Raw genomic sequence first — 203,861 nt, forward strand, 5'->3', positions numbered from 1 at the left:
CGCCGGCGAGATCGGTCAGCTCGTCCATCGTGTCCGGGACTTCGCCGTCGTGCTCCTCGAGGATGTCCTGCGCGGCCGACCGGATGTACTTCGCCTTGTTGTTGTAGTAGGTGATCGAGGAGATGTCCTCGGCCAGCTCCTCCTGGTCGGCGGTCGCGTAGTCCTCGACGGTCTCGTACTTCTCGAAGAGGTCCGCACAGACCGTGTTGACGCGCTCGTCGGTACACTGCGCCGACAGCACCACCGCGATCAACAGCTCGAGCCGGTTCGAGTACCGCAGCGAGATCGTCGAGTCCGGATACTCCTCCTCGAGCCGGTCGATCACGGCCTCGGCCTGCGCCGCGCGCGTCTCCCGTCTGGTTCCCATACCGATCCCGATCCGCCGCGGCGGGTTGAACGGTTCGGAGTCGATCGGTGCCGACGTGAGGGCATCGATCCGTCGCTCGGAGCCGACCGCTCACCCCGGAAGGGCGTCCTGGTCGACCCGATAGATCGTCACGCGGTCGGTCTCGTACGCGACCGACACCCCCTCGAGGTGGTCGAACGCGACGTCCTCGCCGTATCGCTCGCGCTCCGTCGGTCCGACCCACACGTAGGTCACCTCGTAGGCGTCGAGCGTCCGGACGCGCTCGACCGTCGGCCCGGCGTACGCCCGGTCGACCGCCGCGACGCGGCGTTCGTACGCTTCGACGCCGCGATAGCCGACCTCGTGGTCCCAGCCGGCGACCGTCGGGACCCCGGTCAGCGAGGAGGCGGGGTTCGCTCGCCAGGTGTACATTCCCGGCTCGGCCGCCCGCGCGAGCCCCTCCGGCGACCGGGTTGTTCCGGGCGCCTCCAACAGCACGTCCTCGCGGGTCGCGTGGTCGTCGAGCCACGCGATCGCCGGCGCCTCCTCGGGATGGTCGGCGGCGACGAAGGCGGTCGCGTCGAGCGTCCCGACGTCGTGCCGGTCGAAGTGACCGTCGAGCGCGAGCGCCGCGTACGGCAGCGTCGAGACGACGAGCAGGGCGACGAGGACGCGCGCAACGGTTCGGCCGTCGGGCAGAACCATCGCCGCTGACGTCCGGGTGTTCGTCTCGCGACCGTCCGGCCCGCCGCTCCCCTTCTCTCGACCGCTCGTCGTCCGGACGTGACCGATGCCGGCGACTCCGTGCGCCCACAGTTCGGAAATGATCACGCCGGCGGCGATCCCCCACAGCGTCCAGACCTGAAAGTACGTTTTAAAAACCGTGTTGAGCCGTCCCGGCCCCGCCTGCTCGGCCAGGTGGACGATCTCGACGAGTCCAACCAGTCCGGCGCCGCCGATGACCAGCGCCGTTTCGAAGCCCGCATCCTGATCGGTTCGGAGCGCGACCCAGCCCAGGACAAGCGGCGGAGCGACGACCGCGATCGCGGGAACGCCGACGAGAAGGCCGCTTCCGACTACTGCGGCGAGGCCGACGAGGAGCGGGCCGATGCCGGCCAAACGCGGTTTGATTCCGTCGAGACGCGCGTTGGTTCCGGCCGGACGCGGTTTTATCCCGACGAGCCGGCCGGTCAGGAACGCGAGGAACGCCGCGAGGAACGCGCCGTGCACCGTGAGCAGCCCGCCGAGCCCGGAGCGCTGCCCCGGCGGAACGAGGGCCGGCTCCTGGCCGCTGCTCGCCCCGAGCAGGAACGGCGCGGCGAGCACCCCCCCGAGTCCCGCCGCCAGGGCCGTCACGACGAGCGCGCCGCCGGTTCGCTCGATCTCCTCCCGGAGGAGGGGACGGTCGGATCCGCCGTCGGCGCCGGAATCGCCGCCGGCGTCGGAATCGTCACCGAACGAGCGCACGCTGCCGGCCGAGAGCAGCGTGAGCGGGCGTGCCGGAGCGAACGTCGCGGCGAGCCAGACCACGCCGAACAGGGTCGCCAGGTCCCAGGTGTGGACGACCGCGACCGTTCCGCCGAGGACGGGTATCGCGCCGAAGACGAGCAGCCGGCGGCGGCGAAGCTCGGATTCGGGAGTTCGCCAGTAGGCGTAGGCGATCGCCGTCCCGAGCACGAGGAACGGCGCGCCCATCATATGCGCGTGGAGGTCGCCGTTGAGGAACGCGAAGAACGGGAACTCGTTTATCGTCCCCTCGATGACGCGGCTCGCGTCCCAGTAGTGAAACGGCTCCGACTCGGCGCCCGACCCCGGACCGAGACGTGCGAGGAGCGACTGCACCGTCGCGAGGTTGCTCGCCAGACCGACGGCCGCGGCCGCGGCGACGCCGGCGCCGGTGGCGAGGGACGGGGCGCCGACGTGGTCGTGCCGGGAGTCGTTCTCCGAGTCGGCCGGTTCCCCAGGCCGGTCGGCGATCCGGTCGGCGATGCGATCGGCGGCGATTCCGCGAGCGAGCTCGAAGACCGCCGCGATCAGACAGGCGTAGACGGTCGCCAGCGCGAGGTTGTACGCGTACGCGGGCGGGACCCCCGACAGGATCGTCACCAGCGCGGCCGCGAGGTGGCCGCCGTAGTAGTAGTTCACCGTCTCGCCGGCGAACCAGGGGTCGAGCGGGGGCAACGACTCCGCCCTGAGCAGGCTTCGGAGCAGGCTGTAATCGAGGAACTTCTCGCCGCCGACCGGAGTGATCGCGGGATCGGCAGCACGGATCAGCAGGACGAGCGTGAACGCGCCGAGAAAGACGAGAAGGGCGTTGCGGATGGCCCGCCGGTCGGCCGGGACCGCGTCGTCCGCGACCGAGAGCGAACCCCGTCGGGCCGCGTCGAGGTCGACGGACGCCCACAGCGCGCCGACGCCCAGCGCGACGACTCCGACGGCGAGAGCCTCGATGCCGAAGCTGAGACGTCCGATCCAGTAGCCCGTCGTCGTGAGGACGGCGACCGAGAGGATCGGAGCGAGCCCCACGCCGCGTCCGGGCGTCCACCGGAACAGGCGTGCCGCGATCGGAACCGCGAGCGCGGAGAGGACTGCGATCGCGAGGAGCCACCGTCCGACCAGGAGGACCTCCATATCCCCGGAAGACGCGGCCACGGTGTAATCCCTTCGGGTCTCGACGGGACGGGAGACGCCCGTTGGCGGACCCGGTCGATTGCGGGTCGAGTCACGCCGTTTTTTATCCGTGGCCGGGTATCGGACGGTATGTCCGCGACGCTCGGGATCGTCGTCCCCGCCTTTCGCCCCGACGTCGACCGGCTCATCGCGTACGTCCGGTCGCTCGACGACGGGCTCGCCCCGGAGACGATCCGGATCGAGCTCGACGATCCCGAGCCGGCGGTTCGTGAAGCGCTTCGGGATGCGCCCGATCTCCCCGCCCACGTCAACGCGGTCGATCGCCGCCGCGGGAAGGGCGCCGCCGTGACCGCCGGGTTCGAGGTGCTCGAGACCGACGTCCTCGCCTTCTTCGACGCCGACGGCGCGACCGACGCCGCGGCGGCCGCCGCCGTCGTCGACCCGGTTCGCGACGGAACGGCCGACCTCGCCGTCGGATCCAGACGGCATCCGGAGTCGGTCGTCCAGTCCCACCAGACCGTCCTCCGGCGGGCGCTCGGCGACGGGTTCGCGTGGCTCGCCCGCCGCGTCCTCGGCCCCTCGCTGTACGACTACCAGTGCGGCGCGAAGGCGATCACGACCGAGACGTGGCGCCGGCTTCGTGACGACGTCTACGAGCCGGGCTTCGCCTGGGACATCGAGCTCGTCGCGCTCGCGGGCGCGTACGGCGCCCGGATACGCGAGGTCCCGATCCGCTGGGAGGACCAGCCCGGATCCACGGTCGATCCGGTCCGCGACACCGCCCGAATGTTCCGGGGGCTCGCCGTCGCGCACCACCGGTCCGCGGTCGTCTCCGGCAGCCGATTCCACCGGCTGCTCCCGATCGATCCGGGGCCGTCGCTCCGCGAACGGCTGCACGGGACCGCCCACCCGGACGGGTCGCGGGGTGATCCGACGTGAGCACTCACGAACCGACGGAGGACCTCGGATGAGCACGCTCGGTGATGCCCTCGACGAGCTGGCAACGGGGGCTCGGTTCGGCAGGTTCCTCTCGGTCGGCGCGCTCGGCGCGATGGTCGATCTCCCGATCAGCTCGGCACTCACCCTCACGGCCCTGTTGGAGCCGCAGTGGGCGAAGGTCGTCGGCACCGAGTGTGCGATCATCGTGATGTTTCTGATAAACGACGCCTGGACCTTCGACGGCCAGGGTGCGCCCGGCGTCCGCGCGAAGCTCCGCCGGCTCCTCCGGTCGAACGTCGTCCGGTCCGGCGGGCTCGCCGTGCAGTTTTTCGTCGTGTGGACGTTGACCGACCTCGACGTCGAGGTCATCGTCGCCGGCACCGACGTCTGGGCGGTCGTGACGATGCCCATCGCCATCGGCGTCTCCTTCGTCGTCAACTACGTTACCGAGAGTCTGTTCACCTGGCGCGTGGCTGCCGACCGGTGAGACGGCCGTTTTCGACGCCTGCTCCATTTATAAGCAACCGGAGGATCCGCACGCGGTTAACTCGCATACGGCAGCCGAATCACAACCCTTAACCGTCGGACTCGTGTTCGTTTCAGTAGCGGGATGGGATAGCCAGGAGATTCCGCCGGGCTCATAACCCGGAGATCGGTGGTTCAAATCCACTTCCCGCTATGTTCCTCGGTCGTTTTTCACCGAACTGCCGTTCGTGCTCCACGACGCCGTCGTCCGTCTCCATCGTCCGCCCTCCATCGTCCGCCCTCCATCGTCCGCCCTCAGCCCCCCTTGAGTACGTGTCTCTTTGTGCACGTGTCACCCGATCCGACTCCTTATACGTGGCTAGGCCCTATCGGTGGTGTGAGCGATCAAAGCGGGCGTCGGGACCTCCGAATGCCCAACGACGATCAGGTATTCGCCGTTGTGACCGAGATGCTTGGCCACAGCCGCGTGCAGCTGCGATGTGCGGACGGCGTCGAGCGGATGGGGCGGATTCCGGGTCGAATGAAGTACCGAAACTGGATCAACCGGAACGACGTCGTCCTCGCGGAGCCGTGGAGCTTCCAGGACGAGAAGGCGAACGTCGAGTGGCGCTACGACGACTCGGCGGCCGACCAGCTCCGCCGCGAAGGCCACATCGAGTAGTCCGACGGTCCGACGGTCGCACGTTCCGACGGTCCCGCGTTCACGCGTTCCGGCGGTCCCGTGTTTTCGAGCCGTCTTCTCTCGCCGAGTCGATGCAGTTAGCCGTCGCTTCGAGTAGCCGCGGGTCCGATCAGCCGTCGCTCCGGTCGCCCCATCCGTATTCCTCGTGGACGGCACGCCCCGCCGCGTTCGAGATCGGCCCGACGACCTCGGTGACGCCCACAAGCACGTCCCGTGATCGAACCGGCGGCGTCGGCTTCCCCTGGAACTCGGCGATCTCGTCGCTTCCGACGGCGTAGACGACGCGGCCGAGCCCTGCGGACCGGATTCCTCCCGAGCACATCGGGCAGGGTTCCGTGCTCGTGTACATCACCGTCCGCGCGCGCTCGGCCGGCGCGTCCTCGCGTTTCGCGCGCGCAGCGAGATCGAGTTCGGGGTGGCGCCGGACGTCGTCCGCGGTGTGAACCCGGTTCGACGCCTCGGCGACGATCCGGTCCTCGCGGACGAGCACCGAGCCGAACGGTTCGTCGCCGCGGTCGGCGGCGGTCCGAGCCAACTCGATCGCCCGCTCGAGGTGTGCCTCGTGGTCGAACGCGTCGAACCTGGCCGTCGATTCGGGCCCGTCCGCGTGGCCGTTCGCGTCGGTCATCGACCGTCGTTCGCGCCCCCGGCCGAAAAGCGATCGGGGCCGGAACCGACGGTCCGCGACCGGGTCGGGGACCGTCTCGACCGCCGCGGCTCGTCGGATACGCTTATGAGGGCCGGCCCGCCAGTTTCGGACACGATGAGCGACCTCCCGGACGATTTCGACTGCACGATCACCAACTGGGAGTACATCTACGGGCTCTGCCGGACGGTCTCGAACCAGGTCAAGCGCGCGTCCTTCGAACCGGACGTCGTCGTCGCGCTCGCGCGCGGCGGCTGGTTCGCCGGCCGCTGCACCTGCGATTTCCTCGGGCTCGACGACCTCACCAGCCTGAAGATGGAACACTACGTCGGCACCGGCGAGAAGGCAGACGAGCCGCAGGTCCGCTACCCGATGCCGGAGGGCAGCGTCGCGGACAAGGACGTCCTGATCATCGACGACATCGCCGACACCGGCGGGTCGATCCGGCGCGCCGAGGAGTACGTCACCGACAGGGACGCCGGGACGGTGCGGACCGCGACCCTCCAGCTGCTGGGCACCTCCGAGTTCGACCCCGACTTCGTCGGCGAACGCCTCGCGGAGTGGACGTGGGTCGTCTATCCGTGGAACTTCATCGAGGACATGATCGACCTGATCGCCGGCGCGATGGAGCGTGCCCCGGAGACGACCTTCGCCGAGGACGACGTTCGCGCGCGGCTCGCCGACTACCACGGGATCGACCGCATCGAGATGGAGATCGCCCAGCCCGACCGCCTCGAGGAGGTCCTCACCGAGATGGAGCGCCGCGACGTGATCGAGCTGGCCGGCGACGCGGAGTGGCGGCTGGTCCAGTGATCCGATGACGGACGACGCGGAGTCCGACGGGGATGCGGCCGACGCCGATGCCGATGCTCCCCACGAGGATGCGGCCGGCGCCGATGCCGACGCTCCCGCGGATACCGCTGCTGACGTCGACGACGACCACCGGCCCACGGCGGCCCGCGGGGCGGCGATCGAGACGCTGTGTGACGCGTTCGCGCTGAAGGACGAGACGCGGACGGGCTGGGAACTCCGGGGCGTTCGGGGTCCCGAGTCGGTCGCCGCCCACTCGTGGGGCGTCGCCTATCTGGTCGTCGCGATCGGGGAGACGTTCGCCGACGAGTTCCCCGAGCTGGACCTCGATGCCGCCCTCCGGATGGCGGTGGTTCACGACCTCGGCGAGGCCGAGACGGGCGACGTCCCGACCCGCGCCGACGCTGCGGCCGCGGCGTCGTTGCCCGACGCGGACGAACAGGAGGCCGCCGAACGCGAGGCGGTCGCCGATCTGACCGCGCCCCTCGGCGCCGCCGAGCGACTGCGTGCGGACTGGGAGGCCTACGAACGCCGTGACCGTCCCGAGGCGCGAGTCGTCAAGGACCTCGACGTGATCGACATGTGTCTCCAGGCGCTCGTCTACGAGCGCGCGGACCGGTACGACCCGACCGATCCGGGGACGGCCGATCCTGCGGCGGACGATTCGGTGACGGGCGATTCGGCGGCGGACCCCGCGACGGACGACCCGGAAGCGTTCGCGGAGTACGACGCGCTCGACGAGTTCTTCGCGACCGCTGTGGAGAGCGTGACCACCGAAACCGGCCGGGCGTACGTCGACCTGATCCGGGAGCGATACGTCGCCGCCCGCGACGGGGAGCCGTCCAGATGACCGCCCTGCTCGGGATCTTCACCTCCGCGGTCCTGCCCATCGTCGCGATCGCCGCGGTCGGCGCGCTCCTCGGACGGTACAAGGACGTCGACCCGGGGCCGCTCAACACGGCGGTCGTCTACGTGCTCGCGCCGGCGCTGGTCCTCCACAGCCTCGCGTTCACGGAGCTCGCGGCCGGCACGCTGGCCCGGATCGCCCTCGGCGTCGTCGCCTTCATCGTGGTGATGCTCGTCGTCGCCGAGGGCGTCGGGCGGGCGGCCGGCCGAGAGGAGCCGCTGTTGAGCGTGCTGTTGCTCGTGGCGGCGTTCACGAACAGCGGCAACCTCGGGATCCCCGTCTCCGATTTCGCCTTCGGCGACGTCGGCCGCCAGACGGCGGTGCTGTTCCTGTCGGTTCAGTCCGTCCTGATGTACACCGTCGGCGTCTACGTCGCATCCCGGTCCGGCGGGTCGTCGGGGCTCTCGGGCGTTCGGCGCGTGTTCCACATCCCGCTCGTCTACGCGGTGATCGTCGCGTTGGCCGCTCGCGCCGCCGGAGTCGTTCCCCCGGCTGACGCCCCCTCGATGGAGGCGCTCGAGCTGGTCGGCGACGCCGCCATCCCCGTGATGCTGCTCATTCTGGGGATCCAGCTGGCCCGAACCGAGTACGGCGCGGCCCTCTCGAGCACCGCGACCCCGACCGCGCTGCGGTTCCTCCTCGCGCCGGTCGTCGGGCTCGGCCTCGCGTTCCTGCTCGGGTTCGAGGACCCGACGGTCGCCCGGGTGTTCGTCCTCGAGACCGCGATGCCGGCCGCGATCACCCCGCTCATTCTCGTCGTCGAGTTCGCCGGCGACGACGGGGCCGGCGGCCTCACCGCGCCGGCGCTCGTCTCGACCAGCGTCCTCGTGACCACGCTGCTGTCGATCCCCGTTCTCACGCTGCTGATCGCCGTGCTTCGGTCCGGGATCCTGATCTAGGCGTCGTCCGCATTCGTTGAACCCCTCAGCAGGTGATGGTATTCCATCCGCAATCGCTCAGTACAGCTTGCATACTGATCGTTCCGATCATGACTGAGGAAAAGACTGAGGAACTACGGAAGACCGAGTCTCGAATCGGACGCCGGATCAGTCAGATCTACCGGAGTCCGTCCGCGGTTTAGACTCAGCTTGCGCAACGACGACGATTAACGACGTAACGAGTGATCCGACCACCAATCCACCGAGGACGACGACCAGCGCCGCTACCGTCGTCTTGGGGGATACCTCCGCCATCGGGACGAACAGCCGCAGGTCGGCAGCGAGGACGAGAACCGCCCCGACAACGTCGAAGAACAGGTCCAAGACCGTATCCCGACGGCCATAGTGCTCGAGTACGGGCGGGAGGTTACACCTCCTTCCGAAATCCCGCGCGAGAAGTTCGATCACCTCCCAGAACACTCCGGACAGAAGCGTAACCAACACGACAGTGACCCAGATCAGACCGGTTCCGGCCGCAACTGGTGCATACTCGAGGGCGACTATTACGCCAGCATATAGCAACGCTGCCACGAGTGCCGCCGACAGCGTATGAGTGAGGTGGTCCCACCAAGAGATCTCGTCGTATGGACCGAGCATACCGTAGGAGTGAAACAGACCGGTGACGGCAATCCACAGTGGAAGTTCCGGGGAAAGCCCGACTCGGATTCCGTAAAACCAGTGGGTAAGGACGTCGACGAGAACGGGAACGAACACCAGCAGAAACGACACACCCGTGTTGACTACTGCGGGAGCGTTCCTCTGCCGGACAGCGGTATGGAAGATGACTGCGATGCCCGCTAAACAGGCGAAGACACCCAGAAACAACAGCCTCTCCATCGAAGATACTATTCCGGCATAGGGGATTAATCGCTTCGATTTCCGTCCCGATAACGAACGGTTTCGACTGATCCTCTCCCTGAGGAATGAGGCGGATGAGGTATAGCGGCAGGCGAGCAGTCGATTTCAACCGGAATCAATTCTCCGACCGTGGTCGAAATCTCTTTATCACACAGTTGATAGGTGGCGACATTTCGTCCCCTCGGTCGGATTCGAAGTCGTTCGTGAGCAAGCTCAATGGAACGGCTGTTTCACCCAAGTACTGGCCGAAGGAGAGGATTTCAACGGAGTCCCTCGTCCGACTCCCCGAACTCGCGTTTCAGTCCGCGATCGCCTCCGCCTCGACGGCGGCCGCGGTCGGGTCCCGGATCCACAGGTCGCCGAAGAGGTCGTCCTGCTGGAGCCGGACGCCGCCGCGGTGCGCGAGGAACAACAGCGCGAGGTACGTCATGAAGGGCCGTCCGCCGACCGTCTCGATCTCCGCGAACAGCACCTCCGCGCGGCCCTGGTCGTACTGGGTCCGCAGCGCGGTGCGGACGTCGTCGATGACCTCCTCGATGTCCTCGTCGTGGGTGCCGCCGGTGACGTCGCCCTCGGTCGGCTCGCCCTCCCGGCGGACGTCGTCCGCGGCGCGGTAGTCAAGCGTCTGCGTCCCGCGGTCGTGTCCGCGGGGCGACTCCGAGGTGTCGTACTCCCGCGACCGCTTCCACCACGAGCCGCGCTCGGCCTCCCGGAGCTCGCGGACCAGCTCGTCGAGGGTCTCCGGCGACCCGCGGGTGTTCTTGCGCTCCAGCCGGCGGTCCATCTCCGCCTCGAGCTGATCGACCGGGTCGAAGCCGTCGCCGGCGGGCGACTCCCCGGCAGCGCCTCCGGCACCCGGATGGCTCTCACCCTGCATCGCGGCCTCCCAGGGTTCCAGCTCCGGCTCGTCGGACTCGTCCTCGTCGTCGTCCGTGAGCATCGCGTCGCTTTTCATCCGCAACAGGACGCTGGCGTAAAACAGCGCCCGCCCGGTCGTCCGCAGGTCCCGGGCGTCAAGCTCCGCGAGGAACGCGTCGGTCACCTGTACGATGTCGATGTCCCACGGCTCGATCTCGCCCTCCTCGGCCAGCTGGACGAGCAGCTCCACCGGTTCGACCTCCTCGTCGGCGTCGTCGGCGTCGGTCGCGTCGACGTCGGGACCGTTCCGGTCGGCCGCATCCGCATCGGTCGCGTCGACGTCGGGACCGTTCCGGTCGGCCGCATCCGCATCGGCCGCGGCCCCTGCCTCGTCGGTCGTCCCGCCGGGAGCGTCCGTCCCGATCCCGACCGTCCCCGCATCGGGGCCGCCGCTGAGGTCGAGGTCGGGCACGTAGCCGTCGTCCTCAGTCATCCGCCGGCACCTCCCCGTCCCCGTCGGCTTCCTCACTGTCCCCGCCGAACTGCATCCCGGTCACCGCGGAGACGTTGTCCTCCTGCATCGTCACGCCGATCGCCCGCTCGGAGCGCTCGAGGAGGGCCGAGCGGTGCGAGACCACGACGAACTGCGCCTCGCCGGCCAGGTCGTGGACCATCTCGCCGACGCGCTCGGCGTTGACCGCGTCGAGGAAGGCGTCGACCTCGTCGAGCGCGTAGAAGGGCGCGGGGTTGTGCCGCTGGATCGCGAAGATGAACGCCAGCGCCGTCAGGGACTTCTCGCCGCCGGACATCGCGTCGAGCCGCTGGACCGGCTTATCGGCCGGCTGCGCCTTCATCGTGAGTCCCTCCTCGAAGGGGTCCTCGGGGTTCTCGAGGACGAGCTCGCCGGTCCCCGCCGAGAGGCGCTCGAAGATGTCCTCGAAGTGGTCGTTGATCGACTCGAAGGCGTCCATGAACGTCCGTTTCTTCTGCGACTCGTACTCCTCGATGCGCTCCTCGATCCCGTCGCGTTCCGACACGAGCACGTCCCGGCGCTCCTGCAGCCGGTCGAGGTCCGATTCGACCTCGTCGTACTCGTCGATCGCCCGCATGTTGACCGGCTCCAGCGCCTCCATCTCGGCCTCGAGCTCCTCGATGCGGCGCTCGACCTCCTCGTGGTCGGGGATCGCCTCGGGGTCGTACTCGCCGACTTGCGACTCGAGCTCGTCGATCTCCCACTCCAGCCGGTCCGCGCGGTCGCGCAGGTCCGAGAGCGTCGACTCCACCTCGGAGACGCGCCGCCGCTGTTCGTCGCGCTCCTCGGTCGCCGCCGACAGCGTCTCCCGGAGGTCCGACCGCTCGGCCTTGAGCTCGGCCAGCTCCTCCTCGAGGTCCTCGATCGCCTCGCGCTTCTCGGCGAGCAGCTCCCGCTTGTCGGCGATTTCGTCCTCGTGGTCGGCGATCGCCTCCTCGGCCTCCGCCTTCTTGTTCTGGGCCGCCTCGATGCGGTCGTGGAGGTCCTCGACGGCGTCCTCGGCGTACTCCGTTTCGAGCTGCACCTCGTTGAGCCGACCGTCGAGGTCGTCCATCCGCGACTCGAGGTCGTCGATCTCCTCGCGAACCTCGTCGGCCCGGCTCGTCAGCTCCGGGATCCGCGAGTCGGCGAGTTCGGCCTCCAGCTCCTCGATCCGGTCCTCGACCGCCGCCTGATCGTCGGCCAGCTCGTCGATCTCCGCGTCGAGCTCGGTCATCCGCTCGTCGACCTCCTCGCGCTCGTCGCGGAGCGTCTCGAGGGTCGACTCCAGCTCCTCGATCCGGTCGTGCTGCTCCTCGAGCTCCGTTTCCGCCCGGTCGATGTCGGACTCGACCGACCGGACCCGCTCCTCGGCGTCGGCCTTCCGCTCGCGCGCGTCGTCGATCTCCGCGTCGAGCTCGTCGACCTCGGACTCGAGGGACTGCCGCTCGTCCTCAAGCTCCTCGATCTCCTCGGCCAGCCGCTGGAGCTTGCCGCCGCCGGCGGTGCTGAAGGCGAACCGGGATCCCCCGCCCGAGCCGCCGGTCATCGCGCCCGACGTCTCGACGAGGTCGCCCTCCAGGGTCACCATCCGGTACTCGCCCATCAGATCGCGGGCGGTCCCCATGTCCTCGACGACGAGCGTCGACCCGAGGACGTACGAGAAGACCGGGTCGTAGCGGGCGTCGTACTCGACGAGGTTCCGCGCGAAGTCGACCACGCCGGGCATCGTCGGCGCGTTCGGGAGCCCGCGGTCGTCCAGCTCCGTGATCGGCAGGAACGTCGCCCGGCCCGCGTTGCGACTTTTAAGGTGCTCGATGCACGTCTCCCCGACCCCGTCGTCGTCGACGACGACGTTGGCGAGTCGGCCGCCGGCCGCGGTCTCGCACGCCTCCGCGTACGTCGGGTCCACCGACGCCAGCTCGCCCACGGGGCCGTGAACTCCCTCGATGCCGGCGTTTCGAACCGTCGTGACCGCCCGCGGCCAGGAGGCGTCGCCGCGCCGCTTCGCGTCCGCCTCCAGCGAGGCGTACTCGCTTTGCTTCTCCCGCAGGTCGTCCTCGATGGCGTCGAGCCGCTCCTGCCGCTCCGCCTTCTCGGCGAAGAGATCCGCGATCGTCTCCTCGATCGCGTCGCGGTTCGTCTCCGCCGTGTCGAGCTCGCCGTGAAGCTCGGAGATCCGGGCCTTCAGGTCCGGGATCCGCTCGTGGGCCGCCTCCAGGTCCGACTGCGCCTCGCTGATCTCGTTCGAGCGCCGCCGCGCCTCGTCGAGCAGCCGGTCCTTCTCGCGCTGGACGTCGTTCTTCTCGGCTTTGATCTCCTCGAGCCGGTCCTTGTGCTCGGCGAGGTCGGCCTTGAGCTCGTCGTACTGGGTGTCGATCCCGTCGATCTCCGCCTCGATCTCCGCGAGTTCGGTCCGCTTGTCGGCGATGTCGGCCTTGACCGACGCCTTCTCGACCTTGATCTCCTTGGCGTCCGCCTCGAGCTCCTCGATCGTCTCCTGCTTGCGGTCGATCTGGACGAACGCGTCGCGGCGCTCCGCCTCGGCCTCCTCCAGGCGGCTCTCCGCGTTCTCGATCCGCCCCTCGATCCGGGAGATGTCGCCCTTGATCTCCTCGATCTCGGCTTTGATCGCGAGCTGTTCGTCCTCGCCCGTCCGCTCGATCTCGTCGTTGAGCTCCGCAAGCTCCGCCTCGAGACGCGTGACGCGTCCCTGTCGCGTGTCCAGCTTCTCCTGACGCTCCGCCAGTTCGGCTTCCGTTTCCTCGATCTCCGCTTGCACCGACTCGTGGGCCTCGCGCTTCTCCTCCAGTTCGGCGGCCTTGCGGTAGCCGCGATACTCCTCTTTCTCCTCGCGGTAGGACTGGTACTCCAGGGCGGTCTCGCGCTCGTCGGCGAGCCGGTCGAGCCGGTCCTCCTTCTCCTCGATCCGGAGATCCGCCTCGCCGATCCGGTCCTCGACGGCCTCCAGCTCCTCGAAGGCGGCCTCCTTCTTCTCGTCGAACTCGGCGACGCCGGCGATCTCGTCGATGATCCCGCGGCGCTGGTAGGCCGTCATGTTGATGATCTCCGTCACGTCGCCCTGCATCACGACGTTGTACCCCTCCGGGGTGACCCCGGCCTGCGCGAGCAGGTCCTGGATGTCCGAGAGGTTGACGGAGCGGCCGTTGAGGTAGTAGTAGGAGTAGTAGTTGTCGTCGGTCCGCTTCACGCGCCGCTTGACGGTGATCTCCTCGACGTCGCCGACGTTCTCCGATCCGGCCGCCGAGACGACCTGTCCCCGATCGAGGGTTCCGTCGGCGTTATCGAGCACGACCGTGACGGCGGCCTCGTCGGGGCCGTCGCCCGACTCCGCCCCGTCGTGGCCGGGATTGTAGATCAGGTCCGTCAGCTTCTCGGCGCGGATCCCGCGCGTCCGGGCCAGCCCGAGCGCGAAGAGGATCCCGTCGATGATGTTCGATTTGCCCGAACCGTTCGGGCCCGTGATGACCGTGAAGTCCTCGTAGAAGGGGATCCTCGTCGTCCGCCCGAAGCTCTTGAAATCGTCCAGAACGACTTCTGTGATGTGCATTGGTGGGCTCGCGAGGGGACCGCGAGCTTACGCGACGATGATGTCGCTTTCCTCGGCGTCCCCCTCCGTCGTGTCCTCGTCCGCGTCCGTCTCGGCGTCGCCGCTCGCCTCCGCCGCCGCGTCGGCTGCCGCCTCGGCCGCCTCCGCGGCCGCCGCGGTCGAGTCGGCGGCAGCCGCCGTCTGCTCGACCACGTTCACGTGGTCGTCGCTCTTGGTCGTCCGCTCGGCCGGTTCCGGAGCCTCCGGCGTCGGCCCGGCGCCGGGCTGGTCGGTCGCCCCGCGGTCGGCGGCCGGCTCCCCGGCGTCCGTCGTCTCCCCGGTCGAACCGGGCGCGTCGTCCGCCTCCAGCTGTCGAACGCGTTCCTTCGTCTCGACGAGCTCCTCGGTGAGTCCGTTGACCGCCGCCTGAAGCTCCGAGACCTGGCGTTCGAGTTCCGTCACCCGATTACTCATACGTGTGTTCGGTCGGCCGAGACGTATAAATGTGTGTCAGACGCGCGTGTGACTCGTTCGCACGATATGCCGGACACGATATGCCGGCGAGGGAGCCCCGTTGCTGCCCCGTCGACCTCACTTAAACCGGAACGTCTCGAGGTTCTTCGGCGCGAACGTCCGCATGTTGTAGTCGTGATACAGCGCCGAGGAGAGGTCCTGCACCGAGCTCTCGTCGCCGTGGACGCACAGCACCTTCTCGGGGCGGGGATTCATCGTCTTCACGAAGTTCTCGAGGCCCTGCCTGTCGGCGTGGCCGGAGAAGCCGTCGACGGTTTCGGTCTCCATGTTCAGCGTCAGCGTGTCGCCGCGGCCGCCGCCGCCCCAGCCGTCGACCGGGATCTCGTCCCAGCCGTTCTGGATCCGCCGGCCGAGCGTCCCCTGCGCCTGGTAGCCGACGAAGGTGAGCGTCGAGTCCGGGTCGGTGCCGATGTGGCGCAGCCACGACATAATGGGGCCGCCCTCGACCATCCCGGAGGTCGAGAGGACGATACACTGCTCGCCGTCGGCGACCTCCTGGCGCTCCTCCTCGCCGCCGTCGATGTGGTTGAACTGGTCTGCGAGGAACGGGTTCTCGTCCTCGTGGAAGATCCGGTCGCGGAGGTCGTCGCGGAGGTACTCGGGATAGGTCGTGTGGATCGCGGTCGCCTCCCAGATCATCCCGTCGAGGTGGACGGGCATCTCCGGGATGTCGCCGTTCCGCATCGCCTCCTCCAAGACGAGCATCAGCTCCTGGGATCGCCCCACCGCGAAGGCGGGGATCACCACCTTGCCGCCGCGCTCGTAGGTCTCGTTGATGACCTCCTTGAGCCGGCGCTCGGAGTCCTCCTGGTCGGTCTGGTAGTCGTTGCGCCCGCCGTAGGTCGACTCCAGCACCAGCGTCTCCACGCGCGGGAAGTCGTTGACCGCCCCGTTGAACAGCCGGGTGTCGTCGTAGTGGATGTCGCCGGAGAAGGCGACGTTGTAGAGGCCGTCGCCGATGTGGAAGTGCGTGACCGCCGATCCGAGGATGTGGCCCGCGTTGTGGAAGGTGATCTTCACGTCGGGGGCGATGTCGGTGACGTCGCCGTACTCGAGCGGGATCGTGTGTTTGATCGCCTCCCGAACCTGCGCCGACTCGTACGGCGGCGTGCGGCCCTCCTTGGCCGCGACGTCGAGGTAATCGAGCTGGAGCAGCCCCATCAGGTCGCGCGTGGGCTCGGTCGTGTAGATCGGCCCGTCGTAGCCGTATTTAAACAGCAGCGGGATGAGCGCCGAGTGGTCGAGGTGGGCGTGGGTCAACACGACGGCGTCGATGTTCTGTGCGCCCGCGCCCAGCGCCTCCGGCACCTGCAGGTACGGCACCTCGCCCTCGGCGCCGGGCTTGTCGCCGCAGTCGATCAGGATCCGCGTCTCGGGCGTGTTGAGGATGAAGGCGGCGCGGCCGACCTCGCGGCAGCAGCCGAGCGTGGTGATCCGGACCCACTCCTCGTCGGAGAGCTCCTCGCGGTGGATCTGTCGTCCGACGCGTTCGAGGATGTCGCGGCGCTCCTCGCGCTCCTGTTTCAGGAAGTTGCGGACGTTCGAGACCGTCGAGGACTCGATCGGCGGGGTCCGGACGACCTCCGGGGTCCAGCCGACCTCCTGGGTGATCTCCCGGAGCGTCGAGCCGCGCCGGCCGATCACCATCCCCGGCTTCTGGGCCTCGATGACGACTTCCCCGGTGTCGGCGTGGAAGTCGAGGTCGCTGATCCCCGCCTCCTCGGGGACGACGTCGAGGACCTGCTGTCGGGCCTCGCTGGGCGGCGACAGCGTGCTCGGGTCCGGCCGCACCGTGATCCGCTTGCGCAGCTGGGAGGCGAGCCGGCGGATCAGGTCGCCGTCGCCCGCGAACCGCTTCGGGTCGCGGGTGTAGACGACGAGCTCCGGCCCCTCGTATTTCACGTCGGTGATCGTGATGTCGTTCGGGATCTCCTGTTCGATCTGGGATCTGATGTCTTCGAGTTGGGTGTCGACTTGGCTCATAGGTGAAAACCCCCCGCCGTGACCGGCGCCGCGTCCGCCCCGGTCCGACCGATCGGACGGGGACGAGCGGGTTCGAGGTCCGACGACTGCTGTGTCGTCACGCGAGACGAGGGAGGCATAATGGCGAGTACTGTCGGTAGCTTCGTCTGCGGGAAGAGACGGCGAAAACCCGCTTACCCGGTCATAGACGCCACCCGTTATAAAAGCCTTCGCAAACGGTCACCGCCGATCGCGGTCGGCGACGTCGGCCGGTCGCTCCGTCTCCCGGTCGAACGTTCCCGAACCAGGGGAACGTACTTGACCGTCAGCCGTCGTAGTGGCTCACGATGCGACTCACGCCCGACCGCGTCGCGGCCGAATACGAGTGGGTGCGCGAGCGCGAGCCGACCGTCGTGGCGCTCATCAACGAGACGCGCGACGCCCTCGGCGACCGGTTCGGAACCGACGTCGCCTCGGTCGCTCCGGCGGCGTATCGGGAGGCCGTCGACGCCGTCTTCGCGGACGGCGAGGTGGCGGTCAACGTCGCCGGCTACGTCGCGATCCTCCGGAATCTCGACGTCGCGAACGACTATCCGGGGTTCGTCGTCGACGAGGTGCTGGGCCGCGCGCTCGCGGAGACGATCGCCGGCGGACAGCCCCTCTCGCTGCTCGCCGGCGCGACCTTCCACTTCGCGGACGTCCACACTCACGGCGCGGACGGGGATGCCGCCGGGATCGACGACCTGGACGCCGCCCTCGCGGCCGGGTTCCAGACGCGGCTGCCGGGGTGGGAGTGGCGCGAGGAACCGAGTCCGTTCGGCGTCGACGTCGACGGCTGAGGGAGCGACGAGTCGTTGGCCGGACCGTGGTTCCGGTCAGCCGCCGTTCCGGTCAGCCGTCGTTCCGGTCAGCCGTCAGCCGTCGTTCCGGTCAGCCGCCGTTCCGGTCAGTCGTCGCTCGAGACGACGTTCGCGTCCGCCTCCGGGAGCACGTCCGCGGTCGCGGCCGGGGGTCGCGCGTCGCGGACGTCCTCGCCGATCCCCTCCGCGATGACGTCGGCGTAGGCGTCGGGGAACACCCGAACGAACGACTCGAGCGCGGCCTCCCAGTCGTCGAGCAGCTCGCGGGCGCGGTCGCTTTCGGTGTAGGCCGCGTGGTTCTCCACGAGCCGGCGGAGCATCGCCTCGTCGCGCTCGGAGAGGTCCCGCGAGAGCGACACCATCCCCGTGTTGGCCCGCTCCGCGAGGCGGTCGTCGGGGTCGTGGACGTAGGCGATGCCGCCGGACATCCCGGCCGCGAAATTCCGGCCGGTCTCGCCGAGGACGGCCACGACGCCGCCGGTCATGTACTCGCAGCCGTGGTCGCCGACGCCCTCCACGACCGCCGTGGCCCCGGAGTTGCGAACGCCGAAGCGCTCGCCGGCGACGCCGTTGACGTAGACCTCGCCGGCGGTCGCGCCGTACAGGCAGACGTTGCCGACGACGACGTTCCCGCTCGCGTCGTAGCCCGCGTCCGGGGGCGTGTTCACGACCAGCTTCCCGCCCGAGAGACCCTTCCCGACGTAGTCGTTGGCCGCGCCGGTCAGCGAGAAGGTGACGCCCTCCGCGAGGAACGCGCCGAAGCTCTGGCCGGCGTAGCCGTCGAAGTCGACGGCGATCGTGTCGTCGGCCAGCCCGTCGCCGCCGTGTTCGCTCACGACGCGGTTCGAGAGGGTCGCGCCGACCGCCCGGTCGACGTTCGTGACGTCCTCGTGGATCGACACCGGCGCGCCGTCCGCGATGGCGTCGGCGGCGGCGTCGATGAGGTCCCAGTCGAGCCGGTCGTCGACCTCGTGGTCCTGCTCGCGGACCTTCGTCCGGACCGAGCCGGTCGGCTCCGCGATGACGCTCGAGAGATCGAGGTGTCGCGCCTTCTCGTGGTCCGTCTCGCGCTGTGCGAGCAGTTCGGGGCGGCCGATCAGCTCCTCGAGGGTCCTGAAGCCGAGATCGGCCATGATCTCCCGGAGCTCCTCGGCGATGAAGGTCATGTAGTTGATGACGTGGTCGGGCTCGCCGGGGAACCGCTGTCGCAGGTCCTCGCGCTGGGTCGCGACGCCGACCGGACAGGTGTTCTCGTGACACTGCCGGGCCATCACGCAGCCGGAGGTGACCAGCGAGGCCGTCCCGAACACGTACTCCTCGGCGCCCAGCAGCGCGGCGACGGCGACGTCGCGGCCGGTCCGCAGCCCGCCGTCCGCGGAGACCCGGATGCGGTCGCGCAGGCCGGTCGCCCGCAGCATCTGGTTCGTCTCCGCGAGACCCAGCTCCCACGGGAGGCCGGCGTTCTTGATCGAGGTCTTCGGGGACGCCCCCGTCCCGCCGGAGTGGCCCGAGACGTGGACCACGTCCGCGTTCGCCTTCGCGACGCCGGCCGCGATCGTCCCGATGCCCGCCTCCGAGACGAGCTTGACGTTGACGTCCGCGTCCGGATTGGCCGACTTCAGGTCGTAGATGAGCTGTTTCAGGTCCTCGATCGAGTAGATGTCGTGTTGGGGCGGCGGCGAGATGAGCCCGACCCCCGGCGTCGAGCACCGGACGTGGGCGATCATCTCGTTGACCTTCTTCCCGGGGAGGTGGCCGCCCTCGCCGGGCTTTGACCCCTGCGCCATCTTGATCTGGAGCTCGTCGGCCGAGGCGAGGTACTCCGCGGTGACGCCGAACCGGCCCGAGGCCACCTGCTTGACGTTGCATTCGCGCTCGGTGCCGAACCGCTCGGGCGGCTCGCCGCCCTCGCCGGTGTTCGATTTCGCCCCGATCCGGTTCATCGCGATCGAGTTGTTCTCGTGGGCCTCCGGCGAGATGCTGCCCAGCGACATCGCCGCGGTCGAGAACCGTTTCACGATCTCCTCGACCGGCTCCACCTCCTCGACCGGCACCGGGTCGCGGTCGGCGTCGAACTCCAGGAGCCCCCGCAGCGTGTGTGGCGACCCCTCCTGGTCGTTGACTTCCGCGGCGAACTCCCGGTACTGGTCGTACTCGCCGGACCGCACCGCCTGCTGGAGCGTCCCGACCGTCTGCGGGTTCCAGCCGTGTTTGATCCCGGACGACCGGTGTTCGTACTCGCCGACGGTCTCGAGTTGCGGGTCGGCGCCGAACGCCATCGCGTGTCGCGTCCGGACGTCGCCCTCGATCTCGTCGATGCCGATGCCCTCGGTGCGGATCTCGGTGCCCGAGAAGTATTCCGCGACGAACCCGGAGTCGAGCCCGACCGCCTCGAAGATCTGCGCGCCCTGGTAGCTCTCCATCGTCGAGATGCCCATCTTCGCCATCGTCTTGAGCAGGCCGTCCTCGAGCGCGCCGCGGTAGGCGGCGATCGCCTCGGCCTCGTCGGCCCCGTCCGGGCCGGCGACGACGTCGGCGATGGAGGCGTACGCGAGGTAGGGGGTCACCGCGCCGGCGCCGTAGCCGACGAGGGTCGCGATATGGTGGACCTCGTGTGGCTCGCCGGACTCCACGACGAGCCCGGCGTGGTTCCGGAGCCCGTTGCGAACCAGGTGGTGGTGGACCGCCCCGGTCGCGAGCAGGCTCGGGATCGCGATCCGGTCGGGGCCGATCGCCCGGTCCGAGAGGACGATCACGTCCGCGCCGTCCTCGATCGCCGCCGCGGCGTCGTCACGGAGCCGCGAGACGGCGTCCTCGAGGTCCGTCTCCGGCGGGAACGTCGTATCGAGAACCGTCGATTCGAGGGGCGTTTCGTCGGCGAGGGAACCGTCCGCGGCGCCGGACGCGCCGGCTGCGGCGGCGTTCTCCTCGCTCCCGCCGAGCGCCTTGATCGACTCGGTCTCGGCGTCGGTGAGGATCGGCGTCTCGGACACGAGCTGTCGCGCGTGCTCGGCCGACTCGTCGAGGAGGTTCCGCTGGAAGCCGAGCCGCGTCTCGAGGGAGGTGACGAGCTCCTCGCGGATGTAGTCGATCGGCGGGTTCGACACCTGCGCGAACAGCTGCTTGAAGTAGGTGAACAGCGGCCGGTCGACGTCCGACAGCACCGACAGCGGGGTGTCGTCGCCCATCGACCCGACCGGGTCCTTCCCCTCCCTGGCCATCGGCTCGACCAGGTGGTTCATCGAGTCGGTCGTGTAGCCGAAGGCGGCCTGGCGGGCGCGCAGCGGCGAGGTGCCCTCGACATCGTTCGCATCGGCGTCGGCCTCATCGTCCGCACCGGCGTCGGTCTCGGCGTCGGCCTCATCGTCCGCACCGGCGCCGATGCCGGCGCTCGTGGGATCGTCCGTCTCGAGGAGGTCGGAGAGCGCGACCTGCTCCTCGGCGACCCATTCGCCGTAGCGGTCGTCAGTCAGATCCGCGAAGACCTCCTCGTCGGGGACGACGCGGCCCGACTCCAGGTCGGCGACGAAGATCTCGCCGGGCTGGAGCCGGCCGCGGCGCTCGACCTCGGCGGGGTCGGTCGGCAGCGCGCCGACCTCGCTGCCCACGATCAGGCGGTCGTCGCTCGTGACCTCGTAGCGGCACGGGCGGAGCCCGTTGCGGTCGAGGACGCCGGCGACGCGGTCGCCGTCGAAGCCCAGCACGAGCGCGGGGCCGTCCCAGGGCTCGACGAGCGAGGCGTGGTAGTCGTACCAGTCGGCCCTGGCCGCGTCCATCAGGTGGTCGTCGCGGAACGCCTCGGGGATCAGCATCCGGAGCACGTGGGGCAGCTCCCGGCCGGTCTGAACGAGCAATTCGAGCGCGTTGTCGACCGAGGCGGTGTCGGACTGGTTCGGGTCGTCGATGACCGGCTTCACCGTCTCGAGGTCGGCGCCGAAGCCGGGGTGGGAGACGTCGGTCTCCCGCGCCCGCATCCAGTTGATGTTCCCCTGGATCGTGTTGAACTCGCCGTTGTGGACGATGTTGCGGTACGGATGGGCGAGATGCCACGCGCCGAGGGTGTTCGTCGAGAAGCGGGCGTGCACCAACGCGGCGCGGGAGGCGAACCGCTCGTCCCGCAGGTCCGGGAAGTAGCCGGCGAGCTGCTCGCCCTTCAGCAGCCCCTTATAAACCACGCGACGGCGGTCGAGCGAGGCGATATAAAAGCGGCCGCTGCCGTCCACGTCCTCGGCCGCCGTCTCGATCGCCTTCCGGGCGACGTAGAGCGCGCGGTCGAACCCGAGCAGCGCCGGATCCCGGTCGGCGTCGGCGTCCGCATCCGCGTCGACGAAGCGGTCGGCCGGGTCGGCCTCGTCGGTCGGCGCCACGAAGACCTGCCAGTGGTCGGGCTCCGACTCGAGCGCCGTCGCGCCGAGGTCGCCGTTCTCGGTCGGGACCGACCGCCACGCGAGGATCTCGAGGCCGTACTCCGCGAGCGTCTCGGCGACGACGTCGAACAGCTGCCCGCGAGCCCGCTCGTCCTGGGGCAAGAACAGCGACCCGACGGCGTACTCGTCGGGAAGATCGGCGTCGACGACCGACCGGAAGAACGCGTCCGGCCGCTGGACCATGATCCCGGCGCCGTCGCCGGTGTCCGGCTCGGTGCCGGTCGTCCCGCGGTGTTCGAGGTTCTCGAGCAGCCGGACCGCGTCGGCGACGACGTCGTGGCTCGGGCCGCCCTCGAGGTCGACGACCGCGCCGACGCCGCAGTTCGATCGGTCATCGGTCGGGTCAGCGAGGCCGTCGCCGTTCTTTTCGCCGTCCGCTCGGACGGTCCCGTCCCCTCGGACGGTCCGTTCGTCATCGTCGCGAACGCCGTCCGTGCCGCGTACGTCGCGCCCGTCCGCGTTCTCCGTGCCGGCGTGTCGCCCGGAGCCCGCCGCGCCGTCGCTCGGCTCGGGGGTGGTACTGTGTGGCTTGGTCATACGCCTACGGAACCGGCTTCAACTTAAAGGGCTAACCCTGATACACTTAGGGAGCCTTACCCACCCATTAGGGAATATAAGGTCATTATTGTTAAGGGGCTGTGACTGAATAGCATAGGTTTAAATACACAATTTTCACCGAGTTTTTCTCCGGTTATGGATTCTATATTCTGCTCATTGTTTATGTGTGTGGTTTAAATACTCCTCCTGGAATATGTCTCTCAAATTCTCTTCTCCACGAAGCTGCTCACGGCGTTCCGATCGTGGGTCGATGGTCGGCCGAAACGGGCGGTTCGCATCGTCGGCCAACGGGGCAGTCGTCGTCCGGACTGACCGGTCCGACGGTCAGTACGACTTCGCGAAGTAGGCGGTCCGCTCGGCCGGCTCGCCGCAGACGCCGCAGGTCTCCTCGTGGTCCGTCCCGATCAACTCGTCGTCGTCCTCGAAGGGAACCATCACGATCTCGGCGGCGATCTGTTCTTTGATCTCCGCTTCACAGTCCACGTCGCCGCACCAGGGCGTCTCCACGTAGCCGCCGTGGCGGCCGAGCGTTCCCAGGATCTCCGCGCGGTCGTCGGCCTCCCGAACCGCGCCGTCGAGGGTCTCCTCGGCGGCGGCGTACAGCTTGGCGTAGACCTCGTCGAAGTGGCGCTCAACCGTCTCCGCGACGTCGTCCCGGTCCTCGACGACGCTCTCGCCGTCCGGCCGGTGTACGAGGGTGAGCTCCTCGTCGTCGACCTCGTTCGGGCCGATCTCGATCCGGAGCGGGACGCCGTTGAGCTCGTGTTCGTTGAACTTGAAGCCGGGGTTGCGCTCGTCTCGGTCGTCGAGCTCGACGCTGATGCCCGCGTCCTCGAGCTCGGCGGTGACGCCCTCGGCGTACTCGAGGACCTCCTCGCGCGTGTCGGACTGCCAGATCGGGACGACGACGACCTGCGTGGGCGCCACCGTCGGCGGCAGGACGAGCCCCTGTTCGTCGGAGTGGGTCATGATGAGCGCCCCCAGACAGCGCCAGGAGACGCCCCAGGAGGTGGTGTGTGCGACCCGTTCCTCCTCCTGCTCGTCGGAGAACGTGATGTCGAACGCCTCGGCGAACGACTGCCCGAGGTGGTGGGAGGTCGCGCCCTGGACCGACTTGCCGTCCGGCATCAGCGCCTCGACGGTCGTCGTCGTCTTCGCGCCCGGGAACGTGTCGTGGGGCGGCTTCTGGCCGCGCAACACCGGGATCGCGAGGACGTCCTCGTAGAGCGACTCGTACTGGTCGAGCCGCAGCATCGTCTCCTCCCAGGCCCCCTCGTCGGTCTCGTGGGCGGTGTGGCCCTCCTGCCAGAGGAACTCCTTCGTGCGGAAGAACGGCTTCGTCTCGGTGGCCTCCCACCGGACGACCGAGCACCACTGGTTCACGCGCATCGGGAGATCGCGGTGGCTCCGGACCCACTGGGCGATGTAGGGGGCGATGATCGACTCGGAGGTCGGCCGCACCGCCAGGCGCTCGTCGAGCTCTTCGTGGCCGCCCTGGGTGACCCAGGCGACCTCCGGGTCGAACCCCTCGACGACGTCCTTCTCGCGTTCCAGGTACGACTCGGGAATGAACACCGGGAAGTAGGCGTTCTGCACGCCCGTGTCCTTGAACTCCGCGTCGAGCGCGTTCTGGACCGCCTCCCAGAGCGCGTACCCGCGCGGGCGGGTCACGATGAACCCGCTCATGCCCTCGGGCCCGTAGCTCGCCAGCCCCGCCTTCCGCACGACCTCGGCGTACCAGTCGCCGGTGTTGTGTGATTTGGACTCGGTGATCCCGAGTTCCTGCTCGTCGTCGGTCATTACATCGTGGATCCGCCGTGCGGGACTTAAACCGACCGAAGCCCCCTCACGGGCCGACGGTCGTCCGGCTGACGAGTTATCAGGTTGACTGGCCGTCCGGCTGACTAGTTATCAGGTTGACCGGCCGTCCGGCTGGTCCGTGTTCAGCCGCCGTCCTCGCGGGACGACGTCTCAGCGGTCGGTGACGCCCTCGGGGTCCATCTCCGCCACCTCGGCCTCGAGCCACTCCCGGAACCACTTCACGCGCTTGAGCCGCTGGTGGGCGATGCTCTCGGCGGTCTCCGACCGGACGCGGTCGGCGTGGTCGCGGCCGCGCTCGAGCACGCGGTCGACCATCTTGGCGGCGTCCATATGGGTCCGCGCCTCGTAGCCCATCCGTAACAGCATCAGCGCGGCCCCGTTGGCGCCGACCTTGTCGAGCAGGTCCGCCTCCATCAGACACCGCGACTCCAGGGAGACGTCCGCCAGATCCCCCTGGTAGGAATGGTCCTCGATCGACTGGGTGACCTCCTCGATGAACGAGTCGGGATACTCGCCCCGGTTCCGGAGGTACTCCCGGGCGATCCGGGCGCCCGCCTCGGCGTGGACGTCCTGGTCGACCTCCAGCTTGGCCACGTCGTGAAACAGCGCCGCCACGCGGACGACGTCGAGATCGGCGCCCTCCTCCCGGGCGATCCGCGTCGCGATGTCGACGACGTTGAGGATGTGGTTGAACCGGTACTCCGCCGAGTGCCAGGGATACCACCGCATCCGGCCGCCGTCCTCCTCGCTTTCGACGCTGGCGGCGAGGTAGTCGCGAACGAACGACTTCATCTCCTCGAACTCGTCGTCCGGAACCCGGGATTCCTTTATCTCAACGCCCACGGTCGGGCCCCCGTGGTCGGCTCGGAGATCGGTCGCGAGATTCGGTATTCATTGTCCGAGACCATGGCCGTTTCGCTCTTAGGCGTTACGACAGCCCCGGATCTCGCGAGGATCGGTGGGTTTCGCTCCGACCAGCGCCGGGGTTCGCTCCGACCAGCGCCGGGGTTCGCTCCGACCAGCGTCGGGTTTTCGACCCGACGCGTCACAGATACGCGGCGTCCCAGCGCGCGGGCTTGCGGCGGTTCCCGCAGTCGAGACACTCCAGGCGGTCCATCGTGTCGACCGCGACGTCGAGTCCCTCGCAGTTCCCGCAGACGTAGCCGTATCGTTCCTCGTGGTCCGGGTCGCGATACGCCGGGAAGAACGGTCCGTTCGACCCCCGCTCGCCGCGATCGAAGTCGACGTACACCTCCTCGCCCTCGTCGTCGGTGTACGTCTTCGTCTCGCGCGCGGGACGGTCCTCGACGAGCCGCTTCGTGTAGATCCGTTCGCGGAACGTCTCGCGGTCGATCGTGATCTCATCGACGCCGGCGCGGTCGTAGCCCTCCCCCTCGTAGAACCGCGTTCCGGACTCGTTCGCCTCGAGCACGCGCCCCTCGATCCGGTCGACGTCCCGGTCCCGGAGCGTCTCCTCGACGCGGGCGAGCAGCCGGTGGCCGATCCCGGCGCCGCGGTGGTCGGGGTGGACGTGCAGCCAGTCGATCTCGCCCACACGTTCCCGGCGGTCGACGACGTAGCTCTCCGCGAACCCGACCACCTCCCCGTCGACCACGGCGACCGGGAACACGGTACGCCGGGCGGCGACGTCCGCGGCCAGCTCCTCGGCGTCGTACCACTCGTCGACGGACCGCGACAGCACCGATTCCGCGACCGCGTGACCGTAGGAGTCGGCCATCGATGCGCGCGCGACCGACCGGATCGCCTCGACGTCGTTCGGCGTGGCCGCTCGGATGTCCATACCGTGGTACTCGACGGCCAGTCACAAAAAGCCTCGCGCGCCGCCCGATCGCCGTCGCTCGGCCGACGGACGCGGACTCCCGCCGGCGCCCGCAGTCTCCGCGCCGGTGAACGCGGTCCTCGCGTCGACGGACGCGGTCCCCGTGCCGACGGACACGCTCATATCCGGTCGGCACGAACCCGGCGTATGGCGCTCGAACCGGAGGTGCTCGTCGTCGGGGGCGGCGCGACCGGCGTCGGCGTCGCCCGCGATCTGGCGCTGCGCGGCGTGGACGTGACCCTCGTCGACCGCGACGGACTCTGCGGCGGGACCACGGGCCGGTCGCACGGCCTGCTCCACAGCGGCGCGCGCTACGCCGACTCCGACCCCGAGGGCGCGGCGGAGTGTCTGGCCGAGAGCCGAATCCTTCGCCGGATCGCCGGCGGCTGCGTCCGCGAGACCGGCGGCCTCTTTCTCGAGCTCGCCGGCGACGACGACGCCTACTTCGGCGCGAAGCGGGCGGCCTGCGAGTCGGTCGGGATCCCGGTCGAGGTCGTCGACTCGGCGACCGCGCGCGACCGCGTCTCCGGTCTGTCCGCCGATCTCGAGCGGGCGATGCGCGTGCCCGACGCGGTCGTGTTCCCCTCGCGTCTGGTCGCCGCGACCGCCCTCGACGCGGATCGACACGGCGCGACGATCCACACGCACGCGCCCCTCGAGTCGCTGACCGTCCGTGACGGCGCGGTGACTGAAGCCCGCGTCGGCGGCCGTTTCGACGACGTGATCCGGCCCGACTACGTCGTGAACGCCGCGGGCGCGTGGGCCGGATCGGTCGCCGAACTGGCGGGCGTGACCGTCGCGATGCAGCCGACGCGCGGGGTGATGGTGTCCGTCGCCTACGAGGGACTCGGCCCCGTGTTGAACCGCTGTCGGAACCCCGCCGACGGCGACATCGTCGTCCCGCACCGGAAGGAGGTCGTGCTGGGGACGACGAGCGTTCCCGTCCGCGACCCGGACGACTACGCGACGCCGCACCGGGAGGTCGAAACCACGATCGCCGAGTGCGCCGCGATGCTCCCGGCGGTCGCCGAGCGTCCGATCGTTCGCCGGTGGTGGGGCGTTCGTCCGCTGTACGCCCCCGACGAGACCGACCGCGGCGGCCGGGGGATCTCGCGGGGGTTCGTCCGCATCGACCACGCCGCCGACGGCGTTACCAACCTCGCAACGATCGTCGGCGGAAAGCTGACCACGCATCGGCTGATGGCCGAATCGGTCGCCGACCTCGTCTGCGACCGACTCGGCGTCGACGCCCCCTGTCGGACCGCCGACCGCGAGCTGCCCGCCGTCGACGATCCCGACCGCCTCGACCGTGCGGTCGCGGCCTTCGACGGTGCGGGACCGGCCGACGCGGACGTCGTGGATGTGGATGACGTGGGTGCGGAGCAGTAGAGCGTTCCGACGGGACTCCCGCCGCCCGCTTAGAACATCCAGACTATCAGGACGAAGTAGAACAGGAACAGGGAGATGATCGTCAGCCGGATGAGGATGTTGACGCTGAAGACCAGCCCGTTGTAGTCGTTTTTGAGGAGCTGCAGCGGCCGCGTCGTCCGGCTCGTCAGGCCGATGGTCGCCGGCGCGACGTCGTCGGTTGCGGCCGCCACCGCGCGCCGCATCGCGTCGACGTTCGAGCGCGTCATGTTCGCCAGATCGTGGATGGAGGCGTGCGTGTCCGTCGAGAACAGCAGGACGTGGTCGAACTCCTCGCGGTACTCCGCCTCGAGGTCCCGGATGTCGGCCGTGACGCCGTTCGTGTCGATGCCCATCAGGAGGGTGCGCTCGCCGTCGACGACCTCGACCATCGCCAGCAGGTCCCGGTCGCCGAGGTGGACGTCGAATCCCGCATCGTAGTCGTGTAGGGGTGCGTCGTCGAGCGTTCCGAGGAAGTCGTCGAAGTATCGCTTCAGCCGGTCCGCCTCCGCGGTGCCGTACTGGACCTCCTTTTCGGGCCCCTCCTGGATGTCGTGTTTGTGGAGGTCCACGAGCAGGACGTCCGATTCCTCGCGGTCCCGCATGAACACCCCCGTGTCGTAGTCGTCGATGTGCTCGGCGTGGAGGAAGACGATCCGCTTGCCGTCGAACCGGCGACCGAAGAACTCGATCTCCCCGTAGTCCCGGTGTACCAGCGTCGACGCGCGGCCGGTTCGCTCGGGGTCCGCGACCGCCTCCAGGACCTTCTCCGCGTCCTCGGGATCGGCCAGGTCCTCCTTGTGCGTGCAGGGGACGTGCAGGAAGAACCCGGTGCCCTCCGCGTTCAGCGCCTCGATGACGGTGCCGCTCAGCTGGCCGCCGCCGAACCCGCCGAGCGGTCCCGGATGGATCCACGGCGCGGCCAGCGTCAGCCGGTCGCCGTTGTCGATCGCCAGCGTTTGGACGTCGGGCTCGGCCTCGAAGCCGAGGTCGAGCGACTCCCGGTCGTTCCGTAACAGCCCGGAGGTAAGCGTGAACGCTGACACGTCGGTGTTGCTCTTGATCAGGTACTCCACCGCCAGGAGGATCAGCACGAGGAAGACGGCGGCGATGCCGACCGAGGCCAGGCTGAACACGTGCCTGTACGTCTCGATCCCGAGCGCGCCGCCGACGAACAGGTAGAAGACCGCGACGAGCACCGCCGTCTGGGCGGACGAGACCGCCAGGATCCGCTTGTAGTACTCGATGCCGGTGGAGATCAGCAGCACCAGCACGTTGTTCACGTGGACGGTGATGAACGCCAGCCAGACGATGCTCCAGGCGTTCCCGGTGGTGTCGGCCCCGGAGAGAACGAGCCCGTAGACGAACAGGACGAACTGGTTGAACAGCGCGAGAAAGTAGCTCCAGGAGCGTGGATACCGCGGTAACACCTGGTGGAACAGCTCCCCCGCCAGGAGGAAGGGCACGAGGAACACGAGCGACCCCGCCACGAGCACGAGCGGGATGGACAGCCGGATCGGCGTGAAGACCGTGAAGGCGAGATGCATCCCGAAGCTGTACACCAGGCTCAAAGCGACGAGCGCGGGGATCTGTACCTTCAGCGGCGGCAGGCTGAAGACCATCCGCTGGAAGACGTCGACGTTGTCGGCTCCCATCAGTCGGTCACCTCGTAGCTCATCGGCCGGTCACCCCGGAATTCATCGATCCATCACTCCATCGTCCATCAGTCAGTCACCCCGTAGATCCGCTCGAGCTCGTCGACGGTCCGCGTGATCGAGAACCGTCGGACCGCGTCCCGCGTGTCCTCCTCGTGGTGCAGACAGTCCTCGACGGCCCGCTGCATATCCTCGAGATCCCCGTACGCGAACCGGGCGCCGTTTGCGTCCCCGATGGTCTCCTCGAACGGCGGAACGTCGGCCGCGGCGACCGGCGTGCCGCAGGCGTTCGCCTCGAGGGTCGACAGTCCGAGGGTGTCACACGTCGAGGCCGTGAGGAACACGTCGATCGAGGAGTAGAACGTCGGCAGCTTCTCCCGCGGCAGGAAGTCCCGAAACGTCACGTTCTCCGGCGCCGCCCGCTCCAGCGATTCCCGCTCGGGCCCCTCGCCCACGAGTTCGAACCGATAGTCCGGGGTCTCCGCCGCCAGCCGGAGCAGCTCGTCGACGTTCTTCTTGGCGGCCATCCGGCCGCTGTAGCCGATGACGGGCTCGTCGGTCGGGAACAGCCGGTCCGACTGCGGCCGGAAGGTGTCCATCTCGATGCCGACGGGCAGCTTCCGGGGCTCCACGTCCCGCCGGATCCGCGAGGTCGAGGCCGTCACGCAGTCGAACGACCGGAGGAACCGGTTCTCGTAGGCCACGTACAGCCTGGCCGCGACGGCGGCGATGGACGGGAGCTTGAGCCCCTGTTCGAGGTAGTCCTCGACCGGCGTGTGATGCGTGTAGACCGATTTCACGCCCGTCCGCTTCGCGTACCGTCTCCCCATAATCCCGGTCGCGGCGGGCCCGTGACAGTGCACGACGTCCAGCTCCGGCAGCGTCGACAGCCGCCGGTAGATCGGAAACCGATACTGTCCGTAGAAGGGATTCGGGAGCGATCTGACGGGGATCTCGTGGTCGTCCGGGTCGTGGCTGCTGGCCGGGTAGACCACGTACACCTCGTGGCCGCGCTCCTCGAGGCGCTCGCGCCAGGCCCGGATCGTGTACGTCACGCCGTCGATGCCGGGAAAGTAGCTGTCCGTGAAGAACCCGATCCTCATGTGTGCCTCCGCCGATCCCCGTTCGCGGTCCGGATCCATCCCGTGGTTCGACTCTGCCGTCTCGCGGTCCGACTCCGTCTCGCGGTCCGACTCTGCCGTCTCGCGGTCCGACTCTGCCGTCTCGCGGTCCGACTCTGCCCTCTCGCGGTCCGACTCCGTTGCCGATTGGTTCGGCTCCGCCGCTCGGCGGGACGGCTACTCACGAAGGACCGCATCCACGAACTCGGGGGCACCGTTCTCGTAATCGGGACTTTCCTCGGACTCACAGAAGCGTTTCGCTTTCAGGACGGCGTCGGGAACCGAGGCGGCCCTGGCGACCCCCTCGATGCCCTCGCGTTCCGCCCGCTCCGCGATCGCCTTCTGGAACGGCAGGAACGGGTAGATCACGCAGGGCGTGCCCGCCACCACCGTGTCCGCGATCGATGAGAACCCGGTGCATATCACGACGTCGGCGGCCGCGGTGTACGGGGTCATCGTGGGCTTCGTCTCCCAGTCGTCGTCGCCCACCGTCCTGACCGTGTAGCCGTCGGCCTCCAGCCGCGTCCGTATCTCCGCGAAGCCCTCGCCGTGCGTGCCCGGATTTATGAGCACGTCGTATTCGTCGACCTCCCCGTCGGAGTCGCCCTCCTGTGCGAGCGGTCCGACCCGCGTGATCCCCGCCGGGTCCGGCTTGTCCGGCCACAGCGACGTCACGAGTATCCCCTCGCCGAACAGCAGCGAGATCGCGTTGTATATCCGCAGCGGGGTTCCCCACGCCGGGCCGAACAGGTCCGGCGTCAGGTGGTCGATCCGGTAGAAGTCGATCCCCTGGGCGGCCGCCGACAGACCCGCGAAGACGTCGTCGGTTATCAGGACGTCGGGGTCCTCCGCCGCCAACCAGTCGTGGATCTCCCGCGTCCGTCGGACCGAGGACGGAACGAGATCGAGGAGCGTGTGTTTCAGGAACGACAGCGGCGTGTTCCCCGCCACGGACACCGTCGTGAGGTCCGGCTGGTCGAAGCCGTTCATGTCCACGAACCGCGCGCCCTGCCCTCCGCCGGCGATCGACACGTCCACGCCGCGTGACTCGAGTTCCTTGGCGACCGGGATGCTCCTGGCCGCATGTCCGGCCCCGTCGCACCAGTAGACGATCGCCACGCTCTCGACCATACCTCCCGTTATCGCGTCCCCTATAAATCGGTCGTGGGTCCGTCCCGACGATGGTGGTGCCTGCCGTCCCCGCTCCGAACCGATGTCCCTAACTGCCGGGCGCCCCCGGTCACGGGTATGCAGGACGCCGTCTCGGACGAGCGGAACGTCGTCTTTCTGGTTCTGGATTCGCTCCGGACGGACCGGGTGTCGGCGTACAACCCCGCCGTCGAGTTCACGGACCACATCCAGGAGCTGGCCGACTCGGCGACGGTCTTCGAGAACGCGGTCACGCAGGCCCCCTGGACCCTCCCGTCGCACGCCTCGATGTTCACCGGGGAGTACCCCTGGGAGCACGGCACCACCCACGCGAGGAGCTATTTCGACGATGGCCGGAAGACCTTCGTCTCCGCGTTCCGTGAGGCGGGATACGACACCGCCGCGATCACCCCGAACGTCTGGATAACCCCGCACAAGGGGATGACCGGGGACTTCGATCACGTCGAGAACTTCCTCGGCACTGCCGACAACCGGCTGAGCGTCCGTCTCTCGCGGGCGTTCGCGAAGTTCTACCATTCCCTCGGCGAGACGCCACGTCGAGTGCTCGGGAGACAGATCGACCGCGTCTTCAGGGCCTTCGACGTCGACGACTCCACCCGGTCCGAGGAAACCGTGGAGGCGGTGACCGACTACCTCGGCGACCGCGGGGACGACGACGGGAACTTCTTCCTCTACGCCAACCTGATGGAGCCCCACGAGCCGTACCGGCCCCCGAAGCGCTACGCCGAGCGCCACGGCGTCGCCGAGGACGCGGCGATCCCGCACCGACAGAAGGACGTCTTCACGATGGACGACATCGACTTCGACCAGCTCGAACGCGTCTATGACGCCTCCGTCGACTACACGGACGATCTCGTGGGGCGGGTCGTCGCCGCGCTCGAGGACAACGGCCTCCGCGAGGACACCGTCGTGGTGCTGCTCTCCGATCACGGCCAGGCGCTCGGCGAGCACGGCGGCGACTTCGGCCACCAGTTCACGGTGTCCGAGTCGGTCGTGAACGTCGTCCTGATGGTCGATCATCCGGATCTCGAGGCCGACACCGTCGTGGAGCCGATCGAGCTCAGGTCGCTCAGCGACCTCGTCCCGTACTACGCCGGCATCCGCCCCGCACCGGACCCCGACGACGTCTTCCCCGAAACGGTGTTGGGCGGGTGTGAGTTCCCCGAGAACTTCACGGGCTACATCCCGGCCGACCGGTGGGACGACTACTACCGGAAGCACAGATACGCGAAGCGTGACGGGGTGAAGGTGGTCAAATCCGTCACCGAGGACGGCGCGGCAACCTACGAGGCCTACGACCTCGAGGCGGACAAGTCGATCCCGGTCCCGCCGGACCTCAAGGCCGCCGTCGACGCGACGGGTGACGTCGCTTCCGGCGATATCGAGTCCGACGACTCCGAGTCCGGCGACGGTACCGATGACGCCGGGGACCGTCCCGTCGACGATGCCGTCGCGGACCGGCTTGAGCAGCTGGGCTACCGATGAACGTCCCGATCGCGGCCGGGAGACGGGAGTGGATCTGGTTCGTGGCGACCGGCGTGTTGTTCGCCGCGCTCCTGTATCTTGCCGACCTCGGGGAGTTCCTGGCCGCGCTCGTGCGGACGGATCCGTCCCACTTTGCGGTCGCGTTCGTCGTCGGATTCTCGTCGCTGCTGTTGTGGGCCTGGGTCTGGCACCGCTTCTTCCGCCATATGGGAATGGATCCGACCCCGTCGGGAACCGTGACCCTGTTTCTCACCGGCCACTTCCTGAACTCGATCACCCCGCTCGGCCAGTTCGGCGGGGAGCCGATCATGGCCTACGTCGTCTCCGACTCCCTCGAGACCGACTACGAGAAGGCGCTGGCCGCCGTGGTCTCCGCGGACATCCTCAACGCGGCTCCCTTCTTCACGTTCACGTTCGGCGGCCTGTCGTATCTGGTCGTCGTCGGATCGCTGAACGGGTTCCTCCGCAACGTCGGCGCGGTCTCGATGCTGCTCCTGCTCGTCGGGATCGTCCTCGCGTACCTGCTGTGGTCCGAGGACGCAACGCTCGTCGATGCGGCCGTCGGTGCGCTCCACGCGATCGAGGCCCGCATCGACCGGGCGGAAGGCCTCGTTCGGTCGCTGCGCGACCGCGTCGTTCGCATCGAGGGACACTTTCAAACCGCGGGCCGTGACCCCTCGTTTCTGGCCGCGACCGCGGTCGTCTCACACCTGGCGATACTGGCACAGATCGTCTCGCTGTATTTCGTCTTCCTGTCGCTGGGGATCGAGCCCGACCTCGTCTCGCTGTACTTCATCGTCAACCTCTCGGTCATCGCGACGATCTCGCCGACGCCCGGCGGATCGGGTACCTACGAGGTCGTCTTCTCCGGGCTCGTGACCCTGTTTTATCCCGTCGGGCTGGCGACCGCCGTGACGGCGGCCGTGCTCTTTCGCCTCACGACCTACTGGCCGGGGCTCCTCGCGGGCTACCTGTCGCTGTTCGTCGTGAAGGGCCGATCCGTCGACGACGGTGCCGACCTTGGGGACTGAGCCCTCGACGCCGACGGGACGGCGCGACGACGTCGCTCCCGTCGCCCGACTACTCGGCGGTTCTCGTTTTCCCGGCGACCGTCACCGGACGCTCCGCGCTCAGGATCACCGACTGCGTGACGCTGCCGAACAGCGCCTTGCCGGCGGGTGACCGCTTGCGACCGCCGAGGTAGATCGCGTCGACCTGCTCCTCGTCGGCCGCCTCGAGGATCGCGTCCGCCGGGTCGCCGCTGGCCTCCAGCACCTGGTTGTCGATCCCCGCCTCCTCGAGCAGGTTCTGAACGGTCCGGACGCTGCCGACCTGCGTCGCCGAGGCGCCCGCGGGGTTGTCCACGAAGCAGTGGAAGATCGACACGAACACCTCCGTGCTCGCGCTCGGGAGGTCGGCGACCGCCTCGGCGATCCGGGTGCTTCGACTCTCGTCCTCGTCCACGGCCAACAGTACGTGGTACATACCCGCCGCTACGTCCGGAGGGGTTTTGGAGTTTCCCCTGCCGCCGCCGGGGATGGGGACCGGACTCGAGCGACGGTGCGGCTTCGAAAACAGCGGGACGACCGCGGATCGGTTACGTGATGGAGTAGGTGGCAGCCGCCATCAGCAGGAGCGCGAACGCGAGCGCGACGGCCATCAGGTAAGTCAGCGACCGGTTCTCCCACTTGAGGTGTTGATAGTAGCCGACGATGAGCGCGCCCTTCAGCGCGGCGGCCCCCATCGTGCCGGCGAACGCCTGCTCGTAGGTGAAGAACTGGTCGAACTCGAAGAAGACGAACTTCGAGGTCGCCAGCCCCACGAGCGCGACGTACACCAGCGCGTAGAGCTTGATCGAATCCGACGCCATTGTTCACGCGAAATATGGGTGTGCGTCCTTATAGGTTTACCCATCCTCGTCGTCGGGACCCCGCCATCGCTTCCACAGGTAGTACCCGACGAACGGGCCGACGACCCAAAAGGAGACGCCGACGAGCGTCCAAAAGATCCCGCTCAGCAGTCGGGGATCGGTGAGCACGTCCGGGACCATATCGTCACTCGACCGTCGAGACGTAAATACCCGTGCAAGCGGTCTTGCCGTTCGACACGTCCACGGTATCCGACACGAAACGTCCCCGACGAGCCGGGGACGCCCGAAACGGGCGGGCGTCAGAAGAGGTAGAACAGCGGGAAGAGGATGACCCAGACGATGTCGACGAAGTGCCAGTAGAGGCCGAAGTACTCGACTGGCCGTGGGTCCTCCTGATAGGCGCCGTTCCAGGCACGAACGAGCAGGAATCCGGCGATCAGCAGCCCGATGACGACGTGGAGCCCGTGGAGGCCGGTCGTCACGTAGTAGATCGTCGCCTGGACCGGGTCGCCGTGGGAGTTCTGGGTGAGCGTGACGCCGACGTCGTAGATCTCGTGGTGCCACTCCCACATCTTGATCGACAGGAAGGTGAGCCCGAGCAGTATCGTCGCGCTCAGGTAGGCGATCAGACCCTTTCGGCTCTTTCGGCGGGCGTACACCAGCGCGAGGATGACCGTGAACGAGGAGGTCAACAGCACGAAGGTGTTGATGAGTCCCGGCAGCGAGTCCGTCAGCGGCTCCCAGGTGTACCAGCCCGCGGCCACGCGGATGAAGACCGCCGCGGAGATGAACGCCCCGAAGACGATGACGTCGGAGGCCAGGAAGAACCACATCCCGAGCTTCACCTTCTCGACGCCCTCGAAGGGCCACCGCTCGGCGATCTCCATCGGCGGCGCGTAGAAGTCCTCGAGGCCCCATTTCACGGCGGTCCAGATGATCCCGAGGAGGCCGAGGGCGGTGAAGACCGGATAGACGGGATTACTGACCGTGATCCCGGTTCCGAACAGCGTGTCGGCGGTCGTGATGTCGATCGACGAGGAGACGCCCGAGAGGCCGAAGAAGAATATCCCGGTCGCCAGCGAGAGCGCGAACGGCCAGATGCTGGCGTGGCTCGCGTGCTTGTCCCAGTAGGGGTAGCTTTCGATGTGGTCGTCGCCGTGACCCTCGCCGTGTCCGCCGTCGGTCGCCGCGGCAGGACCGTCGTGGTCGTCGCTCGGCGTGAGCGCCTCGGAGACGAACTCGAGCTTGCCGGAGGCGTAGGAGGGTCGACCGCCCCAGTTCTCGAGCGGCGGCGGGGAGGAGACCGCCCACTCGGCGGTTCGCGTGTACTCCCAGGGGTTGTCGGGCGCGTCCGGTCCCGACACGTAGGACTTCGCGAAGTTGTAGAACATGATGAAGAAGGACAGCCCGAGAACGACCGCGCCGATCGTCCCGAACTGGTGCATCGGCTGGAAGGCCGGGTCGTACTCGAAGACGCGCCGCGGCGTCTCCCAGGCGAGGAACATCGAGAAGTACACCGCGTTGAACCCGATGAAGAAGATCACGAAGTGGACCTTCCCGAGGAACTCGTCGTACATCTTCCCGCTCATCTTCGGGAACCAGTAGTAGATGCCGCCGAACAGCGCCGTCGCGCCGCCGAACATCACGTAGTGGAAGTGAGCGACGACCCAGTAGGTGCCGCGGAACTCGTAGTCGAGCACGATCGCCCCGAGGAACACCCCGGTGATGCCGCCGACGATGAACAACAACAGCGCGCCGAAGGCGAACAGGAACGGCGTCGTGAACTTGATCCGTCCCTTGATGAGGGTGTAGATGAGCGAGAAGACGACGAGGTCGAACGGCAACGAGATCCCGATCGACGTCGCCATCATCAGCGTCTTGACCTCCAGGTTGATCGTCGTCAGGAACATGTGGTGGGTCCACACGAGGAACGACTGGATCGAGATGAGACAGATCGCGATGATGACCCACTTGCGTCCGACGAGCCGGTTGCCGGAGAACGACTGGAACAGCTCCAACATTACGCCCAGCGCGGGGAAGAAGACGATGTACACCTCCGGATGGCCGAAGAACCAGAAGAGGTGCCCCCACAGCAGCGCGCCGCCCTCGGTCGCCGAGAAGTAGATGCTCCCGAGGATGCGGTCGGACAGGAGGATGAGCGCGACCGCCAGCAGCGCCGCGAACGCGAACAACATCATGTAGACGGTCGCGAGGATGGACCAGGTGAAAAGCGGCATGTCCATCAGGCCCATCCCCTCCGCGCGGGAGTGATGGATGGTCGTCAGGAAGTTGATCGTCGACGCCGTGATCCCGATGACGAACATCGCGAGCGCGAGGATCGCGCCGGTCGACCCGAGGCTCGGCGTGTACATCGGCACGTTCAGCGGGGCGTACATCGTCCAGCCCGTGCTGAGCGTGCCGCCCTGGAAGTAGCTGATGCCGAGGAGGATCCCCGAGAGCGCGTACATCCAGTAGGAGAGGGCGTTCAACCGGGGGAACGCGAGGTCGTCCGCGCCGATCTGCAGCGGAACGAAGTAGTTCGCGAACCCGAACCCGAACGGCGAGAGGAACCAGAAGACCATCACGAGGCCGTGGGTCGTCACCGCCTCGTTGTAGGCGATCTCCGAGAGGAACTGCGCGCCCGGCTCCCACAGCTGGAACCGGATGAGCAGCGCGAGCATCCCGCCCATGATCAGGAAGAACAGCGCGGTGATCGTGTACAGGATGCCGACGTCCTTGTGGTTCGTCGTGACGAACCAGCGGCGGAGTGACGTCTTCGGCGGGAGTTCGGACATTACGCTTCAACCCCCTGGGCGGTCATCGCGTTCGTCGCGTTCTCCATTCCGTTGCCGGAGTCCGTTCCGTTGGTGGCGGCTCCCGACCCGTCGGATTCGTTCTCGAGCGCTGCGGCCTGTTCGTCGTACCACGTGTTGAAGTCCTGGTCGTCCATCACGACGATCTCGCCGGTCATATAGGAGTGTCCGGATCCGCAGAGCTCGAAGCACTCGATCTGGTGGGTTCGTTCCTCACCGCTCGCGAGGTCTTCCCCGTCGGTGGTGAACCACGTCTCGGAGTAGTCGCCCGGGATCGCGTCGGACTTGATCCGGAGATCGGTCACGCCGAAGGTGTGCCACACGTCCCGTGACGTCACCCGTAACTCGATCGCCGAATCCTCCGGAACGTACAGCGTGTTCTGGGTGGTGACGCCGTTGGGGTACTGGAACTCCCAGCCGAACTGGTAGCCGACGACGTCAACCTCCATATCGGCCGACTCGACGCCGGGTGCATCGGGCCCCTGCTCGACGACCAACAGCAGGCCGTACGCGTAGACGACGAGGCTGATGACCACGATCGCGCTGAGTCCGAACGACAGGAAGAGTTTCTTCGCCTTCGGCCCGCCCTTCCCGGTCGGCAGCTCGCCGAGCACCGGCGGGTCGAAGCTCTCTTTCGGTTCGCTTCCGTCGTCCCGATACTTGTACGCGTTCCACAGCATGTATGAGACGACGATGACTCCGATGAGCGTTCCGAGCCCGAGGAAGACGGAGAAGATCTCGTTGAAGATCTCGGCCTGCGCCCGGAGACCATCGGTCCCTTGCAGTAATACTGACGCTATCATATTCTTTTCTCGGCCCTTGCCTGTGACTTGGTGATGCCGCACTTATCTCTTTTGTAGCGCGTTCGTCAGCGGTCGGTCTCGGGGGCGCGGCTTGGACGTTCGAGACCGGGGTTTGGCCGTTCGAGACCGCGGATTCGGCGCTCACGGCGATGTGACGCGAGGGCGTCCGTGGATATACGAAGGCTATTTGTATACACGACCGGACCATCCGAACAACGAGGACACACAGACAGCTATGGTCTCACTAACGCTTTTGAGTACGGTACTGATGGGGCTGCTCGTGATCGCCACCTTCGTCGCCGTCGGGCGGTTCGGCCGCACGCCGGAGCTCGTGACCGGCGACGGCGACGGCGACCGGTACGACCGGGTCGTCGCTCGCCTCCGATCGATCGCCAGTTCGCCGACGGTCTGGGCCATCACGTTCGTCGTCTTCGCGGCCGGACTCGGGCTGTTGACCGTGCTCGCCGTTGGGAACTTCGGGCTGCCCGAGGGTCTCCCCGGCACCCTGCTGAACGTCGTCTACGGCCTCGTCGGACTCCTCATCGCCGGCTTCGTCTTCTTCGGCGCGTACGCCGCGACGCGCGAACACGGACTCGGGAACGCGCAGGGGGTCGCCGCCGGCTCGATCGCGCTCGGGATGGTCCTGATGCTCGTCATCGCCATCCAGCTCGTCGTCGGGTTTGCGGGCTAAGCAGCCGCGGGTTCGCGGGCTAGGCGACCGCGATCCCGTATCGGCTGAGGAACTCGCTGACCGATTTTATTACCACCGGACTGCCGATGATCCGGCAGCGTCCGTCGGACTCGACGATCGTGACCGTAAACTCCGCCTCCAGACGGTCCCGGATCCCGTCCAGCGACTGACAGGGGAGGACGATCTGGGTGCTGTCTCTGAGGCGCGCCGGATCCGGCATTCGACGTTCGAAGCCTCTCACAGGGACCTCATAACCGTGACGAAACGCGCGAGTCGGCGATCCGAGTCGCCGGACTTGCCAGACGATCTCTCCGGACTTGCCGGACGATCTCCCCGAACTCGCACGACCAGCGACCGCCATCGGAACGGCGGAGGTCGCGAAGGAACAGGTTTAACGAACTGAGCGGCGGAGTTGCCCCTGATGGGACTGGAAGAGGAGATCGAGGACCTCCGCGAGGAGATCGCCGAGACGCCCTACAACAAGTCCACCGAGGCCCACATCGGTCGTCTCAAGGCGAAGCTCGCGGAGAAGAAGGAGAAGCTGGAGAACCAGTCCTCCGCCGGCGGCGGCCACGGCTACGCGGTCGAGAAACACGGCGACGCCACCGTCGCGCTCGTCGGGTTCCCGAGCGTCGGCAAGTCGACGCTGATCAACGCCCTCACCAACGCGGACAGCGAGACCGGCTCCTACGAGTTCACGACCCTCGACGTCAATCCCGGAATGTTGCAGTACCGGGGCGCACAGATACAGATCCTCGACGTGCCGGGGCTGATCGAGGGGGCGGCCGGCGGGCGCGGCGGCGGCAAGGAGGTCCTCTCGGTCGTTCGGACCGCCGACCTCGTCGTCTTCCTGCTCTCCGTCTTCGAGATCGAGCAGTACGATCGGCTGAGCGAGGAGCTGTACGACACCAACATCCGGATCGACGCCGAGCCGCCCAACATCAACGTCCGCAAGACCCACAAGGACGGCATCCAGGTGACCACGAGCGACGAGGTGAGCCTCGAGGAGGAGACGATCAAGCAGGTCCTCCGCGAGTACGGCTACGTCAACGCGCAGGTGACCATCCCGCACGACGTCACCATCGACGAGCTCGTCGACGGCGTGATGGACAACCGCGTCTACCTCCCCTCGATGGTGGCGGTCAACAAGGCGGACCTGATCGACAAGGACTACCTGCCCACGATCAAGCGGGAACTGCGCGAGCGCGGTCTCGACCCCGAGGAGGTCGTCTTCATTTCCGCGGAGGAGGAACGCGGCCTCGACGGGTTCACGGAACGCGTCTGGGAGGAACTCGGTCTGATCCGGATCTATATGGACAAGCCCGGTCGGGGCGTCGATTACGAGGAACCGTTGATCCTCTTCGAGGGCGACACCGTCGGCGACGCCTGCCGGAAGATCGGCGGCGAGTTCGAGGACCGATTCAAGTTCGCCCGCGTCTCCGGCCCGAGCGCGAAACACGACGAACAGCAGGTCGGACGCGACCACGAGCTCGCCGACGAGGACGAGCTCCGGATCGTCGCCCGGAAGTGACCCCGTGACCGACGCTCGTCCCGACCGAAACGGTGCGGATCCGGACGGGTCCGCGACCGCCGACCCCCGATCCGACAGCATCCGGATCGAGGACTCCGGATCCGAGGACCTTCGGATCGACGATCGGGCGGCGCTCGCCGCGGCCGTCGGACTGCTCGCCGTTCCGGTGACCGTCATCGTCGACGGGGACGCGTACACGATCGTCTCGCTGTGGGGATTGGTCACCGTCGCGCCCGGCCCCGGCGGCGAGACGGTAGTCAGCGGCTACCCGCTGTGGCGGTACCTTCTCGACCATCCGCTGTCGTTCGGCGCGCTTCCCGCCTCGATACGGGCGTGGCCGCTCGCGCTCGCGTTCCATCTGCTTGCCGTCGGGAGCGTGGGAACCGGCGTTCTTTGGGACCGAGAGGATCGTCGCGTCACGGGCGGTTTGCTCGTGCTCGCCGGTATCGCGAGCCTCTCCGTGGCGCTCGGGATCGGGTTCCGATACGGTCTCGGCGCCCCGAGCGCCGTCGGGACGGTCGTTCCGCTCGCGGCGATCTGTGCGTGGGCGTGCGCGATCGCGTTGTACGGGCCGGCACTCCGGGGAATCCTCGGTCGATAAGCCGCTCGTCGCGGTGGTCGCTCGGCACGGTCGGTCGTACAGCACTTCCTCGTCACGCCGTTTTCACTCCGTCCCCCCGGTCTCCGGCCGATAGCCGCGGCTGACCGACTTCCAGGTTCCGGAGTCGAACCGCCAGTAGTTGATCGCGGCGGGAACGACCGTCTCCGCGAGGAAGCCGAGGTAGACGCCCCACAGCCCGAGCGGGGTCGTCGCGCCCACGTACGCCAGCGGGATCGAGACGCAGAACATCCCGAGAAACTGGCTGAGGAACGGCACCGTCGTGTCGCCGCTCGCATCGAGCGGGCCGGCGGCGCCGCCGGCCACGCCCTGGAACACGATCGCCACGCAGGCGGCGTACACGAGCGTGACCGCGATCGGGATCGCGGGATCGCCGGGGTCGTCGACGAACAGGCCGACGATCGGCTCGGCGAAGACGGCGACGATGACCGCCGAGACGAGATACGTCGCGACCGCGAACCGGATGATGTCGCGGCCGTACCGCTCGGCGGCCGCCTCCGCGCCGGTGCCGAGCTCCTGGCCGACGAGGCTCGAGGCGGCAAGCCCGAAGCCCCAGCCGGGCGTGTTCATGATCCCCCAGATCCGCCTGGCGATGACGAACGCCGCGACGACGTCCCGGCCGAAGATGTCGAGGATCGCGAGCATCGGGAACTCGGCGGCCGTCCACACGAGGTTCCGCGCGCCGACCGGCGCGCCGATCGAGACGAGATCCGAGAGGGTGCCTGGGTCCGCGTACGCGCCGATGGGATCGATCCGGACCGGAAACGTCCCGACCGCGGGGAGTCCGCCGCGGACCAGCCCGATCGCGAAGGCCGCGCTGACCACGACGTTCGAGAGGACGGTCCCGATCGCCGCCCCGACGACCCCGAGTTCGAGCCCGAAGATCAGCACGGCGTTGAGAACGACGTTCGCGACCGCGCCGCCCGCGCGCAGCTGCATCGCGGTGTAGGCGTCGTCGGCGCCGACGAGCACGCGGCTTCCGACGAGGTTGAGCGCGGCGAAGGGGATGCCGAGGCCGACCACCCGGAGGTATCGCGCGCCCAGCTCGATCGCGCGGGCGTCGCTCGAGAGCAGCCCGATCAGCTCGGCCGGGACGAGCCAGAAGGTCGCCGCGACCGGAAGCGTGATCGCGACGACGAGCGTGACGCTCCCGCGGACGGCCTGCCCGAGTTCCTCTCGAGCGTCCGCGCCGTACCGCTGGGAGACCAACGCGATCGTCCCTCCGGCGACGCCGCCGCCGATCGCGAACGCGAGCCCCCAAAAGGGCCCGGCGAACCCGACGCCCGCGATCGCGGCCGAGCCGACCGCCACCCCGACCATCGCCACGTCGACGGCGTTCTTCGACATCCGGGCGATCCCCGTGACGACGCGGGGCCACGCCAACTCCGTCGTGCGGATCGCGCGCTCGCGGTCGATGAGCCCGAGGCGGGCGAGCGCGAGCCCGATCCAGCGAATGACGAGCCGGACCGGATTCGGAGGGCGGATCACGTGAGACATCCCCCGTTTCCGGTTCAGGCCTAAGGGGTTTCGCTCGCCGGCAGTCGTCTCCGGGAGCCGGGTCCGGACCTGTGCTGCGGATACCCGAGGACGGTACGTTTTTCCACGAGTTCGCCCAACCACGATCCGTATGAATCCGCTGCTCGATCACGTGATGATCCGCGTCGAGGACCTCGAGGAGAGCCTCGAGTGGTATCAAACCAACTTCGGCTACGAGGAGAAGGGCCGCTGGGAGGCCGACACGTTCACGAACGTCTACCTCGGGCCCGAGAACGGCCACGATGACGGCGCGCTCCTGGAGCTCACCTACAACCACGACGACCGGACCTACGATATGGGCGACGCCTGGGGCCACATCGCGGTTCGAGTCCCGGAGGACGGCCTCCAGGACGCCTACGACGAGCTGCTGGCCAACGGCGTCGAGGACTACCGCGACCCCGAGTCCTGTGGCAACCGGTACGCCTTCGTGAAGGACCCCGACGGCCACGAGATCGAGATCGTCAAGCGCGACCACGGTGCGAAGTGGAGCCTCGACCACACGATGATCCGTGTCGAGGACGCCGACGAGGCGATCGGCTTCTGGACGCGCAAGTTCGAGTACGAGCCCGCCGGCCGGTGGGAGGCCGACACGTTCGCGAACTACTTCATGGAGCCCGCGGACGCCCCCGAGGAGGCGATGTCGGTCGAGCTTACCTACAACTACGACGGCCGCAGCTACGAGCTGGGCGACGCCTGGGGGCACCTCTGCGTCCGTACCGCCGACCTCCAGGGCGACTGGGAGACGCTGATGGAGCGCGAAGCCACCGACTACCGCGACCCCGAGTCCTGCGACAACCGATACGCGTTCACGACCGACCAGGACGGCCACGAGATCGAGATCCTGAACCGGGAATAGAAGCCACTTCCTCCGGCTCTGTCCCCGCGTGACCATCTCGATTCCGCCGATCGATCTTTTGAGAATACATATCTGAATGACATTCGACGGTCGGCCGCAGCCTCACTTTTTGCAAGAATAGACTGTTCAAATAAATGCTTTATTAACTATCCATTGTGGTTAATTGAACTCTCTCGGTAGTGGTGATATCAGCGACGCGCGTCGGACGTGGTGGTCGACGTCGCGGTCGCGTATCGCTGCGTCCCGGTGTGGGTTCGTCCACTATGACGAGGCAGACCTTCGCAACTCGATCGGCGGTTCGAACCGTTTTGCTCATCGCGATCGTCGTTACGGCAGGCGTTGTTCCGGGTGGGTTCGCTGGTAAATCGACGGCGATCGATTCCAATAATAGTTCGATTACTGCGTATAGTGATATTATAAACAAAAATTCTCAGCACGAAATTATCACCGACTTTAATTCATCCTCTAAAACATCTAACTTAAGCGATGTAGTATTAGATTATAATGAGTCAGTATTTGATGATAATCTATCATCTTCAGATATTACTGTCTATTATGAAGGTACAATGACTGAGCACGATATCTATACTGAAGTTATATATTCAACTAGTCAAGATTTTGATACTATTGCGACAGACGGCAGCCGTCTCTTACTGAATTTTAGTCAACCACTTGAGATTCGTGATGACGGTTTATTAATCGTATATCTCAATGACGGTGGTGATCATACTAGTCAGCAGAAATCCGGCAGTAGACTAACGAACCCACGTACACCCGGACAATATGGTGTTGATGTTCTTTTACAGACGGGCGCTAACTCACTCACCAGCGATCTCTCCGGACAGGATGAATTTAATCTTGGACTAAATATACGAGATCGAACAGTTACTAATACATCCACATCAGATATCGATCTGACAAACAGTACTCAAACGACGGTAATCGCCGAAACCGGAGACTCAACTACTGAGGCAACTCTTGGTATTGATGAGTTCAATAATGGAAGTGTTGATCGTACCTATTTAAATACTTCAATTTCTAATAATGTTGCCACATTCACAATTGGAACTAGCAGTGGTGATATCATTCTGGATGAACACATTGGGAATTATACTGTAGGTGTCTCTGGCGATTCTGGAATTACTACTGATGATGATATATCAGGAGCAGAATCAACATCAGTTATTGAGGTTGTCGGCTCTACTCTAGATATTAACATCGCCAATGCAGTGAATATCACCCAAGAATCTGCCACATATAATATTAGCTTAAATAATACCGGCGGATCGACGTACACGGACACGGTCGAACTCGTCGTGAACGGAACGGTCTCGGACACGCGCTCGGTGACGGTCGCGCCGGGGGCGACGGAGGCCCTTGAACTGTCCCACGACCTCGAAAACGCGTCGGCCGGCGAGACGCTCGACGTGGCGGTACGTGGTGACCACGATCGCGTGACCGGGACGACCGAGGTCGTTGACCCGCCCCACTACGCTCTTGAGTTGAACGAGACGACGTCCAGCCACGAGCGCAACGGCACGCGGTCGCTTTCCATCGGGGGGACGATCACGAACGTCGGCGGCGCGAACGCGACGGAGTCGGTCTCCGTGACCGCCGATCTCGGGTCGGGAGCGGTGCGTCGGACCGCGACGGTCGACGGCCTCGACGCCGGCGAGTCACGCTCCGTCACGGTCACGTTCGACGACGACGCGCTCGAGCCGCTTGCGGACGGGACGCACCCGATCGTCGCGACCGAATCGGCCACAGACGGGACCGCGAACGGTACCCTCTCGCTTTCGACCGCGGACGCGGAGACGACGACCGACGACGGGACGGCCACGACTGATACGACCGAAACGACCGACGACACGGATGAGATGGACTCCGAGGACTCAACTGCCGGCGGCGGATCCGGGACAGGAACGTCCGGCGGCGGGGGCGGCGGGGGTGGCGGTGGCGGCAGTGGCGGCTTGGCGGGATCCGTGAACGACGACGCCGATGCCGGCGACGGCCGGAACGAGAGCACTACCGCTCCTGAACGCGGGGTCGTCGGCCCGGGCTCGGTCTCGCTGGCCGAGCCGATCGTCGACGCCGCCAGCGGCGACGTCGTCGAGATCACGGTGACGGCGGATGAACTCGCCGAGGGCGGGGCGCTCGTGATCGGGAACGAAACGACCACGGGATACGAGGCGGCCGTCCGGATCACCTCCTTCGGCGACGCCGATGCGGCGACCGTCCGGTTCAACACCTACACGGCGGGCACGACCGCCGGCCCGGTGGTCGAGCTCGATCCGGCGTCCGCCGCCGCGGGGGCGACCATCGAGTTCGATCCCCGAACCGATCAGCGGCGCCGCTCCGACGCGCTGGCCCCGGGCGAGTATCCCGTCACCGTTTCGACCGCGCAGCACCCCGAGACGGCCGTCGCCGATCCGGCTGACGTCGGGGTGCTCACCCTCGCGCCCGCGGACGCCGGGTCCGCCTCCAGCTGGACCGCCTCGTCGGGGACGGCCCGGTCGATACTCGCGGCCGACTCGCCGGCGGCGGCGCTCTCGACGGCCCGCGAGGAGGGAGCGGTCGCGCGGAGCGACACGGTCGCGTACGGCGACGTCGCCGTCCTCCGGATCGATTCCGCCGGCGTCTCCGGGCTGTTGGCGGTGGCGAGCGACCGCCGCCCCGACGCCGGGGCGACGGAGCGGTTTCGCGCCCTCACGAGCCCCGACTGGTCGCCGATCGACGGGGCCGATGCGGAGGCGGCGGGAACCGCGTCCGGCGGCGTCCCCGACGAGGACCCGGCGACGACCGCCGCGCCGATCGACCTCGATCTGACCGCGACGTCCGTCGGCGCCGGATCGAACCGCTCGCCGCGGACGGTCGATCCCGACGCGAGCGCGATCGAGGTGGTCCCGGACCACGACCGCGACCGCGTCACGTTGTTCGTCGACACCGCCGACCTCCGGTTCCGTGACGGATCCGCCGTCGACCCCGCGGCCGAACCGGCGGTCGATCTCGGATTCGCCGTCTCCGACCCGCGTATCCGGCGACAGACCGACGGCGGGATCGAGCCGGTCGGTGTGTCCGTGGATCGTCGCTCCTCGTCCGGATTCTCGCCGACCCGGGCCGAACTCCAGTCGATCCGAACCGGGCTCGGGACGCCGTCGTCGGCGATGTCGTTCGCGCCGTCGTCGGCCGTCGAGATCACGCCGCTCTCCGGCGGCTCGGAGGCGACGACTGGATTTACGGTGGTCGAGCGCGACGTCCGGTTCGCGGCCGACCCCTACGACGCCCGCGCCGCGCCGGGTCAATCGTTCGCCGGTACGACCACGCTCGCGCCGGGAACCGAGTTCACGATCCGGGTTCGGCCGATCGACGGGACGGGATCGGCGTTTCGGGGCCGAAACGAGTCGGTTCGGGTCGCGGCCGACGGCACGTGGGCGGCCACGGTCGACCTCTCCGCGCTGGCCGTCGGGGATCGCTATCGCGTGTCGGTTCACGGTCTCGACGGCCTCGAGTCGCGTCCGACCGTCGAGGGGCGGATCCGGGCTGCCGATCCGACCACCGAGGCGGTGACCGGAACCCCGCCGGCCGCGGTCGCCAGCTCGCCCGCCGCCGAGGAACCGACGACCGGAGCCGGTGGCGGGGATTCGGGGGCCGACGGGGTCGACCGTCCGGCCGACGGATCGGGCGGATCGAGTACCGACGCGGACGACGCCGTCGATGGATCGGATACCGGCGGTGGCTCGGGCGCCGTCGACGAGGTCCGCAGTCGCGTTGGATCGGTCGTCGGAACGCTCGTCACGGAGCCGATCGGCGACCTTCTCGCGGCGCTTGAGGCGGTTCGGGATCGGATCGACGTCGGCGCGATCGACCTCGGTGCGATCGACGTCGAAGCGATCGCGTCCGCGATCAGCCTGGCGCTGTTCGTCTTCGCGACGTATCGCCGCGTTCGGTAGTCGAGTGGGTCGGTAGTCGAGTGGGTCGGTAGTCGAGTGGGTCGGTTGTCGAGTGGGTCGGTTGTCGACTGAAACCGATGGCTCCCGTCGCGGGAGCGGTCCGGCCATCGCGACTCGGTTTTTGACGGCACCGTCGCCGTGACCCGATCCCAACGACAAGGGCTTTATTCGGCGATCCCGTGGCTCGTGGTGTATGCTCGACGTGCTCGGTCAGTCGGTGCTTGCCGCGCTGCCCGATACGTTCACGTTCGCGTGGCTCGTCGCGATCCTGTTCGCGATCGGCGCCCTCCTCGACCGCCGCGGCCTCCCCGCCGGCCGGTCGCTTGCGGCGGGTGCGTGGGGGCTGTTCGGGCTCTTCTGGCTCACGATGGTGCCGTACTTCGCCTTCGAACACCAGAGCTACGTCGAGAGCATCCTCTCGCTGGTCGCCGTCCCCGCGTGTACCTACGCCGGCTACCTCCTCCACCGCGGCCGGGAGTCCCTGTTCGTCCTGACGCGCGCGGTCGCGGCGATGCTGTTCATCTATCTCCCGTTCGAGACGATCCCCGCGGTGACCGTCGGCGGGGTCACGCTGCCGGAGCCCAAGCGGGTGCTCATCGAGATCGTCGCCGCCCAGACCGCGACCCTCATCGACCTCCTGGGATACGCGCCGACGATGATCGAGAGCTCGGCAGGCTACTGGGCCACCTTCCGGTGGATCTACGGTCCCGAGGAGCACGTCATCCTCGTGTCGGTCGTGCTCGCGTGTACCGGCATCGGGAGCATGGCGATCTTCGGCGGCCTCATCGCCGCCGTCGACGCCCCACTCTCCCGGAAGCTCCGCGGGCTCGCGGTCTCGATCCCGCTCATCTACGTCCTGAACATCGCCCGGACGACGTTCATCACGATCGTCACGGGCAACCAGTATATGCACTGGCAGCCGGAGCTCGTCCTGGCGATGTTCGGCGCGAGCGACCCCTATCGCGTGTCCTTCTTCGTCTCCGACCGGATCCTCAGCCAGCTGCTCGCCGTCGTCGCCCTCGTCGGGATCACCTACCTCGTGGCCCGACAGCTCCCGGAGCTCGTGGTCGTCCTCGAGGACGTCCTCTACGTGCTGACCGGGGAGGAACACGACCTGCTCGAGGCGCTCGACCTCCCGCGGGAGCCGACGAACGTCGACCGCTGACCGGGTTCCACACCGTCCCCTGGGGACGCTTTTGTGGTTCCGCCGTGAACCCCACGTATGAACGACACCGAGACGGCGGTCGCCGTCGTCGGCGCCGGTCCAGCGGGGCTCGTGGCGGCGGCGCGGCTCGGGGAGGCGGGCGCCGACGTGACGGTGCTGGAACGCGAGGACGCGGCCGGCGGGCGCGTTCGAAGCCGAACCGTCGACGGCTTCACGATCGACCGCGGATTTCAGGTGCTCTTCGACTCGTATCCGGCCGCCCGTGCCGAGCTCGACCTCGAGGCGCTCGACCTCCGGGCGTTCGCCCCCGGCGCCGTGATCTGTCGGCCGGGATCGCGGTCGACGCTCGCCGATCCGTTCCGCGATCCGGGCGCGGCTCTCGAAGCGGCGTTCTCGCGGGAGATCACGCTCGGGGACAAGCTCCGAACCCTCCGGCTGAAACGCGAGTTGCTGCACGGATCGGAGTCGAAGGCAGGGACGTTGGGCGACGTGCGCTCCGGCTCGGCAAATGGAGCCGACGAGTCCATTCGGTCGTTCCTTCGGGACCGGGGCTTCTCGGAGGCGTATCTGGACCGGTTCGTCGCCCCCTTTTACGGCGGCATCACCCTCGATCGGTCGCTGTCGACGTCCGCGCGCGTCTTCGTCGAGACCTTCCGCGCGATGAGCGACGGCCGGACGGTCGTGCCGGCCGCGGGAATGGGCGCGATAACCCGCCAGCTCGCCGATCGGGCGCGGGACGCCGGCTGCACGATCCGCCTCGAAACGGCGGTCGAGGGACTGACGGTCGAGGAGTCGGCGACCGGTGATACGAACGCTCGCGCCGAGGGAGTTCGCCTGCGTCTCGCTGACGGTTCCGAGACGGTCGCCGACGCGGCGGTCGTCGCGGCGTCGCCGCCGGAGGCCCGCCGGCTCACGGACGTCGAGTCGATCCCGACGGACGGCGTCGGCTGCGTCACGCAGTGGTACACCCTTCCGCCCGGGCGCTCGCTCGGGATCGGTCCCCGGATCCTGTTGAACGCCGGCGACGAGCGACCGAACACGGTCGCCCCGCTCGGCGCGGTCGCCCCGGAGTACGCCCCCGACGGCCGGACGCTGTTGGCGGCCACGTTCGTCGACGACGACGCGTTCGACCGTGACGACGCGACGCTCGCCGCCGAGACCGAGCGCGCGCTCGCGTCGTGGTTTCCGGAGCGCTCGCTCGACGGACTGCGGACCCTCGCGACCGACCGGACCCCGTTCGCGCAGTTCGCGCAGCCGCCCGGATTTCGGGAGACGCTGCCGGACCCGACCGCGCCCGCGGGTCCGGTCGTGCTCGCGGGCGAGTACACCCGGTGGTCGTCCATTCAGGGGGCGCTCGCCAGCGGCCGGCGGGCGAGCGAGATCGTGCTCGAGTCGGTGGCGTGAGGATACGACCGTCTCGACCGGGGCCGCGCCGTCTTATGGCGGGGATCTCGCGGGCATCAGCGTCGTTTCCGGCTCGCGCGCCGCTCCCGCCTCGCGCGCCGTGCTCTGGCGGTCGCGGCGGCGCCCCGTGAGCGGTCGGCCGCCGACCGTGGCTCAGGCGGCTCGGCACCCCCGTCCGCTCGTCGGCAGTACTCCGTCGCCGTGGCGTAGGCTTCCCGAACTCGGCGGAACGCCTCCTCGTCGCCGCCCTGATCCGGATGCACGTCCTTGACGCGCTCGCGGTAGGCTCGTTTCACCGCGTCCTCGTCGGTCGACCGGGGCAGCTCCAGCTCCGCGAAGGCGGCTGCGACCGGATTCGCACCCGGTTTGTCCGCGGTTCCGAACGCACCTTCGGTCCCGAACCCGCCGCCGGCTCGGCCGCGGGCCGATTCGCTCGCCGACTCGGTCTCCGGCGTGTCGAAGGGGAGTCGGTCGCCGAGCCCGCGGCCGGGCAGCTCGTGTTCACAGAGGACGGCGGCGATCCCGGCCCGCTCGAGCCGGAAGAACTGCTGGGCGTCGAACGTGATGGCGACCTCCCGGTCGGGCAGGTAGAAGTCGACGGGGTCGCCGTCGACGGAATGGTCCTCGCGGAACCGCTCGTCGATCGCCGACAGGTACGACCGGATCTCCGTCCGGCGCCTGGCGTCGCCGTCGATCGACGCGCCGGCCGCGGCTGCGTCGGCGCCGGCCGGCAGCAGCCGGTCGCCGAAATAAAAGAGGGCGACGACGCCCCCGGTCGCAAGCGTCCCGACCCCGATCCCGATCAGGAGCCACGCCGGCAGCGGGGGAAGCGTATCGACGACCACGAATTGTCACCGTCTAGTGCACGCACGCGTAAGAACCGCTCGACGGGGGCTGGCGATGCGTCCGTTGGGGGCCGCCACCCGGGCGGCGAAACCGGTTAGATCATGTCCTTCTTCTTGAGCCCGGCGATGATGTCGTCGACGAACTCCTCGACCGACTCGTACGGGAACTCCTGCTCGCCGCCGAGCTTGGTTGCCAGTTCCATCGCCGTGAAGCGCACGTCGCCGGCCTCGAAGGTCGTGCCCGGGCCGTCCGGCAGCGCGGGGACGAGATCCATCTGGTTCTCGACGGGGAACTCCGCGCCCTCGAAGGCCTCGGTGAACTGTGCGCGAAGCTCGGATTCGACGTCAGTCATAGGGGGAGGTTTCGGAGGCAACCAAAAAGCGTTGTGGAACGTCGACCGCTCGGTCTTCCCGCCGGGGTAAATCGCCGGAGCAACCTGCGATCAAACCGCCGGAGTAACCGCCGGATCAAACCGCCGGCACCGGGTCCGTGAGCGTGGAGACGATCCGGACCGACGATCCCTCGAGCGACCCGGTCCGGTCGCGCACGTTGCGGGCGGTCACCCGGATCCGGTAGTTCCCCTCGGGGTCGAGGTCGGTTCCCGGCGGGACGACGATCGCCTCGTTTTCGGCCGCATACTCCCGGTCGCCGACGATCTCGAGGCGCTTGCGGACGACCTCGACCCCCTCCTCGTCGACGATCGCGATCGAGATCGTGTCGAGCGCGACCTGCGGATCGACGACGGTCAGCGCGCCGATCTCGAACCGGTTGGTTTCGGGACTCATCCGGGGATCCTCGAGGACCGTGATCCGCGGGCCGCGACCCTCGGGAACGACGCGTCCCCACGGGACGTAGCGGTAGGCGGCGACGATGAGGCCGAGGGCGGCCAACGACAGGAGCGTCTGCCAGACTATCGTGCTGCCGATGCCCAGCGCCGAGAGCTCGGAGACGACCGACCAGCCGGTCGCGACCGCGACGCGCTCGGTGGTCTCCGTGGCGGCTCCGTACTCGTCTGCCACGCGCACGTCGACGACGTGCTCGCCGGGCTCGAGGGGATGGGTAACCGTCTCGCCGGTCCTCGTGGTCCCGTCGGCGAACGTCCAAGTCACCGTCGCGTCGCCGACCTCGTTCTCGACGTCCGCGGTGAGGGTCGCCACCTCGGCCGCCCGGTCGTACTCCGCGGAGACCTCGGCGGTCGGCACGTCGTTGGCGATGACCGTCCGGGTGGTCGAGCTCTCGCGGCCGAGGGCGTCGCGGACGGTGAGTCCGACATCGTACTGGCCCGGCTCCGCGAAGGTGTACTCGAGCGTTCGGCCGTTCCGGGTGGTCCCGTCCGGCAGCGTCCACTGGTAGGTGACGTCCGGGTCGACGAAGACCGCGAACGGGGAGAAGCTACGCGTGCGCGCCGACACGACCACGTAGTCCTCGGTCGTCTCCGTCACGGTGGTGTCGAGCAGCTCCCAGCCGGTCTCGGTCCGGTGGCCGAGGGTCGCGCCCGAGGGGTCGGCGTCGCCGAACCGGTCGCGATCGACGCGCAGCCGCACCGTGGCCGGCCGGTCCCGGCGGTTCTCGGAGGGCTCGATGTCCACCGCGCGCACGATCCGGTCCTGCTCCGTGACCCCGCTCGTGACGCTGATCGTCGACCGCTCGCCCGAGAGCCGGGCCGGTTCCCCGACGTTCGTCACGATGGTTCCATCCTCGAGGTCGATCGCGTCGCCTCCGGTGCTGCCACTGGCATCGTCACTCCCCGCCCCGCCGCTCTCGTCGTCGTCGACCCCGTCGCCGTCCTCGTCCTCCGCCGTCGAGATCACCGCTCGCGGGTCGTCGTCCCTGGCGGTGGTGTCGATCGCGTCGAGGTCCTCGCTCGAGAGCTCGCGGACCGTGACTCCGGCATCGGCGTCGGACCCCTCGCCGCCGTCGTCCGCGTCGGTCGTGCCGTCCTCGCCCTCCGGTTCTCCCTCGAACTCGACCTCCACGCCGGTCTCGGAGTCGATCACGTCCTCGCCGGGCGCGTCGTCCTCGGGCTGTTCGCCCTCCTCGTCCGGTTCACCCTGTTCGCCCTCCTCATCGGGCGTCGTCTCGGGAGTCTCCTCGTCCGGCACGCCGACTCCGCCACCGCCGCCACCGCCTCCGCCGACGCCACCGCCGCCGTCGGACGCGTTCTCGTCGGTGTCGTTGCCGTCGCCGACCTCCTCCTCGAGCTCGTAGCCGGTGTGGATCGTCACGCTCGTGAGGAGCCGGTCGCCCTCCTCGATCCCCCGGCTGTCAAGGCCGACGTTCACGACCACGCGCTCGCCCGGCGCGAGCGTGACCGCGTTCTCCTCGCCCTCGATCGGCCGGCCGCCCTCGTCGCTCGCCATCGAGACCCGCTCGCCGCCGTCGTGGGTCACCCACACGAGGACGTCCTGGGTGTCCTGGTTGTGTAGGTAGAAGACCCGGTCGACGGTCGTGTACGCCTCCGCGTTCACGCCCGGATCCGTGAGGTCGATCCGGAGCTCGCCGTCGTCGTCGCTCACGACGTAGTTCCCGTTCGTGCCGTCCGTGGCGCCGAACTCGACGTCCGGCTCGCCGTTAAAAAGGTTCTCGGTCGGTGAGCCCGCCGTCCCCAGCACCGCTCCGGTCGCCACTACCGCGCCGAGCGCGAACAGAACGACGAGCGCGGCGGTGATGGAACGGAGTTTCATTGTGGCGTGGTGGCTGAGGAGATGTTGCGTTCCGTGCTATCGAACGGAGGCGGGCGTCGAGATCGGTCGTGTGTAGACGACCAAATGATACCGGGAACTTAGGGTTAGTTACTAGCTGGTTCCCGTTTAGCTGGCATCGTTAGCAACGAACTCAATAGTATCAATGAGCTCAGCGTCTTGATCGAGGCCGGAATCACGAGTATCAATTTCCATCGATACCTGGATCGTGTCTCCGGGGTTAAGCGTTACAGTATTGGTATCACCAGTGATGTTCGTTCCTGTATCAGGCGTACCGTTGTACAGACTCACGTGTCCCGCGTTCGACCCAGTCGTATTAACATACAGGTTAATAGCATTCTGACCGTTGTTTGTAACGTTCAGCATATTGTTTATCTCAGTATATGCATTGATGTTGACTCCATCCGCACTTTCAGGAGCTCCAAGCTCGATCTGGATCTCACCGCCGTCAGTTGTCACGTACTCCCCGTTATCGGGGCCTTCAGATAAACCAAGCAGCGCGTTTGCGTCACCAGAGACGTTCACTTCGGCGGTCCGTTCTGCCTCCACCGTGGTGAACGCGCCCGTGGCCGTGACGACCGTGATCGCTCCGAAGACCAATACCAGCGCGAGCAGCTTTCCTTTGGGTCGTGCCATAGTTGTTGTCTCCTTGTGTACGCGTCGGCGCGGCGGGCGTCGGTGCCCCCGGCCGGCGTCTCTATATCATACATCTACCCCTACCCCCTTTGTAAGCCCGGCCTACTCGGCGGTTATGCGTTCCTAACGATTCGAGATCAGTTCGTTAGGGCGCCCTAACGTGCCGAATTCGGGGTTTTAAGGGATTCGGCGTGTTAGCAAGTGGCGTGATATCTAGGGGTGGTACCACGTGTCGCGATCAACGTGCACACGCCTCGTCGATCGTGGCGAGCAGGTCGTCCTTGCTGAAGGGCTTCGTGAGGTAGGCGTCGGCGCCGGCGTCCGTGGCGCGGTCGCGGATCTCCGCGGTCACCATCGCGGTGCTCATCACGACCGCGACGTCGGGGCTGGCGCGTTTGATCGCCCGGGTGGCCTCGATCCCGTCGGTGCCGGGCAGGTCGACGTCCATCACGACCACGTCGGGGGCGGTGCGGTCCGCCTCGCGGATCGCCTCCTCGCCGGTCTCCGCGATCCCCACGATCGTGTGTTCCGGGGAGAGAAACCCGCGCAGGAGCGCGCGCTGCATATCGGTGTCTTCCACGAGGAGGACGTCGACCATTCGGGGGAGCTATGGGATACTGTGGACGAATGGGTAAATACTCAACTACTTCGGGTGGCCGATCGTGACGTTCGGCTCACGTCTGCCATTTAAAAACGTCGCTCGTCCGAACGGATAGGAACACTTACAGGAATTCGTTCGGGTTATACGACCACCGTCGCTGCCATGGCCTCTCAATCGCCGTCCTCGATTCTCTCCGCGCTCCGGTCGTCGATTCGGTCCGCTCTCGGGCTGTCGCTGTCCGCGGGCGGCGAGGGCGGCGATCGGCTGACGCAGGACGACGTCTACGACATCCTCTCGAACAAGCGCCGCCGGTACGCGATCCACTACCTCAAGCAGGTCGACGAGCGGGTGGACGTTCGCGATCTGGCCGAGCAGGTGGCCGCCTGGGAGAACGACAAGCCGGTCGAGGCGCTCACCTCCCAGGAGCGCAAGCGCGTCTACATCTCGCTGTACCAGGGCCACCTCTCCTCGATGGACGACCGCGGGCTCGTCGACTACGACGAGACCCGCGGGACGGTGGCGCTGCGGGACGCGGTCCGGGACGCCGACGTCTACCTCGAGGTCGTCGACCCGCGGGACATCCCTTGGGGACAATTCTACCTCGGACTCAGCGCGGCGAACGCGCTGCTGATCGGGTTGGCGTGGCTCGACGTCGGCCTCTTCGCCGAGGTCGGCGACCTCCCCGTCGCGCTCGTCGTCCTCGCCACCTTCGCGGTCTCGGCGACGGTCCAGACGCTTCGTGACGGCCGGATCCGGCTGGGCGACGAGGGACCGCCGCCGGAGCTCCGGTCGGCATAGCGGTGGCGTCGACGCGCCGGCAGCCGGTCCGGCGACGCGGTCGCGGCGCTAGTCGTGCTCCACGTCGACGGTCCCGTTCGGGCCGATCCGCACGATCACGTCGAAGATGGGACGGAGGGTGCCGACGACCATCTCGTGGTGGGCGTCGGGGTCCATATGGAAATGCGCTCGGCTCCCGCTCGCGGAGAGGCGCCGGGTCAACACGTGGAGGAACCGGAACAGCTTCTCGTCGGAGACGTACTGCTGGAGCGCGGTCAGCGAGTGCAGACAGAAGACGACCGGCCGGTCGTCGTCCGCCCACTCGGAGAGCTGCTTGGTGATCAGGATGCCGAGCTTCGAGAGGTTCGAGGGCTTCGAGACGCGCGTGAGCGAGACCGACTGCCCGCCGCCGGTCGTCTCGGAGGCGACCGACCGCGGTCCGCCGTGGCTGCCCACCTCGATCGCGGCGATCTCGCCGGCGTCGATCCCCGCCCGGTGGCACACGTCGATCCGCTCCGCGGCGGGCTCCTCGATGGCCACGATCAACACGTTTCGGTCCGGCGAGACGTCCGCGGAGGCGCCACCGCCGCCGGCGACATCGCCGGCACTTCCGTCGGCATCACTTCCGTCGGCGCCGTCCCCGTCGGCGTCGAGCAGCCGCCCGCAGGCCGTCTCCGAGACGGGCCCCGAGAGCGAACTGAGCACCAGCGCGTTCGATCCGGGGTCGAGCATATCGAACGCGGGCAGGTCGGCGGCCGCCTCGGCGCCCGATTCCCGGTCCGTCGCCCCGGCGTCCGCGTCGTGGCCCATCCCGTCCCACGACTCCGTTCCGGCCGAGGCGGAAGTCCCCGCCGGCGTCTCGAGTCCCTCGAGCTCGAGGGCGTCGGAACCGGCGGGTTCGGACGCCGGCGGGGAGTCCGATGCCGCCGACTCGGCCGGTTCTCCCTCGGACGGTCCCTCTTCCGGCGGCTCACGGTCGGACGTGGACCGCCGCGTCGCAGCCGCCGGATCGCTCCAAAGCCGTTTCTTCCGCTCCGACGGTTCGGCGGCCCCCTCCGCCGCCTCCCGGTCGGCGTCCGGGGTCTCGTCGGCGTGGTCGCGTTCGTCGGCGTGGTCGCGTTCGTCGGCGTGGTCGCGTTCGTCGGCCTGGTGGTACCGCTCGGTCTCCGCCGTGGGACCGGCGGTCGGACTCCGGTCGGCCGCGTCTTCGTCGACCGGTTCGATGGTGATCCCGTCGTGGTCCGTCGTTGCGGACCCCGCGGCGTCGACCGCCGCCTCGGACGCGGCGGTCGACTCGTCGGCGGGCTCGTCCTCGGTTCCGGCGTCGTGGTCGGTGCCGGATTCGTAGTCTGCGTCGGCGTCGTGGTCGGTACCTGCATCGAGGTCGGCATCCGCGTCGGAGACGGACTCCGTCACGCCGACGTCGGATTCCGCGTCGATCGCGTTCCAGATCCGGTCGTCGGTCTCGGGTTCCGCCACGTCGCCTTCCGGCCTCCCCTGCGATTCGGGGGGTTCCGATCCTGCCGCGGCGTCGTCCTCGTCGGCGGCGGGCGCATCCGCCCCGCTTCCCTCCGCGGCGGTCCCCGCGTCGTGACCGACGTCGGTCGTCCTGCCCGCTTCGGGATCAGCATCGCCCCGAAACCACTCCCAGTCATCCTCATCGTCGGTCTCCCGGTCGGGATCGGCGTCCCGGTCGGAGACGTCGTCTCGGTCGGAGTCGGCCCCGCCAGCCGGTTCGTCGGCGTTCGACTCCGGGTGGGCGCTGGACGTCGATTCGGTTGTCGTCGATTCGGTTGCCGTCGATTCGGTCGTCGTCGATTCGTCCGCCGTTGATTCGGTTGCCGTCGATTCGTCCGTCTCCGTCCCACCGTTCACGATGCTCGTTCGGAGATCGCGGAACCGTCCCCCGCGCCGGGCGGCGTCGCGGTCGGTGCTGCCGTCGCTGGCTGACTCGGCCGTCCGGTCGTGGTCCGGGTCGTCCGCACCGGTCGACTCGTCGGTCATCGTGGGTTCTCCCGGATCGGCTTCGAAGCCGGATCCGACGTGTCGCGTCCCCGTTCCGTCGGCGGCGCCTCAAACGTCACCGTCGGAGGGGTCGTCGTGGGGGTCCTCGCCGGCGGTGCCGTCGGCCGCGTCGAACGGCGGCCCCGCCGGTCCGGTTTGCAGCGTCGGGGACGCGAAGGGGTTCCATCCCGCCGGCTCCACCTCTCGGAACGTCGCGGCGCAGTCGGGGCACTGCGGCGCGTCGAGCATCGCGAGATCGACCGTCTCGCCGCAGCCCGCACAGTCCGCCTTCCGGATCCCGTCGGCGAGCGCGTCGCGTCTGAGCGCCGCGAGCCGATCGTTCTCAGCGAGCCTCGATCGGATCGACTCGAGCTCCGATTCGAGCGTCGATTCGACCGCGGATTCGACGGCGTCGACCCGCTCGTCGACCTCCCCGATCCGCCCGTCGAGGTCGTCGATCCGCGCGAGCAGGTGTTCGAACAGCGCCTCGATCTCGTCGAACTCCTCGTCGATCCAGCCTTCGATCCCGTCGATCTCCCGGTCGAGGGCGTCCTCGGTGGCGTAGCGCGCGAGGGCGTCCTCGGTGACGAAGTCGTCGGTTTCCTCCTCGAGCGTGGTGAGCCGGCCGTTGATCCGGGTGAGGTCGTCGGAGATCCGGTCGGTGTATCGCTCGTGGCGCCGCCGTTGGTCCTCGACGTCCAGCGACAGGTCGTGGACCTGTCGGCGCAGGTCGTTCGAACCCCCCTCCGTGAGCGAGTCGGCGCGGAGCGTTTCCAGAAGGCCGCGAAGCACGTCCTGGAGGTCGACGTCGGCGTCGTCATCGACGTCGGCGGCCGCGTCGTCGACCGTGGCGTCGTCGGCGTCGTCGACCGTGGCATCGTCCGTGGCGTCGACGGCGGCATCGTCCGTGGCGTCGACGGCGTCGGATCCGGGACCGTCCCTCGCGTCGGCGTCGGTGAACCCGGGAACGTCGTTCCGGGGCGTCGCGTCGGGCTCGGTCGTCTCGGAAACGGCCGGGCGGCCGGCCTCCCCGAGGGCCTCGCCCTCGCCGCGGAGGCTGTCGAGCTCGTCGAGCATCCAAAAGGAGGAGATGAGCTGGTTCAGTAGCTCCTGCTCGGAGACGCCGCGGGACTCCGCCGTCTCGGAGACCCACTCGGCGAACAGCTCGGTGTCGGGCGGGGAATCGGTCATACGATCGGGATCTGATACCATCGTCTGGGCGACTCGTGTCGTTCGTCTGAATGTTATTCCACGGCTGAATAAAGGTATCGGGAAAAAACCGCCGCTATCTTCCCGCTCGTCCCGTCGGCGTGTTGCGTCCGTCAGACGGTCTCGAGTTCGCGTCGTCCGCCACGGTCCGGGTGCGGCGTCTATAAGTGGTTGCGTCGTCCGCCGCGGACCGAGTTCGGGGTTTATAAGCGGTTACGTCGTCCGCCGCGGTCCGAGTTCGGGGTTTATAAGCGCTCGCGACGCCGAGGGGGCGGTATGCTCACCTTCATCGGGCTCGGCCTCCATGACGAGCGATCGATCACCGTCGAGGGACGGGACGCGTTGCGGGCGGCCGACCGCGCGTTCGCGGAGTTCTACACCAGCCGGCTCGTCGGGGCCGACCTCGCGGACCTTGAGGACTACCACGAAACGACGATCGAGGTCCGGGACCGCGCCGGCGTCGAGCAGGATCCCGAGCCGATCCTGGCGGCCGCCGAGTCCGGCGACGCCGCCTTCCTGACCGCCGGCGACACGATGGTCTCGACGACCCACACCGACCTCCGGCTCCGCGCCGAGGACCGCGGGATCGACACGCGCGTGATCCACGGGGTGACCGCCCAGTCGGCCGCCTCCTCGCTGACCGGCCTGCAGAACTACCGGTTCGGCAAGGCGGCCACGCTGCCGTTCCCGTACGCCCACGGCGGCGACGGCGTGCCCGACAGCGTGATCGAGACGATCGAGGCCAACCGCGAGCGCGGGCTCCACACCATCGTCTACCTCGACATCAAGGTGGGAACCGGCCCCCGCGGTCCCGACCCGGACCACGAGGAGTACATGACGGCCGATCGTGCCGCCGCCCTGCTCGCCGACGACTGGGCGGACGTCCTCGGCGTCGTCGTCGCCCGCGCCGGCAGCCCCGACGCGGTCGTTGCCGCCGACCGCCTCTCCGCGCTGGCCGACCGGTCGTTCGGCGATCCCCTCCATCTGCTGGTGATCCCCGGCGACTTACACCACGTCGAGGCCGACGCGCTGGCCGGCCTCGCTGACGCGCCGGCGGACCTGTTGTCGTGAGGCCGATTCGTTCCCTTATATTCGTTCCCTTATAAATCGTCGTCGCGGACGGGAAGCGATTAGTCGCCCCGTCGGAAAGGGCACCTATGGAGACGACTGACGCCTTTCTCGGACTCGCGTGTCACGACTGCGGGGCCGCCCACGACCTCGCGGCTGCGGCCCGCTGTCCCGACTGCGGCGGTCCGCTCGACCCGACCTACGACTACGACGCCGTCGATCCGGCCGCGGTCAGGGAGGCCGTCGCGGTCAAGGGGACCGCTGCCGTTGAAGGGACCGCTGCCGTTGAAGGGACCGCCGCGGTCGAGGAGAGCGCCGCGGACGGGATGTGGCGGTTCGACGCGCTCCTTCCGTTTCCGGCCGCCTCGGCGCTGTCGGCGCGGGAGGGCGGCACGCCGCTCGTCCCGGCCGACCGGCTGACGGACGAGCTCGACGTGGCGGAGGTATATATAAAGGACGAGGCGCGCAACCCGACCGGCACCGCCCTCGACCGCGGCCTGTCGGTGACGATGACCGCCGTGTCGGCGCTGGACGGCGAATCAGGAGACGACGAATCAGGGGACGACGAATCGGGGGGCGACCCCGGCGTCGTCGAACCGCTCGTGTGCGCCTCCCCGGGCAACGCGGGCCAGTCGATGGCGGCCTACGCGGGGCGGACCGGGCTGCGGTCGTACGCGTTCGTCCCCTCGCGGTGCGCGTTCTCGAACAAGGCGATGACGAACGTCCACGGCGGGGAGATGCGCGTCGTCGGGGGACGACACCCGGACGCGGTCGCGGCGGTCGACGAGCAGCTCGCGACCGACTACACCGACCTGACGGAGTTCGCGACGCCGTTCCGCCACGAGGGCGCGAAGACGATCGCCCACGAGCTCGCGGCCGATCTCGGGTGGACCGCGCCGGACGCGGTCGTCGTTCCGACCGGCAGCGGTGAGGTCGTCGTGGGCATCGCCAAGGGCTTCCGGGAGCTCGAAACCCTCGGACTGATCGACGACCGGCCGCGGCTCGTCGCGGCTCAGGCCGAGGGGTGTGCCCCGATCGCCGCCGCGCTCGAACGCGGGATCGACGACCCGGAGCCGTGGGACACGCCCGACACGATCTGCGGCGAGCTGGAGATCGCCGACCCCGCCGGCGGCGCGTGGGCGGTCGAGGCCGTCCGCGGGAGCGGCGGACGCGGGGTCACCGCCGGCGACGACGCCATCCTCGAGAGCGCCGTGACGGTCGCCCAACACGAGATCCTCGAGATGGGTGCCGCCGGGGGCGCCGCGCCGGCGGGCGCCTGGGAACTGGCCGAGGACGGGTTCTTCGAGGGCGACGAGACCGTGGTTCTCCTCAACACCGAGGCCGGTCTCAAGACGCCGGACGTGCTGCGGAGCCACCTGATGGGGCAGGGGATCTGACCGCGGCACACGGTCCGGCACGAAAGGTTTACGCGAGCCAGTTGCCTACCTCGCGGCAATGAGTCGCGGCCCCGAACTGATAATCACGGAGAAGGACAACGCCGCCCGGCGGATCGCGGACGTCCTCAGCGGGGAGTCCGCCGAGTCCGACCGGGTGAACGGCGTGAACGTCTACAAGTGGGGCGGAAAGCGGTGCATCGGCCTGTCGGGCCACGTCGTCGGGGTCGACTTCCCGGCGGAGTACAACGACTGGCGCGACGTCGAGCCCGTCGAGCTGATCGACGCCCCGGTCAGCAAGGAGCCGACCCAGGAGCACATCGTCGCGGCCCTGCGGCGGCTCGCGCGCAACGCCTCCCGGGTGGTCATCGCGACCGACTACGACCGCGAGGGCGAGCTGATCGGCAAGGAGGCCTACGAGCTCGTCCGCGAGGTGAACGAGGACGTCCCGATCGACCGCGTCCGGTTCTCCTCGATCACCGAAAACGAGGTGAAGAACGCCTTCGCGAACCCCGACGACCTCGATTTCGACCTGGCGGCCGCCGGCGAGGCCCGCCAGGTCATCGACCTGATGTGGGGCGCCGCGCTCACCCGGTTCCTCTCGCTGTCGGCGGGCCAGCTCGGCGAGGACTTCATCTCGGTCGGCCGGGTCCAGGGCCCGACGCTCAAGCTGATCGTGGATCGGGAACGCGAGATCCAGGCGTTCGACCCCGAGTCCTACTGGGAACTGTCGGGGGACCTCACCAAGTCGGGCGGGGACCCCTTCGAGGCGAGCTACTTCCTGCTGGACGCGGACGGCAACGAGGCGGACCGGGTCTGGGACGAGGCCGTCGCCGAGACCCTCTCGCGGGCCCTCGACGCGGCCGACGGCGCGACCGTCGACGACGTCCGGCGCCGAACCCGCACCGACGACCCGCCGGCGCCGTTCAACACGACGCAGTTCATCCGCGCCGCGGGGTCGCTGGGCTACGGCGCCCAGCGCGCGATGTCGATCGCCGAGGACCTGTACACCGCGGGGTACGTCACCTACCCGCGGACCGACAACACCGTCTATCCCGACGACCTGGATCCCCGCGAGCTGCTCGAGGCCTTCCTCGACACCGGCTTCGGCGACGACGCCGGGGCGCTGCTCGACCGGGATGAGATCGAGCCGACCGAGGGCGACGAGGAGACGACCGACCACCCGCCGATCCACCCAACCGGCGAGATCCCCGCGGCGTCGGACCTCTCGGACGACGAGTGGGAGGTCTACGAGCTGGTCGTGCGCCGCTTTTTCGCCACCTGCGCGCCCGCGGCCACCTGGGAGCACCTCCGCGTGGTCGCGCTCGCGAACGGCGCGGCCACCGCGATCGCCGCCGAGGCCGACCCCCGGGCCGCGCTTCGGGACCCCGAGGCGGCCGAGTCGGGGCAGGAGCCCTCCCTGGCGGCCGACGGCGGGCTTCGCCTGAAGGCGAACGGCAAGCGGCTGCTGGAGGCCGGCTACCACGACGTCTATCCCTACCGGTCCTCGAGCGAGACGATCGTCCCCGACGTCGAGGTCGGCGAGGAGCTGGCGCTGACCGACCGGCAACTCGAGGGCAAGGAGACCCAGCCCCCGCGGCGGTACGGCCAGTCCCGGCTCATCGAGGAGATGGAATCGCGCGGAGTGGGGACGAAGGCGACCCGGCACAACACGATCGAGAAGCTCTACGACCGCGGCTACATCGAGAACGACCCGCCGCGCCCGACGAAGCTCGCGGAGGCGGTCGTCGAGGCCGCCGAGGAGTTCGCCGACCGGATCGTCTCCGAGGAGATGACCGCACAGCTCGAAGCGGACATGCAGGCGATCGCGTCCGGCGAGGCCGACTACGAGGACGTGACCGCCGAGTCCCGGGAGCTGCTGTCGGCCGTCTTCGAGGAGCTCGGCGACTCCCGCGAGGAGGTCGGCGACCACCTGCGGACGTCGCTCAAGGCGGACAAGCGGCTCGGCCCCTGCCCGGAGTGCGGATCGGACCTGCTCGTCAGGAAGTCCCGGTACGGCTCCTACTTCGTGGGCTGTGACGGCTATCCCGACTGCGAGTACACGCTCCCGCTGCCCTCCACCGGCAAGCCGCTCATCCTCGATGACGTCTGCGAGGACCACGACCTCCACCACGTGAAGATGCTGGCCGGACGGAAGACGTTCGTCCACGGCTGCCCGCAGTGTCAGGCCGACGAGGCCGACGCGACCGAGGACACGGTCATCGGCGACTGTCCGGAGTGCGGCGACACGGAGGGCGGGGACCTCGCGATCAAGCAGCTCCGCTCCGGCTCCCGGCTGGTCGGCTGTACGCGCTATCCCGACTGTGACTACTCGCTGCCGCTGCCCCGCCGCGGCGAGATCGAGATCACCGACGAGACCTGCGAGGAGCACGACCTGCCGCATCTCCGGGTGCACGCCGGCGACGAGCCCTGGGAGCTCGGCTGTCCGATCTGCAACTACCGGGAGTTCCAGGCCCGCGAGAACGGCTCGGAGCTGGAGGCGATCGACGGGATCGGCGAGAAGACCGCCGAGAAGCTGGCCGACGCCGGCGTCGAGGGCGTCTCGGCGCTGACGGAGGCGGACCCCGACGACCTGGCCGACCGCGTCGACGGCGTCGGCGCGGACCGGGTTCGCGACTGGCAGGCGAAGGCGCAGTGACGGCCGCCGGGTCGCCCCGTCTCTGCGACCACGACCGCGGGAACCGACAGGACTGAATAGCACGCTCGCGGTGTGGTCGTATGGCCGATTCGGACCGCGTTCGGTACCACACCGCACGGGAGACGGTTCCGGAGGAGCATCGCCACCACTACGACGCCATCGCGGAGAGCCGTGGCGGCGTGCGGGGACCCTTCTCGGTCCTTTTAAATAGCCCCGAGCTCGCCGGCCGCGTCGGGCACCTCGGCGCGTACGTGCGGTTCGAAAGCGAGCTCCCGGACGCCGACCGGGAGCTGACCATCCTCGCGACCGCCCGGGCGTTCGACTGCGCCTTCGAGTGGGCGGCCCACGAGCCGATCGCCCGCGAGGCCGGCGTGAGCGGGGCGACGATCGACCACGTCGCCGACTCGGGTCCGGTCGACGAGCTCCCGGACCGCGAGGCGCGTCTCGTCTCGTACGTCCGCGAGCTCATCGACGAGCACGCGGTCTCGGATGCGACCTTCGAGGCGGCACGCGACCGCTACGGCGAGGCGGGCGTCACGGAGCTCACCGGGACGATCGGCTACTACGCGATGCTCGCCTGCGTGCTGAACGCCCTCGAGGTGGTCCCGGACGCGGACCGGCCGCAGCTGCCGTGAGGCGGCGCGGCCGGGGGACCGGCGAGAGGCACCCATCCCAGCTATCGTACCCTTTTTAGCCCCCCACGGCACAGTCCCGTGTAATGACGAACCCGTGGGCGGAGTGGGATCACGTTCTGAAGGTCGATCCCGACAAGGAGCTGTACGGGGACGAGACGTTCGAGGACGTCGTCGCCACCGGGACGGACGCGATCGAGATCGGGGGGACCCTCGGGATGACCGAGGCGAAGATGCAGCGCGTGATCGACGCCTGTGCGGACCACGACGTCGCCCTGTATCAGGAGCCGTCGAACCCGGCGGTGGTCGTCGACTCGCCGGCGCTGGACGGCTACCTCATCCCCACGGTGTTCAACGCCGCCGACCCCTTCTGGATCGTCGGCGCGCACGCCGAGTGGGTGCGCATCGAGGACGGCCTCGACTGGGACCGCACCACGACCGAGGCGTACATCGTGTTGAACCCCGACGCCTCCGTCGCCGAGTACACGGACGCGGACTGCGACCTCTCGGTCGACGACGTGACCGCTTACGCACGCATCGCCGAGCGGATGTTCGGCCAGGAGATCGTCTACCTCGAGTACTCCGGCACCCTCGGGGACCCGGAGATCGTCGCGGCCGCCGCCGACGCGCTCGACGAGACCACCCTCTTTTACGGCGGCGGGGTCCACGGCTACGAGACCGCCCGCGAGATGGGCACCCACGCCGACGTCGTCGTCGTCGGCGACCTGCTCCACGAGGAGGGCTGTGACGCCGTTCGGGAGACCGTCGAGGGCGCCCGCGACGCGAACGCGGAGTAAGTGGCCGCGGCGGCGTGTGGCGGTCACGGCCACCGCGGCGGCGTGTGGCGGTCACGGCCACCGCGGCGGCGTGTGGCGGTCACGGCCACCGCGGCGAAGTGAAGTGGTCACGGTCGCGGCGGCGGAGTGAGGACGACCGCGGTCGCCGTGGCGTGAGGTCGGCCCGGGCAGTCCCGACCGGCCGGATCCGTAGCTATTTCCCGGCCGATCCGCAACACAGGATCGATGCTTAGCGACGTGATGGAGGATTACCTCAAGGCGATCTACGTCCTCCAGACCGAGGACGGCCCACCGGTGTCCACCTCGGCGATCGCCGAGGAGGTGGGCAAGACCCCGCCGACGGTCACCGACATGCTCGGCAAGCTCGCCGAGCGCGGGCTCGTGGAGCGGGAGCCGTACACCGGCGTCGAGCTCACCCCGGAGGGGGAGGCGGTCGCGCTCGAGGTGGTCCGCCATCACCGCCTGATCGAGGCCTTCCTCGCCGAGCGGCTCGATTACGACTGGAGCGAGGTCCACGAGGAGGCCGACCGGCTCGAACACCACATCTCCGAGGCGTTCGAGCGCCGGGTGGCCGCGGCCCTGGGTGACCCCGAGGTCGATCCCCACGGCGACCCCATCCCCGGCGCCGACCTCGAACCCGTCACCGACGACTCCGTCCGGCTCGCCGACTGCGAGGCCGGCGAGACGGTCCTCGTCGCGCGCGTGTCCGACCGCGACGAGGAGGAACTCGACTACCTCGCCGACGCCGGGATCACGCCCGACACCGAGCTCGAGGTGGTCGACGTCGCCCCCTTCGGGATGGTCACGGTGCGGACGCCGGACGGCGAGCAGAGCCTCCCGGAGTCCGTCGCGGAGTCGATCCGCGTGCGTCGGGTTTAAAAGTAATCCACGACCGCGTCACGCGGTATTTAGATACTATACGCCGCCGGATCCGTCGAGTGCGATCCCTCCTTCACCAGCCGTCGGTCTCCCCGGCCAGCACCGCCCGGACCGCGTCCGCGACGTCGTCGAGGTGGTCGATCCTCGCGGCCGCCGCGATCGGTTCCCCGTCGGCCGGCTCGCCGACCACGACGCGCCGGTCGGGAGCCACCGCCTCGACGATGGGTCGGTTTCCGTCGGCGACGTCCGCGTCGACGAGGACGAGCGCGGCGGCGGCGTCGGCGCGTTCCCGCGCGGTCGCGGCGGCGGCGCCGGTGATTCCCGAAAAGGACGGAACACAGACCGGATCGGCGTCGACCTCGCGGGCGCGCTCGGCGGCCGCGTCGCCGGCCGGAACCACGCCGACGCTCACGTCGAAGCCGGCGGCGGCGAGGACCGAGACCACGGTCGCGGCGCGCCGCCCGGTTCCGACCACGTGGATCGGCGGGTGTTCCATCCCCGGATCCGAACCGTCGTCGGACGTAGCGGAGTCATCGTCGCCCGCGGCGGAGCCGTGGCCGGGCGTCTCGGGCAGCGCGGTGACGAGCGGCGCGGTCGACCCCGGTTGTTCGGTGACGAACGTCCGGGCGTCGAAGGCGTCCCGCAGGGCGGCCTGGGAGAGGACGGTTTCGGGGGTGCCGACCGACCGGACGCGCCCGTCCGCGAGCAGCAGGAGCTCGTCGCAGTACCGCGCCGCGAGGTTGAGGTCGTGGATCGCGGCCACGACCGTCTTTCCCGCCTCGACGAGCCCGCGGACGAGCTCCAGGGTCTCGACCGCGTGGTTGACGTCGAGGCTCCCGGTCGGCTCGTCGAGGACGAGCACGGGAGTCTCCTGGGCGAGCGCCCGGGCCAGCAGGACGCGCTGGCGTTCGCCCCCGGAGAGGGTCCCGACGGAGCGGTCCGCGAAGCGCGCGGTGTCGGTGGTCGCCATCGCGTCGTCGACCGCCTCGCGGTCGGCGGCGTCCGGGGTCGCGAACCGCGATCGGTGCGGCGTCCGGCCCATCTCGACCACCTGCTCGACGGTGAAATCGAACGAGAGGACGGTGTCCTGGGGAACCGACGCCACGCGCCTGGCGGTCGCGCGGGCGGAGAGGGTCGTGAGGTCCTCGCCGGCGACGCGAACGTGGCCGCGGTCCGGGGTCAGGCTCCCCCGAAGCGCGCGCAGCAGCGTGGTCTTGCCGGCGCCGTTCGGCCCGACGACGCCGAGGAACGAGCCCGCCTCGACCGCGAGGTCGACGCCCTCGAGCACGGTCGCGTCGCCGATGGTGACGGTCACGTCGGTCGCCTCGAGGTGCGGTTGGTCGGCGTGATCGGGATCGGCGGTGGTGTCGGCGTCCGGTTCGGCCTCCACCTCGGTCCGAGATTCGTGGAACCGGCTCACAGCTCGTGCACCTCCCGCTTCCGGAGCAGGAACAGGAAGAAGGGCGCGCCGACGGCGGCGGTCACCACGCCGACGGGCAGTTCGGCGCTGCCGAGCCGGGCGACCGTGTCGGCGACCACGAGGAAGGAGGCCCCGGCGAGTGCGGCGGTCGGGAGGAGGATCCGGTGGTCGGGGCCGACGACGAGCCGGAGCATATGGGGGATGATCAGGCCGACGAAGCCGATCACGCCGGTGACTGCGACGCCCGCGGCCGTGATCAGCGAGGAGACGCCGAGCAGGATCCGCTTCGTGCGTTCGACCTCGATCCCGAGCCCGCGCGCCTCCTCCTCGCCCAGCAGGAGCACGTTGAGGTCGCGGGCGTACACGAGCAGGACGGCGAACAGGACCGGCACGATGACGGCCGTCACGCGCACCTCCGCCCAGCCGGCGCCCGCGAGGTGGCCCATCAGCCAGCCGACGACCTGCCGGAGGCTCTCCTCTGCCTGCAGCTGGAGGTAGGAGACGACCGCGCCGAGGAACGTCTGGACGGCCACGCCCGCAAGCAGGAGGGTCGCGACCGGCGTGCGGCCGTTCCGCGTCGCGATCGCGTAGACGCCGAAGGCGGCCGCGAGCGCGCCGAGAAAGGCCATCCCCTGGAGGCCGAGCCAGTGCAGCCAGGCGGGGAGCATCGCCGGCGCGACGATGAACGCGACCGCGCCGACCGCGGCGCCCGAGGAGACGCCGATGATCGAGGGGTCGGCCATCGGGTTCCGGAAGAAGCCCTGCATCACCGTCCCCGCGGCGGCCAGCGCGAAGCCGACGACCGCTGCGAGCAGGATCCGGGGCAGCCGGATCGCGACGACGATCTGCCGGTGGAGGTCCGCGACCGGATAGGCAAACGGCGAGACGTACCGCAGCTCGACGGCGGGCACGAACAGCGGGCCGGGCATCGAGCGCGTCCCGAACTCCGCGCCGACCGGCACGGCGAGCGCGTTCAACAGCACCTTCGTGACCTCGACTGCCGGCACGCGGACCGGCCCGAGCGCGGCGCTCACGGCGACGGCGACGGCCAGGACCCCCGAGAGGCCCAGACACCAGCCCGCGGTCCGCGCCGAGGTCCTCATTCGTTCGCAAACCGGCTTGCAGTAGGTAAATATTTATTGGGCTGCCGGCGAGGGGACGACGATGGACACACGAACCGCGCTGGCCGTGCTGCTGGCCGTGACGCTTCTCGTCGGGGGGATCGCGACGCCGGTCGCGGCCGCGGACGTCGGCGCTGACACCGCGGACGTCGGCGTCGGCACGGCAGACGGCGGCGCCGATACCGCGGACGCCGACGCCGCCGGTACCTGTGGGTTTCCCGTCGAGCTGACGGACGCCTCGGGCGAGACGCTCCGGCTCGAGGACCGGCCCGAGCGCGTGACGACGACGAACCCCTCGGCCGCCCAGACGATGTGGGACATCGGCGGGCGGGATCAGGTCGTCGGCGTCACGCGGTACGCCTCGTACCTCGAGGGCGCGGACTCGCGAACCGACGTCTCCGCCGAGTTCGGCGTCAGCATCGAGGAAGTGGCAGGCACCGATCCGGACCTCGTGCTGGTCCCGAACTCGACCGACACCGAGCAGCTCGAGGGGCTGCGCGACGCCGGACTGCCGGTCTTTCACCTCCCACGCGCGCACTCGATCGAGGACATCGCCGCGAAGACGACCACGATCGGGCGGCTGACGGGGAACTGCGAGGGTGCCGCCGAGACCAACGCCTGGATGAACGAGCGCGTCCAGGAGGCGCAGTTGTCGGTCGATGATGGCGATCGGCCGACGATCCTCTATCCGCTCGGCAGCGGGTACGTTGCTGCCGGCGACACCTTCATCGACGAGATGCTCTCGGTGGCGGGTGCGGAGAACGTCGCGGCGCGGAACCACACGGGGTACCCGCAGCTGTCTTCGGAGGTCGTTCTGCAGCTCGATCCCGAGTACGTCCTCATCACTGACCGCGATACCGACATCGTCGACGAGGAACCGTACGCGAGCACGACCGCCGGCCGGGAGGGGAACACGATCTACGTCGACGTCCAGTGGGTCAACCAGCCGGCGCCGCGGAGCGTCGTCTACACGGTCGAGAACGTCTCGGCGCAGCTCGAGGCAGCCGAGACGACGCCGGAGCCGGCGGAGACCGAGGAATCGGCGGTCCCGACCGACGCCACGACGACCACCGCCGGGGACGATGGCGATGGTGACGACGAGGGGAGCAGCTCGGGGGTCGGTGCACCCGGCTTCGGGCCGGCCGTTGCCGCGATCGCGCTGCTCGTGACGGCGCTGGTCGCGCGGCTGCAGGGCGGCCGACGCCGGTCGTAGCGCCGCGCGGTCAAATCTCGCGCGGGTCGGATCGTTCGCGGGCCGGATCGTTCGCGGGTCGGATCGCTCGTTCCCCGACCGCCACCTCGCCCCGTTCCACCTCGGCAGTCGAAACGACCTTACGGGCCGGGCCCGGCGGATCGATATGGTCGAGAACGTCATCTATCCCGCCTATCTCGACGCGGAGCTGTCCCGGTCGGAGGGCCGCCGCGTCGCCGCCGAGGAGGCGCTGTCGGACCCGACCGTCGACGAGATCGCCCAGGCCGTCCAGCAGATCGGCTACGACGCGGTGATCGAGCGCGACGTCACCTACTCTCGCGAGTACGAACCGCGCGGGCGGGTCCTCGCGCAGGGGACGGAGGACACCACGAAGAACGACCTCGTGCAGGCCGTCGCCGCCTACGTCGGCCTCCTCCGGGACGACTCGTGAAGCGCGTCGGCAGCGTCGTGCGAACGGCGCAGGGGCTGGCGGTCGCCCGCGGCGAGGACGGCGAAACCCCGCCGTCGATCGGCGAGGTCGTGGTCGACGACTCGCTGTCGACCGTCGGGCGCGTCGTGGACGTCTTCGGGCCGGTCGACCGCCCCTACGTGGCGGTGACGCCGAACGACGGGATCACGCTGGCCGAACTCGTCGGGGGGCCGCTGTACGCCCGATGATCCCCCGAGAGTACCGCGGAATGGCGGTCGCGGTCGTCCTGTTCCTGCTCGTGCAGCTCGGGGCGCTCGCGCTCGTGCCCGAGTTCGTCGAGCAGGGCTATCAGCCGGTCGAGAACCCCCAGGACCCGACGAACAGCCTCGCGTACGTGGCCGCGATCCTGGTCGCGACCGGGCTGATGCTGGCGGCGTTCCGCTTCGAACTCGACCAGCTGGTCCGGTACGTGATCGTCGGGACCGCCGGGCTCCTCTCCTGGTACGTCTTCGGCGCCCTGCTGGACCCGACGCTCGCGATCCTTCCCTCGGCGGCGGTGTCGGTCGCGTTGCTCGTCCACCCCGAGTGGTACGTGATCGACGCCGCCGGCGTGTTGATGGGCGCCGGCGCGGCGGGGCTGTTCGGCATCTCCTTCGGGATCCTCCCCGCCCTGCTGCTGTTGGGCGCGTTGGCGGTCTACGACGCGATCTCGGTCTACGGGACCGAGCATATGCTCTCGCTGGCCGAGGGCGTGATGGACCTGCGGATCCCCGTGGTGCTCGTCATCCCGCTGTCGGTCTCCTACTCGCTGCTGGCCGACGACTTCGCCGGGGCCGCGGACGTCCACGAGGACGTGGAGGATTCGGAGAGCGCCGAGACGGCGGACGCCGACGCGGAGGACGTAGGAAGCGCGGAGGGTGATGCGGAGGACGCCGAGGCCGACGACGGCGACCGCGACGCGTTCTTCATCGGCCTGGGTGATGCCGTCATCCCCGCCGTGTTGGTCGCGAGCGCGGCGACCTTCTCGCCGGCGCCGAGCATCGGCACGCCACTGCTCGGCCTCAACCTGCCGGCGCTGGCCGCGATGGGCGGGATCTTCGTCGGCCTGCTCGTGTTGCTTCGGTGGGTGCTGCGCGGGCGGGCCCACGCCGGGCTCCCGCTGCTGAACGGCGGCGCGATCGGCGGATACCTCCTCGGGTCGCTCGCGGCGGGCATCCCGCTGCTCGAGGCGCTCGGGGTTGCGGGACTTCTGTAGACGGAACCGTCGCTGGCGGGGTTCTCGCTGGTGTATCCGCTCGTCGTTGCGTCGCTAGCGGTGATGATGAATCGAACGGTCCGCAAGAACACGTCCGAGAGGGATCGAGAACCGCCACGTCGAACGCCATCATACGGACCGATCTCGAGCGTGAGGTCCTCCCGCCGACCGCTACGACCCGACGCTCGCCACGGTCGCCTCGACCGTGACCGCGCCCAGATCGAGGACGACCGTCGAACCCTGTCGGATCGACTCGCCCTTAAATCGGAGGCCGGTGCTCGTCTCGCGGACCTGCAGATCCGCGGTGATCGTCACGTCGCGCTCGACCGGGTGGTCGACGACGTTCACGCTGCCGTCGTCGCCGGTGGCGATGATGATCGCGGGCTCGGCGTCGACGGCGGTCACCTCGGCGACCGTCTCGCCGCCGGTTCGCTCGGCCATCCCGGGATCGATCCGCTCGGCAAAGTCCTCGCGGACGCCGTCCATCCGGAGGGTGACCCGACGCGTCGTGGTGTCGCCGAGGCCGACGTCCGGGCCGACGCGCTCGACCGTGCCCGCGACCTGATAGTCCTCGGCGGGAAGCGTGAGGGTCTGGCCCGTTCGGAGGGGCGTGCCCCCGAATCGCAGGTCCCCCCCGTGGCGGTGGGCGTCCAGCGAGGCCACGAGCCGGAGCCGGCGCGTTCCGGGCTCGGCGGTCGTGTAGGCGACCGCCTCCTCGATCGTCGCGACGGTGCGGCCCGCGATCCGGACCTCGTCGCCGGGCGCGACGGCCTCGGCGGTCGTGGCGGCCACCGTCTCCTGGAGGACGACCCGGGTCTCGGCGCGGTCGATGGCGTCGGAGTCGCCGACCGACCGGACCGATCCCTTCACCTGGTATCGGTCGGTGGCGATCGAGAGGCTGCGGCCGAGCCGGAGCGGGGCGTCCCCGTAGGTCACGTCCCCGTCGTCGTCGAGCGTGCCCTGGATCTCGACGCGCGCGAGGACGCCGACGCCGTTCCCGCGGGGCGTCAGATGGACGTCGGTGACCGTGAGCGACTGCGTGTCGGACGGTTCGTGGACGTCGCCCTCGTTGATCGCGTCCGCGATGGCGGGCTGTTGGGTGCCCAGATCGAGGGTGGCGTAGGTCGTTTCGGTCTCGGGTTCCGGCGGGGCCGGATCGTCGGAAAGGACGAGCGCGGCGCCGGCGACGACGACCGCGAGGACGAGCAGGACGGCGAGCGCGTCCACGACGTTCACGACGCCGAGGAGGTTCCCCTCGTCGTCTATGAGCTCCATCGTCGATCACCGTCCGGAGTCGGCGGTCGCGTGCGGACCATCGAAGTCATCGGTGTCTGTGACACGCGTGCGGGAGGTACATGATTGTTGCCGTTTCGTCCGGTGGGCAAACCCCAGGTGTGACGACGGCGTCGGCGTTCGGCACGGTCGGATCGGCGAAACGCTCCCTGGTCGGATCGGCGAAACGCTTCCCGGTCAGATCGGCGCCGCGCTCACCGGTCGGATCGGAGAAACGCTTCCCGGTCGAAACGGTCGACACCGTGGGGTGGGCGTGCCGCTCGACCCGACGCTTGCGGGGTCGTCGCTACTCCTCTTCGACCTCGGCGTCGTCGCGCCGCTCGCTGAGTTTCTCCCAGATCTCCGTACAGCCCGCTCCGTCCTCGAGGTCCGCGAGGTGGTCGTCGTCCGCGGCGACTTGGTTACTCATATCCTGAGTAACTTCTGGAACGGTTATCAATCTTCCGGTGCCGGTCACCGTGTCGGTGGTGGTTGCTTCGCGATCGGCCACCGTTCACGGTGACCCGAGAGACGGAACTTAAAGGGACCCGCGCGCCAGGAGGAGGTATGGACGCCGAGCGTGACCCGATCGACCTGCTGGAGACGCTCGATCTCACGGAGTACGAGGAGCGGGCCTTAAACCGGCTCATCGAGCTCGGCCGGACGACCGCGCCGGACCTGTCGGAGGCGACGGGCATTCCGAAGGCGCGCATCTACGGCGTGCTCGACGATCTCGCCGATGCCGGCTACGTGAAGGTCATCCCGGGACGACCGAAGCGCTACCAGCCGAAGCCGCCGGAGACGATCCTCGACCGGGCGGTCGAGAACCGCCGGCAGGCCTACGAGTCCTATCGGACCGAGATCGAGGCGGTCCGGGAGGAGTTCCTGGCGACGTTCGGGCCCCTCTACGAGCGCGCGAGCGAGGACATCTCGCCGACCGAGGAGCTGTTCCACGTCGTCGACGTCGGCGACCCCAGCGAGGCCGAGACCCGGTCGCTCTATCGGGAGGCCGACGAGCGCGTGGACGTGCTGACGAAGAGCTTCGAGTACTTCGAGGCGGTCGAACCCGCCTTCGCGGACGCGGTCGACCGCGGCCTGGACCTCCGCGTGCTCCTTCTTGACCCCTCGTTTTTAAGCGCGGAGAACGCCGCGGTGCAGGAACGGATGGTAACCCGCCTTCGGGAGCGGTATCCCGAGGCCGCGATCCGGTTCAGCGCCACGCGGTTACCCTGGCGCGGGACGTTCGCGGACCCGAGCATGGAGTACGACTCCGGCCGTGCCGTGTTGCTCGTCGAGGAGGAGGACATTCCCCTTCATAAACGGCAGGCCGCGGTCACGGAGAACCCGTCGTTCGTCGCCGGGCTCGAGCGGTACTTCGAGTTGACCTGGGAGTACGACACCCTGGAGACCGACCCCTATTTATAGGGACAGCCGACGGCGGTCGGTCGTCACTATTCACACAGCTTTCTGCCGGTCCTCGAAGTCCTCATCGAAGTCCGCCGCCGCCTCGTCCACCGCCGCTCGAAGCCCCGTTCCCGACCAGGACCCGAACCCCGTCATTCTCTCACGCTTCGATCCGGTCATTGTGCTCCTTTCGCCGGCGACAAACAAATACGTGTGGTGACTGCGTGTCTCGATCGCCCATCGGTTGCCGACATCACGCCTCGCTCTCGGCGGCGCGCTCCCGAAGCAGCCGGCGGATGGAGTCCGCGACCGTGTGCTCGGGCTCCCAGCCGAGGTCGGACCGTGCCGCCTCGATGTCGACCTCGAAGGCGTCGACGAGCGTCTCCTCGCGGGGGTTTTCAAGCAGCGTGATCTCGGGCTCGAACCCGATCTCCTCGCTGGCGATCGCCGCGACGCGTTCGGCGACGGTCGTGATGTCCGGGTCCTCCTTCGAGGCGATCTCGTACTTCTCGACGCCCGTCTCGCCGGCGTCGAGGCGGTCCAGGAGGCGTTCCGTGCTCCGGACGTACGCCCGCGCGACGTCGGAGACGTGGACGTAGTTGCGTGCCTGCGTGCCGGGCTCGTAGACGGTGAGCGGCTCGCCCGCGAGCGCGCGGCCGACGAAGAAGTTGATGACCGTCCCCTTCGAGACGCGCTGCCCGTCGATCTCGTGTTCGCCGTAGAGGTTGGACTTGAGGTAGAGGTGGGCCGGGAACGCGCCGTCGGCGAAGTCCTCGATCGCGTGCTCGGAGATCACCTTCGTGCGCCCGTACCAGTTCATCGGGTCGCGGTCGGCGTCCACCGTGATCGGGAAGGAATCGGGGTCGCCGAGCACCGCCATGCTGAACGGGAACACCAGCGCGGCGCCGGTCTTGCGGCAGAACCAGGCCACGTTGTTCGTCCCCTGCACGTTCACCTCGTAGGCGAGGTCCCGCTGCTCCTCGCAGTCGTCAACGCCGCTTATCGCCGCCAGATGGCAGACGACGTCGGCGCCCTCGAGCGCGTCCTCGAGCGCGTTCCGGTGGCGGATGTCGACGTGCTCGACGTCGACGTCGCCGATCGAGCGCACGTCGCCCAGATAGAAGTTGTCGAGAGCGGTGATCTCCCAGTCCGGGTGGGCCTCCTGAAGGAGTTTCACGACCCGGCTGCCGATGAATCCCGCGGCGCCGGTGACCGCCACGGACGTCTGGCTTGGCATACCCGAGTGGGCGGCTTCGGGCGGCAAATAGCCCCCGCTTTGCGGTGACGAGTTCGAACGATGGGTCCGTCACGGGCGAACGTTTTTTGGTGGTTTCCAACGACGGTCTCCCGATGTCAACGAGACACCCGCCGGAACGACTCGCGGAGTTCCTCGACCGCCTCGAACGTGACCTCGGCTGGATCGTCGAGCAACGCCGGTCCGTCCTACCGGGATATGACGAGACGTTTTACGGGCGGCTTGCGGACGCGTGGCCGGACGTCCGGGCGAACTTCGATCGGTTGCGGCAAGATCTCACGCCGGAAACCGTCCCGGTTCTCGAGGACCACGGACTCACGGACTCCCAGTTGGATCTCAAACTGCGCGCGATCGAGTCCCGTCGGTCCGCGGTCACCTTCGTTCGGGAGCACTGGGAGGCAATCGGCGAATTGGGCGTTCCCGTTCGGATGCGCCTGGTCGGCGAGACGTTGCGATCGTATTTCGAGACGTTGCAACGCGTGCTCGAGTCCCTCCTTCAGGCCCTCGGCGCTCCTGGTGCGGTCGCGGAGTTCAAAGACGTCGTCGAGAACAGCATTCCCGGATGACGGTGTGGTGATCCGACGGGTTCACTCCGCCCGGTCCGTGAACCGTGCCGCGAGCTCCCGGATCCCCTCCCGGAGGGACCGCTCGGGCTCGAAGCCGGTCCCCGCGAGCCGGTCGAAGTTGACGTTGTAGGACGGCCCCGGGTGTTCCTCCTCGAGGTAGGTGATCTCGAGGTCGCGGTCGAGCTCGTCGCGGACGGCCTCGGCGATCTCCGCGATGCGGTAGTTGGCGTCGGTGTCGCCGACGTTGTAGACGAGCCGGTCCCAGCGCTCGGGCTCGAGCGCGGCGGCCGCGTACGCGCGGGCGGCGTCGGTCACGTGGATGAACGGCCGCCAGTTGGAGCCGTCGCCGTAGACCGTCAGAGGGCGGTCGGTGAGCGCGCGGAAGACGAAGTGGTTGACCACGAGGTTGAACCGGACGCCGGGGGCGTAGCCGTAGTTCGTGCTCATCCGGAGCGCGGTTCCCTCGAGGCCGTACTCCGCGATGGCCTCCTCGAGCAGCGTCTCGGCCCCGAGCTTCGTCTCGGCGTAGGGGTTGATCGGGTCCGGCTCGACGGTCTCGTCGATGTCGGTCGTGGCGGCGCGCCCGTAGACGTTACACGAGGAGGCGAAGACGACGTTCGAGACGTCGAGCTTGCCGGCGGCGTGGAGGACGTTCTCGGTCGCGTCGTAGTTCACGCGCCGCGTCTCCTCGCGGCGGTCGTGCGTCGAGGCCGCGCCCGTGATCGCCGCGAGGTGGATCACGGCGTCGGCGCCCCGCATCGCCGACTCGACGTCGCCGTATTCGGTGACGTCGCCGCGCCGGAAGGCGATCGCGTCGTCGGTGGCGAGGCCGCTGCCCATCAGGTTGCGCGGCGAGGCGTTCGAGAGGTCGTCGAGGACGGTGACCCTCGCGACCCGGTCGTCGCGGCGGAGCCGCGGGACCAGGGCGCTCCCGATGTAGCCGCAGCCGCCGGTGACGAGGACGTGCCGGGCGGCGTCGGCGTCGTGCCGAGTGGAGTCGACGTCGCGTCGGGTGGAGTCGACGTCGTGCCGGGCGGAGTCGGCGCCGGTCACTCGGCCTCCACCTCGGCCTCGTCGTCGGGGGTTCCGCCGGTCTCCGCTTGCTCGTCGTCCGACGCGAGCCGGTCCTCGAGCACGCCCGGGAGGAACCGGTCCTCGTGGGCCGCGATCGTGTCGGCGTGCTCGGTGAGGGTGGCGAGCACGTCGCGGATCCCCTCCTCGAAGGTGACCGACTGGCCGTCGATGAGCTCGAGGTAGCGCTCGTTCTCCATCTCCATCTTGTGGGTCTCGTCCTCGTCGCGGGGGTTCTCGAAGTGTTCGACCTCGGTGCCCAGGTCGAACTCGGCGGCCACCTCGGCGATGGTGGTGCCCATCTCGACGATGGAGATCGGGCGGGTGACCTGGTTGTAGACGACGTGGTCGGCGGGCCGGTCCGCGGGGTCGCCGAGCGCGAGGCGGGCGAGTCCCTCGACGGCGTCCTCGAGCGCGACGAAGGGCTTGCGCTGTTCGCCCTTTCCGTAGACGGTGATCGGATAGCCCGCGACCGCCTGGGCGGCGAAGCGGTGGGCGACGACGCCGAAGTAGTAGTCGAAGTCGAACCGGGTGGCGAGCCGGTCGTCCGCCGCGGTCTCGGCGGTCTCGGTCCCGTAGGTGATCGCGGTCCGGACGTCCGAGACCGGGAGGTCGAACTGCTCGTGGGCCAGCCGGAGGTTGGCGGCGTCGTGGCTCTTCGTGAGGTGGTACCAGCTGCCCGCCATCGCCGGGAAGGGGACCTCGTCGCGCTCGCCGCCGTGCTCCATCGTCGCGCCGCCCTCGGGGATGGGGAACTCGGGGGCGCCGTAGACGCCGGTGGTGGTCGTCTCGATCAGGTGGGTGTCGGAGAGGTCGTTCTCGTGAAGTCCCCACGCGAGGTTGCGCGTGGCCTGCATATTGTTGTGCTGGGTGAAGTTGGCCCGCTCGCCGTTGATCTGCGAGTAGGGTGCGGAGGGCTGGGCCGCCGTGTGGACGACGGTGTGGGGCTCGTGGACCTGGAGGAGCTCGTCGACGAACGACCGGTCGGTCAGGTCGCCCTCGACGAACGAGAGGTTGCTCAGGCCGTGAACCTCCTCGGCCGCTTCGAGACGCTCCGCCATCGACGCGACGGGGATCGCGGAGGTCGAGCCGACCTCCCCGACCCACTCGCGTCGCCCGAAGTTGTCGACGAGGATGACGCGATCGGTCGTCCGCGAGGCGATCCGGAGGGCCGTCGGCCACCCGATGTAGCCGTCCGCCCCGGTGATCAGGATGGACATAGTTACTCAGAATATGAGTAAGTGATGGGTAAAAGCTTGTGGAGTCGCGTTCGCCGGTCGAACGGCGGTTGAATGGTCGGACGGCGGTCAGGCGGTCGAACACGTCGTCGGCGCGGTCGAATGGAGGTCTGGGTGGAGTCCGAACTGATCGGCCCGTCGAGTCTCCGATCATCGGCCTGATTTCGAGCGCGAGCTACGCCGACGCCGCGGATCCGGACGAACCCTCCAGGGACGTGGAGAGTTCGACCTCGATAGTGACCGTGTCGTACGGGACGTACGGTTTCTTCGCGCCGCCCTCCTCGTGGAAATGCACGATCCGGTACTCGGACAGGATCCCGAGGTCGTCGTGGACCTGGCGAACGTCGCGATCGAGACGATCCGCGAGGTCGCGGATGCTCTCGGCCGGTTCGGTCATCAGACTTCGCACGATCTCCAGTCGACGTGGCGTCAGCACGCGCTGGATCCGGCTCGCGTCCTGGAAGTTGACGACGTGTGGTACCTCCTCGCCCTGCTCGAAACGTTCGGCGCGCTCGAGCGTGCTTCGGGTGTGTTCCTCGAACGGCTTCGACGTGATTCGAAGCGTCGAGGGATGTTCGACGTCCGTCGGGGGCTCGTGCGCGTGGTCAGGCGAATTCTCGCTCATGGATGGTTTCGACCTCCTCGAGGAATCGTTCAATATGCGATCGAAGGCCCTCGTATTCGATACCTTCGACCTCGCCGCGGTAGTGTCTGTGGTGCCGTCCAACGCCGTGGGCATCGTTCGCGTTGTCGTATCGGAGGATCGACTCGTCGGCGGGGCCGAGATACTGAAAGCTGTATTTCAGACCCTCCGGAAACGCATCGCTTTCGGGGACGTCCCAGGCTAGTGCCTCCCAGCGATCCCCGGTCGGGAACTCGTCGTCGTCCTCGAAGACCTTCAGCGCCGACATCGTCGCACCTGTGTTGTCCACTGTGGACAACGCACGCGCTCGCCATAACTGTTGTGGTGAGAGGACATCACACCGTCGGAAAGAACGTCGGGGTGGGAGGACATCACCCCACGACCGGTTCGACGTCGTCGAGCGAGGAGAGCCGGTAAAAGCGTGCGATCCGGAGGAGTCCGATCCAGACGATCGCGGCGACCAGGGCGCCGAGCGCGTTCACGCCCATATCCGTGAGGGCGAACGTGCGCTCGGGGAGGGGCCACTGGACGACCTCGATCGCGACCCCGTAGCCCCACGTCGTGAGGAACGTGGCGAGGGTTCGGCGCCGGATCGAGGTCGATCGGTCCGAGAGCGCGTAGCCGACCCAGCCGCCGAGTCCGACGTACGCCAGGAAGTGGAGCCACGTGGAGTACGGGATGATCCCGAAGGGACCCATCTCGATCGTCCCCGAGCCGGGCGGCGCGAAGACGGAGTAATACAGGATCACGCCGGCGACGAGCGTGACGACGCCCAGGCGGAGACGCCTCGGGAGCAGCGGGAGCCGGAGTCGACGCCGGGTCACGGAGAGGCCACCATACAGGCGGTAGTTCGGCGGCGGACCAAAAACGGTTCGTGATTCGGTGGCGGGTTGGTGGTTCGATGGCGGATTCGTGGCGTGTCCAGGGAGACCCCACCGTGTCGAGTGTTCTTCGGCTATGGTGGGTGTGGGATGATGAATGTGGATGTGGGTGGACTCGGGTTGGGTGTGGATGGGGAGTGACGAGCGCAACGGCGACACTCGGAGAGGACGGAACCGGCCCGTCCGACGTCCCGACCGATTCCGGCAGGAACACTCGACACGGTGGGGTGGGAGTCCCGTGGCCGGAACGTCCTCGCGCCACGAGCGTTAACGGACTCGACCGTCGACATTCACTCGAACGACCGAATGCTCGACGCTTCGTCTGGACGGGCCAGTCGATTGCACTCACGACCAGTCGTGATCCGCAAGACCTTCGTAGTGTTTCAACCGGCTTTCGATCTCCCAGGCCTCCCATTGACATTCGTGATAGAGGACGTCCGCAAGTTCGGCAAAATTGCTCTTGTCGAGTTCGATCCCGCGATTCCCACGATGGGTAATGTACGCTTCCCTTCGAAGGTCGTCATAGACCTCGCGTGCGGTCGGATAGTCGCCATCGATCGCCGACAAGCTGAGCAGGTTCTCCTTGGTGATCGGCGTCCCCCACCTGTGCTTCGCGATCATCGTTGCCAGGAGCGCACATTTCACCGACGGCTTCTGCATACCCGGGACGTTGACTCCGCCGTATTTAATGCCTGTCAATGACAATTAACGGTAGTGGAAACGCTTATCCTCTCGCGTCTCCACGATTTTGTATGAGCAGCATCGACCAGCCGGAGGACGCCCGCAAACGAACGAAGGAGCTCCGCACGGAACATCCGAGCGGATGGCTCCACCTCACGCAACACGACGCCGTCCCGATCCTCATCGATGCGCTCCTGGATCTCCCGCCGAACCGGGAGTTCAACAAGACCGAGTTCGCACGCCATGCGGGCGTCACGCGACAGACCGTCGGGAACTACACCGACCTGCTGCTGGAGGTCGAACTCATCGAGGAGGTCCCGAACACGTCACCGCGTCGGTACCGGGTCGCCGACAGCGACGTCGTGCGGGAACTCTTCGAGCTGAACAGCGCGCTGAACGGCGTGGGCGAGTAAAGGGCTTATCGGCGTTGGATGGCTACTACTGAATGAGGACGCGGATCAGGCCCGCTGGCTTGAACCCTCGGGACTGATCCGTCGAGGGATGTGGGGTAGTGGCCCACGTCCTGATGACGCCCGATCTCACGGTGCAATAGTCTCCAAGAGATACGTCTGTACCCGTTTTGACTCCAGCATTTGGACCGCCGTTCACGCTGCGGACCACTGTTTTATTAGATCCCTCACCGATCTCTTGGTACGATGTGCTTTGCGGCTCCGACCGTGAAAGAGGTCGCCGAAGCGACCGGTCAGGATCTCGAACAGGTGGCCAGGGACTTCCACGCCACCGCCAAGGCGGCTGAAGAGTCTCCCGACGAGATGCGTGAGCGTCTCGGACTCTAGCCGGGCGAAACGTCCGGCGGCCACAGTGTTTCGGTCGAGCTCGTCGAGCGGTGGTAGAAACGGACGCCAGTGATGAATCCCGAAGGCTATTTGATATCGTTGTGTAAAGAGCCACTCGGACTGCTATTCCATCCGAATATGACGAAATATCAATCTACATATAAATTTCGTTGCTTTGGGACATATCAGGGAACACCTGTTCGGTTCCTTGTCGTTCCAGTTTTCGTCTGGAACGGTCCAAAGCGAGGGGATATGGATGAATTCGTGGTTACGCTTGCCATCAAGAATACGTCTCTTCAGCGCATCAATTCGGCACTCCCGACTACCGGTACCTGGACGGAAATCGCACACTCGGATCATAACCCGACCAGCGGCCATAACATATATGATCGAAACGATCCCAAGCAGTTTCACGTTGATGTGAACCACCCCTATCGATCCAACCAGTACGCAACGGTATATACGAAACTGGCAAACGGAGCGCCCCCAAAGCCGGTGGGAAAAGCAGCAAACCTCGCAAAAACAGTCCTCGTTGGCGGTGCGGAGCGATTCTTGGATGACTTTCTTCCCTAAGGCGGGGCGACAGCATATTTTTATATTGGTGCCGTCTATGAGTAGACATCCTGATGAACGTGGACCAAACCCTCGAAGAGATCCTTGCCGCCGAGTGTGGTGGGACGCCGAGTGAGTACGAGGTTGATGAGTCTACCGTCCGGTCGCTGGATGAGGCTGCCACGTCGGATATCGATCTGGACAGGGATGAGCTCCCCGCCGAATTCGACGACCTCGATCTGGAAAACGCCGACGAGATCGGCGAATCGATCGTATAAGCTCCGTTTTGAGTGACGGGTTGCGGAGTCAGTCCCGTACTGTAGCACCCGCCGATCGCGACGTGGAGCGATATAGTACTTCGCCGGTTCGTGGTCGAATTCTCGAGAGTTCCACGCACTGGCGAGAGCCACAGCTGGGTCGTACAACACCCGGCGACACCTGACCGCTCCCCACCCGGAACCGCCCGGCGGCGGCGCGGCGGGTCCCCGGCCCGCCGGGCCATCGCGGTCGCGTCCGCGTCGCGGTCCCGCGCTCCCACCCCGCCGATCGCCCACACGACCGACCAGATCGCCCCACGATCCACGGTCACACGGGACCGGTAGACCCCCCATATTTAAACTGTTCGGCCACACATCGTGTGACGATGAACGGGGGGTGGCGATACCGGATCTCGAGCGCGGCGGGGGTCGCGGGACTGACGGCGCTGGCGGTCGCGCTGGTCAACTCCGGGCCGGTCCAGACCCTCATCACGTCGCTGCCCGTGTTGGGACGCCTGTCGGTCGACGCGCCCACGGGGGCCGAGGCGGTCTTCGAGGTGCTGGTCACGACGGTCGTGGTGACCGCGGCGTTCCTGCCGCTTTATAAACCCCGACCCAGACGGATCCTCGACACGATCGCGATCACCCAAAAGCGCGTTATGGTCGCGACGTTCGCGCTGGCGACGATCGGCTACTTCGATTACACCTACCGGCTGCCGCGGGCGACCCTGATCGCGGTCGCGCCGGTGTTGCTGGCCGGCCTGCCGGCGTGGTTCGTCTGGATCCGACGCCGGCCCACCAGCGAGCCGGAGCGGGCGATCATCGTCGGGGACGACCCGGCCGAGCTGGAGCGGCTGGCGGCGGACGTGTCGATCCCGCTGTTGGGCTACCTCTGTCCCACGAGCGTGTTGCTGCGGTCGCCGACGGGCCCGGACCGGGGCTCGGGTGCGGACCCGCGCCCCTCCGCGGCCGCGGTCGCGGACGGGGGGATGGAGATCGCGGGCCTCCAGCGGCTGGGGGGTCTCTCGCGGATCGAGGACGTCCTCGTGGAGTACGACGTCGACACCGTGGTGTTGGCCTTCGAGCGGACCGACCGGGCGGAGTTCTTCGGCGCCCTGGACGCGTGTTTCGAACACGGCGTCGCCGCGAAGGTCCACCGTGACCACGCGGACGCGGTGTTGACCGCCGGGGACGACGTCGGGACGCTCGTCGACGTGGAGATCGAGCCCTGGGACGTGCAGGATTACGTGCTCAAGCGGGGGTTCGACGTGGCCTTTTCCCTGGTGGGGTTGGTCGGGCTGGCGCCGGTGATCGCGGCTATTGTCGTGGCTATTAAGCTGGATGACGGCGGGTCGATTCTGTATAAGCAGGAGCGAACCGCCGTGTTCGGCGAGACGTTCGAGGTGTACAAGTTCCGGTCGATGGTCGAGAACGCCGAGGAGCTGACCGGGGCCACGATCAGCGACGAGGACGCCGGCGGCGTGGACCCACGCGTGACGCGTGTCGGGCGTGTGTTGCGGAAGACGCACCTGGACGAGATCCCGCAGCTGTGGAGCGTGTTGAAGGGTGATATGAGCGTGGTCGGTCCGCGGCCGGAGCGACCGGAGATCGATTCGGACATCGAGCTCGGCGTGATCGACTGGCGGAAGCGGTGGTTCGTGAAGCCCGGGCTGACGGGATTGGCGCAGATCAACGACGTGACTGGTACGGAGCCCCAGAAGAAGATACGGTACGACCTGCAGTACGTGAAGCAGCAGTCGCTCGATTACGATATGAAGTTGGTCATTCGGCAGATATGGAAGGTTGGCGAGGATGTGGTTGAGACGATTCGTGAGGAATGAGATCAGCGTAGTGTTTTAGCGGCGATGGTTTATCGATAGTAATTCGCGGTCTTCTCTAAGCTCTCCTCAAACGTCACTCTCGGCTCCCAGCCAAGCGATTCGATCTTAGTCGTGCCGGGCACGTAGCGCCGGTCGTGACCTGGGCGATCGTTCACGAACCGATCTGATCATCCGATGTAGTAACGATGTCGAGAATTCGCCGACTGACATCAATGCCCCGTCGCTTGACCCCGCTTCCGATGTTGTACATTTCGCCGATGGAGTCCTGTCGGAGAACGATCTCCATCGCCCGGTAATCATCAGTGACGTACGTCTATTCTCGAACCTAATGTCTACTATAGTTATTCAACGGCTGGAAAGGTACTAGGCAGTGCCCTGAAAGGCGAACCTTGGTAAGGCTGGATTTCAATCATCGGACAACGATGGAAGTCAACAAAGCCGTCATCCCTGCGGCCGGGTTCGGGACGCGGTTCCTACCAGTTACCAAAGCTCAACCCAAGGAGATGATGCCGGTTCTCGACAAGCCCACGATCCAATATGTGGTAGAGGAGGCCGTCAATGCAGGCATCGATGACATCTTGCTGATCACTGGTCGCGGAAAGCAATCCATCGAACGCCATTTCGACAAGTCATACGAACTCGAGGAGGAACTGTATGCCGCTGGCAAAGAGGAGCGGCTCGAACGAGTTCGTGACATTGCGGATCTCGCCGACATTCACTACGTCAGACAGACGGAACGAGACGGACTTGGCGACGCGGTACTCTATGCCCGCAAGCACGTCGGCGACGAGCCATTCGCGCTGTTGCTTGGAGATACGATCGTTCAGAACTCGGTACCCTGCATTCAAACGCTCATAGAGTATGCAGAGGAGTATGGGGAGTCCACCATCTCGCTTGAACGAGTGCCATGGGAGGAGATCTCGAAATACGGTGTCGCCGACGTAGCAGACACCGACGACGATGGTGGATGTTTCCCCGTCACGAATTTCGTCGAGAAGCCCGATCGCGAGGATGCACCATCGAACCTCGCCATAACCGGACGATATGTCTTTACGCCGGAGATTTTCGACCGACTCGAGGCGACAGAGCCGGGCGTCGGCGGCGAATTACAACTCACCGACGCGATTCGGAAGTTATCGGCCGCTCGTGGCGTCGAACTCGAAGGCGATCGATACGACATCGGTAACATTCCGAGCTGGCTCCAAGCCAACATTCGAATGGCATTGAGACACGACGGGGGAGAGATGAATGAGGCCGTCGAACGGATCCTCCGGAGCGAGCTCGATGAGTAGAATACTCGTCACCGGTGGCGCAGGCTTCCTCGGGGCCCACTTCTGTGACCGATTACTCGAAGAGGGCCACGAGGTCCTCGCTATGGACAACCTGATCACGGGTGAACCAGACAACCTCGACGAGTTCTTCTACGCCGACGATTTTACCTTTCACGAGCACGACGTTACCGAATTCATCCACGTGCCGGGAGAACTGGACTGGGTCGTCCACCTCGCCAGCCTGGCGTCGCCGGAGTTCTACAGCGATCACCCGATCAAGACTCTCAAGGTCGGTGCACTCGGCACCCACAAGACGCTCGGTCTGGCCAAGGAGAAAGGGGCGAAATACTTCTTCGCCTCGACTAGCGAGGTCTACGGTGACCCGGAGGTCAATCCACAACCGGAGGAGTACCGGGGGAACGTGGATCCGTTCGGCCCTCGATCGTGCTATGACGAGTCGAAGCGCTACGGCGAATCCCTCGTCCGGGCCTACCGGAACGAACACGATCTCGACGTTCGTATCGCTCGCATCTTCAACACCTACGGCCCGAAAATGCGATTGGATGACGGCCGCGTCATACCGACGTTCATCCAGCAAGCCCTCACAGGGGACGACCTGACGGTCTACGGCGACGGCTCCCAGACGCGGAGCTTCTGTTACGCATCGGACCTCATCGAAGGGTTCCGCCGGTTGATGGAGAGCGATGTCCAGACGCCGGTGAACCTCGGCAACCCCGACGAACGGACGATCAACGACCTCGCGGAAACGGTGATCGAACTCGCCGGGTCGGACAGCGACATCGTCAACGAACCGTTGCCGCCACAGGATCCGAAAGTCCGTTGCCCAGACATCACGAAGGCGAGGAAGGAACTGGGTTGGGAACCAACGGTCTCGTTACGGGAGGGGCTCGAACGGACGATGGACTCGCTCCCCACGCCGGACTGAGGCATCACGGTATCGGGGTCTTTTTGCGAGCGCCGGTACTGTATTCCGCCAATGGAAAACGTCCTCGTCACAGGTGGCGCGGGATTCGTCGGGAGCCACGCCGCAGCGTTCTACGACGACCGCGGCGTCTCGGTCACGGCGCTGGATAACCTCAGCAGAGTCGATACCCTGGCCGAGGCCGACGCGGACCGTGATACGGCGGCGTACAACTGGAAGTACCTCGAACGCGAGCACCCGGACGTCGAGCGCGTCGAGGCCGACGTCCGCGACTTCGATCGTCTCGAATCGATCGTCGAGGGACACGACGGCATCGTCCACACCGCTGGCCAGGTCGCGGTAACGACCTCGCTCGACGATCCGTTCCTCGACTTCGAAGTCAATGCACGCGGAACGCTGAACGTCCTCGAGGCGGCCAGCGCGGCGGCCAGCGATCCAGCCGTCGTCGTCGCATCGACGAACAAAGTCTACGGCGACAACGTGAACGACGTTCCCGTTCGTGAGGAGGAATCGCGCTACCAGTACGATGATCCGGAATTCGAGGACGGGATTCCGGAGACGCTCTCGATCGACGACTGCGAACACACGCCCTACGGCGTCTCGAAGCTCGCGGCGGACCTCTACGTGCAGGACTACGCGGAACGCGGCGAGGTCGACGCCGCGGCCTTCAGGATGAGCTGTATCTACGGGCCACGCCAGTTCGGCAACGAGGATCAGGGATGGGTCGCCCACTTCGCGTTGAGCGCGCTACGGGACGAGCCGCTGACGATCTACGGCGACGGGAAACAGGTCAGGGACGTGTTGTACGTTGAGGACCTGATTCGTGCATACGACGCGTTTCTACAGGACCCAACGGGGAAGCCGAGCGTGTTCAACGTCGGCGGCGGCCCCGAGAACACGACCTCACTGCTTGAGTTTCTAGATTTGCTTGAGGAGGAGACTGGGTCGCGTCCTGACGTGAGCTTTGAGGACTGGCGGCAAGGTGATCAGAAGGTATACGTGTCGGACGTATCGCGGGCAGAAAACAAGTTACATTGGGTACCTGAAATCGGATTTGAGGAAGGTATTGAACGATACCTGGACTGGACGTGCCAAATCCAATGAAATCCCTTTGCCGGGAGATCGCCTCACGGTCCTAATAGTATCTTGTACGTTCGTGAGGTCCTTATGTAGTAATAAATAGTTTGTAGAGCCTGATAACATTTGCTCGTGTGAAATCCAGTTCTGCAAATTAAAAATAGAGAACGGAAGAAGGAAATTGTTCTAGATGAGAATACAATCTCATATTTTATTATGTTCTTCGTATCTCGGATGTACAGAAAAGTAGAGAATATACGCTTGAATAGAGAATAGCTTGCGCTATATGAAATCCAGTTCCATATTCTCGAGTGTACATATTGAGTGAAAGCAAAAATCGAACTCTTTTGAATTGTTGTCTCACCATCTCTATCAAAAATTCCAGTACCATCATTTTCAGTAACGATTGCGAAGAATATCAAAGCGAATAGTAATTCTTTACCCATAGCACTGAACATCTGAGCAATTCCTGATTCGAACTGCATCACGTAGATGAGCGCGATCCCGTAGAGGATTATGGGAACGATCCCACTGGAACCATTCATCTCCATCCTAAACCACCGATACAACAGACCAACACTTATTCCGAGAACAAACAATCCAATGAGGACACCGAGACCCCCAAAGTTCCAGTATAGTTCACCCGGCACAGTCATTGCCGCGCAGGTTTCTGCGTTGATGCCCCGGCCCGAAAAATACTGATTGTTCCTGGCACACATTATTATTGATGGCTTCCCGGACCAGATCACTCTCGGAACGAACGAATACACCGTCAGCAATAGTGTCTCTCCGTGCTGATATGGGACTTGTTTTGGCGTTCTAGCGATAATCATAGTCAGTGCTTCCGTACCAATCAGACGGCCTGTAAACGGCCTAACGTAACTCGCGATAGTCGAACCTGGAAGGAATATTGCCTCAGATAGCGGGTATCCTGTGTGTAACCGTTCAATAATTTCTGACACGGGGAATGAAGCCACGAGAGCCAATCCAAGTCCCAATATATGTGTGTACGAGATACCAGGACCAGCATAGTGATACACTAAGAGTAGTAATATACTGAAAATCAGCAGATGGCCCATTTTAAAACTGAAGACTGTGAAGAGGAGGATTTCAATGGCTATTATACCGATCATTGCAATTGTTTGGAAGCCGTTTCTTTCGGACTGAAAATAGAGAAAGAGAATAGCGGCAGGAACGAAGTAATGCCATCGAGCTACCAACGTGACAAACTCGTTGCTGCGGGATAATACACCGATCATTGACAGGGCATAAATACTGCTGCTAACGAGCCACACCAGCAGCAAATTTGGAACCAGTAGTCGCCTCCGATTCAATTGGGGGAGAAGATGTTTTCCCCGTTTGGACACACCCTCGTACCCAACGTAGAAGGCTACGACCCCACCTGAGATCAACAGTAGTGAATGAAGAAACGGCCCTAGCAAATGCGAGGAATTCCTGAAGGCTGGAAACACACCACCAAAATTCAGAATTGTTATTCCGAAGGCGTTCACTGGATAGTAGAGAAAAAACAACCCACCCATAATGACTACCGGTTCTAGTGGATCTTTTCCGAGGTAGTAATTCCACACTAGGGGGCCGACAGTAAGGAGCGTCACTAAAGCTATTAGTATCGGGATAATAAGTATATCAGTACGAACGGATCCCGATGGGAGACCGTTCATCACAATCCAGCCAATCGCTCCTATTCCCACTAGGAATGTTGTCTCGACGTATGCGATAAATAGCAGACGTCGGTCGTCTATCCATTCCGTCATACTAGCTATGTGCTTCATAAGGGAAATTATGCGGATCCGAATGACGCGTTCTTAATGCCGAACAGCTCGATAACTGGACACTCGAACTGCGTTTCAATGGAATCTCCCCCCACGAATCCAATCAAGTACGCGACTCGCTGTTGTTCCTAATCCTCTTCTAGAGAGGGAGAGGAAAAGACGAGACAACCGATATTCTGTCTTCGTGAGACCGACACGCCGGGCAATAGCATCCTCTCCTACCCGAACGATCCGGTAGGACCGGCCATCGTCACGGAGTGCACGTTCGTCATTTACTGTGTTTGCGATATCCCGGTACGATTGCTCGTTCAACCTTCCGTGAAGTATTCTAACTGGGCCGTTTAGATATTGAAACCCGTTGCCGACACGGTAGTTGTATTCAGGAGGTATCGTGTGGATACACGCGTCCGAAACGTAGGCCGCATCTCGGAAGGCTTCCTGATCGTTTATCCCGGCCAGCTCCTGTTCATAGGTCTCATGTCGTTGCTGCCACTCTGTTAGAAGTTCGTTTGCATCGTCTCGACGAAATGCGATGACACCAGTATTAAACCAAGGATAGGTCGGTGGTGCTGGTGAAGGACTTATTGGTCGACTTTCGTATTTTGCAGCGATCGAACGAATGATTCCATGCGCAGCGGCCACCGGAACTCGATCGAGAACTGTATTTAGGTCGGCGAGTCCGTCCGCCGAGACGACCCAAGTATCTGAATCAAGATAGAGCGTTCGTTTGTACGGTGATAGTGCCAGCCCTCTTGGCTTGTCCGTCCAACTGAACGAGGGCTCCGATAAGGTCAACAGCTCATCAAACACATCAGACACGATATCAGTACTCGCTTCGTCAGTCACAATAGAGCATGGTGTATCCGGTGAAACAGTATCGATCCGTTCTGCGGACCGGTTCGCCTCTTTGACGAACTGGCCCCCGGTAGCCACGTAACAGACACCGAATCGGTCATCTGATGGCATTCGTTTAAACACCATTTACTACCGCTTGGACACATCGAATCATACCATCAGCCGTTTGTTCGATCCCCCAGTCCTCGATACGTTCCTTCGAAACCTGGCCCATTTCCTCAACCATCCCTGGACGTTCGAGACAGTCCTTAATAGCCGTGGCAAGGGTAGCAACGTCCGCAGTATCGATAACAAATCCGTTTTCTCCGTCAACCAAATCTTCCGTTGCACCGACTTCTCCCGTGGCGATGATCGGGAGACCGAAGTTCATCGCTTCGTTGATCACAAGCCCCCAGTTTTCCTGTCTGCTTGGTAAAACAAATACATCAGACAGTTCGTAGTACTCGGGGAGTTCCGATTGATTCTGAAAACCGGCAAATATCACATCCTCGTCTCTACCTCGATGACGCGTCTCTCGTTCAAGTTGGTCCCGTAATTCACCGTCACCTACGAACATCAGGATTGCGTCGTCGTTAGCTGTGGCGGTACAGAACGCCTGTAAGAGGAGATCTGGGCGTTTTCGTTCGATGAGCTTACCGACGAAGAGAAACACGGTCTGATCCGACGAAATATCGTGTCGGTCCCGTAGATCGTCAGATTCGGGAAGTTTCGCGGCTTCAGACTGCCAGAAATCGTTATCGACAGTGTAGGGTACGTCGATGATACGCTCGTCAGCAATGTCGAAGGACGTGTAAAATTCACGGTTCCGACTGCCGATAGCCGCGAAAACATCAACGGTCTCGAACAGAGTACGAAGGATCTGTCGTTTGATACTACGAACGTACCACGGCGGGGGGTCGAGAAGCGTCGATTCTCCCCGGAAGATCACGCCGAGATCACAGAAAGGCGCCATTGCGAAAGCAAGTGTATTCGTCGCGGCCATATATCCGTGAATCCATAGAACATCGGGTTGGTCTTCACGTAACTTCATCACTAGTCCGGGGTTAAGCAAACCAAAGAAGGAGTTTGTATCTTCGAGGGGAGAGATATTGTCCAGAAATACGTGATCGTAGCCTTCGAGTAGTGGAACGTCCCAGGCGATTTCCGTCTCGAACCCGGAATCTGTTTTCGCCTCGATTCCCTGTCGATCACAGAAGTAGACGGTAAGATCGATTTCGTCGCGAGAGGAGAGTTCGCGAAACAGCGGTGCTTGGTACTGAATGGGGTGAGAGGCCAACGCGACCAGCTGGCAGGCTTCTTTGTCACGACTATTCAAACTATCCGGTTCCTGTTTTGCGGTCATACCGTCTCGATCACTCGTTCCATCCGTGTCCGTATCGTGTGGGGTTGGACTCGATCTGCACCACGTTCAGCCATCCGCTGTCGTTCATCCGGGTTACTGAGTAGTCGCCTCGTCTCGGACAATAGTTCCTCCGGATCGTTGGCGTAAGCTGCGCCGTCTCCGAATATCTCTTCCTGTCTCTCGGTATGGGTCGTCAACATTGCCGACCCGGTTGCGGGAATCTCGAACGAACGGAAATTGTATGCATTGAGGTTGTGGTCGGCGACGATATTGAGGACGACATCAGCGGAACACATTGCGACGCTGTACTCTTCACCAGTCACTGGCCCACCCTGAACGTGACGTCGAACCGTTCGATCGAAGCAATGGCGTTTCCAGCCCCCGCCATAGATCGAGAGATCAATGTCGCTCTCGGCGAGCGGGGTAAGGTATCGTTGGCGTTTCTTCGACCAGTGACCAAGAAATACTGTCGCACATTCATATTTCGGCTTAGATCGGGCAGGGTAGTGTAGTTCGGGTGTGTAGCCAAAGGGGAGTAGTTCAACGTTCCGGGCACCATTTTCACGTAGGGGGGCGAACAATTCTTCTGACCAGATAAACACGGCGTCGTATTCTGGCAAAGCATCGAGATACTCTTGCATACGGCGTTCCTTCGAACGGACTTTAAACGGATTATCCGGGTTCCAATTAATTATGGTCGCGTCTGAATCGACCCGTATTTGCTCAATGTTCCCCCTACTAAAGTCGCTTCCCTTCACAACAAAGACTAGATCCGGGGAATTTCGGCGCACCGCTTGCTCCAGATCTTTCACCACAGAGTCGACTCCGAGCGTGTAGCCGAAGACTGGCAACGTTCGTGTAGAAGTGTCGACGTACGTTACCTCGTGACCAAGGGATTCGAAGGCCCTCGCACAAGACCGGCCGAGAGACGAGTGTTGATCGAGACCCGCGACCACTATCATCATCGATATAGGGTACTCGATGAGTATACTTAAAATCGACAACTTCAGTCTTCGTTCTATCACTGCCCAAAAGCTGCGGTTTGAATAAGTAGGGAATTCGTTCAGTCTGTGTGTAAAATGAATTTACGTGTAGCCAAGTTGTTCAAGTCGGTCACTAACGTCCTCTTCTAGCGACATTCGATCAGTCGTTTCACCTGTCTCCACTGATTTTCTGTTTTTCGAATTTGCTATCAACCAGGGGACAGTAACGAGAGGATCGATATATGCGCTCCCGGGATGGCCGTAGATACCCCATTCACCGAACGCGTTCCCATGATCGGACGTGACGACCGTTTTTCCCTCGAGTTTCTCTAGCAGTTCAGCCACGTATGGCAATACAACAGTGAGATTCTCGCGATACACGTCCCAAACTCGCTCACGATCTATCTCCCCGCGCCGCATTCTCAGCCAAATATTATCTGGTTGGTCGAGGCTCGTATACCCGTACTCCTCGTGGAATCTTCGTCCTTCCTCTCCGATGAACGGATAGTGTGGCTGGAGAAAGTGCGTGATCAATCGTTTGTTCGGATATTCGGACGCCATCTCGAGAGTGGCTTCAACGACGGGCTCAGGCGGAACCGTATGGAGTTCCTCGTCCCAACCGTTCTCCCAAACTTGCTTAACTGCGTGGAACTCCGCGTTGACCTCGGCCGGATGCGGATTCGCAGAGACATAGACGACATCCTGAAAGGAACCTCCACCGAAGTTTTGCTCCATAAACTCGCCGGTGTGGGAACCCCGAGATCTGACTGATGAAAGCTCGCCGGGGAGATCGTTCACATCTTCGAACAGGTCATATCGACAGGCATCAAGGATGATCAGGTTATCCCAGTCCTCGTCAAGGACGTAGGTTCCATCATTTCCGCCAAATATTCGGTTTCGAAACGTTCCGTAGCCGTATACCAGGGCGATCTTTGGGTTTTTGATTCCGGTCCTAACCTTCGAAAATCCTTTCATCTGTTCCTCTCGTTTTTCAGCACGACCCTTACAAGATTCGACTCGTTAGTTGCTGTCGATCATAGATCGATACGCCTGATGAACTCTTTCTCCATAATCGTCGAGTGTATAGTTCTCCCGGATGAGAGTCTCAGCTTCCTTCCCCATTCGACGTCGCTCGGAAGCATCATCATATAATTTTCGTAACGCGTTGGCGAGGGACCCGCTGTCGGCTGCCGGAACCTCGATACCGTGGACGCCGTCTTCACCGACCCAACCCGAATTGTACGTCGTGATAAGCGGGAGGCCCGCCGCCATCGCCTCGTACGTCACGATAGCACTCCCCTCCTCGAGAGACGGGAAGACGAACACTGATGAACGGTTGAAACAGTCTTCGAGGTCGTCGACCCACCCAAGTAGACGGACGTCATTTCTCTCCTCGTAATCCGAGATGAGGGGTCGTAGATCTTTTTCAACTTCGCTCGCGATCGCGAGTTCTGCGTCCGGCAAGTCGACCTTGTCCCACGCCTCGAGGAGATACGGAATCCCCTTTCGTATGCTCACGTTTCCCGCGAAGAGAAAGCGAACCGTCTCGGAGTCACGTGAACACGAAGTCGTCGGCGGCGGATCGACACCGAAGGGAATACACTTTACAGATCGTTCGTCGAACCCTCTGTCGAGAAACGATTGGTAGGCGAACTCTGAGGGAGTAACGATATAATCCGCCGCCTCGTATTCCTGCTCTTCGTCGGCGACCGCGTCCTCGGAAAGCGGGGGGCTGACCGCGTTGTGACGCTGATACTCTCTCGAGAGAATTTCCCATTGGGTTCTGATATGAGACGAACTACGTTCGACCGCAGTGGTCATATTCAACTTCTCGGCCCGATCGAGGCTCTGACGGCACGATCCCGCGAAACCGAGGAATAAACCGTCCTCAACGGTTGATAGTCGACGAGAAACCGAACGGTCAAAGAGGTCTCCTTTCCACCGTTGAAAGGGCCTGTTCCACTTGCTTGGAACGAGTCGATTGAGACCTGGGATACGAATCCCAAGTTGCATCACGAGTTCCGCGTGACGGATTGGTTCGACGTACTCCGGTGGCAGATCGTGGTTTAATTTGAAACGTGGATACGTCGTATAGATCGTATCAAGCGCATCTCGATGATAGAGCTGAGTAGCGAGATTGAAAGCGTGGAATGTACCAGGAACGGAAATAGATACTTTCATTATTTAATACCTATATTGAATATTATAATTTCGGTTTATGGGTCTGTGACCGATGTCGTGTCGAGGAATTGATCTGGTATGTCACGAACACCGCTCGAATTAAATATTATGTGCATTATGATTTGTTTTTATACGCGTAAATATACCCGTCCCTTTTCTCGATATTGAATCCAGCTTCCAGCAATTCATCTTCTATCTCTGGAATATTGTTATGTGGTTCTACAATTAAAGTGTGTATTTCCTTCTCATTAAGAGTTTCTGACAACCCTCTAAGAACATCTGGACCAGCGCCTTCTACGTCTATTTTTAATACATTCGGTACTGAAAGGCTTTCATCACGTATCAATTCATCCCCTGATATTTTGTCGACTTCAATAGTTTCTTTTTCAAGATGGGTCTCTTGATGATAGGTTACCTCTGAAAGTGTATGTTCTTGACTTCCCGGTACATCTGTCTTTAAAATTTGCAACTCTGTCGTACCAGAATCACTTGATAAAGCTATAGGGTAAATATTTATATCTAGATTGTTCAAATCTGTATTTAGTTTTATTTCTCTGACATTCGGTGGATATGGCTCAAAGGCAAAAACTTCAGAACTAGATATATTTCTACCAATTATACACGAATAAATCCCGATATTAGATCCGATATCGTAGAAATCATCCCCGTTATCTATTCTATTCAATAACAGGTGTACAATTTCTTTTTCTGCAGAACTGGATGAGTTTTTGTATTCATTGACTCTCTTATACTGTTCATAATTCCGTGTAGAGATCTTAATTGGTTCATCGAATACATCGATAGTTATATGTTTCTGTCCCGTTGCTCGAAATTTATAATTTTTATATATAGTTGTAGTTCTTCTATTAATGTAATTTATAATACCCGCTATAAAATTCGCAATACCCTCCCTCCGAAGTACGGCTAACCCGCGTTTAGCTAATCGTTTCACTCGTAGTGTATATAACCTGTTCTTCCTGTATAAGACACTCGGACTAGGCTGTGTTTAGATGCGTGAATTTGGGCGAGTTAGCGACTCTATTGAGAGTACCCTGTTCCACGATTCATCAAAGAACGACGATCGAGACGGTTCATTCAACGAAGACTAACGATTCCGTCGTTCTGGCGGATCGATCCCATCAGATTATCACTCCAACTGTGACTCCCGAGACAGTACGGCCTTCGAATCGTGAAATTCGGCGTTAAAACGCTCACACTAGTGTCTAAACAAAAGGGAAAAACCCGGAGGCTTCTTACCTTCAATTATCGTTCAGCGCAGATGAAATGCTCCCCATACCTATTTCCTTCAGGATCAAGTTGTGTAATTGAAAAACCGTGATCACGTAGAATATCGTAGACCTCATAAGGGCTATCATCATAATCTTTCGGGGACCGAATTCCGTCTTTCATCGGAAAGTGGATCTCGCAGAAAATAAGCCTGCAATCAGAATTTTGGAGTGTTTTTTTAAGTCCTCGGAGAACACGAACTTCAGCACCTTCAACGTCAATTTTCAGTATGGTTGGTTCTGGAATATCCTGTTGCCAGACAAGCGAATCGCCCGTCACTCTCCGCATTGATTGATCTTCTGTAGTTTCGCCTGAAATCCTTCCATCTCCGGTATTGATAACACGAGTTCCTGTCTTCTCGTGATCACGACCCATTTCAACCTTCCCCTCCTGGTCCCACAAGACTTTCTCGACAACCCGGGCTGGTGTTTGATTGATGCTGATATTTCGTTTTAACTGTTCGACGTTGTTTGGAAATGGTTCAAAAGCGATAACTTCCCCTTCATTCAATAGATCCCCAACAAGGCAAGTATATAACCCGTAGTGTGCACCAATATCATAGAATACATCGTCACTATTCACCATATGAAGTAGGTCATATAAAATTCCTCTCTCGCCACCGAAAGAGATTACTGAATTATAGTCCAGTCTACTCGAAATTGAATAAGTGGCCGACGCAGAACCTAATGAAACCGTTTTCCTATCTGATATTAATGGAAATAATCGATCAAGGACGTTACGCTTGATGTTCATACTACCTGCTGGCACCTGAACGTATATCATAGTGCTGGTCCGAATCCCAACTGATCGTCATACAGTACAGTTGTAAAATTACTAAAAATACGGTATATGATACTCCGGTAGCCTGAAACGGGCTGGGATTGTATCAGTAGCGTACTGACAGAGGGTGGCGTTTAATAGTAGATGAATAAAGATTGTGAATGTTCGCTGAATTATAGTTGGAGAAGTGTACCTAACCATTATTCAACTACTTCACAACTTAAGGAAGCACTGTACCTGACGAATTCCCTCTAATTTTGCGCATCATTAGGACATTCGTTGATTGGTATGATGATATCCACACTCCTTAGTGAATACGAATCGGTTAGACCAATAGAACGACAATCAGCACACTCACCTAACTGATGACTTCCAGATTAGCCAAAAATGCGTTCATCTTGTCCGTCGGATCAGTTATCGGCTCTCTGTCAGCATTTGCATTCAAAACACTGATCGCACAGTCGTTTGGTCCCGAACAGTTTGGGTTATTCTCGCTTGCACTAATGACCGTGACCATCAGCGCGGGTGTCGCAGGTGTCGGCCTTCCTACGGGGGTGACTACCTTTATCAGTCGCTATAGAGCAGTAGATGATCGGGCACATATCAAGGGTACAGCGTCAAGTGGGTTACTAATAGGCGGTGTTATCTCAGTACTTGTCGCTGGCGGATTGTTTCTTTTAGCTCCTGCTATCGCTACACACATCTTCCAGAACAGTCGTTTGATCAGGCCCATCCGCATACTCGCGTTTGCCATTCCAGGAATCGTTATTGTGGATCTGGTAGTCGCCATCGCGATGGGGTTCGAACGTGCCGAGTACTCAGTCCTCATTAGGCAGTTGGGCCGACGTGGGTCGCTCATCATACTTGCCGCTCTCGTCATACTTTTCGGTGGTGTATTCGTGGATCTTCTCTACGTCTACGTGGTCTCGACTTGGATAGCCGTTGCTATGGGGGGGATGCTCATCTTCAGATTGTTGGATCTCTCGCGTAGTGGAATATCCTCGCCCTCTAAGTCGTTACTAACATTTTCCGTTCCCTTGTTATTCAACAACGTAACAGGAACAATATCAAATTGGATAGATACTTTCCTTGTCGGGATACTGATAACGGCGGAAGCAGTTGGCGAATATCAGACTGCATTTCTACTCGGTACGAATATTCTCATTATTACCGGAGCCGTGAGTGCCAGTTTTCTTCCGGAAGTTGCCTCTCTTCTTGAAGAAGGCGATCGTGCTGAATCTACACGCCGGTACAGAACAGCAGTGAAATGGACTGTAATTATTTCATTTGCACCAGCAGTTTATCTTATCACCTTTCCGGAATTATCCCTAAGAATGCTATTTGGGGAAGCCTTCGGTCGCGGCTCTACTGCACTTATTATTATTGTGATCGGAAATATGATAGCAGTAGTATCTGGACCGGCCACGGAAACCGTGAAATCACAAGGCCACACGAGATTCATCTTCGCTACTAATGCGATCGCCCTTGGGGCAAATATTGTGATCAATCTCCTGGCGATTCCAAGGTATGGAATCGCCGGAGCCGCTTTGGGCACGGCAGTCGCTACACTGATTGCGAACGGGAGTCACTGGGTTGCAATGCGCCGCTGGTGTGGCGTCACACCGTCATTGTCGGCACTCTGGTTCATTCCCCCCGTCGCTATATTGAGTGCCCTTGCGTCGTGGTCAGTAGTAAGCCACGTCGATTCAGTCCTGTTATTCCTGGGTCACATCGCTCTCTTCTCGGGGATATACGTCATATCACTCGTGGTCATTGATATTGCAACTGGCAACCGTCTTGGATTCATCTCATATCTAGATGAGTACATCGGCAGATTCTGAGCGGTGCTGTTTATTTTGCCAGATTTTCCAGTTCCGTTCGGAACACTCGACCCACCTGTTCACGGCTGTACGTCTCGACTACTACTTCTCTAGCTCTGTTCGCCATTGATTCTCTGCTCCCGTCCTCGTGGAGAACGGTCGTCAATCGATCGGCGAAAGCGTCGATATCGTCGGCTGAAACGAGATAGCCCGTTTCGCCGTCGATAACGTACTCCTCGGGGCCACCACACTGCGTGGAAACGACCGGTGTCCCGCAGGCCATCGCTTCCAGTCCGACGATCGCTAATCCTTCCTGCTGTGACGGGATGGCAAACACGTCCGCACCGCGGTAATACGCTGGTAGCTTTTCGTTGTCGACGTAATCGATGGACTCAACGTGGTCGTTCAGGTCGAGTGCGTCGATTTGTTGCTGGAGTTTCGGGTCGGGTTCGTCACCGATAAGCAGCAATCGGATGTCGGGGATATCTTCGCGAAGAGTATCAATCGCTTGGAGCAACAACGACGTGTTCTTTCGCGAGTCGTTGAACCGGCCGACGAACAGTATGGTCGGACGATCACAGTCCGGTTTCTCAATACCAGCGGGACTGAAGAGATCGGTGTCGATCGGATATGGAACGACACGAATTTCATCGCGTTCGATATCGTGACGCTGGGCGACAGCGTCGGCAGTGTGTTCGCTCAGAACGAAAACTGGATCGGCGCTCCGATACGTCCGCCCTTCGATCCATTCCATAATTGTTTTCGACAGATGATCGCGTGCTCGGCGCGGGAAGGATGCCGACTCCAGCCGGTCGATGCGGTCCTCCCAGAACTGCGTGGCAGTCCAAGAACCAAATGAATGACCTCCTTGGACGAGCGGGAAACAGCAGTGATTCGAGCCGCCAACGCCGAAGTATGCGTCACCGTCGGCAAGTGCCGTCTGCCAGAATCGACGGTTGAGTACGTACTGGGTGAATTCGATCTCCGGGAGGATTCGCGGAATACCCTTCAGTTCCATTCCATCGACGGTCGTGTGTTCGATTTTACGGTTGATATCGAGCGTCAGAAGATCGGTCGTGCGTACATCTACTTCGGGATCGAGGACGTTACAGACGAGGCAGGGATCGTATCCCGTTTCGGCGGCCATCTCGTAGACGAATCGCGCCATAGAAGCCACACCACCGAGTCCGCGAGGATCCCGCGTCGCGATGTAGAGCCGCGGTTGCGTCATGGGTTCAGGTGGGACCTCCCGTCTGCATAGCAGTTGCGATGGGAGGATGACGAGAACCACCGATCGAATGGAGCTACCATCCCAACCTGACAGCGTCGGTACGGGAGATTTATGTCCATCACCCGCACAGAAAATCTGTGTTCAGCGCTTCAGCAACGGCAGATGATACATGAAAGTCGCCATTAACACGCTATCCCACGTCACCGGCGGCGGGATCACCTACTTCGAGAACGTGCTCCCGCGGCTGGCCGACGACGGTGACGAGTACTTGGTCCTCGTGCCCGCGGGGCGCGACAAGATCACCCGCGTCGACGCGTCGAACATCCGGTTCGTGGAAACGTCGTTCCCAGTCGGGTTCCTCCTTGGCCGACTCTTCTACGAGCAGGTCGTCTTCCCGTTGTTGCTTTGGTACTGGGACGTTGACGTGCTCCTTTCGCCCGCGGATCTGACGCCCTTACTGGCGCCGTGTCCGTCGGTGCTGGCGATCCGGAACCCGAACCCGTACTTCCGCGCGCCGGATCTCGACCGGACCCGGTTTCGGCGTGTCAAGTTCCGTCTCCAGCGATATCTCACTTGGCTCGCGGCACGAAAGGCGAGCGAGGTGTTTTTCGTCTCGGAGTTCTCCCGGGACATCTCGGCGGAAACACTCGGGCTCCCCGCTGAGAAAACCCACGTCGTCTATCACGGGCTCGACCGGTCGCTGTTCGAAGAGCCAGCAGTACCCGATGACGAGTTGCGGGACCGGATCGGGGCGAACAAACCATATCTCCTCACGATATCGACCATCAACGAGCACAAGAATTACGAGACGTTGCTCCGGGGATACGCCCGACTACCGGAGCGGATTCGGTCGGAATACGACCTCCTCGTCGCTGGACGGAACTCGGCGCCGGAGTACTTCGACCGGCTGCAGGAGATCTGCCGGAACGAGGGTATCGACAAGCAGGTACAGTTTCTCGGTGAAGTGGACTACGAGTACGTCCCGTATCTCTACCAGCACGCATCGCTGTACGTGCTCCCCTCGAAACTCGAGACGTTCGGTCACACGCTGGTTGAGGCGATGGCGAGTGGGACGCCGATCGTGGCGGCGGACGCCACCTGCATCCCCGAGATCGTTGACGGTGCGGCAGTCCTGTTCGATCCCGATTCCCCGACTGCGCTCGCCGACAGCATCGAAGCGGTCCTGACCGAAGAGACACGTCGGGACGATCTCGTGGCCAGAGGGACGGACCGCGTCACGGAGTTCTCGTGGGACAGAACCGTCGACCGAACCAAAGCACTTCTAACGACCGCCGCGCAATCGACGGGAGAGACGGAACTCCACGATGACTGACCTCCCAAACGTCCTCTTCGTGACCGTCGATTCCCTGCGTGCGGACCACGCTCACGGGGGGAAAGCGGAGACGCCAACGTTCGACCGGGTCGCCGAAGCGGGAACGGAGTTCGACCGGACCTTCGCTCAGGGGCCGTATACGACGTTCTCGATGCCGTCGCTGTTCACGTCACGGTACCCATCACGGTTGACGAGCATCGATTTCGTCGATGGGGTGGAGGGCGTGTTGGTCGAAGGAGCGTCGACGATCCAGGAACGATTCCGCCAGGCCGGGTACACGACGGCGGGCATTCATACGAACCCGCTCCTCTCGGAACTGTTCGGCTTCGACGTCGGTTTCGACTACTTCGACGACGGACTCGGCGGATTCTCGGACAGACTTCCCGGGAAGTTCGCCCTTCTCGCGGACAAGATCGGGCGGCTGGTCCGCCGGCATCCCTACGTCCCGGCGGACAGGCTTACCGACCGGGCGATCGAATGGCTCCAGTCCACCGACGACGAGCCGTTCTTCCTGTGGGTGCACTATATGGACGTCCACGGCCCCTATCAGTCGAAAGACGACATCCAGTACCTCGAAAAGTATCGGTCGGAACGCCTCTGGCGGAAGGCCGTCCACTCTCCGATCGAAGTGACTGAATCGGAGCGTGAGCGACTCCGCGAGACGTATGTCGAGGAAGTGTCCTTCACCGACCGAGAGATCGGGCGCTTGCTCGATGCGTTCGAAGAGTCGACTGGCCTCGCGGAGTCGATGGTCGCCATCACGGCGGACCACGGAGAGGAATTTTTCGAACACGGATCGTACTCGCACGAAAGCAAACTGTACGAGGAACTCATCCACGTGCCACTCGCAGTCGATCCCCCGGCATCGCACCGCGCGATCGAGCGAGATCGCGGTTCACTCGTCCCACTTCTCGACGTTGGACCGACGCTGCTACAGGCCGCGGGTGCGTCGCTGGATGGTTTCGAGGGGACGTCGTTGTTCGAGTCGAAAGCGGCCGACGGACGCGACTGTGAGCGACCGGAAGGGGAGCCGGGAGACCTCGGAGCGACGATCGTGAGTGAGGCGCGTCTGGATCCGGTCTACATCGGGGCCGTCAGAACGTCGGACTGGAAGTACATCGACGACGCGGGTGACGCGGAGTTGTACCACTTGGGTGAAGACCCGAACGAATCGTCGAACGTCCTCGAATCGAATCCCGAGGTGGCCACTCGTCTCGAAGAGCTTCTCGATGCACACCGGAGCGGGTATAGCGCGGAAACACGCAGCACGGAGCACCTCGATTCGGACGAACTCGACGGGCGCCTCCGGAGCCTCGGGTATCTCGAATAACTGTCGACGGAAACGAAACGAATTTTGGACGCCTTTGCGAGGTGTTACTATGGATACGATTCTTGGTGTTTCTACCACTCACGATTCCGGAGCGACGCTCGTCCAGGACGGCGAGATCGTCGCGGCCGTCAACGAGGAGCGGTTCAACCGGACGAAACACTACGGGTACCTCCCGTTCGAATCAATTCGGTACTGTCTCGATACTGCCGGCATTACGACTGCAGATCTGGACACGGTTGCGGTCCCCTCGGAAGTGCTCCGGACCGACGCACGCCTCTTGCTCGACGCGGACGTCGACACGACGAACGTCTCACAGAGTTCGCTCTCGTTGTTGAAGAAACTCACGCGCGAGTCGGTCGAAACCCTCCGCCGTGCTTCCGAACGCAACACTCGCGTCCCGGAGTACGCTCGTACTGTTACGTTCCCGGACACGATGAGCGTCTCGCTAGTGAATCACCACGAGGCCCACGCGGCGACGGCTTACTACTGCTGTGGCCACGACGACGCACTCGTGGTGACGCTCGATGGTCTCGGTGACCGCCTCTCGGGGACCGTGTGGCACGGCCGCGACGGTCACCTCGAGAACCACAAACAGTGGGACAGAACCGGATCGCTGGGGTGGTTTTTCGGTGTCATCACCCAGGCGCTGGGATGGTGGATCGGCAACGGAGAGGGCAAGACTATGGGGCTAGCATCTTACGCTGACCCCGATCCGGACGCGAAAGACGAACTCAGAGAGATCCTTCCTCGGTACGAAGACGGAGAGCTTGCGGATGGACACGACTTCAGCCGGTCTGCTTCGTGGGAAGTTCACGATACGCATCACTGGTCGTTCGAAGAGGAGGTCGATTTCGTCACCGGGATAATCGAGGAGTACGGGCGTGAAGAAACGGCAGCAGCGGCACAGGAGTTGCTGGAGGACCAGGTCGTCGAAATAATTGGGTCGTGGTTGGATCGAACCGGAGTCGACGTACTGGCGACCGCAGGCGGGGTGTTTCTCAACGTCCAAGTTAACCAGCGGATCCTCGAAACATTCGATCTCGAGGACTACTTCATTTTCCCCAACGCCGGAGATGGCGGCCTACCGACCGGTGCAGCGCTCAGTGCACACCGACATACCTCCGACAATTATCGACCGTTCGAACTCAACCACCCGTATTTGGGGCCGGACATCACGGGTAGTGTGCCGGAAGTATTCGAGGATCGACTCCTCGAATACTCCCGTCCGGACGATATCGTCGAACGGTGTGCGGACCTACTTGCTGACGGAAACATCGTTGCCTGGTGTCAGGGTCGGATGGAGTACGGCCCTCGAGCGCTCGGAAATCGGTCAATTCTCATCGACCCGACCCGTGATGATAGCATGGATCGTGTCAACAAGCGTGTTAAATTCCGAGACTCTTGGAGACCATTTGCACCGTCGATCAAAGAGGAAGCAGTCGAGGAGTATCTCGTCGATCCGACCTACGACCCGTTTATGATCACGTCTTACGCGGTCCGAGAGGATCGTCGGGACGAAATCCCGGCCGTCACCCACGTCGATGGGACCACGCGTCCACAGGTCGTCCGACGGTCGGTCAACGAGCGATATTGGCGTCTGATCGACAGGTTCGGTGATCGAACTGGAACGCCGGTATTGTTAAATACGTCCTACAATCTCAGCGGCGACCCAATCGTCTGTACTCCCGAAGACGCGATCGAAACGTTCTACAACTGCGGTCTCGACGCGCTTGCGGTCGGTGACTATCTCCTGACCAAAGGATAACGGACGGCGTATATCAACCGTCGGTGAACAGCGACAAGGACCGGAGGGACCTGCGGCCTCTCAGGAGCTGGCGCGCTTGTGGTTGGTAATGTGGGTGTCGATCCAGAGGCTCAAGACAACTAGTGCCCACAGCCGAGACCAGTGAACGTCTCCATTCTCGAATCGCTGCCGGATATCTTCCGCGCCCGCACGTTCAATTTGTGTCTTCGAGAGACGTCGTTCCGAGAGTGCATCGTCTACGACCGGCGCCAGTTCGCCCGAAAGCCAATTCTCGAAGGGGAACGTGAACCCTGTCTTTTTGCGGTCGAGTACCACCGACGGGACCGCGTCCGCAACCGCATCTTTCAGTACTCCTTTTTCTCCCTCTTGCTTGGCCGCGGCAGGAGTCGACATAACGAAATCAGCTAGTTCCGCGTCAAGGAATGGAACGCGGACTTCCAGCGAGTGGCCCATACTCATCGCGTCAGTGTCCCTGAGTAACTGGTTGTGCATATACCACGTGAGTTCGGTATGTGATACTGCCTCGCTGAGAGTGGCGTCTGAGAGCGTATTCTCGATTTCGATGTTGATCTCGTTGCCCCAGTCGGTCACGCTCTCGTCAGCGAGTAGTTTCCTTCGCTGACTCCGTGTGAATAGGCCGCGAGCGGCCGCGTATGCGGACCCAAAGGGAGCGGACGAACGGAGAACGTCCGCCAAGTGACCGGCGTAAGTCGTGGGCGCGACGCCGTCGGCAACGTCGAATGCTTTTGCAAGAATCGTCTGTATTCCGTCCGGAAGCCGGTTTGCAACCCGTGCTGCACGCGCTAATATCGGGACCCGATCGAACGTCGGGTACCCATAGAACAACTCGTCACTTCCCAACCCGGACAGTGCGACGCTCAAATTGGCCTGTGCAGCCAACTGCGAAACGAAAAACGTGTTGACACCATCAACAGTTGGCTGGTCCATCTGCTCGATGATTTCTGGTAACTGGTCGCGAACGTCTTCAGCAGACACTGTTCGTGAGTGATGTTCAGTTCCGAACTCGGCGGCGACCTCGCGGGCGAAGGAACCCTCAGAATAGTCACTGTCATCGAAGTCGATGGAGAAGGTGTGAAGTGGCGTCTCTGATTCCCGTCGGTCAGTTATGCCGGCGACGATCGCGGACGAATCTAACCCTCCGCTGAGAAAGGCACCAACGGGGACGTCACTACGCATCCGGAGCTCGATACTGTCCAGGAACAGTTCACGGACGCGATCCGAGACACCGGTCGATCCGCGGGTTGGCCGTTCTTCGCCGTCCATCGCTGTACTTCCAAACGTCGGTTGCCAGTATCGTCGAATCTCTCTGTCGCCAGTAGACTGGTCAAATTCCAGGGTCGTTCCGGGGGGTAGCGAGCAAACGTCGCGGAGAATCGTTTTCGGGGCTGGGACGGAACCGAGCGCGAGAAAGCCATCGATTGCGACGGGATCCACGACGGGATCCGTAACGCTTCCGGCAAGGAGCGACGTGATCTCCGATGCGAACGCGATTCCGCTTCCGGTGGCATCGTAATAAAACGGTTTGATGCCAAATCGGTCACGGGCAGCAAAGAGTCGGTCGGTGGCCGTGTCCCAGATGGCGAACGCGAACATTCCACGAAACAGTTCGACGCAGTCCGCACCATACTCTCGATACGCGCAAAGAACGACTTCGGTGTCCGAATCCGAGTCGAACGCGTACCCCTTCTCGCGTAGATCGTCTCGCAGTTCGCGGTAATTATACACTTCGCCGTTGTATATCAGCCAGTAGCGACCATTAACCGTCATCGGCTGGTTTCCCGCTGCGGATAAATCGAGAATACTCAGACGGCGATTTCCGAGGGCGACGGAACAGTCCGACTCGCCGACTGCGTCCTCGTCGACTATCTTTCCGGTTGTGTCAGTGTACAGCCCCCAGTCATCTGGCCCGCGATCATCGAGATTACAGAGCCCATCCCACGCGTCCTGGACTGGAATACCAGTATCGGTGCCGACGTATCCCCAGATGCCACACATCGGTCAAGTTACCGTTCGTGTAGCAGCGTTTCCAGATTTTCCCGGATGTACCCCTCGTCACGGTTTTCTACGTACCAGTCAATCGTTTCCGCCATCCCATCGTCCAGCGAGTACTTGGGTTCCCAGCCCAGCAGTTCCTCGGCACGCGTCGTATCAGCGGCCCGATGACGAACGCCGACGGGCTTGTCGGTCATATGATTTATTTCCTCGGGCTCCCAGTCCATATACTCGAAGATGGCCTCGGCCACGTCATTAATCGAGATGTATTCTCTGATACCCGCATTGACCGGCGTGGCGTCCGTTATCTTCTCGTTGGCCAGCACCAGCGCACTCACGATGTCGTCGACGTACGTGAAGTTCCGCGTCTGCTCGCCGTCACCCCAGATCTGGTAGGGATCCTGTCCGGCGAAAGCCTTGGCAATGAGCGCGACGATAGCGTGGGTCTCGTTTTCGCGCGGGCCGTAGGCGGTGAAGATCCGCACCGAGCTTGCGTCGACGCCGTGTTGGTCGTGAAAGGCTTGCAGGGAGCGTTCACCCATCAGTTTCGCCCAGCCGTAGGCTTCGTCGGCGTAGGCGCCGCCCCTTTCCTCAAAACTCACCATATCTTCGGCGAGGCGCTGGCGTTCCTGCTGGATGTCCGTCGGATAAGTACATGCAGAGGAGGCGAAAGTGATCTTCTCGACGCCGTTCTCGACGGCCGTCTCGAAGACGATGTTGTCCAGCGCCATATTCGTCGCGCAGTTGGCGGGGTAATTGGAGATGTATCCGCGTCCGCCGTGGTCCGCGGCGAGGTGAAACAGGCGGTCGATGCCCTCGCTGGCCTCGTCTGCGAAGTCCCAGTGTTTGAGATTGCCCTCCAGAATCTCCACGTTGTCGGCGACGCCGTCGAGGTTCGATCGCTCACCGCTGGAGAAGTCGTCTGCTACGCGCACGTCTGCGCCGCGTGCAACCAGTTCCTCAACTAGGTGCGATCCAATGAAGGAAGCGCCGCCGGTCACCAGCACCGTGTCGCCGTCGTAGCTCATACCGTTCCCTCTATGGCCTGCTCACTTGCGAGTTTCTCTTCTGCCCACTCGTAGACTTCGCGCACACCGTCTTCCAGCGTGACTTCGGGGTGCCAGTCCAGTGACTCTTCCATCAGCGTCGTGTCGGCAGCGTACTTGTCCGTGCCGGTCGGCTTCGAAGTGTCGTGTTCGATTGTGAGGTCCTTACCGGAGATCTCGATGATGGTCTCGGCGAGGTCGTTGATAGAGACGACTTCCTTGCCGTTGCCGAGGTTGACGGCCTCGCCGTCGGTCTTGTTGGCCATCGCACGAATCATCCCCTCGACGCAGTCGGTGGCATAGATGAAGCCACGCTTCTGCGTGCCGTCACCGAACAGTTCAATGGAACCACCGTCGGGTTCCTCGATGACCTTCCGGCACAGCGACGGAATGACGTGGCTGCTCTCCGGATCAAGGTTCTCGCGGGTGCCGTAGGCGTTGAAGATGCGAACCATTCCGCAGTCCATCTCTGTGTCCTCGTGATAGGCGTGGCAGCCGACTTCGCCGAGAATCTTTGCCCATCCGTAGGTACTATGCGGATCGGCAGGTATTGCCTGTTCCTCCGAGAAACGGTTGAGTCCGTCGTGTTGCTGGCGGTAGATGCAGGCACTGGAGGCAAACAGGAAGCGGTCAACGTCGTTTCGATGGGCCTCATCGAGCAGGTGGTGGTTCATTAACACGCTGGGCGTGAGGCCGCCGACGTTCTCACGTTGGATGTAGTGAATGCCGCCGACGCTAGCGGCCAGATGAAAGACGTAGTCGACGTCTTCGGTCGCGCGCTGACAGCCCGTCGGCGTTGTGAGATCGACGGGCACGAGGTCGATGTCATTTTCGTGTTGTTCGATATGTTCGACGCGACCTCGAGAGAAGTCGTCCGCAACGACGACCTCGCAGTCCTTCGTTATCAGTCGATCGACGAGGTGACTTCCGAGAAAGCCGCCGCCCCCGGTTACGAGTACGCGAGATCCGCCAAAGTCCATACACCAGGAGCGACTGCGCTGGGTAATATAACTTCGGTCATTCGATCGGTACCGTCAGTCTCACTACCACTGGCCCACCATTTGTGACAATGGGTTCGCCACAGGAGGGTGAGTCGTCGAAGACGCTCACGGTTCTTACGGAATACTTCCATCCAGAGGAGGCATCGACAGCACAATTGTTGACGGAGTTGGCTACTGGTCTCCAACAACGGTACGAATTCGATGTTTCCGTCCTCACCAGCCATCCCAACTACCACGACGAGGATAGGCGGATGTCCGTTCCACGCCGCGAAACTCACGAGGGCGTCGTAATCGAACGTCTCCGCTCAACGCGGTTCGACAAGGATTCGATTCCGTTGCGTGTCGTAAACTGGATTACCTTCACAGTCCTCGCTCTGGTGCGACTCCTCTGTGGACACAGTGACGATGATGCCGTCCTCGTCCTGTCGAACCCACCGATCCTTCCACTGATCGCCTGGGTGAACCATAAAATCCGAGGCGTTCCCTACGTCTATCTCGTCTATGACGTGTATCCGGATATGGCCGTTGAATTAGGCTATCTGGAACGGAATGGCATCGTCGCCCGCGCGTGGGACCGTCTGATGCGGCCAGTCTACAGAGACGCCGACCGTATCATCGTCCTCGGCGACTCAATGGAACGGCACCTGACTGAGAAGTTGGAACACGATAGTGACTTCAAACCGGGCTGTATTGAGGTCATTCCAAACTGGGAGGACGAGGACTTTATCGAGCCATGTAAGAAGGAAACCAACGACTTCGCGAAAGAGAACGACACCGTCGACAAATTCACACTCCTCTATTCGGGGAATATCGGGCGGTTTCACGAATTAGAGACCGCTATCGACGCCATCGCACAGCTCGAATCACGCGGCCGCAAGGACATTCAGTTGTTAATTATCGGCGAAGGTGCACGAAAAGAGGAGTTGCAAAAAGAAGTCCGACGCCGTCACATCGACAACGTACGCTTCCTCCCCTTTCAGCCGTTGGAGCAGCTCCCGGAAACACTCACCTGCGGTGACGCTTCGCTAGTCGGCATCAAACCCGAGATGGAAGGAATGTGTGTCTCCTCGAAGCTATATTCGTCATTGGCGGCGGGTATGCCAATTATGGCAGTCGTTGGCGACGGTGATGAAGTTGCACGCGTCGTTCGCGAATACGACTGTGGCAGCTATGTGCCTCCGGATGATGTGGAAACAGCCGCCGATGTTCTTGCAGAGTGGGCCGACAAGCCGGAGACTGTCCAAGATCTCGGCCGGAATGCCCGGGAATGTTTCGAGCAGCGATACACTGTGGACCACGCTTTGCGACAGTATGCAGGCCTGTTCGATGAAGTTGTGGGGAGTAACTAATGGGCGTTACCAGCAATATCGGACCATCCTGAATTCCAATACTATTAGTGACGCTTTCCCAGACGGTCACCTATGTACGATCAACGCGTTCTCGTCACGGGCGGCGCGGGCTTCATCGGCTCGAACCTCGCGAACGATCTCGCGACCGACAACGACGTCATCGCGCTCGACAACGAGTTCCTCGGCACGCCCGAAAACCTCAACGATGATGTCGAGTACGTTAAGGCGGACGTGCTCGACGACGACCTCCCGACCGACGTCGACGTCGTCTACCACCTCGCCGCGCTCTCCAGCCGCCAGATGCTCGAGGAAAACCCGCGCCGGGGCGCCCGCGTCAACGTCGAGGGCTTCGTCAACGTGGTCGAACAGGCGATCGATGACGGCTGTGACACGGTCGTCTACGCCTCGACCTCCTCGGCCTACGGCAGCCGCACCGAACCGACTCCCGAGGACGTTCCGCTCGAGGCCTCCACCGGCTACGACGCCTCGATGCTCGGCCGCGAACGCTACGCCGAGTACTACAACGACTTCTACGACGACGTCACCCTCGCCGGGATGCGCTTCTTCTCCGTCTACCAGGGATACGGCGGCAGCGAGGCCCACAAGGGCCAGTACGCCAACACCGTTTCGCAGTTCACCGAGCAGATCGCGAACGGCGAGTCGCCGGTCCTCTGGGGCGACGGCACCCAAACGCGCGACTTCACGCACGTCTCGGACATCGTCCGCGGACTCGAACAGGCCGGCGACGCCGAACTCGCCGGCGTCTACAACCTCGGCACCGGCGACCCGTACTCGTTCAACGAGATGGTCGCGCTGATCAACGAGACGCTCGGCACCGACGTCGAGCCCGAGTACGAGCCGATTCCCCTCGCGAACTACGTCCACGACACCTGCGCGGATATCTCCAGGATCAACGACGCCGTCGGCTGGGAACCCGAGATCGACTTCGAGGAGGGCGTCGAGCTGGTCTGTGAACCGTACCTCGAGGCGTAACGCGGCCGTCTCGTCAGTGTGGCCAGGGTGGCGAAGGACGAGTTATAAGCGCGTATACACCCTCCTCACCTACTCACACCCCGTACCGAGTGAAGACCGGACTCGGTCAGACAGCGTCGAGGCGCGTGACGAGGATCCCCTGACGATCGACACCATCGCGATCGCTCATCCCGATTTCCGTTCGAACGTTCGCTCGGAGGCCGGTGTCTTTATGCGGCAGTCGACACTAAATGCGTGTATGTCGGGGCTTACAGCCGATCTCGATGCGATCGTGGCTGCCGGCGGCTACGACGACGCCGACGCGATGATCGAGGAGGCCGTCCGTGAGCTGCTCCGTCAGCGACCCGAACTCCGGTTGTCGCTTGCGGTCGAGCAGTACCGGTCCGGTGCGGTGAGTTGCAATCGGGCCGCCGAACTGGCGGGCGTCTCGGTGGAAGCGTTCACGGACGAACTCGCGGACCGCGGCATCGACCGGGACGCCGGGTTTCTCACTGACGACCAGCGGGACGACCAGCTGCGGACGATCACCGACTGAGCCGTAGTATAGTATTTATAAGGGCATATGAAGCAGCCGTCCGAGCGATCACGCCCGCGAAGATCCGCCACCGCCGCTTTGGCCGCGTCAGCTTCCGGCCCCGTCAGCAGACCGGCGACGTCGTCGGGATGCGGACTCCGCGTCATCCGGCGCAGCGTCTCCTCAATCGTCTCGCCGGGTTCGTTGTGTGCGGTCAACCACTCGTGATACTCCTCCGAGACACGAATGGTTTTGACCATATGATATATCGGAATATATGGATCGAGGAGTCGTACGACTCCTCGAGAACGGTCGCGTCCTCGGAGGGCGCGATCTCGAGGTCCTCGGCGCCGCGTTCGAAGCCTCTACCGATCGATCCCCGACCGTGTACTCACCAGGAGGCGCAACTCGAACGGCGTCCGTTCCGTTCTCGTTTCCCGAGGTGAACGGAGCTGGGACTCCCGGTCGGATTCGTCTCCCCGGTCCGTTCTGCCCGATTAACGAACCGGATCAACCGGCCAGGACGGGAGCGAGGGCGTCCCGTTCTCCCAGTGAATCGCCGCGACCGCTGCCGGGAGCTGCTGGAGTCGGTGATCAAGGACCGCGAGTGGGTGCGAATCGAGAACCGATGCACGATGGCGATCGATCGGCGTGTCCTCGTACGTGAGCTGGATATGACAGCTCCCGAGGTCCGGATGATCGGCATCCTGGTGGAAGCCGACCATTAGGTTCCGATCCGGTTCGACCCAATTGATGCGGTAGTATTCGTGGTCGGCGTCGGCTGGGTACCAGAAGCGAATCTCCAGTCGTGCGGTCTCCGCGTCGGAGGAGGCACTCAGGAACGTGGTCGGATCGACATCCGCGATGACGTACCGGGGGCGGCGTCGGGACGGGCGATACCGCACGTCCGCACACCCCGCCTGTCTCGTCAATCGGTCGTGAACATCGCGGAGAAGGGTCCGCTGTGTATAGCGGTCGCGACCGGCGAGAAATATCATACTGTAAGCGAGGAGGATTAGCTCGTGGCGCGGTCGGCCACGTCGGTCATCCGTTCGCGGGCGGCTTCGGCGTCGGAGTAGAGTTCCAGTGCGTGCTTGATGAGTCGGCGATCCGCCTCGTTCTCGCGCCAGAACGCGATGACGTCGCGACGGTCGCGAAGCTCGGCACTCGTGAGGTCGCCGTCGGCGAGCGACTGCTCGAGCTTCTCCCACGTCTCGACGTCGTAGGTGGCCTGCCACTCTTCGATCTCCTCGGTGATCGCGGCCAATTCGTTGCGAAGCTCCTCGCGCGTGTTCTCCTCGATGAGCGTCCGGATCTCCTCGAAGAGGAGTCGCGTATAGTCCGGCTGATAGCGCGTGGTCTCGCCGGCCTCGACGCGGCGCAGCTGCCCCTGATCGACGAGCGCCTGGAGTTCCTCGTTGGTCGTGCTCCAGGCGGCGTCGGCCTGCTCGCTGATCCAGTTCACTGACCGGGGCTCACGAAGCGTCTCGACGACCGCCCGAATGCGTTCGCGGGCACTCATCGACTTCGTCCACGACTGGGCCCCATCCCGCGGGGATTCGGACATACTTGGTACCTCTTGTGACGGTGTTCATCCCGCACTCTCATATATATTCGGATATTCTCGTATAACCAAGACGTGTTCGCGAGGATGCGAACTCGACGAGCGGTGGGACGGATGCGACGATCCGATGCTCGCCGGCCTCTCCTGCCACGACCACGCCGTGTCGCGTTCCGGTCACAGTGACTGCCGAAATAAGCACGTTCGTATCGGGGACGGCCTTCACGAGTACGTTCGCCCTCCATCCGGGTTGCGAGCGTGGATTCAGCGCTATTCGTATCCGGACATCGCCTCACAACGTTCCCTCCCTCACGATCCTGCAGCAACGGCGACCTGCGTTCCGTTTTCCACTGCCACGTTCGAGACCTGCACTGACTGGTTCCCGACCGTGTATTCTCCCGGATACGCCACCCGGATCGTGTACGTCCCGTTCTCGTTCGCCGTACCTCGCCGTGTATACGCGAACTCCTCCTCGAACGTCGTTACGGTCGTGTTCGCGCGAACCGTCGCCCCTGGCTCTCCCTGCCCGACGATCGACGCACCCGGAACCGGCCGGAACACCTTGACGCCCCCACGATCGGCCACGTGAACGAGCCGGAAGTGCCCCGACCCGTTTGCGGCCGACGTCGCGCTCCCGTGCTCCTCGAACAGCTGCGCGTAGGTCGTTCGCGGGTTCGCGTCGACCTCCAGTCGTTCGATCGCGATGTATCCGACCCGCCCCGAGAACCGGTTATAACTGCCGTCCGGGTTCGTGCTGTTTACGAACGGTTGGTAGTTGTTCCGCGCATACCCATACCCACTCCCGCCACCACTCACCTGGTAGTTGTACATCCGCGCCCGCCCCCAGTTGCTCAACACGTAGTTCGGTCCCTCACGCTCCTCCGCGTCCTCGTCGATCCACGCCGCCGCGTCCGCCTCCGCGTCGCTGATCGCCACGGTGTCCATCATTCCGGGCACCAGAAACAGGCTCAGGCTGCCGATCAGCATCACCGACAACGCGATCGTGCTCATCCGCCGGATCGTCATCGTCTCGGGCCACCAGGCGAACCGCGTCCGCCCGCTTTCCCCATCGCCATCCCCAACGTCGCGTTCCAACCGTCGCGTTCGCTCCGCCTCGTCCGACTTCCCGACGATCGTCGGCGGCTCGACCAGCTCGACCTTCCCCAGCAGCCACATCATTCCGACCGCGGCGAACACCGCGGTCACCGCGGTCGCCTCCCCGGCGAAGCGGATCTGGAAGACTGCGAACCCAAGCAGACTCGCTGCGTAACTCACGAGCACCAACCATTCGGGGCGATGCTCCTCGGCGCACCGCCACCCGACCCAGATCAGCGCCGGCAGCGCGAAGAAGAGGAACCATCCGAAGTGGTCCACCGACCCGAAGAAGTAGCCGAAATCGCCCGAGACCAGCGACCGCGTCTCGGCGATCCCCTCACGTCCTAATAGATGATCGATCACCCGTCCCCGCAACTGCTCGAAGTCCGCCGGCCGAAATCGCGCGAACCCCGCAAGCAGCGGCACCACGCTCGCCGCCGCGGCCCCGAGATGCACGCCCGGATGCAGGTCCAGCTTCTGGACCACGACCGCCGCGAGCACCACGAGCACGCCGCCTATCGCCACTAGTAGCGGCATAAAGACCACCATCGACTCCTGCCAGCCGTACCGCGTGTGCAGCAGGAACGCCAGCCCGAACCCGATCGCCAGCGCCCCGATCACGGGCACCCCTGCCACAAGCGGACTCCGCTCGGTCCGAATGTCGGAGGCTGCCCGTAGCGTCACGGAGACGGCCAGCCCCACGAGCAGGATCGGGGACCCGCCCCACGAGTGGACCATCGCCGCGATGACGACCCCCACGAGCCCCGTCACCGCGATCGTCGAGGGCGCGAGCAGGTACGACCGCCACGCCCCGACCTCGCGGCCCGAAAGCGACCGTGCGAGCCAGAGCACCCCCAGCACCGTCAGCGCCAGCCAGGCGTAGTCGATCGTGTGGTGGTCGATGAAGCCGATCCCCGAATACAGCGCGTGCCCCGGCAGCAGCGCGAACACCAGCACCGACGCCAGCGCCACGCGCTCGTCCCCGGTCGTCCAGACCGCGTACAGGTAGACGCAACCCCCCACGAGCAGCGCCGAGACCACCGGGATCCACGCCACGATCCCCGCCGCGGCCTCGACCTCGCCGCCCCCGAACAGCTTCGTCGCCGCCCATCCGATCGTGTACGTCAGGGGATATGCAGTAATTCCTCCGCCCATAACCTCCGATAGCGTCTCAATCTCCAACCACCCGACGTCCGCCGCCACCAACCGCTCCGCCCCGTGCAGGAAGTGGTAGGGGTCGTTGCCCGGCAGGAAGACGCGCTCGCCCCGAAACACCTTCCCGATCGTCACGATCCGCATCAGGAACAGGTACGCGAAGACGGCCAGCAGGCCCGTGAGGAGGTCCCGATGCAGCCCCTCGGTGAGCCCGGCGACCCACCCCCGGAGCCGGGATCCGAGCGCGAGGTCGACGCCGTCCCGATCGCTGCCGACAGCTCCGCTTCCGCCAGTTCCGTTTCCGCCAGCACCGCCAGCATCGCTTCCGCCAGCACCGCCTGCACCCCCGCCCGCACCGCCACCGCCAGCGTCGCCCTCGCCGTTCCCGGCGCCGCCGCCCGCCGTGACCGCCTCGTGCGCCGCCCGAACCGCCTCGGGGTCGGCCACGCGATACCCCTCGCCCTCGCTCTCGACGATCCCCCGCGAGACGAGCTCGCCGAACGCCCCGGAGTCGGCCGCCAGGTCGTCGAACGTCCAGGGCGTTTCGGCCGCCGCGTCCGTCTCGATCGCGTCCGCGACCGCCTCGGCCAGTTCCGGTCGGTCCTCGAGGAGGCTACGCGTGGCCGCGTGCGGATCCGCCATATGTCTCAGACCGTGTGCCGGCGACCGCTTAAAAGGCGTTGGTCCCCGGCGACGTCGTGGTTGGAGGGAGTGGTTGGGATCGATCGTCATTGGGAATTGCCCGGCGGGCAAGCGGTCCGGGACGCGGAGCGTCTCGTCATCACGGGAGACCGTGTCCTCCGTCCGACCCCGGGACGGTCGCCTTGATCGCCTGAAACATAAATTTTTTGAGTACTACCGAAAAAGTAGTATTTATCAGATGTACGAACTTCTGGATGAGACGGCGGCCCAGGTCATCCTCGCGACGGAGCCCGGCGACACCATCCAGCGCGTCGCGGACCGGCTGCACCGTCCCTACGAGACGGTCCGTGGGGCCGTCGACCGGCTCGAAGACGGCGGGTTCCTCACGTACGATGACGGGCTGTCCGTCGTGGATGATCGCGTTCGCGAAGCCACCCGGGAGCTTCTCGCGGCGAGCGCGACCAGCAGTCCGCCGTCGATCGAGGACGCGTACCGGCTTCCGACGTTTGGCGAGTGGCCGTTCGCCTTCACGCGCATCGACGCCGTCTACGTGTGGACGCGTGGCGGGTATCAGATCGGCCGGGACCCGGACGACTATCCCCTGTTCCTCGCCGTCCGGGATCGCGACCTCGCGGACTGGGAACGCTTTTTCGACGCCGTCGGAGTTCCGACCGCGTTCGATCGGCAGCCCCGGTCGGCGATCGACGGTCCTCTGCAGGTCGTCCTCGACGCTCGCGACACGCTCGAGCGGGAGTGGGTCGACGGCTACCCGGTCCAGCCTCGGTCGGAGACGATCACCTATATGCGGTCCAACTACGCGCAGTTCCAGCCGGCACTCGAGATGCTCGACCGACTGGAGCCCGACATCGATCTGAACGTAACTTATCGTGAGGGGGACCGGGCCTGATGGGCATCATTGGCCGAAGCGAGGCGCTCACGACCAGTGACCTCCCGATGAACTACGAGGTCGGTGACGACTGGGTGGCCGGCCGCGATCCGGACACCACGTCGTACTGCTCGCCGTGGGTGGTTGGGACGATCAAACACCGAGCAGTGGCGAACCCGCAAGGGCGGATCACCCGAGATTTCACGGACCGAATGGCTCGACGCTGCCGGGCATTTCTCGCTGATGACCCGTGACTGATCCCTTTCGATCCGGTCCCGTTCGCGTCCGCGTGGGAACACTCGACCCGGCGAATCGTGCCCTCGTCAGGCGGGGGCGGCGTCGTCCGCCGAGCCGGGCGTGGAGATCTCGAGGCTGACCTCGATCGTCTCGTAGGGAACGAACGGGCGTTTCGCTCGCCCGTCCGGCTCGAAGTGCACGATGTCGTACTCGGCGAGGACCTGCAGATCGTCGTGAACCGTCTTCACGTCCCGATCGAGCCGGTCGGCCAGGCCACGAATGCTCTCGGGTTGCTCCGCCATCACGCTCCGCAGGAGCTCGACGCGGCGATCCGTGAGGAGCGCCCGGAGATCGCTCGGGTTCTGAAAGTTGATCACGTGCGGGACGGTTTCACCGGCCTCCCACCGTTCGAGCCGGTCGATCGCGTCGCGACGGTGATCCCGCTCGGGCTCCGACGTGATCCGAAGCACCGGCGGATACGCCTCGGGGTCGCGATCCGCGAGGAAGCCCGCCTCGGCGTCCGTCCCGGCGATCGCGTTCGCCGCGGCCGTATCCCTGACCTCGATCCCGTCGTCGTTGGTCTTGTCGTCGTTGGTCTTGTCGTCGTCGGTCTTGTCGTCGTTGGTCATGGTGTCTCACCGCGGTCAGCGGTTCGTCGGTCGTCCACCTCGCGGTGGAACGCTCGAACGTGGTCGCTGAGACCGGTGTATTCGACGTCGAAGACGCCGTCCGGCGTATGGTAGTGGTGGCGACCCACGTCGGGGTGGTCCGGGAAGTTGTCGAACCGGAGCACCGTTCGACCCGCCGCAGTCATATACTGGAACCGGTATTTCACTCCCTCCGGATAGTCCTCGCTTTCCGGGACGTCGGTCGCGACCATCTCGTACCGGGAGCCATCGTCGAACGTGTCCGAGTCCTCGTAGATGACCGTCGTCCCCATCCAACACTGTTGGTGTACTTGACCAACGATAATAATCGTTTCGCCCGACGGTCGTCCAGAACCTCCTCGAACTCGTCCCCGTTCGCCCGCAGGCCCACGAGGACGCGCTCCTGGCGGCGGCGGCGTTCATCGACGAGCACGGCCTCACGCCGTTCGACGCGGTCCACGCCGGGATCGCGCACGTCGCGGACGAGGGCGTCTGCTCGTCGGAACGCGACTACGACCTGGCGACTACGACCTGGTTGGTATCGACCGGACGCCCCTCGAGAGCTATCCGGAGTAGCGGCCGCCGTTTTCACTCCTTTCCGGCCGCACCGACGCCCTCGCGCACCTTCACGGCCATCCCGGTCCCGAAGGCGCGCATCTCGGCGGCGGCCAGCTCGGCGCGCCCGACCCCAAGCAGCTCGTCGTCGGGCGTCACCACGAGCACCTCGTCGCCCGGCCGAACCGCGTCGTCGACTCCCTGCACGAACTTCGCGAACGCGTTCTTCCCCTCGCGCACGAAGGGTTCGCTCTCCTCCCCGACGGTCACGCGATACGCCGGGGGATCCAACGCCGCCGCGAGCCGCCGCCCGCCGGCGACCCCGAGGGTGAATCGGCCGTCGGTCCCGTAGGAGACGAGCCGCTCGCCCGCGTCGCCCCCCGAGGCGTCGACGTCGCCCGCCAGCACCTGCCGGGGTCGGCCCCCGCTCGACCGCCGGATCGAGTGGGGCTCCGCCGGCGGGAACAGCGCCGCCCCCGCGCCCGCGCCGAACTGGTAGTCCGCGACCACCCGCAGGTCGGCCAGTCCCGTCGTGTCGCTCATACGCTCCCGTCCGGCCCGCGTGAATAACAGTCGTCCGATCCGATGCGCCGATCGTCGCCCCCCGTGGCGGGGTCGGCTGCGGCCAGGTCGTCGCTCCCCTTCGGGCCGATTGCGACCCGGTCGTCGTCCCGGAAGCCGCGTTCGGGGCGAACCTTTACCGACCCGGCCGTCCAACCTCGGCGGGAGACGCCGGTCTCGAGGATCCGATGCCACCACCCACGCCAGCTCCGGACGCTGCCGTCGACGAGCTCCGCGAGGCCCTCCGCGGCGCCGTCCTCGAACCCGGCGACGCGGGATACGACGCGGCGCGGCGGGTCTGGAACGCCAGGATCGACCACGAGCCCGACGTCATCGCCCGGCCGACGGGGACCGCGGACGTGCTCGCGGCGGTGACCGGCGCCCGCGAGCACGGCCTGTCGCTCTCGGCCAAGGGCGGCGGCCACCACGTCTCCGGAACGGCGGTCCCCGACGAGGGGCTGCTGCTGGACCTCGGGGAGATGGACGCGGTCGACGTCGATCCGGACCGGCGGATCGCCCGCGTCCAGGCCGGAGCGACGTGGGGCGACGTGGACCACGAGACCCAGGCGTTCGGGCTGGCGGTTCCCGGCGGCCAGGACCCGAACATCGGCGTCGCCGGGCTGACGCTCGGCGGCGGCGTCGGCTGGCTCAGCCGCAAGTACGGGCTGACCTGCGACAACCTCCGGGCCGTCGAGCTCGTCACCGCCGACGGCGAGCGCGTCCGCGCGAGCGCGGACCGCCACCCGGAACTGTTCTGGGGGCTCCGCGGAGGCGGCGGCCGGTTCGGCGTCGTCACGTCCTTCGAGTATGATCTCCACGAGGTGGGCCCCGAGATCCTGGCCGGCTCGCTGGCGTACCCGGTCTCGGACGCGCCGGCCGTCGCCCGCCGGTATCGCGAGTTCGTGGCCGACGCGCCCCGGGAGGCCAACGCCCTGTTCGGGCTGATGGCGCTGCCGCCCGCCTCCCACTTTCCCGCGGACCGGCACGGCGACCGGGTGGCGATGCTCGTGGTCTGTTACGCCGGCCCGCCCGAGGAAGGACGACCGGTGCTCGAACCGCTCCGGTCGTTCGGGGACCCGATCGCCGACTCGATCCGATCTCGACGGTACAAGCGGTTCCAGCGGGCGGGCGCGAGCCGCGGATCGATCCGCACGGCTCTCCGAAGCCAGCACCTCGAGACCGTGACCGACGAGGCGATCGGGACGCTCGTGCGGCACGGATCCGACGTGCCCGCCGACGGCGCGACCGTCTTCGTCTCGCCGCGCGGCGGCGCGGTGACCGATCCCGACCCCGACGCGACGGCCTACCCCCGCCGCGAGGACGCCTTCCACGTCCTGGTCGAGGCACGCTGGACGGACCCGGCCGACGACGACGAGCACGTCGAGTGGGTCGAGTCGTTCCACGAGGCGCTCCGTCGCCACGCGACCGGCGACGTGGCGATGAACTTCCTTTCCGAGGACGACCCCGAGACGCGTCGCCGGGCCGCGTTCGGCGACGACTACGAGCGGCTCCGCCGGCTGCAACGCGAGTGGGATCCGGACGGACTGTTTCGGATGACCCGGGGGATCGATCCGACCGACTGATCGATCCGACCGACTGATCGATCCGTCCAACTGCTCGAGACGGGAGCGACGAGACGCGCAGCCGCCACGCCGGCGACGAGCGGCCACGTTCCGCGACCCACCCCGGCGCGTTCGGCTTCGACGTGACGAGTTCCGGGCCGATGCGGTCGCCTTCGGGGGACGATACGACGAGTTCCGGATCCGGTGGGTTCATTGCCGGCGCTGGATTGGGTACGACCGATCGAACCGATGTCCGGCGTCCCCACACCAGCTCCCGCGGCCCTCGGAGGGCCGCAGCCGTGAACGCGAACGACCGGTCGATCACGGCGTTCACGATGGCCGCCCACGGGCTCGTCCACACCTACGAGCTGTCGATCCCGATCCTGATGACGGTCTGGCTGACCGAGTTCTCGGTCACCGCCGCCGTCCTGGGCGCGGTCGTCACGGTCGGCTACGGCCTCTTCGGCGCCGGCGCGCTCCCCGGCGGGCTCCTCGTCGACCGGCTGGGCTCCAGGCGGCTGATAGTCGGCTGCCTGTTCGGGATGGGGCTCGCCTTCTTCGGGCTCGCGCTGGCCCCCTCGCTAGCCGGGATCGCGGTCACGCTCGCGCTCTGGGGGACCGCCGCCAGCGTCTATCACCCGGCCGGGCTCGCGCTCATCAGCAACGGCGTCGACCCCGACCGGCGCGGCGTGGCCTTCGGCTACCACGGAATGGCCGGCAACGCCGGGATCGCGTTCGGCCCGCTGGCCGCGGCGGTGCTGCTGCTCGTCGCCGACTGGCGGGTCGTCGCGGCGGCCCTCGGAGTGCTCTCGATCGCCGCGGGCGTCGTGGGGCTGTCGGCCGACTTCGACGAAACCGCCGGCATTGAGGCCGCGGACGGAGCGGACGGGGACGGCGAGAACGGGAACGGAGCGGACGGGGACGACGCCACCCGAGACGACGCCGACTCGGACGCCACGACGATCCGATCGCTGGGCGATTTCCTCGCGGGGAGCCGGCGGGTGTTCACCGCCGGATTCACGCTCGTCTTCCTCGTGGTGCTGTGTAACGGGCTCTTCTACCGCGGGATGTTGACCTTCCTCCCCGAGCTGCTTCGGGAGTTCCTCCTCGCCGCGGTGGGCGACGTCCGGCTCGGGATCTTCGCCCCCGACAGTCCCCTCGCCGAGGAGTTCGACGTCTCGCGGTACGTCTACGTGGGACTGTTGACGGCCGGGATCGCCGGCCAGTACACGAGCGGCCGGCTCCTCGACCGGATCGAGCCCGAGCGCGGGCTCGCGACCGTGCTGTTCCTCCTGACGGTCATCGCGGTCGCGTTCGTCCCGCTGGCCGCGGCGGGGGTCCTCCCCCTGCTGGCGGTCAGCGCCGCGCTCGGGTTCGCGCTGTTCGGCATCCAGCCGTTCAGCCAGGCGACCGTCGCGGCCTACTCGCCGCCCGAATCGCGCGGGCTCTCGTTCGGGTTCACCTACCTCGGGATCTTCGGGATCGGCGCGCTCGGCGCGACGATCGTCGGCGTCGTCCTCACCTACGCGGCCGCCGATGCGGCCGTCTTCCTCGTGCTCGCGGCGGTCGCGCTCGCCGGCTGCACGCTGGCGACCGTGCTTCTTCGTCGTGATCTCCGGCCCTGACCCCTTACTGCGGGAGCGCCGCCAACCGCGACCGGATCCAGGCGAACGCCGCGAACAGCACCAGTCCAAGCGGCACCCCGACGACGAACCCGCCCAGAAAGCGGCCGATCGCGAGCCCGAACGCCATCCCCAGAATGAACGGCATCGCGAGCGTCTCGGCGATCTCCGCCGGCGGTCGGTCCGTGTCCATAGCCGGCATTGGGCCGCCCCACTTAAAGGAGGAACGTGTCCTCGCGCGCGCCCAGGTCGATGAACGTATCGACGGCATCGACCAGCTCGTCGGCCGTCGAGGATTTGAAGCTCATCGCCTCCACGCGCACGCCCTCGTGCCGGAGGTGTGAACAGAGCCGCGAGAAGTCCCCGTCGCCGGTGCACAGCACCACGACGTCGACGTGGCTCGCGAGCGTCACCGCGTCCAGGCTCATCCCGACGTCCCAGTCGGCCTTCTTGCTCCCGTCCGGGAACGTCTTGATGTCCTTGATCTTCGTCTCGAAGCCGATGTCGCGCAGCGCCTCGAAGAAGCGCTCCTCCTCGGGCGACTCCGCGCGGATCACGTAGGCGATCGCCCGCACGAGCTGGCGGTCCTGGACCGCCTTCGCAAGCAACGCCGAGTAGTCGATCTTCCGGGAGTAGACGCTCTGGGCCGTGTGGTACAGGTTCTGTGAGTCCGTCAACACGGCCACGCGCTGGCTCGGATGGATCTCGGTCATACCCGCCGGTTCAGTCCCCTCGTTTAAGGTGGTTCCCACTCGTCCGGCCCTCGCGGACCGACGAATCGATTTGCTCCACGGGCCGACGAATCGATTTGCTCCACGGGCCGACGAATCGATCCGCTCCACGGGCCGACGAATCGATCCGCTCCACGGACGGATGAACCGATCGCTGAGCGGGGCCACCGCTCATAAAGACCATAAGGACGCCGTCCCGACGCCGGGGTATGCAGACCCACATCGTTCCGGTCGGCTTCGATTACGACCGGTTGATCGCCCCGCTCGTGCGGGACCAGCTCGACGTCGACCACGTGGTGTTGCTGGAGGGCGCCGTCGGCAGCGAGGCCAACGTCGAGTACTCCCGCCGGCTGGCCGAGAAGCTCGAGAAGGACTTCCGGAACCTGCTGGGCGCCGAGACCGAGCGGTTCGTCGTCGCGGACGTCTACGACTACGACGCCGCCTTCGAGCAGGCCTACGGGCTCATCAACGACGAGCTCGACGCCGGCAGCGAGGTGTGGGTCAACGTCTCCGCGATGCCCCGGACCGTCTCGTTCGCCTTCGCGACCGCGGCCCACTCGATCATGGTCGAACGCGAGGGCGACCGGGACCGCATCCACACCTACTACACCGTCCCGGAGAAGTACCTCGAGACCGAGCTGGCCGAGACGCTCCGGACCCAGTGTGACCTCCTCGAGGACCTGCAGGCGGGCGCGATCGACGCCGACGACGAACGCCTCGCCGATCACCTCGCGTCGGCCCGGGACCTCCTCGCGGAGTTCGACGAGCGCGGGACGACCATCGGCGCCAAGCAGTTCGGCGAGGACCACATCATCGAGCTGCCGGTCGCCTCCTTCTCGAACGTCAAGCCATTCGAGGAGCTGATCCTCTTCACGCTCGGGGAACACGGCGTCTTCGAGTCCGTCTCCGAGCTCGCGGAGACGCTCGCCCGCGAGCTGGGCGAGGAGTACACCGACTCCTTCCGCTCGAAGGTCATCTACAACGTCGACCAGCTCGGCCCCGGCGGCAAGGGCTACATCGAACGCGAGGAGCACGGCAAGTCCTACCGGACCCGCCTGTCCCGGATCGGCGAGCTGTGGGTCCGGTCGCACGCCGACGAGTCGGAGTAGCCGGCCGCCTCCTGCCCGCCGCCTCGGTCGGCAGTCCGGGACCGGCGCGCCGCCGCCTCGGTCGGCAGTCCGGGACCGGCGCGCCGCCGCCTCACCCGGTCCGGAACGAGTGATCGAGCGACGGCGCGCTGTGGGTCAGCGACCCCATCGAGACGACGTCGACGCCGGTCGCGGCGTACTCGCGCACGGTCTCGAGGGTGATCCCGCCGCTGGCTTCCGTGATCACGCTTCCGGGGGCCGCCGCGTTCCCCGGGTCCGTCCAACTCTCGGCGTCCGCCGTGTCCCTGCGATCAGCGTCAGCGAGCGTCGCGACCGCGCGCTCGACCGTCTCGGGCGCCATGTTGTCGAGGAGGACGGCGTCGGCGCCCGCGAGCGCGGCCTCGCGCGCGGTCGCGACGTCCTCGGCCTCGACCTCGATCAGCGTCGCGAAGGAGGTCCGCTCGCGGACGCGCTCGATCGCCCCCTCGAGGCCCAGTTCGGCGACGTGGTTGTCCTTCACCATCGCCATGTGCGAGAGGTCGAGCCGGTGGGTGTCCCCGCCCCCGGCCGCGATCGCCCGCTTCTCGACGCCGCGGAGCCCCGGGGTCGTCTTCCGGGTGCCGGCGATCCGGACCGACTCCGAGACCTCCCGGGCGGCCGCGACCGCCCGGCGGGTTCGCGTCGCCACCCCCGACGCGTGCGCGACGACGTTGGTCGCGGCGCGCTCGCCGCGCAGAACGTCCCGGGCGGGCCCCGAGACGGCGAGGACCACCTCGCCCGGCTCGACGGCGTCCCCGTCCGCGAGCCGGTCGGTCACGGCGACGTCCAGGTGCTCGAAGACGGCGGCGGCCGCCTCGAGGCCCGCGACGACGCCCGCCTCCCGGACCACGAGCCGGCCCGTCGTCTCGCCGGGCACGTGGTTCGTCACGTCGTGATGGCCGAGGTCCTCGCGCAGCCAGGCTTCGACCGTGGATCGCTCAATCGGCATTCGCGGGCGTCCCCTCCTGCAGGCGGTGACAGCCGCGGGACCGGTCGTTCGCCGCCGCGGCCCGCGCGACCAGCAGCGCGGACACGCAGGCGCCGCGCAGCTCGTAGAGCGACCGGCTCGTCCGGGTTCGGGTGTAGGCGTCGACCTCGCCCTTCAGCCGCCGGAGGGCTGCCCTTGCCCGTTCGATCCCCTCGGGATCGCGAACGATCCCGAGTTCCGACTCCATCACGCGGCGGAGCCGGGCCGCCTTCTCGGCGGCGAACCGGTCGGGCAGGTCGGGGTCGCGGTCGGCGAGATCGGGGGCCGCGATCGGCTCGGGACCGCGTTCCGCGCTCGTCCGTCCCGCGGCCGCGCCGGCGCGGCGTCCCCACACCAGCCCCTCGAGGAGGCTCGTCGACGCGAGCCGGTTGGCTCCGTGGACCCCGGTCCGGGCGCATTCGCCGACCGCGTAGAGGCGGTCGAGCGACGTCCGGCCCCTCGCGTCGACGTCGATCCCGCCGCAGAGGAAGTGCTCCGCGGGCGCGACCGGGATCCCCGACTCGGGGTCGACCCCGCGGTCCGCACAGGCGCTCGCGAGCTCGGGGAACTCGCCGGCGAAGTCGACCGGCGTGACGTCGAGGACCACCTCGCCGGTCCGCTCGCGTGCGTCGGCGACCGCCCGGGCGACCACGTCCCGCGGCGCGAGCTCGGCATCGGGATGGCGGTCGACCATGAACCGTTCGCCGGTCGCGTCGCGCAACACCGCGCCCGCCCCGCGAACCGCCTCGCTGAGGAGGAACGTGCCTCGGGTCTCGTCTCGCCCACCTGGCTCGTTCCGTCCCCTCTGCTCGTCCCGTTCGTCCCCGGCGAACGCGGTCGGGTGAAACTGGACGTACTCCATATCGGCCACGTCGGCGCCCGCGAGCGCGGCCATCGCGATCCCGTCGCCCGTCGCGGTCCGCGGGTTCGTCGACCGGCGGTAGCAGGCGCCGATCCCGCCGGTCGCGAGGACCGTGGCGCCCGCGAACCACGGGGTCACCGTCCCGTCCCGCTCGAGGAGCGCGCCGTGGATCCGGCCCTCGTGGGTACACAGCTCGAGGGCCGCGGCGTCCTCGAGGATCGTGACCGCCTCGCGGTCCCGCAGGTGCTCGAGGAACGGAACGAGCAGGTGCTTCCCGGTCGCGGCGTCGACGTGGCGGATCCGCGCCTCGCCGTGGGCTGCCTCGCGCCCGTACTCCGCGTCGAACTCGACGCCCAGCGTCTCGACCAGGACGTCCCGCACCGCGTCGTCCGCCGCCGAGACGAGCACGTCGACCGCATCCGGGTCGGACGCGCCGTCCCCGGCCGCCAGCACGTCGCGTTTCAACGCCGCCGGATCGCCCCGGGTGACCGCGATGCCGCCCTGTGCCCAGTAGCTCGTGGACTCCTGGGGTCGGCTCGCCTTCGTGGCGACGGTCACGTCCGCGCCCGCCCGCGCGCCGGCGAGCGCGGCCGCACAGCCCGCGATCCCGCTCCCGACGACGAGCAGGTCGGTGGTCTCGCCCATCGTGGATCAGAGCTCCAACATCCGGTCGATCGCCAGCGACGCGAGCTCGGCCTCGCGGTCGGCGACCGCGATCACGTTCCGCGGCTCGTCCTCGAGGAGCCCCTCGAGCACCCAGGTCAGGTAGTTCGGGTCGACCTGGCGCATCGCGTTGCAGTCCATACAGGCGTCCCCGCACAGCGGCACCACGTTCACCGCCGGGTGCCACCGGTCGAGGTGGTTCGCGAGGTGGATCTCGGTGCCGATCGCCCACGTCTCGCCGGGGTCGGCCGCGGCGACCGTCTCGCGGATCGTCGCTGTGGACCCGACGACGTCGGCCGCCTCGACGACCTCGCGGCGACACTCGGGGTGGACGATGACGTTCGCGTCCGGGTGGCGGTCGCGGACGGCCGCGACGTGGTCGACGGCGAACCGCTCGTGGACCTGGCAGTAGCCGTCCCACAGAACGATCGACGCGTCGGCAACCGCCTCGGCGTCCGCGCCCGCGGGATCCCACGGGTCCCACTCGACGACCTCGTCGGCCATCCCCAGCCGGTGGGCCGTGTTCTCCCCGAGGTGCTTGTCCGGGAGGAACAGGACCGTGTCGCCGCGGTCGAGGGCGTACTCGAAGGCCTCGTGCGCGTTCGAGGAGGTGCAGACGAGCCCGCCCTGCTCGGCGCAGAACGCCTTCAGGTCCGCGTAGCTGTTCATGTACGTGACCGGGACGATCTCCGACTCCGGCGCGGCGGCGGTCAGCTCCGCCCAGGCGTCGTCCACCTGCAGCGCCTCGGCCATCCCGGCCATCGGGCACGACGCCTCCATGCTGGGGAGGATCACCGTCTGGTCGTCGTCGGTGATGACGTCAGCCGACTCGGCCATGAACGTGACGCCGCAGAAGACGACGTACTCGGCGTCGGCCGCGGCGGCGCGCTCGCTCAACCCGTAGGAGTCGCCGACGAAGTCCGCGTGCTCGACGATCTCCCGGCGCTGGTAGTTGTGGCCGAGGATCACCACGTCCTCGCCCAGCGCCTCGCGCGCCGCGTCGATCCGTTCCGTTCGCTCGGCCTCGGTCAGATCCCGATATCGCGGCGGCAACCGCTCGAGGTCGTCGTACTTGAAGAGGCTGAGATCCGTTTCGAGGGACGTCGATTTGAGTTCAGGCATGGGTTTCGGTCCGTGTGGTGTCTCACCCATCGACAACGACTATTGATAAAATTTTATCTTCAATACCGAATTCAAACCCCGATCGAAATTCGATATCCGGAATGGAGAAATATCATCCACGAACGTGCATTAATAAGGATATTAAAAGTTCGATAGTGCGAACCGTGGACCGATCGTGTCACCACGCACCGCTTATATACTACCAAGACCATAGATACCGTATGACACGGTTACTCCTGGGGCTGCTCGGCGCCCTCCTCGCGGCCCTGCCGGATCGAACGCTCACCGTTTACGAGTCGGTCGCGTTCGAGTCGGCCGGCGAGGCGACCCCGAAGCCCTGGCTCGAATCGGCGATCCGGACCGAGGGGATCGCATACGTCGCGATCGCCCTCATCGGCGGCCGGCCCTACCGATGGCTGGCGACGCTCGTCGGCGTGATCGGAACCGTCGTCCTCGCCGCCCCGCACCGCTACCTCGACGCCGGCGCGTCGGTCGCCTACGACCGTTCCGGGGACCTCGAGTGGTCGGACCGGTTCGTCTCCGTGGTTCGCGCGATCGGCGCGGGTTGCGTGCTGTTTGCGATCGGCGTTCGGCGGCGGCGAGACGGGAACACGTGAGCCGTCTTGCCGTCAGGATCGAGGGTGTCCGTTCCTATCCCTACTCAGGCCTTCTATCCATTCGCCGTCACTCCTCACTAACCAGTGACGGAAGGCGTGAATCGAATCCCCTGTTCGGGTCCGCATAGTGGATGCGGTAGTACGCCGTCTCGGATTCGAACCGCCATTCGACGTCAAGGGTGGGAGTAGCCGGTCCCGTCGGTGGTGAGATTCTGGCGGGATCGATCCGCGCTCGAATCGATCGTTTGCGAATGCCGTCCGGTTCGTACGTGACGGTGGTGACCACCGGATATCGTTGCAGGACGTCCTTTAGCCCCTGATAGGTCGAGCTGTCGATCGTTCCTGACAAGCCCATCGTCGTCACACCGGCACGACGTCCCGATCGCTCGCCCAGTCGTACTCGTTGAGGGCAGCACGAACGATGGGGATCCGGTCGTCGAGATGCTCCCAGTCGGCGGCGACCTCACGCCGCTCCTCGACCTCGTCGGGGTCGTCCACGTCCGCGATGCTTGCCCGAAGCTCGCCCGGCGTCTCCACGTCGTAGGTCGCTTTCCACGCCGCGATCTCGGACTGCATCGATTCGAGGACGTCGGTCAGCTCTTCACGGTCGTGTTCACGCTGTAGCGCCGCGACCTCGCGGTAGGTCGCCATCAACCGATCGACGCAGTATAGCGATCGATCCGCCCGTTCGATCCGACGAAGAACGTCGTCCTCGACGAGCTGGTCGAGGTATTTTTGAGCGGTTTTCACGGAGACGCCGGTCTCCTCGGCGACCCACGCTGGGCTCCGTGGTGTTCGAAGCGTCCGCGCGGCAGCTCGTACCCGGTCACCCCGAGTCATCGCGTCGCGAGCGTGATCGTCGCTCGGTTCGGTGTTATCGGACATAAGATCGAATAGACCGTTATTGAATATATATCTATTGTACTGGATATTAGTAACCGACGATCGAGGACGCGGGATCTCCAAACGCATACCGCCTCCCTCGAAGCCGGAACGTATAAGAAACAGAAGCCCACACTCACGCCCGTGCCGACCGCCGCGTCCATCCGGAGCACGACCCCGCCGCCAGCGACGCGGCTCTTCTCGAAAAAACGCGTGTGAAACGCCCACCGGCGGGAGTGGCGACCCCGTCCCGGGCGGCCCCCGACCTGACCACACAGCGACGCGTCCGCGAGCGCGTCGCTGATCCTCGATCCGACGATCACCGACCGATTCCAACCGACCGATCCGCAGTACGGACGACCGACCCGAACCACGACTGATCGACCCGACCCGCGACCGACGCGAATACGACCGACCCGACCCGCGACCGACGCGAATACGACCGACCCGACCCACGACCATACCACGACCCACCACACGATCCCACGATGACAACCACGACACCCTTCGAGGGCGTGATGCCCGCGATGACGACCCCCTTCGACGAATCGAACGAGATCGACCACGACCAGCTGGCCGCCAACGCGCAGTATCTGGAGGCCGCCGGCGTCGACGGGCTGGTGCCCGTCGGCTCGACCGGCGAGTCGGCCACGCTCACCCACGACGAGCACGTCGACGTGATCGAGACGGTTTCGGCGGCCGTCGACGACGTCCCCGTGATCGCGGGGACCGGCTCCAACAACACCGCGGAGGCGCTCTCGCTGTCCCGGCGCGCGGCCGACGCCGACGCTGACGGCCTCCTGCTCATCTCGCCGTACTACAACAAGCCCGAACCCGAGGGCTTTGACGAGCACTACACCGCGATCGCCGACGCGGTCGACCTGCCGCAGATCGTCTACAACGTCCCCTCCCGAACCGGCCGGTCGATCCCGGTCGACGTCACCGCCCGCCTCGCCGAACACGAGAACATCGTCGGCTACAAGGCGGCCTCCGGCGACCTCGGCCTGATAAGCGAGGTCCTCGAGCGAACCGCCGACGAGGAGTTCGCGATCCTCTCGGGCGACGACGGGCTCACCCTGCCGATCCTCTCGATCGGCGGGACCGGCACGATAAGCGTCGTCGCGAACGTCGAGCCCGAGCGCACCTGCGCGATGGTCGGCGCCGCGCTCGCGGGCGACTACGAGCGCGCCCGCGCGATCCACCACGAGCTCTCGCCGCTGTGCCGGGAGCTCTTCGTCGAGACGAACCCCATCCCGGTCAAGGAGGCGATGTCCATCCGCGACCGCGGCCGGCCGCACGTCCGGTCGCCGCTCACCCGCCTCTCGGGGGAGCATCGCGACTCGCTGGCCGACCTGCTCGCGGAGTACGAGACGGCGGCCCCCGGCGAGATCGGTCCGCTGGCGACCGAGGAGGCGTCGCGATGAGCGAGGGCGCCGAAGCGAGCGAAGCCACGGACGCCGACCGGGCCGACCCGCTCCGCGTCGCCGTCACCGGCGCCGGCGGGCGGATGGGCCGCGAGGTGATCGAGGCGGCCGTCGATCGCGAGGGGCTGACGGTCGCGCTGGCGGTCAACCGCTCGGAGACCGAGCCCGTGGCGGGCGTCGCCGTCGACCCCGCGGACGAGTTCGCCGACCGCATCGCCGCGGTCGAGCCGGACGTCGTCGTCGACTTCACCGGCCCCGACTCGGCGGTCGCGTACGCCGAGGCCTGCGCCGCCGCCGGCGTCCCGCTGGTCACCGGAACCACCGGCTTCGACGACGACCAACTGCGGGCGCTCCGCGACGCGGCCGACGCCGTCCCGGTGCTGAAGGCCGCCAACTTCTCGCGGGGGATCGCCGCGCTGCGCCGCGCCGTCCGGGAGGCGGCCGCGGCCCTGCCCGACGCCGACGTCGAGGTGACCGAGACCCACCACAACGGGAAGCGCGACGCGCCCTCGGGCACCGCGAACACCCTTCTCGACGACATCGAGGACGTCCGCGCGGACCTCTCCCGGGACGGTCGCGTCCACGGCCGGGAGGGCGACGCGCCCCGCCAGCCGGGGGAGATCGGCGTTCACGCCCGGCGCGCGGGCGACGTCACCGGCGAACACGAGGTGCTGCTCGCGGGCACCCACGAGGTCCTTGAGCTCACCCACCGGGCCGGCGACCGCGGCGTGTTCGCCGCCGGCGCGCTCGACGCGGCCGTCTGGCTGGCCGACCGGCCGGCCGGCCGGTACGACTTCGGCGACGTCATCGACGACGCGTGAGCCATCAGCTCGGCTCCCGACCGCGACTCCGACGAACCCGCTCCCGACCGCTCTCCGAACCGACGCATAAATACCCGGGCTCGATAACCGATCGCGTATGACACTCGAAGCAGACGTCAACGACCTCTGGCGACGCTCCGAACAGGGACTCTCGGCCGACCAGACGACCGCGGACGACGAGGCGGTCCTCGACGACTTCCTCGCGGCCCTCGAGGCGGGGGAGGTCCGCGCGGCCGAGAAGACGGGATCCGACGTGACCTCCTGGGAGGCGAACGCCTGGGTGAAGCGGGGGATCCTCCTCAACTTCGGGCTCCGCGAGACCGAGGGGCGGTCCTACGGCGACGTCACCTACTACGACGTGCTCCCGCTGCGGGAGACCGCGGATCTGGGCGAGCGCGGCACCCGAAACACGCCCGACGGCACCGCCATCCGGCGCGGAGCCTACCTCGGGAGCGACTGCATCATGATGAGCCCCTCGTTCGTCAACGTCGGCGCGTACGTCGGCGACGGGACGCTCGTCGACTCCTGTGACACGGTCGGCTCCTGCGCGCAGATCGGCGCCAACGTCAAGCTCGGCGCCAACACGCTGATCGGCGGCGTGCTCGAGCCGGTCGAGGACGCGCCCGTGGTCATCGAGGACGACGTCTCCCTGGGCGCCGGCTGCCGGGTCACCTCCGGGTTCCGGATCGGCGAGCACTCGATCGTCGGCGAGAACACGCTGCTCACCCCCCGGATCCCCGTCTACGACCTCGTCGAGGAGGAGGTGATCTTCGGCCACCTCCCCGCGAACCGCCGCGCGTTCACCCGGATGGTCGAGTCCTCCGTGAGCGACCACGACCTCTTCGAGGGCGGCGCCTACAAGCCCGCCGTCGTCGCGACCGACGTCGAGGACGAGACCCTCGAGGCCACCCAGCGGGAGGAGGCGCTTCGGGAATGAGCGACCCCACCCCCGAGGACGCATCGCCGACCGCAGGGACGGACGACGCCACGACGCAGTCGGGGGCGACCCAGTCGGACGCGACCCGATCGAGCGCGGCCCGGTCGAACGCGACCGACTCCGCCGAGTCGCGAAACCCCGCGGTCCGTCGGCTCGCCGACTGGGACGCGGACCGCCTCGGGACCCTCGCCGACCGGTACGGCACGCCCCTGTACGTGATCGACCGCGACCGCGTCCGGGAGAACTGCGCCCGGCTCCGCGACGCCCTCCCCGACGCCGACGTCCGGTACGCCGTGAAGGCCCACACCGGGCAGGCGGTCCTCCGGACCGTCGAGCGCGCCGGCCTCGCGGCCGAGTGCGCCTCCGCGGGCGAGCTGGAGCGCGCGCTCGCGGCCGGCTTTCCCGGCGACCGGCTCCACTACACCGCGGTCAACCCGCCGGCACGCGACCTCGACCGCGTCGTCGACCGCTGGCGCGAGCATCCCGAGATCACGATCACCGCCGGCGCCGTCGACACGCTCGACCGGCTGGCCGAGCGCGGCTTCGACGGTCGGGTCTGTCTCCGGGTAACCCCCGGCGTCGGCGCGGGCCACCACGAGAAGGTCCGCACCGGCGCGCACGCCAAGTTCGGCGTTCCCTACGACCGCGCCGCGAGCGTCGTCCGCGAGGCGACCGACCGCTTCGAGGTCGTCGGGATCCACGCCCACGCCGGCTCCGGGATCGACGCCGCGGGACTCGACCGCCACCGCGAGCTCGTCTCCCGGATGGGCGCGTTGGCACGCCGGCTGGTCGCTCCCGAATCGGAGGGCGTCGAGGACGCCGGCGCGGATCCGGTTGCCCTCGAATACGTGGACGTCGGCGGCGGCTTCGGCGTCCCCTACCGCGACGAGGAACCGCCGCTCGACCTGTCCGCGGTCGCCGCGGCGACGCGCGAGGCGTTCGAGACGGCGCTCGGGGACGCCGGAGCGTCGACCGCCGGGGACGCCCGGAACGACCACGATCTCGACCTCGTGGTCGAACCCGGCCGCTACGTGGTCGCCGACGCCGGCGTCCTCCTGACGCGGGTCAACACGGTCAAGCCCGCACCCGAGACGACGGTCGTCGGCGTCGACGCCGGAATGACCGACCTCCTCCGCCCCGCGATGTACGACGCGTTCCACCCGATCCGGAACTGTTCGGCCGAGACCGGTGCTGCAACCGAGACCGACGGTGAGGTCGAACGGGACGACCGCGAGACGGTTCCCGTCACGGTCGCCGGCCCCATCTGTGAGACCGCGGACGTGTTCTGCGAGGACCGACCGCTCCCGGCCCCGAAGCGCGGCGACCTCCTCGCGATCGGGATCGCGGGCGCCTACGGCTATGAGATGGCCAGCCAGTACAACTCCCGCCCGCGGCCGGCCGAGGTCGCGATCGGCGCCGAGAAGGATGCGTCCGCCGGCACCGATACAGGCTCGGATGCGACCGACTCCGGCCCGACCCTCGTCCGGGACCGCGAGACGATCGCGGACGTGACCGCCGTCGAGCGCCGGGCCGGCTACGAGGGGCTCGCGGCGCTCGAGGACCCGGCGCGTTCCGCCCGCGGGACGAACGCCACGGAGGACGACCGATGACCGAACCGATGAGCGTCCCGTTCCGGAAGTACCACGGCACCGGCAACGACTTCCTCGTCGTCGACGAGACCGACGCCGAGCGCTCCGGGCTCTCGGAGTTCGCGGACCGCCGCACGTTCGCGATCGCCCACTGCGACCGCGAGACCGGCGCCGCCTCGCCGGGCGAGGGCCGTCGCGGCGCGGACGGCGTGTTGTTCCTCGGGATCGAGGACGCGGTCGACCCGACCCGCGTCACGATGTCGCTCGTCCAGCCGGACGGCTCGACGGCCGCGATGTGCGGCAACGGTGCGCGCGTCGTCGCCGCCTGGGCACGCGACCGCACCGGCGAGTCCGAGTTCGTGATCGAGACGCCCGCCGGCGACCGGCGCGCGACGGTCGACGCGAACGGCCGCGACGTCACGATCGAGATGGGGATCCCGCGGTTCGACCCCGACGGCGTCCCGGTCGACCGCTCGCGTGCGGCCGATCCCGCGGTCCGGGATGACGACCCGGACGCGCCCCTGCTCGAGACCGAGATCGAGGGGCTGACCGTCTCGGCGGTGAACACCGGCGTCCCGCACGCGGTGGCGTTCCTCGATGACGACCGTGACGGCGGCAACCTGGCCCTCGATGACGTGGACCTCGATGACGTGGACATCGACGACGTGGACCTCGAGGCGGTCGCCGAGCCGGTCCGTCACGCCGACGTCTTCCCCGAGGGCGCGAACGTGAACCTCGCCCAACGCGTCGAGTACGTCCCCGGCGACGGGTCGGCGGACGACCGCGAGTTCGACGGGCTCGTCCCCACGTACCGCCAGCGCACCTTCGAGCGCGGGGTCGAGGGCGAGACGCGCTCGTGCGGCACCGGCGCGGTCGCGATCGCGGCGGTCGCCCGCCGGACCGGACGCGTCGACGCCGAGACCGTTCGCTCGCGCCCGCCGGGCGGCGAGCTCGAGATCACGGTTCCCGAGGAGGGCCCCGCGACGCTCTCCGGCCCGGTCGTCGAGGAGGGTACCGGCGAGCTTCGATCCCGCCCCGACGTCGATCCCGACCGGGTCGCCGACGCTGCACCCGCGGTCGATCCGGGCGGAAAGCCAGGCATCGATTCGGGCGTCGACCCGAGCGTCGATTCGGACGCCGGCCCGAGCGTCGATTCCGAGGAGGAATCCGACCCACGATGACCGACCCGGACACGCCCGTTCCCGGGACCGACCCCGACCGGTTCGACCCGGTCGCGTTCCTCGAGGCGGCCGTGCGCCACCGATCTCACGAGGACGTCGACGAAATGCGTGCGTTCCTCGTCGAGACGCTGGCCGACCACGGCGTCGAGGCGACCGTCGACGCGGCCGGCAACGTCCTCGCGAGCAAGGCCGGGACCGACCCCGACGCCGGCCCGCACGTCGTCTGTAACACCCACATCGACACGGTGACGCCGCACGTTCCCTTCGAGCGCGACCGGCACGCGACGGTCGAGGGGGAGCCCGACGTCGACGTGATCCGCGGTCGCGGCTCCTGTGACGCCAAGGGGCCGCTCGCGGCGCTGCTCGTCGGGTTTCTCGCGACCGACCCGGACCGCGGGCGGCTCACGCTCGCAGTCACGCCCGACGAGGAGATCCACTCGCTCGGCGCCGCGGCGCTCACCGGCGGGCTCGACGGAGCCACCGACGAATCCGGGGAACCGCCGACCGAGCTCGACGGCGACCTGTATCTCGTGGGCGAGCCGACCGGCCTCGACGTCTGTACCGCCGCGAAAGGCCGGTTCGAGGGAACGATCGAGCTGTCCGGCGAGACGGCTCACGCCGCCGAGGACGCGGGAGCCAACGCGGTGGCGGCCGCGGAGCACGCGTTGGCGGCCGTCCGCGAGTTCGACGCGGACCGTGACCCGCACTCGCAGCTCGGCCCGGCGCGGCTCACCCCGACCGTGATCAAGGGCGGCGGCGCGACCAACCAGGTCCCCGACCGATGCGGGATCGTCGTCGACCGGCGGTCGATCCCCCCGGAGACGGCCGCGGGCTTCCGCGAGTCGCTCGAGCGTGACGTCCGGGCGGCCGTCCCCGCGGACGTCGGCGTGGCGTTCGAGCTCACCGACCGCGAGTCGCCGTTCCTCGAGGCCTTCGCGACCGACCCCGACCACGAGCTCGTCCGGCTGCTCGCGGACTCGGTCGCGGCGACGCGTCCGGACGCCGTGGCCGACCGCGGCGGTGACGTTCCCCGCGACGGAGATGACGCCCCACGCGGCGGCGCCGTCCGTCCCTTCTCGGCCGCGACCGAGGCCTCCTACTTCGCGCCCGCCCCCACCGTCGTCTTCGGCCCGGGCGACCTGGCGGACGCGGACGGCGCGGTGGCCCACGCCGACCGCGAGTACGTCCGCGTGCGCGAGGTCGAGTGGGCGGGCGAGGCGGTCGCGCGGACGCTTTCGGGGCTGCTCGAGGACGAGACGGCCGTCTCCTTATAAATGAGCGTCATCGGCCATATTCTTCGAAAGAACCGTCGGCCGTCTACTGATAAAGGCAGGCCGGTCCATCGACCGATGCTGTCGAGTTCAGCGTCGATCGATGCCGCCGCGTGCGGCGAGCGCTCCGACTCGATTTTAAATACCTTTTAAGCCGCGAACTTCCGCTCGAGGAACGCCACGAGCAGGTTCGCGGCCAGCCGCGAGGTGTTCCCGGCCGGGTCGTGGTCCGGGGCGACCTCCATCAGGTCGACCGCGCCGACGGCGTCGTGGCCCCCGAGGACCTCCATCGCGGTCAACGCCTGCGAGGCCGACAGGCCGGCGGGCTCGGGGGTGCCCGTCCCGGGCGCCACGCTCGGGTCGACGGAGTCGATGTCGAAGGTGACGTAGACCGCGTCGGTCCCGTCGGCGGCGGCCGCGACCGCGTCGCGGATCACGGCGTCCATCCCGCGCTCCTCGACCTCGGGCATCGCGAAGAGGTTGAGTCCGGTCTCCTCGGCGAACTCGAAGAACGCTGGCGACTCGTAGCCGCGGATGGCGACCTGGCTCACGTTCTCGTAGCTCGCGTACGGCGAGTCCGCCATCAGGTCCGTGCTGGAGCCGTGGAACTCCCGGCCGAAGATCGGACTCTCGGAGACGGTGTCGGTGTGGGCGTCGATCTGGACGAGTCCGACGCTGTCGTGGCCCGCGCCCTCCGCGAACCCGCGGAAGGCGGGATAGGTGCAGTAGTGGTCCCCGCCGATCAACACCGGGAACGCGCGCTCCGCGACGGTCGCGACATGGGCCGTGATGCTCTCGGCGGTCGTCCCCTGGTCCATCGGGAACACGGGGACGTCGCCGCAGTCGGCGACCGAGAGCGCGTCGAAGTCGACGTCCTCGCCCGTCCGCATGTTCGTCAGACCGCCCTTGTATCCGGAGAGGTAGGCCCACCAGCCGCTGGCCTCCCGAACCGCCCGCGGCCCGTACCGCGTCCCCGGCCGGTTGCTCACCGCCGAGTCGTACGGAACGCCGAGGACGCCGGCGTCGTAGCCAGCGACGTCCTCGACGTCGCGGTGGTCGGCCTTCAGGAAGGTCGGGATGCCCGCGTACGCGAACTCGATCGACGAGGCAGGGTGGTCCCCCCGGAACCGACCGGCCGGCGTCCGGTCGTCGCTCACGCGGATCCCTCCGCGACGGGGCGGGTCCGGCCGCGGGAGCGCACCGCGGTGCCGGTCCAGCTGCGGGAGCACACCGCGGCGCGTGTCCGGCCGCCGAGGCGATCGGTCGGCCGCGGTCGTGTGCGCCGTGCGTCGGTCGGTCCGGTCCGTGTCGTGGTCATTAGTGGAACACCGTTACCACCGTCTCGCGACGGAATCCGCATAAACCTTCCTCTCGTTCGGCATCGACGCGGCGTGTTCGAAGGCCGTCGACGTCGCGTGCTCGGAGGTCGTCGACGTGGCGTGTTCGGGAACGACGAGATCGGTTGTCCGAAGACCGTCGAAGTCTTGTAGGCCGTCCCCGTGGGACGGAACGATGGACCGCGACCTCGACGGGCGGACGTACGACCTGTTGTGGCTCGTCGACCGCCACGAGCCGGTCGGCAGCATCCGGCTCGTCGAACTGATGCGGCGTCACGGCTACTCGATCACCGGGCGGACGATCCGGCTCACGCTCGCCGACCTCGACGAGGCGGGACTCACCGAGAAGGTGCCCGGCAAGGGTCGTCGTCTCACCGCGGCCGGTCGCGCGGAGCTCGACCGCGGGAACGTCAGCAACCGGCTCGACCGCGTTCGGTCGCGCATCGCGACCCTGCGGAGCCGCGTGACCTACGACCCGATCGAGGATGCGGGGACCCTCATCGTCTCGAGCGCACTCGTCGACGCGGCCGACCTCAAGCCGGCGCTCGAGACGGTTCGGGCGCTGCACGCGAGCCCGTTCGGTCCGATCTCCGCGGCGGTCGAGCCGGCCGGTCCCGACGCGGACGATCCCGACGGTGCGGACGATGAGGGCGCCGATCGTTACCGGATCCTTGCCCCCTCGAGTCTCACCCTCGACGGGACCTTTCTGTCTCACGGGATCGAAACCGACCTGCGAACCGCGGGGGTTGCGGCCTATACGCGGGACTCCTCCCGAACTGCGGACGTATCGGAGGCGGACGTATCGGAGGCGGACGTATCGGAGGCCGAGATGTCGGAGGCGAACGACCACCGAGGCGGAACGATCGACCGGTACGTCGACGTGATCAGCGGCGAGGACGCCTCGGTCGACGTCCTCTCGCTGCTCGTGGAGGCGGGTCGCAGCGACGTGGCGCCGATCCTGGAGGGCGCCGACCGCGGCGTCCTCGTGGTCGACTATCGGGAGTTTCCGCTCACGCGTTTCGAGGAGGCCCGCGATCTCGCCCTCGCGACGCGGAACGCGCTCGGCGGCGTGATCGACGTCCGTCGTCCCCGCGAGGGCGGACCCTTCCCCCTCGGCCCGCCGGGCTGGGAGTTCGGGGCCGCGACCTACGGCGGAACCGGCGAGCTCGTCATCGCCACGCTGTCCGAGCGCGGGCTCTCGACCGAGTGGGAGACGCTGTACGGCACCGTCGACCGGAATCGGCTCGTTCCGACGGACCGGATCGATCCCGACGGGTCGTTCGACGTCGACCGATAGGGGCGGCCTTGGATAGCGGTTCCGAATAGCGGTTCCGGATAGCGGTAGCCGGAACCGCGGTGCGCAGGTGTTCGTTTCGGGTTCTCGACCGAGCGAGCGCCGCGGGCGAGCACGTCCCGGTCACCGCCGGCGAGCGCGTCTCGTGGTCCGTCGCGGAGCGAAACGCTTACATTTCATATGGTGGCAAAGACTTTCCATGTCATTGGTCGGCATCGACTTCGGCATCATCGTGCTCTACATGATCGGCCTGCTGGGCGTCGGCTACTGGGGATACCGGCGTTCGGACACCCTCGACGACTATCTGGTCGCCGGGCGGGACATCCCGATCTGGATGTACGTGCCGGTGATGTCCGCCGTCATCCTCGGCGGCGCGTCGACGATCGGCGGCGGCGGACTGGGGTATCAACACGGCGTCTCGGGCGCGTGGCTCGTCGTCTGGCTCGGGCTTGGCGTCGCGGCGATCGGGTTCCTCATCTCGACCGAGCTCGCGAACCTCAAGGCGTACACGCTGGGGGAGATCCTCGAACGGCGCTTCGACACGTACTCCGCGACCGTCGGCGCGGTCGTCGCCGGCATCTACGCGCTCACGATCGCGATCACGCAGGTGATCTCGATCGGAACGGTCCTGACGGCGCTGCTCGGCTACGAGTTGAACGCGATGATACTCGTCTCCGGGATCATCGTCATCGGCTACACCGCGCTCGGCGGGATGTTCTCGGTCACGATCACCGACTTCGTCCAGTGGATCATCATGACGGTCGGCGTCTTCCTGTTCGCGCTGCCGCTGGGCCTGCTCGAGGTCGGCGGGATCTCGGGGCTGACCGCCGAGCTCGACCCCTCCTACTTCAGCCCGACCGGCATCGGGATCGAGACGGTGATCAGCTACTTCCTGCTGTACTTCCTGGGAATCATGATCGGCCAGGACATCTGGCAGCGCGTCTTCACGGCCGACAGCCCCGAGACGGCCCGGATCGGGAACATCGCGACGGGCGCATACGCGGTCGTCTACGGGATCGCGACCGCGGTGCTCGGGATGATCGCGCTGGTGCTGTTCCCCGCGCTCGAGAACCCGGACCTCGCGCTGCCGCAGCTGGTCCTCGAGACGGTACCCACCGGCCTCTCGGGGCTCATCCTCGCCGGCTTCATCTCGGCGATGATGTCCACCGCCGACTCGGCGCTGCTCGCCTCGAGCACGCTGTTCACCAACGACGTCTACAAGCGGTTCGTCAACCCCGACGCCAGCGAGCAGCGATACACGTGGGTTTCCCGGGTCGGGATCCTCGTCCTCGGCGTCGGGATGATCGGGGTGGCGATCCTCATCGGCGACGTCGTCAACGCGCTCACCCTGGCGTACAACCTGCTGACGGGCGCGATCTTCGTGCCCCTGATGGCGGCGTTCTTCTGGCGCGGCGGTACCTGGCAGGGCGCCATCACGGCGATCCTCGGCAGTTCCGTCGTCGTCGTGTCGACGATGGCCGTCCACGGCTTCGGCTCGAACCGGCCGATCATCTACGGGCTCGTCGCCAGCCTCGTGCTCTTCGTGGGCGTCAGCCTGGTCACCGGCCCGCCGCCGCGCGAGAAGCTCGAGGCCTGGCTCGAGAGCATCTCCGACGAGCCGTCGCTCGAGTAAACGAGCCGTTCAGCGGCAGGGACGCAGATATCTCCGGTCCGCCATTGGTATCTCGCGTGTGTATACTCCTCAGCTACTTACAATTGCAATGGAAAATGTAACTACTACGCGGAATTCGACGTGCTAGTTATATTTATACCCCATATTTGTAAGTAACCGCTGCCAAGAGCAATTTTCCAACGGTGAGGTCCGCTCCGCGATCAGGTGGGGACTGTTCCGATCCGAAACTCCTTGCTCGACCCTATCCAGAGACACCATATGCCCGGCTCGCCCGACTCACCCCACGCGTATCGCGACCTCTCACAGCCGATCGAGACCGGAATGCCGACGTTTCCCGGCGATCCGCCGGTCGAACTCGCGCCGGCCGCGACGATCGAGGACGACGGCGCCGCGGTCCACGAACTGCGCTGCGGCAGCCACACGGGCACCCACATCGACGCGCCGAGCCACACCGAGCCCGGCGGGGCGACCCTCGACGACCGCCCGATCGGCGAGTACGTCTTCGACGCGCGGTTCATCGACGTCACGCTCTGTACGGATCGTGACGCCATCGGCATCGAGGCTCTCCCGGATCGCGACGTGCTCGCGGCCGCCGACGTCCTCGTGGTTCGAACCGGCTGGGACGCTCACTGGACCGACGATCGCTACCGCGACCATCCGTACGTGACCCCGGCGGCAGCACGACGACTCCGCGAGGCCGACTGCGGGGTCGCGGTCGACGCGCTCAATCCGGACCCCACGCCCTCCGAGAACGCCGGCAGTGACGCCGGCAGTGACATCGACGGCGAGCCGGACGGGTTCCCGGTTCACCACGTACTCCTCGGTGCCGATCTCCCGATCATCGAGAACCTCACGAACCTGGCCGGTCTCCCCGACCGGTTCACCCTGTACGCCTTCCCGCTGCCGCTTATAAATGGCGACGGCGCGCCTGTGCGTGCGGTGGCATATTGGTGAGGTGGAAGTGTCGGGAAACTGTTCGCTCAATGAGGACGTATTCGATATCCCCCTTGTGAACCGTCTCTCGGTCGTCACGGATCCGGGACGCGTGCCCTCCACCGATCCGCTTATGGTTCTTCCTCGTAACCTCTCGGCCGATGCGCGAAATATTCACGATGTGGCGTGACACGCGGATGATCATGCTCGTCGCCGTGGTCGCGGCGGTGTACGCGGCGGTGCTCATCCCGTTCCAGACCTTTCAGATCATTCCCGGCATCACCAGCATCCGACCGGCGAACGTCTTCCCCGTCATCTTCGGGATCATGTTCGGTCCCGCGGCGGCGTGGGGGTCGGCGATCGGGAACCTGATCGGCGACATCTTCGGCGGGACCTTCGGCCCCGGCAGCGTCGGCGGGTTCATCGGGAACTTCACGTTCGGCCTGCTCGGCTACAAGCTGTGGGGCAACCTCACCCCGCTGTCCTCGCGGGTCGAGCCCGACTTCCGCGAGAACGCCGGCGTCCAGCTGGCCGAGTACGTCGTCATCGCGGTCGCCGCCTCCGCGGCGTGTGCCGTGATCATCTCGTGGGTCGTCGACCTGCTGGGGCTCGTTCCCTTCGCCGTCCTCGGCCCGACGATCCTGATCAACAACACGATCGCGGCGGTCGTGCTCGGTCCGCCGCTTTTGTACCTGACGTACCCGCGGCTCAAGGAGATGGGCCTGCTCTACCCCGACCTGCTCCGCGCGGAGGACCTCTCGAGCGCCGGGTCGAACCTGAACCCCATCGCGGCGTGGGGGCTGGTCGTCGTGCCGCTGGTCTGGCTCGGCGTCGGGTTCCTCCTCAGCACGGGCGCCGGCGCCGGCCTCACGAGCGTCACCGCGCTCGGCGCGGTCGGTATCGTGGTTCTGGCCGCCTGCGCGGTCATCGTGGGCGAGCGACTCTCGACGATCGTCGGCCGGGCCTGATCCGGGCGTTGACGGACGTCGCCGTCGAACCCCGCTGACCGTCGACCGCGGTCGGCGCCGCCCCGACGATCGATCCGAGTCGAAACAGCTACCCGGGCGGCCTCGTTTTGGACAGATATCCAATGACGGACGAGGAAGACGGTATCGCGGCCCGGCTCCGAAACGTGGTCTTCTCCTACGACCGGGACGAGACGCTTCCCGACCCCGAGACCCTCGACACCACCGACGTCGACCCCGACGATCGCGAGGGACCCGTCCTCCGGGGCGTCGACCTCGACGTTCCGGCCGGCTCCTTCACGGTCGTGATGGGCGCCTCCGGCGGCGGAAAGTCCACGCTGCTCCGGACGCTCAACGCGATCATTCCGGACTTCATCACCGGCTCCTTCGACGGGGAGGTCGACGTGCTCGAGCGCGACGTCACCGCCACGCGCGTCAGCGAGATGGCGACCGACGTCGGGATGCTCCTCCAGGACTACGAGGCGCAGCTGTTCGGCACCAGCGTCGCGGCCGAGGTGGCCTTCGGTCCCGAGAACCTCGCGGTCCCGCCCGCGGAGATCGACGACCGGATCGACGACACGCTCCGGCTTGCCGGCCTGGAGTCACTCGACCGCCGACGGGAGCCCTCCGGGCTCTCGGGCGGACAGAAACAGCGGCTCGTCTTCGCGGGCGTGGCCGCGATGCACCCGCGGCTGCTCGTCCTCGACGAGCCGACCAGCGACCTGGACCCGTCCGGGACCCGCGAGCTGCTCTCGGCGATCGGCTCGTTGGCCGGCGCGAACCTCGACCGGAGTCCCGGCGCGTCCGAGACGGCCGTCGCCGCGGACGCGGACTGGGACGGTCCCGAGACGATCGTGATGGTGACCCACAAGATCGAGGAGGCGCTGCTGGCCGACCACGCGGTCCTCCTGCAGGGCGGCACCGTCTACCGGGAGGGGCCGGCCCGCGAGGTGTTCACCGACGTCGAGTCGCTGCGCGAATCCCGGGTCGCGATCCCGCCGCTCGTGGAGGCGTTCGACCGTCTCGACGTGCCGAACGAGGACCTGCCGCTGATCCCAGAGGAGGTTCCCGCGGCCGCCGCCGACCACGGGCTGACGTGGACGCCGCCGGCCCGGGCTGACGGGGAACCGTCGACGTCCGGGTCGGCGGGCACGACCGACGCGCCGAGTGCTGCTGGCCCCGCGGACGCTCCGGGCGCCCCGGCCGATACCGGAACGGACCTCGGCGACCCGATCTTCGAGCTGGAGGACGTCGTCTTCGAGTACGAGACCGACCGGGGGCCGGTCCGGGCCGTCGACGGGATCTCGCTGACGGTCCGGGAGGGCGAGGTGCTCGCGCTGGTGGGCCACAACGGCTCGGGGAAGACGACGCTCGCGAAACACCTCAACGGGCTCCACGAGCCCGACGCCGGCAGCGTCAGGTACGACGGCCGGGAGGTCGCGGACTACTCGATGGCCGGGATCGGCCGCGACGTCGGCTACGTCTTCCAGAACCCGGACCACCAGATCTTCGCGGACACGGTGCGCGAGGAGGTCGCGTTCGGCCCGGAGAACTTCGGGCTCGAGGGCGAGGAGCTCGACCGGCGCGTGCGCGAGGCGCTCGAGACCGTCGAGCTGGACGGCCTCGAGGAGGCGGACCCCTTCGCGTTCTCGAAGGGCCAGCGCCAGCGGGTCGCGCTCGCGGGCATCCTCGCGACCGACCCCGAGGTGATCGTCTTCGACGAGCCGACGACCGGCCTCGACGCGACCCAGCAGGAGCGGTTCATGCAGCTCGTCGCGAAACTCAACCGCGAGGAGTCGGTCACCGTGGTGATGGTCACCCACTCGATGGACACGGTCGCGCGATACGCTCCCAGAACGGCCGTGCTCAAGCACGGGCGGGTCGTCTTCGACAGCAGCACGCGAGAGCTGTTCGCCGACGCCGACCTGCTGGCCGACAACGACCTCCAGCCGCCACACGTCGTCGAGGCGTCCCACGAGCTGGCGAGCGCGGCCGGGATCGACGACGCGCTGCCAGCCCTGTCGATCGACGAGCTCGTGGCCGGATTGGAAACCGGCACGGCAGCGAATGGGAAAGAGACGGCGACTGACGCGGCGACGGAGACGGCAACTGATGCGGCGACCGATCCGGAGGTGGACCGATGAGCGCGACCTCGCTGTACGTCGACCGCGGGACGTGGATCCACCGGCTGGACGCGCGCAGCACCCTCGCGTTCGTGCTGGCGATCTTCGTTTCGGGATACATCTTCGACGACCCGCGGTTCGCGGCGGTCCCGCTCGTGGTGGCCTTCGTCTCCCTGGTCGCGGTCGGCGGGTGGCCCAACTTCAAGCGGCTCTCGCCGATCGTCGCCGCGCTGTTCGTCGTCGGGCTCGTCGTCTGGCCGCTGTTCACCGGCCCGGGCGGCCCGACCGTGATCGACCTCGGCCCGCTCGTGCTCTCCGAGCGCGAGCTGCTGTTCGCGCTGGGCCGCTCCGAGCGCATCGCCGTCTTCATCGTCGGCGGGCTGTTGTTCGTGACGACGACCTCGAACGAGGAGATCGTCAGCGGGATGCGCCAGCTCGGCGTCCCGTTCGCGTTCTGTTTCGCGGTCGGCACGGCGCTCCGGCTGTTCCCGACGTTCATCGACGCCGCCGGGACGGTCAAGCAGGCCCAGGAGGCGCGCGGACTCGACCTCTCGGACGGCAACCTGATCGAGCGGCTCCGCAGCTTCGTGCCGCTGCTCGTGCCGGTCTTCATGACCGCCTTCCGGAACGTCAACACCCAGTCGATGGCGCTTGAGGCCCGCGGGTTCGACACCCGCCGCGACCGGACCTTCTACGGCGCCAGCTCGATGGGCGGCGTCGACTGGGTCGTCACGGTCGCCTCCCTGGCCGTGATCGTCGGGGTCGTCGCGCTGCGGCTCGCCGGGTACGGTACTTTATAGACCATTTAAACCTCGTCCGCCTCTTCTCCCCCACCTCCGGCTTCTCCCCCTCCTCCTGCTTCTCACCCTTCTCCCGCTTCTTCCCCTTCTCCTGCTTCTCACCCTCCTCCAGCTTCTTCGGCTTCTCCTGCTTCTCACCCTCCTCCAGCTTCTTCGGCTTCCCCCTCAGTCGACGATTCCCTGGGAAGTTCCCGTCGCCGCGAGAGATACACGGGGATCACGATCAGGCCGCCGGTCGGGATCAGGATTCCCAGCCAGTAGATCTCCGGGTTCTCCAGTCCGAGCCGACGGGCGTCGAGGTAGACGATCGCGGCGATGGGAATCTGCACGACCAGGAGGGCGAGGAGAACGAGGACCACGAGTTCGGGCATTCCACGTCGGATGACGGCTCCCGACACAAAAACGGTGGCTTCCGGATTTATAAGGAATACCGACTATTCGAACGCCGATATTTAAAAGCTGCTCCCCTCGTGTCGCCAGTCGGTGGCGTACTCGCGCTGGGACTCGATCATCTCGTCGATCGTGACGTCGAGGGTCTCGAGCTTCCGCTCGGCGACCTTTCGGTCGAGCCGGTCCGGGATCGCGTAGGCGCCGGGGGTGAGATCGCGGGTCTCGACGATCAGATCGTAGGCGGCGACGAACATCATCGAGTGGGTCGTGTCGATCACCTCGGCGGGGTGGCCCTGGCTGTACGGGCCGGTGAGGTTCACGAGCCGCCCCTCGGCGAGCAGGTTCAGGTCGCGGCCGTCGGGCATGTGGTACCGGGTGACGCCCTCCTTCGGGGTCGACGTGTCGCTCGCGAGATCCTCGAGCGCGTCGACGTCGATCTCGACGTCGAAGTGGCCGGCGTTGGCGAGCTGGACGCCGTCGGCCATCGCCTCGAAATGCTCCTTCCGGATGACGTCGCGGTTGCCGGTCGTCGTGATGAACAGGTCGCCGACCGCGGCGGCCTCGGCCATCGACATCACGCGATGGCCGTCCATGTGCGCCTCCAGGGCCTTCCGGGGGTCGACCTCGGTGACGATCGTCTGGGCGCCCATTCCGCGTGCCTTACGCGCGATCCCGCGGCCGCAGTAGCCGTAGCCGGCCACGACGACGTCCTTGCCCGAGAGGATCGTGTTCGAGGTGATCGCGATGTTCGTGAGCGCGGACTCGCCGGTCCCGTGGACGTTGTCGAAGAAGTGCTTCATCGGCGTGTCGTTGACGGTGTAGACCGGGAACTCCAACACGCCCTCCTCCTCCATCGCCTCGACGCGGGTGATCCCGGCGGTCGTCTGCTCGCCGCCGCCGATCACGTCCGCCGCGACGTCGGGGTGGTCGGCGTGGACCTTCGCGATGAGCTCGCAGCCGTCGTCGAGGATGAAGTCGGGCTCGTTCTCGAGCAGCTCGTGCTGTTGGTCGTTGAACTCCTCGTCGGTCATTCCCTCCCAGGCGAAGGCGGTGACGCCGTCCATCGCGTCGAGCGCCTCGACGACGTCGCCGTGGGTCGACTGGGGCTCGCTCGGCGTAAAGAGCACGTCCGCGCCCGCGGCGTGCAGCGTCTCGACCAGGATCCCGCTTTTCGCCTCGAGGTGCGTCGCGACGGCCACGGTGTGACCCGCGAGGGGTTCCTCGTCGCCGTACTCGTCCTGGAACGACCGGAGGATCGGACAGTAGTCGCGCGCCCACGTCAACGGATCCGTCTGCTGACTCATATCCGGCCCATTCGCGCCGGCGGTCAAATAGCTGGCCACTTCCGGCGAGGACGACCTCGAAGCCGACCGCTTCCGGCGACGGGGCTGGTGAGTTCGATCAGCCGAACCGAGTCGCCGGACTCGTCCCCGATGGCGTCCGCAACGCCGATCGGCTGCGGATCACTCCTCGGCGGCGTCGACGACCTCGTAGCTCACGTTGCCCTCGCGGAGCTCGTCCGTGTGCGCCGACAGCCGGGTCGCGGTGGCGAGCAACAGCACGTCGAGTCCCTTGGTGGCCGCCTCCTGGACCGCCGCCGCGCTCCCGAACCGGACGTCCGGCTCCAGGTCCGCGTCGGTCGCGGCGACCAGCGCCTCGACGCCCGCGACCGCGAGCAGGTCGTGGTCGGCGGCAAGCTCCCGGAGCCGGTCCGGATCCACGGTCCGGCTCCCGCCGTCGCGCACGTGCGGGATCGACACGGCGGTGACGGTCCCGAGGTCGTACTCGACGACGCCCTGGAAGTTCGTGATCCCGACGTCGCCGCCGGCGTCCGCGTCGGTCACGGCGACCGCGGTCGCGCCGCCGGTGTCGCCGGCCATCGCCCGGAGCACGCCGTCGCGCATCGTCAGCGAGACGGTTTCGCCCTCGGCGACGTCGGTCGTGGCGATCGCGGTCTCCACCTCGACCTGTCCGATCACGTCCTCGGAGACGTGCTGGATGAACCCCCGAAGCTCCTCGGTCTGGGAGATCAGCCAGTCGACGCCCTCCTTGGTCACCTCGTAGCGCCCCCGGCCGTGTTTCTCCACGTAGTCCTGCTCGATCAGGTCCCCGAGATAGTCGCTGACCGCCTGGGCGGTGATGCCGATCGCGTCGGCGACCTCCCGCTGGTTGACCGCCGGCTGTCGCTCGGCGATCTCCACCAGGATCTGATATCTGGTGGCGTTGCGCTTGCTCCGAAGTACGCCGAACTCCTCGGACTCCGCCGCGTGGTCCGCCATCGTCGGACCTCCGGGCGGTGAACGCAAATATCTTTGGTCTATTCCGCCCACGTTTGCGCTCTCGACCCCTCTTCGCGCCAGTTAGACAAATGAATTAGTCCTAAAACAACCAAAATTGTTTTACGGTCCACCCGAGTTGTCTCCATCGATGGCACAGGTCTCGCTCCCACACGACGCGAAGGCCGGCCCGACGAAACCCGCGGTTCGGGCCGTCCTGCTGTCGAAGCTCGACCTCGACCCGACCGACCACCTCGCGGAGGTCGGGTCCTGCACCGGCGCCGTCACCGTCGAGGCGGCGCGCCGGGCGGGTCGGGTGACGGCGATCGAACGAAAGCCCGACCGGGCGGAAGTCACGCGGAAGAACCTCGCGGCGAACGGCATCGCGACGACCGTCGGCGCGGACGTCGGCGATGGCGGCGCGGACGTCGGCGATGGCGGCGCGGACGCGACTACCGAGTCCCGAGCCGACGTCGAGGTGCGGGAGACGGAGGCGCCCGCCGGGCTCCCGGCCGATGCCGACGTCCTGTTCCTCGGCGGCAGCCGCAACTACGAGGCGGTGCTCGACCACGCCGTCGAGGCCGGCGTGGACCGCGTGGTGATGAACGTCTCCCGGCTGGAGGTCGCCGGCGCGGCCGCGACCGCCTTCCGCGACCGGGGACTGCTCGAGGACGTCCTCCAGTTCCAGGTGAGCCACGGCTACGAGCTGGCCGGCGCGACGAGCTTCGAGTCGGACAATCCGGTGTATATGCTGGTCGGGGGAGCGGGCGACGGCGAGGGGATCGACCGATGACCCTCTACGGCGTCGGGCTCGGCCCCGGCGAGGCCGACCTCGTGACGGTCCGCGGGCGGGACGTCCTCGAGCGCGCCGACGTGGTCTACTCGCCCGGCCGGCTCTCGCGGTCGGTCGCGACCGAACACGTCCCCGAGTCCCGGATCGGCGACCTCGACTTTCCGATGACCCGCGACGAGGACGAACTCCGAACGGCCTGGCGTGAGGCCGCCGCCGAGATCGCCCCGCGGGCCCGCGACGGGACGGCCGCGTTCGTCACGCTAGGCGACCCCAACGTCTACTCGACGTTCGGGCACCTCCGACGGACGCTCGACGCGTTCCACCCCGAGGTCGATCTCGAGGTGGTGCCCGGCGTGAGCGCCGTCACCGCCTTCACGACCGCGCTCGGCGTCGAGGTCGCGGCGGGCTCGAGCCTGGCGCTCCGCGAGGCGGCCCGCGGCGCGGCCCCGACCGGCCCCGACCGGATGGTGCTGTTCAAGGTCACCGACGTCCCGACGACCCACCGGAAGCTGGTCGATTCGGGTTACGACGTGGTCTACGGCCGGCGGCTCTTTATGGAGCAGGGCGAGACGGTCGTGACGGACGATCCCGCGACGTTGTCGGAGCGGGATTACTACACGCTCGCGTACGCGGAGCGGCGCGACGTCGAGTTCGACCGACCGGCGACCGCGGCCTTCGAGTCCACGGACGACGCGGCTACGAACGCGGCTGCGGACGCAGCTACGAACGTGGCCACGGACGCAGCTACGAACGTGGCCACGGACGCAGCTTCGGACGCTGCGGGAACCGTCTCCGACGGCGGCGTTCGCTCCTCGGGGGACCTCGAACGCGTCGCGGAGGGTGGCGTTTCGACGGGCGACGTCCCGGATGACCACGCCTCCGTCGAGCTGGCCGAGAGCGAGGCCTGCGGCGACCGGCCGCTTGAAACGTCGGACCCGACCCCGGGTGCCGCGGATCTCGAGGGGACCGGAGGCGGTCGTCGATGACCGACCCGCAGGCGGCCATCGACGCCCAAACCGGCGAAACCGGCGGTTCCGGGACCGGACCGGATGCGGAGTCCCGGGATCCGCGGATCCACGGACGGACCGCGGGCGAGGTCGGGGACCTCGACGAGGTGATCCCCTTCATCGGGGCCGGCCCCGGCGACCCGGGGCTGCTCACGGTGACCGGCCGGGAGCTCGTCGAGGCGGCGGATCTCGTCGTCCACGCCGGGTCGCTCGTCAACAGCGAGCTGCTCGAGGCGTACTGCGCCGACGCCGAGCTGGTCTCGAGCGTCGGCAAGGACCTCGAGGAGCTGATCCCGCTGATGCGGGACGCTCACGAGGCGGGCCGGAACGTGGTCCGGCTCCACAGCGGCGACCCCGCGATCTACGGCGCGGCGCTCGAGCAGATGGACGCGCTCGAACACGAGGGCGTGCCCACCTCCATCGTGCCGGGGGTCACCTCGGCGTTCGCCGCCAGCGCGACCCTCCGGACCCAGCTCACGCTCAACGGCGTGGCCAACCACGTCGCGTTCACGCGTCCGCAGGGGAAGACGCTCGACCCCGACGACGACCACATCGGGGAGTTCGTGGAAATGGGCGACGTGACGACCTGCATCTACCTCGGGACCCACGCGATCGCCGAGACGATGGACCGGCTGCTCGCCGAGGGTCACGACCCCGACACGCCGGTAACCGTGGTCTACCACGCCTCCTGGCCCGACGAGGACGTGATCGAGGGCACGATCGCGACGATCGGCGAGGCGGTGGCGGACGCGGGCTACCGCGCCTCCGCGCTCGTGGTCATCGGCGACGCCGCCCGGAAGACCGGCTACGAGCGGTCCTACCTCTACGGCGACTGGGCGAACCGCGGCGCCGACGGGGAGGACGATTCCCCCGAGGCCGATGCGGACGAATCCCACGGGAGCGATACGGACGAGACGCTCGGGGCCGATGCGGGTGAGCCTTCCGGGGCCGACGTGAGCGAGGCGGACGACTAACGACGACTGATTCGACTGATTCACCGATGAGCACCGACGCAGACACGACGACGGACGACGCATCGACCGACGCGAACACTGACGCAGCGAGCGACGCGGACGCCGACGACTCCGGCGGCCACTGTTCGACGCCCGACTCGGACGGCGAGGTCGCGACGGAGATCGCGATCGTCAGCTTCGAGCGCAAGCTCGAGACCGCCGAGGAGATCGTCGCGGAGCTCGCGGACGACTACGATCGGATCGACGTCATCGAGTACCACGGCGACGTCTTCGCGGAGCACTGGGGCGAGTACGACTGCTTCGTGGGGCTGATGGCCTCGGGGATCGCGATGCGCAAGACCGCGCCCCTGCTCGACGACAAGTGGGACGATCCCGCGATCGTCGTCGTCGACGAGGAACTCACCTGGGCCATCCCGATCACGGGCGGTCACCACGGCGCCAATCAGGTCGCCCACGATCTCTCGCGGCTGGGCGCGGTCCCGGCGATGACCACCGCCAGCGAGGCCGCGGGCAAGCAGGGCGTCGAGAGCAAGGCGAAGGCGCTGGACAGCCACGTCGTCAACGGCGATTCGACGGTGGCGACGAACCTGGCCGTTCTGAACGACGAGCTGGGGCCGGTCGCCCGCCTCGACGGGCCCCGGGCGGTCCTCGTCGACGACGACGTGACCGTCCTCAAGCGGAACGGCGGAAGCGAGGGGAGCGCGGGCGGCGACGACGCTGCGGGTGACGGCGATGCCGCCGACGGTGACGCCCCTGGCGCGGCCGATCGCGTCGTGCTCGGCACCGGAACCGTCTCGGGCGTCCGCGCGGAGCAGGTCCTCGACGCCTGGGAGACGGCCCTCGAGGACCTGGATCTGGGGGTCGAGAACGTCGACTTCGTCGCGACCGGCACGCGCAAGGAGGGCGAGGAGGGCCTCTACGAGGCCGCGCGGGCGATCGACGCCGGCGTCGTCCTCTTCGAGCGGGAGACGCTCCTGGAGTTCGAGGGCCCCTCGCCCTCCCGGTCGAAGGAGCTGATCGGCTGGCCGGGGATCGCGGAGGCGTCCGCGATCGCCGGCGGCCGTGAGCACGAGCTCGCGCGCGAGAAGGAGCGCTTCGACGACGCCGTGACCGTGGCGGTGGGGCGATAGGATGGTCGCCAACGGATCGGGTGCGACCGACGCCGGGGCGACCGCCTCGGGAACGAGCGATGCCGAGGGAACCGACGCCGAGGCGACCGACGACGGAACCCTCTACGTCGTCGGGATCGGTCCCGGGCTCCCGCACGCGATGACCCAGCGGGCGCGGGACGTGATCGCCACCGCCGACTGCGTGATCGCCTCGAACCTCTATCAGGAGTTCCTGCGGCGCGACGGGACCCTCCCGCCGGAGAGCGCCGCGGTCGAGGAGGCGAACGCCGCGCCGGCCACGGACGGCGGCGACGGAACGGTCACGGACGGCGGCACCGGAACGGCGATCGACGACTCCGGAACCGTTCTGGAGCGTCCCGATGGGACCCGGCAGACGCTCGTCCGGTCGTCGATGGGGCGGCAGGTCGAGCTCGCGAAGGAGGCCTTCGAGCGCGTGCGCGCCGGCGAGGACGTCGCGCACGTCTCCGGCGGCGACCCCAACGTCTACGGGAAAAGCGACCTCCTGTACACGATGGCCGACGCCGAGGACGCTCGCGACGTGCCGATCGAGGTCGTGCCCGGCGTCACCGCGGCGCTCGGCTGTGCGGCCAACCTGGGCGCGCCGCTGTCGAACGACTTCTGTACCGTCTCGCTGTCGGACAAGTGGCGCGGCTGGGACGAGATCGCGGAGAAGCTGCGCGCGGCCGCGATCAGCGGCTTCGTGATCGTCTTATACAACTGTTGGCGCGATTACGAGCGCGCGATCGAGGTGATCCGCGAGGAGCGGTCCGACGACGTGCCGGTCGGCATCGTCAACGACGCCGGCCGCGGCGACGCGGGGCGCAACCTCGAGGACGAAACGCACACCATCACCACCCTCGGCGAGGCGACCGCACACGACGAGGAGGTCGGCGGGATGGGGACCTCCATCCTCGTCGGCACCCACGAGACGACCGTCTGGGAGAACGACCAGGGCGACCACCTCGTCACCCCGCGCGGCGGGCGTGACGTCGACGACTTTTAAACGACGTTCAAACATGAGCACGAACGACACCACCGACGACGCCGACGGCATCGATACCGACGAAACGACCGAGTCCGCCGACCTCGACGCCGGAACGAGTTCGAAGTGCGGCGCGTCGAGCACGGACGCGACCGACGCCCCGGCTGCCGGCTCCGATCCCGGATCGACATCGAAGTGCGGCGCGTCGACCGCCGGATCGACGACGGATTCGGCCTCGACGACGGATTCGACCTCCACCGCAGACTCAGCCTCGACGTGCGGCGGGTCGACGACGGATTCGGCCTCGACGTGCGGCGGATCGAAGAGCGCAGCGACGAAACGGGAGGCGACCGACGAGAAGGTCGGCTCGACCGCCGACGACTTCGCAGCCGACCCCGGACGCCTCGTCGCGGTGGGGCTCGGTCCGGGCCAGCCGGACGGGATGACCGCGCGAGCACGCGCGGCCCTCTCGGCGGCCGACCACATCGTCGGCTACACGACCTACATCGAACTCCTTCCGGAGGAGGTTACCGAGTCGGCCGAGGAGCTGTACGACACGCCGATGTGCGGGGAGGTCTCGCGCACCGAGGAGGCGATCGACCGGGCGCTCGCCGGCAACGACGTCGCGATCATCGGCAGCGGCGACCCGAACGTCTACGCGCTCGCGGGACTGGCGCTGGAGATCCTCGAGTCGAAGGGCGCGACCGCCGAGGCGGTCGACTTCGAGGTCGTCCCCGGCGTGCCCGCGGCCCAGTCCTGCGGCGCCCGGCTCGGCGCGCCGCTGGTCAACGACACCGTCAGCGTCTCGCTGTCGGACCACCTGACGCCGATGGACGAGATCGAGTCGCGGCTCCACGCGGTCGCGCCCGAGGGGTTCACGATCGCGATCTACAACCCCTGGAGCCGGAAGCGGCGGGAGAACTTCGAGACGTGCTGTGAGATCCTGCTCGAGCACCGCGACCCGGAGACGCCGGTCGGGATCGTTCACGGCGCCGGTCGCGAGGACGAGCGCGCCGAGATCGTCGAGCTGGGCGATCTCGAGGAGCTCGGCGAGACCGACCTGATCGACATGACGACGACGATCCTGGTCGGCAACGCGGAGACGTACGTCTGGGACGACCGGATGGTGACCCCCCGCGGCTACGAGTCCAAGTATGACTACTGAGTCGACCCGGGGAGACGGGACCTACCGCGTCACCCTCGACCGGGACGCCTGCGACGGCGTCTTCGCCTGTCTCGTCCGTGATGACCGGTTCCGGGAGGCCGCGGACGGGCTGGCGACGATCGGGGAGGCGGCCGACGAGGGGGACGCGCTCGCGACGGACCGATCTGACGGCAGTGCCGTCCCCGCCGACGCGGACACGATCGTCGCCCGGTTCGCGGACGACCGGCTGGCGGACGCCGAGGCGGCCGCCGCGGCCTGTCCGGTGAACGCGATCGCGGTCGATGCGGCGACCGACCCCGCGGCCGATGCGACGGCCGACCCCGCGGTCGGTGCGACGACTGACCCCGCGGTCGATCCGGAGGCATCCCCCGATGAGTGACGCGGACCCGGCACACGAGACGGGGATCGAACCCGCCGCGGACCTGCTCGACGCGACCCCGGAAACGGCGTACTTCTGGGGCCGCGTCGCGGGCGACGGCGAGATGACGACCGACGGCGTGACGACCCGGGCCGGCGACGAAACGGCTGCGGCGGCCCTCGCGGCGGTCGCGGGGACGAGCCGGGTCGGGACGGACCACCGGGTCGAGTCCCGCGAGTCGGCGCACGACGCCTCGATCGTCCGGTTCGAGGACGAGTACGAGCTCCAGGTGATCGGCGCGCCGGCCGAGCGCGCGAGCGCGGCCTTCGGCCTGCCCATCGACGGCCAGCCGGGGGGCTACCGGTTCGACGCGTTCCGCGAGCACCGCCCGCAGCTGCTCCGCGGGCTGCTCGAGTCCTGCGGGACGGTGTGCTTTCGGGAATCCTCGGCGTCCGTCGGCGTCTCGTTCGTGCACGAGGACCGCGCGCTGCTCGAGACGGTCCGATCGCAGCTGTCGGCGGCCACGCCCCACGTCCCGACCGACGACATCGCGGAGACGTCCTCGGGCGGCTACTGGTTCGGACTGGCCGACGCCGCCGACGTCGCCGGGTTCGCCGAGTGGGTCTACGCCGGCAGCGACGCCTCCGGGCTCCATTCGGCCGACCGGCGGGCGAAGCTCCGCCGGAGCGTCGAGCGCGCGACCGGCGCCGACGTGGGCACGCTGGACGACGTGGGCACGCTGGACGACGTGGGCACGCAGGAGGGTGAGTGATGGCCGGAGCCGAATCGCCGGTGACGGGGGATGCCGTCCCGACCGCGCTCGACGACGAGGCGGTGCTGTTGGTCGGCCATGGGTCGCGCCGGGAGCGGTCGAACGAGCAGGTCCGCGAGCTGGCGGCCGGGCTGGAGCGGCGGCTCGGGATCCCGGTCGACGCCGGCTTCATCGAGCTGGCGTCGCCGTCGATCGACGAGGCGATCGCCGGGCTCGCGGGCTCCGTCTCGCGGATCACCGTCGTGCAGCTGTCGCTGTTCGCCGCGAGCCACGTGAAGGCCGACGTGCCGCTGGCGGTCCGGGAGGCCCGGTCGACACACCCCGACATCGCGATCCACAACGGCTCGCATCTGGGCATCCACCCGGCCATCGTCGACCTGCTCGACGACCGGGCGGCGGCGGTCGAGGCCGAGCTGGGCGTCGACCGGGCGGCGGACGAGGTCGCGGTCGTCGTCTGTGCCCGGGGGTCCAGCGACCCGGACGCGAACGGCGACGTCCACAAGCTCGCCCGGCTGCTCCGGGAGGGGCGCGCGTTCGACCGCGTCGCGGCGTCGTTCATCGGCGTGACCGAGCCGCGGCTCGCGGAGACGCTCCACCGGGTCGCCACTGAACGTTCGGACGCCGTGGTCGTGCTGCCGTACATGCTCGGCGACGGCGTCCTGACCGAGCGGATCCGCGAGGGGGCCACGACCTTCGATTCGGAGTACCCCTACGTCGACGCCGCGGCGGGGGACCCGCTCGGGACCGACGACCGGCTGCTTGACGTGCTCGGCGACCGCTGGCAGGCGGCCCGGACCGACAGCGTCGAGATGTCCTGTGACACCTGCAAGTACAAGGTGGAGCTGGACGGCTACGAGGAGGACGTCGGCGGCGCCCGGGCGATGCTGCGGGCGATGACCCACCACGACTCCCACGCGGACCGGGACGACGTGGACGCGGAGCCGCATACGCACGACGCGCCCGCACACCACGTCGCGGTCTGTACGAACCGCACGTGCGCGGCGGACGGCTCCGCGGCGGTCCTCGAGCGTCTGCGACAGGTGGCCCGCGACTCGGACGCCTGCGAGGCGCGCATCACGCGGTCGTCCTGTCTCGGTCGCTGCGGCGACGGTCCGATGGTCGCCGTCTATCCGGACGGCGTCTGGTACGGCGACGTCGCGGAGGCCGACGCCGAGCGGATCGTCTCGTCACATCTCGACCGGGGGCGGATCGTCTCCGATCTCGTCGACGTCACGCTGTGACGACTGCCCAACGACCACGCAACGACGTAACGACCACGCAACGACCCACCAACCGACCCTGACCACCAACACCATCCACTCATGAGCTGCCACGAACTCGAAGCGCTCCGACTCGCGTTGTTGAACGTCCTCGGAACCGGGGACCGAGCCGCCCGCGAACACGCCGAGGCCGAACTCGAGGGGCATCTCGAGGGACCGATCGAGGCCCTCGCGAACGCCGAGACGCTCGACGCCATCGAGCGCCACCTCGACGCCGCGCTCGTCGACCTGGAGGCCGAGGTCGCCGCGACCGACTCGGACGACCCCGAGTACGACTACCTCCGCGGCCGGCTGGTCGCGGTCCGCGACGCCGAACGCGCGGTGCACCGGCTGACCGACCAGGGCGAGAGCGTGCTCGCGGGACTGGCCGACGCCCACGACGTGCTCCACGAGACGTTCCCGGCCGAGGAATAGGACGCCGGTCGGATTCCTCCGCGGAAAGGTAGGTTTTTGTGCCGATCGACCCCCGTACGAACGTGCCTGCCATCCACACGCTCTCCGCGACCCGTCTCGCGCGCGACATCCGAACCGGCGACCGGTCGCCCGTCGACGTCGTCGACGCGGTGCTCGACCGCATCGCGGCGCGAAACGACCGGACGAACGCCTTCGTGACCGTCACCGACGAGTCCGCCCGCGAGGCCGCTCGGGAGGCCGAGCGGGCCGTCGAGCGCGGCGACGATCTCGGTCCCCTCCACGGCGTTCCGGTGGCGATCAAGGACCTCGACGACGTCGCCGGCGTCCGGACGACCTTCGGGTCGAAGCTGTTCGCGGACCACGTCGCCGAGGCCGACGACGAGTTCGTGCGCCGGCTCCGGGACGCCGGCGCCATCGTGGTCGGCAAGACGAACACGCCGGAGTTCGGGCTGGGTTGTACCACGGACAACCGCGTCGTCGGGCCGACCGGCACGCCGTTCGATCCCGACCGGATCGCGGGCGGGTCCTCGGGCGGCGCCGGGGCCGCGCTCGGCGACCGGCTCGTTCCGATCGCGCAGGGGTCGGACACCGGCGGCTCGATCCGGACGCCGGCGTCCTGTTGTCACGTGTTCGGACTCAAGCCGTCGTTCGGACGCGTGCCCCGCGTGGACCGTCCCAACGCCTTCGCGGACCACACGCCCTTCTCCCATACCGGGCCGATGGCCCGGACGGTCGCGGACGCGGCGCTGATGCTGCAGGTGATGGCGGGACCGGACCCGGGCGACCCGTTCAGCCTCCCCGCCGACGGGACGGACTACCTGGCGGCGACCGAGCGTCCCGTGGACGACCTCCGCGTCGCGTACAGCCCCGACCTGGGCACGTATCCCGTCGAGCCGACGGTTCGGGGGATCGTCGACGACGCCGTCGGCGCCCTCGACGACGCGGGTGCCACGGTCGAGCGAGCGGATCCGGACTTCGGGTACGACCGCTCGGCGATCCTCGAGGCGTACTACACGATGGCGAAGGTCCTCTGGGAGTCGCTGTTCGACGGTCTCGAGCGCGACCACGGGCTCGACCCGCGCGGGGCGGACCGCGACCGACTTCGCCCGGTCACCGTCGAGACGATCCTCGAGGCGTCGGACGTCTCCACCCGGGAGTACGAACGGGCCCAGGTCGTTCGGACCGGCGTCTACGACGGCGTCGTCGACCTGCTGCGGGAGTACGACCTCCTCGTGACGCCGACGCTGGGCGTCGCCCCGTTCGAACACGGCGAGCACCCCGAGACGGTCGACGGGGAACCGGTCGACCGGCTGCGCGGCTGGCTCCTCACGCAGCCGTTCAACTTCACGGGCCACCCCGTTGGGGCGGTCCCCGCCGGCCTCACCGACGACGGGCTCCCGGTCGGGATGCAGGTCGTGGGGCGCCGCCACGCCGACGACGTCGTGCTGGCGGCCGGCGCCGCGGTCGAGCGGGAGCGACCCTGGCACGACGCGTACCCGGCGTGATCTTTTATATACTCCTCCCTGAATTTATAAGCGGACGTTTATAAGAAGCCGTTTATAAGTAGCCGTTTATAAGAGGCCTTTCTAAGTGGTTTTGGACCATCCCCGGCTCTTCCGGTCGGCGGAGCGGCCGGGAAGCGGCTCATTGTCAGTCGGTGACACCGTTCAATAGCGAACCGGCAACGTCTAGGCTATGTGATTATAAACCCCATCCAACCGAGTCCGTCTCCCGGAATCGGCCGGGGGAGACCACCTGCAACCCATGACATCATCCACGGCATCCCTCGAGTCGGCCCGCGTGGTGGTCGTCGGCGACGCCGCAGCGCTCGACGAGTACGCCGACGCGCTCGCGGCAGCGGACGCCGACGTGCAGCGATCCGACACCGCGGCTGCAGCGCTCGAGGCCGTCCGGTCGGAGCCGGTCGACTGTCTCGTCAGCGGGGTCGATCTTCCGAACGCGACGGCGGTCGAGCTTCTCGCGGACGTTCGGGCGGAGTCATCGACGCTGCCCGTGATCGTCGCCGCCGCCGACGGCGACGAGGCGGTCGCGAGCGAGCTGATCGGCGCCGGCGTCACGGACTACATCGCGCTCTCCGAACCGGTCGAACGATCCCACGAGACGGTGGTGAAGCGCACCGAACGCGCCGTCACGACGGCGCGACGGACCGAGACGCGCCGCGAGCGGTCCCGGCGGTTCGACGCCGTTTTCGAGGACACGCGCACCGCGACGTGGGTGCTGGCCGCCGACGGACGCCTCGAGCGCGCCAACCGAACGGCGCGGGACCTGGTCGCCGCCGACGTCGACCCGCTCGTCGGCGAGCCGTTCTGGACGCTCCCCTGGTGGTCGGCCGCCGAGGGGACGATGGCCGACGTCCGGCGGCTCGTCGAGACCGCCCGCGAGGGGTCGTTCGGCAACGCGGTCGTCTCGCGGTCGGCGTCGCTCGCGGATCCGGACGTCATCGACCTGTCCGTCCGCCCCGTTCGGGACGACCGCGGGACCGTCACCTCGATCGTCGTCGAGGGGGTCGACGTCACCGACCGCGTCGCGCTCGAGCGCGACCTCCGCCGGTCGGAGGAGCTCCACCGCGTCACGCTCAACAACATGACCGACACCGTCCTCATCACGAACGAGGCGGGCGAGTACACCTACGTCTGTCCGAACGTCCACTTCATCTTCGGGTACACGGCCGCGGAGATCGAGGAGCTGGGGACGATCGACGACCTCCTCGGCGCTGACCTCTTCGACCGCGAGGAGCTGGCCGAGACGGGCGTCCTCAAGAACATCGAGTGCACCGCGACCGACAAGGCGGGCCGGGAGCACACCCTGTTGGTCAACGTCCGCGAGGTCGAGATCCAGGACGGAACGCTGCTGTACAGCTGCCGGGACGTCACGAAGCGGAAACAGCGCGAGGAGGCGCTGGCGACGCTCCAGGAGACCGCGCGTGATTTCCTCTACGCGGAGACCCACGAGGAGATCGCGAGCCACGTCGTCGACGACACGCCGGGCGTGCTCGATCTGGACGCGAGCGCGGTCTCCCTGTTCGACGCCGACGCCACCGAGCTCCGGCCGGCCGCGCGCTCGGCCCGGATGCGGGCGGTACACGGACCGCTTCCGGCAGTCAACGCCGACGGGACGACGCTGGCTGGCCACAGCTTCGTCGCGGACGAGCCCCTGTTCCTGGACGACGTCCACGAGGACGACCGGCTCGCGAATCCCGCAACTGACCTCCGCAGCGTCGCGTACATCCCCCTCGGCGACCACGGCGTCTTTATGGCGGGGTCCACGGCGGTCGGCGCCTTCGACGACGTCACGCGGGAACTCGCGGACCTGCTCGCCGCGACCGCCGAGGCGGCGCTCGACCGGGTTTCCCGCGAGTCCCGGCTCCGCGAACAGGACCGAACGCTCCAGCGCCGCAACGAGGAGCTGACCGAGCTGAACCGGGTCAACGAGACGATCCGGGCGATCGACCGCGCGGTCGTCCGGGCGGAGACGGGGGAGGAGATCGACCACTCGGTCTGTGAACTCCTCGGCGCCGACGACCGGTTCCGGTTCGCGTGGATCGGCACGGTCGACCGGCGGAGCGGGACCGTCGAGCCACGCGCCTGGGCGGGTGAGGAGCACGGCTATCTCGACGCGCGACCGTTCACGGTCGGGAACGAGGGCGGCGACCCCGCCGGCCGGACGGCGGCGACCGGGGAGACGACGGTCGTCGAGAACGTCGCCGACGGGCTCCGCGAGGAGTCCTGGCGCACGGACGCCCTCTCCAGGGAGTACCTCTCGGCGGTGAGCATCCCGCTCGTGTACAACGACCTCTCGCACGGGGTGCTCACGGTCTACGCGACGACTCGCGATGCCTTCGACGAGACGACGCGGGCGGTCCTCGACGAGCTGGGGGAGACGATCGCCGCCGGGCTCAGCGCCAACGAGCGCAAGAAGGCGCTGCTCACGACCTCGATGACCCGCGTCGAGTTCGCGGTCGACGACCCGACGTTCGTCCTCTCCCGGCTCGCCCGCCGGGCCGACTGCACGATCGCCTACCACGGCGGCGTTCGACAGACGGACGAGGGGCGGTACGTGTTCGTCACCGTCGAGGACGCGTCCATCGACGCGGTGGCGGACGCAGCCGCCGATCTCGTCGCGATCGACGAGGTCCGGCGGATCAGCGCGAACGGATCGGGCGGCGACGCCGGAACCGACGGCGACGCCGCGGGCGGGGGCGACGGGAACGCCTCCGGCAGCGGCGGCAACGCCTCCGGCAGCGACGGCGACGCTCCCGGGGACGGCGGCGTGTTGCGGCTCCGGCTCACCCGACCGTTCCTCGCGCTGGAGCTGGCCGACCACGGCGCCGTTTTCCGGGAGGCGACCGCCGACCCCGGCGGGGCCACGCTCGTCGTCGAGGTTCCCGACGGGATCGACCTCCGGAAGGTCACGGAGCTGGTCCGCGAGACCTTCTCGGACGTCGAACTCCGGTCGAAGCGGACCCTGGATCGGGCGCCCGACCACGACCGGTCCGCGCGGGTCCTCGCGGACGTGACCGACCGCCAGCTGGAGGTCGTCCGGACGGCCTACTACAGTGGCTTCTTCGAGTCGCCGCGGGACCACACCGGCGAGGAGGTCGCGGACACGCTGGACATCTCCCCGCCCGCGTTCTACCGACACGTCCGGACGGTCCAGCGGAAGGTGTTCGGCGCGCTCTTCGAGGACGGGGGCGTCCCCATTGCCGTTCGGGAGTGAGCCGTCCCGACGTGAACTGGTCGGGTGGACCGTCCCGGCGTGAGCCGGCCGGGAGCGAGCCGATCCCGGCCGGCCGATCACGAGGTGGTTTAATAACGAACCCCTATCGAGAAACGACGTTCTGTGGTTAACGATCACCCATTCCCTTATACGCCTATTATCCCCTGATAGAGCGCGCCGCGGGACGGCGCTCACGAACCCATGAAGGACGCAACCCTCTCTACCGACGACCGAACGCAGTACGAATGCTTCCGGTGCGGCACCACCGTGGTGGCCGCCGAACCGCCAGGCGAGTGCACCGAGTGTGGCGGCGAGCTTCGCAACCGCGGCACACCCATCGAATAATGGCGGCGGAATCGGAACCGGAGCGCGGCGTCGACGTCGACTCCGGTGCCGACGCCGCCGTGGATGCCGACGTCGACGCCGACGCCCCTGCCGACGCCGCCGCGGACGTCGACGTCGACGCGGAGCCCGAATCCGCCCTCGAGACGGCGCGCCGCCAGCTGCACCGCGCGGCCGACCGGATCGACATCGACCCGAACATCGTCGAGCGACTCGCCCACCCCAAGGCGGTCCACGAGGTGACCGTCCCGGTCGAGCGCGACGACGGAACCGTCGAGGTCTTCACCGGCTACCGCGCCCACCACGACGGCGTTCGCGGGCCGTATAAGGGCGGGCTGCGGTACCACCCGGAGGTCACCCGCGACGAGTGCGTCGGGCTCGGGATGTGGATGACCTGGAAGTGCGCCGTGATGGACCTCCCCTTCGGGGGCGCGAAGGGCGGCGTCGCGGTGAACCCCAAGGACTTGAGCGAGGGCGAAACGGAGCGATTGACCCGCCGGTTCGCCGAGGAGATCCGTGACTCGATCGGACCGACCGTCGACATTCCGGCCCCCGATATGGGGACCGACCCGCAGACGATGGCGTGGCTGATGGACGCCTACTCGATGCAGGAGGGCGAGACCGTTCCCGGCGTCGTCACGGGCAAGCCGCCCGTGATCGGCGGGAGCGAGGGCCGCGCCGAGGCCCCCGGACGAAGCGTCGCCATCATCGCGCGGGAGGCGATCGACTATCACGGGATGGCCATCCGCGAGACCGACGTCGCGATCCAGGGCTACGGGAGCGTCGGGTCGAACGCGGCCCGGCTGCTCGACGACTGGGGCGCCAACGTGGTCGCCGTCAGCGACGTCAACGGCGGCGTCCACGACGTCAACGGGCTCGACACGCACGCCATCCCCTCACACGACGAGGAGCCCGAAGCCGTGCTGAACCAGCCGGCGCCGGAGACGGTCTCCAACGCGGAGCTGCTCGAGCTGGACGTCGACGTCCTGATCCCGGCCGCGATCGGGAACGTCATCACCGCCGAGAACGCCGACCGGATCCGGGCGGATCTGGTCGTCGAGGGCGCCAACGGCCCCACCACGAGCGCCGCCGACCGGATCATCGCGGACCGGGGGATCCCGGTTGTCCCCGACATCCTCGCGAACGCCGGCGGCGTCACCGTCTCCTACTTCGAGTGGCTTCAGGACATCAACCGCCGGTCGTGGTCGCTCGAACGCGTCCGCGAGGAGCTCGAGTCGGAGATGCTCGACGCCTGGGATGCCGTCCGGCGCGAGCGCGAGGCGCGCGCGGTCACCTGGCGGGACGCCGCCTACGTGGTCGCGCTCTCCCGGGTCGCCGAGGCCCACGACGCACGCGGGCTCTGGCCCTAACCGGGAGTATGTCGCCGAAATAATCCGACCGACACCTCCGTATCCCCGCCGCCCGAACACCCTGCCGATGACCGACCGGACAACTCGCTCAAAGTGGGAGGAGCGGTTCCGCGAGGAGTCGTACCCCGCGGATCCCGACCCCTCCCCGGTGTTGCGCCGATACCTGTCCGCGGCGCCCGACGGGCGGGCCCTCGACGTCGCCACCGGCACCGGCCGCAACGCGCTCGCCCTCGCCGAGGCGGGCTACGCCGTCGACGCGGTCGACCTGGCGCGGGCCGGCCTCGAGACCGCCCGCGGGAACGCGGTCGACCGGGGCGTGAACGACCGGATCAACTGGATACAGGGCGACCTGTCGACGTACGGGCTGCCGGACGAGCGGTACGCCCTGGTCACGGTGAGCTTCTTCCGGTGTCTCGACCGCTTCGCGGACCTGACCGAGGCGATCGCCCCCGGCGGCTACCTCTTCGTGGAGCACCACCTGCGGTCGACCGATCCGACGCCGGGCGGTTCGAGCGACCCGCGCTACCGGTTGGCCGCCAACGAGCTGCTCCGGGCGTCGCTGGGGCTGACGATCCTGCATTACGACGAGGGAACGGAGCGACCGCCGGACGGGAAGTCGCGTGCGACCGCCCGCGTGGTCGCGCGGAAGTCGACCGGCTCGCGGCAGTCGTATCCGTCACGACGGGCCGGCTTCGGGGGCGAGGACGTGGACCGATGAGACCGTCCGGCGAACACGTTCCCCCGGAACGGTATCGGCGACGGCCACGAAGGCAGGACCGATACATCCCGTGACCGGACGCTCGAGCGGCTTGCGTCGGTGGACCCGCCGGTTCGTCCTCGCGAGCGCCGGCTCGTTCGTGGCGTTCCAGGCGCTCGCGCTCTCGGACGTCGAGCCGACGACCGCCGCCCTGGTCGGGGTGCTCGGGTTCGTCTGCCCGATGGTCTTCGGAATGGGCTACCTCCTGTTTCCGTCGTTCGTCGGCGAGACCCTCATCGACCGGCGGTTCGCGGGCGTCCACTTCGGCCTCGCGTACGCCGGCCTCGGACTGATCGCGGGCGGGCGGCTGTGGGGGCGGCCGGATGGCCCCGCGGCCCTCGCCGGCGTCGGCCTCTGGTCGCTCGGCGCGGTCGTCTTCCTCGCCGCCATCTCGGCGACGGTCGTCATCGCCATCCGCGGGTCGCCGGAGAGCGCCAGGCGGGTGCTGGCCGGCGGCGACCGGTCGGCACGCGTCGCGACCGCGACGCTTCCGGTCGCCGTCGCGTTCCTCCTCCTCGGCAGCGGCGCCCTCGTCGCCGGACCGCTCCCTCGGGCCGTACACCTCCTCGCGATCGGGTTCGGCGCGCTTCCGGTGTACGCGGTCGGGATCCGGCTGCTGCCCGGCTTCTTCCGCGTCGCGGTCCCCGCCCCGCTCGGCGCGGTCGTTCTCCCCGCGGGCGTCGTCGCGCCCGCCCTCCTCGGGGCGGCGCGCTGGGTCGCCCCCTGGTTCGGCCTCGGCGCTGCGGCCGCCGTGATCGCGATGGTCGGCTACCTCGCGATCGTGGCGGTCGTCATCGGCCGGGCCGACCGGCGTCGCGTCGGCGCGTTCGGCGTCCTCCTCGGCGCGGTCGCGGGGGTTGCGGCGATCCTCGCAGCGGCGACGGTCGCGTTCGGCGCGCCGTTCGGGATCGGCGGCGGAACCGTCCTCGCGGTCCACCGCGCGCTCGTGCTCGGCGGCTTCTTCCCGCTGACGATCGTCGGCTACGCCTTCCTGTTCTTCCCGGTCGCGTCCGGTCGAGTTCCGGGGGCAAGCACTCGGACCGCCCGCGCGACCGTCGCGCTCCTCGCCGCGGGCGCCGGGTGTCAGGCGATCGGACTCCTCCTCGTCGCGGTTCCGATTCGGCACCTCGGCGGCGTCCTCTCGATCCTCGGCGGATTCGGATACGCGTTCCTGCTCGGCGCTCGGTTCCTGCAGGACTGAGTTCGACTTCCGTTCCGCCCCGGTTCCGCCTCAGCTCCGGTCCACCTCAGTTCCGTTCGGTCTCAGTCCCGGTCGGTCCCAGCTCCGGTCCGCCTCAGTTCCGGTCGGTCCCGGTCCGGGTCCGGTTCTCGTCGTTCCCCTGCGCACCGAACTCCCGGGCGAGCAGTTCGGGCACGTCCGCGGCCGCCACGTCCGCGTACCACCGTCCGCGCGGATGGATCGCGACCGCCGCTCCATCCGAACTGCAGAGCCCGAGACAGCTCGTCTCGGCCACGTAGACGCCCGACCAGAACAGATCCCGCTCGCGGAGCCACGTCCGGACCGCGTCCAGGACCGCCTCGCCGCCCGCGCCGGCACAGCAGGCGTACTCCGAATCCCGGTCGTGCGTACAGACCAGCACGTGGTCCGTGAAGCCGCGATCGCGGACCGCGTCGGTCCGGTCGCGCATCAGTCCGCGCTCCGGGAGTGGTTCGACCCGGCGTCGAGGTCGTCCGCGACGCCGACCGCGTCCATCGGCCGGTCGTTCCGGGGGTGCCGGCGTCGCAGCCAGGCGTGCGCGCCGGCCAGCGTCGCCCACAGCAGGAGCTGTCCGAAGACCGTCATTCCGACGAGTCCGGTCGAGAGCGTCGTGGGGAGCGTGCTTTCGGCCGAGGCGGTCGGGGCGAGGAACGCCGCGACGCCGAGGAGGCCGAACGGCGCCAGCGCGCCGGCCGCGGCGAGCGCCGTCGATCGACGATCGTCGCCAGCGTCGTCGGCTCCGTCGGCACCATCGACGCCGCTTTCGTCGTGACGAAGCCGGTCGAAGGCCCACAGCGCCGTCAATCCGCAGGCCGCGCCGAGGACCATCATCCCGCCGTAGAGTTCGAGGCGCGTCCCGACCGGGAGGGACGACGCGACGCCGGGCGGCCGCGGCGGCAGGACGAGCCAGGGTGCGCCGGAGACGGCGATGAACCCCAGCCCGGCCAGGACGGCCTGGCGAACCCCCGATCCCGGCGTGCCCGGAAGCAGCGGCTCGAGCAGGTAGAATCCGGCTCCGAAGACGACGGCTCCCAGAAGCACCCCCCAGAGCACGCTCGAGGCGACGCTCACGACGGTGGTGACCGTTCCGGAAACGCCGTCCTCGTGGGCGTGGCCCTCGTCGCCGGCGTGTCCGCCGGATTCGTGGGAGTGACCGTCGTCGCCGGCGTGCTCGTGTGCGTGACCGCCCTCAACCCCGCCATCGGTCGCCTCGATCGCGGCGTCGCCGTGCCCGAGTTCGTCGGCGAACGCGACCGTCGGCGCGGCGACGACGGCGACGAAGAGCCCGAAGACGAGCCCGGCGACGGCGCCCGCCTTCACGCCGCGGATCAGGTACTCGGCGAGCATCCTCAGTGGCAGGTGACGCCGGCGGCGTGTCGGAAGTGGTGCAGCGAGTCGTGGAGCATCGGTTCCTGCACGAACAGCAGCGCGAACCCGAGCGCGGCGACGATCGCGACCGCGGCGAGCGCCCGCGTCGGCGTCACCTCGCTGCGCGCGTGCTCGAGCCGTCCGTGAACGGTGTTCCTCGCGCCCCCGGCCGGGGTCGTCGGTGCGGCGTCGGTCGTGACGTCCGTCGCGGTCGTCATTGTAAATACAACTTGTACAAGATAAAGTAAAGTTGTAAAACTTTCGGGTGGACGCGGACGCGCCGGCGGGCGGATGGGGAACCGGCCGAGAGACGTCCGTGCGACGCGGAACGTGGTTCCTCCTCGACGGCGCTTTCCTCCTCAACAGCGTTCGTCGTTGACGAGACGTGCCGAGGAGCTACTGCCCCCGCCCACGACGGACTATATAAATGCCGCCGACCGGCGGTCCTCATCACTTATAAACACGGATTCACCACCTCGCTATTCCTTATAAACGTCCGCGACGGTCCCGTCGATCCGCTCCGCCGACAGCGCCGACAGCGGCACTCGTTCGCCGCCGGTCGCCTCGAGGAGGGGACCGATGAGACTCGACCGGTCCCGGTTCGACCGACGGTCCTTGCCGGCGTCCCCGTGCTCGGCATCAGAGCCCGCCTCGACGACCACCACGTGTGCGCCCGTCTCGGCGAGTTCGCGGGCCGCCGCGCGCGTCTCCGCGCTCGGGCTCCCGTCGGCGACGTTCGCGCGCCCGTCGGTGACGACGACGACGACGCCGGCCGCGGGGTCGGCCCGCCGGACGACCGTCGCCGCGGTTCGGAGCCCGGCGGGCAGCGGCGTCCGGTCGCCCGTCGGGAGATCCTTTAAATGGCGGGCCGCCACCCCGACGTCGTCGGTCGGCGGGAGCAACACGTCGGCGTCCGTGCCGGCGAACGCGACGAACGCCACCTCCTCGCGGCCCTCGTAGGCGTCCCGCAACAGCTCCAGCACGACGCCCTTGGCCGCGCGCATCGCCGGCCGCATCGAGGCGCTGGCGTCGACGGCGAAGGTCACGAGCACGTCCGCGTCCCCGCGCCGCACCGACCGCCGGAGGTCGCGGGACTCGATCGACGTCGACCCCCGTCGCGTCGCCGCCCGGAGGGACGCCCCGACGTCGACGTCCGCGCTCGCCGCGGTCGCGTCCGCGGGCTCCGACCGGACTCGCGGGCCGGCGACGTCGCCGTTCGTCGTCGGGGGCGTCGTCGGTCCGGATCCGGACCCGGCGCTCGGGTCGGGGTCGGAACCTCCGGCGTCTCCGGAATCCGGGAGCGAGATGTCGGGCGCACGCCCCCGACCGATCGCCGCGCGCGACTGGCCGGGCACGATCGGGGATCGCTCCTCCCGCTCCCCGTCGCTCTCGGCTCCGTCGTTCGCCTCGTCCACGCTCCCCTCGTCCACGCTCCCCTCGTCCGAATCGCCCTCGGCGTCGCCGTGCTCGCCGTCCGATTCCGGCTCGCCGCCTGCGTGCTCCCCGCCCGATGCCGACCCGCCGCTGCGGCTGGTGTCGTCCGGAGCGTCGGCCGCCCCGCGGTCGGCAGCATCGGGACCGTCATCGTCCTCGTCGGTCGACTCGTGGTCGGCGTCCCCCTGCTCGGCGCCCGGTCCCTCTCCCTCGTCGTTCCGACTCGCTTCGCCCTCGCTGGCCCGTTCGTCTCCCTCGCTGGCCCGTTCGTCTCCCTCGCTGGCCCGTTCGTCTCCCTCGCTGGCCCCCTCCTCTCCCTTGCCGGCCCGTTCGTCTCCCTCGCCGGCCTCTCCATCGTCCTCGCCGGTCTCTTCCCGTCCCTCACCGGTTTCCCGGCTCTCGTCGGTTTGCTCCGCGTCCTCCGGGGTCTCCTCATCGCCGTCGGCCTCGAAGTGGTCGTCGATGAGATCCTCCGGATCGGGGGCCGAGTCGAACGGATCCGACCGCAACCGGTGGGGAAGCGCGAACGTCGCGGCCTCGCGGACGTCCGACTCGAGCACGCGCCCGCGATCCGCCAGGGCGGCGAACGTGCGCGCGGCGCGGGCGGTCGCGATGTCGCCGCGGTGTCCCTCGACGCCGGCGTCGCGACACAGCTCGGCGATCTCCTCGCGGAACGACCGCGGCAGCGTGACGTCCGGGAGCCGGCGGCGGGCCCGTCGGAGGTGCCGGCGGGACGCGTCCGTGTCGACGTCGTTCGCGCCCGCGTTCCCGGTTTCGTCCGTGCCCGCGTTCCCGGTTTCGTCCGTGCCCGCGTTCCCGGTTTCGTCCGTGCCCGCGTTCTCCGTCCCCTCCTTGGTCGCCGCTCCGTCCCTCTCATCGCCCAGCGCGCGGTCGATGATCGCCACCCGGTCGTCGATCGAGTCGCAGCCCGTCACGGTCGTCTGCAGGGCGAAGCGGTCGCGCAGCTGCGGCCGGAGGTCGCCCTCCTCGGGGTTCATCGTTCCGACGAGGGTGAACGACGCCGGGTGGGCGACGCTCACGCCGTCGCGCTCGACCCGGTTGACGCCGCTCGCGGCGGCGTCCAACAGCGTGTCGACCAGGTGGTCGCCGAGGAGGTTCACCTCGTCGACGTAGAGGATCCCCCGGTTGGCCCGCGCGAGCACGCCGGGGTCGAACTCGTACTCCCCCGCGAGCGCGTCGGCCACCGAGAGCGTCCCGACCACGCGCTCGCGGGTCGCGCTCAACGGGAGCGTGACCACCGGCACCGCGCGCTCGGTCGTCGTGAGGTCCGCCCGCGGGCGCGAGCGACAGTCCGCACACTGCAGGCCGGGGTCGTCCGGCGGACAGCCGTACGGGCACCCCTCGACCACGGTCTGGCTCGGCAGCAGGTCGGCGAGGCCCCGCACCGCGGTGGACTTCGCCGTTCCCTTGGCGCCGCGTATCAGGAGCCCGTCGAGGTCGTCGTTCGCCGCGACGGCGAGCAGCCCGCGCTTGAGGGCCTCCTGGCCGACGATCTCGTCAAACGGGAGCGATCCGCGGCGATGGCTCCCGTGATCGCCCCCTCGATCGTGCGAAGCCTTTTTGTCCGCTCCTAATTCAATCACACTTGTCTTAGACACAAGGAGATTTAATAACGTTATGCCAACGATCGGGATCTACACCGCGACCGAGAACGAACTGGGGGCGATCCAGCGCGCGGCGGCCGACGTGGACGCCGAGCTGGTCGTCCGGTCCGCGAGCGATTTCGACGACGAGACGGATGCCGCCGCGTTCGTGGACGAGCTGACCGACGCGACCGCCGTGATCTGCTGGCTGCACGGCTCCGAGGCGAGCATGCCGGGCTACGAGCCGGCGGTCGACCGCCTGGCCGAGGCGGGCGTCCCGCTGGTGGTGAAATCGACCGGCGACGCCTACGCGCTCGAGGACACGACCGTGGATCCGACGGTCCGGGACCGCGTCTACGAGTACCTCGACCGGGGCGGGACCGTCAACGTGGCCAACTGCCTTCGCTTCCTCGCGCACGAATACGGGGGATCCGACGCGGACCTCGATGGCTCCGGCGCGGACCTCGATGGTCCCGACGACCGCCCCACCGACGATCGGTCGGCCGCGGACCGTCCCTACGACGACCCCGTCGCCCTGCCGACGGAGGGCATCTACCACCCCGACCACCCCGGCGCGAGCGACGAGGAGCTGTTGGCGACCCTCGACCCCGACGCGCCGACGGTCGCGGTGTGGTTCTACGAGTCCCACTGGACCCACGAGAACCTCCGGTACGTCGACGCGCAGGTGCGCGCCATCGAGGCACAGGGGGCGAACGCGCTGCCCGTCTTCTGTAACCCGGCCTCCGAGGAGGACGGGGGCTGGGACGCCGAGCGCGTCACCGACGAGTGGCTCACCGACGCGGCGGGGGAGCCGGTCGTCGACGCCGTCTGCTCGTCGTTCATGTTCTCCCTCTCGATGGACGAGCGGGGTCGCGAGGCGAGCGACGAGGGCGACGCCGCGGAGGACGTCTTCCTCGACCGCCTCGGCGTTCCCGTCATCCAGACCGTCACGACGATGCGCTCGCGGTCGCGGTACGCGGCCAGCGACACGGGCGTGATGGGCTTCGAGCTCGCCCTCTCGGTCGCGCTCCCGGAGTTCGACGGCAACGTGATCACCCATCCGATAAGCGGGAAGGAGCGCACCGACGACGACGCCGGCATCGGCACCGCGCCGAAGCAGCACTTCCCGATCGACGACCGCGTGGACCACGCGGCCCGGCTCGCGGTCAACTGGGCCCGGCTCCGGCACGTCCCCAACGACGACAAACGCGTCGCGGTCGTCCTGCACAACTACCCGCCGAGCGACGACGGGATCGGGACCGCCTTCGGGCTCGATACGCCCGAGAGCACGGTCAACCTCCTGACGGAACTGGCGGACCGGGGGTACGACCTCGGCGACGATGCGGGAGTCGACGACTTCGGCGGCAATGCGGGAGCCGACGACCCGTCAACCCACGGCCCGCCCGTCGACGGCGCCGCCCTCATCGACCGGCTGACGAGCCAGCTGACGCTCGACGACCGATGGGTCGCCCCCGAGGACGTTCGGGACGCGAGCGTCGACGTCGTCGAGACCGATCAGTATCGCGACTGGTTCGATGCCCTCGATCCGGCGCTTCGCGAGAACGTGATCGAGGAGTGGGGCGACCCGCCGGACCGCCCGTTCGCGATCCCCGGCGTCGAGTTCGGGAACGTGCTCGTCACCGTCCAGCCGCCCCGCGGGTTCGGGATGGACCCCTCGAAGGTCTACCACGACTCCGACCTCCAGCCGCCCCACGACTACGTGGCCTTCTACGGCTGGCTTCGCAACGCCTTCGAGGCGGACGCCGTCGTCCACCTCGGGACCCACGGGAGCCTCGAGTGGCTTCCGGGCAAGACGGTCGGGCTCGACGGGTCGAGCGCCCCCGACGGGCTGGTGGACGACCTCCCGAACGTCTACCCCTACGTGATCAACAACCCCGGCGAGGGGACCCAGGCGAAGCGCCGCTCGTACGCGGCGGTCGTCGACCACCTCACGCCGGTGATGGGCAACGCCGGCACCTACGACGAGCTCGCCGAGTTGGAGGCCCTCGCCGACCGCTACCGCGAGGCCGGAATGGAGGACGCCCGGACCGACGACGGCGAGCGCCTCGAGCGCCTCCTGCGCGAGACGGTCGACGAGCTCGATCTGGCGGTCGAGCTCGGGATCGAGGGCACGATCGACGAGCGCGCCGACGTTCGCGGCCCCGAGGAAGCCGGCACGACGCTCGCGGAGGGCGATGTCGAGGGGGACGCGGTCGACGTCGACGAGCTCGTCGAACGCGTTCACGAGTACCTCACCGACGTCAAGACGACTCGGATCCGGTACGGGCTCCACACGATGGGCGAACCGCCCGCGGACGACCGGCTCGTGCAGTATCTCGTGGCGCTCACGCGCCTCGAGAACCCCGGCGGGCCGAGCCTCAGGGAGAGCGTCGCGGGCGTCCTCGGCGTCGACCACGACCGGATGGTGAACGAGCCCGGCGTCTACGACGAGGACCTCGGGATGACGCTGTCGGCGGCGGCCGACGTCGTCCACGAGACGAGCCTCGACCTCGTGGCGACCCTCGCCGAGCACGACTTCGACGTGCCGGCCTCCGAGGTCGACGACCGGCGACGGCGCGAAACCACCGAGGCTGCTGGCGACGACCCCGGCAGCGAGGTGAACATGAACCTCCTGGTGGTCGATCTCGACCCGATCGGGGACGCCCGCGCGGATCCCGGTGCCCACGAGGACCTCCGGGAGGCGCTCGCGTTCGTCTGCGAGGAGGCCGCCCCGCGCGTCCGCGGCGCAAGCGAGGAGATCCCGCGAACCGCCGACGCGCTGGCCGGCGAGTACGTCCCGCCCGGCGGCAGCGGCGCGCCCACGCGCGGCGGCGTCGACCTCCTGCCGACCGGACGCAACTTCTACACGCTCGATCCCCGGAAGGTGCCGGCCAGGAGCGCCTGGGAGGTCGGCCGGGAGGTCGCGGAGGGGGTCGCACGGCACCACCGCGACGACCACGGCGAGTACCCCGAGGAGGTCGGGGTCGTCGCCTGGGGCACTCCGACCGTCCGCACCCGCGGGGAGACGATCGCGCAGGTGCTCGCGCTGATGGGCGTCGAGCCCGAGTGGACCGACGCCGGGCGGGTCGACGGCGTGGAGCCGGTTCCGCTCGAGGACCTCGGACGGCCCCGGATCGACGTGACGACGCGCGTCTCGGGGCTCTTCCGCGACGCGTTCCCGCAGGCGGCCGGTGTGATCCACGACGCGGTCGAGGCGGTCGTCGCCCTCGACGAGCCGCACGACCGGAACTACGTGAAAAAGCACGTCGAGGAGGAGACCGACCGCCTCCGCGAGGCCGGCCTCGAGGACCCGGAGGCGGCCGCGACCCATCGCGTGTTCACGACGAAGCCGGGCGGCTACGGCGCCGGCACGAACAAGGCCGTCGACGAGGGCAACTGGGACGACCGCTCGGATCTGGCCGACGTCTACACCCAGTGGGGCGGGTACGCGCTGGGGTCGCGGGGTCGCGTGACCGAAGCCCACGATGCCTTCGAGCGCCGGCTCGGCAGCGTCGAGGCGACCGTGAAGATCGAGGACACCGCCGAGCAGGACGAGTTCGACAGCTCCGACTGGTACGCCTTCCACGGCGGATTCATCACCGCCGTCACCGAGATCGCGGGCGAGGAGCCGGCGTCCTACGTCGGCGACTCGAGCGACCCGGACGCGGTCTCGGTCTACACGAACGAGCGGAAGGTTCGGAAGGCGATGCGCGCCCGCGTGCTCAACCCCGAGTGGATCGACAGCATGACCGAGCACGGCTACAAGGGCGCCGGCGACCTCTCCACGACGGTCGACGTCGTCCTCGGCTGGGACGCGACGGCCGGCGTCGTGAGCGACGCCCTCTGGGCGGAGGTCGCCGGGAAGTACGCCCTCGACGAGGACCGCCGCGAGTGGCTCCGCGAGGTGAACCCCTGGGCCCTCGAGAGCATCGCCGACACGCTGCTCGAGGCGATCGACCGCGGGCTCTGGGACGCCGACGCCGCCGTGGAGGACCGGCTACGCGACGTCCTCCTGGAGGCCGACGGCGACCTTGAGGCCCGTGCCGGCGACCGGCCGGTCCCGGAGGTGTCAAGCGATGACGACTGAGGAGCAGGCGGCCGACACGGCCGAATCGACCGAGGAATACGCCGACCTCGGCGCGACCACCGCGGACGCGATGGCGATCGCCGAAACGAGCATGGACCGGGTCCGCGAGATCGTCCCCCACGAGACGCTCGCCGACCGGATCCGGGGGAAGTCGGTCCACGCGACCGGCGACCCCGAGTTCCAGCACCTGATCCGGTTCACCGGCACGACCGACGAGGACGGACTGACCGACGAGGACGGACTGACCGACGAGGACGACGCGCCCGTTCGTGCCGGCGCGCGGGCGGTCCTCGACGAGCGGCCGATCGTGACCGACATCACGATGGTGCAGGCCGGGATCACCGGGCGCGGCCACGACTGCCCGGTCCGGAAGGCGATCGGGAACGGGGCCGAGCTGGCCGAGCGGACCGGCATGACCCGGACCGCGGCCTCGGTCCTCGAGCTCGACCGGGAGGGCGTCTACGAGGACGCGATCGCGGTGGTGGGGAACGCGCCCACCGCCGCGCTCGCGCTCGCCGACTGCATCGCCGACGGAACCCGGCCCGCGGTCGTGGTCGCCACGCCGGTCGGGTTCGTCAAGGCCGCCGAGAGCCGGGCCCGCCTGCGCGAGGTCGCGGCCGAACACGGCGTCCCGACGATCACGAACGTGGGGCGACGCGGCGGCAGCGGGCTCGCGGCCGGCCTGACGAACGAACTCGTGCACGTCGCCAGCGACGTCCGCGACGGCTCGATCGACGCCGAGTGGGCAACGGAGTTCCCGTGAGCGATCCCTACGACCTCGAATCGGGCCCGGACCCGGCGACGCTGGCGGCGGCCGAGCCGGAGCCGGTCGGGTCGGACGGCGCTGACAGGTCGGAGCCGGTCGGGTCGGACGGCGCCGCCGACCCGTCGGTCGGCGCGGATGACGCTGCCCGGTCGTCGGTTCACGCGGTCGGCATCGGCCCCGGCAACCTCGAGTACCTGACGCCGAGAGGTCGGCGGGCGATCGAGGCGGCGGACGTGGTCGTCGGCTTCACGACGGTCGTCGAGTTCCTGACGGACGGGATGGCCGTCGACGCCGACGTCCTGACCTGCGGCTACCGCGACGAGGCCGAGACGCTCGCGGCGTTCGCCGAGCGGGTCGCCGACGGCGCGGTCGGGACGGCCGTCCTGATGGGCGACCCGAACCACTCGGGCTACCAGTTCCTCGGCAAGGTTGAGGCCGCGATCGACCGGCCCGTCCGGGTCGTCCCGGGGATCTCCGCGCTTCAGGTCGCGGCGAGCCGGGCGCGGACGCCGATGGAGGCGACGACGTTCGTCACCCTGCACAAAAGCGGCGACCTCGATGACGACCTCGCGCGGCTGCGGGCCGACGCGGGCGACCGACACCTGCTGGTGCTGCCCCGCCCGTTCGACCTGATGCCCGAGGACGTGGCCGCCGATCTCATCGAGACGGCCGATGCGGATCCCTCGCTGGAGGCGCTCGTCCTCGAACGACTCACCCACGCGGACGAGCGGATCACGCGAACGACCCTCGGCGAACTCGCCGAGCTCGCCGAATCCGCTGAATCCGCGGACTCGCCCTTCTCCGATCTCTCGGTCCTGGCGGTTCGGTCGACCCGCGGAATCGGGACCTCCAGCGAGTGAGTCAGCACGACCACAACCTATTTGGGATCGGTCGCCCACGGTTTTAGCAAATTAGATTGGCTTAGATAAAGCCAGTTTGATAAGTCAATGACATCGGAAACGCTCCTGCTCGTCGGCCGTGAGGCGCGCGGCGCCCGCGAGGCCTTCCGCGTCCACGCCGACCGGCTCGCCGACCGAACCGGGATCGACGTCGAGATCGCCTGCTACGCCGAGGAGCCGGGCCGCGAGCTCCGCGACCGGTTCCGCGACGTCGACGCCGACGTGACCTACGCGGTCCCGATGTGTGCCGCCCACGGGTACGACACCGTCGACGCCATTCCGGCCGCGTTATCGGCGATCCCCGGCGACGTCAGGTACTGTGACCCCGTCGGAACGAGCCCGGCCGTGACGGACGTGATCGCTGCGCGCGCCGACGCGGCCGATCGTGGCGCTGCGGCCGGGAATGCGGACGTCTCGCTGGTGCTCGTCGCGTTCGGCAGCAGCTCGAAGCCGCACGGACGTCGGATGGCCGAATACCACGCGGACCGGCTCCGGTCCTGCTCGGAGTACGCCGAGGTGGTTCCCTGCTACCTCCTGCAGAACCCCGCCGTCGAGTGCGTCCGGTACGCGGTCACCGGCGACCGCATCGTCGCGGTCCCGCTGTTCGTGAACCGGTCGGCGGCGACCGAGGACCGGATCCCGACCGAGCTCGAGCTCGACCGCGGCGGGATCACCTACGCGAAGCCGTTCGGCGACCATCCCCGGCTCACCGACGCGATCCACGCCGAGGTCGAGAAGCAACGCGCGCTCGCGACCGGGGATCACGACGGCGAGACCGGCGACGAATCCGCCGAGGAGTCGGTGGCTTCACCTCTGGATCGATCCTCGACGCCGAAACGCGCGATCGTGACCGACGGGGAGGGCGCTGGGGAGTCGTCGGGAACCCCGAACGCGTCCCGACCCGAGGACGCGTCCCGATCCCGAAACGACGACCCTCGTTGAGGACCGTCTCGAATCCTCGCCGACGGGCTTCCGGATCCTCGCCGACGGTCTTCCGGCTCCTCGTTGGCGAACTTTCCGGTTTGAGCCGGTTCACGAGCGCGCGGGCCCCGATCGGCGAGTTCGGCGACTTCCGGCCGACGCGTCTCGAGATGTGTATCGCGCGACTGGTCTCGGCTGGCCGAAAGATCGATGGCGTTATCAGATCGTTAGGTCAGCCTAAAAATATGACAACGGACGACTCCGGACGAGGGCGATGGACGGCGCGACGCGATGCGCTGCGGACGGAAGACGGGCGGTCCGCCGGACGAACCGCGCGACTCGCTCCGGCTGGCGCCGGCGTTGACGTCGGAGCGGGCGGTGACGCCCTGACGGGGGATCGGTAGGATGCGCGCCCGGGAATGGACCCTCGCGAGCTGCTACGGTGACCCGACCGACTACGACATCCCCGAGCTGCCGACGTGGCGGGTATGCCGTCCGGAGCGGGGCGGCATCGCCTTCGCGGCACGGGGGCGACAACCGTTCATCGCCGCGGAGCAGCCGGTGACGGTCCGGCGCTGATCACGTGTACGCCTCGAACTCCTCGCCGAAGACGAGGAAGTAGCCGGTCCCGACCACCCCGATGGCGGCCGCGATCGTGAACGCGACCTCGGGGCTCACGAACTCCCAGAGGAACCCGCCGAGCGCGGCGCTCGGGATCACGATCGCGTTTCGCAGGAGGTAGTACGTCCCGGTGACGCGTCCGCCGGTCCCCCGCTCGGCGGGACCGACGATCAGCGCCTTGTGCGACGGCAGACCGGCGAACCGAAGCCCGGAGAACGCGAAGACGAGGACCATCGTCCACTGGAGCGGCACCGTTGGCGCGAGGGCTGCCGGGCCGCCAATGAGGACGATCGGGAAGAGCGCGTAGACGGCAAACCCCAGCGCGACGACCGGCTTGAGGCCGACGCGCTCGGCGGCCTTCGCGGCCGGGATCATCGAGAGGAGCGCGACCAGCATCTCGACGCCGAGCAGGTAGCCGAAGAAGGCCGCCGGCGAGAGGTCGATGCTCCGCGAGACGCCGGCCAGCGAGACGCTCGTCTCGAACCCGACTCCGTAGAACCGCGTGATCACCAGCACGAAGAAGACGTAGACCATCCCGTTCGCGAACCGGACGAGCGTGTCGCCCACGAGGAGCGGGCGAAGCGGGTCGGGCATCGCGCGCAGGTCCCGTCTCATCCGTGCGATCCGCTCGAACGAACCGCCGACGGGGTCCTCGCCGTTGTCATCGGAACGCTCCGCGTTCTGATCGTCCGATGAGCTCCGCTCATCGACATCGTAGAGGAGGTGCTGGGCGACCGTCCCGACGGCCCCGAAGACGACCGCCACGGCGAGGACGTATCGGAAGCTCACGGTGAACGCGGGATGGACGCCGATCAGCACGGCCGCCAGCACCGGACCGACGAGGAACGCGGTCCGGCGGAACGTCTCCGTGCTCGCGAACCCGGCCGCCAGCCGGGCGGGGTCGGTCGCCTGCTTGACGACCGCGAACGTCGCGCCCAGGCCGAACGACTTCCAGGCCTGCGCGAGCACCAGCCCGACGAAGATCCAGATCCAGGGCTCGATCGTGACGCCGCCGATCCCGACCGGGCCGATCCCCGGCGCCACGAGCCAGACGACGAAACCGAGCGTCGACAGCAGTCCGAACAGCGTCAGCGCGTACCGCGACCCGATCCGGTCGGAGACCGCCCCGCCGGGATACGGGTAGAGCGCCGAAATCACGTTCCCGAACGTCCCGAACAGCCCGACGACGAAGCCGCTTGCACCCAGCGCGACCAGATACTCCGGCAGGTACCGGTTCGTCATCTGAAAGCCCAGACTAAAGGCGAACATCGCCAGCGAGAGGACGAGCACGTCGCGCTCGAGCGCGAGGAACCGGCGGAACGGGTCGAGCGTTCCCGGCCGCTCCCCGGTACCGCCTGCATCGTTCCGGTCGGTCGCTCCGTCGTCGCTACTCACCGTGTCTCTCCCACGATGTGTGGACGGTTGACGGGGAGCAATAAAAAGCATCGCGCCGGTCGGGAGCGCCGGTCCGGGTGCGGCGTGGCGAGGAAAACTACTTTGGCTCGACGGCGTCAACACTCCGGGGATGGGGTACGAGTACACCGGCGACGCCCACGGAGCGCTCGTCGAGTCCTATCGAGCGGACGAATCGCCCTTCCCGACGGATTCCTCACGGGTCTACCCCCGACACGACTCCCTGCGTGATGAACCGCCCCTTCTCAAACAGCTCCTGTTTCCCAGATGCTGGAACGCGACGGCGTTGGTTGACGACCCCGATGAGACTCGCGCCCGACTGACGGAACTCGGCAGCCGCATTCACGAGGGGATCACGGCGTATTCCGACCGCGACGCGGCCGATCTGACCGCGGTCGTCGACGGAATTCTCGACCGACTGCCGGCGATCCGGCGGGCCCTCAAAAAGGACGTCGAGGCCGCGTATAAAGGCGATCCCGCCGCGAAGAGCTACTGCGAGATCATCCGGTCGTATCCCGGCTTTCACGCCGTCCTGATCCACCGGGTGGCACACGTCTGTTACGAGGAGGGTCACTCCGAGTACGCCCGCGAACTCGCCGAATACGCCAAGGTCGAGACGGGCATCGACATCCACCCCGGTGCGGAGATCGGCGAGTACTTCTTCGTCGATCACGGGACCGGTGTGGTCATCGGCGAGACGGCGACGGTCGGCGAGTGGGTCCGACTCTACCAGAACGTCACGCTGGGCGCGCTCCACTTCGAGGAGGAGGAGGGCGAGGACCAGATGCTGGCGAAGGGCTACAAGCGCCATCCGGACATCGGCGACCACGTCGTCATCGGCGCCGGAAGCAACGTGCTCGGCGCGGTGGACATCGGCGATCACGTGAGCATCGGCGCGAACTCGTGGGTGACCGACGACGTCCCGGACGACACGAGCGTGTTCATCGCCGACCATCCCGAGCAGGAGCGAAAGTCGAACAGGTAGTGGCGACTGGTGTTGCAACCGCACCGGATCCGCCGTCGAACGGCGAGATCCCGGCCTGGTAAACGACTGCCGTCCCGTTTCCTATCGCGACATCTCGTTTATATCGGGGACGTCACTCGCCGCCGTCCGCGTCGATGTCGTCCACGAGTTCCGCCCCGAGACCGACGTAGCCGGTCGGCGTCAGCGCGTTCAGCTCCTCGCGGACGGACTCGTCGACGTCGAGCTCCGCGAACAGGTCCCGGAAGTCCGCGAGCGTGACCGTCGTCCCGCGGGTCAGCTCCTTGACGCGCTCGTAGGCGTCCGTGTCGCCCTCCCGACGGAGGATCGTCTGGACCGCCTCGCCGATGATCGCGGGCGTCGCCTCGAGCTCCTCGCGCATCACCTGCTCGTTCGGCACGACCTTCCCCAGCCCGTCGGCGGTCTTCGAGTAGCCGATCAGGCTGTGGGCGAGGGCCGCGCCGACGTTGCGCTTGACGGTGGAGTCCGAGAGGTCGCGCTGGAGCCGGGAGGTGGTGACGTAGTCGGCGAGGAACGTGAGGTCGGCGTTGGCCTTCGAGAGGTTCCCCTCGCCGTTCTCGAAGTCGATCGGGTTCACCTTGTGGGGCATCGTCGAGGAGCCGGTCTCCCCCTCCACGGCCTCCTGACCCAGGTATCGGTCGGAGACGTAGAGCCAGGCGTCCAGATCCAGGTCCCGGAGGACGTTGTTCACGCCGCGGACGGCATCGAAGACGGCCGCGAGGTCGTCACAGGGGTTGACCTGGGTCGCCAGCGGGACGTGTTCGAGCCCGAGATCGGTCACGAACGACCGGGAGAACGCCCGCCAGTCGACGTCCGGGTAGGCGGCCTCGTGGGCCGCGTACGTCCCCGAGGCCCCGGCCAGTTTGCCGGCGATCGCGTCCGTCTCGCGCTGCAGTCGCCCGAGCGCCCGCCCGAGTCGCGCCGCGTAGACCGCCATCTCCTTGCCGAAGGTCGTGGGTGTGGCCGGCTGGCCGTGGGTGCGCGCGAGCATCGGCACGTCGCGATGTTCGTGGGCGAGGTCGACGAGCTCGTCGCGGACCTCGCGGATCGCCGGCGCGAGCACCTCCTCGACCGCGGGCTTCAAAAGCAGCCGGTGTGCGAGGTTGTTGACGTCCTCGCTGGTCAGCCCGAAGTGGATCCACGGGTAGAGCGCCTCGGCGTCGTCGATCGAGGGTTCCGTGTCCCCTTCGTTGGCCGACGCTTCCGCCGCCTCCGCGAGCCGGATCCGGAGGAAATACTCGACCGCCTTCACGTCGTGGTTCGTGGCGTCGTACCCCTTCGCCCCCCGAACCTCGAGGTCCTTGATGAGGCGGGCGTCGTCGGCGTCGAACGTTCCGTACGTCGCCCGGATCGCCGCGCGGGCGTCGGCGTCGAGGGAGATCGGCGTCGCCTCCAGGTCGGCCAGCGCGATCAGGTACTCCGCCTCGACTCGCGTCCGGGCGCGCATCAGCGCCGCCTCGCTGGCGTACGGCGAGAGCGGTTCGGTTCGGCGCGCGTATCGTCCGTCGAGCGGCGAGACGGCGGCGAGGGGATCCTCCCGCGGGAGGCCCCCGATCCCGCTGCCGTCCGTCGCCGACCGAGACTCGTCGGTCATACCCGTTGCTGTCCGCGGACGGCGCAAAAGCGTGTCGATGGTCGTGCACGGCCGTGGATACTTCGACCCGATTCGACGCCTCGGATGCCGGTATCTATCCGCGTTCGTGGATCCATTCCGGTTCCGGACCGCAATCCATATACTCCGTCACGCGGACCCTCGCGTATGAAGATCGCCGGGCTCGCGAGCAACCGCGGACGGAACCTGCTGCACATCGACGACGTGGCGCCGGGCGGTGCCGAGCTGGCCGTCGCGTTGACCAACCGGGACGGCGCGCCGATCGTGGAGTCGGCCGCAGAGCGGGGGATCCCGACCGAGGTCGTCGTGCGTGCGGACGGGGAATCGCGGGGCGACCACGAACGGCGCGTTCTGGACCGGCTCGCGAACTACGACGTCGACCTCGTCTGTCTGGACGGCTATATGCGTGTGCTGACCGAGACGTTCCTCGAGAACGCACCGACGGCGATCAACGTCCACCCGTCCCTACTACCGGCCTTCCCCGGATCGGACGCCCACGAACAGGTGCTCGAGGCGGGCGTCCGGACGACCGGCAGCACCGTCCACGTCGTCACCGAGGAGGTCGACGGCGGTCCGATCCTCACCCAGGAGCCAGTTCCGGTCTATGAGGACGACGACGCGGAGTCGTTAAAGCAGAGAGTGCTATACGAATCCGAGTTCACGGCCTACCCGCGCGTCGTTCGGTGGTTCGCCGAGGGTCGCATCGACGTCGACCGCGAGGCCGGAATCGCCTCGATCGAGGGCGACACGGGCGGCGACTTCCCGACGCGGCGGCTCGTCTCGGAGGACCGCGGCGAGCGGCTCCGATACGGCGAGAACCCGCATCAGGAGGCCGCGCTGTACGTCGACGACGCCTGTGCGGAGGCGTCGGTCGTCGGCGCGCCGCAGTTGAACGAGGGCGCGAAGGGAATGGGGTACAACAACTACAACGACGCCGACGCCGCGCTCTCGCTGGTCAAGGAGTTCGACGAGCCGGCGGCGGCGGTCATCAAACACACCAACCCGGCCGGCTGTGCGACGAGCGACACGCTCGCGGACGCCTACGATCGTGCGCTCCGGACGGACGCGAAGTCGGCCTTCGGCGGGATCGTCGCGCTCAACCGGAAGTGTGACGCCGAGACCGCCGTCGCGGTCACCGACTCGTTCAAGGAGGTCGTCGTGGCCCCCGGTTACACCGACGCCGCCCTCGACGTGCTTCGGGAGTCGGAGAACCTGCGCGTGCTCGACGTCGGCCCGCTCGGCGAGGGCGCCGACCGGTTCGCCGAGACGCTGACCGAAAAGCCGCTGATCGGCGGCCGGCTGGTTCAGGAGCGCGACCGCCAGTCGCCGACCGCCGACGACCTCGAGGTCGTCACCGAGCGCGAGCCGACCGACGCGGAGATCGAGACGATGCTGTTCGCCTGGAAGACGCTCAAACACGTCAAATCGAACGGGATCCTCTTCGCCGCCGGCACCGAGACCGTCGGCATCGGGACCGGACAGGTCTCCCGCGTCGACGCCGTGACGCTCGCGGCGATGAAGGCCGACAAGGACGCGGACGGAAAGGCCGCCGACGGGGCCGTGATGGCCTCGGACGCGTTCTTCCCGTTCCCGGACGGGATCGACGAGGCGGCCGCGGCCGGGATCGAGGCCGTGATCCAGCCCGGCGGGTCGGTCAACGACGAGGACGTCATCGAGGCGGCCGACGACCACGGGATGGCGATGGCGTTCACCGGATCGCGCAGTTTCCGACACGATTGATCGGACGGCTCCCGGATCGACGGATCTCGAGCGGTCCGAACGGGAACACAAGAATTGTAACCTCGCACGCGGACCCTCCGATATGTCGTCACCGGAGCACGGGGACCGAGCCGGTCGCACCGACGCCGCGGGGTCGCGCACGCTCGCGGCGCTGGCGGCCGTCACGGTCCTCGCGCTCACGCTCCGGCTGTACGAGCTCGGCGGGCGAGTCTTCCACTGGGACGAGGGGCGCGTGGGCTACTGGACGCTCCGGTACGCCGAAAGCGGCTATCTGGAGTACGAGCCCATCATCCACGGGCCGTTCCTCCGGATCGTCAACGCGGCGGTCTTCGGCGTGCTTCCGCCCACTGACGCGTCCGCGCGGTTGATCGTGGCGCTCGTCGGCGGGCTCCTTCCGCTGTCCGTCTGGCTGTTTCGGGCACACCTCGACCGGTGGGAGCTCGTCGCTGTCGCCGGGTTGCTCGCGTGTAATCCCCTGTTGGTCTACTACTCGCGGTTTATGCGTAACGACGTCCTCGTCGGGGCTTTCGCCTTCGTCGCCCTCGGGTTCGCGGTCCGGGCGCTCGACGTCCGGCGGGCCCGGTACCTCTATCCCGGCGCCGTCGCCCTGGCGTTGTCGCTTGCCACCAAGGCGAACACGATCCTCTACGTCCTCTGTTTCCTCGGCGCGGGCGCGCTGATCGCGGACCACCGGATGGTTCGAGCCGTCAGCCGGGAGCCCGGCCGGCCCTCGGTGCGATCCGCGGTCGGCGGCTGGCTTCGCGCCCGTTGGCGCGGGCTTTCGTCCGTGGCGGGACGATGGCATCCGGCGGCGTACGTGCTCGGACACGTCGTCGGGATCGCGGTCACTTTTCTGGCGGTCACGGTGTTCTTCTACGCGCCGCGGCCGCTCCTGTACGAGGCGCTCGGCTCGCCGGATCTCTGGTCGACCGTCCTTTACGAGGCGACGGTGGGGTCGGCCGAGGAGCTGGCCGACCTCTGGCTCACCGGCGAAATGCAGGACAACCCCTATCTGCAGTTCCTTCGCCACGAGATCGAGACGCTCACGTACGCGGCTCCCGTCGCAGCCGTCTTCGCCGTCGTCGGCTTCCTCGTCGACGGACACGTTCGTGGTCGCGGGGCGGTCCCCGCCGGACGCCGCCGCGCGCTGGTCGCCTTCGCGACCTATTGGGGGGTCGCGAGCCTGATCGGCTACCCGGCCGCGACCGACATCAACGCCCCCTGGTCGGCCGTTCACATCGTGCTCCCGCTGACGATCCCCGCGGGCGTCGGGGTCGCGTACGTCGCCCGGGAGGGGTGGGCGGCGGTCGGGAGGGCTCCGATCGGCGGTTCCGGCTCCGGGAGCGATGGCGGTTCGACGGTGACGTCGGCCTCGTGGTCCGACCTGCGAGTCGTCGACCGTGAGACGGCGGTGCTGGCCCTCCTCGTTCTGTTGGCGGCGACCGCCGGCGTGCTCGTCCCGACGGCGACCTACTGGAACTCGACGAACCCCGACCACACCGCGGCGGTCCAGTGGGCGCAGCCGCACAACGACGCCCGGTCGACGATCGCGGACGTCGAGGCGGTCGCGGCGACCCACGACGACGGCACGGATATCCTGTTCGTCGGGACGCACACGTCCTCCCGTGAGAACGTGATGTACGTCGACAACGAGTCGGCCGCCGATCGCGACGGCGCGCCGGGCGGGTGGTACGACCGGCTCCCGTTGCCGTGGTATTACGAACGCGCGGGCGCGACCGTCGACAGCGTGAGCGCCGATGCCGACCGTGCGGCCGCCCTGGCGGACCCCCCGCCGGTCGTGATCGTGCACGCGGCCGGCCGCGAGTCCGTCGCGCCGCACCTCGAGGGGTATCGCGCCACGGACCACGAGTTCCGGCTGTGGGACTTCCGGCTCGTCTTCTTCATCGAGGAGGACGCGCTTCAGGAGGCCGGCAGACTCGATCAGCCGTCGTGAGTCCGGCTGGCTCGATCGATTCCGGGCCGGATACGATCCACAAACGTGTCTATTGAAGCTTGAGACACCCCGGATCGATCCATCCACTCGCCGTATGTGGCAATCCTTATGCGGGCCCGTTCGCAACCCTCGCGCGTGACAGTCACGCTACCAGGACCGACGATCGGGATCGTCGGCGGCGGACAGCTCGGACGGATGATCGGCGAGGCGGTCGCCCGTCGGGGGGTCGAGGTCGTCGTCCTCGACCCGACGCCGGACTGTCCCGCCGCCCCGGTGGTCTCCGAGCAGATCGTCGGCGGGTTCGACGACGAGACGGCGATCCGGGAGCTCGCCGAGCGGGCGGACGTGCTCACCTACGAGATCGAGCTGGCCGACCCGGACGTGCTCGAGTCGGTCGCCGCGGAGCACGACCTCCCGGTTCATCCCGATCCCGACACTCTCCGGACGATCCAGGACAAGCTCGTCCAGAAGTCGGCGCTCGCGGACGCCGGGATCCCGGTCCCGCCGTTCGAGGCCGTCTCCTCGGCGGCCGACCTGGAGGCCGCGCTCGACCGGTTCGGGGAGGTGATGCTCAAGGCGCGCGAGGGCGGCTACGACGGGCGCGGGAACCGCCCCGTGACCGACGCCGCGGAGGTCGAGGCGGCGCTCGAGGAGCTCGGCACGAACGCGATGGCGGAGGCGTTCGTCCCCTTCGAGCGCGAGCTCTCGGTCATCGGCGTCGTGGGCGCGGACGGCGTCCGGACCTATCCGGTGACCGAGACCATCCACCGGGAGGAGATCCTGCGGGAGAGCGTCACGCCCGCCCGGACCGACGACGCCGTGGCCGATCGGGCCGAGGCGGTCGCCCGCGACGTGCTCGAGTTCCTCGACGGCCGCGGCGTCTACGGCATCGAGCTCTTCGAGACGCCGGACGGCGAGGTGCTCGTCAACGAGATCGCGCCGCGGCCGCACAACTCCGGCCACTGGACGATCGAGGGCGCCCGGACCTCCCAGTTCGAGAACCACGCTCGCGCCGTCCTCGGCTGGCCGCTCGGGCCCACGGACTGCCGCGGAACGACCGTGACCGCGAACCTCCTCGGGGACGTCTCCGAGACGGGGCCGGCGCGGCTCCGCGGCGTCGAAACGATCCTCGGTTCGCCCGATGTGAGCCTCCACTGGTACGGAAAGAACGACGTCCGGCCGCTCCGGAAGATGGGACACCTGACCGTCGCGGGAGCCGATTCGTCGGCGGATCGAGAGCCGGACGCGGATCGCGGTGGGGCCGCGGACCGGCTCAATCGCGCGCGCGAGCTCCGCGACGCCGTGACGTTCGCGCCCGTCGACACACCCGGCACCGAGTGATCGGCACACCCGGCACCGAGCGAGTTCGCGACCGCGACGTTCGACGCACTGGCACCGATCGACGCACTGGCACCGATCGACGAAGCTGACCGACGCGACCCACCAACTGACGCGACCCACTCCGAGACCATGACCACGCCACAGGACCTCATCGACCGACTCGAGACGGAAGCCGAACAGCAGGCTGACCCGGCGACCACGCCGGACGTCGGCATCATTATGGGGTCGGATTCGGACCTTCCCACGATGGAGGGCGCCTACGAGGCGCTCGACACGCTGGGCTTTGCCGAACAGACCGACTTCTCGGACCCGCCGTCGAGCCGGTTCACCTACGAGTCGTACGTCGTCTCGGCCCACCGGACGCCGGAGCTGATGTATGCGTACGGGGAGACGGCTCGCGACCGCGGTCTCGACGTCATCATCGCCGGCGCCGGCGGCAAGTCGGCCGACCTGCCGAACATGACCGCCTCCATCGCCTATCCGATCCCGGTGGTCGGCGTCCCGGTCCAGGAGAAGTCGGTCGACTCCGTCATCGGGATGCCGACCGGCGCGCCGATCGTGGCCGTCGACGCCGGCAAGTCGTTCAACGCCGGTCTCTCGGCGGCCCAGGTGCTCGCACGCGAACACGAATCGATAGAGGAACGGCTCATCCAGTATCACGAGGACCTCACCGCCGACGTGGCGGAAGTCTCCGAGGCCCTTCACGACCTCGGACTCGACGGGTTCCGCGAGCGGAACGCCTGACCGATCCGGGCACGGAACTCCGAATCGGACACGGAACTCCGAATCGGACACGAAAACGCCCGATCGGTTCCGGGACGAGCCCCGGACCGGTACCGGAAACGCCGATCCGCCGGCGTGCCCCCTGTGAACCCGCGCCTCGCACCCGCGCGTGCGAGAATCAACGCTTATGTAGGGTCCAACCAAACCCACGCACGTTACGGAGACCTGTATGAGCGATTGGATAGCTATCGGCGCATTGGCGGTCGTCGGGATCGGCATCCCGCTGGGGATGATGGGAGTCTCGGCGTTACTCCGTCCAAGCGTGCCGGAACAAGGCAAACGCACCATCTACGAGTCCGGGGAGGTCCCGACCGGCAGCGCGCACATTCGGTTCAACATCCAGTACTATATGGTGGCGCTGTTGTTCCTCGTGTTCGACATCGAGACGGTCCTGCTGTTCCCGTGGGTCGTCATCTACCGTCCCGCGCTGAACGCGGGCGTCCCGATGGCACGGCTCCTGTTGCCGATGTTGGCGTTCGTCGGCATCCTCACCGTCGGACTCGTGTGGGCGTGGCGCAACGGCGCGGTCGAATGGATGAGCAGTCCCCGTGCGATGCGCCGCAAGACGGAACGTAACCAACCATGAGCAGCGATCAACCATTTATCACGGACGACTCCGCGGTGGTGACGGAGACCCGCGACGCTCGGATGGGCGAGGGTCGCGGCGACAGATTCAACTCGCGGCTTCGGGAGGCGTTCGGCTCCTCGCCGTTCATCCTCACGAAGTTCGACAAGTTCCTCAACTGGGCCCGTGGGTCATCGATGTTTATGCTGCAGTTCGGGATCGCCTGCTGCAGCATCGAGATGATGCACACCTACGCGGTCAAACACGACCTCGACCGGTTCGGCTCCGGCGTGCCGCGCGCCTCGCCGCGCCAGGCGGACGTGATGATCGTTCCCGGAACGATCGTCTCGAAGTTCGCCCCGCGGATGAAGCGCGTCTACGACCAGATGCCCGAGCCGAAGTTCGTCGTCGGGATGGGATCGTGTACCATCTCCGGGGGCCCGTTCCAGGAGGGCTACAACGTGATCAAGGGCGCCGAGGAGGTCATCCCGGTCGACATTCACGTGCCGGGCTGTCCCCCGCGTCCCGAGGCGCTGGTCTACGGCGTGGCCAAGCTCCAGGAACGCATCGCCAACGGCGAGGCGAGCCCGGTCACGGTCAAGCCCTACGAGCTCGAACAGTTCTCGGATCTCGAGAAGGACGAGCTCGTCGAACACCTGACCGACCAGATCGACGAGGACGACCTCGTGATGCGATACAACTTCGCTGATTCGCCATGAGCTTACAGGACCCAGCGGGGGACCTCGAGACGGCCGACGAGGCCTCGGCCGTCGTCGAACGGGACCCCGACGAACTCGCCGAACTCCTGGGTGACGCCGTCATCGGCCGGGAGGAGCACGTCAACGCGCCCGGTTTCGTGATCCGGTCCGACGCGGTCCAGGACGTCCTCTCGACGCTCAAGGAGGAGGCGGGCTACGACCACCTCTCGGTCGTCACCGCCCAGGAGTACGAGAACCGCTACGAGTCGATCTACCACCTGAAGAAGTACGCCGACCCGACCCAGGAGGTCAGCGTCGTCGTTCCCGCGGACAAGCAGAATCCGGTCTCGGAGTCCGCGGAACCCGTCTTCCGGACGGCCGACTGGCACGAACGGGAGGCGTACGACCTCGTCGGGATCGAGTACGACGACCATCCCGACCTCCGACGCATCCTGCTGCCGGAGACCTGGCAGGGACATCCCCTGTCGATGGACTACGACAAGGACCAGCCGCAGGTCGTCTCGCTGCGTGAACACGCCAATCCGCTGCAGGCGGACCACCGGGAGGACGAGTCGGACACGATGTTCATCAACATCGGTCCCCACCACCCGGCGACGCACGGCGTGTTGCACCTCAAGACGACCCTCGACGGCGAGCAGGTCGCGGACGTCGAGTCCGACATCGGCTACCTCCACCGGTCGGAGGAGCAGATGGCCCAGAGCGGCACCTACCGGCACCAGATCATGCCGTACCCGGACCGCTGGGACTACATCTCGGCGGGGCTGTTGAACGAGTACGCCTACGCCCGCGCCGCCGAGGACCTCGCGGACATCGAGGTCCCCGAGTACGCCCAGATCATTCGGACGATGGGTGCGGAGCTGTGCCGGATCGCCGCACACATGCTCGCGGTCGCCACGTTCGCGCTGGACATCAACGGCGATTTCACCGCGACGTTCATGTACGCGATCAACGACCGCGAGCAGGCCCAGAGCATCCTCGAGGACCTGACCGGTCAGCGGATGATGTTCAACTACTTCCGGCTCGGCGGCGTCGTCTGGGACCTGCCGGAGCCGCGTGCGGAGTTCTTCGAGAAGACGCGCGACTTCCTCGACCAGCTCCCCGGCTCCGTCGAGGAGTATCACGACCTGCTGACCGCCAACGAGATCCTCCAGATGCGGACGATCGACACGGGGATCCTCCCGCCGGAGGTCGCCAAGAACTACGGCGCGACCGGCCCGGTGGCGCGCGGCTCCGGCGTCGATTACGACCTCCGCCGTGACGACCCGTACGGCTACTACGACGAGCTCGACTGGGACGTCATCACCGAGGACGGCTGCGACAACTACAGCCGCCTGCTCGTGCGGCTCCAGGAGGTCGAGGAATCCGCGAAGATCATCGAACAGTGCGTCGACCTCCTCGAGGACTGGCCCGAGGACGATCGCACCATCCAGTCGAACGTGCCGCGCACGCTCAAGCCCGAGGACGACAAGGAGATCTACCGCGCCGTCGAGGGTGCGAAGGGCGAGCTCGGGATCTACATCCGCGCGGACGGGACCGACAAGCCGGCCCGGTTCAAGATCCGGTCGCCGTGCTTCTCGAACCTCCAGACGCTGCCCGAGATGGCCAACGGGGAGTACGTGCCCGACATGGTCGCGGCGCTCGGCAGCCTCGACATCGTGCTCGGGGAGGTGGACCGCTGATGGCGGTCGGCCTCCTCGATGCGGCCCCGGCACAGCTGTTCCCGGAACAGGTGACGAACGCGCTCGGACTCCCCGGCGTCGTCGGCGAGTTCGTCGGCGCGCTCATCGCGGCCTTCCTGGTCGGGAACGTTATGCTCGCGTTCACCGGCGTCGCCGGGCCGTGGGCGAAGCGGAAGATCACCGCGGCCTTCACGGACCGGATCGCGGTCGACCGCATCGGCCCGTTCGGGCTGCTCATCATCCCGGCGGCCGCGGTCCAGCTGCTCGCCAAGGAGCTCATCATCCCCGAGGGCGCGGACCGGCCGTCCTACGACCTCGCGCCGCTCGTCCTTCCGGCGTCGGCGATGCTCGGATTCGCCGTCATCCCGATGGGGCAACTCGGCCCCGTGAACCTCCAGCTTGCCGACCCCGAGGTCGGCTTCGCACTGACGTTCGCGTTCGCGTCGATCGCCTCCGTCTCGCTGGTGATGGCCGGCTACGCGTCGAACAACAAGTACTCGCTGCTGGGCGGGCTGCGCGCGGTCGCGCAGAACCTCGCCTACGAGATTCCGCTCATCGTGACCGCGATGTCCGTCGTGGTCTTCACCGGCAGTCTCCGCACGAGCGAGATCGTCGCCGCCCAACAGGAGGCGCTGTTCACGGTGGCCGGCGTCACGATCCCCTCGTGGTTCGCCATCGTGAACCCCTTCGCGTTCGGGCTGTTCCTCGTGGCGAACCTGGCCGAGATCGGTCGAAACCCCTTCGACATCCCGGAGGCCCCGACCGAGATCGTCGCCGGATACCAGACCGAGTACTCATCGGCGTACTTCGTGCTGTTCTACCTCGGCGAGTTCCTGCATATCTTCCTCGGCGGCGCCATCCTCGCGATGGCCTTCCTCGGCGGCGCGTCCGGGCCGGGCCCGGCGAGCATCGGGTTCGTCTGGTTCGTGGTCAAGGTCTGGGCGTTCTTCCTGTTCACCCAGTGGTGCCGCTCGGCGCTGCCGCGCGTCCGCATCGACCAGCTCATCGAGATCGGCTGGAAGGGAATGTTGGTGTTGTCGTTCGCGAACCTGATCCTCACGGCGGTGCTCGTGGGGGTGATCGCCTCATGATCGGATTGCTAAAATCGATGGCGACCACGATGAAACACGCGCTCGACGGGACGACGTTCACGGTGGAGTACCCGGACGTCGCCCCGGACGTGAGCCCGCGGTTCCGTGGCGTCCACAAGTTCAGTCAGGAGCGGTGTATCTGGTGTCGGCAGTGCGAGAACGTCTGTCCGAACGATACGATCCAGATCGTCCAGGACGACCAGCGCAACGGGGAGGAGTACAACCTCCACATCGGACAGTGCATCTACTGTCGGCTGTGTGAGGAGGTCTGTCCGGTCGACGCGATCCTGTTGACCCAGAACTTCGAGTTCACCGCCGACACGAAGGACGACTTCGTGTACAACAAAGAACAGCTCAAGAACGTCCCGTGGTACAAGGGGATCGACCCGCTCAACTCCCGGAATCCCGACCGTGGCGCATGGGTCGGCGAGGGAGACGGGGAGGTCGATTATCAGTAGTCCCGGAGCGACGGCGGAGTCGCTCTCGAAACCTACAAAAGGTATCTCAAAGGAGTCACACACAATGGTCCTTGACACCATCGCGTTCGCGCTGTTCGCCCTCGTTACGCTGGCGTGCAGCCTGGGCGTCGTCCTCGTGCGGGACGTCTTTCACGCGTCCCTGCTTTTGGGCGCCGCCCTGTTGAGCGTCGCGGTGCATTACGTGATGTTGCAGGCGGAGTTCGTCGCCGCGATGCAGGTCCTCGTCTACGTCGGCGGGGTTCTCATCCTCATCACGTTCGCCGTGATGCTCACGCGTACCGACGACCCGGAGGTGAGTAGCGTATGAGTGACGACCCGGACACACGCGAGCGTGACGGGCCCGACGAGTACGACGTTTCCGACCGGGGGCTGGTTCCCGGTCTGGCGTCGCTGCTGCTGTTCGGCGTCCTGGCCGTGACGATCCTGGGCGCCGACTTCGGCGACCCCGCCGGCCTCGAGGCCGGCGAGTACGGGATCACCCACGGCATCGGGTTCGCGCTGTTCAACGTCGACCTCGGCGCGTTCGCGGGGTCGACCGAGGGGTTCCTCGCGGCCTTCTTCATCGTCGCGATCACCCTCGACGTCGCGATCGACGGCGCGTTGTACCTCGCGAAACGCGAGTCCGACGGCTCGATCGTCTCGGCCGTCGGGGGCACGTTCACCCGCGGCCGCAAGGCCGGGGAGGGAGGTGACTGACGGTGGTCGCGCCCGAATACTACCTGCTGTTGGCCGCCGCGGTCTTCTGTATCGGCCTGTTCGGCGTCCTCACGCGGCGTGAGGCGCTGTACTTCCTGATGAGCGTGGAGCTGATGTTGAACGCGGCCAACATCAACTTCGTCGCGTTCTCGGCGTACTACGGCGACCTCACCGGCCAGGTGTTCTCGCTGTTCGTGATCGCGCTCGCGGCCGCGGAGGTCGCGATCGGGATCGGGATCATCCTGGTGCTGTATCGCAACTTCGGCGTGACCGACGTCACGGTACCGCGGGGGATGAGGTGGTAGCATGGTAGACGCGTTCGCCTACGTACCCGCGATCGTCGCGCTGCCGTTCGTCTCGTTCCTGGTCGCGCTCGCGTTCGGGAAGTACCTCCCCAAGGGCGGTGCGTTCGGCGGCATCGCCGCGACGGCGGGGTCGTTCCTGCTGTCGCTGTGGGTCCTGGCCACCGTCGCCGCCGGCGGCCAACACGTCGAGACGCTGTACACGTGGGTCTCGACCGACGGGATCGCCGGCGGGATCGGCCCCCAGGAGATCGAGCTGACCTTCGGGGTCCTGATCGACCCGCTGTCGGCGCTGATGCTCGTCATCGTGACGCTCATCGCGATGCTCGTCCACGTGTTCTCGCTCGGCTATATGAACGACGAGGGCGAGCCGGACCTGCCGCGCTACTACGCCGGGCTCGGGCTGTTCACGGCGTCGATGCTCGGGTTCGTCGTCGCGGACAACCTGCTGATGGCCTTCATGTTCTTCGAGCTGGTCGGCCTCTGTTCGTACCTGCTCATCGGGTTCCACTTCCGGGAGCCGGGGCCACCCTCGGCCGCGAAGAAGGCGTTCCTGGTCACCCGCTTCGGCGACTACTTCTTCCTGGTCGGCGTCGTCGCCGTGTTCGCGACGTTCGGGACCGCCTCCTTCGCCGGCTCGGAGTCGTTCCCCGTCCTCGCCGAGCACGCGCTCGCCGGCGAGTTCGACGCGTGGACGCCGTTCGGGCTCGAGGCCGGAACGTGGTTCACCGCCGTCGGCCTGCTCGTGCTGGGCGGGGCGATCGGCAAGTCCGCGCAGTTCCCGCTGCACACGTGGCTCCCCGACGCGATGGAGGGCCCGACGCCGGTCTCCGCGCTCATTCACGCCGCGACGATGGTCGCGGCCGGCGTCTACCTCGTCGCCCGGATGTACGGCTTCTACGTGCTGACGCCGACGACGATGGCGATCATCGCCTTCGTCGGCGGCTTCACCGCGCTGTTCGCCGCCACGATGGGGCTCGTCAAGGACGAGCTCAAGCAGGTGCTCGCGTACTCCACGATCTCCCAGTACGGGTATATGATGCTCGCGCTCGGCGCGGGCGGGTACGTGGCCGCGGTCTTCCACCTGATGACCCACGCCTTCTTCAAGGCCCTGCTGTTCTTAGGCGCCGGCGCGGTCATCATCGCGATGCACCACGAGGAGAACATGTGGGAGATGGGCGGGCTCAAGGAGAAGCTCCCCGTCACCTACTGGACGTTCCTCGCCGGTTCGCTGGCGCTCGCCGGGATCTTCCCGTTCGCCGGGTTCTGGTCGAAGGACGAGATCCTCTACGAGGCGCTCGTGCACGGCCTGAACGAGCCGCTGCTGTTGGGCGCGTGGGCGATGGGGCTGCTCGCGGTCCCGGTCACCGCCTTCTACACGTTCCGGATGGTCTTCCTCACCTTCCACGGCGAGCCGCGGACCGACGTCGCGCGTGACCCGCACCCGGTCCGGTGGAACGTGAAGGGACCGCTCACGGTTCTCGGCGTCCTCGCGGTCGTCGCGGGGACGGTCAATATGGTGCCGGTCCAGAAGGTGCTCGGGATCGAGGGGATCGACCTCCTCCACCTGTGGCTCGACGGCCACTACGGCGGCTTCTCCGAGCTCACCTCGCACCACTACGCGGAGCTGGGTCCGTACAGCTCCGGCTACATCGCCGGCGGCGAGGTGCCGACCGTGCTGATCGGCGCGGGCGTCTCGCTGGCGCTGGCGCTGGGCGGGCTTGGGCTCGCCTGGAAGCTCTACAACGTCGCCGAGCCGGCCGAGCACACGGCCGCGCTCGGCGGCGTCAAGACCGTACTGTACAACAACTACTACCAGGACGAGCTGCAGGTCCGGCTCGCCGGGGTGACCGCCGGCGTCGCGAGCGCCGCGGACACCTTCGACCAGGGCGTCATCGACGGCGTCGTCAACGGCGTCTCCTCGGTGAGCCTGGTCTCCGGTGACCGGATCCGCCGCGTGCAGACCGGCGTCGTCACCCACTACGCCGCGCTGCTTACGCTCGGGGTGACCGGGCTGATACTCGTCCTCGGCGTTCTCGGAGGGTGGTTCCTGTGATCATCGAAGCACTCATCGCATTCACGTTCGTGAGCGCGATGGCGGTGCTGCTCGCTCCCGACGAGTGGGCCGGCCGCCTCGCGTTCGCGCTCAGTCTGGTTCCCTTCCTGGGGAGCCTCTTCCTGTGGGCACGGTTCGACGGGAGCGGCAACGCCCTGACGGGCGGCGAGCTCGCGTTCGAAACGCAGATCGACTGGATCGAGGTCGGCGGCTATACGATCCAGTGGTTCGTCGGCCTCGACGGGATCAGCCTCCCGCTCGTCGTCCTGACGGCGTTCCTGGTGCCGCTGGCGATCGTCTCGGCGTGGACGCCGATCGACGACCGGCAGAGCCAGTTCTACGGGCTGATCCTCTTCATGGAGGCGAACCTGATCGGCGTGTTCGCCGCGCTCGATTTCTTCGCGTGGTTCGTCTTCTGGGAGGCCGTCCTGCTCCCGATGTACTTCCTCATCGGCGTCTGGGGCGGCCCGCGACGCAAGTACGCCGCGATCAAGTTCTTCGTGTACACGAACGCGGCGTCGCTCGTGATGTTCCTCGGGTTCATGGCGCTCGTCTTCAGCCTGCCGGTCGAGACGTTCGGCCTCCCCGAGGTCACGCAGTCGATCGCGGCCGGCGAGCTCGGGTCCTTCTACGGGATCCCGGCGGAGACGATCGGGCTCGTGGCGTTCGTCGCGATGTTCGCCGGCTTCGCGGTGAAGGTGCCGATGGTGCCGGTTCACACCTGGCTTCCGGACGCCCACGTCGAGGCCCCGACGCCCGCGTCGGTGCTGCTGGCGGGCGTCCTCCTGAAGATGGGGACCTACGCGCTGCTTCGGTTCAACTTCACGATGCTGCCCGATCAGGCCAGTACGCTGGCGGTTCCGATCGCCGCGCTCGCGGTGATCTCGGTGATCTACGGCGCGATGCTCGCGCTGGCCCAGCAGGACCTCAAGCGGATCGTCGCGTACTCCTCGGTCTCCTCGATGGGGTACGTCATCCTCGGACTGATCGCCTTCACCGTCTACGGCGTCGGCGGGGCGACCTTCCAGATGGTCGCCCACGGACTCATCTCCGGGCTGATGTTCATGGCGGTCGGCGTCATCTACAATGCGACCCACACCCGGATGGTGACGGATATGTCCGGGCTCGCCGACAGGATGCCGGTCGCGGTGTGGATCCTCGTCGCCGGCGCGTTCGCGTACATGGGGCTCCCGCTGATGGCCGGATTCGCCGGCGAGTTCTACGTCTTCGTGGGCTCGTTCGGCTCGCCGGTCGCGAACGGGCTGATGCCGGTCTTCACGGCGCTGGCGATGTTCGGCATCGTGATCGTCGCCGGCTACCTGCTGTTCGCGATGCAGCGGACGCTGTTCGGCCCCTTCCGGCTCGACACTGACTACGAACTAGGCCGGGCTCCGCGTCGGGAGACGCTCCCGCTCGCGGCGCTGCTCGTGGCCATCATCGTCCTCGGCGTCGCCCCGGATCTGTTCTTCGAGATGATCCGTGAGGCGGTCGTTCCCGTGGTCGAAGGAGGTGTCAACTGATGAGCGTTCAACAGCCGTCGACGGTCGAACCGCTCGCAGCGTTGCCGGCACAGACCGGCGCAGCACCGCTTCCGGAGTGGACTGCTCTCGGCCCCGTCCTCGCGCTCGTCGCGGCGGGACTCCTGCTGCTGCTTTGGGACACCGTCTTCCCGAACCGCCGGACGAACACCGAACTCTCGGTCATCGCGGCGGTCGGATCGCTGGCCGCGCTCGCGCTGTCCGGCTGGTATCTGGCGGCCGGAACCGGCCGCCCCGCGACCGGCGGCGCGATCACCCTGTTCGCTGAGGCGATCACGATCGACGGGCTCGCGCTGTTCTTCACGGCGATCGTCGCGTCGGTGACGACGCTGGTCGTCGTCGCCAGCCGCGATTACCTGACCGACCACGAGACGCCGGGCGAGTTCTACTCGCTGGTCGTTCTCGCGGCGGCGGGGATGGCGCTGTTGGCGTCCGCGAGCTCGCTGGCGACGATCTTCGTCGCGCTCGAGATGGTGTCGCTGCCCTCCTACGCGCTCGTCGCGTACCTCAAGGAGAACCGCGGCAGCGTCGAGGCGGGGCTGAAGTACTTCCTCGTCGGGGCGGTCTCCTCGGCGATCTTCGTCTTCGGCATCTCGCTGGTCTACGCCGCGACCGGCTCGCTGTTGTTGAGCGACGTCGCCGCCGCGTTCGGCGACCTCGGCGACCTGGCCGGCGTGGCCGGCGTCGGCGTGGTGATGATGATCGCCGGCTTCGCGTTCAAGACGGCCTCCGTGCCCGTCCACTTCTGGGCGCCGGAGGTCTACGAGGGCGCGCCCGCGCCCGTGAGCGCGTTCCTCTCGTCCGCCTCGAAGGCGGCCGGCTTCGCGGTGGCGTTCCGCGTGTTCACCGAGGCGTTCCATCTCGGCGGGGAGGTCACCGCCGTCGGCATCGACTGGGCGCTCGTCTTCGCCGTCCTCGCGGTCGTGACGATGACGCTCGGCAACTTCGCGGCGGCCGTCCAGACCGAGGTCAAGCGGATGCTGGCGTACTCGTCGATCGGCCACGCCGGCTACGCGCTGATCGGCCTCGCCGCGATCTCGGCGGGCGGGAGCCACAACGGCGCCGTGATGGGCGCCTCGATGGCGCACCTGTTCGTCTACGGGTTTATGAACACCGGCGCGTTCCTGTTCATCGCGATGGTCGAACGCTGGGGCGTCGGGCGGACCTTCGAGGACTACGCCGGCCTCGGCACGGTCGCCCCGATGGCGTCCGTGGCGATGACGGTCTTCATGTTCTCGCTGGCGGGACTGCCCCCGTTCGGCGGGTTCTTCTCGAAGTACTTCCTGTTCGCCGGCGCCGTCTTCAACGGCTTCTGGTGGCTCGCGGCGGTCGGCGCGCTCAACAGCGTGCTCTCGCTGTACTACTACAGCCGGGTCGTGAAGGCGATCTGGATCGAGGACCCCACGGACGCCCTCGCGGCGGTCGACTCGCGGCCGACCGCGCTCTACGGCGCCGTGATCGTCGCCGCGGTCGCCACCGTGGTCGTGCTGCCCGGCTTCGGTCCGGTCATCGAGACCGCCGAGGCCGCCGCCACGGCGCTGTTCGGCTGAGCGATCCGGCCGACGTTTCGGCGTTTTTCGACCGCCTCGTTCCCGTCTCCACGTCCTTCGGTCGATTCGTTCGTCCGTCGGTTCGTTCCCCGGCTGCTTCGTTCTGCAGTCGCTCCGTTCTTCGTCCGCAGCGCCCATCCCGCGGACGGCACCGTTTTATCCGCGGACGCCACACCACGCGTGTATGGTTCGGCGTCTGGTGTTGGGTTGTAGCGCCCTCGGTCACACGCTCATCGAGCACGCCCGGGAGCGCCGCGGCGAGGTGTACGTCGTGACCGACGACGCCGGTTGGGTGACGACGCTCCGGGAGTCGAACGTGCCGGCGACGGAGGCCGACCCCACCGACGCCGCCGCGTATCCCGACGACGTCGACGTCGTCGTGCTCGCGGCCGACGACGCCGAACGGAACCTCGCCGCCGCGCGGGCCGCACGCCGGGCGTATCCGGCGGCGTCGATCGTTGCGTACGTCGGCGTTGACGCCGACGCGGCGACCCGCGAATCGATCGCGGCGGTCGCCGACCGGTGCATCGATCCCGTCGCGGCGCTCACGCGGCGCGTTCTCGAGGTCGTGGACGCGGACGCCGACGAGCGCATCGTGGACCTGGTCGGAACGCTGCGGTCGTTGTCCGGGCCGCTCGCGGTCGTGACACACGACAATCCCGACCCGGACGCGATCGCGTCCGCGATCGGCCTCGTCCGCGTCGCCGAGTCGGTCGGGATGGACGCGGACGCCTGTTACGGCGGCGAGATCTCCCACCAGGAGAACCGGGCGCTCGTCAACCTGTTGGACATCCAGCTCCGACACCTCGAGTCGGTCGACCTCGCTGGATACGGCGGGATCGCGCTGGTCGACCACTCGCGCCCCGGGATCAACGACAGCCTCCCGACGGACGCCGACGTCGATCTGGTGGTCGACCACCACCCGCCGCGCGGCCCCGTCGAGGCGCGGTACATCGACGTTCGGCCGGATCTCGGGGCGACGAGCACGATCGTCGCGGAGTATCTCGACCGGCTCGCGATCGATCTCGACCGTCGGATCGCGACCGCCCTGCTGTACGGGATCCGGATCGACACCCGGGACTTCACGCGGGAGGTCGCCGTCGCCGACGTCGAGGCCGCGGCGGCGATCCTCGAGACGGCCGACGTCGGGACGCTCGAGCGCGTGGAGACGCCGACGGTGAGCCCGGAGACGTTCGAGACGCTGGCACGGGCGATCCGCGAACGCGAGGTCGAGGGGTCGGTGGTCGCCTCCTGCGTCGGCGAGATCGCCGACCGGGACGCGCTCGCGCAGGCCGCAGAGCGGCTCCTGGACATGGAGGGCGTGACGGTGACGTTCGTCTACGGCTTCCTCGACGGCACGATCTACGCCTCCGCGCGGGCCCGCGGCGCGGACGTCGATCTGGGGGAGACGCTGCGGGACGCGCTCGGTCAGATCGGGTCGGCGGGCGGGCACGCGGACATGGCCGGCGCGCAGATCCCGCTCGGCATTCTCGGTGCCGTGGAGGACGACTCCGCTGCATCGCTGACGGACGTCGTTAGGGAGAGCATCTCCGGCCGGTTCTTCGAGACGATCGCCGACGCGCCCGCCCCGCCGACGGCCGACGTCGAACTCACCGGCGCTGCCGTGTCGTCGGGCACGGGAGGCGAGACCGGTGCCGAACGTGACGACGAGGAAAAAACCGAGGATACTGGCCACGATACGGACGCTGACACGTAGCGAGCGGAAGCCCACCCCTGAAGGGGTGGGAGGATGTCAAGTTCTCAGTACTCCTCGTAGGCGAGGTTCATCAGCCACTGCGAGAAGGCGTCCGACTGGGGGTCGATCTCCTCCTCGCCGATGAACGGGGAGAGCATGTCGCCGGCCATCAGCAGCGAGAAGTCCAGGTCGCGCGCGGTCGGCTCGAGGAAGTAGGTGTTGTGTCCGTCGTAGACCGTCCGTTCGCGCTCGATGAGCTCGGCCTCCTCCAACGCCTCGGCGATGCGGCTGCCCTTCCGCGAGGAGACGTCGAGTTCCTTCCAGAAGTCGCTCTGGTGGATGCCGCCGGTCTCGCGGATGAGCTCGAGCCCGGCGCGTTCGTCGGCCGAGAGGTCGGCCTCGAGTTCGGACACGCTCATACCAGTTTCTGGCCCGCGACTCGCTTAAAGGTGGCTTTCCCGGCCGCGCGTCGCGGGCGAGTCGGCTCCCCACTCCTCGGGGACCGCCACCGGCTCGTAGGTCGCCGTACACGGCGGGCCGTCCGCGTATCGGAACGACGGGTCGGAGCCGGTGCGAACGAGCGTGCTCGAGCGCGTGCCGAACCCCTCGCCGTGGATGCAGACGCCGAGGTCGTGATCGCCGAGCGCGTCCCCGACGCGGTCGAGCCACGCGGTCGCGTCCGCGCCGGGCTCGGGACGTGCTCGGTCGGCGAGCTCGCCCGCCGCCGCTCGTTGGCGGGCGCCCGCATCGCCGCGCCGGTCGGGGACCGCGAACCGCCCTCGCCCGTTGATCACGCCGCCGACGTTGACGAGGACGTGGACGCCGGGATCGAGCCGCGTCACGCGCAGCGGACCGTCGTTGACCACCAGGAACGCGGCGGTCGCGTCGGCGAGGACCAGCGAGAAACCCGCGTAGCTCCGCTCGCGGTCCTCGAGTTCCGCCCGGACGTGTTCGAGGGCCTCCCCGGCCGATGCGCGGCCGAGACAGTCGTCGACGAGCAGCCCGCGGGACCGGTCCCCGTCGATCGGCTCCTCCAGCCAGCGGTTCGTGAGGAGGACGTACAGCCCCTCGCGGGAGACGCCCATCCAGGTGCCGCCGGCCTGCCGGTCCCGCGGCGCGATGACCGGCGGGGACCGGTCCGCACGAAGCCGCGGCGGCTCCGCGGGGCGGTCGAACCGCTCGTCCCGGTTGGCGCCGGCCGCGACCGGCGCGTCGGCGAAGACCTGCCAGGCGAGCGCGAGCGTGCACACGTGGTGAGATCGTCGGTCGAGCGACAAAAACCGGCCGGTTGACGTGGCGTCGGTCTCCGCGGCCCGTCGGAACGGCCTGCGAAGCGCCACGGCGGACGTGAGTTCGACACGACCGCACGGGCGACGTGCCGCGACACAGCGCAACCCCTTTGGCTCGCGGTCGCGTACCGGCGGACATGACGTTCACCCCCGAAAGCGAGGCCACGAGCGAGGAGGTCGCGGACCGCGTCGACGAGGCGATCGCCGACAACGACGTCGTGTTGTTCATGAAGGGGAACCGGCTGATGCCCCAGTGCGGCTACTCGAAGCGCGCCGTCGCGCTGATCGCCGAGCACGTCGAGGAGTTCGAGACGGTCGACGTGCTCCCGGCGCTGCCGGAGTACCGCGAGGCGCTGGCTGACCACAGCGGCTGGGAGACGATCCCGCAGACGTTCGTCGACGGCGAGTTCGTCGGCGGCAGCGACGTGCTCGCGGAGCTGGAGGAGCGCGGCGAGCTCGGCGAGACGCTCGCGGTCGAGTAGCGCCGGTTCCCGACTCGGTCGGGAGTCCTCGGTTCGCTGCGGATCCCCCGTTCCGTTCGGGTTCACGTCCCGATCGATGCGAGGTCCCCTCGGTCCGACCGGCGTTCGTTCGCGTAACGCTCCGCGGATCCGCCAAGGGGAGGCCCTATAAGGCTCGGTCCCCTATCAACGGCCAGGTACGGTTACCGTGTCGGCGCTGTGACGAGCCATACCCCACCCCTAGTTCAACCATGTCAGGCTGCGTGTTCCGACTTCATTCGACGCTCGAACTGCCACTCGAGGACCTCGAGGACTACTTCGATGACGATCCGGACCTGCCCCCCGAGATCGACGACGTGGACATCACTCGCCGCAACAACACGTTGATACTCAAGGCGGTCTCGGACGACGAGAGCATCAGCAAGTACACGCCGACGGCGCAGCTCAAGGCCTCCGTCACCGAGACGCGCGTCTACGAGGAGGAGCCGCCGCGGGCGGGCGGTCCCCAGTGGATGGACGACGAGGAGGAGGAGATCCCCTCCGAGCTCGTCGAGTTCGCCTGCTTCAAGGGCGACCGCGAGACGGTGTTACAGAACACGGCGCTGCAGTACCCGATGTTCCTCGTGTTGCGCGAGATCGCGTTGATGGCCGAGAAGGGGACGCTCACGGCGATCACCAACACGGACGACGAGCTGCACGCGACGCGGATCGTCGAGGGCGAGGAACGCCCGGCCTCCGTCGAGGTCGTCGAGAGCCCGCAGGGCAACGGCGAGGGGAACGGCGGGGTCAACTGGCGCGACAACGAGTTCATCTCGGACTGATCGGTGACGATCGGTGCGCCGGGGTCCTCCCGCTCGCCCGACTCGGTCGTTTCGACGCCGTTCTCACTCGCCCCGGTCGCTTCGGACGACGAACACCGGGACCGACGCGTTGTCCACGACTCGTTCGGAGACGCTGCCCAGCGAGACGATCTTCTCCTTCGGCGTTTTCCCCTGGGTTCCGATGACGATCAGGTCGATGTTCCGGTCGTCCGCGTAGCCGATGATCTCCTTCCAGGGCGTGCCGGTTCTGACCGCCGTTACCGTCTCGAGCCCTGCCTCCGTCGCGCGGTCGCTTACGTCGGCGACCGCGGCCTCTCCCTCGGTCTCGAGCGAGTCGCGGAGCTCGTCCTTGTCGTCGGTGTCGGCCGCGGTGACGATCCGGTTGTCAACGACGTAAAGCGCGTGGACCGTCGCGTCGTTGTCGCTCGCGATCGGGAGCGCGTGTGAGAGCGTTTCCGCAACCGTCTCGCTGCCGTCCGTCGGGACGAGTACGTGGTCGTACATCGTGGGTGACGTTGCACGCGCGAGCCCATCAACGTACTCCCGAGTCGTGAAGGCGCGCTTCACGCTTCCTCGACCCACTGTCGGACCGTCGCGGCTTTACGCGCGTGGCACGCTTGCTCGGATATGACCGACGAGTGGGTGAGCCTCTTTTCGGGCGGCAAGGATTCCGCGTGGGCCCTCCATCGGGCCCTGGAGACGGGCCTGAACGTGACGGCGCTGCTGACCGTCCACCCCGCGGGCGACTCGTACATGTACCACACGCCGGCGACCGAGCTCGCGCGGCTCGCCGCCGAGAGCATCGGCATCGAACTGATCGAACTCGAGCCCGACGCGTTCGCGGCTGACGCGACTGACAGGGCGGCTGACGCGACTGACAGGGCGGCTGACGCGACTGACAGGGGGACCGACTCGGGTGCCCGAGGCGACGCCGAGATCGAACCCCTCGAGGCCGCGCTCCGGGAGCTCCAAGGTGGGGCCGCCGACCGTGATTCGGCCGCCGACGCTCCCCTCGCCGACGAGCGTCCGATCGACCACGATCCGATCGCGTTGGCCGGCGTCACCGCCGGGGCGGTCGAAAGCGAGTTCCAGACGAGCCGGATCGAGGCGATGTGTGACCGGCTGGGGATCGACCTGTTCGCCCCGCTGTGGCAGCGCGATCCCGTCGCGCTCGCCGAGGCGATGATCGACGCCGGCTTCGAGATCACGATCGTCCAGGTCGCCGCCTACGGCCTCGATGCATCCTGGCTCGGACGGACGCTCGACCGGGACGCGCTCGCGGACCTGCGGGACCTCAACGACGAGTACGGCGTCCACGTCCTCGGCGAGGGCGGCGAGTTCGAGACGCTCGTCACCGACGGACCGCATATGGACCGGCCGATCGAGATCGACGCGGAGCCGGTCTGGGAGGGGTCCCGCGGACACCTGCGCGTCACGGACGCGCGGCTTGGCTGAGCGTCGAAACGACCGGACGAGTGAGCCGCGGGCCGGACGAGTAAGCGCCGAACCGACCGGACGACTGACTGCTAGAACTGGCCGCCGTCGGTGATGGAGGTGTGGGCGCCGATGAGCGCGCCCGAGAGGTCGAAGTTCTCGATCGTCGTCTCACGGTCGATGATCGACCCGCGGATCTCCGCGTTCCGGACGGTGGCCTCGGGGAAGACGACCGCCCGCTCGAGGGTCGCGTCCTCGACGGTCGCGTCCGCCATCACGTGGACGGTCTCGCCGAGCTGCGAGTCCGTCACCGTCGCGTCCTCGTGGACGACCGTGCCGCCGTCGAGGGACCACTCGATGGCGTCGAGGTAGCTTTCGGGCGTGCCGATGTCGAACCAGGCGCCGTCGAAGGTGAACGCCCGCACCGTTCGGCGCTGCTGGAGCCACTGGATGAACCAGCCGGGCTCGTCGGGGTTCTCGCCCGCCTCGAGGTACGTCGACAGATCCTCGAGGCGCTCGGCGGGGAACGCGTAGCAGGCGATGGAGACGAGCGTGCTCTTGGGGTCGTCGGGCTTCTCCTGGAAGTCGACGACGCGGTCCCCCTCGAGCTCGACGAGGCCGTAGGACTTGGCCTTCTCGCGGGAGCCGACGTCGTAGGCGGCCAGGGCTGGCTCGCCGGCGTCCGCGAAGAAGTCGACGAACTCGGCGATGTCGAAGCTGATGAGGTTGTCGCCGGCGACGACGACGAGGTCCTCGTCGATGCCCTCGCGGTCGACCAGCTGGGCGAGCGCGCCGACGACGCCGAACTTCTCGGACTCGTCGGTGGTGTCCTCGACGGAGAGGGTGGGTTTCTCGAACGCCGTTTCCGCGAGATACGTCTCGAACTCCCCCGCAAAGCGCTCGTTGGTGGAGACGAACACCTCGTCGATCCGGTCGTCGGCCTC

The 203,861-nt window shown here is 67.1% G+C and carries 184 protein-coding genes, 1 tRNA gene and 1 pseudogene (1 of these 186 only partly in view); 105 read left to right on the forward strand and 81 right to left on the reverse strand.

Annotated elements, in window-relative coordinates; all coding sequences use genetic code 11:
* A protein-coding gene (nth, locus tag BLV25_RS08365) for an endonuclease III (protein WP_092732136.1) crosses the window boundary here: on the reverse strand, positions 1-367 show its 5' portion. It extends 320 nt beyond the left edge of the window; the window shows 367 of its 687 coding nt (coding positions 1-367); it begins with the start codon at positions 365-367; the stop codon falls past the left edge of the window.
* 90 nt (positions 368-457) lie between these two features.
* Positions 458-2,977 (reverse strand): DUF2298 domain-containing protein, encoded by a 2,520-nt coding sequence (locus BLV25_RS08370; protein ID WP_092732139.1) that lies wholly within the window; start codon positions 2,975-2,977, stop codon positions 458-460.
* 129 nt (positions 2,978-3,106) lie between these two features.
* Here BLV25_RS08370 and BLV25_RS08375 point away from each other — a divergent pair, with 129 nt between their 5' ends.
* The 4 genes from BLV25_RS08375 (at position 3,107) to eif1A (ending at position 5,063) form a co-directional block, all read left to right on the forward strand.
* Positions 3,107-3,916 carry a glycosyltransferase gene (locus BLV25_RS08375; RefSeq protein WP_039400411.1) on the forward strand — a complete coding sequence of 270 codons (810 nt, stop codon included), beginning with the start codon at positions 3,107-3,109 and terminating at the stop codon, positions 3,914-3,916.
* A 28-nt stretch (positions 3,917-3,944) separates the two neighbouring features.
* Positions 3,945-4,403: a GtrA family protein gene (locus tag BLV25_RS08380; RefSeq protein WP_092732142.1), complete on the forward strand. Its 459-nt coding sequence runs from the start codon at positions 3,945-3,947 to the stop codon at positions 4,401-4,403.
* A 117-nt stretch (positions 4,404-4,520) separates the two neighbouring features.
* Positions 4,521-4,595: transfer RNA gene (locus tag BLV25_RS08385), tRNA-Met, on the forward strand.
* A 183-nt stretch (positions 4,596-4,778) separates the two neighbouring features.
* Positions 4,779-5,063, forward strand: coding sequence for a translation initiation factor eIF-1A (gene eif1A / locus BLV25_RS08390; RefSeq protein WP_081758047.1), 285 nt, complete (start codon positions 4,779-4,781; stop codon positions 5,061-5,063).
* 130 nt (positions 5,064-5,193) lie between these two features.
* On the opposite strand, the gene BLV25_RS08395 is transcribed toward eif1A, so the two are convergent.
* Entirely contained in the window at positions 5,194-5,712 is a 519-nt protein-coding gene (locus BLV25_RS08395; RefSeq protein WP_092732145.1) for a nucleoside deaminase, read from the reverse strand.
* Positions 5,713-5,847: 135 nt separating this feature from the next.
* Here BLV25_RS08395 and BLV25_RS08400 point away from each other — a divergent pair, with 135 nt between their 5' ends.
* Genes BLV25_RS08400 through BLV25_RS08410 form a run of 3 tightly spaced genes read left to right on the forward strand, consistent with a single transcriptional unit; the run spans position 5,848 to position 8,346 of the window.
* Positions 5,848-6,543, forward strand: a complete 696-nt coding sequence (locus tag BLV25_RS08400) for a phosphoribosyltransferase (RefSeq protein WP_092732500.1) — start codon at positions 5,848-5,850, stop codon at positions 6,541-6,543.
* A gap of 4 nt (positions 6,544-6,547) precedes the next feature.
* Complete coding sequence (locus BLV25_RS08405) at positions 6,548-7,390, forward strand: HD domain-containing protein (protein ID WP_092732148.1); 843 nt, start codon at positions 6,548-6,550, stop codon at positions 7,388-7,390.
* Positions 7,387-8,346 carry an AEC family transporter gene (locus tag BLV25_RS08410; protein ID WP_021072948.1) on the forward strand — a complete coding sequence of 320 codons (960 nt, stop codon included), beginning with the start codon at positions 7,387-7,389 and terminating at the stop codon, positions 8,344-8,346. The genes BLV25_RS08405 and BLV25_RS08410 overlap by 4 nt, the downstream gene beginning before the upstream one ends.
* 147 nt (positions 8,347-8,493) lie before the next feature.
* Here BLV25_RS08410 and BLV25_RS08415 read toward each other — a convergent pair whose 3' ends face one another.
* From BLV25_RS08415 to BLV25_RS08435, 5 genes are all read right to left on the reverse strand, one after another.
* Positions 8,494-9,222: a hypothetical protein gene (locus BLV25_RS08415; protein WP_021072947.1), complete on the reverse strand. Its 729-nt coding sequence runs from the start codon at positions 9,220-9,222 to the stop codon at positions 8,494-8,496.
* Between the two features lie 319 nt (positions 9,223-9,541).
* Positions 9,542-10,594, reverse strand: coding sequence for a segregation and condensation protein A (locus BLV25_RS08420; RefSeq protein ID WP_092732152.1), 1,053 nt, complete (start codon positions 10,592-10,594; stop codon positions 9,542-9,544).
* On the reverse strand, positions 10,587-14,183 hold the full coding sequence (gene smc / locus BLV25_RS08425) for a chromosome segregation protein SMC (RefSeq protein ID WP_092732155.1): 3,597 nt from the start codon (positions 14,181-14,183) through the stop codon (positions 10,587-10,589). The genes BLV25_RS08420 and smc overlap by 8 nt, the downstream gene beginning before the upstream one ends.
* 27 nt (positions 14,184-14,210) lie before the next feature.
* Entirely contained in the window at positions 14,211-14,636 is a 426-nt protein-coding gene (locus BLV25_RS08430; RefSeq protein WP_039400420.1) for a DUF7518 family protein, read from the reverse strand.
* Positions 14,637-14,753: 117 nt separating this feature from the next.
* Entirely contained in the window at positions 14,754-16,679 is a 1,926-nt protein-coding gene (locus BLV25_RS08435; protein WP_021074452.1) for a beta-CASP ribonuclease aCPSF1, read from the reverse strand.
* Between the two features lie 326 nt (positions 16,680-17,005).
* Between BLV25_RS08435 and BLV25_RS08440 the strand changes: the two genes are divergently transcribed.
* Positions 17,006-17,497 carry a hypothetical protein gene (locus BLV25_RS08440; RefSeq protein ID WP_021074453.1) on the forward strand — a complete coding sequence of 164 codons (492 nt, stop codon included), beginning with the start codon at positions 17,006-17,008 and terminating at the stop codon, positions 17,495-17,497.
* A gap of 107 nt (positions 17,498-17,604) precedes the next feature.
* Here BLV25_RS08440 and gltB read toward each other — a convergent pair whose 3' ends face one another.
* The 5 genes from gltB to BLV25_RS17370 all read right to left on the reverse strand — a co-directional run bounded on the left by gltB (position 17,605) and on the right by BLV25_RS17370 (position 26,287).
* Positions 17,605-22,482 (reverse strand): glutamate synthase large subunit, encoded by a 4,878-nt coding sequence (gene gltB, locus BLV25_RS08445; RefSeq protein ID WP_092732158.1) that lies wholly within the window; start codon positions 22,480-22,482, stop codon positions 17,605-17,607.
* Between the two features lie 345 nt (positions 22,483-22,827).
* A complete protein-coding gene (proS, locus tag BLV25_RS08450) occupies positions 22,828-24,303 on the reverse strand; it encodes a proline--tRNA ligase (RefSeq protein ID WP_021074455.1) in 1,476 nt (491 codons plus the stop codon).
* 171 nt (positions 24,304-24,474) lie between these two features.
* Complete coding sequence (locus BLV25_RS08455) at positions 24,475-25,167, reverse strand: HD domain-containing protein (protein WP_039400425.1); 693 nt, start codon at positions 25,165-25,167, stop codon at positions 24,475-24,477.
* A 202-nt stretch (positions 25,168-25,369) separates the two neighbouring features.
* Positions 25,370-26,125, reverse strand: coding sequence for a GNAT family N-acetyltransferase (locus BLV25_RS08460; RefSeq protein WP_021074458.1), 756 nt, complete (start codon positions 26,123-26,125; stop codon positions 25,370-25,372).
* Positions 26,126-26,146: 21 nt separating this feature from the next.
* Entirely contained in the window at positions 26,147-26,287 is a 141-nt protein-coding gene (locus BLV25_RS17370; protein WP_176819458.1) for a hypothetical protein, read from the reverse strand.
* 24 nt (positions 26,288-26,311) lie between these two features.
* On the opposite strand from BLV25_RS17370, the gene BLV25_RS08465 reads away from it, so the two are divergent.
* Complete coding sequence (locus tag BLV25_RS08465; protein WP_092732161.1) at positions 26,312-27,553, forward strand: FAD-dependent oxidoreductase; 1,242 nt, start codon at positions 26,312-26,314, stop codon at positions 27,551-27,553.
* A gap of 29 nt (positions 27,554-27,582) precedes the next feature.
* Here the strand turns inward: BLV25_RS08465 and BLV25_RS08470 are convergent, their stop codons facing one another.
* From BLV25_RS08470 to BLV25_RS08480, 3 genes are all read right to left on the reverse strand, one after another.
* Positions 27,583-29,226, reverse strand: a complete 1,644-nt coding sequence (locus BLV25_RS08470; protein WP_021074460.1) for a DUF2070 family protein — start codon at positions 29,224-29,226, stop codon at positions 27,583-27,585.
* A gap of 68 nt (positions 29,227-29,294) precedes the next feature.
* Positions 29,295-30,329: a glycosyltransferase gene (locus BLV25_RS08475; RefSeq protein ID WP_039400428.1), complete on the reverse strand. Its 1,035-nt coding sequence runs from the start codon at positions 30,327-30,329 to the stop codon at positions 29,295-29,297.
* Positions 30,330-30,524: 195 nt separating this feature from the next.
* A complete protein-coding gene (locus BLV25_RS08480) occupies positions 30,525-31,478 on the reverse strand; it encodes a glycosyltransferase (RefSeq protein ID WP_143114408.1) in 954 nt (317 codons plus the stop codon).
* A 117-nt stretch (positions 31,479-31,595) separates the two neighbouring features.
* On the opposite strand from BLV25_RS08480, the gene BLV25_RS08485 reads away from it, so the two are divergent.
* Together BLV25_RS08485 and BLV25_RS08490 are read left to right on the forward strand one after the other, a co-directional pair.
* Positions 31,596-33,002, forward strand: coding sequence for a sulfatase (locus BLV25_RS08485; RefSeq protein ID WP_176819459.1), 1,407 nt, complete (start codon positions 31,596-31,598; stop codon positions 33,000-33,002).
* Complete coding sequence (locus tag BLV25_RS08490) at positions 32,999-34,033, forward strand: lysylphosphatidylglycerol synthase transmembrane domain-containing protein (protein WP_021074464.1); 1,035 nt, start codon at positions 32,999-33,001, stop codon at positions 34,031-34,033. The genes BLV25_RS08485 and BLV25_RS08490 overlap by 4 nt, the downstream gene beginning before the upstream one ends.
* Positions 34,034-34,082: 49 nt before the next feature.
* Here BLV25_RS08490 and BLV25_RS08495 read toward each other — a convergent pair whose 3' ends face one another.
* The 5 genes from BLV25_RS08495 to coxB all read right to left on the reverse strand — a co-directional run bounded on the left by BLV25_RS08495 (position 34,083) and on the right by coxB (position 38,488).
* Positions 34,083-34,487, reverse strand: coding sequence for a universal stress protein (locus BLV25_RS08495; protein ID WP_039400434.1), 405 nt, complete (start codon positions 34,485-34,487; stop codon positions 34,083-34,085).
* 112 nt (positions 34,488-34,599) lie between these two features.
* Positions 34,600-34,872, reverse strand: a complete 273-nt coding sequence (locus BLV25_RS08500; protein WP_021074466.1) for a cytochrome C oxidase subunit IV family protein — start codon at positions 34,870-34,872, stop codon at positions 34,600-34,602.
* A gap of 36 nt (positions 34,873-34,908) precedes the next feature.
* Positions 34,909-35,052 carry a hypothetical protein gene (locus BLV25_RS17375; RefSeq protein WP_021074467.1) on the reverse strand — a complete coding sequence of 48 codons (144 nt, stop codon included), beginning with the start codon at positions 35,050-35,052 and terminating at the stop codon, positions 34,909-34,911.
* A gap of 119 nt (positions 35,053-35,171) precedes the next feature.
* On the reverse strand, positions 35,172-37,667 hold the full coding sequence (locus BLV25_RS08505) for a cbb3-type cytochrome c oxidase subunit I (protein WP_021074468.1): 2,496 nt from the start codon (positions 37,665-37,667) through the stop codon (positions 35,172-35,174).
* Positions 37,667-38,488, reverse strand: coding sequence for a cytochrome c oxidase subunit II (gene coxB / locus BLV25_RS08510; RefSeq protein ID WP_092732169.1), 822 nt, complete (start codon positions 38,486-38,488; stop codon positions 37,667-37,669). The genes BLV25_RS08505 and coxB overlap by 1 nt, the downstream gene beginning before the upstream one ends.
* Positions 38,489-38,723: 235 nt before the next feature.
* Between coxB and BLV25_RS08515 the strand changes: the two genes are divergently transcribed.
* On the forward strand, positions 38,724-39,179 hold the full coding sequence (locus BLV25_RS08515) for a hypothetical protein (protein WP_081758050.1): 456 nt from the start codon (positions 38,724-38,726) through the stop codon (positions 39,177-39,179).
* Between the two features lie 19 nt (positions 39,180-39,198).
* Here BLV25_RS08515 and BLV25_RS08520 read toward each other — a convergent pair whose 3' ends face one another.
* A complete protein-coding gene (locus BLV25_RS08520; protein WP_021074471.1) occupies positions 39,199-39,399 on the reverse strand; it encodes a VNG_1110C family protein in 201 nt (66 codons plus the stop codon).
* 201 nt (positions 39,400-39,600) lie between these two features.
* On the opposite strand from BLV25_RS08520, the gene BLV25_RS08525 reads away from it, so the two are divergent.
* Both BLV25_RS08525 and BLV25_RS08530 read left to right on the forward strand, forming a co-directional pair.
* Entirely contained in the window at positions 39,601-40,710 is a 1,110-nt protein-coding gene (locus tag BLV25_RS08525) for an OBG GTPase family GTP-binding protein (RefSeq protein ID WP_021074472.1), read from the forward strand.
* Positions 40,711-40,714: 4 nt separating this feature from the next.
* Positions 40,715-41,311: a TIGR04206 family protein gene (locus BLV25_RS08530; RefSeq protein WP_092732172.1), complete on the forward strand. Its 597-nt coding sequence runs from the start codon at positions 40,715-40,717 to the stop codon at positions 41,309-41,311.
* 63 nt (positions 41,312-41,374) lie between these two features.
* On the opposite strand, the gene BLV25_RS08535 is transcribed toward BLV25_RS08530, so the two are convergent.
* On the reverse strand, positions 41,375-42,817 hold the full coding sequence (locus BLV25_RS08535; RefSeq protein ID WP_092732175.1) for an MATE family efflux transporter: 1,443 nt from the start codon (positions 42,815-42,817) through the stop codon (positions 41,375-41,377).
* 139 nt (positions 42,818-42,956) lie between these two features.
* On the opposite strand from BLV25_RS08535, the gene BLV25_RS08540 reads away from it, so the two are divergent.
* The 4 genes from BLV25_RS08540 to BLV25_RS08555 all read left to right on the forward strand — a co-directional run bounded on the left by BLV25_RS08540 (position 42,957) and on the right by BLV25_RS08555 (position 50,240).
* Complete coding sequence (locus BLV25_RS08540; RefSeq protein ID WP_092732177.1) at positions 42,957-43,721, forward strand: VOC family protein; 765 nt, start codon at positions 42,957-42,959, stop codon at positions 43,719-43,721.
* Between the two features lie 1,229 nt (positions 43,722-44,950).
* Positions 44,951-47,671 carry a COG1470 family protein gene (locus BLV25_RS08545; protein WP_143114409.1) on the forward strand — a complete coding sequence of 907 codons (2,721 nt, stop codon included), beginning with the start codon at positions 44,951-44,953 and terminating at the stop codon, positions 47,669-47,671.
* Between the two features lie 193 nt (positions 47,672-47,864).
* Positions 47,865-48,836, forward strand: a complete 972-nt coding sequence (artA, locus tag BLV25_RS08550; protein ID WP_092732181.1) for an archaeosortase A — start codon at positions 47,865-47,867, stop codon at positions 48,834-48,836.
* Between the two features lie 57 nt (positions 48,837-48,893).
* Positions 48,894-50,240 carry an NAD(P)/FAD-dependent oxidoreductase gene (locus tag BLV25_RS08555; protein WP_092732183.1) on the forward strand — a complete coding sequence of 449 codons (1,347 nt, stop codon included), beginning with the start codon at positions 48,894-48,896 and terminating at the stop codon, positions 50,238-50,240.
* 56 nt (positions 50,241-50,296) lie between these two features.
* On the opposite strand, the gene BLV25_RS08560 is transcribed toward BLV25_RS08555, so the two are convergent.
* The 5 genes from BLV25_RS08560 to BLV25_RS08580 all read right to left on the reverse strand — a co-directional run bounded on the left by BLV25_RS08560 (position 50,297) and on the right by BLV25_RS08580 (position 55,022).
* Positions 50,297-51,085, reverse strand: coding sequence for a J domain-containing protein (locus BLV25_RS08560; RefSeq protein ID WP_092732185.1), 789 nt, complete (start codon positions 51,083-51,085; stop codon positions 50,297-50,299).
* Between the two features lie 95 nt (positions 51,086-51,180).
* On the reverse strand, positions 51,181-51,438 hold the full coding sequence (locus BLV25_RS08565; protein WP_021074479.1) for an MTH865 family protein: 258 nt from the start codon (positions 51,436-51,438) through the stop codon (positions 51,181-51,183).
* 115 nt (positions 51,439-51,553) lie between these two features.
* Entirely contained in the window at positions 51,554-53,770 is a 2,217-nt protein-coding gene (locus tag BLV25_RS08570; RefSeq protein WP_092732187.1) for a PKD domain-containing protein, read from the reverse strand.
* A 126-nt stretch (positions 53,771-53,896) separates the two neighbouring features.
* Positions 53,897-54,424 carry a DUF1102 domain-containing protein gene (locus tag BLV25_RS08575; RefSeq protein ID WP_092732189.1) on the reverse strand — a complete coding sequence of 176 codons (528 nt, stop codon included), beginning with the start codon at positions 54,422-54,424 and terminating at the stop codon, positions 53,897-53,899.
* Between the two features lie 238 nt (positions 54,425-54,662).
* A complete protein-coding gene (locus BLV25_RS08580) occupies positions 54,663-55,022 on the reverse strand; it encodes a response regulator (RefSeq protein ID WP_092732192.1) in 360 nt (119 codons plus the stop codon).
* A gap of 165 nt (positions 55,023-55,187) precedes the next feature.
* Here BLV25_RS08580 and BLV25_RS08585 point away from each other — a divergent pair, with 165 nt between their 5' ends.
* The gene (locus tag BLV25_RS08585) at positions 55,188-55,823 is read left to right on the forward strand and encodes a DUF7344 domain-containing protein (protein WP_021074482.1); all 636 of its coding nucleotides are present in this window, start codon (positions 55,188-55,190) and stop codon (positions 55,821-55,823) included.
* Positions 55,824-55,871: 48 nt separating this feature from the next.
* Here the strand turns inward: BLV25_RS08585 and BLV25_RS08590 are convergent, their stop codons facing one another.
* Complete coding sequence (locus BLV25_RS08590) at positions 55,872-57,806, reverse strand: DUF7504 family protein (RefSeq protein WP_092732195.1); 1,935 nt, start codon at positions 57,804-57,806, stop codon at positions 55,872-55,874.
* A 69-nt stretch (positions 57,807-57,875) separates the two neighbouring features.
* Positions 57,876-59,018 carry a hypothetical protein gene (locus BLV25_RS08595; RefSeq protein ID WP_143114410.1) on the reverse strand — a complete coding sequence of 381 codons (1,143 nt, stop codon included), beginning with the start codon at positions 59,016-59,018 and terminating at the stop codon, positions 57,876-57,878.
* 273 nt (positions 59,019-59,291) lie between these two features.
* Here BLV25_RS08595 and dph5 point away from each other — a divergent pair, with 273 nt between their 5' ends.
* From dph5 to BLV25_RS08625, 6 genes are all read left to right on the forward strand, one after another.
* The gene (dph5, locus tag BLV25_RS08600; RefSeq protein WP_092732201.1) at positions 59,292-60,086 is read left to right on the forward strand and encodes a diphthine synthase; all 795 of its coding nucleotides are present in this window, start codon (positions 59,292-59,294) and stop codon (positions 60,084-60,086) included.
* 86 nt (positions 60,087-60,172) lie between these two features.
* Complete coding sequence (locus BLV25_RS08605) at positions 60,173-61,480, forward strand: threonine synthase (RefSeq protein ID WP_092732204.1); 1,308 nt, start codon at positions 60,173-60,175, stop codon at positions 61,478-61,480.
* A 58-nt stretch (positions 61,481-61,538) separates the two neighbouring features.
* On the forward strand, positions 61,539-64,136 hold the full coding sequence (locus BLV25_RS08610) for a DNA topoisomerase I (protein WP_092732207.1): 2,598 nt from the start codon (positions 61,539-61,541) through the stop codon (positions 64,134-64,136).
* A gap of 80 nt (positions 64,137-64,216) precedes the next feature.
* A complete protein-coding gene (locus BLV25_RS08615) occupies positions 64,217-64,771 on the forward strand; it encodes a carboxymuconolactone decarboxylase family protein (RefSeq protein ID WP_092732210.1) in 555 nt (184 codons plus the stop codon).
* A gap of 83 nt (positions 64,772-64,854) precedes the next feature.
* Complete coding sequence (locus BLV25_RS08620; RefSeq protein WP_092732213.1) at positions 64,855-65,565, forward strand: phosphoglycerol geranylgeranyltransferase; 711 nt, start codon at positions 64,855-64,857, stop codon at positions 65,563-65,565.
* A 225-nt stretch (positions 65,566-65,790) separates the two neighbouring features.
* Entirely contained in the window at positions 65,791-66,444 is a 654-nt protein-coding gene (locus BLV25_RS08625; RefSeq protein ID WP_021073549.1) for a metal-dependent transcriptional regulator, read from the forward strand.
* A gap of 73 nt (positions 66,445-66,517) precedes the next feature.
* Here BLV25_RS08625 and BLV25_RS08630 read toward each other — a convergent pair whose 3' ends face one another.
* Positions 66,518-67,864, reverse strand: coding sequence for a heme ABC transporter ATP-binding protein (locus BLV25_RS08630; RefSeq protein WP_218128619.1), 1,347 nt, complete (start codon positions 67,862-67,864; stop codon positions 66,518-66,520).
* A complete protein-coding gene (gene btuC / locus BLV25_RS08635; RefSeq protein ID WP_021073547.1) occupies positions 67,861-68,967 on the reverse strand; it encodes a vitamin B12 ABC transporter permease BtuC in 1,107 nt (368 codons plus the stop codon). Before btuC ends, BLV25_RS08630 begins: the two co-directional genes overlap by 4 nt.
* Positions 68,968-69,028: 61 nt before the next feature.
* Between btuC and BLV25_RS08640 the strand changes: the two genes are divergently transcribed.
* The 4 genes from BLV25_RS08640 to BLV25_RS08655 all read left to right on the forward strand — a co-directional run bounded on the left by BLV25_RS08640 (position 69,029) and on the right by BLV25_RS08655 (position 71,862).
* Positions 69,029-70,198: a PGF-CTERM-anchored ABC transporter substrate-binding protein gene (locus BLV25_RS08640; protein ID WP_092732216.1), complete on the forward strand. Its 1,170-nt coding sequence runs from the start codon at positions 69,029-69,031 to the stop codon at positions 70,196-70,198.
* Between the two features lie 145 nt (positions 70,199-70,343).
* On the forward strand, positions 70,344-70,628 hold the full coding sequence (gene srp19, locus BLV25_RS08645; protein WP_021073544.1) for a signal recognition particle subunit SRP19: 285 nt from the start codon (positions 70,344-70,346) through the stop codon (positions 70,626-70,628).
* Complete coding sequence (locus BLV25_RS08650; protein WP_021073543.1) at positions 70,625-70,855, forward strand: H/ACA ribonucleoprotein complex subunit GAR1; 231 nt, start codon at positions 70,625-70,627, stop codon at positions 70,853-70,855. The genes srp19 and BLV25_RS08650 overlap by 4 nt, the downstream gene beginning before the upstream one ends.
* Positions 70,852-71,862, forward strand: coding sequence for a presenilin family intramembrane aspartyl protease PSH (locus BLV25_RS08655; RefSeq protein ID WP_092732219.1), 1,011 nt, complete (start codon positions 70,852-70,854; stop codon positions 71,860-71,862). The genes BLV25_RS08650 and BLV25_RS08655 overlap by 4 nt, the downstream gene beginning before the upstream one ends.
* Positions 71,863-72,033: 171 nt before the next feature.
* Here BLV25_RS08655 and BLV25_RS08660 read toward each other — a convergent pair whose 3' ends face one another.
* Together BLV25_RS08660 and BLV25_RS17860 are read right to left on the reverse strand one after the other, a co-directional pair.
* Positions 72,034-73,137, reverse strand: a complete 1,104-nt coding sequence (locus BLV25_RS08660) for a DUF4330 domain-containing protein (RefSeq protein WP_092732222.1) — start codon at positions 73,135-73,137, stop codon at positions 72,034-72,036.
* 304 nt (positions 73,138-73,441) lie between these two features.
* Positions 73,442-73,564, reverse strand: a complete 123-nt coding sequence (locus tag BLV25_RS17860) for a hypothetical protein (protein ID WP_021073540.1) — start codon at positions 73,562-73,564, stop codon at positions 73,442-73,444.
* 137 nt (positions 73,565-73,701) lie between these two features.
* Here BLV25_RS17860 and BLV25_RS08665 point away from each other — a divergent pair, with 137 nt between their 5' ends.
* A complete protein-coding gene (locus BLV25_RS08665) occupies positions 73,702-74,559 on the forward strand; it encodes a TrmB family transcriptional regulator (protein WP_092732225.1) in 858 nt (285 codons plus the stop codon).
* A gap of 30 nt (positions 74,560-74,589) precedes the next feature.
* Here the strand turns inward: BLV25_RS08665 and BLV25_RS17865 are convergent, their stop codons facing one another.
* The gene (locus BLV25_RS17865; protein ID WP_256335685.1) at positions 74,590-74,718 is read right to left on the reverse strand and encodes a hypothetical protein; all 129 of its coding nucleotides are present in this window, start codon (positions 74,716-74,718) and stop codon (positions 74,590-74,592) included.
* A gap of 73 nt (positions 74,719-74,791) precedes the next feature.
* On the reverse strand, positions 74,792-75,775 hold the full coding sequence (locus BLV25_RS08670) for an NAD-dependent epimerase/dehydratase family protein (protein WP_092732228.1): 984 nt from the start codon (positions 75,773-75,775) through the stop codon (positions 74,792-74,794).
* Positions 75,776-75,888: 113 nt separating this feature from the next.
* Between BLV25_RS08670 and BLV25_RS08675 the strand changes: the two genes are divergently transcribed.
* On the forward strand, positions 75,889-76,359 hold the full coding sequence (locus tag BLV25_RS08675; RefSeq protein WP_092732231.1) for a hypothetical protein: 471 nt from the start codon (positions 75,889-75,891) through the stop codon (positions 76,357-76,359).
* Between the two features lie 21 nt (positions 76,360-76,380).
* Here BLV25_RS08675 and BLV25_RS17645 read toward each other — a convergent pair whose 3' ends face one another.
* From BLV25_RS17645 to BLV25_RS08705, 6 genes are all read right to left on the reverse strand, one after another.
* A complete protein-coding gene (locus tag BLV25_RS17645; RefSeq protein WP_092732234.1) occupies positions 76,381-77,412 on the reverse strand; it encodes an NAD-dependent epimerase/dehydratase family protein in 1,032 nt (343 codons plus the stop codon).
* Positions 77,409-78,650, reverse strand: a complete 1,242-nt coding sequence (locus BLV25_RS17650; RefSeq protein WP_092732237.1) for an NAD-dependent epimerase/dehydratase family protein — start codon at positions 78,648-78,650, stop codon at positions 77,409-77,411. The genes BLV25_RS17645 and BLV25_RS17650 overlap by 4 nt, the downstream gene beginning before the upstream one ends.
* Before the next feature lie 193 nt (positions 78,651-78,843).
* Positions 78,844-79,293 (reverse strand): HVO_A0114 family putative DNA-binding protein, encoded by a 450-nt coding sequence (locus BLV25_RS08690; RefSeq protein ID WP_021073535.1) that lies wholly within the window; start codon positions 79,291-79,293, stop codon positions 78,844-78,846.
* Positions 79,274-79,600: a toxin-antitoxin system TumE family protein gene (locus tag BLV25_RS08695; protein ID WP_256335686.1), complete on the reverse strand. Its 327-nt coding sequence runs from the start codon at positions 79,598-79,600 to the stop codon at positions 79,274-79,276. Before BLV25_RS08695 ends, BLV25_RS08690 begins: the two co-directional genes overlap by 20 nt.
* Before the next feature lie 82 nt (positions 79,601-79,682).
* A complete protein-coding gene (locus BLV25_RS08700; protein WP_092732243.1) occupies positions 79,683-80,135 on the reverse strand; it encodes a VanZ family protein in 453 nt (150 codons plus the stop codon).
* A gap of 402 nt (positions 80,136-80,537) precedes the next feature.
* Positions 80,538-80,852, reverse strand: coding sequence for a hypothetical protein (locus BLV25_RS08705; protein WP_021073532.1), 315 nt, complete (start codon positions 80,850-80,852; stop codon positions 80,538-80,540).
* Positions 80,853-80,944: 92 nt separating this feature from the next.
* Here BLV25_RS08705 and BLV25_RS08710 point away from each other — a divergent pair, with 92 nt between their 5' ends.
* The 7 genes from BLV25_RS08710 (at position 80,945) to BLV25_RS08735 (ending at position 87,638) form a co-directional block, all read left to right on the forward strand.
* Positions 80,945-81,286, forward strand: a complete 342-nt coding sequence (locus BLV25_RS08710; protein WP_021073531.1) for a hypothetical protein — start codon at positions 80,945-80,947, stop codon at positions 81,284-81,286.
* A gap of 636 nt (positions 81,287-81,922) precedes the next feature.
* Entirely contained in the window at positions 81,923-82,243 is a 321-nt protein-coding gene (locus BLV25_RS16720) for a hypothetical protein (protein ID WP_143114411.1), read from the forward strand.
* 53 nt (positions 82,244-82,296) lie between these two features.
* Positions 82,297-82,500 carry a hypothetical protein gene (locus BLV25_RS08715; RefSeq protein WP_092732245.1) on the forward strand — a complete coding sequence of 68 codons (204 nt, stop codon included), beginning with the start codon at positions 82,297-82,299 and terminating at the stop codon, positions 82,498-82,500.
* Between the two features lie 365 nt (positions 82,501-82,865).
* Positions 82,866-84,320: a sugar transferase gene (locus tag BLV25_RS08720; RefSeq protein WP_092732248.1), complete on the forward strand. Its 1,455-nt coding sequence runs from the start codon at positions 82,866-82,868 to the stop codon at positions 84,318-84,320.
* 422 nt (positions 84,321-84,742) lie between these two features.
* Positions 84,743-85,612, forward strand: coding sequence for a UTP--glucose-1-phosphate uridylyltransferase GalU (galU, locus tag BLV25_RS08725; protein ID WP_092732251.1), 870 nt, complete (start codon positions 84,743-84,745; stop codon positions 85,610-85,612).
* Positions 85,605-86,537, forward strand: a complete 933-nt coding sequence (locus BLV25_RS08730; protein ID WP_092732254.1) for a UDP-glucuronic acid decarboxylase family protein — start codon at positions 85,605-85,607, stop codon at positions 86,535-86,537. Before galU ends, BLV25_RS08730 begins: the two co-directional genes overlap by 8 nt.
* Before the next feature lie 51 nt (positions 86,538-86,588).
* Positions 86,589-87,638, forward strand: a complete 1,050-nt coding sequence (locus BLV25_RS08735) for an NAD-dependent epimerase/dehydratase family protein (RefSeq protein WP_256335687.1) — start codon at positions 86,589-86,591, stop codon at positions 87,636-87,638.
* A 23-nt stretch (positions 87,639-87,661) separates the two neighbouring features.
* Here BLV25_RS08735 and BLV25_RS16725 read toward each other — a convergent pair whose 3' ends face one another.
* The 8 genes from BLV25_RS16725 to BLV25_RS08765 all read right to left on the reverse strand — a co-directional run bounded on the left by BLV25_RS16725 (position 87,662) and on the right by BLV25_RS08765 (position 96,805).
* Entirely contained in the window at positions 87,662-89,323 is a 1,662-nt protein-coding gene (locus BLV25_RS16725) for a hypothetical protein (RefSeq protein ID WP_143114412.1), read from the reverse strand.
* Positions 89,324-89,479: 156 nt separating this feature from the next.
* The gene (locus BLV25_RS16730) at positions 89,480-90,370 is read right to left on the reverse strand and encodes a glycosyltransferase family protein (protein WP_143114413.1); all 891 of its coding nucleotides are present in this window, start codon (positions 90,368-90,370) and stop codon (positions 89,480-89,482) included.
* Between the two features lie 4 nt (positions 90,371-90,374).
* The gene (locus tag BLV25_RS08740) at positions 90,375-91,601 is read right to left on the reverse strand and encodes a glycosyltransferase family 4 protein (protein ID WP_092732260.1); all 1,227 of its coding nucleotides are present in this window, start codon (positions 91,599-91,601) and stop codon (positions 90,375-90,377) included.
* Positions 91,598-92,413 (reverse strand): CgeB family protein, encoded by an 816-nt coding sequence (locus tag BLV25_RS08745; RefSeq protein ID WP_176819460.1) that lies wholly within the window; start codon positions 92,411-92,413, stop codon positions 91,598-91,600. The genes BLV25_RS08740 and BLV25_RS08745 overlap by 4 nt, the downstream gene beginning before the upstream one ends.
* A 273-nt stretch (positions 92,414-92,686) precedes the next feature.
* A complete protein-coding gene (locus BLV25_RS08750) occupies positions 92,687-93,559 on the reverse strand; it encodes an alkaline phosphatase family protein (RefSeq protein ID WP_092732266.1) in 873 nt (290 codons plus the stop codon).
* Between the two features lie 45 nt (positions 93,560-93,604).
* Positions 93,605-94,405 carry a glycosyltransferase family 4 protein gene (locus BLV25_RS08755; RefSeq protein WP_176819461.1) on the reverse strand — a complete coding sequence of 267 codons (801 nt, stop codon included), beginning with the start codon at positions 94,403-94,405 and terminating at the stop codon, positions 93,605-93,607.
* A gap of 475 nt (positions 94,406-94,880) precedes the next feature.
* Positions 94,881-95,717 carry an FkbM family methyltransferase gene (locus tag BLV25_RS08760; RefSeq protein ID WP_092732272.1) on the reverse strand — a complete coding sequence of 279 codons (837 nt, stop codon included), beginning with the start codon at positions 95,715-95,717 and terminating at the stop codon, positions 94,881-94,883.
* Positions 95,718-96,028: 311 nt separating this feature from the next.
* Positions 96,029-96,805, reverse strand: coding sequence for an FkbM family methyltransferase (locus BLV25_RS08765; protein WP_176819462.1), 777 nt, complete (start codon positions 96,803-96,805; stop codon positions 96,029-96,031).
* A 392-nt stretch (positions 96,806-97,197) separates the two neighbouring features.
* On the opposite strand from BLV25_RS08765, the gene BLV25_RS08770 reads away from it, so the two are divergent.
* Entirely contained in the window at positions 97,198-98,673 is a 1,476-nt protein-coding gene (locus BLV25_RS08770) for a flippase (protein WP_092732278.1), read from the forward strand.
* A gap of 10 nt (positions 98,674-98,683) precedes the next feature.
* On the opposite strand, the gene BLV25_RS08775 is transcribed toward BLV25_RS08770, so the two are convergent.
* The gene (locus BLV25_RS08775; RefSeq protein ID WP_176819463.1) at positions 98,684-99,820 is read right to left on the reverse strand and encodes a glycosyltransferase family 4 protein; all 1,137 of its coding nucleotides are present in this window, start codon (positions 99,818-99,820) and stop codon (positions 98,684-98,686) included.
* 232 nt (positions 99,821-100,052) lie between these two features.
* On the opposite strand from BLV25_RS08775, the gene BLV25_RS08780 reads away from it, so the two are divergent.
* From BLV25_RS08780 to BLV25_RS08790, 3 genes are read left to right on the forward strand one after another with little or no spacing between them, the layout of a single operon-like run.
* The gene (locus BLV25_RS08780; protein ID WP_092732284.1) at positions 100,053-101,216 is read left to right on the forward strand and encodes a glycosyltransferase family 4 protein; all 1,164 of its coding nucleotides are present in this window, start codon (positions 100,053-100,055) and stop codon (positions 101,214-101,216) included.
* Positions 101,209-102,546 (forward strand): sulfatase, encoded by a 1,338-nt coding sequence (locus tag BLV25_RS08785; RefSeq protein WP_092732287.1) that lies wholly within the window; start codon positions 101,209-101,211, stop codon positions 102,544-102,546. Before BLV25_RS08780 ends, BLV25_RS08785 begins: the two co-directional genes overlap by 8 nt.
* Before the next feature lie 49 nt (positions 102,547-102,595).
* Positions 102,596-104,311: a carbamoyltransferase family protein gene (locus tag BLV25_RS08790; RefSeq protein ID WP_176819464.1), complete on the forward strand. Its 1,716-nt coding sequence runs from the start codon at positions 102,596-102,598 to the stop codon at positions 104,309-104,311.
* A 60-nt stretch (positions 104,312-104,371) separates the two neighbouring features.
* Here the strand turns inward: BLV25_RS08790 and asnB are convergent, their stop codons facing one another.
* From asnB to BLV25_RS08805, 3 genes are read right to left on the reverse strand one after another with little or no spacing between them, the layout of a single operon-like run.
* Positions 104,372-106,327, reverse strand: a complete 1,956-nt coding sequence (gene asnB, locus BLV25_RS08795; RefSeq protein WP_092732293.1) for an asparagine synthase (glutamine-hydrolyzing) — start codon at positions 106,325-106,327, stop codon at positions 104,372-104,374.
* 8 nt (positions 106,328-106,335) lie between these two features.
* Positions 106,336-107,352, reverse strand: a complete 1,017-nt coding sequence (locus BLV25_RS08800) for an NAD-dependent epimerase/dehydratase family protein (RefSeq protein WP_092732296.1) — start codon at positions 107,350-107,352, stop codon at positions 106,336-106,338.
* Positions 107,349-108,350 carry an NAD-dependent epimerase/dehydratase family protein gene (locus BLV25_RS08805; protein ID WP_092732299.1) on the reverse strand — a complete coding sequence of 334 codons (1,002 nt, stop codon included), beginning with the start codon at positions 108,348-108,350 and terminating at the stop codon, positions 107,349-107,351. Before BLV25_RS08805 ends, BLV25_RS08800 begins: the two co-directional genes overlap by 4 nt.
* Positions 108,351-108,439: 89 nt before the next feature.
* Between BLV25_RS08805 and BLV25_RS08810 the strand changes: the two genes are divergently transcribed.
* The 3 genes from BLV25_RS08810 to BLV25_RS08820 all read left to right on the forward strand — a co-directional run bounded on the left by BLV25_RS08810 (position 108,440) and on the right by BLV25_RS08820 (position 111,248).
* The gene (locus tag BLV25_RS08810; RefSeq protein ID WP_092732302.1) at positions 108,440-109,720 is read left to right on the forward strand and encodes a glycosyltransferase family 4 protein; all 1,281 of its coding nucleotides are present in this window, start codon (positions 108,440-108,442) and stop codon (positions 109,718-109,720) included.
* Positions 109,721-109,792: 72 nt separating this feature from the next.
* Positions 109,793-110,713 (forward strand): NAD-dependent epimerase/dehydratase family protein, encoded by a 921-nt coding sequence (locus BLV25_RS08815; protein ID WP_092732305.1) that lies wholly within the window; start codon positions 109,793-109,795, stop codon positions 110,711-110,713.
* A gap of 238 nt (positions 110,714-110,951) precedes the next feature.
* Positions 110,952-111,248, forward strand: coding sequence for a UPF0175 family protein (locus BLV25_RS08820; protein WP_092732308.1), 297 nt, complete (start codon positions 110,952-110,954; stop codon positions 111,246-111,248).
* Between the two features lie 476 nt (positions 111,249-111,724).
* Here BLV25_RS08820 and BLV25_RS08830 read toward each other — a convergent pair whose 3' ends face one another.
* From BLV25_RS08830 to BLV25_RS08840, 3 genes are all read right to left on the reverse strand, one after another.
* Positions 111,725-112,225, reverse strand: a complete 501-nt coding sequence (locus BLV25_RS08830; protein WP_092732311.1) for a hypothetical protein — start codon at positions 112,223-112,225, stop codon at positions 111,725-111,727.
* Positions 112,226-112,242: 17 nt separating this feature from the next.
* Complete coding sequence (locus BLV25_RS08835; protein ID WP_092732314.1) at positions 112,243-112,794, reverse strand: DUF7342 family protein; 552 nt, start codon at positions 112,792-112,794, stop codon at positions 112,243-112,245.
* A 303-nt stretch (positions 112,795-113,097) separates the two neighbouring features.
* A complete protein-coding gene (locus BLV25_RS08840; protein WP_143114415.1) occupies positions 113,098-115,680 on the reverse strand; it encodes a hypothetical protein in 2,583 nt (860 codons plus the stop codon).
* A gap of 238 nt (positions 115,681-115,918) precedes the next feature.
* Here BLV25_RS08840 and BLV25_RS08845 point away from each other — a divergent pair, with 238 nt between their 5' ends.
* Both BLV25_RS08845 and BLV25_RS08850 read left to right on the forward strand, forming a co-directional pair.
* The gene (locus BLV25_RS08845) at positions 115,919-116,587 is read left to right on the forward strand and encodes a hypothetical protein (RefSeq protein ID WP_021073390.1); all 669 of its coding nucleotides are present in this window, start codon (positions 115,919-115,921) and stop codon (positions 116,585-116,587) included.
* Positions 116,587-116,820 carry a hypothetical protein gene (locus tag BLV25_RS08850; protein WP_256335689.1) on the forward strand — a complete coding sequence of 78 codons (234 nt, stop codon included), beginning with the start codon at positions 116,587-116,589 and terminating at the stop codon, positions 116,818-116,820. The genes BLV25_RS08845 and BLV25_RS08850 overlap by 1 nt, the downstream gene beginning before the upstream one ends.
* 69 nt (positions 116,821-116,889) lie before the next feature.
* Here BLV25_RS08850 and BLV25_RS08855 read toward each other — a convergent pair whose 3' ends face one another.
* Both BLV25_RS08855 and BLV25_RS08860 read right to left on the reverse strand, forming a co-directional pair.
* On the reverse strand, positions 116,890-117,432 hold the full coding sequence (locus BLV25_RS08855) for an HVO_A0114 family putative DNA-binding protein (RefSeq protein WP_092732321.1): 543 nt from the start codon (positions 117,430-117,432) through the stop codon (positions 116,890-116,892).
* A complete protein-coding gene (locus BLV25_RS08860) occupies positions 117,429-117,743 on the reverse strand; it encodes a toxin-antitoxin system TumE family protein (protein ID WP_021073393.1) in 315 nt (104 codons plus the stop codon). The genes BLV25_RS08855 and BLV25_RS08860 overlap by 4 nt, the downstream gene beginning before the upstream one ends.
* 44 nt (positions 117,744-117,787) lie before the next feature.
* Here BLV25_RS08860 and BLV25_RS18140 point away from each other — a divergent pair.
* A pseudogene (locus tag BLV25_RS18140) lies at positions 117,788-118,026 on the forward strand (PIN domain nuclease); the annotation flags it as partial.
* 12 nt (positions 118,027-118,038) lie between these two features.
* Here BLV25_RS18140 and BLV25_RS08865 read toward each other — a convergent pair.
* Complete coding sequence (locus tag BLV25_RS08865) at positions 118,039-118,548, reverse strand: PUA domain-containing protein (protein WP_092732324.1); 510 nt, start codon at positions 118,546-118,548, stop codon at positions 118,039-118,041.
* Between the two features lie 206 nt (positions 118,549-118,754).
* Between BLV25_RS08865 and BLV25_RS08870 the strand changes: the two genes are divergently transcribed.
* On the forward strand, positions 118,755-120,149 hold the full coding sequence (locus BLV25_RS08870; RefSeq protein ID WP_092732327.1) for an FAD-binding oxidoreductase: 1,395 nt from the start codon (positions 118,755-118,757) through the stop codon (positions 120,147-120,149).
* A gap of 278 nt (positions 120,150-120,427) precedes the next feature.
* Positions 120,428-121,753 carry an MFS transporter gene (locus tag BLV25_RS08875; RefSeq protein WP_218128620.1) on the forward strand — a complete coding sequence of 442 codons (1,326 nt, stop codon included), beginning with the start codon at positions 120,428-120,430 and terminating at the stop codon, positions 121,751-121,753.
* Positions 121,754-121,757: 4 nt separating this feature from the next.
* Here the strand turns inward: BLV25_RS08875 and BLV25_RS08880 are convergent, their stop codons facing one another.
* Positions 121,758-121,943: a hypothetical protein gene (locus BLV25_RS08880; RefSeq protein ID WP_021073397.1), complete on the reverse strand. Its 186-nt coding sequence runs from the start codon at positions 121,941-121,943 to the stop codon at positions 121,758-121,760.
* 22 nt (positions 121,944-121,965) lie between these two features.
* The gene (locus BLV25_RS08885) at positions 121,966-122,463 is read right to left on the reverse strand and encodes a LabA-like NYN domain-containing protein (protein ID WP_021073398.1); all 498 of its coding nucleotides are present in this window, start codon (positions 122,461-122,463) and stop codon (positions 121,966-121,968) included.
* A 227-nt stretch (positions 122,464-122,690) separates the two neighbouring features.
* On the opposite strand from BLV25_RS08885, the gene BLV25_RS08890 reads away from it, so the two are divergent.
* A complete protein-coding gene (locus tag BLV25_RS08890; RefSeq protein ID WP_021073399.1) occupies positions 122,691-123,590 on the forward strand; it encodes an HFX_2341 family transcriptional regulator in 900 nt (299 codons plus the stop codon).
* Positions 123,591-123,681: 91 nt separating this feature from the next.
* On the opposite strand, the gene nadC is transcribed toward BLV25_RS08890, so the two are convergent.
* Genes nadC through nadA form a run of 3 tightly spaced genes read right to left on the reverse strand, consistent with a single transcriptional unit; the run spans position 123,682 to position 127,222 of the window.
* The gene (nadC, locus tag BLV25_RS08895; protein WP_039400481.1) at positions 123,682-124,557 is read right to left on the reverse strand and encodes a carboxylating nicotinate-nucleotide diphosphorylase; all 876 of its coding nucleotides are present in this window, start codon (positions 124,555-124,557) and stop codon (positions 123,682-123,684) included.
* The gene (locus BLV25_RS08900; protein WP_092732330.1) at positions 124,547-126,082 is read right to left on the reverse strand and encodes an L-aspartate oxidase; all 1,536 of its coding nucleotides are present in this window, start codon (positions 126,080-126,082) and stop codon (positions 124,547-124,549) included. Before BLV25_RS08900 ends, nadC begins: the two co-directional genes overlap by 11 nt.
* 6 nt (positions 126,083-126,088) lie before the next feature.
* Positions 126,089-127,222: a quinolinate synthase NadA gene (gene nadA / locus BLV25_RS08905; protein WP_021073402.1), complete on the reverse strand. Its 1,134-nt coding sequence runs from the start codon at positions 127,220-127,222 to the stop codon at positions 126,089-126,091.
* A gap of 221 nt (positions 127,223-127,443) precedes the next feature.
* Here nadA and BLV25_RS08910 point away from each other — a divergent pair, with 221 nt between their 5' ends.
* Positions 127,444-127,839: a hypothetical protein gene (locus BLV25_RS08910; RefSeq protein ID WP_021073403.1), complete on the forward strand. Its 396-nt coding sequence runs from the start codon at positions 127,444-127,446 to the stop codon at positions 127,837-127,839.
* A 67-nt stretch (positions 127,840-127,906) separates the two neighbouring features.
* Here the strand turns inward: BLV25_RS08910 and BLV25_RS08915 are convergent, their stop codons facing one another.
* Both BLV25_RS08915 and BLV25_RS08920 read right to left on the reverse strand, forming a co-directional pair.
* On the reverse strand, positions 127,907-128,203 hold the full coding sequence (locus BLV25_RS08915; protein ID WP_176819465.1) for a hypothetical protein: 297 nt from the start codon (positions 128,201-128,203) through the stop codon (positions 127,907-127,909).
* The gene (locus tag BLV25_RS08920; RefSeq protein WP_021073405.1) at positions 128,200-128,724 is read right to left on the reverse strand and encodes a DUF7342 family protein; all 525 of its coding nucleotides are present in this window, start codon (positions 128,722-128,724) and stop codon (positions 128,200-128,202) included. The genes BLV25_RS08915 and BLV25_RS08920 overlap by 4 nt, the downstream gene beginning before the upstream one ends.
* Positions 128,725-129,209: 485 nt before the next feature.
* On the opposite strand from BLV25_RS08920, the gene dapA reads away from it, so the two are divergent.
* From dapA to BLV25_RS08950, 6 genes are all read left to right on the forward strand, one after another.
* The gene (gene dapA, locus BLV25_RS08925) at positions 129,210-130,145 is read left to right on the forward strand and encodes a 4-hydroxy-tetrahydrodipicolinate synthase (protein WP_092732333.1); all 936 of its coding nucleotides are present in this window, start codon (positions 129,210-129,212) and stop codon (positions 130,143-130,145) included.
* The gene (gene dapB / locus BLV25_RS08930) at positions 130,142-130,966 is read left to right on the forward strand and encodes a 4-hydroxy-tetrahydrodipicolinate reductase (RefSeq protein WP_021073408.1); all 825 of its coding nucleotides are present in this window, start codon (positions 130,142-130,144) and stop codon (positions 130,964-130,966) included. Before dapA ends, dapB begins: the two co-directional genes overlap by 4 nt.
* A gap of 97 nt (positions 130,967-131,063) precedes the next feature.
* Positions 131,064-131,903, forward strand: a complete 840-nt coding sequence (locus BLV25_RS08935) for a 2,3,4,5-tetrahydropyridine-2,6-dicarboxylate N-succinyltransferase (RefSeq protein ID WP_021073409.1) — start codon at positions 131,064-131,066, stop codon at positions 131,901-131,903.
* Positions 131,900-133,513 (forward strand): diaminopimelate decarboxylase, encoded by a 1,614-nt coding sequence (lysA, locus tag BLV25_RS08940; RefSeq protein WP_092732336.1) that lies wholly within the window; start codon positions 131,900-131,902, stop codon positions 133,511-133,513. Before BLV25_RS08935 ends, lysA begins: the two co-directional genes overlap by 4 nt.
* Entirely contained in the window at positions 133,510-134,673 is a 1,164-nt protein-coding gene (dapF, locus tag BLV25_RS08945) for a diaminopimelate epimerase (RefSeq protein ID WP_256335690.1), read from the forward strand. Before lysA ends, dapF begins: the two co-directional genes overlap by 4 nt.
* Positions 134,670-135,947 carry a M20/M25/M40 family metallo-hydrolase gene (locus BLV25_RS08950; protein ID WP_092732339.1) on the forward strand — a complete coding sequence of 426 codons (1,278 nt, stop codon included), beginning with the start codon at positions 134,670-134,672 and terminating at the stop codon, positions 135,945-135,947. Before dapF ends, BLV25_RS08950 begins: the two co-directional genes overlap by 4 nt.
* 146 nt (positions 135,948-136,093) lie before the next feature.
* Here BLV25_RS08950 and BLV25_RS08955 read toward each other — a convergent pair whose 3' ends face one another.
* Positions 136,094-137,101 (reverse strand): agmatinase family protein, encoded by a 1,008-nt coding sequence (locus BLV25_RS08955; protein ID WP_092732515.1) that lies wholly within the window; start codon positions 137,099-137,101, stop codon positions 136,094-136,096.
* A gap of 355 nt (positions 137,102-137,456) precedes the next feature.
* On the opposite strand from BLV25_RS08955, the gene BLV25_RS08960 reads away from it, so the two are divergent.
* The 6 genes from BLV25_RS08960 (at position 137,457) to BLV25_RS08985 (ending at position 145,029) form a co-directional block, all read left to right on the forward strand.
* On the forward strand, positions 137,457-138,578 hold the full coding sequence (locus BLV25_RS08960; RefSeq protein ID WP_092732342.1) for an NrpR regulatory domain-containing protein: 1,122 nt from the start codon (positions 137,457-137,459) through the stop codon (positions 138,576-138,578).
* A 196-nt stretch (positions 138,579-138,774) separates the two neighbouring features.
* On the forward strand, positions 138,775-140,208 hold the full coding sequence (locus BLV25_RS08965; RefSeq protein WP_039400497.1) for a sodium:solute symporter: 1,434 nt from the start codon (positions 138,775-138,777) through the stop codon (positions 140,206-140,208).
* 258 nt (positions 140,209-140,466) lie between these two features.
* Positions 140,467-141,162 (forward strand): cyclase family protein, encoded by a 696-nt coding sequence (locus BLV25_RS08970; protein WP_092732345.1) that lies wholly within the window; start codon positions 140,467-140,469, stop codon positions 141,160-141,162.
* A 140-nt stretch (positions 141,163-141,302) separates the two neighbouring features.
* Positions 141,303-142,109 (forward strand): QueT transporter family protein, encoded by an 807-nt coding sequence (locus BLV25_RS08975; RefSeq protein ID WP_021073417.1) that lies wholly within the window; start codon positions 141,303-141,305, stop codon positions 142,107-142,109.
* A 122-nt stretch (positions 142,110-142,231) separates the two neighbouring features.
* Complete coding sequence (locus BLV25_RS08980; RefSeq protein WP_092732348.1) at positions 142,232-144,250, forward strand: ABC transporter ATP-binding protein; 2,019 nt, start codon at positions 142,232-142,234, stop codon at positions 144,248-144,250.
* Positions 144,247-145,029, forward strand: coding sequence for an energy-coupling factor transporter transmembrane component T family protein (locus BLV25_RS08985; protein ID WP_021073419.1), 783 nt, complete (start codon positions 144,247-144,249; stop codon positions 145,027-145,029). The genes BLV25_RS08980 and BLV25_RS08985 overlap by 4 nt, the downstream gene beginning before the upstream one ends.
* 134 nt (positions 145,030-145,163) lie before the next feature.
* Here BLV25_RS08985 and BLV25_RS08990 read toward each other — a convergent pair whose 3' ends face one another.
* From BLV25_RS08990 to BLV25_RS09000, 3 genes are all read right to left on the reverse strand, one after another.
* Positions 145,164-145,400: a hypothetical protein gene (locus tag BLV25_RS08990; protein ID WP_092732351.1), complete on the reverse strand. Its 237-nt coding sequence runs from the start codon at positions 145,398-145,400 to the stop codon at positions 145,164-145,166.
* 81 nt (positions 145,401-145,481) lie between these two features.
* Positions 145,482-146,723, reverse strand: a complete 1,242-nt coding sequence (locus tag BLV25_RS08995) for an adenosylhomocysteinase (protein WP_092732354.1) — start codon at positions 146,721-146,723, stop codon at positions 145,482-145,484.
* Between the two features lie 159 nt (positions 146,724-146,882).
* Positions 146,883-147,698 (reverse strand): DUF7839 domain-containing protein, encoded by an 816-nt coding sequence (locus tag BLV25_RS09000; RefSeq protein WP_092732357.1) that lies wholly within the window; start codon positions 147,696-147,698, stop codon positions 146,883-146,885.
* 148 nt (positions 147,699-147,846) lie between these two features.
* Here BLV25_RS09000 and cbiT point away from each other — a divergent pair, with 148 nt between their 5' ends.
* From cbiT to BLV25_RS09075, 16 genes are all read left to right on the forward strand, one after another.
* Positions 147,847-148,488, forward strand: a complete 642-nt coding sequence (gene cbiT / locus BLV25_RS09005) for a precorrin-6Y C5,15-methyltransferase (decarboxylating) subunit CbiT (protein ID WP_092732361.1) — start codon at positions 147,847-147,849, stop codon at positions 148,486-148,488.
* Positions 148,485-149,474, forward strand: coding sequence for a cobalt-factor II C(20)-methyltransferase (locus tag BLV25_RS09010; protein ID WP_092732364.1), 990 nt, complete (start codon positions 148,485-148,487; stop codon positions 149,472-149,474). Before cbiT ends, BLV25_RS09010 begins: the two co-directional genes overlap by 4 nt.
* The gene (locus BLV25_RS09015; RefSeq protein ID WP_092732367.1) at positions 149,471-150,469 is read left to right on the forward strand and encodes a cobalt-precorrin-4/precorrin-4 C(11)-methyltransferase; all 999 of its coding nucleotides are present in this window, start codon (positions 149,471-149,473) and stop codon (positions 150,467-150,469) included. Before BLV25_RS09010 ends, BLV25_RS09015 begins: the two co-directional genes overlap by 4 nt.
* A 26-nt stretch (positions 150,470-150,495) precedes the next feature.
* Complete coding sequence (gene cbiG / locus BLV25_RS09020; protein WP_092732370.1) at positions 150,496-151,599, forward strand: cobalt-precorrin 5A hydrolase; 1,104 nt, start codon at positions 150,496-150,498, stop codon at positions 151,597-151,599.
* Between the two features lies 1 nt (position 151,600).
* Positions 151,601-152,602 carry a precorrin-3B C(17)-methyltransferase gene (locus BLV25_RS09025; protein ID WP_092732374.1) on the forward strand — a complete coding sequence of 334 codons (1,002 nt, stop codon included), beginning with the start codon at positions 151,601-151,603 and terminating at the stop codon, positions 152,600-152,602.
* 13 nt (positions 152,603-152,615) lie between these two features.
* Positions 152,616-153,746 carry a precorrin-3B C(17)-methyltransferase gene (gene cobJ, locus BLV25_RS09030; RefSeq protein WP_176819466.1) on the forward strand — a complete coding sequence of 377 codons (1,131 nt, stop codon included), beginning with the start codon at positions 152,616-152,618 and terminating at the stop codon, positions 153,744-153,746.
* The gene (locus BLV25_RS09035) at positions 153,736-154,125 is read left to right on the forward strand and encodes a ferredoxin (RefSeq protein WP_092732377.1); all 390 of its coding nucleotides are present in this window, start codon (positions 153,736-153,738) and stop codon (positions 154,123-154,125) included. The genes cobJ and BLV25_RS09035 overlap by 11 nt, the downstream gene beginning before the upstream one ends.
* The gene (locus BLV25_RS09040; RefSeq protein WP_092732379.1) at positions 154,118-154,876 is read left to right on the forward strand and encodes a cobalamin biosynthesis protein; all 759 of its coding nucleotides are present in this window, start codon (positions 154,118-154,120) and stop codon (positions 154,874-154,876) included. The genes BLV25_RS09035 and BLV25_RS09040 overlap by 8 nt, the downstream gene beginning before the upstream one ends.
* Positions 154,876-156,117, forward strand: a complete 1,242-nt coding sequence (locus BLV25_RS09045; protein WP_092732382.1) for a CbiX/SirB N-terminal domain-containing protein — start codon at positions 154,876-154,878, stop codon at positions 156,115-156,117. Before BLV25_RS09040 ends, BLV25_RS09045 begins: the two co-directional genes overlap by 1 nt.
* An 81-nt stretch (positions 156,118-156,198) precedes the next feature.
* Positions 156,199-156,570 carry a DUF3209 family protein gene (locus tag BLV25_RS09050; protein WP_021073433.1) on the forward strand — a complete coding sequence of 124 codons (372 nt, stop codon included), beginning with the start codon at positions 156,199-156,201 and terminating at the stop codon, positions 156,568-156,570.
* Positions 156,571-156,632: 62 nt separating this feature from the next.
* Entirely contained in the window at positions 156,633-158,075 is a 1,443-nt protein-coding gene (locus BLV25_RS09055; protein ID WP_092732521.1) for an amidase, read from the forward strand.
* A gap of 259 nt (positions 158,076-158,334) precedes the next feature.
* Positions 158,335-161,307, forward strand: coding sequence for a bacterio-opsin activator domain-containing protein (locus BLV25_RS09060; protein WP_092732385.1), 2,973 nt, complete (start codon positions 158,335-158,337; stop codon positions 161,305-161,307).
* A 201-nt stretch (positions 161,308-161,508) separates the two neighbouring features.
* Entirely contained in the window at positions 161,509-161,652 is a 144-nt protein-coding gene (locus BLV25_RS16740; protein ID WP_021073436.1) for a rubrerythrin-like domain-containing protein, read from the forward strand.
* The gene (gene gdhB / locus BLV25_RS09065; RefSeq protein ID WP_021073437.1) at positions 161,652-163,019 is read left to right on the forward strand and encodes a glutamate dehydrogenase GdhB; all 1,368 of its coding nucleotides are present in this window, start codon (positions 161,652-161,654) and stop codon (positions 163,017-163,019) included. The genes BLV25_RS16740 and gdhB overlap by 1 nt, the downstream gene beginning before the upstream one ends.
* 67 nt (positions 163,020-163,086) lie before the next feature.
* On the forward strand, positions 163,087-163,737 hold the full coding sequence (locus BLV25_RS09070; RefSeq protein ID WP_092732388.1) for a class I SAM-dependent methyltransferase: 651 nt from the start codon (positions 163,087-163,089) through the stop codon (positions 163,735-163,737).
* 70 nt (positions 163,738-163,807) lie between these two features.
* Positions 163,808-164,977 (forward strand): hypothetical protein, encoded by a 1,170-nt coding sequence (locus BLV25_RS09075; protein WP_092732390.1) that lies wholly within the window; start codon positions 163,808-163,810, stop codon positions 164,975-164,977.
* A gap of 94 nt (positions 164,978-165,071) precedes the next feature.
* Here BLV25_RS09075 and BLV25_RS09080 read toward each other — a convergent pair whose 3' ends face one another.
* The 4 genes from BLV25_RS09080 to BLV25_RS09095 all read right to left on the reverse strand — a co-directional run bounded on the left by BLV25_RS09080 (position 165,072) and on the right by BLV25_RS09095 (position 169,401).
* Positions 165,072-165,425 (reverse strand): (2Fe-2S) ferredoxin domain-containing protein, encoded by a 354-nt coding sequence (locus BLV25_RS09080; RefSeq protein WP_092732393.1) that lies wholly within the window; start codon positions 165,423-165,425, stop codon positions 165,072-165,074.
* Positions 165,425-166,342, reverse strand: a complete 918-nt coding sequence (locus BLV25_RS09085) for a CbtA family protein (protein ID WP_092732396.1) — start codon at positions 166,340-166,342, stop codon at positions 165,425-165,427. Before BLV25_RS09085 ends, BLV25_RS09080 begins: the two co-directional genes overlap by 1 nt.
* 2 nt (positions 166,343-166,344) lie before the next feature.
* Entirely contained in the window at positions 166,345-166,581 is a 237-nt protein-coding gene (locus BLV25_RS09090; RefSeq protein WP_021073443.1) for a CbtB domain-containing protein, read from the reverse strand.
* A gap of 261 nt (positions 166,582-166,842) precedes the next feature.
* Positions 166,843-169,401, reverse strand: a complete 2,559-nt coding sequence (locus BLV25_RS09095) for a VWA domain-containing protein (RefSeq protein ID WP_092732399.1) — start codon at positions 169,399-169,401, stop codon at positions 166,843-166,845.
* 34 nt (positions 169,402-169,435) lie between these two features.
* Between BLV25_RS09095 and cobN the strand changes: the two genes are divergently transcribed.
* The 5 genes from cobN (at position 169,436) to BLV25_RS17380 (ending at position 176,653) form a co-directional block, all read left to right on the forward strand.
* Entirely contained in the window at positions 169,436-173,488 is a 4,053-nt protein-coding gene (cobN, locus tag BLV25_RS09100) for a cobaltochelatase subunit CobN (protein WP_092732402.1), read from the forward strand.
* Complete coding sequence (locus BLV25_RS09105; protein WP_092732405.1) at positions 173,478-174,251, forward strand: precorrin-8X methylmutase; 774 nt, start codon at positions 173,478-173,480, stop codon at positions 174,249-174,251. The genes cobN and BLV25_RS09105 overlap by 11 nt, the downstream gene beginning before the upstream one ends.
* Positions 174,248-175,114 carry a cobalt-precorrin-7 (C(5))-methyltransferase gene (locus tag BLV25_RS09110; protein ID WP_092732408.1) on the forward strand — a complete coding sequence of 289 codons (867 nt, stop codon included), beginning with the start codon at positions 174,248-174,250 and terminating at the stop codon, positions 175,112-175,114. Before BLV25_RS09105 ends, BLV25_RS09110 begins: the two co-directional genes overlap by 4 nt.
* An 87-nt stretch (positions 175,115-175,201) precedes the next feature.
* Positions 175,202-176,095, forward strand: coding sequence for a CbiX/SirB N-terminal domain-containing protein (locus tag BLV25_RS09115; protein ID WP_092732411.1), 894 nt, complete (start codon positions 175,202-175,204; stop codon positions 176,093-176,095).
* A 384-nt stretch (positions 176,096-176,479) separates the two neighbouring features.
* On the forward strand, positions 176,480-176,653 hold the full coding sequence (locus BLV25_RS17380) for a hypothetical protein (RefSeq protein ID WP_021073454.1): 174 nt from the start codon (positions 176,480-176,482) through the stop codon (positions 176,651-176,653).
* On the opposite strand, the gene BLV25_RS09120 is transcribed toward BLV25_RS17380, so the two are convergent.
* Positions 176,654-178,090 carry an MFS transporter gene (locus BLV25_RS09120; RefSeq protein WP_256335691.1) on the reverse strand — a complete coding sequence of 479 codons (1,437 nt, stop codon included), beginning with the start codon at positions 178,088-178,090 and terminating at the stop codon, positions 176,654-176,656.
* 130 nt (positions 178,091-178,220) lie between these two features.
* Here BLV25_RS09120 and epsC point away from each other — a divergent pair, with 130 nt between their 5' ends.
* The gene (gene epsC, locus BLV25_RS09125; protein WP_021073456.1) at positions 178,221-179,093 is read left to right on the forward strand and encodes a serine O-acetyltransferase EpsC; all 873 of its coding nucleotides are present in this window, start codon (positions 178,221-178,223) and stop codon (positions 179,091-179,093) included.
* A gap of 112 nt (positions 179,094-179,205) precedes the next feature.
* Here epsC and purB read toward each other — a convergent pair whose 3' ends face one another.
* The gene (gene purB, locus BLV25_RS09130) at positions 179,206-180,705 is read right to left on the reverse strand and encodes an adenylosuccinate lyase (protein WP_092732418.1); all 1,500 of its coding nucleotides are present in this window, start codon (positions 180,703-180,705) and stop codon (positions 179,206-179,208) included.
* A gap of 165 nt (positions 180,706-180,870) precedes the next feature.
* Here purB and purN point away from each other — a divergent pair, with 165 nt between their 5' ends.
* The 16 genes from purN to BLV25_RS09210 all read left to right on the forward strand — a co-directional run bounded on the left by purN (position 180,871) and on the right by BLV25_RS09210 (position 198,933).
* Positions 180,871-182,463, forward strand: coding sequence for a phosphoribosylglycinamide formyltransferase (gene purN / locus BLV25_RS09135; protein WP_092732421.1), 1,593 nt, complete (start codon positions 180,871-180,873; stop codon positions 182,461-182,463).
* A gap of 82 nt (positions 182,464-182,545) precedes the next feature.
* Positions 182,546-184,417, forward strand: coding sequence for a flippase activity-associated protein Agl23 (locus BLV25_RS09140; RefSeq protein WP_092732424.1), 1,872 nt, complete (start codon positions 182,546-182,548; stop codon positions 184,415-184,417).
* A 135-nt stretch (positions 184,418-184,552) separates the two neighbouring features.
* Positions 184,553-185,758, forward strand: a complete 1,206-nt coding sequence (locus BLV25_RS09145; protein ID WP_092732427.1) for a 5-(carboxyamino)imidazole ribonucleotide synthase — start codon at positions 184,553-184,555, stop codon at positions 185,756-185,758.
* Positions 185,759-185,887: 129 nt separating this feature from the next.
* A complete protein-coding gene (gene purE, locus BLV25_RS09150) occupies positions 185,888-186,502 on the forward strand; it encodes a 5-(carboxyamino)imidazole ribonucleotide mutase (RefSeq protein ID WP_021074933.1) in 615 nt (204 codons plus the stop codon).
* Positions 186,503-186,710: 208 nt separating this feature from the next.
* A complete protein-coding gene (locus BLV25_RS09155; protein WP_039400538.1) occupies positions 186,711-187,127 on the forward strand; it encodes an NADH-quinone oxidoreductase subunit A in 417 nt (138 codons plus the stop codon).
* On the forward strand, positions 187,124-187,825 hold the full coding sequence (locus tag BLV25_RS09160; RefSeq protein WP_039400541.1) for an NADH-quinone oxidoreductase subunit B: 702 nt from the start codon (positions 187,124-187,126) through the stop codon (positions 187,823-187,825). Before BLV25_RS09155 ends, BLV25_RS09160 begins: the two co-directional genes overlap by 4 nt.
* A complete protein-coding gene (locus tag BLV25_RS09165) occupies positions 187,822-189,504 on the forward strand; it encodes an NADH-quinone oxidoreductase subunit D (protein WP_092732430.1) in 1,683 nt (560 codons plus the stop codon). The genes BLV25_RS09160 and BLV25_RS09165 overlap by 4 nt, the downstream gene beginning before the upstream one ends.
* Positions 189,504-190,595, forward strand: coding sequence for a complex I subunit 1/NuoH family protein (locus tag BLV25_RS09170; protein WP_021074929.1), 1,092 nt, complete (start codon positions 189,504-189,506; stop codon positions 190,593-190,595). Before BLV25_RS09165 ends, BLV25_RS09170 begins: the two co-directional genes overlap by 1 nt.
* Positions 190,592-191,053, forward strand: a complete 462-nt coding sequence (locus BLV25_RS09175) for a NuoI/complex I 23 kDa subunit family protein (protein ID WP_039400544.1) — start codon at positions 190,592-190,594, stop codon at positions 191,051-191,053. Before BLV25_RS09170 ends, BLV25_RS09175 begins: the two co-directional genes overlap by 4 nt.
* A 64-nt stretch (positions 191,054-191,117) precedes the next feature.
* Positions 191,118-191,381, forward strand: coding sequence for an NADH-quinone oxidoreductase subunit J (locus BLV25_RS09180; protein WP_021074927.1), 264 nt, complete (start codon positions 191,118-191,120; stop codon positions 191,379-191,381).
* Entirely contained in the window at positions 191,378-191,770 is a 393-nt protein-coding gene (locus BLV25_RS09185; protein ID WP_021074926.1) for an NADH-quinone oxidoreductase subunit J, read from the forward strand. Before BLV25_RS09180 ends, BLV25_RS09185 begins: the two co-directional genes overlap by 4 nt.
* A 2-nt stretch (positions 191,771-191,772) precedes the next feature.
* On the forward strand, positions 191,773-192,075 hold the full coding sequence (nuoK, locus tag BLV25_RS09190) for an NADH-quinone oxidoreductase subunit NuoK (protein WP_021074925.1): 303 nt from the start codon (positions 191,773-191,775) through the stop codon (positions 192,073-192,075).
* Between the two features lies 1 nt (position 192,076).
* Positions 192,077-194,128 (forward strand): NADH-quinone oxidoreductase subunit L, encoded by a 2,052-nt coding sequence (gene nuoL, locus BLV25_RS09195; protein ID WP_092732433.1) that lies wholly within the window; start codon positions 192,077-192,079, stop codon positions 194,126-194,128.
* The gene (locus BLV25_RS09200; protein ID WP_021074923.1) at positions 194,125-195,648 is read left to right on the forward strand and encodes a complex I subunit 4 family protein; all 1,524 of its coding nucleotides are present in this window, start codon (positions 194,125-194,127) and stop codon (positions 195,646-195,648) included. Before nuoL ends, BLV25_RS09200 begins: the two co-directional genes overlap by 4 nt.
* On the forward strand, positions 195,648-197,216 hold the full coding sequence (locus BLV25_RS09205; RefSeq protein ID WP_021074922.1) for an NADH-quinone oxidoreductase subunit N: 1,569 nt from the start codon (positions 195,648-195,650) through the stop codon (positions 197,214-197,216). Before BLV25_RS09200 ends, BLV25_RS09205 begins: the two co-directional genes overlap by 1 nt.
* Before the next feature lie 184 nt (positions 197,217-197,400).
* Entirely contained in the window at positions 197,401-198,933 is a 1,533-nt protein-coding gene (locus BLV25_RS09210; protein ID WP_092732436.1) for a DHH family phosphoesterase, read from the forward strand.
* A gap of 44 nt (positions 198,934-198,977) precedes the next feature.
* Here BLV25_RS09210 and BLV25_RS09215 read toward each other — a convergent pair whose 3' ends face one another.
* Both BLV25_RS09215 and BLV25_RS09220 read right to left on the reverse strand, forming a co-directional pair.
* On the reverse strand, positions 198,978-199,331 hold the full coding sequence (locus BLV25_RS09215) for a helix-turn-helix transcriptional regulator (RefSeq protein ID WP_092732439.1): 354 nt from the start codon (positions 199,329-199,331) through the stop codon (positions 198,978-198,980).
* Between the two features lie 24 nt (positions 199,332-199,355).
* Positions 199,356-200,162: an NRDE family protein gene (locus BLV25_RS09220; RefSeq protein WP_021074919.1), complete on the reverse strand. Its 807-nt coding sequence runs from the start codon at positions 200,160-200,162 to the stop codon at positions 199,356-199,358.
* A gap of 176 nt (positions 200,163-200,338) precedes the next feature.
* Between BLV25_RS09220 and BLV25_RS09225 the strand changes: the two genes are divergently transcribed.
* Positions 200,339-200,683, forward strand: a complete 345-nt coding sequence (locus tag BLV25_RS09225; RefSeq protein WP_021074918.1) for a glutaredoxin family protein — start codon at positions 200,339-200,341, stop codon at positions 200,681-200,683.
* 230 nt (positions 200,684-200,913) lie between these two features.
* Positions 200,914-201,483, forward strand: coding sequence for a DUF7110 family protein (locus BLV25_RS09230; RefSeq protein WP_021074917.1), 570 nt, complete (start codon positions 200,914-200,916; stop codon positions 201,481-201,483).
* Between the two features lie 63 nt (positions 201,484-201,546).
* Here the strand turns inward: BLV25_RS09230 and BLV25_RS09235 are convergent, their stop codons facing one another.
* Positions 201,547-201,987: a universal stress protein gene (locus BLV25_RS09235; protein WP_092732442.1), complete on the reverse strand. Its 441-nt coding sequence runs from the start codon at positions 201,985-201,987 to the stop codon at positions 201,547-201,549.
* Positions 201,988-202,110: 123 nt separating this feature from the next.
* Between BLV25_RS09235 and BLV25_RS09240 the strand changes: the two genes are divergently transcribed.
* The gene (locus BLV25_RS09240) at positions 202,111-202,938 is read left to right on the forward strand and encodes a Dph6-related ATP pyrophosphatase (RefSeq protein WP_092732445.1); all 828 of its coding nucleotides are present in this window, start codon (positions 202,111-202,113) and stop codon (positions 202,936-202,938) included.
* A gap of 71 nt (positions 202,939-203,009) precedes the next feature.
* On the opposite strand, the gene BLV25_RS09245 is transcribed toward BLV25_RS09240, so the two are convergent.
* Positions 203,010-203,861, reverse strand: an 852-nt coding sequence (locus BLV25_RS09245; RefSeq protein ID WP_092732448.1) for a sugar phosphate nucleotidyltransferase, incomplete at its 5' end; no start/stop codon positions are given.

Source organism: Halopenitus persicus (assembly GCF_900107205.1).
GTDB classification, from domain to species: domain Archaea; phylum Halobacteriota; class Halobacteria; order Halobacteriales; family Haloferacaceae; genus Halopenitus; species Halopenitus persicus.

What these genes read in the sequence shown, in the direction of transcription:
- BLV25_RS08370 (WP_092732139.1), bottom strand. Translation starts at nt 2,977, where the DNA reads ATGGAGGTCCTCCTGGTCGGACGGTGGCTCCTCGCGATCGCAGTCCTC.
- BLV25_RS08375 (WP_039400411.1), top strand. Translation starts at nt 3,107, where the DNA reads ATGTCCGCGACGCTCGGGATCGTCGTCCCCGCCTTTCGCCCCGACGTC.
- BLV25_RS08380 (WP_092732142.1), top strand. Translation starts at nt 3,945, where the DNA reads ATGAGCACGCTCGGTGATGCCCTCGACGAGCTGGCAACGGGGGCTCGG.
- BLV25_RS08395 (WP_092732145.1), bottom strand. Translation starts at nt 5,712, where the DNA reads ATGACCGACGCGAACGGCCACGCGGACGGGCCCGAATCGACGGCCAGG.
- BLV25_RS08400 (WP_092732500.1), top strand. Translation starts at nt 5,848, where the DNA reads ATGAGCGACCTCCCGGACGATTTCGACTGCACGATCACCAACTGGGAG.
- BLV25_RS08405 (WP_092732148.1), top strand. Translation starts at nt 6,548, where the DNA reads ATGACGGACGACGCGGAGTCCGACGGGGATGCGGCCGACGCCGATGCC.
- BLV25_RS08410 (WP_021072948.1), top strand. Translation starts at nt 7,387, where the DNA reads ATGACCGCCCTGCTCGGGATCTTCACCTCCGCGGTCCTGCCCATCGTC.
- BLV25_RS08415 (WP_021072947.1), bottom strand. Translation starts at nt 9,222, where the DNA reads ATGGAGAGGCTGTTGTTTCTGGGTGTCTTCGCCTGTTTAGCGGGCATC.
- BLV25_RS08420 (WP_092732152.1), bottom strand. Translation starts at nt 10,594, where the DNA reads ATGACTGAGGACGACGGCTACGTGCCCGACCTCGACCTCAGCGGCGGC.
- smc (WP_092732155.1), bottom strand. Translation starts at nt 14,183, where the DNA reads ATGCACATCACAGAAGTCGTTCTGGACGATTTCAAGAGCTTCGGGCGG.
- BLV25_RS08430 (WP_039400420.1), bottom strand. Translation starts at nt 14,636, where the DNA reads ATGAGTAATCGGGTGACGGAACTCGAACGCCAGGTCTCGGAGCTTCAG.
- BLV25_RS08435 (WP_021074452.1), bottom strand. Translation starts at nt 16,679, where the DNA reads ATGAGCCAAGTCGACACCCAACTCGAAGACATCAGATCCCAGATCGAA.
- BLV25_RS08440 (WP_021074453.1), top strand. Translation starts at nt 17,006, where the DNA reads ATGCGACTCACGCCCGACCGCGTCGCGGCCGAATACGAGTGGGTGCGC.
- gltB (WP_092732158.1), bottom strand. Translation starts at nt 22,482, where the DNA reads ATGACCAAGCCACACAGTACCACCCCCGAGCCGAGCGACGGCGCGGCG.
- proS (WP_021074455.1), bottom strand. Translation starts at nt 24,303, where the DNA reads ATGACCGACGACGAGCAGGAACTCGGGATCACCGAGTCCAAATCACAC.
- BLV25_RS08460 (WP_021074458.1), bottom strand. Translation starts at nt 26,125, where the DNA reads ATGGACATCCGAGCGGCCACGCCGAACGACGTCGAGGCGATCCGGTCG.
- BLV25_RS17370 (WP_176819458.1), bottom strand. Translation starts at nt 26,287, where the DNA reads ATGAGCGTGTCCGTCGGCACGGGGACCGCGTCCGTCGACGCGAGGACC.
- BLV25_RS08465 (WP_092732161.1), top strand. Translation starts at nt 26,312, where the DNA reads ATGGCGCTCGAACCGGAGGTGCTCGTCGTCGGGGGCGGCGCGACCGGC.
- BLV25_RS08470 (WP_021074460.1), bottom strand. Translation starts at nt 29,226, where the DNA reads ATGGGAGCCGACAACGTCGACGTCTTCCAGCGGATGGTCTTCAGCCTG.
- BLV25_RS08475 (WP_039400428.1), bottom strand. Translation starts at nt 30,329, where the DNA reads ATGAGGATCGGGTTCTTCACGGACAGCTACTTTCCCGGCATCGACGGC.
- BLV25_RS08480 (WP_143114408.1), bottom strand. Translation starts at nt 31,478, where the DNA reads ATGGTCGAGAGCGTGGCGATCGTCTACTGGTGCGACGGGGCCGGACAT.
- BLV25_RS08485 (WP_176819459.1), top strand. Translation starts at nt 31,596, where the DNA reads ATGCAGGACGCCGTCTCGGACGAGCGGAACGTCGTCTTTCTGGTTCTG.
- BLV25_RS08490 (WP_021074464.1), top strand. Translation starts at nt 32,999, where the DNA reads ATGAACGTCCCGATCGCGGCCGGGAGACGGGAGTGGATCTGGTTCGTG.
- BLV25_RS08495 (WP_039400434.1), bottom strand. Translation starts at nt 34,487, where the DNA reads ATGTACCACGTACTGTTGGCCGTGGACGAGGACGAGAGTCGAAGCACC.
- BLV25_RS08500 (WP_021074466.1), bottom strand. Translation starts at nt 34,872, where the DNA reads ATGGCGTCGGATTCGATCAAGCTCTACGCGCTGGTGTACGTCGCGCTC.
- BLV25_RS17375 (WP_021074467.1), bottom strand. Translation starts at nt 35,052, where the DNA reads ATGGTCCCGGACGTGCTCACCGATCCCCGACTGCTGAGCGGGATCTTT.
- BLV25_RS08505 (WP_021074468.1), bottom strand. Translation starts at nt 37,667, where the DNA reads ATGTCCGAACTCCCGCCGAAGACGTCACTCCGCCGCTGGTTCGTCACG.
- coxB (WP_092732169.1), bottom strand. Translation starts at nt 38,488, where the DNA reads ATGATAGCGTCAGTATTACTGCAAGGGACCGATGGTCTCCGGGCGCAG.
- BLV25_RS08515 (WP_081758050.1), top strand. Translation starts at nt 38,724, where the DNA reads ATGGTCTCACTAACGCTTTTGAGTACGGTACTGATGGGGCTGCTCGTG.
- BLV25_RS08520 (WP_021074471.1), bottom strand. Translation starts at nt 39,399, where the DNA reads ATGCCGGATCCGGCGCGCCTCAGAGACAGCACCCAGATCGTCCTCCCC.
- BLV25_RS08525 (WP_021074472.1), top strand. Translation starts at nt 39,601, where the DNA reads ATGGGACTGGAAGAGGAGATCGAGGACCTCCGCGAGGAGATCGCCGAG.
- BLV25_RS08540 (WP_092732177.1), top strand. Translation starts at nt 42,957, where the DNA reads ATGAATCCGCTGCTCGATCACGTGATGATCCGCGTCGAGGACCTCGAG.
- artA (WP_092732181.1), top strand. Translation starts at nt 47,865, where the DNA reads ATGCTCGACGTGCTCGGTCAGTCGGTGCTTGCCGCGCTGCCCGATACG.
- BLV25_RS08555 (WP_092732183.1), top strand. Translation starts at nt 48,894, where the DNA reads ATGAACGACACCGAGACGGCGGTCGCCGTCGTCGGCGCCGGTCCAGCG.
- BLV25_RS08565 (WP_021074479.1), bottom strand. Translation starts at nt 51,438, where the DNA reads ATGACTGACGTCGAATCCGAGCTTCGCGCACAGTTCACCGAGGCCTTC.
- BLV25_RS08570 (WP_092732187.1), bottom strand. Translation starts at nt 53,770, where the DNA reads ATGAAACTCCGTTCCATCACCGCCGCGCTCGTCGTTCTGTTCGCGCTC.
- BLV25_RS08575 (WP_092732189.1), bottom strand. Translation starts at nt 54,424, where the DNA reads ATGGCACGACCCAAAGGAAAGCTGCTCGCGCTGGTATTGGTCTTCGGA.
- BLV25_RS08580 (WP_092732192.1), bottom strand. Translation starts at nt 55,022, where the DNA reads ATGGTCGACGTCCTCCTCGTGGAAGACACCGATATGCAGCGCGCGCTC.
- BLV25_RS08585 (WP_021074482.1), top strand. Translation starts at nt 55,188, where the DNA reads ATGGCCTCTCAATCGCCGTCCTCGATTCTCTCCGCGCTCCGGTCGTCG.
- BLV25_RS08590 (WP_092732195.1), bottom strand. Translation starts at nt 57,806, where the DNA reads ATGACCGACGAGTCGACCGGTGCGGACGACCCGGACCACGACCGGACG.
- BLV25_RS08595 (WP_143114410.1), bottom strand. Translation starts at nt 59,018, where the DNA reads ATGGTATCAGATCCCGATCGTATGACCGATTCCCCGCCCGACACCGAG.
- dph5 (WP_092732201.1), top strand. Translation starts at nt 59,292, where the DNA reads ATGCTCACCTTCATCGGGCTCGGCCTCCATGACGAGCGATCGATCACC.
- BLV25_RS08605 (WP_092732204.1), top strand. Translation starts at nt 60,173, where the DNA reads ATGGAGACGACTGACGCCTTTCTCGGACTCGCGTGTCACGACTGCGGG.
- BLV25_RS08610 (WP_092732207.1), top strand. Translation starts at nt 61,539, where the DNA reads ATGAGTCGCGGCCCCGAACTGATAATCACGGAGAAGGACAACGCCGCC.
- BLV25_RS08615 (WP_092732210.1), top strand. Translation starts at nt 64,217, where the DNA reads ATGGCCGATTCGGACCGCGTTCGGTACCACACCGCACGGGAGACGGTT.
- BLV25_RS08620 (WP_092732213.1), top strand. Translation starts at nt 64,855, where the DNA reads ATGACGAACCCGTGGGCGGAGTGGGATCACGTTCTGAAGGTCGATCCC.
- BLV25_RS08625 (WP_021073549.1), top strand. Translation starts at nt 65,791, where the DNA reads ATGCTTAGCGACGTGATGGAGGATTACCTCAAGGCGATCTACGTCCTC.
- btuC (WP_021073547.1), bottom strand. Translation starts at nt 68,967, where the DNA reads ATGAGGACCTCGGCGCGGACCGCGGGCTGGTGTCTGGGCCTCTCGGGG.
- BLV25_RS08640 (WP_092732216.1), top strand. Translation starts at nt 69,029, where the DNA reads ATGGACACACGAACCGCGCTGGCCGTGCTGCTGGCCGTGACGCTTCTC.
- srp19 (WP_021073544.1), top strand. Translation starts at nt 70,344, where the DNA reads ATGGTCGAGAACGTCATCTATCCCGCCTATCTCGACGCGGAGCTGTCC.
- BLV25_RS08655 (WP_092732219.1), top strand. Translation starts at nt 70,852, where the DNA reads ATGATCCCCCGAGAGTACCGCGGAATGGCGGTCGCGGTCGTCCTGTTC.
- BLV25_RS08660 (WP_092732222.1), bottom strand. Translation starts at nt 73,137, where the DNA reads ATGGAGCTCATAGACGACGAGGGGAACCTCCTCGGCGTCGTGAACGTC.
- BLV25_RS17860 (WP_021073540.1), bottom strand. Translation starts at nt 73,564, where the DNA reads ATGAGTAACCAAGTCGCCGCGGACGACGACCACCTCGCGGACCTCGAG.
- BLV25_RS08665 (WP_092732225.1), top strand. Translation starts at nt 73,702, where the DNA reads ATGGACGCCGAGCGTGACCCGATCGACCTGCTGGAGACGCTCGATCTC.
- BLV25_RS17865 (WP_256335685.1), bottom strand. Translation starts at nt 74,718, where the DNA reads ATGACCGGATCGAAGCGTGAGAGAATGACGGGGTTCGGGTCCTGGTCG.
- BLV25_RS08670 (WP_092732228.1), bottom strand. Translation starts at nt 75,775, where the DNA reads ATGCCAAGCCAGACGTCCGTGGCGGTCACCGGCGCCGCGGGATTCATC.
- BLV25_RS08675 (WP_092732231.1), top strand. Translation starts at nt 75,889, where the DNA reads ATGTCAACGAGACACCCGCCGGAACGACTCGCGGAGTTCCTCGACCGC.
- BLV25_RS17650 (WP_092732237.1), bottom strand. Translation starts at nt 78,650, where the DNA reads ATGTCCATCCTGATCACCGGGGCGGACGGCTACATCGGGTGGCCGACG.
- BLV25_RS08690 (WP_021073535.1), bottom strand. Translation starts at nt 79,293, where the DNA reads ATGAGCGAGAATTCGCCTGACCACGCGCACGAGCCCCCGACGGACGTC.
- BLV25_RS08705 (WP_021073532.1), bottom strand. Translation starts at nt 80,852, where the DNA reads ATGCAGAAGCCGTCGGTGAAATGTGCGCTCCTGGCAACGATGATCGCG.
- BLV25_RS08710 (WP_021073531.1), top strand. Translation starts at nt 80,945, where the DNA reads ATGAGCAGCATCGACCAGCCGGAGGACGCCCGCAAACGAACGAAGGAG.
- BLV25_RS16720 (WP_143114411.1), top strand. Translation starts at nt 81,923, where the DNA reads ATGGATGAATTCGTGGTTACGCTTGCCATCAAGAATACGTCTCTTCAG.
- BLV25_RS08715 (WP_092732245.1), top strand. Translation starts at nt 82,297, where the DNA reads ATGAACGTGGACCAAACCCTCGAAGAGATCCTTGCCGCCGAGTGTGGT.
- BLV25_RS08720 (WP_092732248.1), top strand. Translation starts at nt 82,866, where the DNA reads ATGAACGGGGGGTGGCGATACCGGATCTCGAGCGCGGCGGGGGTCGCG.
- galU (WP_092732251.1), top strand. Translation starts at nt 84,743, where the DNA reads ATGGAAGTCAACAAAGCCGTCATCCCTGCGGCCGGGTTCGGGACGCGG.
- BLV25_RS08730 (WP_092732254.1), top strand. Translation starts at nt 85,605, where the DNA reads ATGAGTAGAATACTCGTCACCGGTGGCGCAGGCTTCCTCGGGGCCCAC.
- BLV25_RS08735 (WP_256335687.1), top strand. Translation starts at nt 86,589, where the DNA reads ATGGAAAACGTCCTCGTCACAGGTGGCGCGGGATTCGTCGGGAGCCAC.
- BLV25_RS16730 (WP_143114413.1), bottom strand. Translation starts at nt 90,370, where the DNA reads ATGCCATCAGATGACCGATTCGGTGTCTGTTACGTGGCTACCGGGGGC.
- BLV25_RS08740 (WP_092732260.1), bottom strand. Translation starts at nt 91,601, where the DNA reads ATGACCGCAAAACAGGAACCGGATAGTTTGAATAGTCGTGACAAAGAA.
- BLV25_RS08750 (WP_092732266.1), bottom strand. Translation starts at nt 93,559, where the DNA reads ATGAAAGGATTTTCGAAGGTTAGGACCGGAATCAAAAACCCAAAGATC.
- BLV25_RS08755 (WP_176819461.1), bottom strand. Translation starts at nt 94,405, where the DNA reads ATGACCACTGCGGTCGAACGTAGTTCGTCTCATATCAGAACCCAATGG.
- BLV25_RS08765 (WP_176819462.1), bottom strand. Translation starts at nt 96,805, where the DNA reads ATGAACATCAAGCGTAACGTCCTTGATCGATTATTTCCATTAATATCA.
- BLV25_RS08770 (WP_092732278.1), top strand. Translation starts at nt 97,198, where the DNA reads ATGACTTCCAGATTAGCCAAAAATGCGTTCATCTTGTCCGTCGGATCA.
- BLV25_RS08775 (WP_176819463.1), bottom strand. Translation starts at nt 99,820, where the DNA reads ATGGCGCGATTCGTCTACGAGATGGCCGCCGAAACGGGATACGATCCC.
- BLV25_RS08780 (WP_092732284.1), top strand. Translation starts at nt 100,053, where the DNA reads ATGAAAGTCGCCATTAACACGCTATCCCACGTCACCGGCGGCGGGATC.
- BLV25_RS08785 (WP_092732287.1), top strand. Translation starts at nt 101,209, where the DNA reads ATGACTGACCTCCCAAACGTCCTCTTCGTGACCGTCGATTCCCTGCGT.
- BLV25_RS08790 (WP_176819464.1), top strand. Translation starts at nt 102,596, where the DNA reads ATGGATACGATTCTTGGTGTTTCTACCACTCACGATTCCGGAGCGACG.
- asnB (WP_092732293.1), bottom strand. Translation starts at nt 106,327, where the DNA reads ATGTGTGGCATCTGGGGATACGTCGGCACCGATACTGGTATTCCAGTC.
- BLV25_RS08800 (WP_092732296.1), bottom strand. Translation starts at nt 107,352, where the DNA reads ATGAGCTACGACGGCGACACGGTGCTGGTGACCGGCGGCGCTTCCTTC.
- BLV25_RS08805 (WP_092732299.1), bottom strand. Translation starts at nt 108,350, where the DNA reads ATGGACTTTGGCGGATCTCGCGTACTCGTAACCGGGGGCGGCGGCTTT.
- BLV25_RS08810 (WP_092732302.1), top strand. Translation starts at nt 108,440, where the DNA reads ATGGGTTCGCCACAGGAGGGTGAGTCGTCGAAGACGCTCACGGTTCTT.
- BLV25_RS08815 (WP_092732305.1), top strand. Translation starts at nt 109,793, where the DNA reads ATGTACGATCAACGCGTTCTCGTCACGGGCGGCGCGGGCTTCATCGGC.
- BLV25_RS08820 (WP_092732308.1), top strand. Translation starts at nt 110,952, where the DNA reads ATGTCGGGGCTTACAGCCGATCTCGATGCGATCGTGGCTGCCGGCGGC.
- BLV25_RS08830 (WP_092732311.1), bottom strand. Translation starts at nt 112,225, where the DNA reads ATGATATTTCTCGCCGGTCGCGACCGCTATACACAGCGGACCCTTCTC.
- BLV25_RS08835 (WP_092732314.1), bottom strand. Translation starts at nt 112,794, where the DNA reads ATGTCCGAATCCCCGCGGGATGGGGCCCAGTCGTGGACGAAGTCGATG.
- BLV25_RS08840 (WP_143114415.1), bottom strand. Translation starts at nt 115,680, where the DNA reads ATGGCGGATCCGCACGCGGCCACGCGTAGCCTCCTCGAGGACCGACCG.
- BLV25_RS08845 (WP_021073390.1), top strand. Translation starts at nt 115,919, where the DNA reads ATGTACGAACTTCTGGATGAGACGGCGGCCCAGGTCATCCTCGCGACG.
- BLV25_RS08850 (WP_256335689.1), top strand. Translation starts at nt 116,587, where the DNA reads ATGGGCATCATTGGCCGAAGCGAGGCGCTCACGACCAGTGACCTCCCG.
- BLV25_RS08855 (WP_092732321.1), bottom strand. Translation starts at nt 117,432, where the DNA reads ATGACCAACGACGACAAGACCGACGACGACAAGACCAACGACGACAAG.
- BLV25_RS08860 (WP_021073393.1), bottom strand. Translation starts at nt 117,743, where the DNA reads ATGGGGACGACGGTCATCTACGAGGACTCGGACACGTTCGACGATGGC.
- BLV25_RS08865 (WP_092732324.1), bottom strand. Translation starts at nt 118,548, where the DNA reads ATGAGCGACACGACGGGACTGGCCGACCTGCGGGTGGTCGCGGACTAC.
- BLV25_RS08870 (WP_092732327.1), top strand. Translation starts at nt 118,755, where the DNA reads ATGCCACCACCCACGCCAGCTCCGGACGCTGCCGTCGACGAGCTCCGC.
- BLV25_RS08880 (WP_021073397.1), bottom strand. Translation starts at nt 121,943, where the DNA reads ATGGACACGGACCGACCGCCGGCGGAGATCGCCGAGACGCTCGCGATG.
- BLV25_RS08885 (WP_021073398.1), bottom strand. Translation starts at nt 122,463, where the DNA reads ATGACCGAGATCCATCCGAGCCAGCGCGTGGCCGTGTTGACGGACTCA.
- BLV25_RS08890 (WP_021073399.1), top strand. Translation starts at nt 122,691, where the DNA reads ATGCAGACCCACATCGTTCCGGTCGGCTTCGATTACGACCGGTTGATC.
- nadC (WP_039400481.1), bottom strand. Translation starts at nt 124,557, where the DNA reads ATGCCGATTGAGCGATCCACGGTCGAAGCCTGGCTGCGCGAGGACCTC.
- BLV25_RS08900 (WP_092732330.1), bottom strand. Translation starts at nt 126,082, where the DNA reads ATGGGCGAGACCACCGACCTGCTCGTCGTCGGGAGCGGGATCGCGGGC.
- nadA (WP_021073402.1), bottom strand. Translation starts at nt 127,222, where the DNA reads ATGCCTGAACTCAAATCGACGTCCCTCGAAACGGATCTCAGCCTCTTC.
- BLV25_RS08910 (WP_021073403.1), top strand. Translation starts at nt 127,444, where the DNA reads ATGACACGGTTACTCCTGGGGCTGCTCGGCGCCCTCCTCGCGGCCCTG.
- BLV25_RS08920 (WP_021073405.1), bottom strand. Translation starts at nt 128,724, where the DNA reads ATGTCCGATAACACCGAACCGAGCGACGATCACGCTCGCGACGCGATG.
- dapA (WP_092732333.1), top strand. Translation starts at nt 129,210, where the DNA reads ATGACAACCACGACACCCTTCGAGGGCGTGATGCCCGCGATGACGACC.
- dapB (WP_021073408.1), top strand. Translation starts at nt 130,142, where the DNA reads ATGAGCGAGGGCGCCGAAGCGAGCGAAGCCACGGACGCCGACCGGGCC.
- BLV25_RS08935 (WP_021073409.1), top strand. Translation starts at nt 131,064, where the DNA reads ATGACACTCGAAGCAGACGTCAACGACCTCTGGCGACGCTCCGAACAG.
- lysA (WP_092732336.1), top strand. Translation starts at nt 131,900, where the DNA reads ATGAGCGACCCCACCCCCGAGGACGCATCGCCGACCGCAGGGACGGAC.
- dapF (WP_256335690.1), top strand. Translation starts at nt 133,510, where the DNA reads ATGACCGAACCGATGAGCGTCCCGTTCCGGAAGTACCACGGCACCGGC.
- BLV25_RS08950 (WP_092732339.1), top strand. Translation starts at nt 134,670, where the DNA reads ATGACCGACCCGGACACGCCCGTTCCCGGGACCGACCCCGACCGGTTC.
- BLV25_RS08960 (WP_092732342.1), top strand. Translation starts at nt 137,457, where the DNA reads ATGGACCGCGACCTCGACGGGCGGACGTACGACCTGTTGTGGCTCGTC.
- BLV25_RS08965 (WP_039400497.1), top strand. Translation starts at nt 138,775, where the DNA reads ATGTCATTGGTCGGCATCGACTTCGGCATCATCGTGCTCTACATGATC.
- BLV25_RS08970 (WP_092732345.1), top strand. Translation starts at nt 140,467, where the DNA reads ATGCCCGGCTCGCCCGACTCACCCCACGCGTATCGCGACCTCTCACAG.
- BLV25_RS08975 (WP_021073417.1), top strand. Translation starts at nt 141,303, where the DNA reads ATGCGCGAAATATTCACGATGTGGCGTGACACGCGGATGATCATGCTC.
- BLV25_RS08980 (WP_092732348.1), top strand. Translation starts at nt 142,232, where the DNA reads ATGACGGACGAGGAAGACGGTATCGCGGCCCGGCTCCGAAACGTGGTC.
- BLV25_RS08985 (WP_021073419.1), top strand. Translation starts at nt 144,247, where the DNA reads ATGAGCGCGACCTCGCTGTACGTCGACCGCGGGACGTGGATCCACCGG.
- BLV25_RS08990 (WP_092732351.1), bottom strand. Translation starts at nt 145,400, where the DNA reads ATGCCCGAACTCGTGGTCCTCGTTCTCCTCGCCCTCCTGGTCGTGCAG.
- BLV25_RS08995 (WP_092732354.1), bottom strand. Translation starts at nt 146,723, where the DNA reads ATGAGTCAGCAGACGGATCCGTTGACGTGGGCGCGCGACTACTGTCCG.
- BLV25_RS09000 (WP_092732357.1), bottom strand. Translation starts at nt 147,698, where the DNA reads ATGGCGGACCACGCGGCGGAGTCCGAGGAGTTCGGCGTACTTCGGAGC.
- cbiT (WP_092732361.1), top strand. Translation starts at nt 147,847, where the DNA reads ATGGCACAGGTCTCGCTCCCACACGACGCGAAGGCCGGCCCGACGAAA.
- BLV25_RS09010 (WP_092732364.1), top strand. Translation starts at nt 148,485, where the DNA reads ATGACCCTCTACGGCGTCGGGCTCGGCCCCGGCGAGGCCGACCTCGTG.
- BLV25_RS09015 (WP_092732367.1), top strand. Translation starts at nt 149,471, where the DNA reads ATGACCGACCCGCAGGCGGCCATCGACGCCCAAACCGGCGAAACCGGC.
- cbiG (WP_092732370.1), top strand. Translation starts at nt 150,496, where the DNA reads ATGAGCACCGACGCAGACACGACGACGGACGACGCATCGACCGACGCG.
- BLV25_RS09025 (WP_092732374.1), top strand. Translation starts at nt 151,601, where the DNA reads ATGGTCGCCAACGGATCGGGTGCGACCGACGCCGGGGCGACCGCCTCG.
- cobJ (WP_176819466.1), top strand. Translation starts at nt 152,616, where the DNA reads ATGAGCACGAACGACACCACCGACGACGCCGACGGCATCGATACCGAC.
- BLV25_RS09035 (WP_092732377.1), top strand. Translation starts at nt 153,736, where the DNA reads ATGACTACTGAGTCGACCCGGGGAGACGGGACCTACCGCGTCACCCTC.
- BLV25_RS09040 (WP_092732379.1), top strand. Translation starts at nt 154,118, where the DNA reads ATGAGTGACGCGGACCCGGCACACGAGACGGGGATCGAACCCGCCGCG.
- BLV25_RS09045 (WP_092732382.1), top strand. Translation starts at nt 154,876, where the DNA reads ATGGCCGGAGCCGAATCGCCGGTGACGGGGGATGCCGTCCCGACCGCG.
- BLV25_RS09050 (WP_021073433.1), top strand. Translation starts at nt 156,199, where the DNA reads ATGAGCTGCCACGAACTCGAAGCGCTCCGACTCGCGTTGTTGAACGTC.
- BLV25_RS09060 (WP_092732385.1), top strand. Translation starts at nt 158,335, where the DNA reads ATGACATCATCCACGGCATCCCTCGAGTCGGCCCGCGTGGTGGTCGTC.
- BLV25_RS16740 (WP_021073436.1), top strand. Translation starts at nt 161,509, where the DNA reads ATGAAGGACGCAACCCTCTCTACCGACGACCGAACGCAGTACGAATGC.
- gdhB (WP_021073437.1), top strand. Translation starts at nt 161,652, where the DNA reads ATGGCGGCGGAATCGGAACCGGAGCGCGGCGTCGACGTCGACTCCGGT.
- BLV25_RS09070 (WP_092732388.1), top strand. Translation starts at nt 163,087, where the DNA reads ATGACCGACCGGACAACTCGCTCAAAGTGGGAGGAGCGGTTCCGCGAG.
- BLV25_RS09080 (WP_092732393.1), bottom strand. Translation starts at nt 165,425, where the DNA reads ATGCGCGACCGGACCGACGCGGTCCGCGATCGCGGCTTCACGGACCAC.
- BLV25_RS09085 (WP_092732396.1), bottom strand. Translation starts at nt 166,342, where the DNA reads ATGCTCGCCGAGTACCTGATCCGCGGCGTGAAGGCGGGCGCCGTCGCC.
- BLV25_RS09090 (WP_021073443.1), bottom strand. Translation starts at nt 166,581, where the DNA reads ATGACGACCGCGACGGACGTCACGACCGACGCCGCACCGACGACCCCG.
- cobN (WP_092732402.1), top strand. Translation starts at nt 169,436, where the DNA reads ATGCCAACGATCGGGATCTACACCGCGACCGAGAACGAACTGGGGGCG.
- BLV25_RS09105 (WP_092732405.1), top strand. Translation starts at nt 173,478, where the DNA reads ATGACGACTGAGGAGCAGGCGGCCGACACGGCCGAATCGACCGAGGAA.
- BLV25_RS09115 (WP_092732411.1), top strand. Translation starts at nt 175,202, where the DNA reads ATGACATCGGAAACGCTCCTGCTCGTCGGCCGTGAGGCGCGCGGCGCC.
- BLV25_RS17380 (WP_021073454.1), top strand. Translation starts at nt 176,480, where the DNA reads ATGCGCGCCCGGGAATGGACCCTCGCGAGCTGCTACGGTGACCCGACC.
- epsC (WP_021073456.1), top strand. Translation starts at nt 178,221, where the DNA reads ATGGGGTACGAGTACACCGGCGACGCCCACGGAGCGCTCGTCGAGTCC.
- purB (WP_092732418.1), bottom strand. Translation starts at nt 180,705, where the DNA reads ATGACCGACGAGTCTCGGTCGGCGACGGACGGCAGCGGGATCGGGGGC.
- purN (WP_092732421.1), top strand. Translation starts at nt 180,871, where the DNA reads ATGAAGATCGCCGGGCTCGCGAGCAACCGCGGACGGAACCTGCTGCAC.
- BLV25_RS09140 (WP_092732424.1), top strand. Translation starts at nt 182,546, where the DNA reads ATGTCGTCACCGGAGCACGGGGACCGAGCCGGTCGCACCGACGCCGCG.
- purE (WP_021074933.1), top strand. Translation starts at nt 185,888, where the DNA reads ATGACCACGCCACAGGACCTCATCGACCGACTCGAGACGGAAGCCGAA.
- BLV25_RS09155 (WP_039400538.1), top strand. Translation starts at nt 186,711, where the DNA reads ATGAGCGATTGGATAGCTATCGGCGCATTGGCGGTCGTCGGGATCGGC.
- BLV25_RS09160 (WP_039400541.1), top strand. Translation starts at nt 187,124, where the DNA reads ATGAGCAGCGATCAACCATTTATCACGGACGACTCCGCGGTGGTGACG.
- BLV25_RS09165 (WP_092732430.1), top strand. Translation starts at nt 187,822, where the DNA reads ATGAGCTTACAGGACCCAGCGGGGGACCTCGAGACGGCCGACGAGGCC.
- BLV25_RS09170 (WP_021074929.1), top strand. Translation starts at nt 189,504, where the DNA reads ATGGCGGTCGGCCTCCTCGATGCGGCCCCGGCACAGCTGTTCCCGGAA.
- BLV25_RS09175 (WP_039400544.1), top strand. Translation starts at nt 190,592, where the DNA reads ATGATCGGATTGCTAAAATCGATGGCGACCACGATGAAACACGCGCTC.
- BLV25_RS09180 (WP_021074927.1), top strand. Translation starts at nt 191,118, where the DNA reads ATGGTCCTTGACACCATCGCGTTCGCGCTGTTCGCCCTCGTTACGCTG.
- BLV25_RS09185 (WP_021074926.1), top strand. Translation starts at nt 191,378, where the DNA reads ATGAGTGACGACCCGGACACACGCGAGCGTGACGGGCCCGACGAGTAC.
- nuoL (WP_092732433.1), top strand. Translation starts at nt 192,077, where the DNA reads ATGGTAGACGCGTTCGCCTACGTACCCGCGATCGTCGCGCTGCCGTTC.
- BLV25_RS09205 (WP_021074922.1), top strand. Translation starts at nt 195,648, where the DNA reads ATGAGCGTTCAACAGCCGTCGACGGTCGAACCGCTCGCAGCGTTGCCG.
- BLV25_RS09210 (WP_092732436.1), top strand. Translation starts at nt 197,401, where the DNA reads ATGGTTCGGCGTCTGGTGTTGGGTTGTAGCGCCCTCGGTCACACGCTC.
- BLV25_RS09215 (WP_092732439.1), bottom strand. Translation starts at nt 199,331, where the DNA reads ATGAGCGTGTCCGAACTCGAGGCCGACCTCTCGGCCGACGAACGCGCC.
- BLV25_RS09225 (WP_021074918.1), top strand. Translation starts at nt 200,339, where the DNA reads ATGACGTTCACCCCCGAAAGCGAGGCCACGAGCGAGGAGGTCGCGGAC.
- BLV25_RS09230 (WP_021074917.1), top strand. Translation starts at nt 200,914, where the DNA reads ATGTCAGGCTGCGTGTTCCGACTTCATTCGACGCTCGAACTGCCACTC.
- BLV25_RS09235 (WP_092732442.1), bottom strand. Translation starts at nt 201,987, where the DNA reads ATGTACGACCACGTACTCGTCCCGACGGACGGCAGCGAGACGGTTGCG.
- BLV25_RS09240 (WP_092732445.1), top strand. Translation starts at nt 202,111, where the DNA reads ATGACCGACGAGTGGGTGAGCCTCTTTTCGGGCGGCAAGGATTCCGCG.